General features: G+C 71.0%; 196 protein-coding genes, 4 tRNA genes and 8 pseudogenes (2 of these 208 running past the window's edge). 89 read left to right on the top strand and 119 right to left on the bottom strand.

The window, feature by feature from the left end:
- Nucleotides 1-619, bottom strand: the 5' end (the start) of a protein-coding gene (locus QFZ75_RS20525) for an FtsK/SpoIIIE domain-containing protein (RefSeq protein ID WP_307538950.1). Its footprint begins 722 nt before the window's first position; the window shows 619 of its 1,341 coding nt (coding positions 1-619); it begins with the start codon at nucleotides 617-619; its stop codon lies off the left edge, out of view.
- 2 nt (nucleotides 620-621) lie between these two features.
- Nucleotides 622-954 (bottom strand): hypothetical protein, encoded by a 333-nt coding sequence (locus tag QFZ75_RS20520; RefSeq protein ID WP_307538949.1) that lies wholly within the window; start codon nucleotides 952-954, stop codon nucleotides 622-624.
- A gap of 157 nt (nucleotides 955-1,111) precedes the next feature.
- On the opposite strand from QFZ75_RS20520, the gene QFZ75_RS20515 reads away from it, so the two are divergent.
- Together QFZ75_RS20515 and QFZ75_RS20510 are read left to right on the top strand one after the other, a co-directional pair.
- Entirely contained in the window at nucleotides 1,112-1,885 is a 774-nt protein-coding gene (locus QFZ75_RS20515) for a GntR family transcriptional regulator (protein ID WP_307538947.1), read from the top strand.
- Nucleotides 1,882-2,445: a GNAT family N-acetyltransferase gene (locus QFZ75_RS20510; RefSeq protein ID WP_307538945.1), complete on the top strand. Its 564-nt coding sequence runs from the start codon at nucleotides 1,882-1,884 to the stop codon at nucleotides 2,443-2,445. The genes QFZ75_RS20515 and QFZ75_RS20510 overlap by 4 nt, the downstream gene beginning before the upstream one ends.
- A 464-nt stretch (nucleotides 2,446-2,909) precedes the next feature.
- Here QFZ75_RS20510 and QFZ75_RS20505 read toward each other — a convergent pair whose 3' ends face one another.
- Nucleotides 2,910-3,566 carry a hypothetical protein gene (locus tag QFZ75_RS20505; protein WP_307538944.1) on the bottom strand — a complete coding sequence of 219 codons (657 nt, stop codon included), beginning with the start codon at nucleotides 3,564-3,566 and terminating at the stop codon, nucleotides 2,910-2,912.
- Between the two features lie 189 nt (nucleotides 3,567-3,755).
- On the opposite strand from QFZ75_RS20505, the gene QFZ75_RS20500 reads away from it, so the two are divergent.
- Complete coding sequence (locus QFZ75_RS20500) at nucleotides 3,756-4,649, top strand: YDG/SRA domain-containing protein (protein ID WP_307538942.1); 894 nt, start codon at nucleotides 3,756-3,758, stop codon at nucleotides 4,647-4,649.
- 83 nt (nucleotides 4,650-4,732) lie between these two features.
- Here the strand turns inward: QFZ75_RS20500 and QFZ75_RS20495 are convergent, their stop codons facing one another.
- A complete protein-coding gene (locus QFZ75_RS20495) occupies nucleotides 4,733-5,251 on the bottom strand; it encodes a phosphoribosyltransferase (protein WP_307538940.1) in 519 nt (172 codons plus the stop codon).
- 5 nt (nucleotides 5,252-5,256) lie between these two features.
- Nucleotides 5,257-5,832: a dCTP deaminase gene (gene dcd, locus QFZ75_RS20490; protein WP_307538938.1), complete on the bottom strand. Its 576-nt coding sequence runs from the start codon at nucleotides 5,830-5,832 to the stop codon at nucleotides 5,257-5,259.
- A 547-nt stretch (nucleotides 5,833-6,379) separates the two neighbouring features.
- Here dcd and QFZ75_RS20485 point away from each other — a divergent pair.
- Nucleotides 6,380-6,453 (top strand) — tRNA-Gly (locus tag QFZ75_RS20485).
- A gap of 273 nt (nucleotides 6,454-6,726) precedes the next feature.
- Here QFZ75_RS20485 and QFZ75_RS20480 read toward each other — a convergent pair.
- The 6 genes and pseudogenes from QFZ75_RS20480 to QFZ75_RS20455 form a co-directional block, all read right to left on the bottom strand.
- On the bottom strand, nucleotides 6,727-7,176 hold the full coding sequence (locus QFZ75_RS20480; RefSeq protein ID WP_307538936.1) for a hypothetical protein: 450 nt from the start codon (nucleotides 7,174-7,176) through the stop codon (nucleotides 6,727-6,729).
- 760 nt (nucleotides 7,177-7,936) lie between these two features.
- The gene (locus tag QFZ75_RS20475) at nucleotides 7,937-8,377 is read right to left on the bottom strand and encodes a DUF5615 family PIN-like protein (RefSeq protein ID WP_307538934.1); all 441 of its coding nucleotides are present in this window, start codon (nucleotides 8,375-8,377) and stop codon (nucleotides 7,937-7,939) included.
- A complete protein-coding gene (locus QFZ75_RS20470) occupies nucleotides 8,377-9,018 on the bottom strand; it encodes a DUF433 domain-containing protein (protein ID WP_307538932.1) in 642 nt (213 codons plus the stop codon). Before QFZ75_RS20470 ends, QFZ75_RS20475 begins: the two co-directional genes overlap by 1 nt.
- A gap of 289 nt (nucleotides 9,019-9,307) precedes the next feature.
- Nucleotides 9,308-10,425 (bottom strand): annotated as a pseudogene (locus QFZ75_RS20465) (tyrosine-type recombinase/integrase).
- Nucleotides 10,425-10,637 carry a helix-turn-helix domain-containing protein gene (locus QFZ75_RS20460; protein ID WP_307538930.1) on the bottom strand — a complete coding sequence of 71 codons (213 nt, stop codon included), beginning with the start codon at nucleotides 10,635-10,637 and terminating at the stop codon, nucleotides 10,425-10,427. Before QFZ75_RS20460 ends, QFZ75_RS20465 begins: the two are co-directional and overlap by 1 nt.
- A gap of 142 nt (nucleotides 10,638-10,779) precedes the next feature.
- Entirely contained in the window at nucleotides 10,780-11,037 is a 258-nt protein-coding gene (locus QFZ75_RS20455; RefSeq protein WP_307538929.1) for a helix-turn-helix domain-containing protein, read from the bottom strand.
- A 479-nt stretch (nucleotides 11,038-11,516) separates the two neighbouring features.
- On the opposite strand from QFZ75_RS20455, the pseudogene QFZ75_RS20450 reads away from it, so the two are divergent.
- The 3 genes and pseudogenes from QFZ75_RS20450 to QFZ75_RS20440 all read left to right on the top strand — a co-directional run bounded on the left by QFZ75_RS20450 (nucleotide 11,517) and on the right by QFZ75_RS20440 (nucleotide 14,585).
- Nucleotides 11,517-12,361, top strand: a pseudogene (locus tag QFZ75_RS20450) (helix-turn-helix domain-containing protein).
- Nucleotides 12,362-12,367: 6 nt separating this feature from the next.
- Nucleotides 12,368-13,058: pseudogene (locus QFZ75_RS20445) on the top strand (hypothetical protein).
- A 732-nt stretch (nucleotides 13,059-13,790) separates the two neighbouring features.
- Nucleotides 13,791-14,585 (top strand): IS5 family transposase, encoded by a 795-nt coding sequence (locus tag QFZ75_RS20440; protein ID WP_307544627.1) that lies wholly within the window; start codon nucleotides 13,791-13,793, stop codon nucleotides 14,583-14,585.
- Here QFZ75_RS20440 and QFZ75_RS20435 read toward each other — a convergent pair.
- Together QFZ75_RS20435 and QFZ75_RS20430 are read right to left on the bottom strand one after the other, a co-directional pair.
- The gene (locus QFZ75_RS20435) at nucleotides 14,533-15,084 is read right to left on the bottom strand and encodes a hypothetical protein (RefSeq protein WP_307538928.1); all 552 of its coding nucleotides are present in this window, start codon (nucleotides 15,082-15,084) and stop codon (nucleotides 14,533-14,535) included. The two genes, QFZ75_RS20440 and QFZ75_RS20435, sit on opposite strands and share 53 nt — an antisense overlap.
- A 66-nt stretch (nucleotides 15,085-15,150) precedes the next feature.
- Nucleotides 15,151-15,297 carry a hypothetical protein gene (locus tag QFZ75_RS20430; RefSeq protein WP_307538927.1) on the bottom strand — a complete coding sequence of 49 codons (147 nt, stop codon included), beginning with the start codon at nucleotides 15,295-15,297 and terminating at the stop codon, nucleotides 15,151-15,153.
- 304 nt (nucleotides 15,298-15,601) lie between these two features.
- Here QFZ75_RS20430 and QFZ75_RS41155 point away from each other — a divergent pair, with 304 nt between their 5' ends.
- The 3 genes from QFZ75_RS41155 (at nucleotide 15,602) to QFZ75_RS20420 (ending at nucleotide 24,230) form a co-directional block, all read left to right on the top strand.
- Nucleotides 15,602-16,036: a DUF6415 family natural product biosynthesis protein gene (locus QFZ75_RS41155; protein ID WP_373465907.1), complete on the top strand. Its 435-nt coding sequence runs from the start codon at nucleotides 15,602-15,604 to the stop codon at nucleotides 16,034-16,036.
- 851 nt (nucleotides 16,037-16,887) lie between these two features.
- Nucleotides 16,888-22,722, top strand: coding sequence for a hypothetical protein (locus tag QFZ75_RS20425; protein ID WP_307538925.1), 5,835 nt, complete (start codon nucleotides 16,888-16,890; stop codon nucleotides 22,720-22,722).
- A complete protein-coding gene (locus tag QFZ75_RS20420) occupies nucleotides 22,719-24,230 on the top strand; it encodes a hypothetical protein (protein ID WP_307538924.1) in 1,512 nt (503 codons plus the stop codon). The genes QFZ75_RS20425 and QFZ75_RS20420 overlap by 4 nt, the downstream gene beginning before the upstream one ends.
- A 484-nt stretch (nucleotides 24,231-24,714) precedes the next feature.
- Here QFZ75_RS20420 and QFZ75_RS20415 read toward each other — a convergent pair whose 3' ends face one another.
- The 4 genes and pseudogenes from QFZ75_RS20415 to QFZ75_RS20400 form a co-directional block, all read right to left on the bottom strand.
- Nucleotides 24,715-25,158 (bottom strand): PIN domain-containing protein, encoded by a 444-nt coding sequence (locus tag QFZ75_RS20415; protein ID WP_307538923.1) that lies wholly within the window; start codon nucleotides 25,156-25,158, stop codon nucleotides 24,715-24,717.
- Nucleotides 25,155-25,415, bottom strand: a complete 261-nt coding sequence (locus tag QFZ75_RS20410; protein ID WP_307544625.1) for a CopG family transcriptional regulator — start codon at nucleotides 25,413-25,415, stop codon at nucleotides 25,155-25,157. Before QFZ75_RS20410 ends, QFZ75_RS20415 begins: the two co-directional genes overlap by 4 nt.
- 549 nt (nucleotides 25,416-25,964) lie before the next feature.
- Nucleotides 25,965-26,625: pseudogene (locus QFZ75_RS20405) on the bottom strand (N-6 DNA methylase); the annotation flags it as partial.
- Between the two features lie 427 nt (nucleotides 26,626-27,052).
- Nucleotides 27,053-27,586 carry a hypothetical protein gene (locus QFZ75_RS20400; RefSeq protein WP_307538921.1) on the bottom strand — a complete coding sequence of 178 codons (534 nt, stop codon included), beginning with the start codon at nucleotides 27,584-27,586 and terminating at the stop codon, nucleotides 27,053-27,055.
- Nucleotides 27,587-28,134: 548 nt separating this feature from the next.
- On the opposite strand from QFZ75_RS20400, the gene QFZ75_RS20395 reads away from it, so the two are divergent.
- From QFZ75_RS20395 to QFZ75_RS20375, 5 genes are all read left to right on the top strand, one after another.
- Entirely contained in the window at nucleotides 28,135-28,659 is a 525-nt protein-coding gene (locus QFZ75_RS20395) for a toxin-antitoxin system HicB family antitoxin (RefSeq protein WP_307538919.1), read from the top strand.
- Between the two features lie 80 nt (nucleotides 28,660-28,739).
- Nucleotides 28,740-29,588, top strand: coding sequence for a DUF4097 family beta strand repeat-containing protein (locus tag QFZ75_RS20390; RefSeq protein ID WP_307538917.1), 849 nt, complete (start codon nucleotides 28,740-28,742; stop codon nucleotides 29,586-29,588).
- A 124-nt stretch (nucleotides 29,589-29,712) separates the two neighbouring features.
- The gene (locus tag QFZ75_RS20385) at nucleotides 29,713-30,714 is read left to right on the top strand and encodes an ATP-binding cassette domain-containing protein (protein WP_373465906.1); all 1,002 of its coding nucleotides are present in this window, start codon (nucleotides 29,713-29,715) and stop codon (nucleotides 30,712-30,714) included.
- The gene (locus QFZ75_RS20380; RefSeq protein ID WP_307538915.1) at nucleotides 30,711-31,529 is read left to right on the top strand and encodes an ABC transporter permease; all 819 of its coding nucleotides are present in this window, start codon (nucleotides 30,711-30,713) and stop codon (nucleotides 31,527-31,529) included. The genes QFZ75_RS20385 and QFZ75_RS20380 overlap by 4 nt, the downstream gene beginning before the upstream one ends.
- 247 nt (nucleotides 31,530-31,776) lie before the next feature.
- Complete coding sequence (locus tag QFZ75_RS20375) at nucleotides 31,777-31,899, top strand: hypothetical protein (protein WP_307538913.1); 123 nt, start codon at nucleotides 31,777-31,779, stop codon at nucleotides 31,897-31,899.
- Between the two features lie 285 nt (nucleotides 31,900-32,184).
- Here QFZ75_RS20375 and QFZ75_RS20370 read toward each other — a convergent pair whose 3' ends face one another.
- Complete coding sequence (locus QFZ75_RS20370) at nucleotides 32,185-33,078, bottom strand: helix-turn-helix domain-containing protein (RefSeq protein WP_307544620.1); 894 nt, start codon at nucleotides 33,076-33,078, stop codon at nucleotides 32,185-32,187.
- A gap of 178 nt (nucleotides 33,079-33,256) precedes the next feature.
- Here QFZ75_RS20370 and QFZ75_RS20365 point away from each other — a divergent pair, with 178 nt between their 5' ends.
- The 3 genes from QFZ75_RS20365 (at nucleotide 33,257) to QFZ75_RS20355 (ending at nucleotide 35,648) form a co-directional block, all read left to right on the top strand.
- Nucleotides 33,257-34,216 carry an NAD(P)-dependent alcohol dehydrogenase gene (locus QFZ75_RS20365; protein WP_307538912.1) on the top strand — a complete coding sequence of 320 codons (960 nt, stop codon included), beginning with the start codon at nucleotides 33,257-33,259 and terminating at the stop codon, nucleotides 34,214-34,216.
- Nucleotides 34,217-34,340: 124 nt separating this feature from the next.
- On the top strand, nucleotides 34,341-34,748 hold the full coding sequence (locus tag QFZ75_RS20360) for an NUDIX domain-containing protein (protein WP_307544618.1): 408 nt from the start codon (nucleotides 34,341-34,343) through the stop codon (nucleotides 34,746-34,748).
- Between the two features lie 192 nt (nucleotides 34,749-34,940).
- Nucleotides 34,941-35,648, top strand: coding sequence for a DUF4232 domain-containing protein (locus QFZ75_RS20355; RefSeq protein ID WP_307538911.1), 708 nt, complete (start codon nucleotides 34,941-34,943; stop codon nucleotides 35,646-35,648).
- Nucleotides 35,649-35,813: 165 nt separating this feature from the next.
- On the opposite strand, the gene QFZ75_RS20350 is transcribed toward QFZ75_RS20355, so the two are convergent.
- The 7 genes from QFZ75_RS20350 to QFZ75_RS20320 all read right to left on the bottom strand — a co-directional run bounded on the left by QFZ75_RS20350 (nucleotide 35,814) and on the right by QFZ75_RS20320 (nucleotide 43,087).
- Nucleotides 35,814-35,999: a hypothetical protein gene (locus QFZ75_RS20350; protein WP_307538909.1), complete on the bottom strand. Its 186-nt coding sequence runs from the start codon at nucleotides 35,997-35,999 to the stop codon at nucleotides 35,814-35,816.
- A 140-nt stretch (nucleotides 36,000-36,139) separates the two neighbouring features.
- Entirely contained in the window at nucleotides 36,140-37,201 is a 1,062-nt protein-coding gene (locus QFZ75_RS20345; RefSeq protein WP_307538907.1) for a glycosyltransferase family 2 protein, read from the bottom strand.
- Nucleotides 37,202-38,694: 1,493 nt separating this feature from the next.
- Nucleotides 38,695-39,078: a hypothetical protein gene (locus QFZ75_RS20340; protein WP_307538905.1), complete on the bottom strand. Its 384-nt coding sequence runs from the start codon at nucleotides 39,076-39,078 to the stop codon at nucleotides 38,695-38,697.
- 4 nt (nucleotides 39,079-39,082) lie between these two features.
- Nucleotides 39,083-39,421 (bottom strand): hypothetical protein, encoded by a 339-nt coding sequence (locus tag QFZ75_RS20335; RefSeq protein WP_307538903.1) that lies wholly within the window; start codon nucleotides 39,419-39,421, stop codon nucleotides 39,083-39,085.
- A gap of 234 nt (nucleotides 39,422-39,655) precedes the next feature.
- The gene (locus tag QFZ75_RS20330; RefSeq protein ID WP_307538901.1) at nucleotides 39,656-40,702 is read right to left on the bottom strand and encodes a TAXI family TRAP transporter solute-binding subunit; all 1,047 of its coding nucleotides are present in this window, start codon (nucleotides 40,700-40,702) and stop codon (nucleotides 39,656-39,658) included.
- A complete protein-coding gene (locus QFZ75_RS20325; RefSeq protein WP_307538899.1) occupies nucleotides 40,699-42,264 on the bottom strand; it encodes a HAMP domain-containing sensor histidine kinase in 1,566 nt (521 codons plus the stop codon). The genes QFZ75_RS20330 and QFZ75_RS20325 overlap by 4 nt, the downstream gene beginning before the upstream one ends.
- A gap of 133 nt (nucleotides 42,265-42,397) precedes the next feature.
- Nucleotides 42,398-43,087: a response regulator transcription factor gene (locus QFZ75_RS20320; protein ID WP_307538897.1), complete on the bottom strand. Its 690-nt coding sequence runs from the start codon at nucleotides 43,085-43,087 to the stop codon at nucleotides 42,398-42,400.
- A 212-nt stretch (nucleotides 43,088-43,299) separates the two neighbouring features.
- Between QFZ75_RS20320 and QFZ75_RS20315 the strand changes: the two genes are divergently transcribed.
- The 3 genes from QFZ75_RS20315 (at nucleotide 43,300) to QFZ75_RS20305 (ending at nucleotide 46,737) form a co-directional block, all read left to right on the top strand.
- Entirely contained in the window at nucleotides 43,300-44,325 is a 1,026-nt protein-coding gene (locus QFZ75_RS20315) for an amidohydrolase family protein (protein WP_307538895.1), read from the top strand.
- A gap of 8 nt (nucleotides 44,326-44,333) precedes the next feature.
- A complete protein-coding gene (locus tag QFZ75_RS20310; protein ID WP_307538893.1) occupies nucleotides 44,334-45,254 on the top strand; it encodes an amidohydrolase family protein in 921 nt (306 codons plus the stop codon).
- A gap of 124 nt (nucleotides 45,255-45,378) precedes the next feature.
- Nucleotides 45,379-46,737: an MFS transporter gene (locus QFZ75_RS20305; protein ID WP_307538891.1), complete on the top strand. Its 1,359-nt coding sequence runs from the start codon at nucleotides 45,379-45,381 to the stop codon at nucleotides 46,735-46,737.
- Between the two features lie 9 nt (nucleotides 46,738-46,746).
- On the opposite strand, the gene QFZ75_RS20300 is transcribed toward QFZ75_RS20305, so the two are convergent.
- Genes QFZ75_RS20300 through QFZ75_RS20290 form a run of 3 tightly spaced genes read right to left on the bottom strand, consistent with a single transcriptional unit; the run spans nucleotide 46,747 to nucleotide 50,272 of the window.
- Entirely contained in the window at nucleotides 46,747-47,106 is a 360-nt protein-coding gene (locus QFZ75_RS20300) for an SCO4225 family membrane protein (protein ID WP_307538889.1), read from the bottom strand.
- A gap of 59 nt (nucleotides 47,107-47,165) precedes the next feature.
- Nucleotides 47,166-47,849 (bottom strand): response regulator transcription factor, encoded by a 684-nt coding sequence (locus tag QFZ75_RS20295; protein WP_307538888.1) that lies wholly within the window; start codon nucleotides 47,847-47,849, stop codon nucleotides 47,166-47,168.
- Nucleotides 47,846-50,272 (bottom strand): histidine kinase, encoded by a 2,427-nt coding sequence (locus tag QFZ75_RS20290; RefSeq protein ID WP_307538887.1) that lies wholly within the window; start codon nucleotides 50,270-50,272, stop codon nucleotides 47,846-47,848. The genes QFZ75_RS20295 and QFZ75_RS20290 overlap by 4 nt, the downstream gene beginning before the upstream one ends.
- 324 nt (nucleotides 50,273-50,596) lie before the next feature.
- Between QFZ75_RS20290 and QFZ75_RS20285 the strand changes: the two genes are divergently transcribed.
- On the top strand, nucleotides 50,597-51,082 hold the full coding sequence (locus tag QFZ75_RS20285) for a DUF5707 domain-containing protein (RefSeq protein WP_307538886.1): 486 nt from the start codon (nucleotides 50,597-50,599) through the stop codon (nucleotides 51,080-51,082).
- Here QFZ75_RS20285 and QFZ75_RS20280 read toward each other — a convergent pair.
- Entirely contained in the window at nucleotides 51,072-52,421 is a 1,350-nt protein-coding gene (locus QFZ75_RS20280; protein ID WP_307538884.1) for a CdaR family transcriptional regulator, read from the bottom strand. The two genes, QFZ75_RS20285 and QFZ75_RS20280, sit on opposite strands and share 11 nt — an antisense overlap.
- 233 nt (nucleotides 52,422-52,654) lie before the next feature.
- On the opposite strand from QFZ75_RS20280, the gene QFZ75_RS20275 reads away from it, so the two are divergent.
- Nucleotides 52,655-53,533, top strand: coding sequence for a DUF4394 domain-containing protein (locus QFZ75_RS20275; RefSeq protein WP_307544616.1), 879 nt, complete (start codon nucleotides 52,655-52,657; stop codon nucleotides 53,531-53,533).
- 133 nt (nucleotides 53,534-53,666) lie between these two features.
- Here the strand turns inward: QFZ75_RS20275 and QFZ75_RS20270 are convergent, their stop codons facing one another.
- The 3 genes from QFZ75_RS20270 to QFZ75_RS20260 form a co-directional block, all read right to left on the bottom strand.
- A complete protein-coding gene (locus QFZ75_RS20270) occupies nucleotides 53,667-54,350 on the bottom strand; it encodes a response regulator transcription factor (RefSeq protein WP_307538883.1) in 684 nt (227 codons plus the stop codon).
- Nucleotides 54,347-55,819 carry a sensor histidine kinase gene (locus QFZ75_RS20265; RefSeq protein WP_307538882.1) on the bottom strand — a complete coding sequence of 491 codons (1,473 nt, stop codon included), beginning with the start codon at nucleotides 55,817-55,819 and terminating at the stop codon, nucleotides 54,347-54,349. Before QFZ75_RS20265 ends, QFZ75_RS20270 begins: the two co-directional genes overlap by 4 nt.
- A gap of 129 nt (nucleotides 55,820-55,948) precedes the next feature.
- The gene (locus QFZ75_RS20260) at nucleotides 55,949-58,195 is read right to left on the bottom strand and encodes an MMPL family transporter (RefSeq protein WP_307538880.1); all 2,247 of its coding nucleotides are present in this window, start codon (nucleotides 58,193-58,195) and stop codon (nucleotides 55,949-55,951) included.
- 359 nt (nucleotides 58,196-58,554) lie between these two features.
- On the opposite strand from QFZ75_RS20260, the gene QFZ75_RS20255 reads away from it, so the two are divergent.
- From QFZ75_RS20255 to QFZ75_RS20240, 4 genes are all read left to right on the top strand, one after another.
- Nucleotides 58,555-59,880, top strand: coding sequence for a lipase family protein (locus QFZ75_RS20255; protein ID WP_307538878.1), 1,326 nt, complete (start codon nucleotides 58,555-58,557; stop codon nucleotides 59,878-59,880).
- 325 nt (nucleotides 59,881-60,205) lie between these two features.
- Nucleotides 60,206-60,409 (top strand): cold-shock protein, encoded by a 204-nt coding sequence (locus tag QFZ75_RS20250; RefSeq protein WP_107017975.1) that lies wholly within the window; start codon nucleotides 60,206-60,208, stop codon nucleotides 60,407-60,409.
- Nucleotides 60,410-60,794: 385 nt separating this feature from the next.
- A complete protein-coding gene (locus tag QFZ75_RS20245) occupies nucleotides 60,795-62,303 on the top strand; it encodes a DEAD/DEAH box helicase (RefSeq protein ID WP_307538875.1) in 1,509 nt (502 codons plus the stop codon).
- An 80-nt stretch (nucleotides 62,304-62,383) separates the two neighbouring features.
- Complete coding sequence (locus tag QFZ75_RS20240; protein WP_307538874.1) at nucleotides 62,384-62,734, top strand: SCO5918 family protein; 351 nt, start codon at nucleotides 62,384-62,386, stop codon at nucleotides 62,732-62,734.
- A 98-nt stretch (nucleotides 62,735-62,832) separates the two neighbouring features.
- Here QFZ75_RS20240 and QFZ75_RS20235 read toward each other — a convergent pair whose 3' ends face one another.
- Nucleotides 62,833-63,234, bottom strand: coding sequence for a hypothetical protein (locus QFZ75_RS20235; RefSeq protein WP_307538872.1), 402 nt, complete (start codon nucleotides 63,232-63,234; stop codon nucleotides 62,833-62,835).
- Between the two features lie 472 nt (nucleotides 63,235-63,706).
- Between QFZ75_RS20235 and QFZ75_RS20230 the strand changes: the two genes are divergently transcribed.
- The 3 genes from QFZ75_RS20230 to QFZ75_RS20220 all read left to right on the top strand — a co-directional run bounded on the left by QFZ75_RS20230 (nucleotide 63,707) and on the right by QFZ75_RS20220 (nucleotide 65,799).
- Nucleotides 63,707-64,042, top strand: a complete 336-nt coding sequence (locus QFZ75_RS20230) for a MerR family transcriptional regulator (RefSeq protein ID WP_307538871.1) — start codon at nucleotides 63,707-63,709, stop codon at nucleotides 64,040-64,042.
- Between the two features lie 281 nt (nucleotides 64,043-64,323).
- Nucleotides 64,324-64,611 (top strand): hypothetical protein, encoded by a 288-nt coding sequence (locus QFZ75_RS20225; protein ID WP_307538869.1) that lies wholly within the window; start codon nucleotides 64,324-64,326, stop codon nucleotides 64,609-64,611.
- A 549-nt stretch (nucleotides 64,612-65,160) separates the two neighbouring features.
- On the top strand, nucleotides 65,161-65,799 hold the full coding sequence (locus QFZ75_RS20220; protein ID WP_307538867.1) for a GNAT family N-acetyltransferase: 639 nt from the start codon (nucleotides 65,161-65,163) through the stop codon (nucleotides 65,797-65,799).
- Between the two features lie 21 nt (nucleotides 65,800-65,820).
- Here QFZ75_RS20220 and QFZ75_RS20215 read toward each other — a convergent pair whose 3' ends face one another.
- A complete protein-coding gene (locus tag QFZ75_RS20215; RefSeq protein WP_307538866.1) occupies nucleotides 65,821-66,852 on the bottom strand; it encodes a hemolysin family protein in 1,032 nt (343 codons plus the stop codon).
- Nucleotides 66,849-68,198: a hemolysin family protein gene (locus QFZ75_RS20210; protein ID WP_307538865.1), complete on the bottom strand. Its 1,350-nt coding sequence runs from the start codon at nucleotides 68,196-68,198 to the stop codon at nucleotides 66,849-66,851. Before QFZ75_RS20210 ends, QFZ75_RS20215 begins: the two co-directional genes overlap by 4 nt.
- Before the next feature lie 216 nt (nucleotides 68,199-68,414).
- On the opposite strand from QFZ75_RS20210, the gene QFZ75_RS20205 reads away from it, so the two are divergent.
- Together QFZ75_RS20205 and QFZ75_RS20200 are read left to right on the top strand one after the other, a co-directional pair.
- Nucleotides 68,415-69,446 (top strand): sporulation protein, encoded by a 1,032-nt coding sequence (locus QFZ75_RS20205; protein ID WP_307538863.1) that lies wholly within the window; start codon nucleotides 68,415-68,417, stop codon nucleotides 69,444-69,446.
- 75 nt (nucleotides 69,447-69,521) lie between these two features.
- On the top strand, nucleotides 69,522-70,097 hold the full coding sequence (locus QFZ75_RS20200; protein WP_307538861.1) for a TerD family protein: 576 nt from the start codon (nucleotides 69,522-69,524) through the stop codon (nucleotides 70,095-70,097).
- 271 nt (nucleotides 70,098-70,368) lie between these two features.
- On the opposite strand, the gene QFZ75_RS20195 is transcribed toward QFZ75_RS20200, so the two are convergent.
- The 4 genes from QFZ75_RS20195 to QFZ75_RS20180 all read right to left on the bottom strand — a co-directional run bounded on the left by QFZ75_RS20195 (nucleotide 70,369) and on the right by QFZ75_RS20180 (nucleotide 74,371).
- Nucleotides 70,369-71,643 (bottom strand): cation:proton antiporter, encoded by a 1,275-nt coding sequence (locus QFZ75_RS20195; RefSeq protein ID WP_307538859.1) that lies wholly within the window; start codon nucleotides 71,641-71,643, stop codon nucleotides 70,369-70,371.
- A gap of 3 nt (nucleotides 71,644-71,646) precedes the next feature.
- On the bottom strand, nucleotides 71,647-72,132 hold the full coding sequence (locus tag QFZ75_RS20190) for a cation:proton antiporter regulatory subunit (protein ID WP_190037949.1): 486 nt from the start codon (nucleotides 72,130-72,132) through the stop codon (nucleotides 71,647-71,649).
- Nucleotides 72,133-72,293: 161 nt separating this feature from the next.
- Entirely contained in the window at nucleotides 72,294-73,730 is a 1,437-nt protein-coding gene (locus QFZ75_RS20185) for a flotillin family protein (RefSeq protein WP_307538857.1), read from the bottom strand.
- Between the two features lie 125 nt (nucleotides 73,731-73,855).
- Complete coding sequence (locus QFZ75_RS20180; RefSeq protein WP_307538855.1) at nucleotides 73,856-74,371, bottom strand: hypothetical protein; 516 nt, start codon at nucleotides 74,369-74,371, stop codon at nucleotides 73,856-73,858.
- 478 nt (nucleotides 74,372-74,849) lie between these two features.
- Between QFZ75_RS20180 and QFZ75_RS20175 the strand changes: the two genes are divergently transcribed.
- A complete protein-coding gene (locus QFZ75_RS20175; RefSeq protein WP_307538854.1) occupies nucleotides 74,850-75,902 on the top strand; it encodes a CdaR family transcriptional regulator in 1,053 nt (350 codons plus the stop codon).
- Nucleotides 75,903-75,913: 11 nt separating this feature from the next.
- Here the strand turns inward: QFZ75_RS20175 and QFZ75_RS20170 are convergent, their stop codons facing one another.
- The 3 genes from QFZ75_RS20170 to QFZ75_RS20160 all read right to left on the bottom strand — a co-directional run bounded on the left by QFZ75_RS20170 (nucleotide 75,914) and on the right by QFZ75_RS20160 (nucleotide 80,507).
- Nucleotides 75,914-77,398, bottom strand: a complete 1,485-nt coding sequence (locus tag QFZ75_RS20170; RefSeq protein WP_373465905.1) for a serine/threonine-protein kinase — start codon at nucleotides 77,396-77,398, stop codon at nucleotides 75,914-75,916.
- A gap of 251 nt (nucleotides 77,399-77,649) precedes the next feature.
- Nucleotides 77,650-78,630: an FkbM family methyltransferase gene (locus QFZ75_RS20165; protein WP_307538851.1), complete on the bottom strand. Its 981-nt coding sequence runs from the start codon at nucleotides 78,628-78,630 to the stop codon at nucleotides 77,650-77,652.
- Between the two features lie 53 nt (nucleotides 78,631-78,683).
- The gene (locus QFZ75_RS20160; protein ID WP_373465904.1) at nucleotides 78,684-80,507 is read right to left on the bottom strand and encodes a glycoside hydrolase family 15 protein; all 1,824 of its coding nucleotides are present in this window, start codon (nucleotides 80,505-80,507) and stop codon (nucleotides 78,684-78,686) included.
- Between the two features lie 152 nt (nucleotides 80,508-80,659).
- Here QFZ75_RS20160 and QFZ75_RS20155 point away from each other — a divergent pair, with 152 nt between their 5' ends.
- Together QFZ75_RS20155 and QFZ75_RS20150 are read left to right on the top strand one after the other, a co-directional pair.
- Entirely contained in the window at nucleotides 80,660-81,652 is a 993-nt protein-coding gene (locus QFZ75_RS20155; RefSeq protein WP_307538847.1) for a hypothetical protein, read from the top strand.
- An 82-nt stretch (nucleotides 81,653-81,734) separates the two neighbouring features.
- Complete coding sequence (locus QFZ75_RS20150; protein WP_307538845.1) at nucleotides 81,735-82,160, top strand: luciferase family protein; 426 nt, start codon at nucleotides 81,735-81,737, stop codon at nucleotides 82,158-82,160.
- A 45-nt stretch (nucleotides 82,161-82,205) separates the two neighbouring features.
- On the opposite strand, the gene QFZ75_RS20145 is transcribed toward QFZ75_RS20150, so the two are convergent.
- The gene (locus tag QFZ75_RS20145; protein WP_307538844.1) at nucleotides 82,206-83,189 is read right to left on the bottom strand and encodes a L,D-transpeptidase; all 984 of its coding nucleotides are present in this window, start codon (nucleotides 83,187-83,189) and stop codon (nucleotides 82,206-82,208) included.
- Nucleotides 83,179-83,688, bottom strand: a complete 510-nt coding sequence (locus tag QFZ75_RS20140; RefSeq protein WP_307538842.1) for a SigE family RNA polymerase sigma factor — start codon at nucleotides 83,686-83,688, stop codon at nucleotides 83,179-83,181. The genes QFZ75_RS20145 and QFZ75_RS20140 overlap by 11 nt, the downstream gene beginning before the upstream one ends.
- Nucleotides 83,689-83,855: 167 nt before the next feature.
- Between QFZ75_RS20140 and QFZ75_RS20135 the strand changes: the two genes are divergently transcribed.
- On the top strand, nucleotides 83,856-84,941 hold the full coding sequence (locus tag QFZ75_RS20135; RefSeq protein WP_307538841.1) for a sigma factor-like helix-turn-helix DNA-binding protein: 1,086 nt from the start codon (nucleotides 83,856-83,858) through the stop codon (nucleotides 84,939-84,941).
- Nucleotides 84,938-86,752, top strand: coding sequence for a transglycosylase domain-containing protein (locus QFZ75_RS20130; protein WP_307538839.1), 1,815 nt, complete (start codon nucleotides 84,938-84,940; stop codon nucleotides 86,750-86,752). The genes QFZ75_RS20135 and QFZ75_RS20130 overlap by 4 nt, the downstream gene beginning before the upstream one ends.
- Nucleotides 86,753-86,807: 55 nt before the next feature.
- Here the strand turns inward: QFZ75_RS20130 and QFZ75_RS20125 are convergent, their stop codons facing one another.
- The 3 genes from QFZ75_RS20125 to QFZ75_RS20115 all read right to left on the bottom strand — a co-directional run bounded on the left by QFZ75_RS20125 (nucleotide 86,808) and on the right by QFZ75_RS20115 (nucleotide 90,822).
- A complete protein-coding gene (locus tag QFZ75_RS20125; RefSeq protein ID WP_307544614.1) occupies nucleotides 86,808-88,874 on the bottom strand; it encodes a TerD family protein in 2,067 nt (688 codons plus the stop codon).
- Between the two features lie 167 nt (nucleotides 88,875-89,041).
- Complete coding sequence (locus tag QFZ75_RS20120; protein ID WP_307538837.1) at nucleotides 89,042-89,812, bottom strand: TIGR03943 family protein; 771 nt, start codon at nucleotides 89,810-89,812, stop codon at nucleotides 89,042-89,044.
- Nucleotides 89,809-90,822 (bottom strand): permease, encoded by a 1,014-nt coding sequence (locus tag QFZ75_RS20115; RefSeq protein WP_307538836.1) that lies wholly within the window; start codon nucleotides 90,820-90,822, stop codon nucleotides 89,809-89,811. The genes QFZ75_RS20120 and QFZ75_RS20115 overlap by 4 nt, the downstream gene beginning before the upstream one ends.
- Before the next feature lie 451 nt (nucleotides 90,823-91,273).
- On the opposite strand from QFZ75_RS20115, the gene QFZ75_RS20110 reads away from it, so the two are divergent.
- Nucleotides 91,274-92,617, top strand: coding sequence for a helix-turn-helix domain-containing protein (locus QFZ75_RS20110; RefSeq protein ID WP_307538834.1), 1,344 nt, complete (start codon nucleotides 91,274-91,276; stop codon nucleotides 92,615-92,617).
- 144 nt (nucleotides 92,618-92,761) lie between these two features.
- Here QFZ75_RS20110 and QFZ75_RS20105 read toward each other — a convergent pair whose 3' ends face one another.
- Together QFZ75_RS20105 and QFZ75_RS20100 are read right to left on the bottom strand one after the other, a co-directional pair.
- On the bottom strand, nucleotides 92,762-93,958 hold the full coding sequence (locus QFZ75_RS20105; protein WP_307538832.1) for a hypothetical protein: 1,197 nt from the start codon (nucleotides 93,956-93,958) through the stop codon (nucleotides 92,762-92,764).
- Nucleotides 93,959-93,992: 34 nt separating this feature from the next.
- On the bottom strand, nucleotides 93,993-95,282 hold the full coding sequence (locus tag QFZ75_RS20100) for a PP2C family protein-serine/threonine phosphatase (RefSeq protein ID WP_307538830.1): 1,290 nt from the start codon (nucleotides 95,280-95,282) through the stop codon (nucleotides 93,993-93,995).
- Nucleotides 95,283-95,817: 535 nt separating this feature from the next.
- On the opposite strand from QFZ75_RS20100, the gene QFZ75_RS20095 reads away from it, so the two are divergent.
- The 3 genes from QFZ75_RS20095 to QFZ75_RS20085 all read left to right on the top strand — a co-directional run bounded on the left by QFZ75_RS20095 (nucleotide 95,818) and on the right by QFZ75_RS20085 (nucleotide 98,748).
- Nucleotides 95,818-96,873, top strand: a complete 1,056-nt coding sequence (locus tag QFZ75_RS20095; protein WP_307538829.1) for an ATP-binding cassette domain-containing protein — start codon at nucleotides 95,818-95,820, stop codon at nucleotides 96,871-96,873.
- On the top strand, nucleotides 96,870-97,730 hold the full coding sequence (locus QFZ75_RS20090; RefSeq protein ID WP_307538827.1) for an ABC transporter permease: 861 nt from the start codon (nucleotides 96,870-96,872) through the stop codon (nucleotides 97,728-97,730). The genes QFZ75_RS20095 and QFZ75_RS20090 overlap by 4 nt, the downstream gene beginning before the upstream one ends.
- Before the next feature lie 133 nt (nucleotides 97,731-97,863).
- The gene (locus QFZ75_RS20085; protein ID WP_307538825.1) at nucleotides 97,864-98,748 is read left to right on the top strand and encodes a hypothetical protein; all 885 of its coding nucleotides are present in this window, start codon (nucleotides 97,864-97,866) and stop codon (nucleotides 98,746-98,748) included.
- Here QFZ75_RS20085 and QFZ75_RS20080 read toward each other — a convergent pair.
- Nucleotides 98,663-99,997: a PLP-dependent aminotransferase family protein gene (locus QFZ75_RS20080; protein WP_307538823.1), complete on the bottom strand. Its 1,335-nt coding sequence runs from the start codon at nucleotides 99,995-99,997 to the stop codon at nucleotides 98,663-98,665. The genes QFZ75_RS20085 and QFZ75_RS20080 overlap by 86 nt on opposite strands.
- Nucleotides 99,998-100,092: 95 nt before the next feature.
- On the opposite strand from QFZ75_RS20080, the gene QFZ75_RS20075 reads away from it, so the two are divergent.
- Both QFZ75_RS20075 and QFZ75_RS20070 read left to right on the top strand, forming a co-directional pair.
- Nucleotides 100,093-100,869 (top strand): alpha/beta fold hydrolase, encoded by a 777-nt coding sequence (locus tag QFZ75_RS20075; protein WP_307538821.1) that lies wholly within the window; start codon nucleotides 100,093-100,095, stop codon nucleotides 100,867-100,869.
- A 159-nt stretch (nucleotides 100,870-101,028) separates the two neighbouring features.
- Entirely contained in the window at nucleotides 101,029-102,066 is a 1,038-nt protein-coding gene (locus QFZ75_RS20070) for an endonuclease/exonuclease/phosphatase family protein (RefSeq protein WP_373465903.1), read from the top strand.
- A 146-nt stretch (nucleotides 102,067-102,212) separates the two neighbouring features.
- Here QFZ75_RS20070 and snpA read toward each other — a convergent pair whose 3' ends face one another.
- The gene (gene snpA, locus QFZ75_RS20065) at nucleotides 102,213-102,884 is read right to left on the bottom strand and encodes a snapalysin (RefSeq protein WP_307538819.1); all 672 of its coding nucleotides are present in this window, start codon (nucleotides 102,882-102,884) and stop codon (nucleotides 102,213-102,215) included.
- A gap of 208 nt (nucleotides 102,885-103,092) precedes the next feature.
- Between snpA and QFZ75_RS20060 the strand changes: the two genes are divergently transcribed.
- The gene (locus QFZ75_RS20060; protein ID WP_307538817.1) at nucleotides 103,093-104,016 is read left to right on the top strand and encodes a LysR family transcriptional regulator; all 924 of its coding nucleotides are present in this window, start codon (nucleotides 103,093-103,095) and stop codon (nucleotides 104,014-104,016) included.
- Nucleotides 104,017-104,088: 72 nt separating this feature from the next.
- Here the strand turns inward: QFZ75_RS20060 and QFZ75_RS20055 are convergent, their stop codons facing one another.
- A complete protein-coding gene (locus tag QFZ75_RS20055) occupies nucleotides 104,089-106,179 on the bottom strand; it encodes a PhoX family phosphatase (RefSeq protein WP_307538816.1) in 2,091 nt (696 codons plus the stop codon).
- A gap of 460 nt (nucleotides 106,180-106,639) precedes the next feature.
- On the opposite strand from QFZ75_RS20055, the gene QFZ75_RS20050 reads away from it, so the two are divergent.
- Nucleotides 106,640-108,169, top strand: a complete 1,530-nt coding sequence (locus tag QFZ75_RS20050; RefSeq protein ID WP_307538814.1) for a VWA domain-containing protein — start codon at nucleotides 106,640-106,642, stop codon at nucleotides 108,167-108,169.
- Nucleotides 108,170-108,333: 164 nt separating this feature from the next.
- Nucleotides 108,334-110,062, top strand: a pseudogene (gene metG / locus QFZ75_RS20045) (methionine--tRNA ligase).
- Between the two features lie 18 nt (nucleotides 110,063-110,080).
- Here metG and QFZ75_RS20040 read toward each other — a convergent pair.
- Nucleotides 110,081-110,746, bottom strand: coding sequence for a TetR/AcrR family transcriptional regulator (locus tag QFZ75_RS20040; RefSeq protein ID WP_307538812.1), 666 nt, complete (start codon nucleotides 110,744-110,746; stop codon nucleotides 110,081-110,083).
- A 109-nt stretch (nucleotides 110,747-110,855) separates the two neighbouring features.
- Here QFZ75_RS20040 and QFZ75_RS20035 point away from each other — a divergent pair, with 109 nt between their 5' ends.
- Complete coding sequence (locus tag QFZ75_RS20035) at nucleotides 110,856-111,803, top strand: SDR family NAD(P)-dependent oxidoreductase (RefSeq protein ID WP_307538810.1); 948 nt, start codon at nucleotides 110,856-110,858, stop codon at nucleotides 111,801-111,803.
- Nucleotides 111,804-111,821: 18 nt separating this feature from the next.
- Here the strand turns inward: QFZ75_RS20035 and QFZ75_RS20030 are convergent, their stop codons facing one another.
- Nucleotides 111,822-112,028, bottom strand: a complete 207-nt coding sequence (locus QFZ75_RS20030; protein ID WP_307538808.1) for a DUF397 domain-containing protein — start codon at nucleotides 112,026-112,028, stop codon at nucleotides 111,822-111,824.
- The gene (locus QFZ75_RS20025; RefSeq protein WP_307538806.1) at nucleotides 112,025-112,879 is read right to left on the bottom strand and encodes a helix-turn-helix transcriptional regulator; all 855 of its coding nucleotides are present in this window, start codon (nucleotides 112,877-112,879) and stop codon (nucleotides 112,025-112,027) included. Before QFZ75_RS20025 ends, QFZ75_RS20030 begins: the two co-directional genes overlap by 4 nt.
- 396 nt (nucleotides 112,880-113,275) lie before the next feature.
- Here QFZ75_RS20025 and QFZ75_RS20020 point away from each other — a divergent pair, with 396 nt between their 5' ends.
- Nucleotides 113,276-114,175 carry a helix-turn-helix domain-containing protein gene (locus tag QFZ75_RS20020; RefSeq protein WP_307538805.1) on the top strand — a complete coding sequence of 300 codons (900 nt, stop codon included), beginning with the start codon at nucleotides 113,276-113,278 and terminating at the stop codon, nucleotides 114,173-114,175.
- 14 nt (nucleotides 114,176-114,189) lie between these two features.
- Here QFZ75_RS20020 and QFZ75_RS20015 read toward each other — a convergent pair whose 3' ends face one another.
- On the bottom strand, nucleotides 114,190-115,236 hold the full coding sequence (locus tag QFZ75_RS20015) for an SDR family NAD(P)-dependent oxidoreductase (RefSeq protein ID WP_307538803.1): 1,047 nt from the start codon (nucleotides 115,234-115,236) through the stop codon (nucleotides 114,190-114,192).
- A 133-nt stretch (nucleotides 115,237-115,369) separates the two neighbouring features.
- Here QFZ75_RS20015 and QFZ75_RS20010 point away from each other — a divergent pair, with 133 nt between their 5' ends.
- The gene (locus tag QFZ75_RS20010; protein WP_307538801.1) at nucleotides 115,370-115,828 is read left to right on the top strand and encodes a MarR family winged helix-turn-helix transcriptional regulator; all 459 of its coding nucleotides are present in this window, start codon (nucleotides 115,370-115,372) and stop codon (nucleotides 115,826-115,828) included.
- Between the two features lie 87 nt (nucleotides 115,829-115,915).
- Nucleotides 115,916-116,392 (top strand): hypothetical protein, encoded by a 477-nt coding sequence (locus QFZ75_RS20005; protein ID WP_307538799.1) that lies wholly within the window; start codon nucleotides 115,916-115,918, stop codon nucleotides 116,390-116,392.
- Here the strand turns inward: QFZ75_RS20005 and QFZ75_RS20000 are convergent.
- A complete protein-coding gene (locus QFZ75_RS20000) occupies nucleotides 116,338-116,658 on the bottom strand; it encodes a hypothetical protein (protein ID WP_307538797.1) in 321 nt (106 codons plus the stop codon). The genes QFZ75_RS20005 and QFZ75_RS20000 overlap by 55 nt on opposite strands.
- 381 nt (nucleotides 116,659-117,039) lie before the next feature.
- Here QFZ75_RS20000 and QFZ75_RS19995 point away from each other — a divergent pair, with 381 nt between their 5' ends.
- Nucleotides 117,040-117,954 (top strand): hypothetical protein, encoded by a 915-nt coding sequence (locus QFZ75_RS19995; protein ID WP_307538796.1) that lies wholly within the window; start codon nucleotides 117,040-117,042, stop codon nucleotides 117,952-117,954.
- Between the two features lie 86 nt (nucleotides 117,955-118,040).
- The gene (locus tag QFZ75_RS19990; protein WP_307538794.1) at nucleotides 118,041-118,499 is read left to right on the top strand and encodes a hypothetical protein; all 459 of its coding nucleotides are present in this window, start codon (nucleotides 118,041-118,043) and stop codon (nucleotides 118,497-118,499) included.
- A gap of 398 nt (nucleotides 118,500-118,897) precedes the next feature.
- Here QFZ75_RS19990 and QFZ75_RS19985 read toward each other — a convergent pair whose 3' ends face one another.
- Nucleotides 118,898-119,785 (bottom strand): intradiol ring-cleavage dioxygenase, encoded by an 888-nt coding sequence (locus QFZ75_RS19985; protein WP_373465902.1) that lies wholly within the window; start codon nucleotides 119,783-119,785, stop codon nucleotides 118,898-118,900.
- A 194-nt stretch (nucleotides 119,786-119,979) separates the two neighbouring features.
- Nucleotides 119,980-121,749, bottom strand: a complete 1,770-nt coding sequence (gene aspS / locus QFZ75_RS19980) for an aspartate--tRNA ligase (RefSeq protein WP_307538790.1) — start codon at nucleotides 121,747-121,749, stop codon at nucleotides 119,980-119,982.
- Nucleotides 121,750-121,917: 168 nt separating this feature from the next.
- On the opposite strand from aspS, the gene QFZ75_RS19975 reads away from it, so the two are divergent.
- Complete coding sequence (locus tag QFZ75_RS19975) at nucleotides 121,918-124,176, top strand: SpoIIE family protein phosphatase (protein WP_307538788.1); 2,259 nt, start codon at nucleotides 121,918-121,920, stop codon at nucleotides 124,174-124,176.
- On the opposite strand, the pseudogene QFZ75_RS19970 reads toward QFZ75_RS19975, so the two are convergent.
- The 3 genes and pseudogenes from QFZ75_RS19970 to QFZ75_RS19960 form a co-directional block, all read right to left on the bottom strand.
- Nucleotides 124,083-125,183: pseudogene (locus QFZ75_RS19970) on the bottom strand (AI-2E family transporter); the annotation flags it as partial. The gene QFZ75_RS19975 and the pseudogene QFZ75_RS19970 overlap by 94 nt on opposite strands.
- A 203-nt stretch (nucleotides 125,184-125,386) precedes the next feature.
- Entirely contained in the window at nucleotides 125,387-126,358 is a 972-nt protein-coding gene (locus tag QFZ75_RS19965) for a pirin family protein (RefSeq protein WP_307538787.1), read from the bottom strand.
- Between the two features lie 304 nt (nucleotides 126,359-126,662).
- A complete protein-coding gene (locus tag QFZ75_RS19960) occupies nucleotides 126,663-127,151 on the bottom strand; it encodes an SseB family protein (protein WP_307538785.1) in 489 nt (162 codons plus the stop codon).
- Nucleotides 127,152-127,377: 226 nt separating this feature from the next.
- Between QFZ75_RS19960 and QFZ75_RS19955 the strand changes: the two genes are divergently transcribed.
- The 3 genes from QFZ75_RS19955 (at nucleotide 127,378) to QFZ75_RS19945 (ending at nucleotide 131,156) form a co-directional block, all read left to right on the top strand.
- Entirely contained in the window at nucleotides 127,378-129,204 is a 1,827-nt protein-coding gene (locus QFZ75_RS19955; protein WP_307538783.1) for an acyl-CoA dehydrogenase, read from the top strand.
- A gap of 245 nt (nucleotides 129,205-129,449) precedes the next feature.
- Nucleotides 129,450-130,748 (top strand): M18 family aminopeptidase, encoded by a 1,299-nt coding sequence (locus QFZ75_RS19950; RefSeq protein ID WP_307538781.1) that lies wholly within the window; start codon nucleotides 129,450-129,452, stop codon nucleotides 130,746-130,748.
- 156 nt (nucleotides 130,749-130,904) lie between these two features.
- On the top strand, nucleotides 130,905-131,156 hold the full coding sequence (locus QFZ75_RS19945) for a DUF6458 family protein (protein ID WP_307538779.1): 252 nt from the start codon (nucleotides 130,905-130,907) through the stop codon (nucleotides 131,154-131,156).
- Nucleotides 131,157-131,185: 29 nt separating this feature from the next.
- Here QFZ75_RS19945 and QFZ75_RS19940 read toward each other — a convergent pair whose 3' ends face one another.
- Nucleotides 131,186-131,626 (bottom strand): cupin domain-containing protein, encoded by a 441-nt coding sequence (locus QFZ75_RS19940; protein WP_307538778.1) that lies wholly within the window; start codon nucleotides 131,624-131,626, stop codon nucleotides 131,186-131,188.
- A 51-nt stretch (nucleotides 131,627-131,677) separates the two neighbouring features.
- Between QFZ75_RS19940 and QFZ75_RS19935 the strand changes: the two genes are divergently transcribed.
- Complete coding sequence (locus tag QFZ75_RS19935; RefSeq protein WP_307538776.1) at nucleotides 131,678-132,667, top strand: GlxA family transcriptional regulator; 990 nt, start codon at nucleotides 131,678-131,680, stop codon at nucleotides 132,665-132,667.
- The gene (locus QFZ75_RS19930) at nucleotides 132,664-133,158 is read left to right on the top strand and encodes an LURP-one-related/scramblase family protein (protein WP_307538774.1); all 495 of its coding nucleotides are present in this window, start codon (nucleotides 132,664-132,666) and stop codon (nucleotides 133,156-133,158) included. The genes QFZ75_RS19935 and QFZ75_RS19930 overlap by 4 nt, the downstream gene beginning before the upstream one ends.
- A 174-nt stretch (nucleotides 133,159-133,332) precedes the next feature.
- On the opposite strand, the gene QFZ75_RS19925 is transcribed toward QFZ75_RS19930, so the two are convergent.
- A complete protein-coding gene (locus tag QFZ75_RS19925) occupies nucleotides 133,333-134,151 on the bottom strand; it encodes a carbon-nitrogen family hydrolase (protein ID WP_307538772.1) in 819 nt (272 codons plus the stop codon).
- A 156-nt stretch (nucleotides 134,152-134,307) separates the two neighbouring features.
- On the opposite strand from QFZ75_RS19925, the gene QFZ75_RS19920 reads away from it, so the two are divergent.
- Entirely contained in the window at nucleotides 134,308-135,132 is an 825-nt protein-coding gene (locus QFZ75_RS19920; protein ID WP_307538770.1) for a maleylpyruvate isomerase family mycothiol-dependent enzyme, read from the top strand.
- Nucleotides 135,133-135,199: 67 nt separating this feature from the next.
- Here the strand turns inward: QFZ75_RS19920 and QFZ75_RS19915 are convergent, their stop codons facing one another.
- On the bottom strand, nucleotides 135,200-136,528 hold the full coding sequence (locus tag QFZ75_RS19915; protein WP_307538768.1) for a nitrate/nitrite transporter: 1,329 nt from the start codon (nucleotides 136,526-136,528) through the stop codon (nucleotides 135,200-135,202).
- The gene (locus tag QFZ75_RS19910; protein ID WP_373465901.1) at nucleotides 136,525-137,277 is read right to left on the bottom strand and encodes a GntR family transcriptional regulator; all 753 of its coding nucleotides are present in this window, start codon (nucleotides 137,275-137,277) and stop codon (nucleotides 136,525-136,527) included. Before QFZ75_RS19910 ends, QFZ75_RS19915 begins: the two co-directional genes overlap by 4 nt.
- A 203-nt stretch (nucleotides 137,278-137,480) precedes the next feature.
- Here QFZ75_RS19910 and QFZ75_RS19905 point away from each other — a divergent pair, with 203 nt between their 5' ends.
- On the top strand, nucleotides 137,481-138,377 hold the full coding sequence (locus tag QFZ75_RS19905) for a D-alanyl-D-alanine carboxypeptidase family protein (protein WP_307538764.1): 897 nt from the start codon (nucleotides 137,481-137,483) through the stop codon (nucleotides 138,375-138,377).
- Nucleotides 138,378-138,479: 102 nt separating this feature from the next.
- Here the strand turns inward: QFZ75_RS19905 and QFZ75_RS19900 are convergent, their stop codons facing one another.
- The 3 genes from QFZ75_RS19900 to pdhA (QFZ75_RS19890) are packed head-to-tail and all read right to left on the bottom strand — an operon-like array spanning nucleotide 138,480 to nucleotide 142,139.
- Nucleotides 138,480-139,982 carry a dihydrolipoamide acetyltransferase family protein gene (locus QFZ75_RS19900; RefSeq protein WP_307538762.1) on the bottom strand — a complete coding sequence of 501 codons (1,503 nt, stop codon included), beginning with the start codon at nucleotides 139,980-139,982 and terminating at the stop codon, nucleotides 138,480-138,482.
- Between the two features lie 10 nt (nucleotides 139,983-139,992).
- On the bottom strand, nucleotides 139,993-140,973 hold the full coding sequence (locus QFZ75_RS19895; RefSeq protein ID WP_307538760.1) for an alpha-ketoacid dehydrogenase subunit beta: 981 nt from the start codon (nucleotides 140,971-140,973) through the stop codon (nucleotides 139,993-139,995).
- On the bottom strand, nucleotides 140,970-142,139 hold the full coding sequence (gene pdhA / locus QFZ75_RS19890) for a pyruvate dehydrogenase (acetyl-transferring) E1 component subunit alpha (protein ID WP_307538758.1): 1,170 nt from the start codon (nucleotides 142,137-142,139) through the stop codon (nucleotides 140,970-140,972). The genes QFZ75_RS19895 and pdhA (QFZ75_RS19890) overlap by 4 nt, the downstream gene beginning before the upstream one ends.
- A gap of 407 nt (nucleotides 142,140-142,546) precedes the next feature.
- Here pdhA (QFZ75_RS19890) and QFZ75_RS19885 point away from each other — a divergent pair, with 407 nt between their 5' ends.
- Nucleotides 142,547-143,209 (top strand): response regulator transcription factor, encoded by a 663-nt coding sequence (locus QFZ75_RS19885; protein ID WP_307538756.1) that lies wholly within the window; start codon nucleotides 142,547-142,549, stop codon nucleotides 143,207-143,209.
- A gap of 116 nt (nucleotides 143,210-143,325) precedes the next feature.
- On the top strand, nucleotides 143,326-143,748 hold the full coding sequence (locus tag QFZ75_RS19880) for a pyridoxamine 5'-phosphate oxidase family protein (protein WP_307538755.1): 423 nt from the start codon (nucleotides 143,326-143,328) through the stop codon (nucleotides 143,746-143,748).
- A 42-nt stretch (nucleotides 143,749-143,790) separates the two neighbouring features.
- Here the strand turns inward: QFZ75_RS19880 and QFZ75_RS19875 are convergent, their stop codons facing one another.
- On the bottom strand, nucleotides 143,791-145,347 hold the full coding sequence (locus QFZ75_RS19875; RefSeq protein WP_307538753.1) for a protein kinase: 1,557 nt from the start codon (nucleotides 145,345-145,347) through the stop codon (nucleotides 143,791-143,793).
- A gap of 377 nt (nucleotides 145,348-145,724) precedes the next feature.
- Between QFZ75_RS19875 and QFZ75_RS19870 the strand changes: the two genes are divergently transcribed.
- Nucleotides 145,725-147,380: a protein kinase gene (locus QFZ75_RS19870; protein WP_307538751.1), complete on the top strand. Its 1,656-nt coding sequence runs from the start codon at nucleotides 145,725-145,727 to the stop codon at nucleotides 147,378-147,380.
- Nucleotides 147,381-147,573: 193 nt separating this feature from the next.
- Here the strand turns inward: QFZ75_RS19870 and QFZ75_RS19865 are convergent, their stop codons facing one another.
- Entirely contained in the window at nucleotides 147,574-148,119 is a 546-nt protein-coding gene (locus QFZ75_RS19865) for a bacterial proteasome activator family protein (protein WP_307538749.1), read from the bottom strand.
- Between the two features lie 210 nt (nucleotides 148,120-148,329).
- Here QFZ75_RS19865 and QFZ75_RS19860 point away from each other — a divergent pair, with 210 nt between their 5' ends.
- Entirely contained in the window at nucleotides 148,330-148,761 is a 432-nt protein-coding gene (locus QFZ75_RS19860; protein WP_307538747.1) for a hypothetical protein, read from the top strand.
- Nucleotides 148,762-149,001: 240 nt separating this feature from the next.
- Here QFZ75_RS19860 and QFZ75_RS19855 read toward each other — a convergent pair whose 3' ends face one another.
- From QFZ75_RS19855 to pdhA (QFZ75_RS19825), 7 genes and pseudogenes are all read right to left on the bottom strand, one after another.
- On the bottom strand, nucleotides 149,002-149,982 hold the full coding sequence (locus QFZ75_RS19855; RefSeq protein ID WP_307538746.1) for an NAD(P)H-quinone oxidoreductase: 981 nt from the start codon (nucleotides 149,980-149,982) through the stop codon (nucleotides 149,002-149,004).
- A 39-nt stretch (nucleotides 149,983-150,021) separates the two neighbouring features.
- Complete coding sequence (locus tag QFZ75_RS19850) at nucleotides 150,022-151,128, bottom strand: TrkA family potassium uptake protein (protein ID WP_307538744.1); 1,107 nt, start codon at nucleotides 151,126-151,128, stop codon at nucleotides 150,022-150,024.
- Nucleotides 151,116-152,483 carry a molybdopterin molybdotransferase MoeA gene (locus QFZ75_RS19845; protein WP_307538742.1) on the bottom strand — a complete coding sequence of 456 codons (1,368 nt, stop codon included), beginning with the start codon at nucleotides 152,481-152,483 and terminating at the stop codon, nucleotides 151,116-151,118. Before QFZ75_RS19845 ends, QFZ75_RS19850 begins: the two co-directional genes overlap by 13 nt.
- A pseudogene (locus tag QFZ75_RS19840) lies at nucleotides 152,480-153,341 on the bottom strand (NTP transferase domain-containing protein). The gene QFZ75_RS19845 and the pseudogene QFZ75_RS19840 overlap by 4 nt, the downstream one beginning before the upstream one ends.
- 234 nt (nucleotides 153,342-153,575) lie before the next feature.
- Nucleotides 153,576-155,111 carry a dihydrolipoamide acetyltransferase family protein gene (locus QFZ75_RS19835; RefSeq protein ID WP_307538740.1) on the bottom strand — a complete coding sequence of 512 codons (1,536 nt, stop codon included), beginning with the start codon at nucleotides 155,109-155,111 and terminating at the stop codon, nucleotides 153,576-153,578.
- On the bottom strand, nucleotides 155,108-156,115 hold the full coding sequence (locus QFZ75_RS19830; protein ID WP_307538738.1) for an alpha-ketoacid dehydrogenase subunit beta: 1,008 nt from the start codon (nucleotides 156,113-156,115) through the stop codon (nucleotides 155,108-155,110). Before QFZ75_RS19830 ends, QFZ75_RS19835 begins: the two co-directional genes overlap by 4 nt.
- Nucleotides 156,112-157,281 (bottom strand): pyruvate dehydrogenase (acetyl-transferring) E1 component subunit alpha, encoded by a 1,170-nt coding sequence (gene pdhA / locus QFZ75_RS19825; protein WP_307538736.1) that lies wholly within the window; start codon nucleotides 157,279-157,281, stop codon nucleotides 156,112-156,114. Before pdhA (QFZ75_RS19825) ends, QFZ75_RS19830 begins: the two co-directional genes overlap by 4 nt.
- Nucleotides 157,282-157,455: 174 nt before the next feature.
- Between pdhA (QFZ75_RS19825) and QFZ75_RS19820 the strand changes: the two genes are divergently transcribed.
- Complete coding sequence (locus QFZ75_RS19820; RefSeq protein ID WP_373465900.1) at nucleotides 157,456-157,956, top strand: Lrp/AsnC family transcriptional regulator; 501 nt, start codon at nucleotides 157,456-157,458, stop codon at nucleotides 157,954-157,956.
- A 51-nt stretch (nucleotides 157,957-158,007) separates the two neighbouring features.
- Here the strand turns inward: QFZ75_RS19820 and QFZ75_RS19815 are convergent, their stop codons facing one another.
- Both QFZ75_RS19815 and QFZ75_RS19810 read right to left on the bottom strand, forming a co-directional pair.
- A complete protein-coding gene (locus QFZ75_RS19815; protein ID WP_307538735.1) occupies nucleotides 158,008-158,598 on the bottom strand; it encodes a TetR/AcrR family transcriptional regulator in 591 nt (196 codons plus the stop codon).
- Nucleotides 158,595-160,111, bottom strand: a pseudogene (locus tag QFZ75_RS19810) (3-hydroxyacyl-CoA dehydrogenase). Before QFZ75_RS19810 ends, QFZ75_RS19815 begins: the two are co-directional and overlap by 4 nt.
- A 168-nt stretch (nucleotides 160,112-160,279) precedes the next feature.
- Here QFZ75_RS19810 and paaN point away from each other — a divergent pair.
- On the top strand, nucleotides 160,280-161,974 hold the full coding sequence (paaN, locus tag QFZ75_RS19805; protein WP_307538732.1) for a phenylacetic acid degradation protein PaaN: 1,695 nt from the start codon (nucleotides 160,280-160,282) through the stop codon (nucleotides 161,972-161,974).
- Between the two features lie 147 nt (nucleotides 161,975-162,121).
- Here paaN and QFZ75_RS19800 read toward each other — a convergent pair whose 3' ends face one another.
- The 3 genes from QFZ75_RS19800 to QFZ75_RS19790 are packed head-to-tail and all read right to left on the bottom strand — an operon-like array spanning nucleotide 162,122 to nucleotide 165,056.
- On the bottom strand, nucleotides 162,122-162,868 hold the full coding sequence (locus tag QFZ75_RS19800; RefSeq protein WP_307538731.1) for an RNA methyltransferase: 747 nt from the start codon (nucleotides 162,866-162,868) through the stop codon (nucleotides 162,122-162,124).
- Complete coding sequence (locus tag QFZ75_RS19795) at nucleotides 162,865-164,286, bottom strand: HTTM domain-containing protein (RefSeq protein ID WP_307538729.1); 1,422 nt, start codon at nucleotides 164,284-164,286, stop codon at nucleotides 162,865-162,867. The genes QFZ75_RS19800 and QFZ75_RS19795 overlap by 4 nt, the downstream gene beginning before the upstream one ends.
- Nucleotides 164,283-165,056 (bottom strand): DUF5819 family protein, encoded by a 774-nt coding sequence (locus QFZ75_RS19790; protein ID WP_307538727.1) that lies wholly within the window; start codon nucleotides 165,054-165,056, stop codon nucleotides 164,283-164,285. The genes QFZ75_RS19795 and QFZ75_RS19790 overlap by 4 nt, the downstream gene beginning before the upstream one ends.
- 348 nt (nucleotides 165,057-165,404) lie before the next feature.
- Here QFZ75_RS19790 and QFZ75_RS19785 point away from each other — a divergent pair, with 348 nt between their 5' ends.
- Nucleotides 165,405-166,541, top strand: a complete 1,137-nt coding sequence (locus tag QFZ75_RS19785; protein WP_307538726.1) for an acyl-CoA dehydrogenase family protein — start codon at nucleotides 165,405-165,407, stop codon at nucleotides 166,539-166,541.
- 20 nt (nucleotides 166,542-166,561) lie between these two features.
- Here the strand turns inward: QFZ75_RS19785 and QFZ75_RS19780 are convergent, their stop codons facing one another.
- The 4 genes from QFZ75_RS19780 to QFZ75_RS19765 form a co-directional block, all read right to left on the bottom strand.
- Nucleotides 166,562-166,891, bottom strand: coding sequence for a rhodanese-like domain-containing protein (locus QFZ75_RS19780; RefSeq protein WP_307544609.1), 330 nt, complete (start codon nucleotides 166,889-166,891; stop codon nucleotides 166,562-166,564).
- 91 nt (nucleotides 166,892-166,982) lie between these two features.
- Entirely contained in the window at nucleotides 166,983-168,080 is a 1,098-nt protein-coding gene (locus QFZ75_RS19775; protein WP_307538724.1) for a J domain-containing protein, read from the bottom strand.
- Nucleotides 168,081-168,246: 166 nt separating this feature from the next.
- On the bottom strand, nucleotides 168,247-169,629 hold the full coding sequence (locus QFZ75_RS19770) for a DUF2252 domain-containing protein (protein ID WP_307544607.1): 1,383 nt from the start codon (nucleotides 169,627-169,629) through the stop codon (nucleotides 168,247-168,249).
- Between the two features lie 284 nt (nucleotides 169,630-169,913).
- Nucleotides 169,914-170,285, bottom strand: coding sequence for a helix-turn-helix domain-containing protein (locus QFZ75_RS19765; protein ID WP_307538722.1), 372 nt, complete (start codon nucleotides 170,283-170,285; stop codon nucleotides 169,914-169,916).
- 113 nt (nucleotides 170,286-170,398) lie between these two features.
- On the opposite strand from QFZ75_RS19765, the gene QFZ75_RS19760 reads away from it, so the two are divergent.
- Nucleotides 170,399-171,058 carry an FMN-dependent NADH-azoreductase gene (locus QFZ75_RS19760; protein ID WP_307538720.1) on the top strand — a complete coding sequence of 220 codons (660 nt, stop codon included), beginning with the start codon at nucleotides 170,399-170,401 and terminating at the stop codon, nucleotides 171,056-171,058.
- A gap of 163 nt (nucleotides 171,059-171,221) precedes the next feature.
- Here QFZ75_RS19760 and QFZ75_RS19755 read toward each other — a convergent pair whose 3' ends face one another.
- The 4 genes from QFZ75_RS19755 to QFZ75_RS19740 form a co-directional block, all read right to left on the bottom strand.
- Nucleotides 171,222-171,575, bottom strand: a complete 354-nt coding sequence (locus tag QFZ75_RS19755; RefSeq protein ID WP_307538719.1) for a hypothetical protein — start codon at nucleotides 171,573-171,575, stop codon at nucleotides 171,222-171,224.
- Nucleotides 171,532-171,852, bottom strand: a complete 321-nt coding sequence (locus QFZ75_RS19750) for a hypothetical protein (RefSeq protein ID WP_307538717.1) — start codon at nucleotides 171,850-171,852, stop codon at nucleotides 171,532-171,534. The genes QFZ75_RS19755 and QFZ75_RS19750 overlap by 44 nt, the downstream gene beginning before the upstream one ends.
- A gap of 199 nt (nucleotides 171,853-172,051) precedes the next feature.
- Nucleotides 172,052-172,807, bottom strand: coding sequence for a polysaccharide deacetylase family protein (locus QFZ75_RS19745; RefSeq protein ID WP_307538715.1), 756 nt, complete (start codon nucleotides 172,805-172,807; stop codon nucleotides 172,052-172,054).
- Nucleotides 172,808-173,265: 458 nt separating this feature from the next.
- Nucleotides 173,266-173,352: transfer RNA gene (locus QFZ75_RS19740), tRNA-Leu, on the bottom strand.
- 513 nt (nucleotides 173,353-173,865) lie between these two features.
- On the opposite strand from QFZ75_RS19740, the gene QFZ75_RS19735 reads away from it, so the two are divergent.
- From QFZ75_RS19735 to pknB, 6 genes are all read left to right on the top strand, one after another.
- The gene (locus QFZ75_RS19735) at nucleotides 173,866-174,729 is read left to right on the top strand and encodes a DUF3662 and FHA domain-containing protein (RefSeq protein WP_307538713.1); all 864 of its coding nucleotides are present in this window, start codon (nucleotides 173,866-173,868) and stop codon (nucleotides 174,727-174,729) included.
- A gap of 10 nt (nucleotides 174,730-174,739) precedes the next feature.
- Nucleotides 174,740-175,261 carry an FHA domain-containing protein gene (locus QFZ75_RS19730; RefSeq protein ID WP_307538711.1) on the top strand — a complete coding sequence of 174 codons (522 nt, stop codon included), beginning with the start codon at nucleotides 174,740-174,742 and terminating at the stop codon, nucleotides 175,259-175,261.
- A gap of 128 nt (nucleotides 175,262-175,389) precedes the next feature.
- Nucleotides 175,390-176,928, top strand: coding sequence for a Stp1/IreP family PP2C-type Ser/Thr phosphatase (locus QFZ75_RS19725; RefSeq protein ID WP_307538709.1), 1,539 nt, complete (start codon nucleotides 175,390-175,392; stop codon nucleotides 176,926-176,928).
- 26 nt (nucleotides 176,929-176,954) lie between these two features.
- Nucleotides 176,955-178,391: an FtsW/RodA/SpoVE family cell cycle protein gene (locus QFZ75_RS19720; RefSeq protein ID WP_307538707.1), complete on the top strand. Its 1,437-nt coding sequence runs from the start codon at nucleotides 176,955-176,957 to the stop codon at nucleotides 178,389-178,391.
- Nucleotides 178,388-179,878, top strand: coding sequence for a penicillin-binding transpeptidase domain-containing protein (locus QFZ75_RS19715; protein WP_307538705.1), 1,491 nt, complete (start codon nucleotides 178,388-178,390; stop codon nucleotides 179,876-179,878). The genes QFZ75_RS19720 and QFZ75_RS19715 overlap by 4 nt, the downstream gene beginning before the upstream one ends.
- 169 nt (nucleotides 179,879-180,047) lie before the next feature.
- Nucleotides 180,048-182,048, top strand: a complete 2,001-nt coding sequence (gene pknB / locus QFZ75_RS19710; protein WP_307538702.1) for a Stk1 family PASTA domain-containing Ser/Thr kinase — start codon at nucleotides 180,048-180,050, stop codon at nucleotides 182,046-182,048.
- 184 nt (nucleotides 182,049-182,232) lie between these two features.
- Here the strand turns inward: pknB and QFZ75_RS19705 are convergent, their stop codons facing one another.
- From QFZ75_RS19705 to QFZ75_RS19680, 6 genes are all read right to left on the bottom strand, one after another.
- On the bottom strand, nucleotides 182,233-182,976 hold the full coding sequence (locus QFZ75_RS19705; protein ID WP_307538701.1) for a class E sortase: 744 nt from the start codon (nucleotides 182,974-182,976) through the stop codon (nucleotides 182,233-182,235).
- Nucleotides 182,977-183,033: 57 nt separating this feature from the next.
- On the bottom strand, nucleotides 183,034-184,113 hold the full coding sequence (locus QFZ75_RS19700) for a class E sortase (protein WP_307544605.1): 1,080 nt from the start codon (nucleotides 184,111-184,113) through the stop codon (nucleotides 183,034-183,036).
- 509 nt (nucleotides 184,114-184,622) lie between these two features.
- On the bottom strand, nucleotides 184,623-185,261 hold the full coding sequence (locus QFZ75_RS19695) for an aminodeoxychorismate/anthranilate synthase component II (protein WP_307538699.1): 639 nt from the start codon (nucleotides 185,259-185,261) through the stop codon (nucleotides 184,623-184,625).
- Nucleotides 185,258-185,455: a hypothetical protein gene (locus QFZ75_RS19690; protein WP_307538696.1), complete on the bottom strand. Its 198-nt coding sequence runs from the start codon at nucleotides 185,453-185,455 to the stop codon at nucleotides 185,258-185,260. The genes QFZ75_RS19695 and QFZ75_RS19690 overlap by 4 nt, the downstream gene beginning before the upstream one ends.
- Before the next feature lie 16 nt (nucleotides 185,456-185,471).
- A complete protein-coding gene (locus QFZ75_RS19685) occupies nucleotides 185,472-186,179 on the bottom strand; it encodes a class E sortase (RefSeq protein WP_307538695.1) in 708 nt (235 codons plus the stop codon).
- Between the two features lie 84 nt (nucleotides 186,180-186,263).
- Complete coding sequence (locus tag QFZ75_RS19680) at nucleotides 186,264-187,067, bottom strand: DUF881 domain-containing protein (RefSeq protein WP_307538693.1); 804 nt, start codon at nucleotides 187,065-187,067, stop codon at nucleotides 186,264-186,266.
- 140 nt (nucleotides 187,068-187,207) lie between these two features.
- On the opposite strand from QFZ75_RS19680, the gene crgA reads away from it, so the two are divergent.
- Nucleotides 187,208-187,462 carry a cell division protein CrgA gene (gene crgA, locus QFZ75_RS19675; protein ID WP_307538691.1) on the top strand — a complete coding sequence of 85 codons (255 nt, stop codon included), beginning with the start codon at nucleotides 187,208-187,210 and terminating at the stop codon, nucleotides 187,460-187,462.
- Nucleotides 187,463-187,886: 424 nt separating this feature from the next.
- On the opposite strand, the gene QFZ75_RS19670 is transcribed toward crgA, so the two are convergent.
- Nucleotides 187,887-188,789 carry a rhomboid family intramembrane serine protease gene (locus QFZ75_RS19670; protein ID WP_307538689.1) on the bottom strand — a complete coding sequence of 301 codons (903 nt, stop codon included), beginning with the start codon at nucleotides 188,787-188,789 and terminating at the stop codon, nucleotides 187,887-187,889.
- 180 nt (nucleotides 188,790-188,969) lie between these two features.
- On the bottom strand, nucleotides 188,970-189,494 hold the full coding sequence (locus QFZ75_RS19665; protein WP_307538688.1) for a peptidylprolyl isomerase: 525 nt from the start codon (nucleotides 189,492-189,494) through the stop codon (nucleotides 188,970-188,972).
- Between the two features lie 369 nt (nucleotides 189,495-189,863).
- Here QFZ75_RS19665 and QFZ75_RS19660 point away from each other — a divergent pair, with 369 nt between their 5' ends.
- Nucleotides 189,864-190,565, top strand: a complete 702-nt coding sequence (locus QFZ75_RS19660; RefSeq protein ID WP_307538686.1) for a DUF5324 family protein — start codon at nucleotides 189,864-189,866, stop codon at nucleotides 190,563-190,565.
- A 749-nt stretch (nucleotides 190,566-191,314) separates the two neighbouring features.
- Here the strand turns inward: QFZ75_RS19660 and QFZ75_RS19655 are convergent.
- Nucleotides 191,315-191,387 (bottom strand) — tRNA-Ala (locus QFZ75_RS19655).
- A 183-nt stretch (nucleotides 191,388-191,570) separates the two neighbouring features.
- Here QFZ75_RS19655 and QFZ75_RS19650 point away from each other — a divergent pair.
- Complete coding sequence (locus tag QFZ75_RS19650; RefSeq protein WP_307538685.1) at nucleotides 191,571-192,122, top strand: DNA-binding protein; 552 nt, start codon at nucleotides 191,571-191,573, stop codon at nucleotides 192,120-192,122.
- A gap of 136 nt (nucleotides 192,123-192,258) precedes the next feature.
- A complete protein-coding gene (locus QFZ75_RS19645; protein WP_307538683.1) occupies nucleotides 192,259-193,905 on the top strand; it encodes a serine/threonine-protein kinase in 1,647 nt (548 codons plus the stop codon).
- 42 nt (nucleotides 193,906-193,947) lie between these two features.
- Here the strand turns inward: QFZ75_RS19645 and QFZ75_RS19640 are convergent, their stop codons facing one another.
- Both QFZ75_RS19640 and QFZ75_RS19635 read right to left on the bottom strand, forming a co-directional pair.
- Nucleotides 193,948-195,378, bottom strand: coding sequence for a hypothetical protein (locus tag QFZ75_RS19640; protein ID WP_307538681.1), 1,431 nt, complete (start codon nucleotides 195,376-195,378; stop codon nucleotides 193,948-193,950).
- Nucleotides 195,379-195,617: 239 nt separating this feature from the next.
- Nucleotides 195,618-195,746: a DLW-39 family protein gene (locus QFZ75_RS19635; RefSeq protein WP_213089207.1), complete on the bottom strand. Its 129-nt coding sequence runs from the start codon at nucleotides 195,744-195,746 to the stop codon at nucleotides 195,618-195,620.
- 350 nt (nucleotides 195,747-196,096) lie between these two features.
- Here QFZ75_RS19635 and QFZ75_RS19630 point away from each other — a divergent pair, with 350 nt between their 5' ends.
- Nucleotides 196,097-196,807 carry a DUF6344 domain-containing protein gene (locus tag QFZ75_RS19630; RefSeq protein ID WP_307538679.1) on the top strand — a complete coding sequence of 237 codons (711 nt, stop codon included), beginning with the start codon at nucleotides 196,097-196,099 and terminating at the stop codon, nucleotides 196,805-196,807.
- A gap of 450 nt (nucleotides 196,808-197,257) precedes the next feature.
- Here the strand turns inward: QFZ75_RS19630 and QFZ75_RS19625 are convergent, their stop codons facing one another.
- The 10 genes from QFZ75_RS19625 to dnaA form a co-directional block, all read right to left on the bottom strand.
- Nucleotides 197,258-197,611 (bottom strand): VOC family protein, encoded by a 354-nt coding sequence (locus QFZ75_RS19625; RefSeq protein ID WP_307538677.1) that lies wholly within the window; start codon nucleotides 197,609-197,611, stop codon nucleotides 197,258-197,260.
- Nucleotides 197,612-197,696: 85 nt separating this feature from the next.
- Nucleotides 197,697-197,770: transfer RNA gene (locus QFZ75_RS19620), tRNA-Ile, on the bottom strand.
- A 221-nt stretch (nucleotides 197,771-197,991) separates the two neighbouring features.
- Nucleotides 197,992-198,744: a DUF3566 domain-containing protein gene (locus QFZ75_RS19615; protein ID WP_307538675.1), complete on the bottom strand. Its 753-nt coding sequence runs from the start codon at nucleotides 198,742-198,744 to the stop codon at nucleotides 197,992-197,994.
- A gap of 16 nt (nucleotides 198,745-198,760) precedes the next feature.
- A complete protein-coding gene (gene gyrA, locus QFZ75_RS19610) occupies nucleotides 198,761-201,376 on the bottom strand; it encodes a DNA gyrase subunit A (RefSeq protein WP_307538674.1) in 2,616 nt (871 codons plus the stop codon).
- A gap of 42 nt (nucleotides 201,377-201,418) precedes the next feature.
- Nucleotides 201,419-203,479 (bottom strand): DNA topoisomerase (ATP-hydrolyzing) subunit B, encoded by a 2,061-nt coding sequence (gene gyrB / locus QFZ75_RS19605; RefSeq protein WP_307538672.1) that lies wholly within the window; start codon nucleotides 203,477-203,479, stop codon nucleotides 201,419-201,421.
- Nucleotides 203,480-203,801: 322 nt separating this feature from the next.
- Nucleotides 203,802-204,335 (bottom strand): DUF721 domain-containing protein, encoded by a 534-nt coding sequence (locus QFZ75_RS19600; RefSeq protein WP_307538670.1) that lies wholly within the window; start codon nucleotides 204,333-204,335, stop codon nucleotides 203,802-203,804.
- Nucleotides 204,332-205,456, bottom strand: a complete 1,125-nt coding sequence (gene recF / locus QFZ75_RS19595; protein WP_307538668.1) for a DNA replication/repair protein RecF — start codon at nucleotides 205,454-205,456, stop codon at nucleotides 204,332-204,334. The genes QFZ75_RS19600 and recF overlap by 4 nt, the downstream gene beginning before the upstream one ends.
- Before the next feature lie 124 nt (nucleotides 205,457-205,580).
- Nucleotides 205,581-206,456, bottom strand: coding sequence for a phosphogluconate dehydrogenase (NAD(+)-dependent, decarboxylating) (gnd, locus tag QFZ75_RS19590; protein WP_307538666.1), 876 nt, complete (start codon nucleotides 206,454-206,456; stop codon nucleotides 205,581-205,583).
- 129 nt (nucleotides 206,457-206,585) lie between these two features.
- A complete protein-coding gene (gene dnaN / locus QFZ75_RS19585) occupies nucleotides 206,586-207,716 on the bottom strand; it encodes a DNA polymerase III subunit beta (RefSeq protein WP_307538664.1) in 1,131 nt (376 codons plus the stop codon).
- Nucleotides 207,717-208,706: 990 nt separating this feature from the next.
- The gene (gene dnaA / locus QFZ75_RS19580) at nucleotides 208,707-210,608 is read right to left on the bottom strand and encodes a chromosomal replication initiator protein DnaA (protein ID WP_307538662.1); all 1,902 of its coding nucleotides are present in this window, start codon (nucleotides 210,606-210,608) and stop codon (nucleotides 208,707-208,709) included.
- A 417-nt stretch (nucleotides 210,609-211,025) separates the two neighbouring features.
- On the opposite strand from dnaA, the gene rpmH reads away from it, so the two are divergent.
- From rpmH to QFZ75_RS19535, 9 genes are all read left to right on the top strand, one after another.
- Entirely contained in the window at nucleotides 211,026-211,163 is a 138-nt protein-coding gene (gene rpmH / locus QFZ75_RS19575) for a 50S ribosomal protein L34 (RefSeq protein WP_006381191.1), read from the top strand.
- A gap of 20 nt (nucleotides 211,164-211,183) precedes the next feature.
- Nucleotides 211,184-211,555, top strand: a complete 372-nt coding sequence (gene rnpA, locus QFZ75_RS19570) for a ribonuclease P protein component (protein ID WP_307538661.1) — start codon at nucleotides 211,184-211,186, stop codon at nucleotides 211,553-211,555.
- Nucleotides 211,552-211,917, top strand: a complete 366-nt coding sequence (gene yidD, locus QFZ75_RS19565) for a membrane protein insertion efficiency factor YidD (protein WP_307538659.1) — start codon at nucleotides 211,552-211,554, stop codon at nucleotides 211,915-211,917. Before rnpA ends, yidD begins: the two co-directional genes overlap by 4 nt.
- Before the next feature lie 3 nt (nucleotides 211,918-211,920).
- On the top strand, nucleotides 211,921-213,201 hold the full coding sequence (yidC, locus tag QFZ75_RS19560) for a membrane protein insertase YidC (RefSeq protein WP_307538657.1): 1,281 nt from the start codon (nucleotides 211,921-211,923) through the stop codon (nucleotides 213,199-213,201).
- A 15-nt stretch (nucleotides 213,202-213,216) separates the two neighbouring features.
- Complete coding sequence (locus QFZ75_RS19555) at nucleotides 213,217-213,729, top strand: R3H domain-containing nucleic acid-binding protein (RefSeq protein WP_307538655.1); 513 nt, start codon at nucleotides 213,217-213,219, stop codon at nucleotides 213,727-213,729.
- Between the two features lie 149 nt (nucleotides 213,730-213,878).
- The gene (gene rsmG, locus QFZ75_RS19550) at nucleotides 213,879-214,595 is read left to right on the top strand and encodes a 16S rRNA (guanine(527)-N(7))-methyltransferase RsmG (protein ID WP_307538653.1); all 717 of its coding nucleotides are present in this window, start codon (nucleotides 213,879-213,881) and stop codon (nucleotides 214,593-214,595) included.
- Nucleotides 214,596-214,984: 389 nt separating this feature from the next.
- Nucleotides 214,985-216,058 (top strand): ParA family protein, encoded by a 1,074-nt coding sequence (locus QFZ75_RS19545; protein WP_307544603.1) that lies wholly within the window; start codon nucleotides 214,985-214,987, stop codon nucleotides 216,056-216,058.
- A complete protein-coding gene (locus QFZ75_RS19540) occupies nucleotides 216,055-217,155 on the top strand; it encodes a ParB/RepB/Spo0J family partition protein (protein ID WP_307538651.1) in 1,101 nt (366 codons plus the stop codon). Before QFZ75_RS19545 ends, QFZ75_RS19540 begins: the two co-directional genes overlap by 4 nt.
- A 324-nt stretch (nucleotides 217,156-217,479) precedes the next feature.
- On the top strand, nucleotides 217,480-218,097 hold the full coding sequence (locus tag QFZ75_RS19535; protein ID WP_307538649.1) for a GNAT family N-acetyltransferase: 618 nt from the start codon (nucleotides 217,480-217,482) through the stop codon (nucleotides 218,095-218,097).
- 97 nt (nucleotides 218,098-218,194) lie between these two features.
- Here QFZ75_RS19535 and trxA read toward each other — a convergent pair whose 3' ends face one another.
- From trxA to QFZ75_RS19500, 7 genes are all read right to left on the bottom strand, one after another.
- The gene (gene trxA, locus QFZ75_RS19530; RefSeq protein WP_307538647.1) at nucleotides 218,195-218,527 is read right to left on the bottom strand and encodes a thioredoxin; all 333 of its coding nucleotides are present in this window, start codon (nucleotides 218,525-218,527) and stop codon (nucleotides 218,195-218,197) included.
- 44 nt (nucleotides 218,528-218,571) lie between these two features.
- Entirely contained in the window at nucleotides 218,572-219,540 is a 969-nt protein-coding gene (trxB, locus tag QFZ75_RS19525; RefSeq protein WP_307538645.1) for a thioredoxin-disulfide reductase, read from the bottom strand.
- Nucleotides 219,541-219,692: 152 nt separating this feature from the next.
- Nucleotides 219,693-220,622, bottom strand: coding sequence for an anti-sigma factor (locus tag QFZ75_RS19520; protein WP_307538643.1), 930 nt, complete (start codon nucleotides 220,620-220,622; stop codon nucleotides 219,693-219,695).
- Nucleotides 220,619-221,329, bottom strand: coding sequence for an RNA polymerase sigma factor SigM (gene sigM / locus QFZ75_RS19515; protein ID WP_307538641.1), 711 nt, complete (start codon nucleotides 221,327-221,329; stop codon nucleotides 220,619-220,621). Before sigM ends, QFZ75_RS19520 begins: the two co-directional genes overlap by 4 nt.
- A 26-nt stretch (nucleotides 221,330-221,355) precedes the next feature.
- Nucleotides 221,356-223,083, bottom strand: a complete 1,728-nt coding sequence (locus tag QFZ75_RS19510; protein WP_307538639.1) for a protein kinase family protein — start codon at nucleotides 223,081-223,083, stop codon at nucleotides 221,356-221,358.
- Between the two features lie 118 nt (nucleotides 223,084-223,201).
- Nucleotides 223,202-225,430: a murein biosynthesis integral membrane protein MurJ gene (gene murJ / locus QFZ75_RS19505; protein ID WP_307538638.1), complete on the bottom strand. Its 2,229-nt coding sequence runs from the start codon at nucleotides 225,428-225,430 to the stop codon at nucleotides 223,202-223,204.
- 46 nt (nucleotides 225,431-225,476) lie between these two features.
- The gene (locus QFZ75_RS19500; protein ID WP_307538636.1) at nucleotides 225,477-227,915 is read right to left on the bottom strand and encodes a DUF6049 family protein; all 2,439 of its coding nucleotides are present in this window, start codon (nucleotides 227,913-227,915) and stop codon (nucleotides 225,477-225,479) included.
- A gap of 235 nt (nucleotides 227,916-228,150) precedes the next feature.
- Between QFZ75_RS19500 and QFZ75_RS19495 the strand changes: the two genes are divergently transcribed.
- Nucleotides 228,151-228,450 carry the 5' end (the start) of a CCA tRNA nucleotidyltransferase gene (locus QFZ75_RS19495; RefSeq protein WP_307538634.1) on the top strand. It continues 1,167 nt past the right edge of the window, so 300 of the gene's 1,467 nt are visible here — the first part of the coding sequence; the start codon lies at nucleotides 228,151-228,153; its stop codon lies off the right edge, out of view.

Here is a 228,450-nt window from a genome sequence, read left to right as displayed (position 1 = left end):
GGAGCCTGGCCAGGCCCTTGACCAGGTTGCGCTGATACATCGACTTGCCCGAGGAGTTCGCCCCCAGGGTCAGCGCCATCGGAACCGTGCGGTAGTCCCGCTCGAACACCGAACCGTCCTCACGCACCGCCACCGGCACGACCATGTCCCGCGGGCGGGCCTTGCGCGGCAGACGGACCCGGCGCAGCACGTCATAGCCCGTCATGCGCAGCTCCACGTACCCGGGCTTGGTCTCCGCGACGGTCACCGACTGCACCCCGAAGGCGTGCCGCAGACGCTCCGAGGACGCGGCCACATCCGCAGGCTCCAGACCGGCCGGCAGCCGCAGCGAGATCCGCAGACCCGTCGAGGTACCCCACACCCGGCGCACCTTCGGCGGCAGGGGCCGCACCTCGCGGCGGGCCAGGTTGCGCGTCATGAACGCCCGGAACCCGGCCGGCTGCACCGTCAGCCCGCAGACCTCCATGGTCGAGCGGTAGGACCAGGTGAACCGGCCCCAGGTGACCGGCATCCCGACCAGCGACCAGTACACGCGCGGAGCGTGCACCTTCGCGTAGCCCAGACCGCCGGCACCGGCGGCGACGCCGCCCAGCTCGAACCAGGTCGCGATGTCGGCCATGATCAGGCACCCACCGGGGTGATCGCGACCGCGCGGAAGGAGATGCCGTGGCGCTTCTGGCCGTTGAACTCGTTCTCCCAGTCACGCGCCTTCAGGCCCACCACCCGCACGATCGAACCCGGCTGCAGACCCTCGGGGTAACCGGTCTCCGGCACGGTGACCTTGTAGAGGTTGCCCTCCCCCTCGTCCGAGATCACCAGGCCCACCGTGGACAGACCCGCACCGGAGTCCCGGTCCACGGCCCGCTCACCCGTGCGCTTGTCGACGAGCTTCGGTTCCGGGGCGGTCGCCACGATCACAACCGCGGACGAAAGGTCGATCTTGAAGGACGGCATGCTCACTCCAGGAGAGATCAACGTTAGGCCTCTTGGACCTCTTGCTCAACTTGTTGGTACAAGCTGACTCCTAGAGATTGACGCATGCACAGTGAGACGTCAAGCACTTCGGCGCTACATGTACCAACAAGTTGGCTTAGTGCGTCATGATGGAGTCATGAGTAGGCAGCCGAAGTACCAGCAGGTGGCCGACGCGCTGCGTCGTGAGATCGACAACGGCACGTACGCACCCGGGGCTCGACTGCCATCAGAAGCCGAGTTGGCCACCCGGTTCGAGGCTTCCCGGAATACCGTTCGTTCAGGGCTGGGCCTGTTGGTGAGCCAAGGGCTCGTCACGTCGAGCCAGGGACTGGGGTACGAAGTGCGGAAGCACGAGGTGTTCCAGTTGAACGCCTCTCGCTTCGAAAACCTGACCTTCCCCCAGAACGGCGACGCGTACTCAACCGACGTAACCAACGCCGGCCGCCGCCCTCACCAGACGTTTCGCGTAGAGGTCATGACGACTCCGGGCTACATCGCCGAGCGGCTGAAGGTCGAGACAGGTACTCGGTCAGTGCTTCGGTTCTGCCACCGCTTCGTAGACGACGTGCCGTGGTCAACTCAGGCGACGCATTACCCGGACTGGCTGGTCCAGGACGCGCCCAGGTTGACCGACCCTGGCGACATCGAAGAAGGCACCACTCGTTACCTGGCTGGCCTAGGCATCGAGCAGGTGGGATACGCAGACGAGATCTCCACTCGGATGCCCACTCCGGATGAGGAACGGCTCTTGGAGATCGGACGCGGTGTCCCCGTCCTGATTTGGACGCGTACCGGCTACACGAGCGAACACCCAGTGCGGTGCACGATCACAACCTTCCGTGGCGACCTGAACCGCATGAACTACGAGATTGGCGATCTGTCCGCCCTCGATCGGAACGAAGTCAAGTGAAGATCACCAGCGCCACACCCTCAGACCTTGACCAGTTGCTGAGCTTCCGGAAAGAAGCAGCAGCATGGATCAGCAGGCTCGGTAGCGACCAGTGGAGTCGCCCCTACCCCGCTGACCGTCTCTTGGCCACCATCGAGGCTGGGACCGTCTTCATGCTCAGACACGAGGGACGCACCGCAGGGACGATCACTTTGACCCCGGAGGCTGAGGAGGGATTGTGGTCTGCGGAGGAGCTTGCCGAGCCCTCTATGTTCGTCAACAAGTTGACGATCGCGCGCGACTACGCAGGCCAGAACCTTGGAGGCGTGCTTCTCGATTGGGCTGGTGATCGCGCGTACCGGGCGGGCGCGAAGTGGTTGCGACTCGACGCATGGACCAGCAATGAGCGGCTCCAGCGGTACTACCTGGAACAGGGCTTTGAACACGTGAGGACTGTCCTCGAAGGCGGCGCGGTCAACGGTGGTCCGCGTGTCTCAGGGTGGCTTGCCCAGCGTTCCGCGCGCCCAGCAAATCACGATCTTGCCGATGAGACACCAGCCCCCAAGCCGCTACACGCCTGAGCTGTTACAGATTTCTCTACCTCATCAAGCCCCGGCTGCGCTCCGCTCCGCCGGGCGCGCTTCCCGGCTCTGGCTGCGCCCGCGCTCCTGCCTTCGGCCCGCTCGGCGCTGCCGCCGCCGACGCGCGCCCACATGTGGATAGGGCCCGGTGGCCATAAGTCGATCACCGCATTGGGCGGCCCACGGTCAAGACGATGCCTCCGGCGGGGGATCGGCCGGCACCGGGATAGAGGGGGCGCCGTTCCCGACCGCGGGACCGTGGATGGCGTGCGTTGGGGTGCTTCCATCCCGTCCACCGTCGACCCAGGCAGAGCCGAGCAGACGCGGCCCCTGGCGTCCAGGTCGTTCGTACAGTGGCGCGCTCCACCTGGACGCCAGGAACCACGCCCGCTCCACGGTGTGTGGGTCGACGGCGGACGGGATGGAAGCTGGGGTCAGTGGTCGGCTTAGACCGGCGGGACGGGTCAGCTATCTGGGCGAAGCCTTCTGGAGAGTTGCTGAAGGGCAGCTTCAAGAGCCTGGTCGTCTTGCTCGTCTACCCATCGGACCACCCCAGTCGGTATGACCTCGCTGACTTCCCTGACTCTCCTAGAGATGTGCACAGGGAGTGCTCGGTTCGTCACGATGAGAAGCCCATCGATAGTGGGTCCTCCGAGACGTGTCCGACGGCTGTCCACGCGGTGCACGATGCGGCGGAGATCAGCACTGGGAAGGAGGGCGTCTCCACTTCCACCGAGAACTTCAACGCCGATGCGGTAAGCACCCATCGGAACAACAGCATCGACCCCTTGGTCAAAGGGTCCTTGGCTCACTTCCGTTGCCGGGTACAAGCGCTGTAGCCGGCGGACAACCTCAAATTCCAAAAGCTGGTTCGAAACCCTGGCTACCACCGGGTCCCGGCTAGCTCCGGGATCCAGCGTGCTCAACACCTGGAGGGCTTGCCTAGCCTCTTCCGGCGAGTCGTCCTGCATGTTCGCAACCACATCGCGACGTCTACGTGCCATGAACAACTCGTAGTCCTGATAGCGCGCCCGAGTCAGCGGTGACCCGTTGATGGCCATGAGTAGCAACACAACCCCGACGAGCAACAGAGCCACGGAGCCGGCCTGGTTGCTGGTCATGAAGACAGCGGCGACACCAGCGCCGGACAGCCCAAGCCCAAGCGCGGAGGCCGACAACCGTTCCCACCGAGATAGTGGTGCGGCATCAGGCTCAACCGCCCCGGAAGCATCTCCTATGTCGGACACCCCACGCATACTAGTAGGCCGAAGCAGGGACCGGCTGTCACTGGGACCTGCCAGGCTGCACTCATGATTGGTGAAATCCCGGGTGTCTCAGTAGGCCAGGTATACGCAAGCCGAGTCCTCGCCAGTGAAGCAGGTATCCATCGTCCGCGGATTGCAGGCATCTGCGGCACGAAGGCTACCGGCGCCGAGTCCATAGTGCTGTCAGGCGGATACAAGGACGATGAAGATCACGGTGATGTGATCATCTACACCGGGCACGGCGGGCAGGACGGAGCCGGCAACCAGATCAGCGATCAGTCCTTGGAGGATTCAGGCAATGCAGCGTTGGTGACCAGCCATCTCCAGGGACTCCCCGTACGCGTCATCCGCGGAAGCAAGAGCGAGTCGATCTACGCACCGCGGTCTGGATACCGTTACGACGGCCTGTACCGGGTCGCAAGCTACGGAAGCAAGCTGGGTATCGACGGGCATCTGATCTGGCAGTTCCGCATGGAAGCAGCTCTCGACACCCCTACGCCGCCCATCGCAGGTGAACAGCTCCCCGTCGATGCTCCGCAGAGCGGTTTGGAAGCCCCCGCCGGCAACGACGAACCTGAACGCGTCAGCTCCAACGTTCAGCGCATCGTCCGCAGCAGCAGGGTGAAGAACACAGTGAAACGCTGGCACGAAGATCAATGTCAGGTTTGCGGCATCGTCATCGACACACCCGGCGGCACGTATAGCGAGGGCGCCCACGTCCAGGCACTTGGGCGCCCCCACAACGGCCCCGACCGCACAGATAACGTCCTCTGCCTTTGCCCGAACTGTCACGTGAAGTTGGACAGTGGCGCCATCGTGATCGAGGACGATCTGACCGTCGTGGAAAACGGCACTCCCACTAGACGTCTGAGGACCCATCCTCGGCATGCTCTCAGCCTCGAATGCATCCGAAGCCACCGTGAGCGCTGGCGCCGTTAGGTGCGTTCCGGACCATCCGTGCGTGAGAGCGCTCGAGCACCATCGAGGGCTCTCACATTGGTGTGGACCAGAGAAGCCGCAGTTCAGAGCGCTTCTTTGTTCTCCTTGGGGGCCGTACCCGACTTATGTACTGGAGGCAAAACACTCCACGGAAAATTGATCCAGTCATCGGTGCGTTTCCACACGTACTCGCACTTCACCAGGGACTGGGGCTTCTCGTAGATGACCGCTGACCGGACCTCGGCGACGGCGTCGACGCAGAAGTCGTACACCAGTTTCAGCGTCTTGCCGGTGTCGGCCACGTCGTCCGTGATCAGCACCTTCTTGGCGGAGAAGTCGATGGCGTTGGGGACGGGCGCGAGCATGACCGGCATGTCGAGCGTGGTCCCGACGCCCGTGTAGAACTCCACGTTCACGAGGTGGATGTTCTTGCAGTCGAGGGCGTAGGCGAGCCCGCCGGCCACGAAGACGCCGCCGCGGGCGATGCTGAGCACGACGTCGGGCTCGTACCCGTCGTCGGCGATGGTCTGGGCGAGCTCGCGGACGGCGGTCCCGAACCCCTCGTAGCTGAGATTCTCGCGCAGATCGCTCACGTCACCCATGCCGCTCACACCTGGGTCCGGTGGAAGTTGAGGAAGGACCGGGAGGCGGTGGGCCCGCGCTGCCCCTGGTAGCGGGACCCGTACCGGTCGCTGCCGTACGGGAACTCCGACGACGAGCTGAGCTGGAACATGCACAGCTGCCCGATCTTCATCCCCGGCCAGAGCTTGATGGGGAGGGTCGCGAGGTTGGACAACTCCAGGGTTACGTGCCCGGAGAACCCGGGGTCGATGAACCCGGCGGTGGAGTGGGTGACGAGCCCGAGCCGCCCGAGCGAGCTCTTGCCCTCGAGCCGCGACGCGAGGTTGTCGGGCAGGCTGATCACCTCGTACGTACTGGCGAGGACGAACTCACCGGGGTGGAGGATGAACGGCTCGTCCCCCTCCGGCTCGACGAGCCGCGTGAGGTCGGCCTGCTCGACGGACGGGTCGATATGGGGGTAGCGGTGGTTCTCGAACACCCGGAAGTAGCGGTCGAGCCGCACGTCGACGCTCGACGGCTGCACCATGGATGGGTCGTAGGGATCGATCCGTACGCGCCCGGAGTCGATCTCGGCCCGGATGTCCTTGTCAGAGAGAAGCACGCCCCGAGGATACGGGCAGCCCGCGGGCCCACCACAATCCGCTCGTCGTGGCAGGCCCGCGGGCGTGAATCCGTCAGTGAATCCGTCGGCGAACCGGTCGGTCGTACCGCCGGTCAGCGCCTCTCGAGTTCGACCGGTACGACGCTGCGGAGCCGGGCGCACCGGGGGCAACGGATCAACCGGCCGGGGCCGAGCCGCTCGGCCTGCCGCATCGGAAGCGATGCGGTACTGAATACGTGCCCCTCGGCACAACGGACGACGGTGCTGCGTTCCATCAAGTCCCCAGAGTCCCTTCCCCAAGAGCCGCGTCTGACTGACGAGAGCGCCACATTACGGGATGAAAGGGACGGGCCTGAAGGCGGCACTCCGATCCCGCCGGCACCCTCTCCAGCGCCTCCACCGTACGCCCCAACTCCCGCGCACCGCAGTCGGGCCCCACCCCCTGGAACACCCGCCGCCACCCGGGCTCCAGCACCGGGGGCCTGGCATGAGGTATGGTGAATCCGCGTTTCCGACACCGGCCGAACACCCCGTTCCGGCGTCACGCGCGGGTGTAGTTTAGTGGTAGAACATCAGCTTCCCAAGCTGAGAGTGCGAGTTCGATTCTCGTCACCCGCTCCAGAATGTACCCCCAGGTCAGCGGCCTGGGGGTTGTTTGTTGTCTAGTCCAATTCGGGGGTGGCGTGCCCTCCGCGTGCCCTAAGTGCAGGTGGGACGCCCTATCCGCGGCCCTCGGGCGCCCTGGCGGGGATCACGGACGCCGGGCGTCTCGAATCTTGAGACGCATTTCATGTGACCTGCGCCACTACCGCCGGAGGCTCCTGCGAAGTCGCATACGCAAAGCTGAAGTTGAGTCACGGTCAACGCGGAAGCGCTGAGCCGAGCGGCTCCACGTCAGGCAGGGAACAGTTCGAGGACGCGGGTGACCCGACCCCAGCCAGCCACCAGCGTCGCGGCGAGAACCGCCGCCCCCAGGATCAGCCACGGACGCACGTCTTCTCCCACCCCCATCGACGGCAGAGCGCGCGCGGCGCCGACTGCGGCAGTCATGGCCGCGAGGATCGCCGTGGCGACGTGGGCCGACTCGCGCCAGGTGTTCCGTAGGCGCGACACGGGCCGGACATCTTGGAGCAGCTCGGCGGGCAAGAGCGCTGCCTGTCGGCCGTACAGATGGTTCTCGGCGATAACGAGCTGCAGTCGTGCCAACTCAGTCAGCGCGGGCTCCGGGTCGACGTCCACCTGATGCAGCGCCACACGCTGGGCTCCGGCGACCAACGCAGCATGCCGTTTGATCAGCCGGAGCCTGGAGGAGCGGCGCGGAACCGAGCCGGCGATGCTGTGCACTTTGAACAGGCGCTTCTCGACATACCGACAGCTCTGATCCAGCTGCCGCAGTGCCCTGGATCGACCCCGCCACGAGGCGCAGCGCGTACCTTAGCTCCGACCACGACCGCATCGATCACTCCCAGGACGAGGCGGTAGCGCGCGGTCGAGCTCCATCGCATGGCCCAGAACACGGGCCATAGGAACACGCCGGACATGATCGCGAGCATGACCGTCCAGTCAAGGAGACTCAAGGTTGGGGCGTTCCCCTTATCCGCCGTCCAGTGAAAATGCTCTATCGCCCGCGTACCCCAGGTCCAGCGCAGGTGTGAGACCCCAGCCTCGACCACTGCGAGCGATACCCGCCAACCTGCCCACGCGGCAATCCAGCCCCCGACGACCCCGAGCGCACAAGCCACCCAGTTCGGATGCCACGAACTGAGAACGCCGCGGACTCTTGCAGCCTCCTTCAACGGGACACCCAGCTTCTCCAGGGCCGCGTCCAACTCCCTCATACGTAGTCCTGCCCAGCCGCTCTGTTGGGCAGATCTCCTGAGCCAGAGACGGTGGCGAGCCCAGAGACGCATGGCCCAGCGCTGCAGACGTAAGTCGTACGACGCCACCCGAAATCCCCCCGCTTCAGCTGTGCCTCATGTGGTGAGGAGTCGCAATATGTATCATCTGATGCCGCCGCCGCAGAGCAAGCAACTTGCGCATTTGGGGAGTTGATGCGAGGTAGAACTTGCAGACAAGATCGTTCGAGCAGCGTCGCCGGACGTGACTATCGCGGCCAATAGCGAGGCGGTTCCTTGACAGGGGAAACCAGATCGAACCGCTGCTTGCTGCCGGGGTTCAGACCTTTGATGTGGACGAGCTGCTGGCCTTCCGCCGCGTCGAGTTCACGGATGATCAGAGGCATGGCGGCGATCACAGCACCCATGGCCAGCCCCAGGCCGGCCATGCCTTTGTGACCGTGACTGAACCGGATGTGGTGCATGCCGGATCTCTTGATGGCGGTCGTCTCTGACGGGTCTTCCAGCTGACGCCCGTCCTTGGTGAGGAAGGCTTCGAAGCCTCTCTTCGCGGCGTCGGGGAGGAGGGCAAGATCCTTCTTCCCCGCCCACTTGATCTCGCTAACGTGCTGCACCTCGTGCCCGGGGAGCAACCGTCTGAGCATCTCCAGCATCTGCACCGGGACGTTCTCGTCGATGAGGATTCGCATCAGGCAGCGCGCGGTCCCGGGCTGTAGCTGTCCACATACAGGGCGAAGGACACCGCGTCGCGGGCGGCCTCCGCTGTCACGCCAGGGTAGTAGTCGGCGATCTCCTCAGGTGGGATGCCGTCCTCCACCAGTTCCGCGACGGCATCGAACGGGACACGAGTGCCGGTGATGACCGGCTGCCCCCCCTGCGTCTCCGGATCCACGCTGACGTGTTGCTTCGGCCGCAGGAGGTGCGGAACCACGACGCCGGCGCGCGGCGCGAACTCCTGGAGGATGTCCTCCATCGTCGCGATGACTCGCTGCCCCGGGTGCTTCACGAGGTCTGTTGCGTGGTCGTCGTTGTTGTGGCCCACAAGGATGATGGAGGCGCCCTCAGCCACTAGGGAGTAGCTGGACAGGTGCTCGAACTCACCGAATCGCTTCAGTGTGGCCAGCGCCTTGCGGATCTTCTGCAGGGATACGTCTTGCCGAAGGATCGCGAACGCGCGTAGCGCCAGGACGTCCCGGAAGGAGTACAGAGCAGGCTTGGCCGCGAGCTCAGGACAGAGAATCGGACCGTTGCCTCGGTCCTGCCGCCATGAGCGCAGTTGCCCGGTGGTTGCCCCGGAGAGAGCCGCAGCCATACGAGTCGAGTACGCCATGGTCCACTCCCTCCAGTTCTCACGGGATCTTCTACCCCCAGCATCCCAGTTGTGCGCTTCAGGACGCTACAGGAAGTACGGAGAGACAGGACCAAAACGGCATAGGGCTGCTGCGACACTCCAATGATCATTAAGCCCACCAGCAGGCTTACAACGCAGTCCTGGGCCACGGCGCGAGACCAGGACAGGACGGTAGAGGCAAGTCTTGCTGCCTCCCGCGCAGGGAGGACCGACTGAAGAGCCGGTCCTCCATATGGGGGGCAGGAGAGGCTCATGCCTCGCGAACATCTCACTGTGCTCTTGGCGAGGCTTCGCGGAGCCGCGCGCGCACCTCGACGTCGAGCCCGTGCGCCAGCTTCTGCTGATGCTTCGCCGTCGAATGCTGGTAGATCGGCTGGGCCCGCTCCGAGGACTGCCCAGCGCGGACCATGAGGTCCTTGAGCTTGGCGCCGGTGTCGGCGGCCAGGGTGTTGCCGGTGTGCCGGAGGTCGTAGAAGCGGAAGTTCTCCGGCATGCCGACCTTGGTACGCGCCTTGCGCCACTTCCGGCCGAAGGTGGAGCGGCGGAACGGAGCACCCTTTTCACCGATGAAGAGCAGGCCGTCCACCTCCTTCTCGGCGAACCACTGCAGGTGCCGCCGCAGCTCCGGAAGCATGAAGTCGGGCAGGTACACGGTGCGCTTGCCCGCCCGGGTCTTGGGGTCGCCGGTGACACGCTTGCCATTGGTCAGCTCCGGCGACGCCTGCGTGACGCGCAGGGAGCACGCGGCGAGATCGACACTGCGTCGGCGCAGTTCGGCCAACTCCTCCGGGCGGAGGGAGGCGAAGGCTCCGAGCAGGACCATCAGGCGTCGGCGAGGTCGAAGACCTGCTCGATGGTGGCGGTGGGGCGTTCGTCGGCCTCCTCCTTGCCGGCGCCCTTGATGCGGCACGGGTTGCTGCGCAGGAGGTCGTCGTCGACCGCCGTCTGGAGGATGGCCTTCAGTAGGCGGTACGACTTGGCGACCGTGGTGGCGCCGGTCGCCTTCAGGCGCTCGGCACGCCATGTGCGGACGGAGGGCGGAGTGATCTCGTCCAGGTCCTTACCGCCGAAGGTCGGCAGAATGTGCAGGCGCAGCAGGCCGCCGTAGCGGTCGAGCGTGGTCGGGGCCAGGCCGCGCTCTTCCATCCAACGGAGTGCGTACTTCTCGACATTGACCGCACCGGCATCCGGGTCGCGCCAGTGCTCCCGCTCGATGTCGGCACGGATGAGGTTGAGCCAGTCCTGGGCGTCGGACCTGGTCTCGAACGTCTCCGGCGCGGTATGCCGCTGTCCGTCCGGGCCGAGATAGCGGGCCTGCCACCGGCCGGAGGCGAGCTTGCGCACCGTGCCGAACTCGCGCCGCCTCTGCGGCTTGCGTCCCCCCATCAGGCCGCCCTCCCGTAGCCGGTACGGACACGGCGGACCGGCTCGACGGTGCGCGCCTCGACGTACTCGGCAATCGCGCTCTCGGGGACGCGGACCGGACGGCCGAGCTTCACGTAGCGGATTCGGCGCTCGGCGATCAGGCGGCGGACGAAGCGCTCGCCCGTGCCGAGTATGTCGCCGGCCTCGGCCACGGTCAGGAGGCAGTCATCCATTCGCGATCACCTCCTGCGCGGTGCGGGCGGTGCGCTAGGAGGGGGAACAAGCATGGGGTATTGCGGGTCGGCGCAAGGGCGTTGGGTCCTTTACTCGGGGGTGGTTTGACGTGGCAGGCCGTTCGGCGGGCTTCGCCTGGGACTACGCGGCGCGGATCCCGTGGAGGAGGGCCAGGGGCGAGACCCGCAGGGCTTGGGCGAGGGCGCCGAGGTCGTCGATGTCGCAATGGCGTTGGGCGCGTTCGATGCGGGACAGCATCGTGTTGGTCATCGGACGGCCGAGGGCGGTGACGCGGGCGGCGAGCTCGCGCTGGGCGGGGCCGCGTTCGGTGCGGAGGATTTCGATGGTGCGGGAGGCCCGTATTCCGGCCGGTCCGATTTCCAGAGATCGTGCTGCCATGGCTCCATTTGTAGCTTCCAATCGCCGGTTTGGTTAACCGGCGATCGTCGGCTATGTTGCGCCCGGCGACCGGTCGGGGCTTACCTTTGGACTGGACTCTGAGTATCCGGTTGCCGGTGTCTTCGCCAGTCCAATGATGTGCTCTGACGTGGAGTGTTGTGTTGTAGCTTGCACTCTCATCGGGAGTCAACGAGTTCTCGATGTGATGCTTCTGGCTTCACCTGACGGCCCATTATTTCGGCAACGGCCGATTCGGGTTTATGGTTTTGGTGATGCCTTGCAGCACACGTTCGCCGTCAGCTGTCTGCTTTCCCGGCGGAATGCTGGACTTGTGCGACATGGATGTGGCTGTCTTGGCTATACGACGCCACCAGCCCTCCCCCGCACCTTCGGACCGGGGCTGAAAGCCGCTTCCTACCCGTGCACCGCCCAACAGGGTCGACCGCACCTCCCCGCCCCGATCTAGGAGCCGCCGCCCGATGAGCTACGACGCCCGCGAATGGGTGTGGGACCACAGCCGCAGCAAGGGCACCTCCCGCATGGTCCTCACTCTGATCGCCGACCGGTGCCGTGACCGGCACTGCGTCGCGTATGCGTCCGTGCCCACCCTCATGAAACGCGCCAACGCCTCCCGCACCGCCGTGCGCGAAGCTCTGGCGAAACTGATCGACAGCGGCGAGCTGGTGCAGCTCCCCGACCGCAAGGGGCCACGCGGAGAGACGTACTACCTGCTCCCGGACGCCGCCCGATTTCTCGCCGAACAGGTCAGGGAGGGAGACCGGAATCCGGCACCCCACGGGGGTCGGATTCCGACCCTCGGAGGTTCGGAATCCGACCCTGCCGAGCACGTCGAGGGGGGAGCGGAATCCGACCCCGGGGAACAGAATCCGACCCCCAGGGGGACGGATTCCGACCCGAGGGGGGCGCAGATTCCGACCCCCAGAACTGTAGAGAACCGAAGGTGAACGGTAAGAACAGCAGCAGCTCTGCCCCGCTCATCTCCGCCACCAAATGGCACATCGACGACGACGCCCGTGCCTGGCTACAGCACCACGGCCACCTCGACCGGCTCGGCGAGCACGCCCTGCACACTGCCGACGAGAAGTGGCGCACCTACCGAGCTCCATGGGCGCCCCGCACCGCCGCCGCATGGGCCACCGACTGGCGCGCGTGGATCGCCCGGGAACGCACCCCCACCCCTGGCCGCCCCAGCCTCTACGCCCTGCCCGGCGGCACCCCCATCGCAGCCACCGGCATGACGCGCTCCGAAGCGCACATGGCCGCACTGCTCGCCGCCGTCGACGAACCGACCGGAACGGAGTAACCGCATTTGGACCGACGCGAAGTCGCCGCTGTCCTCGCCTACATCGGCCGCCTCGCCCCCCGCACCGTCCGCACCGGTACGGGCGACGCACGTAACCAGATCGCCCAGTGGCAGGATCTGCTCGGCGACGTGCCCTTCGCCACCGGCCACGGCTGGGACGTCCGCGAGGCTATACGGTCGCACGTCCTCGGCTCGCCGTACCCGATCCTGCCCGTGGACGTCGCCCGCAGATGGCGAGCCCACCGACACGACCGCCTCGACCGGCACACCGACCCCACCCCGGCCGCCGACCCCGACGATCCGGCCGCCTGGCGTGCCGAGCTGCTCCGGTCCCGGAACGCGGTCGCCGCCAGCATGGCCGCCCCTGCGACACACCGCCAGATCACCAGCGGTAGCCGGCCTCGCGACGTCGAGGAGTGCCTGCGCGAGATCGAGTCGTGCATCCCTCCTGCCGTCCGCGCCGAGCTGGCCCGCTACCGGCCGACCCGCGCCGCGCGCGAGGCCACCGTCGCCGAGGGCGTCCCAGATGCGCTCAGTGTCCGTTGCGACTGGTGCCACTCACCCGTGGGCTCCCCCGTGCCGTCAACGCAGGGCGAGCCCATACGTAGCCGCCCGGGCCAATGCCGTACGAACGACTCCCCACCCCTCGCACGTCGACCTCGCCGCTGCCCGACGGAGCCGACACCGAGCTGCGTGACGCGGCCCTGCTTCGCTCCTCGCGGCAGCTGCCACGGCTACGACCGCCGGTCCCGAACCTGTCGTACACGGTCCCGACGAGCACTTCGGGGACCGCGCCCCGGGGGACCGTACCGATGATTTCCGGGACTGGTCCCCTCTGAAACAGCAGTTCAGACGGCTTTCGTGTCGGTCCCCAGAGCGTCCCCGGCAACGGGGACCGTCCCCGCAGCAGCCCCTTCGGTCCCCTCGGGGACCGGGACCGTGCAGTGGAAGGGGGACGGTCCCCGTGACGACGTGTCAGGGGGACCGTCCCCGATGAGCGTCGCGTCTCCGTCCCCGATGAGCGTCGCGTCTCCGTCCCCAAGCGTCTGGGCACCATGCACCGGTGCGGTTTGGGGACCAGCCTCCCTCGCTCTCCCGGCAACCACATCCCTGCTCTGACGGCTCCCACAGCCGTCGAGTTGCCCCGGCCACTGGTCTCAGAAGCCGTATCTCAACCGATCTTGGAACGTGTGGATCGAACAGAGGCCCTTGTCGGGTGATCTTCCGGCGATACGCGCATGAAGGCAGGGCCTCCTGGTAGCTCGGGGGTGCGACCCCGTTCCGAGCGTTCCTGGAGGCCCTGTTGTCGTTGTTGTACGCGCCCGAGTCCGTTGACTTCAACTCGTTCGCCGTGTCGTGCGACTGCCTCGCGCACGTGTACGGCAACGCGGCCGATCACCCGGATCGGGTGCGCCGGTATCCGTCGGACATGACGGACGCGGAGTGGGCGGCCATCCGGCCGTTGCTGCCGGTGCCGGCCTGGCTCCAGGGACGGGGCGGACAGCCCGAGGGCTACTGCCACCGGCAGCTGCTGGACGCGATCCGCTATCTGGTCGCGGGCGGGATCTCCTGGCGGGCGCTGCCCGCGGACTTCCCCGATTGGGGCCGGGTTTACGCCTTCTTCCGCCGCTGGCGCGAGCACGGGCTGATCACCGAGTTCCACGACCGGCTGCGCGGGAAGGTCCGTGAACGCGAGGGCCGCGAGACCGAGCCCACGGCCGGGATCATCGACGCGCAGTCGGTGCGGGCCGCCGCGACGGTGCCGGCCGCCTCCCGCGGCTACGACGGCGGGAAGAAAGTGGGCGGCCGCAAACGGCATATCGTGACCGACACCCTCGGCCTGCTCCTGGTCGTCGCGGTCACCGCCGCGAACATCGGCGACCGGGACGCCGCGGCCGGCCTGCTGGTCCGGCTGCGCCGTCTGCACCGCGACATCACCCTCGTCTGGGCCGACGGCGGCTACACCGGCCCCCTCGTCGGCTGGTGCCGGGACAAACTCGCCCTGACCCTGGAGATCGTCAAGCGCACCGACGACATGACCGGGTTCGTGGTACTGCCCAGGCGGTGGGTGGCAGAGCGCACGTTCGCGTGGCTGATGAACTCCCGCCGTCTGGCCCGGGACTACAAGACCCTGCCCGCCACCAGCGAGGCAATGATCCGGTGGTCGATGGTCACGCGGATGAGCCGGCGCCTGGCACAGCCACGAGCCGTGGACCGGCACTGAACGCCCCCGACGCCTCCAGGACAAGCCACCCGCGCTCCGCCAGGCGCCGGGCTTTCGACCGCACCCCCTCGATCTTCGCCGGCGTCGCATCAAGGCCCAGCTCCACCGCGATCTCCTTGGCCCGAAGCGGCCCCTGCCCCGTGGACCGCTGCTGTTCCAGGACGCCCAGAATCCGCTGATAGTCCGGCGCCAGAACCGTCACCGGCAGTCCTTCCCGCCAGGGCGGCACCGTCGAGCCGGGCACCGGCGCAAGCGACGGCGCCGCTTCCTCCTCCGCCTCGGTCCCGGTCACGGCAGTGGACTCGGCCGCAGCAACTGCCAGGGCCTCGATCAGTTCTTCCCGCGCGATCACCCGCCGGTCCAGCTCGACCTCCGCGGCCTCCAACGCCTCCACCAACCGCGCGACTTCCTCCCGCAAGCCCTCCACCCGCACCCGGGCAGCCGCCTCGCGCTCCTCCAGCATTCCCAGCACCGACGCCACCGCGCACCCCTCGACCATGAAGCGGACACAAGACGTCGCGATGGCTCCCGCAATCCGAGCAAAACCATGCCTGACCAGAAGGAATCAAGGCATCACGTTCGGTTGAGATACGGCTTCTGAGTTCAGACCTTTGATGTGGACGAGCTGCTGACCGTCCGCCGCATCAAGTTCACGGACGATCAAAAGCATGGCAGCGATCACAGCGCCCGTGGCCAGACCCAGGCTGGCCACGCCCTTGTGCCCGACCGACGCTTTCCCGGCGTCCGGACGGCGGGAAGAGGGCGTGACGGCGGCGTGGGAACGCCGCCATAGCGGCGGGGACCTCGAAGTCGATCGCCGGCCCCCTCTACTGGCGTCCGGATCGCCGACTTCGCGCAGAGGAGATAAACGTGCCCGCCCCCGTTCCAGATACCCACTGGCACCTCCGCACTCTGCCGGTGGAGCTGACGTCATGACGACCGCCGTCTTCCGCCCTAGTTGGTCCCATCCGGTGCGAGCGGCCGTGCCGCCCTTCACCTAGGTCGGTCTGAGACGAGTGCTGGAGAAGGTGCAGCGCTGGGCTCCGTACGTCGACGGCCTTCTGCTCGACGACGCGGCGGTCGTCCTGGACGATCACACGCCGGTCGAGGATGAGATCGACGAGCACGCCCAGCGGCTCCGTGGCCATCTGATGCGGCTCGTCCACCTGACCGTAGCCTCCAGGGCGGCGGAGCGGGACGAGCGCAAGCCAACCTCGTCGAACATGGGCGCGCTGTTAGGTCCGAGGAGGTGCCCGGCGACCACCGCCGGGCCGTCGGCCACATTCGGCGCATGGTGTAGACAACCGACGAACTTCTTAATCTCCTGGTGGCTGACTAGTGCCTCGCGGAGGCGCCGTGACCTTCCCACCCCTCCACCTCGCGTACAACCCGCGAGCTGCCGAACCAAGAGAAAAGCGCCTCGCCTAGTCCCGTACATCACCCGGAGGTAAGGGGAGGACGCGTCCCCACACAGCCTTATCATCACGCGGCACTCCTCCGGCCCGCGGCTGTACTACACGGACGCGGATCCCGGGACCGGAACCCGCGAGGCGTGCTCTGGGCCGGATGCGGGTGGAATCCCGTTAACGCCGGTGGCCGGACCACCGCTGAACCGCAGTGGAAGCTGATGCACCCACACCGGCAGATGGTGTGCATGCAGACACTCACCTGTCAGGTCTGCGCCCGTCCCACTCGCACACCGCTCGGCTTCATCTTCTTCGCCAGCCCACGGGACCACGAACCGGCTCAGGCGGGCGTCCTCACGAACCAGCCTCCCGTGTGCTGCAAGCACGCTCGCACCGCCGCGAGGCTCTGCCCACATCTGGAGGACGACCCGATGGTGTTCCTGACCAGAAGCGCGCCCTGTACGGCCGGGACCAGCGGGGAGTCGAGGTCATCGCACAGCCGGACGCACCGTTGCCATACGGCCAACCGAACATCGGAACGTTCCTCGCCTCGCAGCTGGTCCGCCGCTTCCAGTCTTTCAGTGGCGTCAGCCTCGACGAGCTACTCAAAGACCAAAGGACAGCAGCCGGTGAACGGGGCGGGTCCGAGGAGTGCCCCCGACTCCACCTCGGCCGGACTCGCCCCACCCCTTGCCAGACGACATGGAGGAACCGAGCATCGACTGATCGCGAGTGCATTCCTGGGGCATTACCTCGTCCCACGTCGCCCGGCGTGAGGGCCTAGGGCTCACAACGGCCACGAATGGAGGCCCAAATTCCGTTTTATTTCCCCTCTCACCTTCAATGATTCGCGCCTGCGGATTGGCTCAATCGTCATGCTCTGGCATCATTGCGTCATGGCAAGATCGGGTGGGGACCTGAAGGCGTGGCTGTGCGGTCTGGACGATATCGGGCTGCGTGAACTTCTCTATATTCCGGGGCCCTTGCCGTATTTGGCGAAAGTCCCCCTTCCCGGCAGGTCGGTTCGGTACGGTAAGCGTGAAATTCTGACCGTGCGCGCCTGGTTGGGCCGTGCCAAAGTGCGCGACGTCAAGGTTGTGGCAGAGGCCGCGGCGAAGTTCGCCGGCGATGTGCTGAACGCCCGCGAGGACCTGCCTGCAAAGGGCTTCGAGGGGGCGGACCTCAAGGGCTTCGAGGCGTTGCTCGCCGCACTTCCGCCGGTGCTGGCCACGTTGACGCTCCACGCGCTCGCTTCGGAGGCGGGAACTCCTGAGCAGGCGATAGTGGAGGAGCACTGGACGCGGTTCGCCGAAGCGGCAGCGAAATCGGTTGACAGTCATGATGCGCAGGCGGATCAAAACATGTCTCTGCGGGAGAAGAGCAACAGGGGAAAGTCTGTGACCGAAGTAGGCGGCGAAAACGGCGAGCGGGGCCAGGAGATGACGGCCCTTTCCGATCCAGTTACAGCGTCGGTTCTGGAGAAGACGCTGGGCAGGCTTCACCCGAAGGCGGAGGAGCTTACCGGCCTGTTGCGGTCCACTGCTGAGGACGTGTCCGACGGACGTACCGTTCCAGAATGCGTGCTGGCACGCGTGGCCGAATGGAACAACGAGCGAGCGACTGCCGCGCAAGCGGCGCAGAAAGTCGGCCGGGGATGGCCGGAGGACAGCGGATGGTCACAGCTTCAGGGGGTTGTCGACGATCTGCACGCCGAGGAGCAGAGGGCGGGTGAGCGGGCGAGCCGTAGCGCCACGCTGCAGGAACAGCGGAAGGGGCTGCTCGCGACCCTGCGGATGATCGAGCAGACCGGCGGAGGATCTCACGTGGACCCCATGCGGCAGGCGCTGCGGGCTCTAGACGAGCAGATTGCGGAGCTGGGAGGCGAGGCGGTCGAGACCGACCCGGAGGCCGGCGCAGACGCAGACGTGGTCCGGGTGCCGTCGCCCCGAGCGGGGGACGAAGCCGCAGGGCAGACGCCATCGCGCGGAGACGTGCAGCAGGACGATGGGAGGGAGGGAGCGGCCTTGGCGACCGGCCCTGGGCCGCTAGACCTGGCTGAGTCGCCCGAGCCGGCCACCCCGGCCACGGCGACCCCCGCTGCGGAACCGACTCTGGCGCCTGAGGACGCCCCGGAGGAGGCGTGCCCCCAGCCGGACAGCCCCGCAGCGGCGGAGCCGCCCTCCCGGCGGACGATGCCCGAGCCGCCGCCGGCCGACATCGAAAGAACCGGCGGGACCGCATCCGAAGTAGCCGCCACCGTGACGAACTCCCCTCATATGCCTGCCGACCCGGCACCGGAGCAGGCAGACGCGAAGAGACCCCTCGTTTGGCAGGGGAACCCGCTGTCCCTGGAGGGCCCTTCCGTCTCCCCGGTGGAGCGTCTGGTGCAGGCTGGCCGTTTCCAGGAGGCGTACTGGATGACCGCCGGCTCTAGCGAACCCTCCTACCGTGCCGACTGCCTCGCCTTCGTCGACGCCGCCTTCGCCACCGTCCTGCCGGAGGACGGCACCGCGGTGATCTCCCGCTTCGGCCCCGACCTGGAGCGCCTCCAGTGCGACCGCCCCGCACTGATGGTGGCCGCCGTCGCCTCCGTGCGGGCGGGACTCGTCGCAGGCCACCCGAACGACGTGCTGCTGCAGTGCGACCCGTGCGTCTCCCTCCACGGTCCCTGGCGCCGTCTGCTGGAGTGCGCGCTCGACATTCTGAAGCGCTTCCAGCCGCTGGATCCGGCGACCCTGCGGTTCTCTGTCGACACGAACCCCTCGCTTACTCGCACCGGAGTAGCCCAGGAGGCTGCCCGGCTCCGGGAGGAAGTGCCGAAGCTCCGGATCGGCTACGCGCGCGCCACCCAGGTGCAGAACCTGCTGATGCGCCATGACCAGCCGCTTGGCTTCGCCCTACGGGCGATCGAGAACTGGGCCTCCGGCGCCGTCGAGCGGTCCCTGCTGGACGACGCCTGGCGCGTGTTCAGCAAGCGTGACGCGGCGGAGCGGACAATCGAGGAAGCCGACGCGGCGATCCGCACCCCGAAGCAGGCCAAGGTACCGATTGAGGCGAAGGCCCGGCGCTCCCTGCTCAGCCGCATTGACCAGGTCGTCACCCTGCTGACCCGGGCACGCGCCCTGGCCGCGTCGGAGGTCGAAAAACGCAGCGATACGGTGACGGACCTGGGCCACGCCCTGGCACAGGTCAAGGAGGAGGAACCGCCCTCCGGCGTGGGAGGCGCGGCGTTGCTGCGCCTGCGGTGCTGGCTCGAGGGCCAGGACGCGCCGTCCGCCACCGGCCCCCGGAGAACCCTCCTCGAGGGCTCGGACGAGACGGAGGACGGAAAGGAGTCTGGTCCGGACGGGTACGGGCACGGGCCGGTACCCGCCTTCTCCCAGGCGTTGCGCCCCGCCGCCGAGGCGCTGCTCACCTCTCCCGACCTGCCGCGCACCCCCGAGGGAAAGCCGGATCCGGCCGCTCCCGGCTTCGTCGAGGCGATGGGCGCGTCGCTCGGTCCGGTGGACGTGCCGTCCGTACTCCTCGCCTACATCGAGCGCGGCGACTTGCACCTCGCGGACGCCTTGGTCGAGGCCCTCGGCCAAGGGCTCGTCCCCTCCGTCGGGACGGAGGGCGACATGCTGCCGGCCGACTGGCGGGCGCGGCGCGCCACGCAGTGGGCGCGCTGGTCGGCGATCCGAGCGGAGCGGCACCGTGTGGCGTCAGGGTTGCTCGCGGAGCTGCGCACCCAGCAGAACCTGGACGTACTCGCCGAACGCGACCTGGTGGGACGTCTGGAGCAGTTGGATCAGGCCGTCCCCGAGGGAGCCTTCCGCACCACGGTCAAGCGAATCCGCCGTCTGGAGGCCGAGCTCGAGGACCGGGTGCAGGCGCATGTACGCAGGCTGCGCGGCCAACTGGAGTCGATGAACCTATCCGAGAAGGACCGTGACCGTATCCACGGTCTGCTGGAGGCGGACGACACCGTCACCGCAGAGGAGTGTCTGGCGCTGCTACGCAAGGGCGACAGCCTGCCGGAATGGAGCGGCGAGGCGCCGGGAGAGGACCTGGAACGTTTCGTCGCCGGACTGGAGACCGTCACCCCCGTCAAGTCAGGTCAGCAGGGCATTTCGGCACGTCCGTGGGCGGATGCCTACGCGGACGGGGAACCGCTGACCGACACCGCGCTGGCCGGACTGGAATCCTGGGACGCACTCGGCAGGCCAACGACCCGCGGCGCGGAGTGGCAGAAGCACGTGCCGACCGTGCTGCGTCTGCTGGGGCTTGAGGGCCGCCCGCCCTCCCGCGACGACCAGCGCCAGGTGCGCGGCATCCTCCGGCTCAGCGCCAAGCTGCGCGCCGACGAGAGCGCGCCCGGCTATATCGCGGATCTCGGCTCCGCGGCCTCCACCTACACGGTCCTGGTGGTGACCGACGAACTGCGCGGCCGCAGCCCGCTGGAATTGCTCGACCGCAACGACACCGGCGCGTGCATCATCCTCTACCTCTACCCGCTGGGCATGACGGGCCGCCGCAAGCTGGTCATGCACGCCCGGACGTCGTCGCAGCAGGCTCTGGTCGTAGACCCGGCTGTCTTCGGCTGGGTCGTAGCCCGGTCACCGCGCTCCTTCCGCGCGCTGCAGCGGGTGACCCTGCCGTGGACAGGGTTCAAGCCGTACACGCCATTCGTGGCGGGTCTGGTACCGCCGGAGGTCTTCTACGGCCGGAGCGAGGAGATGGCCGAGGTCGTGAACCCGCTGGGCGCCCTTTTCCTGTACGGAGGTCGGCAGCTCGGAAAGTCGGCGCTGCTCCGCAAAGTCGAGGCGGACTATCCGTCGAGCCCGGAGCGCAAGGCCGTTTACCTGGACCTGAAGGCACGCGGGGTGGGGGAGGCCGAACCAGCCGAGAGGATCTGGCCGGTGCTCGCCGCAGAGCTGAAGCGGGTGGGCATCCTGGGGCCGAAGGTGTCCACCGCGATGCCGCCGGACCGGCTCGTGGAGCAAGTCCGCCGCTGGCTGGAGGAGAATCCGGACCGACGAGTGCTGGTGCTGGCGGACGAGGCGGACGCCTTCCTGACAGCCGACTCCAAGGCGGTGCGCGGTGCAGGCGGCGAAGGCACGTTCGCCAACGTGGCGCGGCTAAAGGGACTGATGGACAGCACCGACCGCCGTTTCAAAGTCATCTTCGCCGGTCTGCACCAGGTGCAGCGGTTCAGCAAGCTGTCGAACGTGCCACTAGCCCATGGCCGTGAACTGCTGATCGGCCCGCTCAAGCCAGCCGAGGCGCAGCGGTTGGTCGTCGGACCGATGGCGGCGTTCGGGTACCGGTTCGAGCGGGCGGAGCTGGTGTGGCGAGTGCTCGCCGCTACCAACTACCAGGCGTGCCTGGTCCAGATCTTCTGCGAACGGCTGGTCACCGCGCTGCGTGAGAAGCCGGTCGGCTCGGCGCAGTGGCCGATTACCGTCACCGAGGAGGACATCCGGGCTGTGACGCAGTCGGCGGAGGTGCACCGGTCCATCGCCGAGCGGATGAGGCTCACCATCAACTTGGAGGATCGCTACCGCGTGCTCGCCCTGGTGATCGCGCTGCGGAGCCAGGCCGACGGCTTTCAGCGGGGCTACGACGCCGACGAACTCCTGCACGCGGCGAAGGCGCACTGGGAGGACGGCTTCCGTAGTCTGACCGCCAACGACGTGAAGATCTACCTGGACGAGATGGTCGGCCTGGGATTGCTGGCCCAGCAGGTCGGCGACCACCGGCGGTACGCGGTGCGTAGCCCCAACGTGGTGCACATGCTAGGCACTCGGGAGGACCTGGAACTGGAACTGGAACAGACCAAGTTCAGCCTGCCCTACGACTACAACCCGCGGTTCTCGCGGCGCCTGGTCGGGCAGGACCGCGAGGGGGTGCACCGTTACAGTCCGCTAACCGAGCAGGAGTTGTTCCTCGCCACCAGCCCCGGACTCCGCCTGGTGTGCCTCACCAAGGCGCACGGGCCGAAGGTGGCCATGGACGCCGTCCGGTCCTACGCCGAGGCGCGCGAGCTCGCCGTCTACAACGCGGCGCCGGACACGCTCGTCGACGTCCTGACCAAGGCCACCCGAGACCGGCTGCCGGGCGTGGTCATCGCCGACCTCCGCTACCTGGGCATGGACAGTTTCACCGAGATCTTGGAACGTTTCTACCAGTACACGGCGGTCTCCCAGGAGAGCAAGAACCGTGCGGTGATCGCCCTGGTGGATCCGCGGGTGCGGTCGGTACTCGACGATGAGCGGGTCATGGAAGTGATACGGCCTGCGCGGTGGAGCGTGGACAGTCTTCGGGCATGGCCGGAGTGCCCGTTCGACACCCCGGACAAGAGGAGCCGCCTGGTAGACGCGACGGGTGGCTGGCCGCATCTGGTGGAGCGCACCGTCGATCTGGCGACCCGGGGCGGGGCGACCCTGGAGACGGCTCTAGAGACGAGCAAGGCCGTGTACGACCGGGAGGAGGCTGCACGCGGCCACCTGGAACGGGTCGAGCTCGACGTGCGGACCCTCGCCCTGCTGGGCACGTGGGTTCAGTACCTGGAGCCCGGTGACGCGTCTACCCATGTAGACATCGCCGCGGTTACCGGTCTCACCGTCGAGGAGACATCCGAGTTCATCCGCAGCCTGGAGGACCACGGCGTCCTGGACGACGTGGAGGAGGGTTACGCCCTCGACCTGGTCAGCTTCCGGGCGCTGCAGACGGTGGAGCGCCAGACGTGACGTACCCCACGGCCATCGGGATGACGGCGCTGCCCGGCGTCCGGCTCCGACTCGCCCGTCTGACGAACGACCTGGAACAAGGGCGCAGTTGCCTGCTTTTGCTACCCGCACGGTTGGTGAACGGCCCCGGGTCGCCGAGCGAGGACCTGCTGGATGAGGTGCTGCACGAGTTGGGCGACTACGTGCTACTCCCTCCGGCTGGGACCGGCGACGCGGCCCCGCTCACGGCCGATACCTGGCTTCCCTCACAGCGGGCGGCACCCGACACCGCCCGGTGGTCCGGCCTCGCCCCGGTCCTGGACTACGACGACGGACTCGGCGATCTGTTCGGATCCGCGCCGCCGACGGCGTCAGAACTGGGAGCGCCGCCCCTCCAGGGCGGGCCAGGGCGACAGGCCGGCGGCCCGTCCGAGGCGGAGGCTCTGGCCGGCCTTCTGGAGCGCCTTGCGAAGGAGGTGAACCTCCAGGGCGGCACGACGGACAGCAACGACGGGTCAGGGGGCGACGAGGAAGAGGGGGATGTGCTCACCCGCCTCGTCAGATGCCGGAATGGCGAGCCCGAGACCAGGCCAGTAGTGGTCCGGGGATGGCGCGAGTCCGCACCGTCCGCCACCGGCCATCTACTGCGCCGCATGGTGGCAGTGACGAAGGAGGCCGGTCTGCCGCCGGGCCGCGGTCCACGGGCCTTGGTGGTCGCCACGACTGACGACCTGCTGCCTGGCCTGCCCGACCAACTCGTGCGGGAGGACGTGGCGGTCCACTGGTGGTGGGGCGTCACCGGCCGCCTGGACACCGCCACGGTGGTCGCCCTCTCTCGCCCACCGCCCGACTCCTCCCTCGCCCGCAGGCAGCTCTACGAGGCCGTCACCCAAGCCACCATCACGGAGATCTGCGGACCCTTCCTCGACATCGCGTCGGCCTTGGCCGCGCGGTGGGCCGACGGCCGCCCAGAGACTCTGCCGAACGCCCTGCGCGAGGTGGTTGAGACTGAACTCGCTCCCGAATCGTTCCTCCTGTCCGACCAGCCCCTTGCCCGCAGCCCGGGCGCCCACCCCGACGAAACCCTGCTGCCCGCCTGGAACGCGGCTGCCGTGGAAAGCTGGGGCGGTCGGCTCCGCCGTCACCCGGCCCACTTCCTGAACAACGAGCGCGCCATGGCATCCCAGGTGTGGCTGGCCCAGAACCACGTGCTGCTCCCCCTGCTGGACGCCTCACGCGAGCGCTTCACGGATGTCGTCCGGGCCAACGCGCGCATCCCCCTGCAGCACCTCGCCGAGCAGTACGGGCCACGCCGTGACCTGGACGAGAGCGGCGTGCCGCCGAGCACCCTCATCGAGACCATGGAGGTGGGCGCCATGTGGGGAGCCTTCCGCGACGGCGCCTTTGCCCTGACCCAACGCGACCGCCGTCACCTCCGCATCATCCGGGATGCCCGCAACCGGCTCGCCCACCGAGAACTGTTGGACGGGGAGGAACTGCAGACGCTGATCAAAGAATTGTGCCGGTAGAAACGCTGGCCCCGACGCAGGATGGAGGATGCCCTTAACGTCGAGCCTTGAAAGCACAAGATGGTTCATGCGCAGCCGCAATCTGGCCCCGAAGGTCTGCCACCTGTCCCGGCTCGGGTCAGGCCCTTCCGGGCACCCACCCTCTTTCGGCAAGCCGCCCGAGCCTCGTGCCCTCCGCGTGCCCGTAAGGACGGAGAACTACGGACAACAGGGATGCAATCCGACCCGTGGGACCTCTCCAAGAACCTTATATACGCACTGGTCAGAGCCATGGAGCCCGCCCAAGCGCCGTAGCTTCCCAAGCTGAGAGTGCGAGTTCGATTCTCGTCACCCGCTCTTTTTGAAGCCCCAGGTCAGCAGCCTGGGGCTTGCTTATTGATGAGCCGTCGCTGCGTTTCGCGGGCCGTCCGCCATCGACGATTGGGCACGCGGAGAGCACGAGCCCCCTGCAGATGCGTGCGCCTGGCCACAGCTGGATCTCGCGTCAGAGCGGGAGGTCGTCGGGGAGGACGCGGAACGCCTTGTGGTGGCCCAACGGGCGTACGGCCCGGAAGTCCCGTCGGTCGAGGGTGAGGATCGCGTCGGTGTCGTAGTCGGCGGCGAGCGCCACGTTCACCGCGTCGGCGAGGTCCAGGTCGAGCGCGTCGTAGCGGACTCGGACGGACTGCGCGGTACCCAAGTGGTCTTCCGTGATCTCAGGCATGACGATCCGGCCCCGGCTCATCCAGCGCCGCAGGTCGTCGACCGCGCTGACGGCGGCCGCACGCCCCAACTCGCGCGTGGCCACGTGATCCAGTTCCGCCAGCAGCAGCGGTGACATGACCAGGAGTCCTGCCGTCATGATCGCCTCGTTCGCCGCTCCGTGCTCAGGGTGCGTCGCGTCGAGGGCGGCCAGGAGGCCGGACGTGTCCGCGATGACGACGATCACGCGGCGGTTCCGGAGTCCGTCTCACAGCGGACCGCGTCGGCGACCGCGTCACGGACCTCGCCCTTGGACAGCGTATGTCCCGGCCCCTCGAAGGTGCGTGAGAAAAGCGGCTCGTCCCAGACGCGGTTCGCCATCGCCGCGAGGTGGATCCCCTGGCGGATGATCTCGGCCTCGCTTATGCCGCGACGCTTGGCGGCCTTCTTGATGATCGCCAGGTCCTCGGGATCCGCGTAGACGTTCGTGCGCTTCATGGACATGTACCAAGGGTAGTCCATGTACTGGATTGATGTATTGCAGCAATGGACTACGGACCTCGATGGGACCGCGCCCCGCAGCAGGGTTTCCGCAGGACATGTCAGCTCGTCAGAGTTGACCGGCTGCAGACGGGACAAGCGCGCAGAGCCCCATCGGCGTGGCAAATGCAGTGCCGCCGTAAAGGACCGCCTCAGCAGACGCGCGGCGAGTGTGCTGTGGTGGCGGGTCGCGGCCGTCAGGCGTGTGCAGGACGGGCCAGCCATGATGTCGACCAGTTCTCCCAGCGGGACCCGACGCCAGTCATGAGGTGGCCCGTCGGACGAGAGCACGGTGGCCGATGGCAACGGGTCGTACGAGAGCGCATCGACCGCGCCGCCCATGGCTTCGGTCCGACGCCTCGCCGCGGAGAGCACCTGCTCCGTGGCTGCTGCCTCGGCAGCCGCATCGGCCGGTGACGCCGTGAACGCCGTGAACGCCGTGGACGTCCATCTGTCCACATGGTCGGAGGGGCTGGGCGAGTAACCGCCAGCCCGCACCGCCTCCAGCGGAGCAGCGACCGCAAGGTGGCCCGCGCTCTGCCGACCGAGACGAAATCCGGTCCCTCGTCGCCATGCCTGAACGGTTTTTGTGACGGCCTCGACGTGTTCGTCGGACAGGACCCGGGGTCCGCGGGCCGCCTTGTCGCCCAGGCCCCGGGCATCCACGAACAGGATCTCCTCGCACACCGCCGCGGAACGCCGCAAGAACCACAAGCAGACGAACACCTGAGCTCCGGAAAAGAGTTGGGGCGGCAACGCGACAATGCGTTCGACAGCACCGTCCTCCACCAGCCTGCTCCGGATCTCCCGCTCCCAGACGTCTGTGGAGGTGCCCCCGCCGACCGGCATCACCACACCTGCACGGCCCTCGTCCTTGAGTGACACCAGGACGTGGCGGATTGGTCAGGATCAGATCGGCCCGGTGGCCCTTCGGCCAGGCACCTTCGTTCCATGGGGCCGCGGTGCCGGCTTCCAGTTCGACCGGGATCCCGTGCGGTGCGAGGTTCATTCCGGCGAGCTGAAGCGTGCCGCGCTGCGGACTCTCACCACGCAGGGTCAGAGGCACAACGCCACCGAGGCGTTCAGCGGCTCCGTCAAGCATCTCGCCTGCGCGCGCATACGGGTCGTGGACGCATCGCGCCGAGTCCTCGTCCTCTATGGCGGCGTCCCGCATCAGCCGTGCCGCGGCACGTGGGGTGAAGAACTCTCCGCCGGGAAGCGCGGCCCGGGAGCCGGCCCGCGGCACCCGGATCCCGCCCCCGGCCGCGAGTGGTGGCGTTCCACCGGTTACGAGCCGAAGGGCGGCTGCTCCTCCGCCTGTGCCGTCTCTGAGGTCATGGCGCGCCCGTGCCGGCGCAAGCAGGGCGTCTCGGAACAGCTTGACGAAGCACTGCCGAGGAACGGGAACGCCTGGAAGACCTGGCTGGACTCCTGATCGATGTCGGCTTACCCCCAGTTGCCCCGTCCCGAGGTCCAAGCCCCGCGTGAGGCCCTTGTACGAGTCGTGGGGACATGCCGAGGCGGCCCGTTCGAGCCGTGCTGCATGTCCAGGAGCGACGAACCCGTAGCTCCTCGGGCGCTTCCCCACCCGCCGGGGCCGGTCAGGCGGCGTAGCAGAGCACCGCGGGATCGGCCGGGGCCGTAGCGCGGCGGGCCATGGTCGCGTGTACGGGACGGGCGGCGCGAAGGGTGGGAGCGGCCTGCGAACGGTTCCGTGCGAAGACGACGAGGCGCAGCACCGTGAACCGCGCGACCCCGGCGAGTGCGGAGGCGGACAGGTAGACGACCTGTTCGAGCACGGCACCGGGCGATGCCACCAGCTGCTGCAGGACCAGCATCGCCACACAGGTGACCGCGTACGCGATCGCTGCGGACCCGGCCGACTGCGCATGCTGGCGCCAGGTCGCGTGCTCGCCCCCGAAGGTGAACCGGGCGTGCAGCTCGGTGGCGAGGAGCGTGGAGACCACGGTGATCAGGGCGTTCGCCAGAACCCAGGGAGTCCAGGAAGCGAGGGCCGTCACGGCGAAGCTGGAGGTGAGCCCCACCCCACCGCCGAAGAGCACGAAGCGGGCGAAGGCGGTGAAGGCGGTGAAGGCGGCGGGCGCCACCTGCTCCTGGCTGTGTGCTGTCTCCACGATCCGACCCCTTCGGTGACCCACTCCGCGAAACGCGCGTTCCTCGGTCTGCAAGACCGTGGAGCGCGTTATTGGTGGTGCCACTATGGCACAACAGTGGCACCATCACGAGTCCAAAATGGCATCCCGACGTAGCCGGGGCCGCGCATGCGCAGGTCAGCGGTCCGATACGCCTTCAACAGGCCTCCAACGCGCCTTCACTGCACGTCGATAGCGGTAGATGCCACAGCAGGTGTCGGACCGACGACCAGCCGAAGGCCCGAGGTCATCCGCCTCGCGACCTGGGCTCGACTCGGTCATAGACCGAGAGGCCGGGACAAGCCGCCTCTCACGGCACCATCCGACGCCACACGGGACGTCGTTGACGCCGGGTGGCGCAACCCGTCGCCATTCCACACCCCTGAAGACGCGTGTGTACGCATGGCGCCACAATGGATCGGGGCTTCTCTTTCATGTTTCCGCAGCTCAGGGCACACCATCTCAAGCCCACCCCGCAAAAGCGCCCCCCAGGCTTGCAAGTGGCGCCACGATGGTGTCAATATGGCGTCATGGATCTCACCCCGTATGTCGACTCCCTCCGCCGCGAACTCGTCGTGGCCGCCGAAGCCGGTGGCGACGAAGCCCGCGAGCTGGCCGGAAGGCTCACCGCTCCCCTGGAGTCGGTGACCCGGCTGACCCTGCTCAACGTGCTCTCCGCCGCGATGGACGAGATCACCCGTGAGATCGCCCCCGGCTCGGTCGACGTACGGCTGCGTGGACTCGACCCCGACTTCGTGGTGACACTGCCGCCCGCCCACGGCGGCGCCCCCGCGGAGCCGGTCGCACCCGCCGAACCGTTCAGGGCCCCGGCCCCGGTCCCGGCCGACGGCGACGACGGGGGCACCGCCCGCGTCAACCTACGTCTGCCAGCCCACCTCAAGACTCGCGCCGAGGAGGCCGCGACCCACGAGGGCCTGTCGGTCAACGCGTGGCTGGTGCGCGCCGTGTCGGCAGCGGTCGACGGCGGCACCCGGCCGCGTACGCCGGAGAAGGCCCAGGCCGTCGGACAGAGCTTCACGGGCTGGGTGCGCTAGCCGCGCCCGCCGGCACCACTTCACCCACACCACGTCCCACCAGCGGGGACGGCCCAAGGACCCAAGAGGACGGGACAGCCATGCCTTCTTTCGACACCCCCGAAGCGATCTCGGTCACGGCGCGCGTGGAGGCCGGTTCCATCCGGTTCACCGCGGATGACCGCCTCGACACCGTCGTCGAGGTACGGCCCCGCGACCCGAAGAAGGACCTGGACGCACGGGCTGCCGAGCAGACCGAGGTCACGTACACGGGCGGCGTACTGACCGTCAGGACGCCCAAGGGCAGTCTGCTCGGGCTCGGTCGCACCGGCACCGTCGACGTGACGGTCGAATTGCCCGCGGACTCGCGCGTCGACATGACAGGTGCCTGGGCCCAGGTACTGGGTGAGGGCCGGCTGGGCGAGGTCCACGTGAGGACCTCGTCCGGCGACGTCCGCCTCGACACGACGGGTCCGCTCCAACTGACCGCGTCGCACGGCTCGATCGCCGTGGACCGCGTCGAGGGCCGGGCCGAGATCACCACCAGCTCGGGCAGTCTGCGCGTCGGCCTCCTCGGCGGCCCCGCCGTCCTGAAGAACTCGCACGGCACCACGACGGTCGACGCCGCGACCGGCGAGCTGCGGGTGAGCGGCGCCAACGGCGACATCGAGATCCGGCGGGCCGAGGACTCGGTCACCGCCACCACCGCCCACGGCACCCTGCGGGTGGGCGAAGTGGCCCGCGGCACCGTCCGGTTGGAGACCAACTACGGCGCCATCGACATCGGCGTCCGCGAGGGCACGGCCACCTGGCTCGACGTCAGCTCCGGCTTGGGCCAGGTGCGCAACACGCTCACCACCTCCGAGAGCCCGGAGCAGACCGAGGACACGGTCAAGGTCCACGCCCGTACCAAGTACGGCAACATCGACGTCCGCCGCGCCAGGGCCTGAGCACCACGTCGTCAGCCGCCCCCTTCCCCCTCATCACTCTCATCCCCCTCATCACTCTCATCACTCTCATCACTCTCATCACTCTCATCACTCTCATCACGTCAGCCTTCGATCGGAGGGCCCCATGCCTTCATCTGTCATGTCCACGTCCAGGCGGGACGACGGTCCGCAGGCGCCGGCCGCCGTCTCCGCCATCGGTCTGCGCAAGTCGTACGGCGACAAGACCGTTCTCGACGGCATCGATCTGCACATCCCCGCCGGGTCCGTGTTCGCGCTGCTCGGGCCCAACGGCGCCGGCAAGACCACCGCCGTGAAGATCCTCTCCACGCTCATCACCGCCGACGGCGGACAGGCCCAGGTCGCGGGCCACGACGTCGCCACGTCACCGGACGGCGTGCGCGCCGCGATCGGTGTCACCGGGCAGTTCTCCGCCGTCGACGGGCTGATCACCGGCGAGGAGAACATGCTCCTCATGGCGGACCTGCACCACCTGTCCAGGCGCGAGGGGCGACAGATCACCGCCGAACTACTGGAGCGCTTCGACCTCACCGAGGCCGCGAGGAAGCCCGCCTCCACCTACTCCGGCGGCATGAAGCGCCGCCTGGACATCGCCATGACGCTGGTCGGCGAGCCGCGGATCATCTTCCTCGACGAGCCGACCACCGGCCTCGACCCGCGCTCCCGCCACAACATGTGGCAGATCATCCGCGAACTCGTCACGGGCGGCGTCACCGTCCTCCTCACCACCCAGTACCTGGAGGAGGCCGACGAACTCGCCGACCGCATCGCCGTGCTGAACGACGGCAGGATCGCCGCCGAGGGCACCGCCGACGAGCTGAAGCGGCTGGTCCCCGGCGGGCATGTCCGGCTCCGCTTCACCGATCCGTCCGCGTACCGGAGAGCCACCTCCGCGCTGCGCGAGGCCACCCGGGACGACGAGGCGCTGGCGCTGCGGATCCCCGGCGACGGCAGCCAGCGCGAGCTGCGTTCCCTCCTCGGCCGGCTGGACTCCGCCGGTGCGGAGGCCGACGAGCTGACCGTGCACTCCCCCGACCTCGACGACGTGTTCTTCGCCCTGACCGGCGGCACCGACCGAACCGACAAGAAAGGTGAGGCTGTCCGATGAGCTCCCCCCTGGCTCCCGTCCGCCCGACCCGGATCTCGCTCGCCGTGCGGGACTCGAGCACGATGCTGCGCCGCAACCTGCTGCACGCGCGCCGCTACCCGTCCCTCACCCTGAACCTGCTGCTCACGCCGATCGTCCTGCTGCTGCTGTTCGTCTACGTCTTCGGCGACGTGATGAGCGCGGGCATCGGCGGTGGCGGCGCCGATCGCTCGGAGTACATCGCGTATCTCGTCCCGGGCATCCTGCTGATGACCATCGGCGGCACCCTGGTCGGCACCGCGGTGTCCGTTTCCATGGACATGACCGAGGGCATCACCGCCCGCTTCCGCACCATGGCGATCCACCGCGGCTCCGTGCTCATCGGGCACGTCATCGGCAGCGTGCTGCAGTCGGTCGTCAGCGTGGTTCTCGTCGGCGCCGTCGGTGTGGCCATCGGCTTCCGCTCCACGGACGCCACGGCTCTGGAGTGGATCGCGGCGTTCGGGCTGCTTGCGCTGTTCGCCCTGGCGTTCACCTGGATCGCGGTCGGGATGGGCATGATCAGCCCCAGCGCCGAGGCAGCCAGCAACAACGCGCTGCCGCTGGTCTTCCTGCCGCTCATCTCCAGCGCCTTCGTCCCGGTGGACGCGATGCCGGGCTGGTTCCGGCCGATCGCCGAGTACCAGCCGTTCACGCCCGCCATCGAGACCCTGCGCGGGCTGCTTCTCGGCACCGAGATCGGCAACAACTGGTGGATCACCATCGTCTGGTGCCTGGGCCTCGCGGGGCTCGGCTACCGCTGGTCGAAGGCGGTGTTCAACCGCGACCCGCGGTGACCGCGCGGACTGCCTCCGGCAGCTCGTCCCGCCCGCGGGCGGCGTACTCCGGCACCGCTCCGGAGTGCGCCGCCCGGTCGGCGTTCCGCATCAGCTCTTGCCACTCGCCAGTCCTACGCGATCGCCGTAGTGGAGCCGTAGTGGAGCCGTAGTGGATCAGGTCCGGTTCCGACTCCGGCGGTGGCGGGTGGCTCGCAGCCAGGGGAGGGCCTGATGCCGAAGAGACGAAGTACCCGCGTTGCGGGCCATGGCGATCTCCGCTCTGGCCGTTGCGGCCTTCGCCGCGGGAACCGTTCCGGGTGTCCTGAAGACACGGCAGAAGCTCAGCGCCCAAGGCCCCGAGAGCGCCCCTTCCGACATCAGCGCCTGACACCGGCAAGCCGGATCACCGGCCGGGCGGGGGCCTCTCCATGACCGATCACCGATCACCGATCCCTGACACCAGACGATCACATCACCGGCCGTGAGGCCCTGTGCGCCTTCCCGGAGGCTCTGGAAGCCTGGGTTCCATCCACGCCGGGCTGGTACGCCGACCACGGGCTGGTACGCCGACCACGGGCAGGCGCTGCCGGCCGAGGGCGACCGGACGTTCTTCGCCCGTGCTCCCAGCGCCGCACGGCACCATGAGTGACACGGGTGCAGGTCATCGCGTCTGTCATCCCCGTGCGGGGTGTTCGTTCCGGGCGCCCTGCAGGTCGGCGAGCCGTTGGAGGCGGTCGGCGTCGGGGCCGCCCTCGGCCGCGGTGCAGACCATGAGCGCGGGGCCCGGGTCGCCCGGTATCAGGTAGACGTCCCAGTCCAGGTTCAGTTCGCCGACCTCAGGGTGGTCGAGGCGCATCTGGCCGCGGGTCGGTTCCTCCACGTCGTGGAGGGCCCACAGCGCCGCGAACTCGTCGCTCCGGACCGCCAGTTCACCCACCAGCTCGACCGCGCGCGGATGGCCGGGATCAACGGCGACCTGTGTCCGCAGCATCCCGATCAGCTCGGCGACGGTGGCCGCCCGGTTCGGGCACGCCCGGTCGGCTTCGGGGCTCAGGAACAGTGCGAGCAGATTCCGCTCCCGCTGCGGCTGCCGGCTGAACTCCCCCAGCAGGGCGCCGCCGAGCGGGTTCCAGGCCAGCACGTCCAGGAAACGGCCGATGACCAGAGCGGGCGAGGTCATGTCGCGCAGCAGTCGCAGCGTGGTGTCCGGTACCTCCTCCGGCTCGTACGTACACGGCTCGTACGTACCCGCCGCGTACGTACGCGGCGGCCGGGACCGGGTGCGTGCGGCGGCGGCGAGGGCGTGCAGGTGCCGGGTCTCCCCGGCGGAGAAGCCGAGGGCGCGCGCGAGGGCGTCCAGGACCTGGTCGGAGGGCCGTACGTCGCGTCCCTGCTCCATGCGCTGGTAGTAGTCCGGGCTCACCCCGGCCAGCAGGGCCAGTTCCTCCCGCCGCAGCCCGGCGACGCGCCGCCGCGGGCCTGGCTCCAGGCCGACGTCCTGCGGTCGCAGCCGGGTCCGACGCGTGCGCAGGAAGTCGGCGAGCTCGCGTCGGGGACCGTCGCTCAGGACCTGCGGGACCTGCGGGGTGTGCGGGACGTGCGGGGCGTCGGTCACGGCGCCAGTATGCCGTGGGCGCGACTCGCCAGGGTGGGTCTGCCGGACCCAGGAAAAGGGGAACGCCCGTGATGCCGCGTGCGGGCTTCAGCATCGGACGCACCACATCCGGTCACGTGAGGACAGCGACATGAAGGCCGTTCAGATCATGGGTTTCGGTACGGCGGACGTACTGCGCGTCAACGACGTGGACCGTCCCTCTCCCGGCGCGGGGGAGGTGCTGGTGTCGGTCGAGGCGTCCAGCGTGAACGGACACGACGTGCTCGTCCGCACTGGCGGAGTGAAGATGGTGTCGGGACGCCGGTTCCCGATCGGCGCGGGCCTGGACTTCGCGGGCACCGTCGCCGCGACCGGCGCCGGTGTCCCGGGGTTCCGGGCCGGGGACCGGGTGTGGGGCATGGTGCATCCGCGGCAGCGGCACACCGTCGCCGGGGCGGCCGAGTACGTCGTGGTCCCCGCGGGCCGGATCGCGCACGCCCCGGCGGACCTCTCGTCGGTCGAGGCGGCCTCCTTGGTCGTCGCGGGTGCCACGGCGCTGATCGCGCTGCGCGACAGCGTGCACCTCGCGAGCGGCGAACGGGTCCTGGTCCGGGGCGCGGCCGGCGGTGTGGGCACGGCCGCCGTGCAACTGGCGCACGCGATGGGCGGCCGGGTGACCGCGCTGGCCCGCGACCGCCACGCCGGACTCCTCACCGACCTCGGCGCCGACGAGGTCCTGGACCACGGCTCCACCGCCCCGGAACAGATCGGGCCGTTCGATGTCGTCGTCGACGCCGTCGGTTCGCAACTGCCCCGCTACCGGAGCCGGTTGGCCAAGGGCGGCCGGATGGTCACCGTGGGACTGTCCCCGTCGGCCCTGGCCGCGATCGCCGCCTCCAGCGTGTACGGTTCCCGCCGCATCCGTACCTTCAGCGCCAACCCGCAGACTCCCCTGCTGTGCGATGTGGCCGACCTCGTCACCTCGGGTGCGCTGCGCCCGGTGATCGACAGCGTGTATCCGCTCGCGGACATCGCCGCGGCGCACGAGGCGTTCGAGCGCGGCGGTGTCGCGGGCAAGCACGTGGTGACGGTGCCGCGGGGCTCGGTCTGAGAGGACCCGGGCTGGGAGGGCCCGGCGGCGGGGCCCGGTACCGGAACACTCCACCGGCCTGGAACAGGTCCCCTCAGTCGTGGACGATGCTGACGCAGGCGATGCGCTCCGTTACGGTCCGGTCATGGTGGATGGCAGGGGTGTGCCGGAGAAGGTGGCGTGGGTCCTCGTCCGGGACGGCCTGGTGTTGGTGACGCGTAGTCACGGAAGGGATCGCTTCTACTTCCCGGGCGGTCATCGGGAGCCGGGCGAGTCCGACAGCGAGACCCTGGTGCGGGAGATCGACGAAGAACTGCGGGCGGCGATCGTCCCCGGTTCCATGGTGCACTTCGGCACTTTCGAGATCCACGCGGGCCACCCGGAGCACGGTCCCTTCCGAATGATCTGCTACACCGCCGATCACCGCGGCGGGCTGACTCCTTCGCGGGAGATCGCCGAGAAGGCCTGGTTCCGCTACGCCGATCGGAACCGGGTCTCGGCCGTCGACGGGATGGTCTTCGACGCGCTCCATGAGGCCGGGCGGCTTTCCTGAGCCCGTGCCCGGCTCCGAAGCCGGGCAGGGCCGGTGCGGCCGTTCGTGATCATGTCACCAGTCCGTGACGGCGTTGTCCTGGAACGGAGCCGTCGGGATCCTTTCGGGTCGCAGCCCCCTCATAGTGATCGAGCGAGCGCCGAGCGGGCGACTCCGCTACGGCCTCAACTACGTTTCACCAAAGGGGACTTCATGTTCGGCATCCGTCGCAGGGCCATCCTCGTCACCGCAGCTGTCGTGGGCGGCGCCCTGCTGATGAGCGCGTGCCAGGAGGCGGACGCGGACACGGACACCGGCGCCTCGGGGAGTTCCTCCGCGAGCCCGGCGGACGATGCCGCCACCCCGTCCGGCTCGTCGGCCGGGAGCGACCGGAAGGACAGCGAGAAGGGCAGTGCGAAGGGCAGTGCGAAGGGCAGTGCGAAGGAGGGCGGGAAGGGGAGCGAGCAGAGCGCGGACAAGGGCTCCGGCGCCGACACCGGCAACGGTGAGCGCGAGCAGGTCGGACAGGTCTGCGGCGCCAACGACATCTCGTGGAGCACCAAGTCCGAGACCCAGGCCGGTGGTTACATCCTGATCGTCGCGAAGGCCAAGTCGGGGATCACCTGCTACCTGCCCGCCGAGCTCCCGACCGTGGCGTTCGGATCCGACGGCACCGAGGCGGGGCCCGCGGAGCAGTCCGTCGGCGAGCAGATCAAGCTGAGCGGGAGCACCGTCGCGTACGCCGGGGTGAATCCGAAGACCACCAGCACGGACGGTGGCAAGGAGCTGGACAGCATCATCGTCGCCGTCGGCGACGAGGACCCCGACCCGGTCTCCCTGCCGGTCGGCACCATCACGGTCGACGACCCGATCGTCACCAACTGGCACACCTCCCCCACGGAGGCCGTTCCCTTCAGCTGAACGGATCCGCGGCTCGGGCCGTGCCCGATTCGTGCTGTCGGACCAGGTCCACCCGTGATGTTCGAGTGCGACCCGTCCGGTCGTGGCCGAGTCGGACACCGGACGTCCGGTGTCCTTGTGCGGCCCACGCGCCGGCTCACGGCCACGGGTCTCCTGGGCCGCGGCTCAGTGGCCGGCCGCGCTGGCATCACGACGCCGACGGCGAGCGGCCGCGGTGTAGGTCGCCAGCCCTCCCATCACCAGGGCCAGGCTGGCCGCGACGAGCAGGCCGGCGGTGGAGGACGTTCCGGTGGCCGCGAGGGAGGCCCCTCCGGTGACGAGACCGGTTCCGGTACCGCTGAGGTAGTTCACGATCGTGTTCCTTTCGGCGACCTGTCGGTCGCATCGGATCGGTTCGCATCGGTTCGCATCGGTTCGGTTCGGTTCGGTTCGGTTGTACGGCCGGGTTTCGTGGATCCGGGCACGAGAGGACGTGGCTGTGCCCGAACCGGTCACTGCCAGGCGGAGACGCGGGTGACGTACGACTTCAGGACCGAGGAGACGAACCAGTAGGCCCGCACGGTGGAGAAGACCAGTCCCGGCAGCATCAGTACGTCGACCAGGACGCCCTTCCAGCCGAGGTGGCGGGTGCGGAAGGCCGCGTACACGATCCAGAAGACGACCAGGCACAGCCAGACCGGGTCCAGGACGAAGCCCTTGTCGGCGATCACACCGGTCCAGGTGGCGAGCCAGCCCAGCGTGTAGAGGAAGCCGACGAAGCCGAGCACCATGCTGGTGATGGAGAACCAGGTGTACCTGGTCCAGCCGCGCCGCCGCAGGGTGTCGACCGTGCCACGCCCCCAGCGCTCGCGCTGGCCGATCAGCTCTCGCAGCGTGGGCATGAGATCGGTGTAGGCGATGCAGTGCTGGTTGGCCGTGACCTTCCAGCCCACCTCCTTCAGCGCGAGCGTCGTCTCGTAGTCCTCCACGAGGTTGGCGTGGTCCTCCCAGAACACCTCTCCGCGCCAGCGCAGGATGCTCAGCAAGGCCTCGGTGCGGTAGAAGGAGCCGGCTCCCGACATGCTGTGGATACCGAAGCGGTAGCGGCCACGGGCATAGCGCCCGTACTCCATGATCTGCATTCCCAGGAGGTAGCGCTGCCACAGGTTCTTCCACAGTCCGGTGCGGCCGAGGCAGGTGGCGCTGAGCCCGCCCAGCCGCCGGTCGGAAGCCATGACGTTGCGCGCCCGTTCCAGGAACCTCGGGTGCAGGCTGGTGTCCGCGTCCATGACCAGCAGGTATTTCGCGGTGGCCGCCAGCCCCCCGGATGCGCTGTGCAGCCAGTGGATGCCGTGGTTGAGAGCGCCGGCCTTTTTGTGCGGATTCTCCGGCAGGTTGAAGACGACCGTACGCGGCACTCCGGGCCGGTCGGCGAACCCACGAGCGAACTCCTCGGTGCGGTCGGAGGAGTTGTTGACCACGATGAGGATCAGGTCGGGTGGGGAGCTCTGCCCGGCAAGTGAGTCGAGCGCCGGCAGCACGCCGTCCTCTTCGTTCCGGGCGGGGAGGATCACGACGGTCTCCATCAGCGGAGCCGCGCCCTGGCTGACCAGACGACGCCGATGGGTGCCGTGCGCACGTCGGCCCCTCGTGTGGTGACCGGCGGCGTTCCCCCGGCGGCTTCGCTGACGATGTGCGGGGCCTGTCGGGCCCGTCTCCGCTGCGACCGGATGCCCGGCGGCAGGGGTCATGTAATCGGACATGCTGTTGTTGCCCCCCGGCGGTATGGCTGCCGCCTCTTTCGGCGGCCGTCGGGCCGCCTTCCTGCCTGATGACTGCCCCGCGCCGTTCCCCCCGGCTCGGACAGGTGTAGCCACCACTGCCAGGAGCGGGGGCGTGAGGGACCATTGTTGTGGCGTCGGTCACGCGCCCGGAAGAGTGACCGAGGGGCGCACAGGGGCCCATGGGGGAGTGTCACGACGGAAAAGGGCTCGGGTGGTGGGAATGCGGAGTGCGGTCCCTTCGCACGCCCTCTGTCAACGCCCGGCGCGGTTCGTCGCGCCGGGCGGTCCACCGGACCGTCGCCCGTCAGGTCGGCCGCGTCGGCCCGATGGGCGGGTCACCATCCGCCCCGTCGGGCCGACGCGCCCTGCTCCCATCCCCATCCCCATCACCGCCCCCGCCCCCGTCGCATCCGCGGCTTACGCCACCACCGCCACCGCCGTCCTGCCGCCATCCACGTCCACCCACCTCAAGGCCGCTCTCGACACCGGCATCGAGCACCTTCGCGCGACAGCCGTCGCAACGCCACGGAGATGACGGACACCGCAGACGCGGGCGCCGGTCCCGCCGGGGTCGTCGACGAGACCCGACACGGCACGGCCGTGACGCCCAGGACGGCGGGACGGCGGGACGGCGGGGGCGCGGGGGCGATCGCGAGGCCCGGAGTGCGGGATACGGGGTCCGGGTGCCCGGGATACGAAGTGCCGGATCCGGGGCCCGGAGCCCAAGGCCCGGTGCCCGGTGCCTGGAGCCCAGTGCCTGGAGCCCGAGGCCCGGAATCCGAAGCCCGAAGCCCGAAGCCCGGGGCCGGAGTCCGAGGCCGGAGCCCGGGGCCAGCGCCCGAGGCCGAGACCGGAGTCCGAGGCCCGAGGTCCGGAACCCGAAACCCGGAGCCCGGGGCCGGAGCCCGGGGCCGGAGTCCGAGGCCGGAGCCCGGGGCCGGAGCCCGGGGCCAGCGCCCGAGGCCGAGACCGGAGTCCGAGGCCCGAGGTCCGGAACCCGAAACCCGGAGCCTGGGGCCGGAGTCCGAGGCCGGGGCCCGAGACCCAAGGCCGGGGCCGGGGCCCGAGACCCAAGCCCAAGCCCGGGGCCGGGACCCGAGGCCCGAGGTCCGAGGTCCGGAACCCGAAACCCGGGGCCCGGGGCCGGAGTCCGAGGCCCGAGCCCGGAGCCCGGGGCCGGAGCCCGGAGCCCGGAGCCCAGGGCCGGAGCCCGAGGCCGGAGCCCGAGGCCGGAGGCCGGGGCCCGAGGCCGGGGCCGGGGCCCGGGGCCCAGGGCCCAGGGTTCAGTCGGTGCCGGTGTCGGCCCCGTGCAGCATCCGCGTCATCAGCAAAGCGCCGCCGACCGCCACTCCCGCCATCCCCACGGCTCCTCCCACGGCCAGGAAACCGCCGGTGGAGCGCCACGACAGCACCGACCACCGCGACTGCGCCGAGAACAGCGAGCCCGTACTCAGCCACGACCCGGTGGAGAGCAGCGAGAGGGAGGAACCTATCGAGCCCGCCGACAGGGCGCTGCCGATCGAGCCGATTGACAGGGCCGACCCGACGGAGCCCACCGACAGGACCGAACCCACCGAGCCGATCGACAGCACGGAGTCCTGCGACCACAACGACAGCACCGAACCGGAGGAGCCACGGCGGACCGACCGTACGGAAAGTTTCGTCATGGGGTCATCCTGCCCGCCGCCCCGCCGCCGGCCCAGCCGTCAGGCCGGCAGGAGTGTGCCGTCCATGGCGAGGACGGCCCGTTCCCGCGGAGTGGCCGTGGCGCACCACTGCGGGGACAGGGCCGCGTACGTGGTGGCGTCGTGCCGGCGGCCCTGGCTCGACGCCCGCGCGCAGCTCGGTCACCACGGCGGCCAGGTCCCGCGCGTCCGGCGGATCACCCGGCCGCAGGCAGCCCACCAGCTCCTCCAACCGGTCGTCGATGCGGTCGTGCACCTCGCGCACCTCGCCCGACTCCAGCAGCGCGGCGAAGGCCGCTTCCCCGCCGGTCTCCGTGCGCCGCACGAGGACGGGCCGGTACGCGTCCCGCCGCGGACGGAGCGGTTCGGGGAACGGTCGCGCAGGCCCCCCCCCGCCGGCAATCTCCGAATCCATCACGAGGCGGGAAGCCGGCAGCCGAACGATCCTGGAAAGCCCTTGTCATCCGGGGGGCGTGTACTCGAATTGATGCACGACTCCCGTGCCCCCCGATGCTCCTCCCGCGCGCCCCTTACGCGCCCCCGCTCCTCCCCCGCGGTTTCAGCCGTGCAGCGCCCGGTACGCCTCCGCCGCCCCCGGGTGCAGCGCGACACCGCCCGTGCCGATTAGGCTGCCGACATCGAGGAACTGTGCGCCGACCGCGTTGTCGGGTACGAGGGCGGTCGCGCGCCGGGCCAGCAGACGGGTCAGCGCCTCTGCGACGGCACGGGGCAGGTCGGGACGGCACACCAGCAGGTTGGACACGCCGATGGTGGCGACCCCGCCCGCCGACCGGTACGCGCCCTGCGGCAGCGACACCTCCTCCAGACCCGAACCGGCCAGTCCCTCGCCGCCACCGAGCCTCGGCAGCAGCCCGGCCAGCGGCAGGAACCGCAGCCCGGGGCTCTCGTCGAGCGCGGTCAGATCCGGCAGCGGTACGCCGCCCGCGACGATCAGCGCCTCCGCCGCACCCCTCCGCATCGCGTCGGCCGCGTCGGCCAGCGGGAGATGGAGCACGGGGACGTCGGTGCCGGGGGCGAGGCCCGCCGCGTGCAGGAGCCGCTCGCCCAGCACGGCCGCGCCCGAACCGGTCGCGCCGAGCGAGACGGTGTGCCCGGCAAGGTCGGACACCTCGCGCACGGGTGAGTCCGCGCGGACGACGAACTGCAGGTAGGTCTCGTACACCCGGCCGATCGCGCGCAGCGGCACCGGGCGCGGGAAGAGGTCGGTGCCCTGGGCGGCCAGCGCGGTGTCGGTGAGCACGAGGGCGAGGTCGGCGCGACGGTCACGGAGCAGTTCGATGTTGGTGAGGCTGCCCGCGGTGGTGCGGACGCGGCAGCGCAGCCGGGGGTACGCCGACTCGACCTCCGCGGTGAGGAGGCGGCCGAACGCCTCGTAGAAGGCGGTCGGCTCGCCGGTCGCGACGCGCAGCACACCGCTCGGTCCGGGCCGCTGCCGCGAGGCGTCGGCCGTGAGCGCACCGCCCAGGACGGCGGCGGCCGCGGTGCCGAGGGCGGCGTGGAGGAGGGTACGGCGGCCGACCGGCGGAAGACGCGAAGGCTGATGCGAGTGCGGGTTCGGGTTCGGGTTCGGGTTCGGATTCGTCATGGCGTGCCGCCGTACGCGCCCCGGGCGCCGGGGGGCCGCGGTCCGGGCCCCGGCCTCGGTTCCGGACCCGGGTCCGGCGCCGGACCCGGCTCCGCTCCGGGGATCACCGCCCGCACCCGCAGCCCTCTCGGTTCGGCCGGGGCCAGTTCCAGGTGGCCGCCGCGGCCCGCCAGGAGCTGTTCGGCGATGGCCAGGCCCAGGCCCGTACCCGCGGTGCCGTCGTGGCGTTGGCGGCCCGCGCGCCAGAACCTCGTCGTGGCCAGGGCCAGTTCCTCCGTGCCGAGGCCGGGGCCGTCGTCCGTCACCGTGAGAACCACGGAGCCGGACCCGGACCCGGAGCCCGAGCCCGACCCGGCGGCGGCGGCGCAGTGGAGGGAGATCGACGCGCCCTCACCCGCGTACTTGATGGCGTTGTCCAGGAGAATGTCCGTGACCTGGGCGAGTTCGCGCTCCGTGCAGGCGGCCAGGACAGGGACCGAGGGGGCGGCGGCCGGGGCGGCCCGGAGGGTCAGGCGGGATCCCGCGCGCTCGGCGACCGGTTCCCACAGGCGGTGCCGGTCCGCCGCCACCGCCGCCGCGTCGCAATGCACGCCCGAGCCGTCGGTCACCGTCAGCTCCCCTGCCCGGTGCTCCGCGGTGGCGAGGGCCAGCAGGTCGTCGAGCAGGGTCTCCAGGCGGTCCAGTTCGGTGGTGACCCCGTTGTACGTGCGCTCGCCGGACGGGACCAGATGCGTGTGCAGGGCGTCGACGCGCAGGCGGAGCGCCGCCATGGGGTTGCGCATCTGGTGGGACGTGTCGGCGACGAGCCTGCGCTGCTGCTCCAGGGCGGCCGTGACCGTACGCGCCATGCGGTTGAAGCCGATCGTCAGCTGACGCAGTTCGGGCGGGCCGCCCATGGGGGTCGCCCCGCTCGGACGAAGTGGGGAGCGGGGGAGGGTCTGCTCGGGCGGGAGCCCCGCGGCGAGCCGGCCGACGGCCCGGTCCAGCCGGCGCAGCGGGCTGACCACCCACCCCGTCGCGACCCGGGCGAGGACCGTGCACGCGACGGCGGCCAGCGCGGCGCCCGCGAGGACGGCGGCCCAGCGGCGGGTGATCTCCTCCGACGCGGTGCCCACCGAGGCCCGCAGCACCACGGCCCCGGAGACCCGGGTCCCGGTACCGGCGGGCTCGGCGAACATCCGGTACCCCCGTGACCAGGGTCGTAGCGCGCCCGAGGGGTGCGCGGTCTGGTTGCGCAGCGCCGCGTCGAGCAGCCGGGTCACGGCGGGGTCGACGGCCCGCATGCCGCCGGTCTGGACGACCGGGTTGCGGCGCGTGTCGGTGACGACCAGCGGTTCCCCGTACAGCTCGGTGTAGCGGCGTGCCTCGGCGGCGACGGCCGAGGTGTCGCCGGTCGCCGCGGCCTGGTCCATGAGGGACGCGAAGCGGTCGAGGTCGGCGCTGCGGGCGAGGACCAGCTGCTGGGTGCGGTCGGACGCGGTGAAGAGCAGCAGCGGCACGGCGAACGCGGCCACCGCGATCACGACGAACAGCAGCAGTGCGGCCTGGACCCTGGTGCGCACGCGTCGGCTCCTCCCGTCCCTGTCAGTCCCCCCTCGGCCCCTGTCAGTCCCTGTCGGTACTCAAGCGCACGCTTCAGTCCCTGTCGGTCCTCAAGCGCACGCTTCAGTCCCTGTCGGTCCTCAAGCGCACGCTTCAGTCCCCGTCGAGGTCGCCGAAGCGGTAGCCGAAGCCGCGGATCGTCGTCAGCAGGTCGGGGCGGCGCAGCTTGGCGCGCAGCTGGGTGAGGTGGACGTCCAGGGAGCGGGACACGGCGTGGTGGGCGTCGCCCCACACCTCGTCCAGGACCTGCTCGCGGCTGACCGCGGTGCCCGCCCGCCCCGCCAGCGCGGCGAGGACGTCGAACTCCTTCGTGGTCAGCTCGACCTCCGTCCCGGCGACCCGGACCCGGCGCGCGTCGAGTTCCACCTCGACGTCACCGGCGCGGACCGTCCGTGCGGCGGGAGCGCTCGTGGTGGCGTTGCGCCCGGCCGCGGTGTTGCGCCGCGTGACGGTGTCGATGCGGGCGAGCAGTTCGGCGAGTCGCACCGGCTTGACGAGGTAGTCGTCGGCGCCGAGCCGCAGCCCGCGCACCACCGAGCGCTCGTCGCCGCGCGCGGTCAGCACCAGCACCGGCAGGTCGCTCACCGCCCGCAGCGCGCGCAGCACCTCCAGGCCGTCGGTGTCGGGCAGGCCCAGGTCGAGAAGGAGCAGGTCGGAGCTGCGGTGGTAGGTGAGGACGTCCCTGCCGTACCGCACCCGCCGGGTGACATGGCCGTGGTCGTACAGGACCTCCACGAGCGCCGCCGCCACACCGTCGTCGTCCTCGGCCAGCAGTACCTGCACCCTGTCCACCTCCTTCGGCCGCTCCACGGCACTTCCGTTCGCCGCGGCCACTCCCCGTAGCCGCACAACCGAATGTAGACCACACCGGTCCCGCACCCGCCGCAGTGTTAAGGGGACGTTAGTTCTGTGTCCGGCCCCCTCGTCCGGCGGCGCGGGGCGGAGCGAGGCTGCACGGCACCCAGCAGCAGAGCAGCCCGTGGAGGACGCCGTAAATGATCATCGACTGTCACGGTCACTACACGACCGCCCCACCGGCCCTGGCGGCCTGGCGCGACCGGCAGGTCGCCTCCCTCGCCGACCCGTCGGCCGCCCCCTCCCGCGCCGGCCTGCGCATCGGCGACGACGAGCTGCGCGAGAGCGTCGAACCGAACCAGCTGCGGCTGATGGACGAGCGCGGCATCGACCTGACGGTCTTCTCGCCGCGCGCGTCGTTCATGGCCCACCACGTCGGGGACTTCGCGACCTCCGCCGCTTGGGCCGCGCTCTGCAACGAACTCTGCTTCCGGGTCGCCCGGCTGTACCCGGAGCGGTTCGTGCCGGCCGCGATGCTCCCGCAGTCGCCGGGCGTCGACCCCGCCACCTGCGTCCCCGAACTCACCCGCTGCGTGGAGGAGTACGGCGCCGTCGCGGTGAACCTGAACCCCGACCCCTCGGGCGGCCACTGGACCTCCCCGCCGCTCACCGACCGCTCCTGGTACCCGCTCTACGAGAAGATGGCGGAGTACGACATACCGGCGATGATCCACGTCAGTACGAGCGTCAACCCGGCCTTCCACACCACCGGCGCGCACTACCTCAACGCCGACACCACGGCCTTCATGCAGCTGGTCCAGGGCGACCTGTTCGCGGACTTCCCCACCCTGCGCTTCGTCATCCCGCACGGCGGCGGCGCCGTCCCCTACCACTGGGGCCGCTTCCGGGGCCTGGCGATGGCACTGGGCAAGCCGCCGCTCGAAGAACATGTCCTGGGCAACGTCTACTTCGACACCTGCGTCTACCACCAGCCCGGCTCGGACCTCCTGTACGACGTCGTCCCGGCCCGCAACCTCCTCTTCGCCTCGGAGATGATCGGCGCGGTCCGCGACGTCGACCCGTGCACCGGCCACCACTTCGACGACACCCGCCGGTACGCCGAGGCCGCCGGCCTGTCCGCGGACGACCTGGCGGCGGTCCAGGAGCACAACGCCCGCGCGGTGTACCCGCGCCTGGACGCCCTGCTCGAGCGACAGGGGCGGTGAGGCGGCCGATGACCTCCCTCTCCCCCAGGACGCCCGGCTGGCTGGACTGGTACGCGGATCCGTCCGCGCCCGCCTTCCGGCTGCCGCCCGGGACCGTTGACACGCACTGCCACGTCTTCGGTCCGCAGGCGGAGTTCCCCTTCGCGCCCGAGCGCAAGTACACGCCCTGCGACGGCGGCAAGGAGGACCTGTTCGCGCTCCGCGACCACCTGGGCGTCGCCCGCAACGTCATCGTGCAGGCCACCTGCCACGGCGCGGACAACAGCGCCATGGCCGACGCCGTCCGGTCGGCCGGCGGCCGGGCGCGCGGCATCGCGACCGTCCGTCCCGACATCGGCGGGAGCGAGCTGCTCGCACTCGACGCGGCGGGCGTGCGCGGGGTGCGCTTCAACTTCGTACGGCGGCTGGTGGACACCTCGCCCGCCGACGACCTGCGCACCATCGCCGAGAAGGTCGCCCCGCTGGGCTGGCACGTCGTCCTCTATTTCGAGAGCGCCGACCTGCCCGGACTGGAGGACTTCTTCGGATCGTTGCCGGTGCCGCTGGTGGTGGACCACATGGGACGGCCGGACGTGACGCAGCCGGTGGACGGCCCGCAGTTCACCCGGTTCCTGCGGTTCGTCGAGGCCCATGACGTGTGGGTGAAGGTGAGCTGCCCCGAGCGGCTCAGTGTGACGGGGCCCGCCGCCCTGGACGGCGAACGGCACGCCTACACGGACGTCGTCCCCTTCGGCCGCCGGGTCGTCGAGGAGTTCCCCGACCGGGTGCTGTGGGGCACCGACTGGCCGCACCCCAACCTCACCGATCACATGCCGGACGACGGCCTCCTCGTCGACCACATACCCCACGTGGCGGTCACCGACGAGCAGCGGCACAAGCTCCTCGTCGCCAACCCGATGCGCCTGTACTGGCCCGGCGAGGACTTCTGACGTCCCCGGCCCCGCCGGCTCCCCTGTTCGTACCGCTCCCCTGTTCGTACCGACTTCCTGTTCGTACCGCTCCTCCCTGTTCGTACCGACCCCCTGTTCGTACCGACTCCCCCAAGGGCCGCTCATGCACCAAGCCAACGCGCTGAACCGGCTGGACAGGCTCCCCGTCTCCCGGTTCCACAAGGTCACCCTGCTCGCCGTCGCCTTCGCGTACTTCTTCGAGTTCGCGGACATCAACAGCTTCGCCACCACCGCGCCGAAACTGATCAAGCTGTGGGGCCTGACCGTCGACCAGGTCGCCTACGTCACCTCGCTCTCCTTCGTCGGCATGTTCATCGGCGCGATCGTCGCCGGGTCCATCGCCGACCGGTGGGGCCGCAAACGGGCCCTGCTGTGGACGACGCTGTTCTTCGGCGTCTCCTCGTTCGCGGCCGTGTTCTCCTGGGACCTCGTGTCGCTCGGCGTGTTCCGCGTCCTGACCTCGGCCGGCCTGTCGGCGATGACCGTCGTGGGGGTCGTCTACGTCAACGAGATGTATCCGTCGGCGATCCGCGGCAAGTACCAGGCGTACGCCATCGCCATCGGTATCTGCGGCACGCCCGTCACCAATCTCGTCGCCAGCGTGGTCGTCCCGCTCAACGACTGGTCGTGGCGGCTGGTCTACCTGTGGGGGTCGCTGGGCATCCTGCTCGTCCTGTTCGCCCGCCACCTCAAGGAGTCGCCGCGCTGGCTGGAGAGCCGGGGCGAGCACGACGCGGCGGACGCCGTGCTGCGGGAGATCGAGGCGAGCGTCGCGGCGGAGAAGGGTCCCCTTCCCGAGCCCGTCCCCCCGGTCGCCGGGACACCCTCGGCGAAGGCGCCGCTGCGGCTGCTCCTGCGGAAGAAGTACCTGCTCCCGACCCTGCTGCTGTCCGTGCTGTGGATGACGCAGACCATCGGCTTCTTCGGCTACTCCAGCTGGGCGCCCACCCTGCTGGCGAAGGAGGGCTTCAGCGTCGAGAAGTCCGTCTTCTACGTGGCCCTCACCACCGTCGGAGCACCGCTCGGCTGCTATCTGGCGTCACTGGTCACCGACCGGTTCGAGCGCAAGTGGTGCCTGGTCGCCTTCGGTACGGTCATCGCGGTGTGCGGTCTGCTGTACGGGCTCACCTTCGACCCCGTGCTCATCATCGTGTTCGGCTTCCTGGTGAACCTCTTCGAGCGCGGCTACACGGCCCTCGCGTACGCCTACTCGCCCGAACTCTTCGACACGCGGAGCCGGTCGCTGGGCACGAGCGTGTCCTACGGGCTGGGTCGGCTGTCCAACGCCGCGGGGCCGCTGATCGTCGCGGCGCTCTACACCGGGCAGGGGTACCGGGCCGTCTTCTTCTTCATCGCCGGGACGTGGCTGGTGGGGGCGGTCGTCCTGGCGGTCTTCGGTGTGCGGACGCGGTCGGCGCGGCCGGCCGGTACGGAGCGGGAAAGGACCGGCGTCCCCGCCTGAGCCGCACGCTCAGGACACCGGGTCCGCGCCCCGGTCCCGGCCCCCGCGCAGTGCACGGGCGCACCAGCCGATGACCATGGCGTTGGCCAGTGCCCCGACGACGACGGAGCCCAGGAGCAGGCCGGCCCCTTCCGGCAGCAGCAGCAACGGCACGAGACAGGCCGGGGCGGTGGCGAACAGCGGTATGACGAGCGCCATGGACCCGTCCGAACCGTCGCCCGCGCTCGCCACCAGCGCCCATCCGAGCAGAGCGGCACAGCCCAGCAGGTAGACGCGGGCGAAGACGTCGGAGAGGGGGCGGGTCAGGAAGCGGATCGGGCGGCGCAGGGACATGCGGCCGAAGCGCCGGCCGAGGCTCTTGCCGGTCACGGGGCGGACTCCTTGGATGCGGGTCGGACGCGGGTCGGATGCGGGTCGGATGCAGGCCGTCAAAGGGTGGCGCCCGGTGGGTTCGGGCGGGCGAGGCCGAGGTCGTACGCCAGGATCGTCGCCTGTACGCGGTCGCGCAGGCCCAGTTTGCGCAGCAGCGCGTTGACGTGGGACTTGACGGTGCCGACGGTGATGCCGAGCTCGCCGGCGATCTCCGCGTTGCTGAGGCCGGACGCGACCAGGGCGAGGACGTTGCGCTGGCTGCCGGTCAGGCTGTCCAGCCCGCCCGGTCCGTCGGCGGCCCGCGTCCCGGCACCCGGCGCCGACGCGTAGTGGCCGATGAGCCGGCGGGTCGCGGACGGGGCGAGCACGCTCTCCCCGCCGGCCACCACCCGTATGCCCTGGAGGAGTTCGGCCACGTGCACGTCCTTGAGCAGGAAGCCGGAGGCGCCCGCCCGCAGCGCGTCGAAGACGTACGCGTCGAGGTCGAAGGTGGTCAGCACCAGGACCCGGGGCGCGTCCTCGCGGCCGGTGATGATCCGGGTCGCGGCGATTCCGTCCAGCACGGGCATCCGTACGTCCATGACGATCACGTCGGGGGCGAGTTCGGCGGCCAGGCGTACCGCGGCCGCTCCGTCGGCGGCCTCGCCGACGACCGTCATGTCCTCCTCGGCGTCGATCACGGCGGCGAACCCCGCCCGTACGATGCCCTGGTCGTCCACGACCAGCACCTTGAGGCTCATCGCTCCCTCTCCTCGTCGTCCTCCCGCGTCCGCGGTTCCGGGGCGAGCGGCAGCCGGAGGCCGACCGTGCCCGGCGGGCCGGTGTCCAGGGTGCCGCCGAGGGCGGCGGCCCGGGCCGCCAGCAGCTCCCGTACGGCGGGGCGGGCGGCGCGGGGCACCCCGGTGGCCGTCAGCGTCAACGTATCTCCGTCGGCGTCGAGTTCGAGCAGGGCGGGCTCGTCCCCGCCGGCCGCGAGGACCGTCTCGGCGGCGTGGTAGGCGGCCAGGTCCACGGCGGTGGGGAGCCGGCGCGGTACGCGGTCCGTCAGCCGTATCTCGACGTCGCGGCCGGCGGCCCGGGACTGGTGGGCCAGCAGGTCGAGGGCCTGGAGGGTGGGCTGCGGCCGCAGTTCGGGATCCGCCCCGCCGTCCCGGACCGTGTCGAGCAGGGCGCGCATCGCGGTGAGGGCCTCGCGGGCGCGCTCGGCGGTCACGTCGAGCCGGCCCGCCTGCGCCTGGGCGACCATGTCGGCGGTGCGCGCCAGCACGGTGGTCTCCAGCCCGGCGGCGATCCGGCGCCGTTCGGCCCAGGCGTCCCGGACCGCCTCCCCGGTCCAGGCGGCGAGGCGCTCGTCCCGCGCACCCCGGGCGGCCCGTTCCCGCCGCCCGCGCAGGCCACCGGCCCACCGGGCCGCGCCGGCCGCCGCGCACGCCCCGGCGGCCGAGCCCGCGACCACCGTCCAGACGGGAACCGGCGTACCCCGCTCCAGGACCGCTCCGGCAGCGGCCACGGCATGCACCGCCGCAGCGGTGACGGCGAGCCCTCGAAGCGCGTGAGGAACCGCGTCCGCGCTCCGGCCCGCACCCCCACCCGTCGTACCCCTGTCCGCGCCCGCCTCCACGCCCGCGCGGGCCGGGTCCGCCGGGTCCGCCGCCGCGCGGTACGCCTGCGCGGCGAGCGCCACGCACGTGGCGAGGAGGCTCAGCGCGGGCGGCAGGAGGACCGGGCCCGTGTAGTCGCCCGCGTCCATCGCCACCGGCCACAGCAGGGCCAGGCCGCACAGGGCGCCCTGTGCGGTGCGGGGCGCCCGCCGCAGCCACAGCAGCGCGACCACCTGGGCCGCGGCCAGCAGGGCGAACAGCATGCCCGCCGACACCCGCGCCCCGTCCGGCACGGTCTGCGACCGGACGACCAGCACCGGGAGCAGCGGCTGCAGGACGAGTCCGACGGCGGCCGTCACCTGTGCCACGCGGTAGCTCCGCGGCACGGCCCGTTCCGCCGGCGCCGCCGTCCGGCCGGGCAGGACCGCGCGCACCTCCCAGCCGCCCTCCGCGGTGGGCCCGCTGGTCAGCGTGCCGCCCGCCTCCCGGGCCCGGGACCGCAGGAAGCTCTGGCCGCGTCCCCCGCCGAGGCCCGCCCCGTGCGCCGTCGCACCGGACGGCGGCGCCGCGCTGGTGACCACGACCTCGGTGCGGGTGCCGCCGTACCGGCACAGCACGCTCGTGTGCGCGCCGGGCGCGTGCCGGGCCACGTTGGTCAGCGCCTCGCGCACGATGCCGTGGGCCGCGTCGGCGACGACGCCGTCCGGCAGCGCGTCGATCTCGCAGTCCACCGGCTGGTCGAGGCGGCGGAAGCCCTCGACCAGCTCCCGCAGCCGTTCCTCCGGCGGGGACAGTTCCTCCCGGGAGGGCGCAGGCGCCCGTACCGCGCCGAGCGCGCGGGTGACCTCGCGGCCGGTACCGACCGCGAACCGCAGTGCCTCCTCGGCCAGTTCCGGCCGGCGCTCACGCAACCCGAGGGCCGCGCCCGCCGTGACCACCACGGCCGTCAGATGGTGCGCGCTGACGTCGTGCAGCTCCCTCTCCATCCGCCGCCGTTCGGCCGCCGGCAGCCGGTGCCGCTCGGCCTCGGCCCGCTTCAGCAGGAGCTCGGCCGTCCGGTGGGCCCGGCGGGTGCGCCGGACGAGGAGGCCGGCGCCGCACGCGGTGGCGTACAGCAGGGCCGTCAGGACGAGGTCGAGTCCGTCGCGGTCGCTGAGCCCGTGCAGGCTGAGGTTCTGCAGGAGCTGCCAGGCGGCGAGTGCCGTGACGCACAGCACGGCGGTGAAGGTGTCCCGTTCGGCCGCCACGGTGAACAGCGCCAGTGCGACACCCGCGGTCCCCAGGACCGCCGTCGCCCCGGTGGGCAGCGGGCCGGCGCCCAGCGCGCAGGCGGCGGCGACCAGGACGAGGGCGGGGACCGGGCGCGTACGCCGCAGGGCGAGCGCGGCCGTCACCGGTCCGGCGACCAGGACCGCCACGAGCAGGGCGGACGCGCCGGGCGCGGACCCGCGCAGGAGCGCCGCCCCGGGCCACACCACGGCCTGGGCGCACAGCAGCAGGAGCGGGAGCAGCCGGTCGTCGGCGCGGCGTACGACGGACTTCACGGCGAGGGCAGATTTCATGACCCGGTAAGGCTATGGCCGCGGGCGGGCGGCCCGGATCCGACCGGAGGCGGACCGCCTCTACCTCTGGTTGCAGGCACCGCTCATCCGGCGGCGCGACGACCGCGCGACGCACCGGACCGTAATCTCGAACACATCGGGAGAACGACCGCGGCGAAAAGCGAACGAATCACACCGCGCTTTCCTGCTTTTCCACGCGGCACTCTCCGATTTCTTTCCGTTCCATTGCGCTCCATTGCGTTCCATCGCGCTCCATTCCGTTGCGTACCGCGGAATCGCGGATGCGGCCACGTATCCAATTTCAGAAAATCAGGGGGCCCACTCATGTCCAAGCGCATTCTCGTCTCGTCGCTCATCGGTGTCGCCGTCGTCGGCGCGGTCGCGGCCGGCGGGCTCGCCATGGCCTCCACCTCCTCCGGGACGGCCCTGGAGAACAGCTCGGCGCGTTACGTCGCTCCGGCCGGCGGCGGCGCGGGTTCGCTGACCTTCACCACGGAGGTGAGTGACGACTCGGGCGTCCGCGGGCTCAAGGTCATCGCGTGGCCCGCGAGTTCGGAGCTGGACCCGACCGAGGCGGAGCTGCGGTCCGTGGACGACGCGAAGTGCCGGAGCGTCTCGGACGGGACGTCCCGCTGCACGTACACGCTGAAGGTCACGAAGGCGGAGGAGGCCGAGCTGGACCGGGGCACCTGGCACATCTCGGCGCTGGCGACGGCCGAGGACGGCGACACGGCGTTCGTGCCCCGCGCCGCCTCCTTCGATGTCCCGGACGACATCACGGGCGACGTCATGGGCGACGTCACGGGCTGATCCGCCACGCCCCCGACAGGCTCCGCGTGACGACCGCGCCGAGGACGCGGACGCCGTGCGTCGAGCCCGGGTCGATGTCCGTGAGCTCGCGCACCCGGCGGAGCCGGTAGTCCAGGGTGCGCGGGTGGACGTTGAGGGCTTCCGCCGCGGGGCCGCGGTTCATGTCGTGGCGGTAGTACGCGTCCAGGGTGAGCAGCAGGTCCGGGCCCGGCCGCAGGCGCCGGGCCACCGTCTGGAGCCAGTCGTCGACGAACGGCACCTCCGCCACGGCGAGTTCGACGAAGACGTCCGCCATCGTGTGCGGCCGCAGTCGCGCGGTCGTCCGCCGCAGCGGGGCCGCCCTGCTGATCCGGCGGGCCCGGTCGAGGGCGCCGGCCAGCCCGGACCGGGGCGCGCCGGCGGTACCGACGGCGCAGAAACGGCCGAGGACCGGGGCGAAGTCCGTCACGAGCGCGTCGACGGCGGGCGGTCGCACGGCCTCCTCGCCTCCGCCTCCGACTCCGCCTCCTCCCTCGTCTCCGGCACCGGCACCGGCACCGGCACCGGCACCGGCGAGAACGGGGGCGGGGGCGTCCGTGCTCCCCGGCACCAGGGCGATGAGCTCACCGCCCCTGCCCTGACCCCTGCGTCCGATCCCCTCCCCGTCTCCGTCTCCGTCCCCTCCCGGGCTCCGGACCGACGGACTCCAGGTCACCGGCACCCGGCGGGCCTTCACCAGCTCCTCGATGCCGTTCTCCAAGGCACGGTCGTCGAGCGGGCAGTCGGGCACCCGGATCACCGTGACCGTGTAGTGCTCGGCGAGTTCCATGCCCGTGACGTGGGCGAGCTCCGCCGCCATGGGGTCCCCGGACAGCAGCGACCGGGCGAGCAGGCCGACCTGGGCGACGTACGGCAACCGGCGGCGCATCGCGGTCACGAAGCCCTGGCGGTAGGCGCCGATGCCGCGCTCGCCCTGCGGGGCGAACCAGCTCATGATCCGCATGAGTTCCTCGACGTCACCGCCGCGCTGGGCCTCGGTCGCCTCGTTGATCTCGCGCAGCATCAGCTCGGTGTGCACACGCAGGACGCGCTGCCGTGAGTCCAGCGACATGCCCGCGCCGGCCCGCGCCCCGCCCATCGACGCGATGTAGCCGAGGTCGCCGTCGGTCAGCCTGCCGTTCTCCGGGGCCAGTTCGACGGTCCGGCGCCTGAACCACACCGCGTACTCGATCGTCTCGGTCCTGGCCCGGGAGTTCGAGTCCAGTGATCCCAGTTCCGGGATCTCGCGCACGTACGTCTCGACCTCGCGGCGGGCGTTGGCCGACGCCTGCCGGGCCAGCTCGGCGAAGAGACTCCCCATAGCCATGAGCATGTCAGCACGGAGCGGGCGCCGACAGACGAAAACCGGTCGGCGATTGTCACCGCGGGTGAATCGGCCGCGGATATCCCGGGACGCATGTGTCACCGTGCGCAAAGTTCCTTGATCCGGGCGTACTTGTGAAGCGATCCGCTTGTGGGGCCGCAGGCGCCTGGGCTTAATGAGGAACAGGGAACGGCACTTTTCCGGCACGCGCGAACGGGAGGGAAATAATGATGAAAGCAGCATGGAGAAAGAGAATCGCGGTGGCGGTGGCGGTCGTGTCCGCGGCGACCGCGCTCACGGTGAGCGCGCCCGGCGCCAGCTCCGCCGCCCCCGCCGCCACCCCCGGCCTGCGGGCGTACGGCCTCGCCGGTGACGGCACCCTGATGTCCACGTTCCTGACGGACAACCCGAAGGTGCTCAACTGGGTGCTGGTGATCGACGGGCTCGCCGGCGACACCAAGCTGGTCGGCATCGACTTCCGGGTGCAGAACGGCCTGCTGTACGGCGTCGGCGACAAGGGCGGCATCTACACGATCAAGATGCCGCCGGCCACCACCGACACGGTGGTCGCCACCAAGGTCTCGCAGCTGCAGACCTCGCTGTACGGCACGGCCTTCGACATCGACTTCAACCCGGCCGCCGACCGGCTGCGGGTGATCAGCAACTACGGCCAGAACCTGCGGCACAACCTGAACGACCACACGACGGCCACGGACAGCGCGCTGAACATCCCGCCGGCCACCACGGCGGCCCAGGGCGTGACCGCGGCCGGCTACACGAACAACGACCTGGTCGGGTCCACCGCGACGACGCTGTTCGACATCGACACGTTCAACGACCAGGTCGTCATCCAGTCGCCGCCGAACGCGGGCAGCCTCGTCACGACCGGCCTCCTGGGCTTCGACGCCGGCTCGGACGCGGGCCTGGACATCTACAGCACCCTGTCGAACGGCAAGACGATCGCGAACGACGCCTTCGCCTCGCTCCTGCCGTACAACGCGACCCGGGCGTTCTTCTACAGCGTCAACGTCCTCACCGGCGAGCCGACGGCCGTCGGCCAGTTCCCCCTGAACGTCACGGACGTGGCCATCAGCCTCACCGGCACCTGATCCCACCGGGCCTGCCGGGATCCGGCGGAGCCCCACCGGAACCCACCGGAGCCCACCGGAGCCCACGGTCTCCCACCGACCCGCCGCGACCCGTACGTCCTGTACGTCCCGTACATCCCGGCCGCGGCGGGTCTCACGGTGCCGTCGGATCCGCCTGCACCAGGCCCGTCTGGTAGGCGATCACCACCAGTTGGGCCCTGTCCCTCGCGCCGAGTTTCGTCATGGCCCGGTGGATGTGGGTGCGTACCGTCAGGGGGCTGACCGTGAGGTCCTCGGCGATCTCGGTGTTGGACTTGCCCTCCGCCGCCAGTGACATGACCTCGCGTTCGCGCGTCGTGAGGTCGGACAGGCGTTCCGGAGGCGCGAGCCGGCCCCCCGGTGCCGGGGACGTCAGGAAGCGGGTGATCAGGGTGCGGGTGGCCCCCGGTGAGAGCAGGGCCTCGCCGGACGCCACGGTTCTCAGACCGGCCAGCAGGGTGTCGGCCGTGACGTCCTTGCCCAGGAAGCCGCTGGCACCCGCGCGCAGCGCCTGGGCGACGTAGTCCTCGGTCTCGAACGTGGTCAGGATGAGGACGCGGGTCGCGGCCAGGTCCGGGTCCGCGCAGATGGCCGACGTGGCGGCCAGACCGTCCGTGCCCGGCATGCGGATGTCCATGAGGACGATGTCGGGGTGGTGGGCGCGGGCCAGGTCCACCGCCTCCGCGCCGTCGGAGGCTTCCCCGACCACGGTCATGTCCTCACAGGAGTCGATCAGAATCCGGAAAGTGGCCCGCAACAGGGCCTGGTCGTCGGCGAGCAGCACCCTGACGACGCTCATGTCTTGTCTCCTTCGGACTTGGCCGCCTTGAGTGCCCTGAAGGCCCGGAAGGCTTCTTGGGGGTCGCAGATCCCTGCCGCGGGGCTGCCCGGGTCGGCCGCCTCCGCCTCCGCCTGCGCGTGCGCCGGCCCCGGTGCCGCGTGCGGTCCCGGGGATTCCGCCGGCTCTGCCTGCTCCGCCCGCCCGGGCCCCTCCGGCCCGGTCTCCTCCGTCACCGACGGCTGCAGCGGCAGCGCCGTGGTGACCTGGAAGCCGCCCTCCGGGCGGGGACCGGCGGAGAGTTCACCGCCGATCGACTGGGCCCGCTCGCGCATGCCCATGACGCCGAAGCCCCGGCTCTGCCCCGGCTCAGCGGCTGCCGGGGCCGCCGAAGCGGGCGGGGCCGCCGGGGCCCGGCGGACCGGCACGGCCGCCGGACCGTCGTTGGTGACCGTGATCAGCAGACGCGAGGCCACGTACGCGAGCCGCACGTGCGCCGTCTCCGCCGCGGCGTGCTTGGTCACGTTCGTCAGCGCCTCCTGCACGATCCGGAACGCCGTCAGGTCCACCCCGGGTGACAGCGGCTGCGGCTCGCCCTCCGTGGCCACCGTGACCGTGACCCCGGCCGACGCGCACGCCGCCACCAGGCCGGGCAGTCCGTCGAGGCCGGGCGACGGCTCCAGCGACGGGGCGGCCGGGTCGTCGCTGCGCCGCAGCAGCCCCAGCGTCGCCTTCAGCTCGCGCAGCGCGGAGGACGTGGTCCCGGTCAGGTCGGTGAGGATCCTCCGCGACTGCTCCGGATCGCTGACCGCGAGGTGGGCCGCGGTGCCGGCCTGCGCGTTGGCCAGGGCCAGATGGTGGGCGACGACGTCGTGCAGCTCGCGGGCGATCCGCATGCGCTCCTCGGTGACGCGCAGCCGCGCCTCCTCCTCCCGGGTGCGCTCGGCGTGCTCGGCACGGGCCTGCACGGCCTTCAGATAGGCGCGCCGCAGCCGCGTCATGTTGCCCGCGGCGATCGGCAGCAGCAGCCAGAAGAAGGGCCCGACCGTCCTGAGCACGATCGAGTGCCCGTCCGACGAGTCGGACAGCACCGAGCCGGCCGTCACCACCGCCATGACGGTGATGCCGTGGAGGCGGGTGGTCCTCTCGTCGCTGAGGACGGCCAGCCAGTACAGCGCCGCCATGACCGGAGCCAGCAGCAGGGGCGTGACCAGGTATCCCAGGTTGATCGCGATCACCGTGCAGACCGTGGTCACGGCGACGGTGGTGCGCGGGTACCCGCGGTACTTCAGCAGGGCCAGGCAGGACACCCCCATGAGGATGGTCCCGGCGCTGTCGTGGTCCGGCGGGTCGGTGCCGGGCAGGGTGAGCGAGCTGCCGAGGGTCGCGGAGCCCATCAGCACCGCGGCCAGGGCCACGTCGATGACGCGCGGGTGGCGGTCCGCGTACCGCTCCAGGCGGTCCGTGTAGCGCTCCAGGCTGCTGGACATCGGGTTCTCCGGTGGGTGGACTGCATCCGTCGGGGACATCGTGGACGCTTCCGGGTGCGAACGGCCGACGGGGCCGCCCGTGTCGCTCGTCACGGGCGGCCCCGTCCCGGGGGGGGGAGGGTGGTCGTCTCAGGTGCGCGCCGGTTCCAGGTCGGCCTCGTCGGAGGGGGCCCGGTCCGTCCCGGGGCGGCGGCTGAGCGCCTCGCCCTCCACGTCGACGCGGGGCAGCAGCCGGTCCAGCCAGCCCGGCAGCCACCAGGCCCGGTGGCCGAGCAGCGCGAGGACGGCGGGCACGATCGCCATGCGGACGACGAAGGCGTCGAAGAGGACGGCGGTGGCCAGTCCGAACCCGATCATCTTGATCATGGGCTCACTCTCACCGATGAACCCGGCGAAGACCGCGATCATGATCAGCGCGGCGGCCACCACGACCCGGGCACTGTGCCGGAACCCGCTGGTCACCGCCTGTTCGGGCGTCTCGCCGTGGACGTACGCCTCGCGCATCCGGGAGACCAGGAAGACCTCGTAGTCCATGGCCAGACCGAAGACGATGCCCACCAGGAAGATCGGCATCAGGCTCATGATCGGCCCGGTCTGCTCCACGCCCATGATGCCCGCGCCGTGGCCCTGCTGGAAGACCAGGACGACCACGCCGAGGGACGCCAGGACGGACAGCAGGAAGCCGAGAGCCGCCTTCAGCGGGACGAGCAGGGACCGGAAGATCACCATGAGGAGGATGATCGCCAGACCGACGACCACGACCAGGTAGGGGACCAGGGCCGACTGGACCTTCTGGGCGATGTCGATGTTCATCGCGGTGGTGCCGGTGACCTCGAAGGTCGCCCCGGTCCCCGACTCGATCCCGGGCCGCTCGTCGCGGATGGTCTGTACGAGGTCCTTGGTCTTCTGGTCGGTCGGCGCGGTGGAGGGCACGACGGAGAAGACCGCCGTGTCGCCGGCCTCGTTGAAGCGCGCCGGGGAGACGGACACGACACCGTCCGTGCCGCCGATCTTCCCGGAGATGGTCTCCACGGCGCCCTTGGCGTCGGAGTCGCCCTTGGCGTCCACGACGAAGGTCAGCGGGCCGTTGAAACCGGGGCCGAAGCCCTCGGCGAGCGCGTCGTAGGCGCGGCGCTCGGTGGTCGCGGTCGACTTCGCCTCGTCGCCGGGCATGCCCAGCTGCAGGTCGGCCACCGGCACGGCGAGCACGCCGAGGCCCACCACACCGAGCAGCAGGACGGGCACGGGGCGGCGCAGGACGAACCGCGCCCAGCGCGTGCCCCCGTTGTCCTTGGTGTTCTCTGTGTTCTCTGTGTTCTGGGTGTTCTGGGTGTTCTGGGCGACCCGGCCGCTCCTGCGGGCCCGCCGGGTGAGCACGGCGTTCGGCCAGAAGCCGAGGAGCGCGGGGACGAACGTCAGCGCGATCAGCACACCGACGACGACCGCGCCGGCCGCGGCCAGACCCATCTTGGTGAGCATCGGGATGCCGACCACCGCGAGTCCGGCGAGGGCGATGACGACGGTGAGCCCCGCGAAGACGACGGCGGAACCGGCGGTGCCGACGGCCAGCCCGGTGGCCTCCTCGGGCGTACGGCCCTTGGCGCGCTCCTCGCGGTAGCGGGAGACCACGAACAGGGCGTAGTCGATGCCGACCGCGAGGCCGAGCATCATCGCGAGGGTGCCGGTCGTGGCGGACAGGCCGAAGGTGCTGGCCAGGGTCAGGATCGTGGCCATGCTGATGCCGACGCCGATGACGGCGGTCAGCAGCGGCAGCCCGGCCGCGGCGAGGGAACCGAAGGTGACCAGCAGGACGACCGCGGCGATCGCGACGCCTATCAGCTCGGCCGCGCCGCCCGGCCCGCCGGTGTCCTCCATGGCGGTGCCGCCGGCCTCCACGGTCAGCCCGGAGTCCCGGGCCCCGACGAGGGCCTCCTCCAGGTGGGACCTGCTCGCGTCGGTCAGGTCCTGGGGCTCGACCTTGTAGGTGACGGTCGCGTACGCCGTCGTGCCGTCCTTGCTGACGGCCCGCGTCTCGAAGGGGTCGGCGGCGCTCGCGACCTGGGTGCCGTCGCCCAGTTCGGTGACGGCCTTCTCGACGGCCCGCTTGTTCCCGGCGGCGGTGACCTTCCTGCCGTCCGGTGCGACGAAGACGACCCGGGCGGTCGCGCCGTCGGCCGACGCCCCGGGGAAGCGCTGCTCCATCAGGTCGAACGCCTTCTGGGACTCGATGCCCGGCATGGCGAACCCCTCGTCCGCGGCAGCCGGGGCCTTCATCGCGCCCAGGCCGACCGCGGCCAGGACGGCCGCCCACACCAGGGCGACGTACCAGCGACGCCGGAAGGCCAGACGGCCCAGTCGATAAAGGAAAGTAGCCACGGCAGAAGGTCTCCTGATCTGGTGCCGAATGTCCTCCAAGGCTGTCCGGTGCAGACCCGTCCTGTCGTCGTGCGGCTGCCGACACATTTCGCTACTCGGTACGCAGTAGAGACGGGCCACCGGGTCCCTCTGCGGTACGAGAGGGCGTACCGCCGTGTCAGCCCCTGGTCTGGTCCACGTCGGCCCCCGCCAAGTTACCGAACCGTAACCTCCCTACTGCTACCACGAGTAACTTACTCGTAGGTAAGTTCCAGGCGAACCACTTCACAGCGGCACGGCCAGACCCGTGGGACGCGTCTGCGACTCCGCGCCGCCGCTCTCGTGCACCTCTCTGCCGGCCGCTCCACAGGAGGTTCGCCATGCCCGCACGCCACAGACTGCTCGCCGCGGCGGTCACCGCCGTCGCCTGCCTCACCGCCCAGGCACTCACGGCCACCGCCGCCACGGCGGCGGACGAGGTCGTGTCCCGGGGCGTCACCATCCCCGCGTTCTACAACCCGCCGACCGCCCTGCCCGCCGCGAACGGCACGCTCGTCCGCAGCGAGCCGCTCCCCCTGGCCCTCAGCCTGCCCAGCCTGCACGGGCCGCTGCCGGGCACCGCGACCAGGCTGATGTACAAGTCCACCGACTCGAACGGGAAACCGGTCGCCGTCACCGGGGCGTACATCGAACCGGCGGCCCGCTGGAAGGGCGGCGGACCGCGCCCCCTGGTCGCGGTGGCGCCCGGCACCCTGGGCCAGGGCGACCAGTGCGCCGCGTCCATGGGCCTGGAACACCCCCTGACCCTCAACGGCGAGACGGTGTCCGTCGGTTACGAGGACCTGGCGATCTACCGGCTCCTCGCCAAGGGCACCGCCGTGGTCGTCACCGACTACGCGGGCCTCGGCGCGACCGACCGGCTGCACACCTACGTCGACCGGGTCGACGAGGCGCACGCGGTCCTGGACGCCGTGCGCGCGGCCCGTTCGGTCACCGGCGGCTCGGTCACCACCGCCTCCCCGGTCGGGCTGTACGGCTACAGCCAGGGCGGCGGGGCGACGGCCGCGGCCGCCGAACTGCAGTCCTCGTACGCCCCCGACGTCACCCTCGCCGGCACCTACGCGGGCGCGCCGCCCGCCGACCTGGCCGCCGTCACCAAGGCCATCGACGGCAGCGAACTGGCCGGTGCGTTGGGCTGGTCGCTCAACGGGTTCCTCCAGTCCGACCCCGAGCTGAGGCCCATCGCCGAGGCACACCTGAACGCCGCCGGGAAGGCGGCCCTCGCCGACCTGTCCACCATGTGCGTCGGCGACGGCCTGCTCGGCTACGGCTACACCAAGAGCACCCGGTGGACGACCGACGGCAGCACCCTCGGCGACATCATCGCCGCCTCGCCCGAACTGAAGAGGTTCCTGGACGGGCAGCGCATCGGCAGGCTCAAGCCGTCCGGGCCCGTCCGGCTGGCGACGGGCACCAGCGACAACCTCGTCCCGCACGGTCAGGCCCGCACCCTCGCCGTCGACTGGTGCGGCAAGGGCGCCGACGTCACCTACAAGCCCGTGGTCCTGCCGAACGTCGGCAGCGCCCTGCTGAATCACTTCGCCCCGCTGCTGGCGGACCAGGGCGACGCGGTCGACTGGCTGGTGGACCGCCTCTCCGGCCGGTCCACCACGTCCAACTGCTGGAGCATGCCGATCCAGCCCTGACACCGGGCGGACCCGGGACACCCAGAAACCATGCGCCCCGGGTCCGCCAATATCTGTGCCAACAAAGTAAGAATTGGCTGCGAAGCGCGATGAATATTACTTACCCGACCGGCCGTGTGATTTAGCAGACCCTGCAAAGACCTGCCCACCGTGCTAGTGTCGATCTCAGTTGCAGTTGTGGTTCCCGAAAATCTTGCAGGTGTCCCCACCAGTTCATTCGGGTGGGGATCCTTTATGGCTCCGGTTATTTCCGGCGGGGTGATCATCACGGCGACACGGAGTACACGCAGTGTGCACTCCGAGCACCGCCCCGAAGGAGAAAAAAATGGCTTCCGGTACCGTGAAGTGGTTCAACGCAGAAAAGGGCTTCGGCTTCATCGAGCAGGACGGCGGCGGCGCCGACGTCTTCGCCCACTACTCGAACATCGCCGCCCAGGGCTTCCGCGAGCTGAACGAGGGCCAGAAGGTCACGTTCGACATCGCGCAGGGTCAGAAGGGCCCGACGGCCGAGAACATCGTTCCCGCCTGATCGTCGGCACGCACTTCGCAGCTGGGGCCCGCACCTTGGGGTGCGGGCCCCAGCTCGCTGCTTTCCGGGGTTCCGCGACCCGCACTCCGCCAGGTCGCACGTCGTCACCCGCGCACCGCCGCCCGCACCACGGGGTTCTCCGTCGAGCTCCGGATGAAAATCCTCCGGACCCGGCTCGCACACGGAAGAACGACCGGCCCCCGGGCCGGCCCCGTCCAGGGAACAGTGCACCGCGCCGGGTGGACCGCCCCGCGAACATTCTCCGCCGATTTCGATTCCCCAACCGATTCGGCTCCTCTTTTCTTCGGCTCGTTCTTGCAATTCTCTGCGCTGCTCGTTCTTCGCGGGAATTCCTTGATACGCGCCATGTCAAGGAAGGTTCCACGTGAACCGCACGCGCACGAATGACCGCTACTCCCGCACCCGCACCTCGAGTCCGGGTCCCGCGAAGAGCGGTTTCCGCTCCGGCGCCCCCCGCCGCAGCGAAGGCTACGGACGCCGGCCGAGCGGCCCCCAGGGCGAGTTCGCCCTGCCGAAGTCGGTCACCCCGGCGCTGGCCGCCGTCGAGGCGTTCTCCGACCTCGACATGCCGGAGCAGCTGCTCGCCGCCCTCGTCCACGAGGGCATGGTCGTCCCGTTCCCGATCCAGGGCGCGACCCTGCCGAACTCGCTCGCGGGCCGCGACGTGCTCGGCCGCGGCCGCACCGGCTCGGGCAAGACCCTCGCCTTCGGCCTCGCGCTCCTCGCCCGTACGGCGGGACTGCGCGCCGAGCCGAGGCAGCCGCTCGCCCTGGTCCTCGTCCCCACCCGCGAGCTGGCCCAGCAGGTCACCGACGCGCTCACCCCGTACGCCCGCTCCCTGCAGCTGCGGCTGACCACGGTCGTCGGCGGTATGTCGATCGGCCGCCAGGCCGGCGCGCTGCGGGCCGGCGCCGAGGTGGTCGTCGCGACCCCCGGCCGCCTCAAGGACCTCATCGACCGTGGCGACTGCCGCCTGGACCAGGTGTCCATCACGGTTCTCGACGAGGCCGACCAGATGACCGACATGGGCTTCATGCCCCAGGTCACCGAGCTGCTCGACCAGGTGCGCCCCGGCGGCCAGCGGATGCTGTTCTCGGCCACACTGGACCGCAACGTCGACCTCCTGGTCCGCCGCTACCTGACCGACCCCGTGGTCCACTCCGTCGACCCGTCCGCGGGCGCCGTGACCACCATGGAGCACCACGTCCTGCACGTGCACGGCGCGGACAAGCAGCGGGCGACCACCGAGATCGCGGCCCGCGACGGCCGGGTCATCATGTTCCTGGACACCAAGCACGCGGTGGACCGGCTCACCGAGCACCTGCTGAACAGCGGTGTCCGGGCGGCGGCCCTGCACGGCGGCAAGTCCCAGCCGCAGCGCACGCGGACGCTGTCCCGCTTCAAGTCCGGACACGTGACGGTGCTGGTGGCGACGAACGTCGCGGCGCGCGGGATCCACGTCGACAACCTCGACCTCGTCGTGAACGTCGACCCGCCCACCGACCACAAGGACTACCTGCACCGCGGCGGCCGCACGGCCCGCGCGGGCGAGTCCGGCAGCGTCGTCACGCTGGTCCTGCCCAACCAGCGCCGGGAGATGAGCCGGCTGATGGTCGCCGCGGGCATCAACCCGCAGACCACGCAAGTGCGTTCGGGCGAGGCCGAGCTGGGCCGCATCACCGGCGCGCAGGCCCCCTCGGGCGTCCCGGTCACCATCACCGCGCCCGCCTCGGAGCGCCCCCGGCGCAGCGCGTCCTCGTCGTCCCCCTCCGCGTCCCGCGGCCGCCGCGGCCGTGGCGGCCGGAGCCGGTCCGTCGGCGACACCGCACGCCGCTCGGCGCCGCGCTCTTCCGCCGTCGACGCGGCAGCGTAGTCCCCACGCCTTCGGTAGCCTGGGTCCCCCCGGTCGGCCCGGCCCTCCTTCTCCCCACTCCTCTGTGACTGTGAGGCATCATGCGCTGTGTCATCGCCCGGTTCCCGTTCGACCTCACCAAGGGCGGGGTGCTGGACTCGATGAAGGGCATCAAGCCCGAGGCCATCACGGGTGAGTCCGTGGTCATCGGCCGCCGCCAGTACCCCGTCAAGCAGGTGGGCGAGGTCATCACCCGGCAGGACCGCCGCGACTTCACCGGCGGCGAGGTCACCCGGGCCATGGCCCGGCTCGGCTTCACCTGCCGCAGCGCCGAGGAGCCCGCGCCCGCCCCGCGTGCCCTCAGCCCGCTGGAGAACGCCTCGGCGATGCTCGGCGACTCCCAGCCGGCGATGCTGGGCGACTCCCAGCCGCCGGCGGTCGTCGCCGGCTGACCCGCCGGACAGCGGCTGTACGGGTCACCGGTACAGCGACGAGGGAGGGCCCTGCCGACACATGTCGGCAGGGCCCTCCCTCGTCTGTCCGTCGGTGGTCAGTGGTCGGAGTAGCTGAAGTCGCCCATGGTCCAGGCGCTGACGTCCTCGATCGCGACGCGGTACATCCCGCCGGTCTCGGGGATCCCGACATTGCCCTGCAGGATGCGGGCGAGATGGAAGTGCAGGTGCGTGGGCGCCTCGTCGCGGCCCTCGCGGTGTTCATGGTCCTCGCGGTGTTCACGGTCCTTGCTCCGGCCGGCGAGGAAGATACCGGCGAACGGGCCGAGGTGCTCCGAGTCCTTCAGCACCTCCGAGACCCGCCCCCGCCACACGTCCTCGGGAGCCAGTCGGCCGGTGATGACGGCACCACCGGTAACCACGGTCAGCGACATCCGGTTGCTCTGCCCGGATTCCACCAGGGCAGCGATGCCGACGAGCAGTTCGTCAGGGTTCGACATGAGAGCCGATTCTATCCAGTGGGCCCCGCACTTACCCCCCGCGGGGACGACGGCAGGATAACTGGAACCCGTGCCAACCAAAATCTACCTTTGCCAGAGTAGACATTGGCCGGGACTGTGGCTAAGGTTTCTCTCGTAGACAAGGTCGAGCAGGGCCCGGCAGACACGAACTGGCGGGCGGAGTACCCGTACGTGCAAGTGAAGTTCGCAGGTCGTGACAGGAAGGACGGAGCAGACGCCATCAGGATCGCCCGGCCGAGAGGATTCGGACCGGGTACCGCAAGACCCCGGATTGGAAGGTGGTCCCCGGTCACGCATCCGCGATCCCCGTACTCCAGGCCCTCTCCCGGGCCGGACTGCGGAAACAGAAGGTCGGCGCGACAGTAGCGCCGGCAGATGGTGTTCAATTTCCTTCGGGGCCCTGGTGCCGTACGGCGCCAGGGCCCCCAGACGCGTTGCAGAACGAGGTGACATGACAGAAGACAGTCCGCTGGGCGATCGACTGGACGACGACGACTATCCCGCGTACACGATGGGACGGGCCGCCGAGATGCTCGGCACCACTCCCGGTTTCCTCCGGGCCATCGGCGAGGCGCGGCTCATCACTCCGCTGCGCTCCGAGGGCGGACACCGGCGTTACTCCCGCTACCAGCTGCGGATCGCGGCCCGCGCGCGTGAGCTGGTGGACCGGGGGACCCCGGTCGACGCGGCCTGCCGCATCGTGATCCTCGAGGACCAGCTCGAAGAAGCACAGCGGATCAACGACGAGTACCGGCGGGCGGCGGGCGCCGGGAAGCGGGGGGACTGACCGGCGTCCCGAAGGAGCCGTCGCCCTGTGACGGGTTCCGCGCAGGAGCGTCACACAGACTGCACACAGTCCCGGGAAGGCCTCGTCACAGCCCCGGTCGCCGTCATCCGTGACACCGTCCGGCCCCGGGTCACCATGACCGCCGGGAGCGCCGCCACGGGCACAGACCTGGATCCGGACCTGAGTACGGACCTGGCCACGGGTCCGGACCCGTACGACGGCTTCGCAGGTGCGCAGGCCGTACCGCAGGGGCGGGCCGCGCGGCGCCGTCAGCTCGCCCGGTGGAGGAAGAACCAGCGCGGGCCGTGGTCGCGACCGCCGTCGCGCTCGTCGGGGGCGGCCTGACGTGCACCGCGCCGGACCGGTACCCGGGCGACCGTGCGGAGGCGGCCTCGGCGCCGGAGGTCGCGGGCTCCGCCGGGGAAGGGGCGTCGCGGGACACCCGGCCGCCGTCGGCGCGGCCGGACGCCCGGCGCCCCGCGGCCGACGCCGTCACACGGTCCCCCGCGGACCCGGGCACCGGTGCCCCCTCGTCGCAGCTCCGCCTGCTCGTGGTGTGCGTCGGCTGACGCCCGCCGCCGGGAACACCCGTGCGGGGCGTCCAGGTGTGTGCGGGCCGCCGCCGGTGTCGTGCTCACCGGCGGCGACCGCACTGCCCTCCGCGTCGCCCCCCGACGACGGTTCAGGGCCGGAGATCCCTCGTCGGATCGCGGCGGCACGCGGGAGTGCACCGCCGGCGGATCCGCAAGGGACTTGTGGTCAGGGGCCCGTGCGCGAGGGGGCGAGAGGTTGTTCCCTCGGTGGTGGCGATCGCATCGTCCTGGCGCCCGGGATCAGGGGGATGATGCACCCGGGGGCCGGGGGCGCGAGGGAAGCCGCGGACACGGCTTCGACACAGTTCACCGTTCACGGTTCAGAACTCGCGGGCTCTGGGCGAGTCCTGTTTGTCATTCTGTCCAGAGAGTAGGCGAGACCGGCGGTCGTGCCCACCCCCCGGGGTGGTCCGCCGCGTATGACGGCCCGTCGACAGGACGCCGAGGCACCGTTTACCCCGGCGGCTCCGGCTGTGATGATGCCGAGTCCGGGGATATCCGTCCCGCGGCCGGGGGGAGGCCCGTATGGCAGAGGTGTACTTGCGCAGACTGTCCCGGTGGCAGGCCGAGCAACAGCGGAACGCCGTCGCGGACGTGTACGTCGGCGCGTACCGGGGTGCGGGTGAGGGCGCGGCGGGGGCCGTACCCCCCGACCGGCAGGGCTTCCTGCACCGGCTGGAGCAGCATGTGCAGCACACCGGCTTCGACATGGTGGTCGCCGACGCGGCCGAGCCGGTCGGCTGCGCGTACGGGTTCCGGGCGCCGTCCGACGCAGAGGGCCGGCCGGACTTCCGGGGGGCGTTGCCGGCCGACGTCGAGGAGCACACCGCCTCGGGCCGTACGTTCCTGCTCGCCGAGCTGATGGTGCTGCCGGGCCACCGCCGCCGCCGCATCGCGACACGCCTGGTCGAACGGCTGCTGGTCCGGCTGGAGACCGAGCTGGTCATGGCGACGACGAACGGCGTGCCGACGGACGGCGCGGCTGCGGAGACCTTCCGTGCCTGGGGATGGACGAGGTACGGCATCCCCGCCACCGAGCCCTGCCCCGGGTCCGGCGCCGGTTCCGGTTCCGGGCCCGGGCCCGGGCCCGGTGCCGGTCCTGGACCCGGTGCCGGCCCGGACGCGGCGTCCCGCGCGGTGTGGGTCCGCCGACCGCTGCGGTGACCGGCCCGGGACCGGCGCCGGTCAGACCCCCGCCGGGGCCGGACCGACCAGTTCCGACAGGACGTCCTCCATCGTGACGAAGCCGAGGACCTTGCCCGCCTCTCCGGTGACCGCCGCGAGGTGGCTGCCCGTGGCCCGCAGGGCGGTGAGCGTGTCGTCGAGCGGGGTGTCGATGCGGACACGGGTCACCGGATGCAGCGCGCTCCGCGGGAACGGGCGGTCGCGGTCGGCGACCCCGAGGGTGTCCTTGATGTGGAGGTAGCCGAGCAGCGTGCCGTCCCCGCCGGTCACGGGGAACCGGGAGAAGCCGGCCTCGGCGGCGGCCCGCTCCAGCCGCGCCGGCGTCACGGTGGCGTCGACGGTACGCATCCGCTGGGCCGGCACGAGGATCTCGCCGACCGGGCGGGTGCCCAGCTCCAGTGCGTCCCGCAGCCGTTCGCCGTCGGCGGCGGTGAGGAGACCGGCCTCACTGGAGTCGACGACCATCCGGGCGAGCTGGTCGTCGGTGAAGGCCGACTCCACTTCGTCCCTGGCCTCGACGCGCAGCAGCTTCAGCAGGGCGTTGGCGAAGGCGTTGATGCCGAAGATCACCGGCTTCAGCGCCCGGGTGAGGGCCACCAGCGCCGGGCCCAGCAGCAGCGCGGCCGGCACCGGCGCGGCGAGGGCCAGGTTCTTGGGGACCATCTCGCCGATCAGCATGTGCAGGTACGTGGCCACGGTGAGGGCGATCACGAAGGCGATCGGGTGCACCAGGCCGTGCGGGACGTGGGCCGCCTCGAAGGCGGGTTCCAGCAGGTGCGCGATGGCCGGTTCGGCGACCGCGCCCAGCACCAGCGACGAGACGGTGATGCCCAGCTGGGCGGTCGCCATCATCGCCGAGATGTGCCGCAGACCCCACAGGGTCATCCGGGCCCGCTTGTTGCCCTCCTGCGCCAGCGGCTCGATCTGGCTGCGGCGTACGGAGATCAGGGCGAACTCCGCCCCGACGAAGAACGCGTTGGTCAGCAGCGTCAGGGCGCCGATGGCCAGCTGGACGGTGGTGGACGTGCTCATCGGGACTCCCGCGCGCTCTGGCCGACGGGCTGTTCCGCCCGCTCGCCGGCCGGTTCGGTGATGCGGACGCGGTCGGCCCGGTGGTGCTCCACGTCCAGGACGTCCAGCCGCCAGCCGTCCAGGTCGAGGACATCGCCCTCGACCGGGATCCGCGCCAGCCGCGTGGCCACCAGACCGGCGACCGTCTCGTACGGACCCTCCGGCGCCCGCAGCCCGATGCCGGCCAGCTCGTCCAGCCGGACACCGCCGTCCGCCTCCCACACCGCGCGGCCGTCCGGCGCGGCGGGGGCGGGCAGCAGGTCGGACACCTCGACGGGATCGTGCTCGTCGCGGACCTCGCCGACGACCTCCTCCACGATGTCCTCCACCGTGGCCACCCCGGCCGTGCCGCCGTACTCGTCGATGACGACGGCCATCGTGCGGGCCGTGCGCATGCGTTCGAGGAGCAGGTCGGCGGGCAGGCTGTCCGGCACCAGCAGCGGGGCCGTGGCCAGCTCGGTGACGGGGGTCACGGCCCGTTCGCCGGGCTCCAGGGCGAGGACGTCACGGATGTGGACCGTGCCGACGACCTCGTCCAGGGTGTCGCGGTAGACGGGGAAGCGGGACAGGCCGGTCGCGTACGTGAGGTTGGCGGCGTCGGTGGCCATGGCGTGGGCCTCCAGGGCCCGCACGTCGACGCGGGGCGTCATCACGTTCTGCGCGGTCAGCTCGCCCAGATGCAGGGTGCGCACGAACAGCTCGGCGGAGTCCCGTTCCAGCGCGCCCTGCTCGGCCGAGTGCTGGGCCAGCGCGACGAGCTCCTCGGGGCCGCGCGCCGAGGCCAGTTCCTCCGCGGGCTCCAGGCCGAAGCGGCGGACGAACCGGTTCGCGGTGTTGTTGAGGTGCCGGATGAACGGGCCGAACGCCGCCGTGAAGACGCGCTGCGGTCCCGCCACCACCTTGGCGACGGCCAGCGGGCGCGAGATCGCCCAGTTCTTCGGCACCAGCTCGCCCACCACCATCAGCACGACGGTGGAGACCACGACCCCCAGGAGGGTGGCCGCCGACGAGGCCGCGCCGCCCAGGCCGACCGCCTTCAGCGGTCCTTCCAGCAGCACGGCCAGCGACGGCTCGGCCAGCATGCCGATCACCAGGGAGGTGACGGTGATGCCGAGCTGGGCGCCGGACAGCTGGAACGTCAGCTTGCGAACCGCTTTCAGCGCCCCGTCCGCGCCCCGCTCACCCGCCTCGGCCGCCCGCTCCAGATCACCCCGCTCGACCGTGGTCAGCGAGAACTCGGCCGCCACGAACAGCGCGCAGGCGAGGGTGAGGGACAGGGCGAGCAGAAGCAGCAGGACCTCGGTCACCGTGCCACCCCCGCTCCCGTACGCATGCGTTCCGGGCCGGGCGTGGCACGGCTGATACTGGGAGGTTCACCCATGGTGGAACCGTCGCTCCTCGGTTGTTGTCACACGTCGTCGTTCGAACACCCACCAGTGTAAAGGAATAGCAAAGTAGGGAGCCCCTTACCCTTCTACAGGTACGTAGAGCGCGACCCCGCACACGAAGGAGTGGACCCCTCGATGGAGTTCGAACGGCTGCCCGGATCGCTCGGTGTGGGTGGTCCCACGGTGGACACCGTCCTGGGCCCGGGGCCCGTCCTGCCGGGCGGCACGCTGTCGGGCGAGGTCCGGCTGGCGGGCGGCGACGCGGACGTCGACATCGAGCGGATCGCACTGGAACTCGTCGCGCGGGTCGGGCCCGGGGCCGGGGCCGGGGCCGGGGAGACAAACGGGGCCGGGGAGGGTGGGCGCCCGGTCGTCTTCGAGCGGTTCACCGTCTGTGGCGGGTTCCGCCTCGGCGCGGGTGCGGAGCGGACCGTTCCGTTCGATGTCGCACTCCCGTGGGAGACACCGGTCACCGAGGTGTACGGGCGGGAGGTGGGCATCACCCTCGGGCTGCGTACGGAGCTGTCGGCGGCGGGCGCGCGGGACGACGAGGACGATCCGGACGGAGGCGGCCCGGACGGGGGCGGCCCGGACGGAGGCGGCCTGGACCGGTTGGTCGTGACGCCGCGGCCCGCGCAGGAGGCGATCCTGGAGGCCTTCGGGCAGCTCGGCTTCGGCTTCCGGTCCGCCGGCCTGGAACCGGGCCGGATCGGCGGCACCGGGCAGCAACTCCCCTTCCGCCAGGAGCTGGAGCTCACCCCCTCGGCCGAGTACGCCCACGCGGTGCGCGAGATCGAGCTGACCTTCCTCGCCGCCCCCGCCGCCATGGAGGTGGTCCTGGAGGCGGACAAGCGCGGCGGCCGCCTCTCCGCGGGCGACGACACGCTCATCCGGTTCACCGTCCCCCACTCCCACGGGCCGGCCGCGCACCACGACTGGAACACCGTGGTCGACGGGTGGGTCCGGGAGCTGGTCGAGCACCGGGAGTCGTACGGGCCCGACGCCGCGTACGGGCACGACCGGTCGGCGCCCGGCATCGGCACGACGGTCGCCCTCGGCACGGCGGGACTCGCCGTGGGCCTCGCGGGCGGGCTGGTGGCCGCCGAGGCCGCCGACGGGGCGGGCGGGGAAGGCCGGGAGGGCCGGGAGGGCGAGAACGCGGGCTGAAGGTCGCCTTCCTTATTTTCTACAGTGCTGTAGATTTTTTTCACGACGTACGTCCGCACCAACAAGGAGATCAGCGTGGGAGTTTCCCTGTCCAAAGGCGGCAATGTCTCGCTCAGCAAGGAGGTGCCGGGCCTGACCGCCGTGCTGGTCGGCCTCGGCTGGGACGTGCGGACGACGACGGGCACCGACTACGACCTCGACGCCTCCGCGCTGCTCGTCGACGCCTCCGGCAAGGTGCTGTCCGACCAGCACTTCGTCTTCTACAACAACCTCAAGAGCCCGGACGGTTCGGTCGAGCACACCGGTGACAACCTCACCGGTGAGGGCGAGGGCGACGACGAGTCGGTCAAGGTCGACCTCGCCGCCGTGCCCGCCGAGGTCGCGAAGATCGTCTTCCCGGTCTCCATCCACGACGCCGAGAGCCGTGGGCAGAGCTTCGGGCAGGTGCGGGGGGCCTTCATACGGGTCGTCAACCAGGCCGGCGGCGCCGAGATCGCCCGCTACGACCTGTCCGAGGACGCGGCCACCGAGACGGCGATGGTCTTCGGCGAGCTGTACCGGCACGGCGCCGAGTGGAAGTTCCGGGCCGTGGGGCAGGGGTATGCGTCCGGTCTGGCGGGCATCGCGTCCGACTTCGGCGTCGGCGTCTGACAGCCGTTCCCGGAAGACGGGAACCGTCTCCCACCGGGCCGGGGGCCTGACCCCTACGGGGATCCGGGTGCGGCCCGGTGGGGGCTGAGCGCGCAGTTCCCCGCGCCCCTGAAAAGCGGGGCTCCGCCCCAGCTTTTCCCCCCGCCCGCCCGCACCCGACGTCCCACAGCACCCCCATCCCACCCAGGGGCGCGGGGAACTGCGCGGGCCACCCCGACCGGGCCGCACCCGGTACGCCACCGCGCCCCCTCCCCCTCCCCGGTACCCCGCGTTACTTCTCCGCGGGGGTGTCCGGAGTGGGGACCAGGTCGCGGCTCAGCTCTCCTCCCGCCTCGCCCTCACCCTCGCCCTCGCCCTCCGCCTCGCCCTCCGCAGGAGCGACCGCCGTGGACCCCCGGGTCAGAAGCATCGCCACCGGCTCCGCGTACCGCGCGGTGAGCGGGCCCACGATCACCAGGATCAGCACGTACGCCGTGGCCAGCGGCCCGAGCCGCGGCTCGATGCCGGACGTGACGGCCAGCCCGGCGATCACGATGGAGAACTCGCCGCGGGCCACCAGCGTGCCCCCGGCCCGCCACCGCCCCTTCACCGAGATCCCCGCCCGCTTGGCGGCCCAGTAACCGGTCGCGATCTTCGTGCCGGTGGTCACGACCGCCAGGGCCAGCGCCGGCAGCAGGACGGGCGGGATGCTCGCCGGGTCCGTGTGCAGCCCGAAGAAGACGAAGAACACCGCGGCGAACAGGTCCCGCAGCGGTGAGAGCAGACCGTGCGCACCCTCGGCCACCTCCCCCGACAGCGCGATGCCGACGAGGAACGCGCCCACGGCCGCCGACACCTGCAGCTGCTGCGCCACACCGGCGACCAGCAGGGTCAGCCCCAGCACCACCAGCAGCAGCTTCTCGGGGTCGTCGCTGGAGACGAACCGGGAGATGTGCCGGCCGTAGCGCACCGCGACGACGAGCACGAGCCCGGCGACACCGAGCGCGATGGCGAGCGTCAGACTGCCCGCCGCGATCCCGGCACCGGCCAGCAGGGCCGTGATGATCGGCAGGTAGACCGCCATGGAGAGGTCCTCCAGGACCAGGATGCTCAGGATCACCGGGGTCTCACGGTTGCCGAGCCGGCCCAGGTCGCCGAGGACCTTGGCGATGACACCGGAGGAGGAGATCCAGGTGACTCCGGCGAGGACGACGGCCGCCACCGGGCCCCAGCCCAGCAGCAGCGCCATCGCCGCGCCGGGCAGGGCGTTCAGGGCGGCGTCCACCAGACCCGCCGGGTACTGCGTCTTGAGGTTGGAGACCAGGTCGGTCGCCGTGTACTCCAGGCCGAGCATGAGCAGCAGCAGGATGACGCCGATCTCGGCGCCGATCGCGACGAACTCCTCACTGGTGCCCAGCGGCAGCAGCCCGCCCTCGCCGAACGCCAGCCCGGCCAGCAGGTAGAGCGGTATCGGGGAGAACTGGAAGCGTCCGGCGAACCGGCCGAGCAGTCCGAGACCGAGGATGATGGCGCCGAACTCGATCAGGAAGACCGCGGATGAGTGCACGTGTCACTCCCTTCCGAGTATGGTCGCGGCCGACTCCACGCCCTCACGGGTGCCGATCACGATCAGGGTGTCCCCGCCCGCCAGCCGGAAGTCCGGCGTCGGCGAGGGGATGGCCTCGGCCCGGCGCAGTACGGCGACGATCGACACACCGGTCTCGGTCCGCATGCGGGTGTCACCCAGCAGCCGTCCGTTCCAGTGCGAGACCGACGACAGCTCGATCCGCTCGGCGACCAGTCCCAGCTCGGTCGTGGAGAGCAGGCTGGGGCTGTGGTGGTCGGGGAGCAGCGCGTCGATCAGCGCGGCGGACTCTCCCGCGGAGAGCCGCACGGAGAGGGCGCAGGCGTCGGGGTCGTCCTTGCGGTACGCGCTCAGCGTGCGGCCGCCGTCCCGGTGCGCGACCACCGAGATGCGGCGTTGCTCGCGGGTCGTCAGGTCGTACCGCACCCCTATTCCCGGCAACGGCGTACTGCTGAGGCGTGGAGTGCCCATGACTGGTCCCTTGTCCGATGTCGATCTGCGTATCGCATTCACCCTACGGCGGGCCGGGAGGACGGACTCGTCCGCGACCGGGCGGGAGCGCAGCCCCGCCTTCGGGGGTGCGGGGAACTGCGCGATCAGCCCCCTCGGGCCTGCGGAAGACGTCCGTCCCGTCAGTCGGTGACTTCGACCTTGCCGTCGGCGGGCGGGGCCGCCGGGGTCTGGGCCGGCGCCGGCGCCTGCGTCGGCGCCGTGATCCTGCGGAGCAGTTCCGGCAGGTCGACCCCCGTCGTGGAGCCGAGCAGCTCCATCCCCTGCGCGACGTTGTCCGCGACGGTGCGGGACAACTGGCCGGCCCCGTCCGTCGAGATCACCGTCATCTTGTCGATCGCGCTGAGCGGCTCGGACGCCTTGGCGACGACCTGCGGCAGCACCTCGACCAGCATCTGCAGCACCGCCGCGTCGCCGTACCGCGCGAACGCGTCGGCCTTCAGCCGCATCGCCTCGGCCTCGGCGGCGCCCTTCGCCCCGATCGCGGCGGCCTCCGCCTCGCCCTCGATGCGTACGGCGTCGGCGAGCGCGGCGCGGTGCGCCTTCTCGCCCTCACCGGTCAGCCGGGACCGCTGCGCGTCCGCCTCGGCCTGCTTGACCAGGGCGACCCGGCGGGCCTCCGCCTCCTGCTCGGCCTGGTAGCGGGCGGCGTCGGCGGGCTTGCGGACCTTGGTGTCCAGCTCGCGGTCGGTCAGCGCGGCCTGCCGCTGGGCGACCTTCTCCTGCTCGGCGAGGACCTCCTGGCTGCGCGCCGCCTGGGCGAGCGGGCCGGCCGCCGCGGCCCGGGCCGCGGCCTCGTCCGTCTCGGCCTTGATCTCGGCGGTCTTGAGCGCGAACGTCCGCTGGGCGATCGCGATCTCCTCCTCGGCCTTCAGCCGGGCCTGCTCGGCGGCGCGCCGGGCCACCGCCTCCGCGATGTCGGCCTCCTGCTTGGCGCGGGCGGCCTCGGGGCGGCCGAGGTCCTCCAGGTACGAGCCCTCGGTGGTGATGTCCTGGATCTGGAAGGCGTCGAGCACCAGGCCCTGCCCGGACAGGCTCGCCTCGGCCTCCTCCGCGACCTGCCCGGCGAACGCGGCACGGTCCCGGATGATGTCCTCCACCGACATCCGGCCCACGATGGAGCGCAGCGCGCCGGAGAGCACTTCCTGGGTGAAGCCGACGATGCCGTTCTGCTGCATCAGGAAGCGCTGGGCGGCGGCGCGGATGGAGTCCTCGGTGCCGCCGACCTTGACGATGGCGACACCTTCGAGGTTCGCCTTGACGCCGCGCAGGGTGACCGCGCCGCGCACCGAGATCGGGATGTGCCGGCTGGACAGGTCGAGGGTGAACTTCTGCTGGACGAACGGCACGACGAAGACACCGCCGCCGACCACGACCTTCTGGCCGCTGTTGTCGGTGACCACCCGGCCGGTGTCCGGGTCGGTGGACTTCTTGCCGCGCCGCCCGGTGACGATGAAGGCCTGGCTGGGCCCGGCCACCTTGTAGCGCGTGACGACGACGAGTGCGAGCAGGACGAGGAGTACGACGACTCCCACGACCGCTGTGAGAACTGGACCCATGACGGATTCCCCCCTGCCGCCCCCAAGGCGGCGGATCGGTGCGTATGTCGGATTGATCCGGCTGCCGGATTGATTCGGTGGCCCGATTGATTCGGTGGCCGGACTACTTCGGTGGCCGGACTGCTTCAGCTCCGGGCCGGGCGGACCGCCACCGACGTCGGTGACAAGGACTCCTCGACCCAGATCTCCGCGCCCCGGGGCACGGCTTCGGTGCTCTTCGCCGCGAGTTTCAGCGGCTGGCCCGCGAGGCGCACCAGCACCTCGCCGTAGCCGTCGGCCGGGATCGCGGTGACCACGGAGCCCGGGCTGCCCACCAGGTCCGTGCCGCGCGGCACGGCGGCGGGGTCGTCGCGCATCAGGGCCCGGCTCAGCCGCCAGGTCAGCCAGCCCGCGCCGGCTCCGGCGCCGGCGCCCACCGCGGTGGCGGGTCCGGCCCCCAGGCCGGTCGTGCCGAGCACGAGCGCCCCGCCGAACCCGAGCATGGACACGAAGCCCGCGACGACCGGCAGCGAGAGCAGTCCGTCGAAGAGCCCGTCGAGGAGGCCCGCCCCGCCGAACAGCCCTTCCAGGACGCCGTCGAAGACCAGCGTCAGGAGCAGCAGCACGATCCCCGCGATGCCGAGACCCAGAAACAGAGTCATCCGGTCCGCCTCCCCGTCCGTGCCGTCACCTCGCCGGAGCCGCATCATGTCAGGTTCATGGACATGTCCTCATTGCCGTGATCCGGCAGTCTTTACGCTCTCTTGATGCCGTGTCGGCACATGGGCCGGAGCGCGTCGTGGATGCCCGGGCGCCGTCCGGCATCGAGAACGCATGAACACTGCCCGGTTCCGGCAGTGCGGCGTGCCGTCCGCGCGCGCCATGATGGCCGGGCAGAAACGGGGGAGCCACGGGGGAGCGACAGGGGCCCCGGTACCGGACACCGTCATCGGACGGCCGGGACCGGGATCCCGCCCCGCCGCCTCCGGGAACCGCCCCCGTGCCGAGGAGCACCCGACGTCCGCCACGCATCTGCCGTACTCCGGCAGCGAGCCCCGTCCCAGCCGTGCCGTCCTTCTCCCGTATGCGCTAGAAAGACGGGGACGGCTCATCGCGGAACCGGCGGCACCAGGGGGACACATGGCGGGGCGGGACATACCCGAGGAGTACCTGGACGGGTACGGGCGCATCCTCGCGGACGCCTCCGCGACCGGCCGCCGACTGACCCGCGACGAGCTCGAGTCCCGGCGGGTGCTGGGCGAACGGGCCGCCGAGGCGGGGTTCGGACTGCGCGCCCTGGTCGGCGCGCACCTCGCCGCCGCCCGCGTGCACTGGCCCGCCGCGGGCGGGATGAGCACCCTCGCCGCCGTCGAGCAGGCCGTCGACGCGTTCGCCGAGGGTTACGAGCGGGCGCAGCTCCTGGCCGTACGGCAGGAGGAGGCCGCGCGCCGGGAGTTCATCGACGACCTGCTGCACGGCCGCAGCGACCTCGGTCTGCTGGCCGAGCGCGCCGAGCGGTTCGGGCTGCGCCTCTCGCACGCGCACGCCGTCGCCGTCGCGCGCGGCAGGACGGGCTACGACGAGGGGGACGCCGTGCCCCGCGAGGTGGAACGCGCGCTGATCGCCAGGTTCGGCGACCGCAGCATCCTGGTGACCACCAAGGACGGGCGCCTGGTGTGCATCGCCCCCGGCGACCAGGACGACGTGCTCTCCTTCTTCGCCAAGCAGGCGTACGCGGCCACCGACGGCGGACAGGTCGCCATCGGACGCTCCCGGCCGGGGCCCGGCGGGGTCGTCCAGTCGTACGAGGAGGCGCTGAACGCCCTCGACCTGGCGCAGCGCATGGAGTTCGACACCCCCGTGCTGCGCTCGGCCGACCTGCTCGTCTACCCCGTGCTCACGCGGGACCGGCAGGCCATGGCCGACCTGGTGGTCAGCGCGCTCGGGCCGCTGCGCGCGGCCCGGGGCGGTGCCGAACCGCTGCTCGACACCCTCACCGCGTACTTCGACTCGGGCTGTGTCGCCGCGGAGGCCGCCCGGCGCCTGTCGCTGAGCGTCCGCGCGCTCACGTACCGGCTGGCACGCATCCACAAGCTGACCGGCGCGAATCCGGCGGACCCGGTCCACCGGTACACGCTGCAGACCGCGGTCATCGGGGCGCGGCTGCTGGACTGGCCGGAGAAGGACCTCTGAGGGAGCCGCCCTCAGTCCTCCGCGTCCCCTTCGTCGTCGCCGCTCCCGTCGTCGCCGGCGTTCTCGTCCGGCCCGCCCCTGCCGTCCTTGTCCTTCCCGGCCTCGTCCCCGCCCTCGGCGGGGTCCGGGGCCGTGACCGGCGGCTCCTGGGAGGCGGAGGGGGAGGCGGTGGGCGCCGTACCGGCGTCGGGCACGGTCCCGTCCTGGCCCGGGTCCTGGCCCGGGTCCTGGTTCTGGTTCTGGTTCTGGTCCTGGTCCGCGGTTCCGGCCACCGGACGGCCGGTGGCTCCGCCGCCCGACGCTCCGCCGGAGGATCCCGCGGCCGGGCCGGCGGAGGAGGACGCGTCCGGCGCCCCCTTCTCCGTGGCGGTGTCGTCCGGCGAGAACATCGACATGCCCGCGATCACGGCCAGTACGAAGAGCACCGCGCCGGCGAGGACGCCGAACACCCGGGGCCGGCGGCGGACCGCGGTCCCGACACCGCCACGCCCGCCACCGGCGGCGGGCCGTGCGCGGCGCGAAGGGGCCGAGTGCGAGGAGGTCTCGGAGCGGGCGGCGCGGGCGGCCGCCCGGCCGCCGGTCTGCGGCAGCCGGTACGTCGTCGGGGCCCCGCCGTCGGCGGTCCCGGGCTGCCCGGGCCGCGGCGGCGCGGCGGCGTACGACACCTGGGTACGCGGCTGCCGCGTGGCCACCGGCAGCGGTTCGGCCCGCCCCTGCCAGGCTCCCCCGGCGAACCAGTCTGCGACCTCGTGGGCCGTGGGCCGGTCCTCGGGCTGCTTGGCGAGCAGGCCGAGGAGGTAGTTCTCGAAGGCGGGCGGCACGTGCACACCGTGCTCGCGCGGCGGCACCGGCGCCATGTCGATGTGCTGGTGCAGGGTGATGGTCGCGCTCTCGCCCTGGAACGGCGGTCTGCCGGTGAGGAGTTGGTAGAGCACGCAGCCCAGCGAGTACACGTCCGAGGAGGCCGACGCCGGCCGGCCCAGGGCGCGTTCGGGGGCGAGGTAGAGGCTGGTTCCGACGATCTGGCCGGCCGTGGTGAGCGCGGACGCCGGGTCGTCGACGAAACGGGCGATGCCGAAGTCACCGATCTTGACGGTGCCCTGGGTGTCGACCATGAGGTTGCCGGGCTTGATGTCCCGGTGCACGATCCCCTCGCGGTGGGCGGCGGCGAGACCGGCGGCGGCCTGCGCGGCGATGGTGGCCACCCGCTCCGCGCCGAGCGTGCCGGACGCGGTCAGCTCCTGCGCGAGGCTCTGGCCCTCGACGAGCTCCATGACCAGGTAGAAGCGGTCGTCCCAGGCGCCGAAGTCGAAGACGGCGACGACGTACGGGTGACTGAGCCTGGCCGCCGTCTGCGCCTCCAGCCGGAACCGCGCGGCGGCCGCGCTGTCCGCGTCGTCCCCCAGCAGCAGCTTGACGGCCACGGCCCGGCCGAGCACCTCGTCGGTGGCCTGCCACACCTCGCCCATCCCGCCCCGGCCGATGGACGTCTGCAACCGATACCGCTCCGCGACGAGCACCAGGGAATCATCCTCAACACAGCAGAAGGCCAACACGACTACTGCGAACGGCACTTCAGCGGTGCGGAAGCGCGCGGACGGGTGACTCGCAGTGCCCCCAGCCTACCGATCCCGCGACCCCCCGAACGCCCTGCGGGCCCCGGGGAGGTCCGGCCGCGGGTCCGGTGGGGGTCGGCCGTGCGGTTCTCCGCGCCCCTGAAAAAGCAGGGGCGCGGAGAACCGCGCGATCAGTGGGGCCCCGTCCGCACCATCACGCAGTCGAACTCCACGACCCGGCCGGTCGCGGGGTCCCGGGTGACGGGGTACATCCCGGTGACCCCGAAGCCCGCCGCCTCGTACGCGGCCACGGCCTCCCCCATCGCCGGACTCCCCTCGTACAGCTGGAGGGCGGCGACCTCGGACTGCATCCCCACGAACTCCGGGATCCGCTCGCCCGCCCCCGCGAACACCTCCATGTCGAAGCCCTGCGTGTCCATCTTCAGATACGGCCGCGGGTCCTCGATCCCCTCCAGCGCCTTCTGCATCACGTCGTCGAGCCGCCGGATCTCGATCTCCTCGGTACGCCCCTTGGCGAACCGCCGGTACCGCTCCTTGCCGTACTCGCTGGGCGGCAGCAGCGAGTTCATGGACTTCCAGTCCACGTGGATCGACCGGACGGCCTCCTCACGCCCGAGCGCGAAGTTGTACACGTGCCAGTCGGGATCGCCCGCAGCGGACTTCCGCAGCTTCGCGAACGTGTCGGAGACCGGCTCGAACGACACGATGCGCCCGGTGTACCCGAACCGCCGCAGCCCCTTCCCGTACTGTCCGGTGTTGGCCCCGACGTCGAACACGCAGTTCACGCGGTTCAGTTCCAGCAGGGCCGCCACATGCTGGGCGCACAGGTAGTGGGAGGCGGCGAGCTGGAACTCCCGCTCCCCGTCCGCCGGTACCGTCCCGTCGAGGAGCAGCCGCGCCCCGGCGCCGCCGAGGGGGACGCTCGTCACGCTCCGCCCCGTGGAGCCGCGGGCCACCACCCAGGTGTCCGCGCCGGCGTCCGTGACCGTGTACCGCTCCTTGCCGCGGGCGACCAGATCGGCCCCGCGTCCCACGGGGACGACGGTCCGTTCGCCCCGCCGGAACACCAGAGCCGTACCGGGACCGAGGTCGACCACCCGCACGCCTATGCGCGGGAGGATGCCGAGCAGTCTTCTGTAAAGGGTCTGCATCGGGTCAGCCTCGCAGAAGTCACCCGGGATGCACCGCCGCTTCACCGAACGGATCACGGAACGGTTCCGCGTGCCGGACCGGTCGCGTGGCCGTCGAGCCCGTAGGCCGCCCGCACGAGCGGGACATGCGTGAACGCCTGCGGGAAGTTGCCCAGTTGGCGCCGGGCGAGGGGGTCGTACTCCTCGGCCAGCAGTCCGACGTCGTTGCGCAGGAGCAGCAGCCGTTCGAACAGGCTCCGGGCCTCGTCCTCGCGGCCGGTCAGCCGCAGGGCGTCCGCGAGCCAGAAGGAGCAGGCCAGGAAGGCGCCCTCGCCGCCGGTCAGCCCGTCGGGGCCGACGGCTCCACCCCCCGCGGCGCGGCCCGTCGAGTAGCGGCGGACGAGGCCGTCACCGTCCGCCAGCTCGCGCTCGACGGCGGCGACCGTGCCGACGATCCGCGGGTCGTCCGGCGGCAGGAAGCCGGTGCGCGGGATGAGCAGCAGCGCGGCGTCCAGGGCGCGCGAGCCGTAGGACTGCGTGAACGTGGAGCGCGCCGGGTCGAAGCCGCGCTCGCAGACCTCCCGGTGGATACGGTCCCGGACGCCGCGCCAGTGCGCGACGGGCCCGGGGCGCCCGTGCTCCTCGGCCAGCCGGACCGCGCGGTCGAAGGCGACCCAGCACATGACCTTGGAGTGGACGTGGTGGCGGGGTTCGCCGCGCGTCTCCCACAGCCCCTGGTCGGGGCGGGACCACACCTTCTCCAGATGGTCGAGCACGGCCCGCTGGAGCGCGACGAGATGCCGCTGGGGACGCAGTCCCGCGCCCAGCGCCAGGGACAGGGTGTCCATCAACTCGCCCGGTACGTCGAGCTGTTGCTGCAGCGCCGCGCCGTTGCCGATGCGTACCGGACGCGACCCCTCGTACCCGGGCAGCCAGTCGGCCGTCCACTCGGTGAGCCGGCGCTCGCCGCCGATGCCGTACATGATCTGGATGTCCTGCGGGCGGCCGGCCACCGCCCGTTCCAGCCAGCCGCGCCAGGCGTCCGCCTCGGCGGTGAAGCCGCTGCGCAGCAGTGCCTCCAGGGTCATGCCGGCGTCCCGCAGCCAGCAGTAGCGGTAGTCCCAGTTGCGTACTCCGCCGGGCTGTTCGGGCAGCGAGGTGGTGGGCGCGGCGACGATGCCGCCGGTCGGCTCGTAGGTGAGGGCCTTGAGGGTGATGAGGGACCGTACGACCGCGTCACGGTAGGTGCCGTCGTACGAGAAGGGCTCCAGCCAGCGGCTCCAGTACTCCTCCGTGCGGCGCAGCGCCTCGAAGGGGTCCACCGGGCCGGGCGCGGGCAGGTGGGAGGGCCCCCAGGTGAGGACGGAGGGGATGCGCTCGCCCGCGGTGACGGTGAAGTCGGCGGTGTGGGCCCGCCCGTGCGCGGCCAGCGGGACCGGGGTGGACAGCCGCACCGACTCGGGGCCGGCGACCCCCGTGAGCTGCCCGTGCTCGCGGTGCATCCAGGGCACCACGCTCCCGTACCCGAAGCGCAGCCGCAGGTCCATGCGCAGGCCGACCGTGCCGGCCACGCCCTCGACGACGCGTACGACACAGGGGGCGCCGTCGCGGCGCGGCATGAAGTCGACGACGGTGGCCCGGCCGGTGTCCGTCTCCCACTCGGTCTCCAGGACGAGGGAGTCCCCGCGGTAGCGGCGCCGGGAGGTCAGGCCGCCGTCGTACGCGGCCACCGGGGCGATCCGCCAGCGGCCGTTGTCCTCGTCGCCCAGCAGCGCGGCGAAGCAGGCGGGGGAGTCGAAGCGGGGCAGGCACAGCCAGTCGAGGCTGCCGTCGCGGCCGATCAGGGCGGCGGTCAGCAGGTCTCCGACGAGGGCGTAGTCCTCGATCCTTCCCGGCACGGTCCCAGTCTGGCCTCGGCGGCGGACGCGGGCATCCCGGACCCGCCGCTCCCTCCCCGGCTCACCCGGTCGGCCCGGTGCGCTGGTGGGGGGCGGCGCGCGGTGGTGCCGTGAGAGGTGGTCCCTGTCGCAGGCAGCCGTAGGAGGCATCCGTGCTGAACCGTCCGCCCCGCCGTGCCCGGCGTACCGCCGCTGTCCTCGTCCCGGTCCTGGCGGTGGCCGCGCTGCTCAGCACGGCCGGGTGCTCGGACGGCCGGGGCGGCGCCGCGGACGACACGGCGGGCTCCGCCTCCCCCGTGGCCGCGCGGGCCGCGTCGCCCTCCCCCTCGGTGACCGTCGCGCCCACGCTCACCGAGGCGCAGGCGAAGTCGGCGCTGGTCACCCCCGCCGACCTGGGCGACGGCTGGACCCGCACCGAGGGCGCGGCGACCTGGCGGGACGCCCTCCTCAAGGGCAAGGCGGACGTCCCCGACTGCCAGCGGCTGCTCGACGGCCTGTACGCGGAGGACCTGCTGGGCGAGCCCGCCGGGGCCCGCGCGGTGACGGGCCTCGACGACGCCGAGGACCAGGCGCAGGTGCGCTACCAGATCGGGGCGTACGACCGGGCGGCGCTGGACGCCTCGCTGGCCTGGCTGAGGACGGTGCCGGACACCTGCGGGCAGTTCACGGCCACGGACGTCCGGGGCGGGCGGTTCACGGTGCAGGCCGCCGCCGCGCCGCTGCCCGGCCTGGGCGAGGCGCGCGAGGGCCTGCGGGTGACCGTGAGCGGTGACGGCGGCGGTCTGCCCGCCGTCCTCACCCTGGACTTCGCCGCCGTACGGGTCGGCGACAGCGCGCTCTCCCTCACCAACGGCGGCCTCGACGAGATCGACGCCGACGACACCCGGGAGGCCGCGGAGGCGGGCACGCGGCGGTTGCGGGACGTCCTCGCCGGCCGGACGCCGGCGGCACGGCCCTCGGAGGCGGCCGGGACCGCCGAGTCCCCGGCGCCTTCCGGAGCGTCCGAGGCCGACGGGAGTGACGGGACCGACGGGAGTGACGAGGCTTCCGACGAGCTGGCCCCGCAGGACGAACAGGAGGCAGGGGCGGGGACAGAAACGGAGACGGAGACGGACACGGAGACGGGAACGGGGACCGACTGGTGATCGGGTAACTGCTCGTGTCGCGGGCGTAGTCGAAGGTTGCTGGGGGTGGTCCTCCAGGTGAAGCGTGCGCGAGGATGAGGTCATGACCGCGGCTCATCGCGCCATGGCTCTCCTGGAGACCTGGCCGAACCTGGTAAGTGGCCCGCCCCGGTGCGGTACCGGGCTCGCATTCGCCTCGGCGGGACACGAGATCGCCCACTTCCACTCCGACGACTCCGTCGACCTCTGCCTGACCCCCACGGCGGTCGAACGACTGCTCCCCCAACTGCTGCACGCCAGTGCCATCAGGGTGCGCCCGGGCGCCTCCTGGATCACCGTCCTCCTCGACTGCGACGCCGACGTCCAGCTCCTGCTGGGTCTGGTGAGCGTCGCGCTGAAGGAACAGGGCGCGGTCCCGCACCGCCGGCCCACGCCGCCCTGCGACTGGGAACGTCCGCCTGCGGTCCCCGGGCCCCGTCCGGGCGCGGCCCGCCGCGTGGTGGACCGGCTCATGCCGCACGCCCACTGAACCGGCCCCGCGGTGGTCCCCGGACCTCACCCCGGACTCCGGGGACTACCGCGACGGCACCGGACCCTCGTCCGCGCCCACGCCGCCGTCCGCGCCGGTGTCGGCACCCACGCCGTTGCCCGGGGCCGCCGTCGGCTCCGGCGGTGACACCTCCGCCGCGTCCTCCGGCGGTGCCGCCCCCGGTGTCGCTTCCTCCGTGCCGGTGTCCGTCGTGCCGGTGTCCGTGGCCGAGCGCGTGGCCGAGCGTGTCGGGACCGGCTGCTCCGGGGCCGGCCCCACCACCTCCACCACCGATCCCGGGTCGAGCACCCCGTACAGCCACATCGCGTCCGCGGTCCGCATCCCGATGGCGCCGCCGGTGCTGTCGTAGCTGCCGGGCGCCTTCTCGTCCCAGCCGAGGGCGAGAAGGTAGTTCGTACGGTCGTCGGGGCCGCGCAGCCGCACCACCCAGGCCGACTTGACCTCGTACTGGTCCCAGCCCGCCACGGTGCCGGGCACCATGGCCACCTTGTACTTGGCGGTGACCGTCATCAGCCCCGTCGGCGTCGGAGACTTGTCCACCCCGGCGGAGACGGGCAGGGTGCGCCCCCCGGCGGTCAGTTCCCGCCGGGCGAGGTCCACCGTGGCGGCGACGGTGACCGGTGAGGGCACGGCGGTGGCCGGCGACGGGGTCCGCACGCCGTGACCGGCCGCGGGCGGCGCCGTGCGGGTGTCCTCACCGCCGGTCAGCACCACGGCCAGGACCAGGGCGAGCGCCCCGAGGCCGGCGGTTCCCGCGGTGGCCAGGGCGGCACCGCGGCGCCGCCGGCGGCGTACCGCGCGACGGCGGATCTCGGCCCCCGGGACGGCGGCCGGAGCCTCGTGGTCCTGCGCCAGCCCGCGCAGCGCGATGGCCAGTTCCGAGCCAACGGAATCGGCGCCGCGCACGTCGTCCCCGGGCCGGTTCCCGTACCCGCTCTCGTACCCGCTCTCGCTCCGGTCCTCGCGCCGGTCCTCGGGCCGGCGGCCGGGTGCGGGCTCATCGGACACGGTCGTCCTCCCTCTCACCCAGTTCGTCGGCCTCGCCGAGCCGCCGTGCCAGTGCCGCCCTGCCACGGGACAGCCGGGCCTTGACCGTCCCCACGGGCGCACCGGTTTCGGAGGCTACCTGTTCGACACTCAAGTCGCACAGATGGTGCAGAACGACAGCCATGCGCTGTGCCTCGGGCAGCTCCCGCAACGCCGCCACGAGGACGGCCCGCTCCGGTCCCGGCCCCGGTGTGTGCTCCGGCGACGGATTGCGGCGCACCAGTTCCAGCCAGCGCCGGGCCCGCCGCCAGCGGCTCACCGCGAGCCGCATCGCGACCGTACGGATCCAGGCCTCGGGTGCCCCGTCGGCGAGGAACTCCCGCCGCCGGTCCCAGGCCCGGACGAACGCCTCCTGGACGACGTCCTGCGCCTCGCCGTGGTCACCGGTGAAGGCGTAGAGCTGCCCGGTCAGCCGGGGGAACGCGGCCGCGTAGAACCCGTCGAACTCGTCCTCCGTCATATCCCCCGCCACACCCCCTGCCGCTGTTCTCGGAAGTCCCGTGCAACCCGGCCGCCTCTGTCGTGCGTACAGGTCCCGTACGTCACACAGGTCGCGTACATCGAAGCACAAGCACCACGCAGGACTGAGCCGGAGGGAGTGGCGCGCATCGTCGCGCTCGACTGACCATGGACGACGACTTCACCGCCCGTGCCGAGGCGTACTGGCCCCGGCTCACGCGTACGGCCCTGCTGCTCACGGGGAACACCGCCGACGCGGACAGACGCGCGAGAACGGCGCTGGCGGAGGTGTACGCCCGGCGCCGGATACCGGGCGACGACGCGGAGTTCTACGTCCGGCGGGCGCTGGTACGGGACTTCCTGCGGCGCCGGCCCCGGCCGCTCGTCCGCTCCGCGCGCGTCCTCGGGGCCCAGGCCACGCCCGCACCGCCGCCGTACGCCCCCGATCCGCTCGACCCGCTCACCGAGGTGCTGGCCGCGCTCCCGCCCCGGCGGCGGGCGGTGGCCGTGCTGCAGCACTGGGACGGGCTGGGCCACCGTGAGGTGGCCGCGCTGCTCGGCTCCTCGCCGGGCGCGGTCAAAGCGCTCCGGCGCCGGGCCGGGAAGGCGCTGCGCGCCCATCCCGCGTACCGCGAGGGCCCGTACGCGGGGAGTCCGGCCCTGCCCGGGCCCGTCCCCCGGCGCGCCGTCGAGGAGGCCGGCCGCACGCGCCGCAGGCAGCGGCGCCGGACCACGGCGGTGCTCACGTCGGCGGGGGCCCTGCTCCTGGTGCCGCTGGTCATGGGAGCCGTCCGCGGCACGGACTCCGGGGGCGGCGGCGAGCGGATATCGGTGCAGGACACGGCGGTCCGGGTCGTCACGCCGGGCGAGCGCGTCACCGCCATGCCCGGTGTGGAGCTGTGGCTGACCAAGGACGGCACGCACTGGTCGGCGCCGGGGCAGCCGAACCTGTTCCACCGCCTGGACGAGGACGGTGGTTCCGGGCTGACCGTCCGGGCGGAGACCGCGTCCGGCGGGCGGCTCCTCCTCTCCGGGGTCCACCGGGGCACCCGCGAGGTGTCGCGCGTCGAACTGCGCACCTCCGAAGGGACGTTCACCGCGCGCGTCCTCACCCTGGCGGGCTCCCCCGGCTGGTCGGCCTGGTACGCGGACACCCGGTTCCCCGACGACGGCGGGAAGTTGCCGAACGACGTCGACGTGAAGGCGTACGACTCCGCGGGCAAGCTCGTCGCACGGACGGACACCCCCTCATGAGCGGCCGCCACGGTGACCGCGGCGGCGCCGGCGGGGGGAATGCCCCCGGCGGCGCCCGCGACCGGCTCCGTGCCGTCGGCGGGCGTCTGCGCCGCGTCCGGCTCCGTCTGCGCCGCACCAGGGGCCGCCGGCTCCGCCGTGTCCTGGCCGCCCTGCTGGCGCTGTTCGTCTCCGCGTGCGCCGCGCTGGTCGTCGCGTACCGGATGACGCCCATTCCCGAGCCGCACCCCGAGACCGTCAGCCAGAGCACGGTCTTCGTGGACTCCGAGGGCGAGTACCTGGGCCGGCGCGGGCCGGTCGACCGCCAGGACATCCCGCTGCGGCAGGTCCCCCGGCACGTCCAGGACGCCGTGATCGCGGCGGAGAACCGCTCCTTCCGTACGGATTCGGGGGTCGCCCCCTCCGCGATCCTGCGGGCCGCGCTCGCCGCCGTGACGGGCGGCGACCGCCAGGGCGGCTCCACCATCACCCAGCAGTACGTGAAGAACGCCCTGCTCACCCCCGAGCAGTCCCTGCAGCGCAAGGCGCACGAGGCGCTGATCGCCGTGAAGCTGGACCGTACCCGGTCCAAGGACGACATCCTGGAGGGCTACCTCAACACCGTGTACTTCGGCCGCGGCGCCGCCGGCATCGAGTCCGCCGCCCGGAACTACTTCGGCGTCGGTGCCGGGGACCTGACGGTCTCCCAGGGCGCGGCCCTCGCGGGGATCCTCAATCTGCCCTCGTACTACGAACGGGCGGGCGCGGACGCGAAGGTGACGGGGACGCTGCGGCGGCGCTGGGCGTGGGTCCTCGACGCGATGGCGGACTCGGGCGCGATCAGTGCCGGCGAGCGGTCGGCCGCCCGCTTCCCGGCCTTCCGCTTCTACCCGCCGGGCAGCACGGACGGGCGGCGCCAGTACCTGATCGACGCGGCGTCCGCCGAGGCCGCCGACCGGCTCGGCATCACCCAGGACCAGCTGGCGCGCGGCGGCTACACGGTGCACACCACCTTCGACCTCGCCCTCCAGGACGAGACGGCGGAGCTGGTGCGCGAGCGGACGGCCACGGCCGCGGACGGCGAGGGCGGCGGCAGCGGCGGCAAGGGCGCGCGGCTGCACACGGCCGTCGTGGCGACCGTTCCCGGCGACGGCGCGGTCCGGGTGCTGTACGGCGGGGCGGACTACGCGCACCAGCCGTTCAACGACGCCGTCGACGGGGCGGTCGAGGCGGGCACCGTCCTGGAACCGTTCGCCAGGACCCTGCGGTCCGGCGGCCCGCTGGCCGGGCTCGCCAAGGAGACGGCTCCGACGCCCCTGCGGCTGAACTCGGCGTACGCCACCGTGGCCGCCGGCGGCACCTACGCGACCCCGTACACCGTCGCGAAGATCACCGAGGCGGGCCGTACGGTGCGCACCACACGGCCGGAGAGGCGTACGGCGATGCACGAGAAGGAAGCGGCGTTCGCCGCCGGCCTGATGAGCGGGCCGTACGCCACGGACCCCCTCTTCGCGCAGGCCAAGGCGCGGCCCCCGACACGGACCGCCGTGCCGGAGCCGGTGCCCGCCCTGCCGGCCGGCCACTCGGCGGGCGCGGGCAGCGGCCCGGGCACACGGACGGTCTGGGAGAGCGTGTACTCACCGGAACTGGCCGTCACCCTGGCCCTGTTCGCCGAACGCGACGGAAAGCCCGTCCGGGTCACGGGCCTCACCGGCACACAGGAGCCCGGCACGTACGCCGCCCAGCAACTGAACGAGGTATGGCAACTCGCCGGCTCCCCCGGAGGCACCCTCCCGCCCCCACCGAAACCGACGACCGCACCACGTCCGTGACGCGAGGGCCGGGGGACGGCGTGACCGTCCCCCGGGCCGGACGCACGACCCGGGCTCAACGACGCGTTGAGGCCGGGCGCCGTTCCAGGTGTGTGACCACGTGGTCGTGGAAACGGTCCACGGCCTCGTCGACGCTGCGGATGAAACCGGATTCGGCGGCGCCGCGCGTGCTGCCCATGTTCCGGAAGAGGGACAGCCGGAAGCCCGCGATCTCGGCAGCGTTCTTGGGAAGGAGGTCACCGGGTTCCGGACGCAGTCGCTCCAGCGTCCCGCGCGGCCCGCCGGCCTGACCCGACAGCAGTGTCTCGACATGCAGGTCGGCAGGGGCCTCGGTGAGCTGACGGACGAGCCGCTTGGCCCAGGTCAGCGGATAGCCCTGTTCCGGGACGGCGATCTCGATGGACGTACGGAGTCTGCCGGTCCGCAGGTCCGCGCAGAGCGCGAGGATGCCCGGGGTGCCCTCGATACGCAGCTCGGAATCCAGTCTGCCCGCCAGACAGAGCTGGTCGGCGAGGTCCGCTCGGCGGGCGCGGGGATCCGTACCGCGCTTCGTCCGCTGCACGGGCAGCACCTTCTGCCCGAGTTCTCCGCCCAGGCGCAGGCACACCTGCCGGACGAGGCGTTCCCAGTTCTCGACGACCTCCACCGCCCGCCGATCGCCCTGGCAGAGGGTCTCGTCGTCGATGCCGTTGCGCACGGGCACCCAGGCCGGTCCCATGTTCTGGAATCCGTGGCATCCGGAGTTGTCGTGCTGAAGGTAGTGCAGGAGTTCCTGGAGCAGCCAGGCGTGTGCCGCGTTGCCGACGCCCTCGTGGCGGATCAGCATCTGGGCCTGGTGGGTGACCTCGGCCCACGACAGGTGCCGCAGCGCCACCTTGTGCTTGCGCCGGCCGTCCGTCTTGACGTCGACGAGCGGGCTGCCGTCCAGTTCCACGTCGTTGGACAGGGTGATGACGGCCTCGTAGCCCCGGCGGGCGGCGATGTCGGCGTACGCCTGCACCTGGTCCGGCTTGAGGGAGTTGCCGTTGGTCTTGGTCTCGACCAGTGCGGTCCAGAGCTTGCCCGCCCGCTCCACGCGGATCACACCGTCCGGCCGGCGCGGGGAGTCGCCGTTCGGCAGCGAGACCTCCGTGAAGGTCTCCATGCGTCCGGCGGGCGCCCCGAACTCCGCGGTGAGCCGCCGGCCGAATTCCGGCACCTGCGCCATCACGGACAGCAGTACGGATGTCGCGCGGGTCTCCCTGTCGCGGTCACTCTTCAGGGCGGAGACCGGGAAGAGCCGGGCGGACCGCCAGGAGTCGTTCTCCGCGAGCGACTTCTTGGCGACCTTGGGCAGCGTGACCTTCTTCTTGGCCGTACGGGGCCGGGGTGCCGGTACCGGTACGGGCGGCGGCACCGAAACCGGCACCGGTACGGCCTCGGCCGTACCGTCCACCGCCGGCTCCGCCGCCGCCTGCTCGGGCACGACGACGAGCGCCGGAACCGCTCCCGCGTCGGCAGCGGGCTCCGCCTCCACGGCAACGGCCTCGGTCGGTACCTCCACCCCGGCCCGCTGCGCCGCCTCGGCCTCTTCCGCCTCTTCCGCGTCGTCGTCGACATCGACGCCGAAGTCCTGGGCCAGACCCGCGAGCCCGGACTCGTACCCCTGCCCGATGGCACGGAACTTCCAGTCGCCCGCGCGCCGGTAGAGCTCGCCGAAGAGGAGTGCGCCGACCGCCCCGGCGTCCTCGATGGAGAACCGCAGCAGCCCTTCGCCTGAGCCGTCGGCCAGTGTCACCCGGACGTCGTCCAGGTCCCCGAACCCTGCTCCGTCGTAACGGCTCGCCGCCACGACGATCTGCTCGACGTCCGCCGGGATCGCGGTCAGGTCGAAGGTGATGCGGTCCTCGTTGCCGTCCGCCGTGGGCGCCTTGCCCAGCAGCTGCACGCAACCGTCGGCCGCCACCGGGTTGTTGTAGAAGTAGAAGTCCGTGTCACTGCGGACCTTGCCGTCCGACGTCAGCAGCAGGACGGACACGTCCGCGTCGCCCTCGCCCGTCGGGCTGCTCCAGCCCAGGCTCACCATGACGGAGCCCACGTCCTCGCTCAATGCCGTCAGTTCGACATTGGCGCCCTTGACCATCTCGTGCACGAGGCCCCCCAGATGCACCGCCGCTCTGGATCACCCGGCGGCTTCTTCGTCGCGATGTGTGACGCGTCCCTCACCCTGCGCGTCAGGAGGGAACTGTAACGCCGGAATCGCGGGTATCGGCCCCGGTTGAACTACTTTTCCAAGTGCCGTCGCCGACGTCACCGCTTCTCGTACGGGTTCGAAGGTGTCGTCGTCGTCTTCACCGATGTCGCGTCCAGGACCGGGCGGGCCTCGTCCGTGCCCGGTGTGCCCGTGGGGTGCCAGGTGCCGGTGACCGTGACCCAGGTGTCGGCGGGCGGGGCCTCCTCGTCGCGGATCCCGACCTTCAGGGCCTGGGCGTCGGCGGCGCAGCAGGTGACGAGGAGCCGGGCCACCGACCAGGTGCCGTCGTCGTCGCGGGTGACGAAGCCCGTCAGGCGGACCGTGCGGCCCGCCAGCGACGCGCCCGTGTCCCACTCCGCCCGGGAGGCGAACGCGCCGAGGGTCAGGTCGACGGGGTCCCCGGCCGGGAGCGCCGGGAAGGTGCCGGCGCCCTGCGCGGCGACCCTCGCCTCCTCGCGTTCCGCGCTGTACGAGCCGAGGGCGGGCGGCGGGAAGAGGAGGAGGGCGAGGGTGGGAGCGGTGAGCAGCCAGGCGACGCGGGGGGTTCGGGCGTGGTCGTGGTCGTGGGGGTTGTCACGGAGCGGGGTCTTCTTCGTGTCGGCGTTCGGGGCGGCGTTCGTGGCGTCCTCGGCGTGGGGGCGGGTCAGCAGGTCCAGGAGGCCCAGGGCGATCAGTGCCGTGCCGGAGGCGATGAGGTACGGGCGCAGGCCCTCCTTCACGTACCGCAGGTACAGCTCGCCGAAGAGGGAGATCCTGAGCAGCGCCGCCCCGCACAGGAGCAGCAGCACGCTCTGCGGGCGCGGGCGCGGGCGCGGACGGGGGCTCACAGCAGCCACCCGCCCACCAGCACGCTGCTCAGCACGGCCACCACCCAGGTCACGGACGAGAACCGCACCGCGAACGCCCGCCCGAAGGTGCCCGCCTGCAGGGCGACGAGCTTCAGGTCGACCATGGGGCCGACGACCATGAAGGCCAGTCGCGCCGTCGGCGAGAACCCGGTCAGCGAGGCCGCCACGAAGGCGTCCGCCTCGGAGCACACGCACAGCACCACCGCGAGGACCGCGAGCAGCGGCACCGACAGCCACGGCGAACCGGTGAACACGCCGAGCAGGGACCGCGGCACCAGGATGTTGAACGTCGCCGCGGCCGCCGCCCCCAGCACCAGGAAGCCCCCGGCGTGCAGGAAGTCGTGCCGCAGCCCGTCCCGGAAGCCCCGCCACCCGCCCGCGGCGGTCGCCGGGCCGGTCCCGCGCCGTACGGACGGCAGCCACTCCTCCTTGCCGAAGCGCACCCACAGCCAGCCCATCACCACGGCGGTGGCGAGCGAGGCGACGAGCCGGGCGCCGACCATGGCCGGCTCCCCCGGGAAGGCGAGGGAGGTGGCGACGAGGACGACCGGGTTGACGGCGGGCGCGGACAGCAGGAAGGCGAGCGCGGCGGCCGGCGCGACCCCGCGCCGCATCAGGCTGTCCGCCACGGGCACGGATGCGCACTCGCACCCCGGCAGTACGGCCCCGGCCGCCCCGGCGACGGGTACGGCGAGCACCGGGTTCCCCGGCAGTACGCGTCTGAGGACCCGCTCGGGAACGAAGGCCCCGATCGCCGCCGACACGACCGTGCCCAGCAGCAGGAAGGGGATGCCCTGTACGGCGACGGCCGTGAACACCGTCCACCAGGCGGCCGTGGCCGGAGTGGCGAGATCGAGCGCGACCGTCGGCCCGAGGACGGACCCCACGGTGACGACGGTGAGCAGCGCCGTCCCGCCGACCACCGCGTACACCAGCGCACGGGCGGCCACCCGCACCCCGTCGCCCACACTCCGCCGTAGATTCTCCATACGGCGGAGCACGCTAACGGCCGTCCCTGTGCACACCCCGGGCAGGAGTTGAGAAACCACTTTCAACCCGGCGGGGCAGCGCCCCGGGGGGGGGAAGCCCTCGGGGACCCTCAGGGGGAGCCGGTGCCTACCGGGGCACCGCGTTCGCCGCACTCACCAGCGCGGCGAAGGCAAGCACGGCAGCGCTCAGCGCCGCGATGAAACGAGCCGGGAGGTAACGCGCGGCAATGCGTCGGAACACGGCGACAACCTCGCATCGTCAACGTAGGCCAGCGTATTAAACGTGCTTCATCGTGCGCTTAATGCGCCGCTTAACCTAGAGCGTGTCCGCCCCCACGGCAAGGGCCGCATTGAGCCGATCGGCGCCCCCGCGGCAAGAGTTAACTGTCCCGTTGCAAGCGGAAGTTGGATAGCGGACAGGTGTAAGTCGGCTTACTGGCATGCTTACGCCATGGCCGAGCGCGACGACCCGGGAATCATCGGGCGCAGAGTGCAGCTGCTGCGTACGGAACGCGGGCTGACACAGAAACAACTGGCGGAACCCGCCTACACCCCCGCGTACGTCTCCACGCTGGAGGCAGGACGCGTACGGCCCTCCGAGGAGGCGCTGCGGCACATCGCCGAGCGGCTCGGGGTCGCGTACGAGGAACTGGCGACCGGGCGGCCCGCCCACCTCGCCACCGGTCTGCGGCTCAGGCTCACCGATGCCCGGCGCACGCTGGCGACCGGCGAGGCGGAGGTCGCCGCCGAGCAGTACACCGCCCTGCTCGCGGAGGCCGAGGCCCACGGCCTCGACGCCGAGTGCGCGGCCGCGCTGCTCGGCCTCGGCGAGTGCGCCCTGGACACCGGGGACCTGGCGACGGCACGGCAGCGCTTCGAGGAGTCGGAGAAGCGGCTCGCGGACGAACCCCTGCCCGTGCGCGTGCCGGCCCTGCGCGGCCGGGCCGTCTCGCACTACCTCGCGGGCGAACTCCGCTACGCCTGCTACCTGCTGGAATCCGCCATCGACGAACTGAACAAGGGCGGGCTGCACGACCCCGACGCCCTGCTGCTGCTCTACGCGGCGGTGATCGCGCCCTACATGGACATGGGTGCGCACGCGCGCGCCGCGCAGGCCGCGGAGTTCGCGCTGGCGCTGGCCCCGCAGGTCGGCGATCCCGCGCTGCTGGCGCGTATGCACCGGTCCGTCGCCCGCACGATGATCGCCGAGGGGCGGATGGCCGAGGCCGACGCGTCCCTGGGCAAGGCGGCCGAGCTGTACCGCCAGCTCCAGATCCGTACCGAGCTGGCCAACTGCCACTGGATGCGCGGATACCTGTCCGTGCAGAACGGCGACCTGGAGCGCGCCGAGAGCGAGTTGCGCGAGGCGCTGTCCATGCACACCGCCCAGCGCGCCACGCTCTACACCAGCCAGGTCGCGGTGGAGCTGGCGGACGTGCTGCACCGGCGCGGCAAGTCGGACGAGGCGGCGGCGCTGCTGCACGGCGTGCTGGGCGACCTGAGTTCGGAGCGCGGGGCCGTCCACTCGGCGGGCGCGCACCGGCTGCTCGGCATCATCGCGGAGGACGGCCGGGACACCGAGACGGCCGAGGAACACTACGTCCGCGCGCTCAGCCTGCTCGAACGGGCCGGCGCGGCGGGCGACCTGGCCGACCTGTGCCGGCTGCTCGGTGACCTGCTGCGGCGTACGGGCCGGATCGACGCGGCCCTGGACGCGTACCGGACGGGACTCGGGCACCGCACCGCCCCCGGCACGACCACCCTGGGCCCGGCCCCGGCCCACCCGCCTCTGTAACCGGCACCCCCGGGCGCGGAGGGCGGGTACGGGGCGGGCGCGGTCCCGGACCGCGGGTTCCGGTGGTCTCAGGTCCAGGTCTCAGGTCCAGGTCTCAGGTCTAGGTCCCAGGTCCAGGTCTCAGGTCTAGGTCTGTGTCTAGGTCTAGGTCTGTGTCTGGAGGCGGCTGAGATTGCGCTGGATGTCGTCCAGCGCGCCCTGCCGCCGTCCCGGCACGCGCCCGCGCAGGACGGCCAGTGCCGGTCCGAGCTCACGCACGCGCGCCGGGTCGCCGATCCGGCCCCACTGGTGGTGCGCCCGGTCGACGGCCGCCTCGACACCGGCCGCGGCCGGGGACTGCCCCGCGGCCAGCCGGGCGTCGGCCACCGCCAGCCAGATCCGGCAGCTGAGCTCGGCGTCGCCGGCGAACATGGCCAGGTCCGCCCGTACCTCCATCCAGTGCACGACCTCGTCGGCCCCGGGCCCGTACGTCCGCAGCGCGGTCCGCTCCCACCACTCGGCCAGGGCGGCCGCCTCGGCGTGCCGGCCGCCCTGGACGGCGGCGGTGATCTCGGCATGCGGGTCGGCGGGAGCGGGTTCGGGGGCGGGAGCAGGTGGCGCGGCCGGCGGGAGCGGAGGCGGAACCACGGAAACAGGAACGGGAACGGGAACAGGAACGGAGACGGGGGCGGGGGCGGAGGTTGGAGCCGCTCCCGGATGTCTGGGCTCGAACGCCAGCACGAGGTCGCGGCCGCCGGAGTCCGGGTCCTCGCCGTGCGACCGGGTCAGGGCCTGCTGGTGGAGGCGGGCCAGCGGCGGGCGGTGGCCGCTGCGCAGGATCGTGGCCAGGGACTTCATGTACGTGGGCACCGCCACCGAGCGGCGCGGCGGAGGCGGGGCCAGCCGGCCGTACAGCGCGACGCCCGGCCCCACGGTGAGGGGCTGGGCGCCCAGGTGCAGCCAGGTCTCCGCATCGGTGTGCAGGTCGACGAGCAGGGCCGTGCTGCCCGGGGTGCGCAGCCGCAGTTCCTCGCGGATCCAGTGCCACGGGAAGCCGGTGTAGCGGACGGTCGCGGGGGTCGTACGGGCCAGCGCGAGGTGCGGAAGCCGCTGGCGGCGGTCGAGTTGGAGCTGCCCGGCGAGGAAGACCGTGAGCGGGCCGGGGGCCGTCGCGGCGGCGCGCAGCCGGGTCAGGACCGCCTGCGGCTGCAGCGGGTCGGCGAGTTCGACCACGTTCGCGGTGTCGGTGCCCGAGAGCACGGAGGGGGCCACCGCGGCGAGGACGGGGAGTACGGACGCGGCGTCCACGAGGCAGCCCTTGCCCGTCGGCGACGCTGCGATCAGCAAGACGGTTCCGGGCATCCCCGTAGTCTCCTCCCCTTCGATCACCACGGCGTCACGGTAACCGGTGCGGGTGCGCAGTGGATCCGTGCGGGGGCGGTACGGGAGGAGAGGTGCCGTTTCGCGCCTGCCCGGCCCGCCCGTCCTGCCCGGCCTGTCGCGTCTGCCCCGACTGCCTCGCCTGCCTCGCCTGCCTCGCCTGGCGTACGGCGAAGATCGTCGTGTCGTCCACCAGGTGTCCGGCGCTGTGGCGGAGGGTGCCTTCGCGGACCAGTTCGACGAGGGTGCGGGGGCGGGCGGCGGCGGGGTCGGTGGAGACGGCCAGGGCGACGCGGGCGTGCAGGGGGAAGAAGGTGCCGTCGGCGTCGCGGGCCTCGGTCACGCCGTCCGTGACGAGGAGCAGGGTCTCGCCGGGGGCGAAGGGCACCCGGCGGACCGGCGGGAGGGCCGCCTCCGGTCCGGTCAGCCCGGCCAGGCCGAGCGGCAGGCCGTCGCCGGGCGGCAGGAGGCGCACGCCGCCCTGTCCGGCGACGAGCGGAGGCTCGTGCCCGAAGTTGACGACCTCGATGTGCCCGGCCGGGGCGCCGGGCGGCGGGAACGCGACGAGGACCGCGGTCGCGAAGCGTTCCACGCCGCGCTCCGGCGCGCCGCCGAGGTCCGTCACGTACCGGCGGTGGCGCCCCATCCGCACCTCCAGCCGTTCGGCGACGACGGCCAGGGACGCCTCGTGGTACGCCGACTCCCGGAACGTGCCGAGCAGGGCGGCGGCCGCGTCGACCGCGGGAAGGCCCTTGCCCTGGACGTCCCCGAGGAGGACGCGGGTGCCGTGGGGGCCCGGCTGGATGTCGTAGAAGTCGCCGCCGACGCGGGCCTCGCTGTCGGCGGCGAGGTAGACGGCCGCGTGTTCCAGGCCCGCCCAGGGAGTGGGCATCGGGCGCAGGACGGTACGGCGGGTCGTGTCGGCGACGTCGCGCATGTGCAGCATCCGCCGCTCCTCGCGGACCCGCACCGCGCAGGCCGTGGTCGCGAGTGCCCCGCCCACGGCGACGAGGATGAAGTCGGGGAGGCCGGTCTGGTCCTGGTGCGGCCAGGCGGTGTCGACCTCGATGTAGGTGACGACGGCGAGGACGCCGAGGGCGGCGGTGCCCTTGACTCCGCAGATGGCCGCGGCGATGCCGGGCACCAGGACGATCCAGGAGATGATCCTGAACTCGCCCGAGGTGTTGCTGTCGATCACGGCGATCGCGATGAGCAGGAGCAGCGGGGGTGCCCAGGCGATGCTGCGTCCGCGGATGCGGAGCAGTTGCTGTCGCTGGGCAGGCGTTCGCCGGTCCGCACCGCTCATCCGCCCAGCGAACCATGCGATCCGGCGGCCCGCACCCGCACGAAACGGGGCTGCGCCCCGGCCCGGTGGCTGGGTGCGGGTGCGTCGTGGCTGAGCGCGCAGTTCCCCGCGCCCCTCAAAAGCGGGGCTACGCCCCGGCTTTTGCGTCCAGGGGCACGGGAAACAACGCGCTCACCCCCCACCGACCCACACCCAAAGAACCGGCCGGGACACAACCCCGCCCTTCAGGGGCGCGGGGAACTGCGCGAACAACCCCCACCGACCCACACCCAAAGAACCGACCCAGGACACAACCCCACCCCCCAGGGGCGCGGGGAACTGCGCGAACGGCCCCCACCGGCCCGCACCCAAAGAACCAGCCGGGACCCAACCCCGCCCCTCAGGGGCGCGGGGAACTGCGCGAACAGCCCCCACCGGGCCGCACCCGGCGAGCGGGCCGGGACCCGCCCGCCCCGCCCCACCGATGAGTTTCCGCACCCCCGGGGGTCTGCATCCCGGAACAAGTCCTCAGAGCTACGCGGATGGGCGGACCGACATGACGAGCAGCAACCGCACCGACCACCGGGCCGGGCCGGCCATCGAGACCGCGGGCCTGGTGAAGACCTTCGGCGACACCCGCGCGGTCGACGGAGTGGACCTGCGCATCGAGGCGGGCACGGTCTACGGCCTGCTCGGCCCGAACGGCGCCGGCAAGACCACGACCGTACGCATGCTGGCGACCCTGCTGCGCCCCGACGGCGGCGAGGCCCACGTCTTCGGCCACGACGTCGTGCGCGAGGCGGACGCGGTACGCGCCAGGGTGAGCCTCACCGGCCAGTACGCCTCGGTGGACGAGGACCTGACCGGCACCGAGAACCTCGTGCTGCTGGCCCGCCTGACCGGCCACGCCAAGAAGGCCTCGTCCGGCCGCGCGGCCCAGCTCCTGGACGCCTTCGGCCTGTCGGAGGCGGCCGGCCGCCAGGTGAAGAACTACTCCGGCGGCATGCGGCGCCGTATCGACATCGCCGCGTCCATCCTCAACACCCCGGACCTGCTGTTCCTGGACGAGCCGACGACGGGCCTCGACCCGCGCAGCCGCAACCAGGTCTGGGAGATCGTGCGGGCGGTCGTCGCCCAGGGCACGACGGTCCTGCTGACGACCCAGTACCTGGACGAGGCCGACCAACTGGCGTCCCGGATCGCCGTCATCGACCAGGGCAGGGTCATCGCCGAGGGCACCAAGGGCGAGCTGAAGGCGTCGGTAGGCGCCGGCGCCGTGCACGTACGGCTGCGGGACGCGGACCGGCGCCCGGACGCCGAGCGGCTGCTCCGGCAGACCCTCGGCGCGGACGTCCAGCTGGAACCGGACCCGGTGGCCCTGACGGCCCGCGTCGGCAACGGCCCGGCGGACGGAAGCGGCCCGGCGGACGGGAGCGGCGGCGCCGAGAAGGCGTCCCGCGCCCTCGCGGAACTCGCCCGCGCGGGCATCGTCGTCGACAACTTCTCCCTGGGCCAGCCCAGCCTGGACGAGGTGTTCCTGGCCCTCACCGGAAAACCCGACCACCCGCGGCCCGCAGCCCGCACCCGGCACGAGAAAGAGGCCACGGCATGAGCACCACAACCCGGTCCACCGGCACCACGGATTCCGCGGACCTCGCGCCGGTCCGCGCCGACAGCCTCGCCGCTCTCCTGGTCTCCGGCGAGCGCCCCCCGCGCCCGAACGCCCTGCGGACGTCCCTCACCTTCGGCTGGCGGGCGGTCCTGAAGATCAAGCACGTACCGGAGCAGCTCTTCGACGTCACGGCGTTCCCGGTCATGCTGGTGCTGATGTACACGTACCTGTTCGGGGGCGCGCTCGCCGGTTCCCCGCGGGAGTACATCCAGTACCTGCTGCCCGGCATCCTCGTGATGTCGGTCGTCATGATCACGATGTACACGGGCGTCTCGGTCAACGTCGACATCGCGAAGGGCGTCTTCGACCGCTTCCGCTCGCTGCCCGTCTGGCGCCCGTCGACGCTGGTCGGCTACCTGCTCGGGGACGCCCTGCGCTACACGATCGCGTCGGTCGTGATGCTGACGGTCGGGCTGATCATGGGCTTCCGCCCGGACGGCGGCGTCCGGGGAGTGGTCGCGGGCGTCCTGCTGCTGATCGTGTTCTCGTTCGCCTTCTCCTGGGTGTGGACGATGTTCGGCCTGCTGCTGCGTACGGAGAAGTCGGTCATGGGCGTGAGCATGATGATCCTGTTCCCGCTGACCTTCCTCAGCGACATCTTCGTCCGCCCCGAGACGATGCCGGGCTGGCTCCAGGCGTTCGTCAACAACAACCCGGTCACCCACCTCGCCTCGGCGGTCCGCGGCCTGATGGACGGCTCCTGGCCGGCCGCCGGGATCGCCTGGTCGCTGGGCTGGGCCGCGGCGCTGGTCCTGGTCTTCGGCCCGGTCACGATGAGGCTCTACAACCGCAGATGACCGGCTCCTCCGCACCGCTTCGAGCCGTCGGAGGCCCCCCGGGGTCCCCCGGAAGAACGCAATCCGCGTCCGGATGCAGCACCCCGGCCGTGCCCCGATGGCGGCGGGCGCGGCCGGGGCCGTTCCTTGAGGGGTGCGCAAAGTCCTCTCGGCGCTGCTGATCGTGCTCGCCTGCCTCCTCGTGCCGCCGGCCGGTCTGTCGGCGTGGGCGAAGTACGAGATCGGCGACACCGGGCGGTACGTCGAGGCGATGGCGCCGCTGGCCGCCGGACCCGATGTGCGGGGCGCCGTCGCGGACACGGTCACCGACGGGATCATGAGCGAGGTCGAGGTGGGACCGCTGGAGGGGGAGGTCCGCGCGTACGTCCACCGGGCGGTGCGGTCCTTCACCGGTACGGAGGCCTTCCGCGCGGCCTGGAACGCCGCGAACCGCGCCGCGCACGACGCCGTCCTGCGGGCCCTGCGCAGCGACCGCGGGGGCGCCGTCACGCTCGACCTGGCCCCGGTCACCGCCCGGTTGAAGACACGGCTGGCCGACGACCGCGTGCCGATGGCGGACCGCATCCCCGTCGAGCACACCGAGGTCACGGTCCTGCGCGCCCAGGAGCTGGGCTCCGTGCGAAAGGGGTTCCACGTGCTGGAGATCGCGGGCTTCTGGTGTCCCCTGGCGGCGGTCGCCCTGGCCGTCGGCGGCATCCTCCTCGCCGTACGCCGCCGCCGTGCCGTCACCGCCACGGCCCTCGGGACGGCCCTGGGCGCCGCCCTGCTGGCCCTGGCCACGGCCGCGGCCCGCGTCCTGACGCTCGAAGGGCTGCCCGGGCACGTCTCCCGCGCGGCGGCGGGCGCGGTCTACGACGCGCTCACCGAGACCCTGCGCACGGCCACCTGGTCCATCCTGGCCCTCGGCCTCACGGTGGCCCTCGCGACCTGGCTCACGGACCGCCGCGCGCGACGTCGCGCAGGGTCCGCAGCGCCCGTCCCAGCACCGGCAGCGGAACCGACGCGAGCCCGAGCCTGACGGCGTCCGGCGCGCCCCGCGGCCCCACGGCGAAGGCGGCCCCGGGGGTGACGGCGATGCCGCGCGCGGCGGCGGCCGCCGTAAAGGTGTCGGCGCGCCAGGGCGCGGGCAGCTCCCACCAGGCGTAGTACGCGTTCGGGTCGGCCCGTACCGTGAATCCGTCGAGCAGTTCCGCGACCACGCGCTGCCGCCGGGAGGCGTCCGCCCGTTTCTGTCCGACGAGCCGCTCGACGGTCCCGTTGCGGATCCACCGCGTGCCCGCCTCCAGCGCGAACCGCCCGGCCGTCCACCCGCCCGACCGCAGCGCCCCGGCCACCGCCTCCACCCGGTCCCCGGGCACGACGAGGAAGCCGACGGTCAGTCCGGGCGCGACCCGCTTCGACAGCCCGTCCACGACATGGACGCGTTCGGGCGCGTACGCGGCGAACGGCACGCCCCCCTCGTGCAGGAAGGACCAGATGCGGTCCTCCACCACGGGCAGGTCCATGTCCCGCACCACGGCGGCCAGTTCCCGCTTGCGGGCGTCACCGGTCGTCACCCCGGTGGGGTTGTGCAGCGTCGGCTGGACGTACAGCGCGGACAGCGGCGCGGCGCGGTGGGCGGCGGCGACGGCGTCGGGCCGCAGCCCCCGCCCGTCCGTCGCGAGCGGGACGAGGGTGCAGCCGATCCGCGCCGCGATCTCCTTGACCAGCGGATACGTCAGTTCCTCCACGCCGACCCGCCCGCCGGGCCGTACCAGCGAGGCGAGGGCGCCCGCGATGGCCTGCCGGGCGTTCCCCGCGAAGAGGAGCTGCCCGGGGTCCGGCCGCCAGCCGGTCGCGGCCAGCAGCCCCGCGACGGCCTCGCGCGCGGCGGCGGTGCCGGTGGCCGGGACGGTGCGGGTGGCCCCGGCCAGCACGTCGGGCCGCAGCAGGGGCGCGAGCCCGCCCGCCAGCAGCTCCGACTGCCCTTCCACGGACGGGTAGTTGAGCTCCAGGTCGACGGTCATCCCGGGGTCGTGGCCGTGCACGGCCTCGGCGAGGGACCGGCCCGACGGTGCCGGGGCGGCCCGCACGTAGGTGCCGCGCCCGACCTCGCCCACGACGAGTCCGCGCCGCACCAGTTCGCCGTACACCCGCCCGGCCGTGGACCCCGCGATATGCCGCCGCCGGGCGAACACCCGTTGCGGGGGCAGCCGTTCGCCGGCCTTCAGCCGTCCCGAGTAGATCTCCTCGGCCAGCAGGTCGGCGATACGCCGGTAGTCCTTCACGGCCGCTCCTTCCTCGATCGCGCGCAGTCCCCGGATTGCACCGAGGGCAAAGATCCTATTGCACCGAGAAGTCGCCGGGCCCTAGGGTCCGTCCCATGGCTCCCTTCCTCGCATACGAGGACGAAGGACCGCATGCCGCCACGGCGTTGCCCCTTGTCCTGATCCACGGCCACCCCTTCGACCGCACGATGTGGGCACCCCAGGTGGCGGCCTTCTCGCCGGAGCGCCGGGTGATCGTTCCGGATCTGCGCGGCTACGGCGCCTCGCCGGTGGTCCCCGGGATCACCCCGCTCTCCGTCTTCGCGCAGGACGTGGCGGACCTCCTCGACGACCTCCGGGTACCCGCATTCGTCCTCGGCGGACTGTCGATGGGCGGCCAGATCGCCATGGAGTTCCTCCGCCTGTTCCCCGGGCGCGTACGGGGGCTGCTCCTGGCGGACACCTTCCCGGCGGCGGAGACGCCGGAGGGGAGGAGGTCCCGGGCAGCGACGGCCGACCGGCTGCTGCGCGAGGGGATGGCCGGGTACGCGGACGAGGTGCTGTACGACATGGTCGCGCCGTACGCCCGGCCGGAGGTGGCGGCGCACGTCCACCGCATGATGACGGGCACGCCGGCCGAGGGGGCCGCGGCGGCCCTGCGGGGCAGGGCCGAGCGGCCCGACTACCGGGACCTGCTGACCCGGGTCCGCGTTCCCGCGCTGGTGGTGGTGGGCGAGGACGACACGTTCACGCCGGTGGCAGACGCGGAGGCGATGCACGCGGCCCTCCCGGACTCGGTCCTGCGCGTCGTACCGGGCGCGGCCCACCTGCCGAACCTGGAACGGCCCGAGGAGTTCGACGAGGCCCTGGCCGGACTGCTGGCCCGTATGTGAGCCGCGCTCCTGAAAAGCGCCCTTCGGGGGCGCGGGGAACTGCGCGACAAGCCCCCGCCGGCCCGCAGCCGACGGCCCCGCCGCGCAACCCCGCACACACGCTCTCCGTCTCTGAGAGAGGATCCCTGCAAAGGGTCGGGGCCGGAGGGACAGGAAAACGTGGGCGTACGCGGTGCGACGGCTGGAACGGGCGAGCGAGCCGCAGGCTACGACGCCCCGGCGGACCGCCGCGCCCGCACGGCGGCGGGCACCTGGTTCGCCGCCCTGCTGCTCCTCACCGTGAGCACCGTCCTCGGCTGCCGCATCGCCGACACCGACGCCGTCACCCCCGTACCCCAGCTGCTCGCGTTCCTGCCCTGGCTCCTCGCCCCCACCGGCCTCGCCCTCGTGTTCGCGGTCCTGTCCCGCTGGCGCTTCGGACTCATCTGGGGCGTGGCCGCGCTCGGGGTGACCGCCTGGTACATGGAGCCGTACGGGAAGACGATGGAACCCGGGGGCCTGCCGGTCGCCGAGGTCCGCGTCCTCACCTCGAACGTCGAGTTCGGTGCGGCGACGGACGGCCTGATCGGGGCGGTCACGAAGCAGCGCCCCGACTTCGTCTTCGTCCAGGAGTGCGACCAGAGCTGCGGGAAGCGGCTGGAGCAGGCCCTCGGCGAGCGGTCGAAGAACGAGAAGGTCGTCTACCCCTACCGGCAGGCCGTCGAAGGCACCGGCTCCGAAGGTTCCGTCATCCTCAGCCGGCATCCCCTCCAGGCCGCGAAGGGCATCCCCGCCACCATGGGCATGCCCGGCGCCGTCGCCGACGTGAACGGCTACGGGATACGCCTCCAGCTGGCCCACCCCATGCCGCCGCTGCCGTCCGGCCTGGGCACCTGGCGCAAGGAGCTGTCCGCCCTGCGCGACTACGCCGCCGCGAACGTCGACCGCCCCACCCTCGTCGCCGGCGACTTCAACGCCACCCAGGACCACGCGGCCTTCCGCCGCATCCTGGACACCGGCTTCATGGACGGCGCCCGGCTCACCGGCGACACCCGTACGCCGACCTGGCCCGCCCTGACGGCGCCGGCCCTCGGCGCCCAGATCGACCACGTGCTCGTCTCCCGCGGCTTCACCGCGCACCGGACCCGGTTCCTGGAGCTCGGCGACACCGACCACCGGGCGCTCGTCGTGGACCTGACTCTCAACAAGAGCCGGTGAGGAACGACCGGTGAGGACGTGCTCGGCACGCAGGACGGCGTGGGCCGCACCCTCTGTGCAGGAGGGACGGCCCACGCCGGTGGGGGGTGGGTGGTACACCCGTGGGGGACCTGGCGGTCCTGGTCGGCCTTGCGGTCCCGAGGGGCCTAGCGGTCCTGGTTGACCTTCGCCAGCGCCTTCGCGAGCCCGTTGGCCCACAGCTGGTTCACCCGCGACCGCTCGGCGCTGTTGGGGTTCGCGTTCGTGCAGGACGTGCCCGGTCCGCCGCCGGACATCAGCTCGCTGCACGGACCGGTGTAGTGGTCGGGCAGGCCGAGCACGTGCCCGGTCTCGTGGGCGGTCACCCGCGTGGAGTTGTACTGCTGGTTCTGCCGGTAGTCGAGGAAGATGTAGCCGCGCCCGTGCCCGTCCGTGGAGGCGTACGAACCGCGCGAGTCGTTGCCCTCGCGGTACGTGAAGTTCGCGCCGCTGCTGCCGGCCTGCAGTCTGACGTTGGTGACGGAGCTGTTCCAGATCTGCGTGCTGCGGGCTATCTGGGAGGCGAAGGTCGGCGCGGCCGAGGCGTTGTAGACGACGGTGACGGCGGCGGCGGACCGCGGGTTCGCGGCACGCTGCTCGGCCACGGACTTCAGCACGGCGTCGAAGAAGGCCTGGTTGGCCTTCGCCTCTTCGCCGGAACCGTTGTAGTCCGTGTAGCCCGCGGAGGCGGCGGCCACCGGTTCGGGCGCCGGGGCCGCGGCGGCCGGGACCGTACCGAGCGCGGCGGCGGTGAGACCGAGACCGACCGCGGCGGAGAGCAGGGGTGTGGAAAGGCGCATCGAGGACTCCTCGGAGTGGGGGTGAAGTCGTCCTCGGTGAGTTTCGGCGCCTGTGAGGCCGCTGTGATGATGCCAAGTGGCGATAGGACGCGGTTATCCGCACGATATCGGCCCGAGGTCCGCCCGGCAGCGATCGTCCAAGTCGCCTGTTTTGAGTGGGGTTTGTGCATCTGGTGAAAGCTGTACTTCCGCCTTAGGCTCCGACGCCATGGACCTCGAGGTGAGGCACCTCCGTGCACTGTGCGCCATAGCCGACACCGGCAGCCTGCACCGGGCCGCCCGGCAGCTCGGCGTGTCCCAGCCCTCGTTGAGCACCCAGCTCAAGCGGATCGAGCAGGAGCTCGGCGGTCCCCTGTTCCTGCGCGAACGTACCGGCTGCCGGCCGACCCCGCTCGGCCTGGTCCTCCTCGGCCGCGCCCGCCCGCTGGTGGCCGAAATGCAGGCGCTGGTCGCGGAGGCGCGGGCCGCCGCGACGGACGCCGACGGGCCCCAGCTCCGTATCGGCTCCACCGCCAGCCGTGCCCTCGCGGGCTGGCTGCGGCGGCTGCGCACCCGGCAGCGCGAGCCGGTCCTGCAGATGGACGTCTCCGCCAACGCGCTGCTGCGCATGCTCGCCGGCGGTCGGCTCGACGTGGCCTTCGTGCATGAGGTGGAGGGCAGTCCGCTGCGGGTGCCGGACGGGCTCGTGCTGCGCGTCCTGGTCGAACGCGAACCGCAGTTCGTCTCCCTGCCGGCCGACCACCCCGCCGCCGCGTACCCCGAGGTGCGCCTCTCCGACCTGGCCGGGGACCGGTGGATGATCGACCCGACCGTCGACGGCGAGTGGGACGCCGTGCACCGCATGCTGCGGGCGGCGGGGCTGCGGCCGCGGGTGCTGCACGGGGACTACCACACGGCCGCCTCGCTGGTCGCGACCGGCGAGGTCGTCACGGTCTGCCAGCCGACGTGCCAGGTGCGGCCGGAGATGGCCGTGCGACGGATCCAGGGGGATCCCCTGGGGGTCCGGCTGTACCTCGCGGCGCGTACGGAGGGGGAGTTGGACCTTGTCTTCCCCGAGCTGTGGGAGGCGTACGCGGAGGTGGCGCGGGAGGCGCCCGGGTACTGGGAGTGGCTTGATCTGGTGGGGGTGTAGGGACGGGCGGACGGGTGGTCATGTCGCGGGGGCGCCCCTGTCACAGGGGCGCCCCCGGTCATGCGTGGCGCGTCAGACGCCGATGTCCTCGCCGTCCTTGCGCCAGACCGCCACCACCGCCGGGCGGACGATCCTGCCCGGTCCGTCGGGCCAGACGCTCGCCGGGTTCTCGACGGTCGCGCCGGTGATCTCGCCCGGGTGCTGCACCGCCACCAGGACGCGGCGGTCCTGGACGAGCGGGCCGCAGGTCTCGGCGCCCTTGGGCACGGTCAGGAACTGCTTCAGCTCACCGCGCCGGTCGCCCTTCGTCGCCACGCCGAACAGGCCGTCGTGCGAGCCGAGCTGGGCGCCGTCGGTGGAGATCCACAGGTTGCCGTGCGGGTCGAAGGCCACGTTGTCCGGGCAGGAGATCTGGCTGACCTTGTCCTTCGGGTAGCCCGCGAAGTACGTCGCCGGGTCCTTCGGGTCGCCCGCGACGAGGAACAGCGACCAGGCGAAGCCGGTGGCGTCGGCGCGGTTGCGGCGCTCGGTCAGCTCCAGGACGTGCCCGTGCTTGTTGGCGTTGCGCGGGTTGGCCTCGTCCGGCTTGGCGTTGGAGCCGACACCGCGGTTGGTGTTGTTCGTCAGGGCGACGTACACCTTGCCGGTGTGCGGGGAGGGCTGGATGTCCTCCGGCCGGTCCATCTTCGTGGCGCCCACCTTGTCACCGGCGAGGCGCGTGAAGACGTACACCTCCTCGGCGGTCATGCTGGGGACGTGCGAGACGGCGCCCTTCGCGGTGGCGGTGGCCAGCGGGATCCACGTACCGCTGCCGTCGAACTCACCGTCGGCCGGGAGCTTGCCGGTGCCGTCGATCTCGATCGCCGGGGAGTCGCCGGTGAGCCTGGCGACGTACAGCGTGCCCTCGTCGAGCAGGGTCAGGTTGTGCTCGCGGGCGGCGCGGCTGCTGCCGTGGCGCATCCGCTTGCTGCCGACGAACTTGTACATGTAGTCGAAGCGCTCGTCGTCACCGGTGTAGGCGACCGGACGGCCGTCGTCCGTGAGGCGGATCGTCGCGCCCTCGTGCTTGAACCGGCCCAGCGCGGTGCGCTTGCGGGGCGTCGAGGTCGGGTCGTACGGGTCCAGCTCGACGATGTAGCCGAAGCGGTGCACCTCGTTCGGCTCCTGGGCGACGTCGAAGCGCTTGTCGAACCGCTCCCACTTGCGCTCGGTGGCCCCGGTGCCGATGCCGTAGCGCGCGTCCGTCGTGCGGCTCGCGTTCGCGAAGTACTGGTTGAAGTTCTCCTCGCCGTGCAGCGTCGTGCCCCAGGGGGTCTGGCCGCCGGCGCAGTTGTTGAGCGTGCCGAGGACCTTCCTGCCGGTCGGGTCGGCGGAGGTCTTCAGGAGGTCCGAGCCGGCCGCGGGACCGGTCACCCGGAACTCGGTGGTCGCGGTCACACGCCGGTTGAGGTGGTGGCGGGGCACGGCGGTGAGCCTGCCGGTCCTGCGCTCCTCCTCGACCACGACGACGCCCAGACCGTGCGCGGCCCAGGCGATCTCGGCCTGCTCACGGGTCGGGTTCGCGGGGTCGTAGCCCTTGAACATCAGGACCTCGTCCGTGTACTCGTGGTTCGCCACGAGCAGCTGGCGGCCGCGCTCGCCCGGCAGCGGGAGCAGGGCGAGGAAGTCGCAGTTGTAGCCGAACTGGCCCGCCTGGGCCTTCGCGGTCTGCTGGTCCGGGTCGAAGGCCGGGGCGCCGCGCAGGATGGGCTCGCCCCAGCGGATGACCACGTTCTGGCCGTAGCCGTCGGGGACGGTCACGGCGTCGGTGGTGTTCGGCGCGACGGGTGTGAAGCGCAGGCCGCGGGCGGCCTTGTCCTTCGAGCCGTGCGAGCCGTGTCCGAAGGTGGCCGCCGCGCCCTCGGCGGACCGGGCGGCGGCGGGCGCCGCGCCGGCGCCGAGCAGCGCGCCGCCGGCCGCCGTGGTCACGGTCACCGCGGCGGCGGCACGCATCATGGAACGCCGGCCGATCGCCCCCGCGATGACGTCGCCGACGTATTCGTTGGCGCTGGTGTTGGGCGCCGGGTGGAAGCAGGCATCACCACAGCGGTACCGACAGGTCATCTCGGAACGACCGCCCGGGTGTGAGCCGGCCGAGCCGATCAGAGGCAGCAGGTTGCGCACGTTCCCTCCCCTATGTCTGTGTTCTGGCGTGACGCTAGGGGCACGCGCGTGCGAGGGCGCAGCCAAGGGGTGAACAGGCGGTGAACCCCCGCGGTCCGCGGGGGTGCCGGGGCAAAGGGAAGGCAAGGCGTGCCTAAGTTGACAGGCATAATCGACCCTGCTCAAGATCCCCGAATCCTGCGGCTAACCTTACGTGTCCGTCCTGGCCAGGGATTGACGGAACCAACTCATGCGAAGGGTTGCGCACATGGGCATTCTCACCCGCCTGCGGAATGCGTTCGGAAAGTCACGCAAGGAAGACGCTGCCGCTGCGGACCCTTCCACGTCCGCCGCCGAGACGACCGAGCCGACCGTGCCGGCCGCCCGGCAGGAGACGGCTCCCGAGCCCACGCCTGCGGCAGCCGAGCCCGAGGCTTCTGTCCCCGCACCGGCCACGGAGCCCGACACGGGGTCCGCGGCCGTGGCCGAGCCCGAGTCCGGCTCCGGCTCCGGCTCCGGCTCCGGCTCCGAGCGCAAGGCCGAGCCGAAGGCGTCCGTGGTGGACGACCTGGTGTCGGCCGCGTTCGACAACGTGACGGTGCCGAAGCAGGCGACGGCACCTGCGGCACCGGCCGACCAGAAGGAGCAGACGAAGCCCACCACCGAGCCCGAGCCGGCGGCGGAGCCGGAAGCCGAGCCCGCCGCGAAGGCGAAGGCCGAGCCCGAGGCGGAGGCCGCCATCGAGGCCGAGCCCGCCGCGAAGGCCGAGGCCGAGCCCGCGAAGACCGAGCCCGTCGTCGAGACCGAGCCCGCCGCGAAGGCCGAGGCAAAGGCCGAGCCCGAGGCGGAGGCCGTCGCGGTCGCCGACCCCGAGCCCGAGCCCGTAGCCGCCGAAGCGGTCCCGGAGCCGAAGCCCGGACCCGCCGCCGAGGTCGGGACCGAGCCGGCGCCGGAGCCGGTGGTGGCCGACGCCACGCCCGTGGTGGTCGAAACCGAGCCCGAGCTGGTCATCCAGCTCGTCCCGGAGCCCGAGACCACGCCGGAACCCGAGCCCGCCGTAGCCTCCGAGGCAGCGGCCGAGGCCGCCGCCGAGAAGGCCTCCGCCGCGGAGGCCGAAGTCGAGGCCGCCGTCGCCGAGGTCACCCCGGAGCCCGCGCCGGCCGCCGCGGAGACGGACGAACCGTCGACAGCCGCCGACGCCGATGCCGACACCGACGAGGCCGCCCGGAAGCCCTCCGAGGCCAAGACCGAGACCGCCGTCGAACCGGAACCCGCACCCGAGGCGGAGAAGGAGACGGAGGCGGACCCCGGCACGGTCGCCGCCACCGAGGACTCCGACTCCACCGGAGCCTCCACGTCCCCCGCGGACGTCGAGTCCCGCGCCCCCGGTCTCCTCTCCGCCTACAAGGCCGCCGCCACCGCCCTGGAGAACCAGGGCCTCACCGGCACCCGCGCCAAGGTCTACCTGGTGCTCGACCGCTCCGCGTCGATGCGCCCGTACTACAAGGACGGCTCCGCGCAGGCGCTCGGCGAGCAGACCCTCGCCCTCGCGGCCCACCTGGCGCCGGAGGCGAACGTCCAGGTCGTCTTCTTCTCCACCGAGCTGGACGGCACCGGCGAACTCACCCTCACCGGGCACGAGAACAAGATCGACGAACTCCACGCGGGCCTCGGCCGCATGGGCCGTACGAGCTATCACGCGGCCGTGGAGGAAGTGATCGCCCTCCACGAGAAGTCGGGCAGGCCCGCGGAGCCCGGCCTCGTCGTCTTCCAGACGGACGGCGCCCCCGACGCCAAGACCCCGGCCACCCAGGCCCTGACGGCGGCGGCGAAGAGCCACCCCGGTCTCTTCTTCTCCTTCGTCGCGTTCGGCGAGCAGGACAACAAGGCCTTCGACTACCTGCGCAAGCTGAAGTCGGACAACACGGCGTTCTTCCTCGCGGGCCCGACGCCCCGCGAGCTCACGGACGCGGAGATCTACGAGGGCGTACTGGCGAACTGGCGTCCGTAGGCCGCCGCCGGACCCCGCCCGGGCCGCCCCCTCCCCACCTTGTAAAAGGGGGAGCGGGCGGCCCACCCATGTCGGCTACGATTCCAAGGTTCGTAAGACGGTCGGAGGTCGAGGCGTCACCCGACCCGCCGTCACCCCACGCAGCGACTCGGGAGCAGCCCGCAATGGCTCGACACCTCATCACCAGCGCCCTTCCGTACATCAACGGGATCAAGCACCTGGGCAACATGGTGGGGTCCATGCTCCCGGCGGACGTGTACGCCAGGTACCTCCGCCAGCGCGGCCACGACGTCCTGTACATCTGCGCGACGGACGAGCACGGCACCCCGGCCGAACTGGCGGCGAAGGAGCAGGGCCTGCCGGTCGCCGAGTTCTGCGCCGGTGCCCATGACGCGCAGAAGGCGATCTACGACGGCTTCCAGCTGGCCTTCGACCACTTCGGCCGCAGCTCCTCCCCGCAGAACGCGGAGCTGACGCAGCACTTCGCGCGCCGCGCTGAACGAGAACGGCTTCATCGAGGAGCGGGCGATCCGGCAGGTGTACTCGCCGGCCGACGGCCGCTTCCTGCCCGACCGTTACGTCGAGGGCACGTGCCCGCACTGCGGTTACGACAAGGCGCGCGGTGACCAGTGCGAGAACTGCACGCGCGTCCTGGACCCGACCGACCTGATCGACCCGCGCTCGGCGATCTCGGGTTCGACGGACCTCGAAGTGCGCGAGACGACACACCTCTTCCTCCTCCAGTCGAAGCTGCAGGGCGAGGTGGAGGCGTGGATCGACGAGGTCGCGGACGAGTGGCCGCAGCTCGCGTCCTCCATCGCCCGCAAGTGGCTGACCGAGGGCCTGCACGACCGCGCGATCACCCGTGACCTGGACTGGGGCGTGCCGGTCCCGGCCGACACGTGGCCGGCGCTGGCCGCCGAGGGCAAGGTCTTCTACGTCTGGTTCGACGCGCCGATCGAGTACATCGGGTCGACGAAGGAGTGGGCGGACGCGGCCCCGCAGGAGAACCGCGACTGGAAGTCGTGGTGGTACGAGCCGGCGGGCGCCTCCGACGTGCGCTACACCGAGTTCATGGCGAAGGACAACGTCCCCTTCCACAGCGTGATGTTCCCCGCGACGGAGATGGGCGTACGGGAGCCGTGGAAGAAGGTCGACCAGCTCAAGGCCTTCAACTGGCTGACGTACTACGGCGGTAAGTTCTCGACGTCGCAGAAGCGCGGGGTCTTCACCGACCAGGCGCTCGACATCCTGCCCGCGGACTACTGGCGCTACTTCCTCATCGCCAACGCCCCCGAGTCGGACGACTCGTCGTTCACGTGGGAGCACTTCACGGCGACGGTGAACAAGGACCTGGCGGACACGCTCGGCAACTTCGTGAACCGCGTCCTGTCCTTCTCGAAGAAGCGCTTCGGCGAGGAGGTCCCGGCGGGCGCGGAGGCGGGCGCGCCGGAGGCGAAGCTCGGCGAGGAGATCGCATCACTTCTCGCCGACTACGAGACCCAGATGGAAGCACTCCAGTTCCGCAAGGCGGCGGCCGCCCTGCGCGCGCTGTGGTCGGCGGGCAACTCCTACCTGGAGGAGAAGGCCCCCTGGCTGGAGATCAAGACGAACCCGGAGGGCGCGGCCCTCACGCTCCGCACGGCGATGAACCTGATCCACCTGTACGCGGTGGTCTCGGAGCCCTTCATCCCGGCCTCGTCCGCCGCCATGCGCGCGGCCTTCGCCCTCCCGGACGACTCGGCGACCTGGGTGACCCGGGAGGAGGCCAGGTCCCTGGACTCCCTCCCCGCGGGCACCCCCTTCACGGTCCCCCCGGTCCTCTTCGCCAAGATCACGGACGAGGACCTGGAAACGTACAAGGAGCGCTTCGGCGGCGCGCCGGAGCAGTGATTCAGTACGAGCGCGACATCAGCTGCGGGGGAGTACGCCCAGGAGCGTCGCGGTCAGGGCCAGCTTCAGGGAGCCGTCCAGCTCCAGGTGGAAGCGGGCCAGGTCGGGTTCGGCCTGGTACGCCGCCTGGAGACTGGGGGGAGGAGTGCCGTACGCCGACAGGGCACCGGCCATGACCATGGTCTGCAGACTGAACAGTGTCGCGTTCTCGCCCAGCTCCGGCAGGTACTTCCGGAGCTGGGCGGTCATGGTTGCCAGGCGCTCCAGGGAGGCGCGCTTGTAGCGTGCCACGACCTCGACGGAGACGTTGCGCTCCAGGACGCTGCCCTGTGCGCCGAAGAGGTCGCACAGCACCACCCGGCCGGCGAGTGAGCGGCTGAGGATCTCGGCCACCGCTTCCGCCCGCTCGGTCATGGGGGCGTCCTCGTCGGCGCCGGCGGCCAGTTCCCCTGCCAGTTCCGTCAGCCATTCCCGCAGGAACCGGTCCAGCAGTTCCAGCAGCACCGCCTCGCGGGATTCGAAGTAGCGCAGCACGTTCGGTTTCGCCAGGCCCACCCGGCGGCTGAGCTCGCTCAGGGTGACCGCGGCCACCGGCATCTCGTCGAGCATCGCCGACGCCGTGTCGAGGATCGCCCGTCGGCGGATCTCCCGCTGCTCCTCGGTCCGCGCCCGCTGGAAAGTCACGATTACCAGCCTAACTTAAGTACCGGCGGTACGTTGACAACGTACCGGAAGTACTTTAGCGTCGTCGGCACAAGATACCTCCGGTACGTTACCTGGCTGGGAGCCCGACATGAGTGAAAAATGGACGACCTCGAACATTCCGGACCAGCATGGGCGGGTGGCCGTGGTGACCGGGGCCAACACCGGACTGGGGTACGAGACCGCCAAGGCACTCGCCGGGCACGGGGCGTCCGTGGTGCTCGCCGTACGCGACGTCCGGAAGGGCGAGCAGGCCGCGGCCCGCATGACCGGGGACGTGAGCGTGCAGGCGCTGGACCTGACCTCGCTCGACTCCGTCCAGGCCGCCGCGGCGGCGCTGCGGTCCCGGTTCGACCGGATCGACCTGCTGATCAACAACGCCGGCGTGATGTACACCCCGAAGCGGACCACCCGGGACGGCTTCGAGCTGCAGTTCGGCACCAACCACCTCGGCCACTTCGCGCTCACCGGACTGCTGCTGGACCTGATGCTGCCGGTGCCCGGCTCACGCGTGGTGACGGTCAGCAGCACCGGCCACCGCATCCGGGCCGCGATCCACTTCGACGACCTGCACGGGGAGCGGTCGTACAGCCGGGTCGCCGCCTACGGCCAGTCCAAGCTGGCCAACCTGATGTTCACCTACGAGCTGCAGCGCCGGCTCGCCGCGCACGGCACCACCGCCGCGCTGGCCGCGCACCCCGGTCTGTCCGGCACCGAGCTCGCCCGCAACACCCCCGCGGCCCTGCGGCTCCCGCTCACCTGGCTCGCGCCGCTGATCACCCAGACCCCGGCGATGGGCGCGCTGCCGACCCTGCGCGCGGCCACCGACCCCGCCGCGCTCGGCGGCCAGTACTACGGCCCCGGCGGACGCCGCGAGGTCATGGGCCACCCCCGGCTGGTCACCTCCAGCCCGCAGTCGTACGAGGCAGCCGTCCAGCAGCGGCTGTGGGCCGTCTCCGAAGACCTCACCGGGGTGAGGTTCCCCGTCGTCCGGTCCGGGCAGAACCCGATTCCCTCCGGACCGGCCGCCGCGATGTAGTGCGCGCCCGGTCGGAGGTCAGCTCCCCGAGGCGTACGCCACGAAGTCCGCCCACGCTCCCTGCGCGAGCGCGAGGCGAGGGCCTCCTATGTTCTTGGAGTCGCGGACGTGCACCATGCCGGGAACGGTGGCGATCTCGATGCAGTCGTTGCCGTCACCACTGCTGCTGTAGCTGCTCTTGAACCAGACCAGTGCGGTGTCCCGGGTGGTGGAGGTGCGGATCATGATTCTCCAAGCGTCTGCTCGATGAAGGCCCGCGACTCTCGGACGTTGAGGGCCTGGGCCCGGATCATGCCATAGCGCAATTCAAGGATTCTGAGCTGCTTCGGATCAGACACAGGGCGCCCGCTGAACGCCCCGTCGGAGCGCCCCACCGCAGTGCCGTCCGGGAATTTCAGTACCTCGATCAGCCCGCCCGTGCCGAAGTGTTCTTCACAGTCGGTCGGCATCACTTGGATCGACACGTTGCGCAACTGCCCCAGCGCCAGAAGGCGTTCGAGCTGCTGACGCCACACCATTCTGCCTCCGACCGGACGGCGGAGCGTCACCTCCTCCTGCACGAAACTGAGAGTCGGCGCAGGTGATCGCTCGAAGATCGAACGCCGGGCCATCCGCGCGGCCACCATCCGCTCCGTCTCCTCGTCCGAGTAGCCGGGAAGCCACACGTCGAAAAGCGCCCGCATGTGCTCCTCGGTCTGCAACAGACCATGGATGTTGTGGTTGCTGTACAGCCCCACCTCAACCGCCTGCGCCTCGGACTTCGCCAGTTCCCGAACCCTCTTCGGATACCGGACCTTCGCCACGTCCTCCTTCATCGCCGAGAGCAGCCCGCCCGCCCCCAGCACCTCGTCCGCCCTGTCCAGATACTCGCCCCGAGGGATCCGCTTGCCGCCCTCGATCTTGTAGACGAGGTCCTCCCCGTATCCCACCGCCGTCCCGAAGTCGGCGGCCCGCATCCCCACCGCCTCCCGCCGCAGCTTCAGCTGCCGCCCCACGGTCGCGACGACCGCCACACCCCAGTCGTCGTCCGGGTCGACCTCCCAGCCCGGTTCCTCCGCCTCGCCGTCGACCGGCATACCGCACCCCTCCGTCGTACCGCTGTGCCGCAACGCCCGTGACGAACTCCGGACGGTCACCCTGCGCAACGGCTTCGTCACTTCCCACGGTAAGCATGCACGGCCACGGTGCCCGGCCGAACCCGGTTCGCGACCGGAGCACAGCAACGTGTGTTCCGGTGCCCCTGGCGCTCTTCCCGAAGAACCACGCGAGGGAAAGGAACCCCACCAAGCCCCACCCCTCCCGCCCACGGCGGGCGCTCACTCGCGCGAGTGAACATCACCAACTCGGCTGGCCATGGGACGGGTTGCCTGCTCTACGCTCAGCGCGACACAACAGCAGACATGCGACGGCCCCCGCCGGGACTGGCATCCCAGTGCGAGGGCCTGACCACCGAGGAAGAAGAAGGCTTCCCGATGGATACGCAGAACCCTAGCGTGCACCCGCACGCCCGGACCCGTCCCACGGGCAAAAACCACCCGCCCCGGAGCGCCCGCGCGAACACGCACCCGAGCGGCATCACCCATGAGGTCTTCCGCCACACCAGCCGCTTCACCGTGGTCGGCAACCACCTCGCCCAGCACCCGGAGCTGTCCGGGCTGGCCATCGGGCTCGGCGTCCACATCCAGTCGCTCCCCACCGGCGCCCGCGTCGACATCAAGACCCTCGCCGCCCGCTTCCCCGAAGGCCCGACCCGTATCGCCGCCGCCCTGCGCGAACTGGAGGCCCACGGCTATCTGCGCCGCATCCGCGAACGCACCGAGAGCGGCCGGATCGTCACTCGCACGGTCTCCTGCAACCAGCCGGGCCGGCACAGGGACCACGGGGACCGGCCCGACGAACCCGGGCCCGCGGCCCGGCGGACCGCCGAGCCGCAGAAGAAGCCCGCACGCCGCGCCCTCCCGGCCGTTCCGAAACCGGCGTACATCTCCCCGGCCCTCCTGCGGACGGCCACCGACGTCCTGGCGGAGCTCCGCCGTGAGGACCCCCGCCTCCTCCTCTCCGCCACCGACGCCGAACACCTCGCCCCCGGCGTCGTCGCCTGGCTGGAGCGCGACCTCACCCCCAGCGCCGTACGCCACGCCCTGACCGGCGACCTGCCGGCCGAGCCCCTGCACCGCCCGGCCGCCCTCCTGGCCCACCGCCTCACGGCACAGCTCCCACCGCCCCCGCCGTACCGCGCCCCGGAACCGGCCCCGTCCGTCAGACACCCGCTCCGCAACTGCGACACCTGCGACCGCGCCTTCCGCAGCCCCGAACCCGGCCTGTGCCGCGACTGCCGCGAGCCCGGGCCACCCGGTGTCCCGCCCGTCTGACGGGGCACTGCGGACTACAGGACCGGTTCGAACAGGGTCGGCGGCATGGGGGGCGTGGCGAGGAGGGCGGCGATCCTCGGAATCTGGTCCGCCACGCTCGCGCTGTGCTCCGTGAACGCCTCGATCGAGGCGAACCTCTGGATGACCAGCAGCGGTCCGTCGCCACCGCCGTGCGGTCGGTGCACCGAGTAGTGCAGGCACCCCGGTTCGGCGCGGATCTGCGGAGCGAGTTCGGCCAGCACCTCCAGGAGGTCCTCACGCCGTCCGTTCCCGGGCTCCATCGTGGAAGCGGCGACGACCTCGCCGGTCCTGGCCGGCCGGTCGCCCTGGAGCACCGCCAGCGCCTCGTCCGCCTCGGCCCGACTGCGCAGCCGGATCTCCAGGCCGTCCACCGCCGCCGAGGCCGAGGCCGCGACGGCGACCGCACCGACCTGCTCGGCACTGACCCAGTCCGGATCGCCGGAGTCGGCCAGGCGGGTCCTGACCGGCCCGAGGACCAGGGCGAAGACCCGCTGCCGTCCTGCCACCTCGGCCTCGACCACCTGCCGCATCATCAGCAGGGCGGCCTGCTCCATGCTGACCAGGCCGCTGCCGGGAACCGGCGTGAACGCGGAAGCCCCGACGATCAACGTGTAGGCGCCGCGGGCGTCCAGCCGGGGCAGGAAGGCCCGCAGGACGGCCACGTGCGCGGCCGCGAGCCCGACGAAGGCGTTCTGCCAGTCACTCTCGTCGATCTCCCAGAGCCGCTTGCCGGCCCACCACCCGCCGATCGGGGCCACCACGTCGTCGACACCACCGAGCCTGCGCTCCATCTCCTCGGCGAGCTGCTCGGCGCCGGCGAACGTCGTGTAGTCGTGAACCACCAGGTGCAGATGGTCGGTCGCCGCGTCACCGAGCACGCGCCGGAACTCCTCCGCCCGCTCCTGGGTGCGGGTCGGGACGACGACGTCCGCACCGGCGGCGAGGTAGCTGCGGACGACACCCTCTCCCACGGCTCCCGTGCCGCCCGGAACGACCACCCTGCGACCGGACAAATCGGGAAGTGCATTGCTGTTGTGCATGAGACGACTCCTCGGGAGCGGGGCGGTCGACCGGCGGTCCTCCACTGACCCCACTCACATGTTGGCCAGGCCAACGTTGGTTGGCCCAACATAACAGGTGCGTGTTGGGGTGGCCAACGGTTAGGGTGGGGACATGGCGGACATGGATCACGCGCTGCAACCCCCGGCCCGACTGCGTGAGCTCGCCAGCTGGCAGGCGGGCAAGGTGTCGACGCTCGGCGCCCGGCTGACCGCGCAACGCATGCCGCTGAGTGCCCGCGCCGATTTCGCCGTCCTGGCGGCGCTGGAGGAGTACGGGTCGCTCAGCCAGGCCGGGATCGGCCGCCGCCTCGGCCTCGACCGCAACGACGTCAGCGGCATCCTCAACCGCCTGGAAGACTGCCGCCGGGTCGACCGGCAGGCCGACCCCGCCAACCGGCGCCGCAACGTCGTCACCCTCACCGCCGCCGGAAGGCAGTACCTCGAGGAACTCCAGCAGCACGCCGACGTCGTCCAGGCCGAACTGCTCGCCGGCCTCGACGCCGCGGAACGACGACAGCTTCACTCCCTGCTCGCCAAGCTGCTCGACAGCCACACGCCGCAACCGGCTTGAGGTGACGTCGACGCGTGCGGCGCGGGCCGCACCCCGTTACGGGACCCCGCTCCTGGCATGAGCACGATTCATCCGTATGGTTTCGTCATGGCAGTCCCCCAGGTCATCCCGATCGCGTACGAGCCGCGCCACCGCACCGATGCCATAGGGCACTACGCGGAGGGGCAGTTCCTGGGGTCGGTCTCCTACGCCTTCCCCGAGGACTACCGCCCCGACGACGGCTGGGAAGAGCACAAACGCCTCTTCACCGTGCTCCACACCTTCGACACCGAGGGGCGTCACCGCGACTCGGAGATCTGGTGCGCCGGCACCTGGGCCGAGCAGCAACGCGCCCCGCACGGGCCGCAGTCCGTCCTCTCCCAGGCCCAGGCCCATCTCGCGAAGCTGCTCCGCAGCCTTCCGCGGCGCCGCTACGCGGACATCGCGGTCCGGCCCTTCCGGCTGACCCGCGACGGCGCGCTGTTCGGTCTGCTCACAGGTGAGGACGAGGGAGAGGCGTGGGCCGAGCTCTATCCGGACCGCCTGGGCTTCGGCCCGCCCTGGGACGGCTCGTACGACACCTGAGCCCGTCCTCCGGCAGCACCGGCCGAGCCGGGGCCGAGGGCCGCGCGGGCCGCGCGGACATGGCGCAGGCCCGCTACGGCGGTCCGGCTGACCTGCGCGTACCGGGCGGGGGTGCAGGCGGCGGCCAGTTCGGCCCCGGCCGTACGCAGACACGCGGCCGCGTCCGTCAAGGAGTGCTCCGCGTTCCGGTCGGCGCTCTTGCGGAGGCGACGAGCGACTACCGCCCCGGCGATCAGCGGCAGTGCGAGCAGCACGGTGCATGCCATGGTCTCCTCCGGTGATCTCGCGAGATCCCTGTGAGTGCCTGTCTCTGATCCCGGACCAGGTGTCAGCGCCGGCCGGTACGGCCGGTGATGCCCTCCCCGCAGCCGGCGGCTCACCTCCGTCAGCACCCTGGAAGTTTGCAGGTTCCGCCCGCTTCTACCGCGTGTGAGGATCACTCTCGCCCCGCCTCAAGGGCACACAACCCCCGCACCTACACCCTCACCACCGGCGGCATCGACCGCATCAGGATCACCCAGCGCTATCACCACTCGACCGGCGATCTGAGCTGCGGAAACCCAACGGACCACCCCGAACCGTGAAGCGCAACCGACGGGGCGACACCGCACCCACCACACTTCGCACCGAGCCCAGGGAGTCGCCCGATGCCACGCCGGACCTTGCTCCTCCTGACCGCCACGGTCCTGGCGGCGACCCTCACAGGGTGCGCGGACGGTACGTCGTCCGCGCCGGACGCCGCCCCGGGCGCCGGTACCGGCCGGCACGTCTCGGACGACCAGGAGCAGACCCTGCACCTCGCCGAGCAGCTCCTGCTCAAGGAGTGCATGGAGAAGCGCGGATACGAGTACTGGGTCGAGGAGCGGCAGGCGCCCGACGGGGCGAGCCGGTTCCCGTACGTCGTCGACGACCCGGCCTGGGCCGCCCGGCACGGATACGGCACCGACCTCTACCGCGAACAGCAGCAGAAGGCCTCACGCGACCCCAACCAGCGGTACTTCCGGTCCACGCCCGCCGACCGCGCACCGGCTCTGCTGAGCGCGGTCAACGGACCGCAGGCGGAAGGACTTTCCGTCCGCCTGCCGAACGGCATCCAGGTCACCCACAGCGACCGGGGCTGCGTCGCGGAGGCGCAGCGGACGCTGTACAAGGACCTGCCGGCCTGGTTCCGGGCCACCCGCATCACCACCAGTCTCGGCGGCATGCGCGTCGCCATGGTGCTCAGCGACAAGCGCTACCTGGCGGCCGTCAAGCCGTGGGCGCACTGCATGAAGGCGAAGGGCTACGCGTATCCGAGCCCCGCCGAGGCCCGCGCGGCGGCCACCCGGCCCGACAAGGTGTGGCTGCACGCCAAGGAGGTGCGGCTGGCATCGGCCGAGGCGGCCTGCGCAGGGTCCGGGTCCACCTCCGGGTCCGGTGACCTGTCGACCGTTGCGAAGTCCCTCGACGCCGAGTACCGGGCCGAGTTGCGGCGCCGCCACCCCGGGCCGACGGCCGATCTCGAACGCCTCAAGCGCGAGGCGCTGCCGCGTGCCCGGGCGATCGTCGCGCGCGGCGACTGACACCGCGCGCTCCCCACGGACCACCACGGCGCCGACCGTGGTCGCACCACCCCGCCACGTCACTCATCACGAACGAAGGAACACCCATGTCGATCAAGCGTGTCCTCACCCTCGCCGCCTCGGCCGCGGCCGTCGCCGTCCTCGTCTCCCCGGTCACCGGCGCCAGCGCCGCGGAGTCCGGCTCGCAGGACACCAGGTCGGCCCGGCTGGCGTCCTCCGACGGCTACCTCCACGTCTACACCCAGCCGTACGGCAGCGGCACCGAGTGCAAGTGGGAGGGCAACTCCAACAACTGGGGCGCCTGCCGCAACCTGACCTCCGACATCTGGAACAACGCCTACCTGGGCGGCAACGACGCCGTCGATCTGTACACGGCCCCCGACGCGGGCGGCGCGCACGCCTGCATCGACGCGGGCGACCGCTGGATCGACACCACCACCAACCAGTACCACTTCACCTACGGCGCCGGCCTGGAGGGTTTCGGGCAGAGCATCAACAACAACATCTCCTCGCACCGCTGGGTCAACTACTGCAGCCAGCACTGACCGGTCGTGGACGTCACGCCGGGCGGGAACCTTTCCCTCGGGACGCCGTGAAAGCCCGCGAAGGAGACTTCCTCGACGACCACCGGGCGCACAGACGGTCGGTGCGGTACGCCGACACGATGACCCGCCGTGGTCGGGGTCGGGGAGCTCCGGCGGGAAGTGCCGCTCCAGGATCTCCGCCCACCGGTGCAGGACGACGAATCCGTTCGTGCCGGCCTGCGCCTGGACCGGTTCGGCCAACGCGTCGACGAACGGCTGCGCGGCCGTGACCGGCGGCATCGCGAGCGGCGAACGGCGAGCGGCGAACAGCGCACCGTGGACCGTGGACCGTGGACCGCGAACGGGCCCGGAACCGTCGTGGTTCCGGGCCCGTTCGCGGCCGTTGCCGGACCGTCGGCTCAGAGGTCGGTGCCCTCGTGCGTCGCGTCCGGGTCCACGCCCATCGTGAGCGTGCCGAGGACGCCCCTCTCGATGGCGGTCTTCTTGTAGGTGAGCTTCAGGAGACCGCCCGCCGTGCCCGACTGGTCGTAGATCGTGTCCTCGGTCAGCGTCGTGCGCTCGGTCGTCGACGTGGAGTACGGCTCGACCTGCGCCGAGGCGAGCACCGACTCCTCGTCGAAGAAGAACTGGCCGGTGTGGCAGGTGGTGCCGCCCTCGTAGCCGGCGTCCGTCCAGGCGCCGCCGACGTGCACCTTGGTGTGGATGTGGACGCACCGGCCCCGGTACCAGCCCGGGAAGACCGTCCGGAAGGTGACGAAGCCCCGCTTGTCCGTCCGCCACGTGCCACGCAGGTAGCGCTCGTCGTCGGTGGGCTCCTGGTGGCCCCCTCCGCCGCCGGGCGGGGGTCCGGTCGGCGTGCCCGTCGGTACGTCGGTGGGCGTCCCGGTGGGTGGCGGCGTACCACCACCGCCGCCTCCGCCCCCGCCTCCGCCGGAGGAGTCCTCGTAACCGGAGTAGAGGCCCAGCGCGTCGCAGTGCCAGATGTCCACGGCGGCGTTCCTGACCGGCTCGCAGGTGTCGTTGTCGATCACCTTGAGGCGGAGGGTCAGCGGGATGCCCTCCCTGTCCTCGGTGATGTCCCTCCGCAGCTTGTCCGCGTCGATGTAGTACGGACCCTCGGTGGTCTCCGAGGTGAGCCGGTAGCAGGTCTCCGCGGAGGTGGCGGAGGTGGCTGAGGTGGCGGAGGAAGTCTGTTGAGCGGCGTTCGCGGTCGCGGCGATCGTGCCGCCCACTCCCACCGCGGCCACCGCCGCACCACCCGCCACGACGACCTTACGACGCGTCATGTTTCGCTTGTCTTGCGGCTCTTGGGCCGCCTGGTCTCTCGTCATGGGCGAGGAAACTAGGCACGAAGGCTGTCAACAGCATGGGTGCGGACTGTGGATCGCGGTATGCGCGGGCAACTTGGCGTGAAACGACCGTGGGGCGGTGCCACCCTGTCGAGGGTGGCACCGCCCCACGGCGACGTCCGGCGCGGGCGCTACTTCGCCGGGTTCACCGGCTTGCGCACCGAGAGGTGCAGCTCACGCAGCCGCGTCTCGTCCAGCTCCGTCGGCGCGCCCATCATCAGGTCCTGCGCGTTGCCGTTCAGCGGGAACGCGATGGTCTCCCGGATGTTCGGCTCGTCGGCCAGGAGCATGACGATGCGGTCGACGCCGGGGGCGATGCCGCCGTGCGGCGGGGCGCCGAAGCGGAACGCGCGCAGCATGCCCGCGAACTGCTCCTCGACGGTCTCCCGGTCGTAGCCCGCGATCTCGAAGGCCTTCAGCATGATCTCCGGCTCGTGGTTCCGGATGGCACCGGAGGACAGCTCGACGCCGTTGCAGACGATGTCGTACTGCCAGCCCAGGATGTCCAGCGGGTCCTGGGTCTCCAGGGCCTCAAGGCCGCCCTGCGGCATCGAGAACGGGTTGTGCGAGAAGTCGATCTTGCCCGTCTCCTCGTCCTTCTCGTACATCGGGAAGTCGACGATCCAGCAGAAGCGGAAGACGCCTTCCTCGAAGTGCCCGGCGCGCTTGGCGGTCTCGACGCGCACCGCGCCCATGATCTTGGAGACCTCGTCGAACTCGCCCGCGCCGAAGAACACCGCGTGGCCGGCCGCCAGCGACAGGCGCTTCGTCAGCTCGGCGACGTTGTCCTCGGTGAGGAACTTGGCGATCGGGCCGGTCAGCGAGCCGTCCTCGGCCACCCGCACCCAGGCGAGGCCCTTCGCGCCCTGCGAGACCGCGTAGTCACCGAGCTGGTCGAAGAACTTCCGGGACTGCGCGGCCACGTCCGGCACCGGCAGCGCCCGTACGTGCTTGCCCGCGAAGGCCTTGAACTCGGAGCCCTCGAAGACGTCGGTGATGTCGACGAGCTCCAGCTGGGCCCGCAGGTCCGGCTTGTCGGAGCCGTACTTGAGCATCGACTCGCGGAACGGGATCCGCGGGAACGGCGAGGTGACGTGCCGGCCGTTGCCGAACTCCTCGAACAGCTCGGTCATGAGCTTCTCGATCGGCTGGAAGATGTCCTCCTGCTCGACGAAGGACATCTCCACGTCGAGCTGGTAGAACTCGCCCGGCGAGCGGTCGGCGCGCGCGTCCTCGTCACGGAAGCACGGCGCGATCTGGAAGTACCGGTCGAAACCCGAGATCATCAGCAGCTGCTTGAACTGCTGCGGGGCCTGCGGCAGGGCGTAGAAACGGCCCGGGTTCAGCCGGGACGGCACCACGAAGTCGCGCGCACCCTCGGGGGAGGTGGCGCTGAGGATCGGGGTCGCCATCTCGTTGAAGCCCAGCGTCGTCATCTTGTGACGGATGGCGGAGATGACCGACGTGCGCAGCAGGATGTTGCGGTGCATGCGCTCGCGGCGCAGGTCCAGGAAGCGGTACTCCAGGCGCCGCTCCTCGTTCACACCGTCCTCGGTGTTGATCGTGAAGGGCAGCGGGGCGGCGGCGCCGAGCAGCTCGACCTCGCTCACCTCGACCTCGACCTCGCCGGTCGGCAGCTCCGGGTTCACGTTCTCCGTGCCACGCGAGACGACCTTGCCGTCGACCCGGACCGTGGACTCCTTGGAGACCTTGTCGAGGGCCTCGTACGCGGGGGTACCGGGGCGGGCGACGAGCTGCGTGATGCCGTAGTGGTCGCGCAGATCGATGAAGAGGATGCCGCCCAGGTCTCGGCGATTGTGCAGCCAGCCGCTCAGCCGGACGTCGCTGCCGACGTCAGAGGCGCGGAGCTCGCCGCAGGTGTGGGACCTGTACCGATGCATCGTCGTTCATCCAGTCTTCGCGGTCGGGGACATGTTTCACGTGAAACACCTGCAAGAGTACCGGCCACCCCATGATCGCCGTCCGCAATAGCCGGGGCCGGACGATCGCCCACCCCGCCCCACCTGCCTCGGTGGCACCCTTCGTTCACCTGTTCATACAGTGGGTCAATGCGCACAGGTGATCCCCTTCCCTCTGTGGGGGACGTCCTCACCACCCTCGCCACCGGCCTGTGGAGGTGGGACGACGGTGCCGGGAAGGTCACTTTCGACGCCGAGGCCTCCCGGCTCCTCGGCCTGCCCGCGGAGCCGACCGTGCTCACGGAGGCGGGGGTGCGGGCCCGTTTCCATCCCGTCGACTGGAACGAGGTCAACGGGGTCGTCCAGCTCGCCGCCGCCGAGGACACGCTCGCCGAGCTGCGGCTGCGCGTCATGGACGACCGGGGCCGCGTGATCCGTATCGTACGCAGCCGTTCCAAGCCGTCGTTCGACCCGGACACCAGGTCGTACCAGCTGATCGGCACCCTCCAGGAGGTCACCGAGCCGTCGCCGGGCGCCGCCGCGCGGACACCCGTCACGGGCGACTGGCGCCGCTCGCGCGAGGCGTTCCTGCTGGACGCGGGACGGGCGCTGGCCGAGGCACGGTCCACGGCGGAGGTGCTGCGGGTCGCGGCCGGCCTGTCGATGCCCGGGTTCTCGCCGGACGGGCTCGCGGTGTTCGGCGCGGAGGCCGACCGGCTGACCGTCATCGGTCACCACGGGCAGCAGCCGGGGGACGAGGATCCGTTCTCCCAGATGCCGCTGGACACGGACTACCCGGCCGCGGAGGTCGTCCGCACCGGCCGGGCCGTCTACCTCTCCTCCCCGGACGACTACCGCAGCCGGTTTCCGGCCGCCTGGCCGCTCGCCCAGGGCTTCGGCCGCCGGTCCTGGGCGTTCCTGCCGCTCACGGTGGCGGGGCGCACGATGGGCGCGTGGATGGCGGCCTTCACGTACCCGGTCACCTTCACGCCCGACGAACGGTCCGTGCTGACGACGGTGGCTCGGATGCTGGCGCAGGCCCTCTCGCGCGCCGGGGTCACCGAGTCCGAGCGCGAGCTCACGGACGGCCTGCAGCGCTCGATGCTGCCGACGCTGGGACCGAAGATCCCCGGGATGAGCGTCGCGGCCCGGTACGTGCCCACGGGCGGCGGGCTCCAGGTGGGCGGCGACTGGTACGACATGATCCCGCTGCCCGGCGGTACCGCGCGGACGAGCCGTGGCGGCCGCTTCGCGCTGGTCATCGGCGACGTCCAGGGCCACGACGTACGCGCCGCGGGACTGATGGGACAGCTCCGGATCGCGCTGCGGGCGTATGCCTCGGAGGGGCACCGCCCGGACGCGGTGCTCTCGCGCGCCTCACGCTTCCTGTACGGGATCACCTCCGACGAGGAGATCGCGGACCTGCGCTTCGCGACCTGTCTGTACGTCGAGGTGGACCCGGAGAGCGGCGTACTGGAGATAGCCCGGGCCGGGCACCCGGACCCGGCGATCCGCATGGCGGACGGGACCGTGCTGAACCGGCCCACGGCGGGCGGGCTGCCGCTGGGCATCGACCCGGACGCCGACTATCCGACGACGCGGCTCGTGCTGGAAGCCGGCGAGACGATGCTGATGTGCACGGACGGACTGATCGAGACCGGCGGGCACGACCTGGACACCGGCTGGATCAGGATCCGCAAGATCCTGGAGAGCCACGACGGCGACATGGAGGCGCTCGCCGACGCGCTGGTGCAGGCCGTGCACGGCCCCTCCTCGCACCACACGACCGGGCCGCTGGCGGACCGCCGTGAGGACGACATAGCGGTACTGCTGCTGTGCCGGGCGGGGGAGGGAGGCTGCGACCCCGACGCCTCGACCACCGAGCGGCCGGCCGTACGGCGCACCGTGCTGACCGTCGCGCAGGCCGAACCGCACAAGGTCGCGCTGGCCCGGCAGCAACTGCGGGAGTTCCTGCACGACTGGACCTGCGCCGACCAGGTCGACTCGGCGGTCCTGCTGCTCTCCGAGATGGTGACGAACGTGCTCGTCCACACGGACGGGGACGCGCTGCTGGCCGCCGAGATGACGGGCGCGGCGCGCGCCCGCCGGATACGGATCCAGGTGGCGGACGGCAGCGACGACCTGCCCCACAGGCGGCACCCCGGCGAACTGGCCTCCTCCGGGCGGGGCCTGGTCCTCACCGAGCTGCTCGCCGACGCCTGGGGGGTCGACCCCCGGGGCGAGGGCAAGAGCATCTGGTTCGAGCTCTACGAGAAGGGGTCCGAGCCCGACGGGGAGGAAGGGCCCGACGGGGAGGAAGAGGCGGACGGGGAGGAAGAGGCCGGACCGGCCGGGGGCGCCTCCGTCCCTCCGCCCGTCTGGGATCCTCCGCCCGCCTCGGACGCGTAACGCCCCCGCAGTTCCGCGATCACGCCGAACGCCGCCGCCGTCAGGGGCACCGCCAGCAGCATGCCGAGGATGCCCGCGACCGAGGCGCCGGCGGTGATGGCCAGCATGACGACGGCCGGATGCATCTGGACGGTCCGGCTCTGGATCACCGGCTGCAGCACATGCCCCTCGAGGACCTGTACGGCCAGGACGACCCCCAGCGCCCACAGGGCGATCACGAACCCCCGGTCGGCGAGCGCCACCAGGACCGCCACCGCGCCGGAGAGGAAGGCGCCGAGGTAGGGGATGTACGCGCCGACGAACACCAGCGCGCCGAGTCCCAGCGCTCCGGGCACCCCCAGCACGAACAGCCCCACGGTGATGCAGGTGGCGTCGATGAGCGCGATCAGCGTCGTCCCGCGCATGAATCCCTCGACGGCCTCGTACGCCCGTCGCGCCATCGCCTCGACCGTGTCGCCCGACCGCCGGGGCACCAGCGAACGCAGGGTCCCGACGGCCCGGTGCGAGTCGCGCAGGAAGAAGAAGACGAGCAGCAGCGCGAGGACGGCCATGGCGACGAGCTCGCCCACGACGCTGATCCCGCTGATCACCCCGGACGCCGCCGTCCCGCCGAACTTGCCCATCAGCTCCTTGGCGTGGGAGGTGAGGTCGTCGAGGGAGGTGCCGGACGTCCCGAAGTGGTCGGACAGCCACCGGGCCGACTCCTTGAGGGAGGCGGCGATCTCGTCGCCGGTGTCGATCAGCGCGGCGACGACGATGTACGCGGCCCCGCCGACGACGGCGACCACCGCGGCGCAGGTCACGCCCGCCGCGACGGACCGGTTGACCTTCGCCTTCACCAGCCGCCGGTACAGCGGTCCGAGCAGGGCCGTGCCGAGGAGCGCGAGCAGCACGGGCACCACGGCGGTCCTGAGCTCCTCGCACAGCCGTACCCCGACCAGTACGACACCGGTGACCAGCAGCACGACGAGGCACCAGGCGCCCACGCGGCGCACGGGTTCGGGCAGGAGCGGGCCGGATCCGGGAGGGCTCCCGGCGGACCCGGCGGGCTCGGCGGGCTCGGCGGGAGGGGGCTGCACGTTCTCACCCGATCACGCGCCGGGCGGGACGGCACTCCCGGAAGACCGAACGGAGGCCGGAACGCACGGGGCCGGAACGGGGCGGGCCCCCGTCCGGTTCGGACGGGGGCCCACCTGGTGAGCGACGGGGCCTAGAGCCCGCCCTCCGACATGCCGTGCACGGCCGGGACCGTACCGAGGCGCCCCTTCTGGAAGTCCTCGAAGGCCTGCTGCAGCTCGTCGCGGGTGTTCATCACGAACGGGCCGTAGTGCGCCATCGGCTCACGGATCGGCTGTCCGCCCAGGATGACGACCTCGAGGTCCGGGGTGTTCGCGTCCTGCTTCTCGTCCGCGCGGACGGTCAGCGAGGAGCCCGCGCCGAAGACGGTCGTCTGGCCGGTGTGGACCGGACGGCGCTCCGCGCCGACCGAGCCCTTGCCCGCCATCACGTACGCGAGGGCGTTGAAGTCCTCGCGCCACGGGAGCGTGAGCTCGGCGCCGGGCGCCACGGTCGCGTGGACCATGGTGATCGGCGTGTGCGTGATGCCGGGGCCCTCGTGACCGTCCAGCTCGCCGGCGATGACCCGCAGGAGCGCGCCGCCGTCGGGGGTGGAGAGCAGCTGGACCGAACCGCCGCGGATGTCCTGGTAGCGCGGGGCCATCATCTTGTCCTTGGCCGGCAGGTTCACCCACAGCTGGAGCCCGTGGAAGAGACCGCCCGACATGACGAGCGACTCCGGCGGGGCCTCGATGTGCAGCAGGCCCGAGCCCGCCGTCATCCACTGGGTGTCGCCGTTGGTGATGGTGCCGCCGCCGCCGTTGGAGTCCTTGTGGTCGAAGACGCCGTCGATGATGTAGGTCACGGTCTCGAAGCCGCGGTGCGGGTGCCAGGGGGTGCCCTTGGGCTCGCCCGGCGCGTACTCCACCTCACCCATCTGGTCCATCATGATGAACGGGTCGAGGTGGCGGTAGTTGATCCCGGCGAAGGCGCGGCGGACCGGGAAGCCCTCGCCCTCGAAGCCGCTCGGCGCGGTGGTCACCGTGAGCACGGGGCGGGCCACGGACTCGGCCGACGCCGCCACACGGGGCAGGCTCAGCGGGTTCTCGACGGTCACTGCAGGCATGTCGGTACCTCCTTGTGCTTCGAGTTTAGTTGAATGTAGAACTTTCTGCCACCCGGAACACGGAACGCCCGGAGGGAATTCCCTCCGGGCGTCATGGGTGGGGGCGGGGCGGGGTTGTCGTGCGGCTGCGGCCTGGTCATGGCCCGTCGCGCAGTGCCCCGCGCCCCTCGGGCGCGGGCACGTGGCGTGGGGCGGTCTTTCGGGGGCGCGGGAAACTGCGCGACCGGCCCCCGCCGGCCCGCGGCGCACCACGCACCCGGGCCGCCCGGGCCGCCCCGCTCGGGGGGACCCGTCGGGACGGACCTCAGCCGTACATGCGGCGCATCGCGAAGTCCACCATCTGCTCGACCGCCTTCGCGTCGAAGACGATGCGGTGCTCACCCTCCATGTCGAGGACGAAGCCGTAACCGGTGGGCAGCAGGTCGATCACCTCGGCCCCGGTGATCACGAAGTACTTGGACTCCTTGCCGGCGTACCGGCGCAGCTCCTTGAGCGAGGTGAACATCGGGATCACGGGCTGCTGGGTGTTGTGCAGCGCCAGGAACCCCGGGTTGTCGCCGCGCGGGCAGTAGACCTTGGACGTGGCGAAGACCTGCTGGAAGTCCTCGGGGGTCAGCGACCCCGTGGTGAACGCGCGCACCGCGTCCGCGAGCGACGGCGGCGACGGCTCGGGGTAGAGCGGCGCCTGCTGCCCGTACCCGCCGACCCCGCCGGGCATCTGCTGCTGCGGCGGTGGCTGGGGCTGCGCGTACTGCTGCTGCCCCGGTCCCACGTTCTGGTCGTAGCCGTACATGCGGCAAGACTACCGAGGGCACGGGGGCCCAGGGCCGTCCATGCCCGTTTTCCTCGAACAGGTGGCGGACCCGTCGTCTCGCGCCCGAAGGTGGAGCCTGCTCACACTTGGGCAAACAGGGGTTGCTTCTTATTACCGACGGGTAGCATCATCGTAGCTACTAGTTGGTACATAAACCAGGTACGAGGAACCACCACCTCCCCGATCCCTTAACGGAGCCGTCGCCATGGGGCACTACAAGTCGAATCTCCGCGACATCGAGTTCAACCTCTTCGAGGTGCTCGGGCGCGACAAGCTGTACGGCACCGGCCCGTTCGCGGAGATGGACACCGAGACCGCCAGGAGCATCCTCGAAGAGCTGACCCGCCTCTCGGAGAACGAGCTGGCGGAGTCCTTCGCGGAGGCCGACCGCACCCCCCCGGTCTTCGACCCGGAGACGAACACCGCGCCCGTGCCGGCGTCCTTCAAGAAGTCCTACCAGGCCTTCATGGACTCCGAGTACTGGCGGCTGGGCCTGCCCGAGGAGATCGGCGGCACCACCGCGCCCCGCTCCCTGATCTGGGCGTACGCGGAGCTGGTGCTCGGCGCGAACCCGGCGGTCTGGATGTACTCCTCGGGCCCCGCGTTCGCGGGCATCCTCTTCGACGAGGGCAACGAGGTCCAGAAGCACATCGCGAAGATCGCCGTCGACCGGCAGTGGGGCTCCACCATGGTGCTCACCGAGCCGGACGCCGGCTCGGACGTCGGCGCCGGCCGCACCAAGGCGGTCCAGCAGGAGGACGGCTCCTGGCACATCGAGGGCGTGAAGCGGTTCATCACGTCCGGTGAGCACGACATGTCGGAGAACATCCTCCACTACGTGCTCGCCCGCCCCGAGGGCGCAGGACCCGGCACCAAGGGCCTGTCCCTCTTCCTCGTCCCGAAGTTCGAGTTCGACTTCGAGACCGGCGAGCTGGGCGAGCGCAACGGCGTGTACGCCACGAACGTCGAGCACAAGATGGGCATCAAGGCGTCCAACACCTGCGAGATGACGTTCGGCGACCGCCACCCCGCCAGGGGCTGGCTCATCGGCGACAAGCACGACGGCATCCGCCAGATGTTCCGCATCATCGAGTTCGCCCGCATGATGGTCGGCACGAAGGCGATCTCCACGCTCTCGACGGGCTACCTGAACGCGCTGGAGTACGCCAAGGAGCGCGTCCAGGGCCCCGACCTCGCGCAGTTCATGGACAAGACCGCGCCCAAGGTCACCATCACGCACCACCCGGACGTACGCCGCTCGCTGATGACGCAGAAGGCGTACGCGGAGGGCATGCGCGCGCTGGTGCTGCACACCGCCGCGATCCAGGACGAGATCCAGGTCAAGGAGGCCGAGGGCGCGGACGCCTCCGCCCTGGAGGCCATGAACGACCTGCTCCTGCCGATCGTGAAGGGCTACGGCTCCGAGAAGGGCTACGAGCAGCTCGCCCAGTCGCTGCAGACGTACGGCGGCTCCGGGTTCCTCCAGGAGTACCCGGTCGAGCAGTACATCCGGGACGCGAAGATCGACACCCTGTACGAGGGCACGACCGCGATCCAGGGCCAGGACTTCTTCTTCCGGAAGATCGTCCGCAACCAGGGCGCGGCGCTGAACTCGCTCGCCGAGGACATCAAGAAGTTCCTGGCGCTCGGCACGGGCGGCGAGGAGCTGTCCGGCGCCCGTGACCACCTCGCCAAGGCGGCCGTCGAGCTGGAGGCCATCGTCGGCCTGATGCTCACCGACCTCGCGGCGACCGAGCAGGACGTGAAGAACATCTACAAGGTCGGGCTGAACACCACCCGCCTGCTGATGGCCTCCGGTGACGTCGTCGTCGGCTACCTGCTCCTGAAGGGCGCGGCCGTGGCCGCCGAGAAACTGGAGACGGCGTCCGCCAAGGACAGGGCCTTCTACACCGGCAAGATCGCGGCGGCCCGGTTCTTCGCCGCCAACGTCCTGCCGGGCGTCACCGGCGCCCGCAAGCTCGCCGAGTCCGTGGAGCTGGACCTGATGGAGCTGGACGAAGCGGCGTTCTGACCGGATGCCCACCCTCCGGGGGTCCCGGACAGGCTGAAGAAGAAAGGCGGGGCGCAGCCCCCGCCCTTCCTCAGGGGCGCGGGGAACCGCGCGACCGGCCACGCGCGACCCGCACCCGGGAACGCGGGCCCGCCGGGCAGGGCCGCATCCCCGCCCCTCCCCGGCGGAGCCGTCTGTACAGACCCCTCACCAGGGCCCGTTCCCATCCCCGGGAGCGGGCCCTCGTACGTCGTTAAGGTGAACCCATGCGCACACCCCCACGCTTCGACCGCGGCCACACCGACGACCTCATGTCCTTCCTGGCGGCGAGTCCGTCCCCGTACCACGCGGTGGCGAACGCCGCCGAGCGGCTGGAGAAGGCCGGTTTCCGCCAGGTCGCGGAGACCGACGCATGGGACGGGACCACCGGCGGGAAGTACGTGCTGCGCGGCGGCGCGATCGTGGCCTGGTACGTGCCGGAGGGCACCGAACCGCACACCGCCTTCCGCATCGTCGGGGCGCACACCGACTCCCCCAACCTGCGGGTGAAGCCGCGCCCCGACAGCGGCGGCCACGGCTTCAGACAGGTCGCCGTCGAGATCTACGGCGGCCCGCTGCTCAACTCCTGGCTGGACCGGGACCTGGGCCTGGCCGGCCGGCTGTCGCTGCGGGACGGCTCGACGCGGCTCGTGAACATCGACCGCGCGCTGCTGCGGGTGCCGCAGCTCGCCATCCACCTGGACCGCTCCGTCACCGCCGAGGGCCTCAAGCTCGACAAGCAGCGGCACCTGCAGCCCGTCTGGGGCCTGGGCGACGACGTGCGCGACGGCGATCTGATCCGCTTCGTCGAGCAGGAGGCCGGCATCGCCGAGGGCGAGACCACCGGCTGGGACCTGATGGTCCACCCCATCGAACCGCCCTCCTACCTGGGCCGCGACAAGGACCTGGTCGCGGGCCCGCGGATGGACAACCTGCTGTCCGTGCACGCCGGTACGGCGGCCCTGGCCGCCGTGGCGACCGCCGAGGAACCCCTGCCGTACATCCCGGTCCTCGCGGCGTTCGACCACGAGGAGAACGGTTCGCAGTCCGACACGGGGGCGGACGGCCCGCTGCTCGGCAGCGTGCTGGAACGTTCGGTCTATGCCCGCGGAGGGTCGTTCGAGGACCGGGCGCGCGCTTTCGCCGGCACGGTCTGCCTCTCCTCGGACACCGGTCACGCCGTGCACCCCAACTACGCGGAGCGGCACGACCCGACGCACCACCCGCGCGCCGGCCAGGGCCCGATCCTGAAGGTCAACGTCAACAACCGCTACGCCACCGACGGTTCGGGCCGCGCGGTCTTCGCCGCGGCCTGCGAGAAGGCCGGCGTGCCCTTCCAGACGTTCGTCTCCAACAACTCCATGCCGTGCGGCACCACCATCGGGCCCATCACCGCGGCCCGCCACGGCATCAGGACGGTCGACATCGGCGTGGCCATCCTGTCGATGCACAGCGTCCGCGAACTGTGCGGCGCGGACGACCCGTTCCTCCTGGCGAACTCTCTGGTGGCGTTCCTGGAGGGCTAGTTGGCCCGGCGTCCTCCTGATCCACCGTCCGCCCCGGTAGGGCGCGGACGGATCCGCCGCTGCATGGAGGACCGGGTTCCGGGTACTCGTGACGCACCCGGGGGCATACGGTCCCCGGGCCCGGCACGACACCGTGCGCAACAGGAGGCGACACCCATGGGTCTGGGCGGGTGCATCATTCTGATCGCCGTAGGGGCGATCCTCACGTTCGCGACCGACTGGGACATGCAGGGGGTCAACCTCGACCTGGTCGGCGTCATCTTCATGGTCGTCGGACTGATCGGCGTGGCGACGTTCAGCAGCATCGCCAGGCGGCGCAGGGTCGTGGTGCCGCAGCAGAGCACGCAGGTGGTCGACGACACGCGGCACCCCAACTCCACCGGTTACAACGACGGCTACGGCGCCTGACGGGCACACGTACCGGGGACCGCCGGCCGTCAGGTGAGCGGGTGCCCCGTGGTGACGTCCACGTGGTCCGGAACCTCTTCGTGCCGGTCGCCGACGGACAGCGTCCCGGTGGGTTCGAAGACCAGGATCGCCGCGCCCGACGGGGCGGACGGCCTGTGCTCGACACCGCGCGGCACCGTGAAGAGCGACCCCCGGGCGAGTGTGACCGTGCGCTCACCGGCCGGCTCGCGCAGGGCGATGAGCAGCTCGCCCTCCACGACCAGGAAGAACTCGTCGGTGTGGTCATGGGTGTGCCAGACGTGCTCACCTCGCACCTTGGCGAGCCGGACGTCGTAGTCGTTGACGGACGCGACGATACGAGGACTCCACAGCTCGGTGAAGGAGTCGAGGGCGTCGGCGAGGACGACGGGCCGGTCGGCGGCCGGTCGGTCTGCGGTGGGCCGGTCTGCGGTGGGCCTTTGCTTGGTCATGGACTCATCGTGGGGCGTGACGGACGCGTGGACGAGTGCTAGAAATCGCACATGCCGCACGGATCCTCGCACCGCGTCGCCGTCGTCGTCGACGAGGGCACCAACCCCTTCGAAGTCGGCGTCGCGACCGAGCTGTTCGGACTGCCCCGCCCCGAACTCGGCCTCCCGGCGCCGCTGTACGAACTGACGCTGTGCACACCCGCCCCCGAGATCCGGATGAACCACGGCTTCTTCACGCTGAGCGGGGTGCCCGGCCTCGACGCGGCGGACGGGGCGGACACGCTCGTCGTGCCCGGCCGCCCCGACAACGTCGTGCCGCGCGGCGAGGCCGTGCTCGACGTGATCCGACGCACCCACGCGCGGGGCGCCCGCGTGGTGAGCCTGTGCACCGGCAGCTTCGCGCTCGCCGAGGCCGGGATCCTGGACGGCCGCCGGGCCACCACGCACTGGCGCTGGGCCGGCCTCTTCCGGGAGCTCCATCCGAAGGTCCTCCTGGAGCCGGACGTCCTCTTCGTCGACGAGGGTGACGTGCTGACCGCGGCCGGCAGCGCGGCCGCGCTCGATCTCGGCCTGCACATCGTGCGGCGCGACCACGGCGCCGAGATCGCGAACGCCGTGTCCCGGCGGCTCGTCTTCGCCGCCCACCGTGACGGTGGGCAGCGGCAGTTCGTCGAACGGCCCGTGCCCGACGTACCCGACGAGTCGCTGGCACCGCTGCTCGCCTGGGCCGCGGAGCGGATCGGCGACCCCCTGACGGTCGCCGACCTGGCGACCCGCGCGGCGGTCAGCCCGGCCACGCTGCACCGCCGCTTCCGCGCCCAGCTCGGTACCACCCCGCTGGCCTGGCTGACCGGCGAACGGGTGGCGCTGGCCTGCCGGCTCATCGAGCGCGGCGAGGAACGCCTGGACGTCGTGGCCCGGCACAGCGGCCTCGGCACCGCCGCCAACCTGCGGACACGGCTGCGGCGCGAGACCGGACTCAGCCCGTCGGCCTATCGGCGGCGTTTCGGGCCTGTCGCCGGGGAAGCACCAAAGGTATGAAATTCCTCGTACGCGACCGGATCCTGGGTATCGGTGACGACTACTGGATCGAGGACGAGCAGGGCCGCAAGGCCTTCCTCGTCGACGGCAAGGCGATGCGGCTGCGGGACACCTTCGAGCTGAAGGATCCGCAGGGGCGGGTGCTGATCGACATCCACAAGAAGATGCTCGCGCTGCGGGACACGATGGCCGTCGAGCGGGACGGCGAGCCGCTGGCGACCATCCGCAGGAAGCGGCTGTCGCTGCTGCGCAACCACTACCGCGTCGCGCTCGCCGACGGCACCGAGCTGGATGTCAGCGGCAAGATCCTCGACCGGGAGTTCGTCGTCGAGTACGACGGGCAGATGCTGGCCCACATCTCGCGCCGCTGGCTGCGGGTGAGGGAGACGTACGGCGTCGAGATCGTACGGGAGGACGCGGACCCGGCACTGCTGATCGCGGTGGCGGTGTGCGTCATCCACCTGGCGGAGAAGGAGAGGGAGTCCGACTGAGGGATCCCCGCCCCCGGCCGGGCCGAGAGATTCGCGGCTCGGCCGCGACATCCTCGGCCCGGCCGGCGCTTGAGGACCGGGGGTCCGGGGGCAGCGCCCCCGCGCAGTGACGGGAAGGACAGGGGCGGCAGGGGCGGAGGCGGAGGCGGGGGCGGGGCGAAAACCGGAGGCAGGTCACCCGCGCGGCGCCGCAACCCCCATCAGCCGGTCCTTCAGCGCCGGGAACTGCTCCCGCGTGACCCCCACCTTCGCGGGATCGAACTCCACGGTGAGGACCTCCTCACCGTCCCCCGCCTCGGCGAGGACCTCCCCCCACGGATCCACCACGACGGAGTGCCCCGCCTGCGGCACCCCCGCATGCTCCCCGCCCGTCCCGCAGGCCAGCACGAACGCCTGATCCTCGACGGCCCGGGCCCGGGCGAGCAGCGTCCAGTGCGACCGCCGCCGCGCGGGCCAGCCCGCCGGGACGACGAACGTCTGCGCCCCCGCGTCGACGAGTCCGCGGAAGAGCTCGGGGAAGCGGAGGTCGTAACAGGTGGCCAGCCCGAGCGTGGTCCCGGGCAGGGCCACGGTCACCAGCTCGGACCCGGCCCCCATCAGCACGGCCTCACCCTTGTCGAACCCGAACCGGTGGATCTTCCGGTACGAGGCGACGAGTTCACCGGAGGGGGAGAAGACGAGGGAGGTGTTGTAGAGCGCCCCCGCATCGCCGCCGGCGCCGTCGCCGGAGGCAGCCCGTTCGGGGATCGAACCGGCGTGCAGCCACACGCCCGCATCGCTCGCCGCCTTGGCCATCGCCTCGTACGTGGGCCCTTCGAGCGGCTCGGCCTCGGCGCCGAACGACTCGTAGGCGAAGGCACCGGTGGTCCACAGCTCGGGCAGGATCACCAGGTCGGACCCGCTCTGCCGGCTCACCAGCGAGGCGACGCGCCGCCTGCGGGAGTCGACCGGTTCGGCGTCGTCCACGGCGATCTGGAGGAGAGAGGCGCGCACACTACCACCGTCCTGGCATTCGAGCCTTTGATACGGGCCTACGATCGTCACACGAAAGCACTGCCGGGGTGCCTCACAGCAGCGTAACTTAGCGTCCCAAGACACCCGCTCCCTGTGCACTGCCCGCGCCCGAATCGCCCGAGGGGTCCCGTTTCCGTGAGTCTGCATCCGAGCCTTCAGTCCTACGCCGACGCCTGGACCCATTCTATCGACGCGATATCCGAACTGGTGTCGCCGCTGGTGGAGGGGGAATGGAACCGGCGGACTCCATGCCCGGGCTGGTCGGTGCGCGACCTCGTCTCCCATGTGATCGGCCTCGACTGCGAGGCGCTGGGCGACCCCCGGCCGATCCACACGCTCCCCCGCGACCTGTACCACGTGACGAACGAGCACCAGCGGTACATGGAGATGCAGGTCGACGTCCGCCGCCACCACACCGCTCCGGAGATGACCTCCGAGCTGGAGTACACGGTCATCCGCCGCAACCGCCAGCTGCGCAACGAGTCGCGGCAGCCCGGCACGCTGGTGCGCGGCCCGCTCGGCACCGAGGTCACCCTCGAGGAGTCCATGCGCAACCGGGCGTTCGACCTCTGGGTGCACGAACAGGACCTGCGCACCACCCTGGGCCGGCCGGGCAACCTCGACTCCCCGGGTGCGTACATCACCCGTGACGTGCTGCTCAGCAGGCTCCCCAAGGTCGTCGCCAAGGACGCGGGCGCGCCGGCCAACTCGGCGGTCGTCTTCGACGTGCACGGACCGGTCGAGTTCCTGCGCACGGTCCGCGTCGACGCCGACGGTGTCGGTTCGATAGACGGTGCCCCGTCCCTCGGCCCGGCCGCCACGCTCGCCCTCGACTGGGAGACCTACTTCCGCCTGGCCTGCGGCCGGGTGACCCCGGAGGCGGTCTCGGACCGCCTGAAGACGGAGGGCGATCCGGAACTGACAGCGGCGATCTTGAGGAACTTCACGGTGACGCCGTAGTTTCCGGCCTCAGCCCGTCCGGTGTCCGGGGCGGCGGGGGCGGACCCGCCCCCGTGCCCCCACCCGCCTACGCGGGCACATGCACCGTCTCCACCCGGCTCGCGACCAACCGCTCCCGCTCCCGCCGGGCCGCCTGCTTGCGCAGCCGCAGGATCTGGCTCAGTCCGAGGGCCTGCAGGACGAACACCGCCGAGAAGGCGACCGTGTAGCTCCCCCCGGTGGCGTCCAGCAGCACCCCCACCGCGAACAGTGTCGTCATGGACGCGACGAACCCGCCCATGTTGGTGATGCCGGAGGCGGTCCCCTGCCGCTCGGGCGGATTGGCGGGCCGTGCGAAGTCGAACCCGATCATCGACGCGGGTCCGCACGCCCCGAGGACCGCGCACAGCACCACCAGCAGCCACATCGGCGCGTGCTCGGCGGGGTACGCGAGCGTGGCGGCCCACACGACGGCCGTCGACAGGACCGTGCCGAGCGCCAGCGGCAGCCGCGCCGCGTGGTGCCGGGCGACGATCTGCCCGTACACCAGGCCGACGAGCATGTTGGAGAGCACGACGAGCGTGAGGAGTTCGCCGGCCGTCGCCCGGGACAGGCCCTGGGCCTCGACGAGGAACGGCAGTCCCCACAGCAGCAGGAACACCATCGCCGGGAACTGGGTCGTGAAGTGCACCCACAGTCCGAGCCGGGTCCCGGGCTCCCGCCAGGACGCCGCGATCTGGCGGCGCACGTACGCGGCTCCCCGGTGCGGGAAGGGCTCCGGCTCGTGCCCCTCGGGGTGGTCCTTGAGGAACACCAGCATCAGGACGAGGACGACGACACCGGCGACCGAACTCCCCGCGAACGCCGCCGTCCAGCCGACGCCGTGCAGCAGCCGGGCTATGACGAGCGTCGAGACGAGGTTGCCCGCCATGCCCACCAGGCCCGCGAGCTGCGCGACCATCGGTCCGCGCCGGGCCGGGAACCAGCGCGAGCCCAGACGCAGCACGCTGATGAACGTCATCGCGTCACCGCACCCGAGCAGCGCCCGCGAGGCCAGCGCCGTCCCGTAGGTCGGCGAGAACGCGAAGCCCAGCTGTCCGATCGTGAACAGGACGACGCCGAGGGTCAGCACCTTCTTGGTGCCCAGCCGGTCGACCATCAGGCCGACGGGTATCTGCATGCCCGCGTAGACGAGGAGCTGGAGGATCGAGAAGGTCGACAGCGCGGAGGCGTTGACGTGGAAGCGGTCGGCGGCGTCGAGTCCCGCCACCCCCAGCGACGTACGGAAGATGACCGCGACGAAGTAGACGGAGACCCCGACGGACCAGACCGTGACGGCTCTGCGGCCGCCGGGCGGATCGCCGGGCAGGGTGGGCGAGGACGACGAGGACGCCGAGGACGCCGAGGACGAGCTCATCGGACGTCCCCCCGCGCCAGGTTGGAGAACCAGCTGACATGGCGGTGCACCAGGGCGACCGCGGCCTCGGCGTCACCGGAGCGCAGCGCGTCGAGGATCTCCTGGTGCTCGGAGAGCGTCTTGGTGATGCGGTCGGGGTGGGCGTGCATCACGGCGACGCCCATCCTCAGCTGCCGGTCGCGCAGCTGGTCGTAGAGACGGGAGAGGATCTCGTTGCCCCCGCTGCGCACGATCTCGGCGTGGAAGCAGCGGTCGGTGACGGCGGCTCCGGCGAGGTCCCCGGCGGCGGCCTGCTCCTGCTGCCGGGCCAGGAGTTCGGTGAGGCGGTCGATCAGCGCGGGCGGAGCCGGCACCGCCTTGCGGATGGCGTGCGCCTCGACGAGCTGCCGGGTCTCCACCACGTCCGCGATCTCCTGCGCGGAGACGGGCAGCACCAGGGCGCCCTTCTTCGGGTAGAGCCGGATCAGCCCTTCGACCTCCAGCTTCAGCAGCGCCTCGCGCACCGGGGTCCGGGAGACGCCGACGGCCTCCGCCAACTCGCCCTCCGTGAGCAGCGTCCCGCCCTCGTACCGGCGCTCCAGCACGGCCCGCTTGATGTGCGCGTACACACGCTCGGCGGCGGGCGGCTGCTTCGCGGTCCGCCGGTCCGTCTGCTGATCGGTCTGCCGGCCGACCTGTTGACCGGCCTGACGGCCGGACGCGGGCGCGGGTGCGGGTGCGGGTGCGGCGGGGGACGGGGCTGAAGGCATGCGCACAGCATAGATACAACATGTACGCATGATCAGGGGCGGTCCAGGATATGGACGAGGTAAAAAGATCCACCCCGCCTCGTCTCACATACATCCTTCTGTGCTACCTACGAGTCTCAAGGGAAGGCGCCACTTTGAAGTGGCCGTCCTCCTGGGGCATTTGGCACTCTCTCGGTGCTTTCAACGTAATCGGGGTATTCGACTTGAAAACGGCCATCAAGGGTCTACGGGTTCGCAGAGCTGCCGCAGTGGTCTTCACCACCGGAGCCGTGCTCGCCTCCGGAGCTCTCAGCACGGCACCCGCACAGGCCCTCACGGTTCCCACGATCGCCGCCAAGGGCGGCTTCGTGATGAACAACGGCACGGGCACATCGCTCTACACCAAGGCCGCGGACACGCGCCGCTCCACCGGGTCCACGACGAAGATCATGACCGCGAAGGTCGTGCTGTCGCAGCCCAACCTGAACCTGGACACCAAGGTCACCATCCAGAAGGCGTACAGCGACTACATCGTCGCCAACAACGCCTCGTCGGCCCGCCTGATCGTCGGCGACAAGGTCACCGTCCGCCAGCTCCTGTACGGCCTGATGCTGCCGTCCGGCTGCGACGCCGCGTACGCGCTCGCCGACAAGTTCGGTGCCGGTTCGACGCGGGCCGCCCGCGTGAAGTCGTTCATCGGCAAGATGAACAAGCAGGCCAGGGACCTCGGCCTGACGAACACGAAGTTCGACTCGTTCGACGGCATCGGCAACGGCTCGAACTACTCCACGCCGCGCGATCTGACGAAGATCGCCAGCAGCGCGATGAAGAGCGCCAACTTCCGTGCGATCGTGAAGAAGAAGTCGTACACGGCGAAGACCGTGACGAAGACCGGCGGCACCCGCACGATGGCGGCGTGGACCAACACCAACGGTCTGCTCAGCAGCTACAGCGGCTCGATCGGCGTCAAGACCGGCTCCGGCCCGGAGGCCAAGTACTGCCTGGTCTTCGCCGCCACCCGCAACGGGAAGACGGTCATCGGGACCGTGCTCGCCTCGACGTCCATCACGGCGCGCGAGTCGGACGCGAAGAAGATCATGAACTACGGCTTCGCCCGGTAGCGGAGCGGAGAAACACCGCGCCGTTCTCCGCGCCCCTGACAAGGGGCGCGGAGAACGGCGCGGTCTTTTGCCCTCGGGGGCGCGGGGCCAGCCGCCGGACCGCTACCCCCAGGTGATCAACCGCTTGGGCTGTTCGAGAACCGCCGCCACGTCCGCCAGCACCTTGGAGCCCAGCTCCCCGTCCACCAGCCGGTGGTCGAAGGACAGCGCGAGCGTCGTCACCTGACGGGGCCTGACCTTCCCCTTGTGCACCCACGGCTGCGGCTTGATGGACCCGACGGCGAGGATCGCGGACTCGCCCGGGTTGAGGATCGGCGTACCGGTGTCGATGCCGAACACCCCGACGTTGGTGATGGTCACCGTCCCGCCCTGCATGGCCGCCGGCGAGGTGCGACCCTCGCGGGCGGTCCCCACCAGCTCCCCCAGCGCCTCGGCGAGCTGCGGCAGCGTCTTGGCGTGGGCGTCCTTGATGTTCGGGACGATCAGACCGCGGGGCGTGGCGGCCGCGATGCCCAGGTTCACGTAGTGCTTCCGCACGATCTCCTGGTTGGCCTCGTCCCACGAGGCGTTGATGTCCGGGTTGCGCCTGATGGCGACCAGCAGGGCCTTGGAGATCAGCAGCAGCGGGTTCACCCGCAGCCCCTGCAGGTCCTTGTCCTGCTTGAGCTCCTCGACCAGCTTCATCGTGCGCGTCACGTCGACCGTGACGAACTCGGTGACGTGCGGCGCCGTGAACGCCGAGCCGACCATCGCGGCCGCCGTCGCCTTGCGGACCCCCTTGACCGGCACCCGGGTCTCCCGCGCTCCCTCGTACGGGACGGGCGGGGCCGCGGCGGGGGTACGCACCGGGGCCGGCGTCGCCGGAGCCGGGGGCGCCGCGGCGGCCACGGGCTCCGCCACGGGGGCCGGGGCCACCGCCGCGTGCACGTCCTCGCGGGTGATGATCCCGTCCGGGCCGGAGGGGACGACCGCGGCCAGGTCGACCCCGAGGTCCTTGGCCAGCTTGCGCACCGGAGGCTTGGCCAGCGGACGGGTCGCGGGGGCCGCGGGAGCCGCGGGAGCCGCGTGTCCGTTCAGCTCGCGCTGCACCGGCTCGGCCGCCTCCGGCTGCCGGACCGGAACCCCCCTGCGGGGGCGTCGCTTCGTGGAGGCCACCGAGACCCCGTACCCGACGAGGACCGGCTTGCGGGCCTCCGCCTCGGGCTCCTCGGCAGCGGTAGTGGCAGCGGCATCGGCGGTGTCGGCCGATCCGGCGGCAGGAACCGTGGACTGCGCCACGGACTGCGCCGGGGAAGCCGCCGCCGCGGGCGCCTCGGCGGGCGCGGCCGGAGCGGCTCCGCCGCCCACGTCCACCGAGATGATCACCTGGCCGACGTCCACCGTCGTCCCCTCGGGGAAGCACAGCTCGTGCACCACCCCGTCGTAGGGGATCGGCAGCTCGACGGCGGCCTTGGCGGTCTCGACCTCGCACACCACCTGCCCGTCGGTGACCGTGTCACCGGGCCGGACGTACCACTTGAGGATCTCCGCCTCGGTCAGCCCCTCGCCCACGTCGGGCATCTTGAACTCGCGCAGCCCCGCGGCCGTCTCCGTCATCGTCGTCACGACCCTCTCCTCAGTACGCAAGCGAGCGGTCGACGGCGTCGAGCACCCGGTCCAGGCCCGGCAGGTACTCGTCCTCCAGGCGGGCCGGCGGATACGGGGCGTGGTAGCCGCCGACCCGCAGCACCGGCGCCTCCAGGTGGTAGAAGCACCGCTCGGTGATCCGGGCCGCGATCTCCGCGCCCGTCCCCAGGAACACCGGCGCCTCGTGCACCACGACCAGGCGGCGGGTCCTCTCGACCGAGGCCTGGATCGAGTCGAAGTCGATCGGGGACATCGACCGCAGGTCCAGCACCTCGAGGGACTTGCCCTCCTCCTGCGCGGCCGCCGCGGCCTCCTGGCAGACCTTCACCATCGGCCCGTACGCGGCCAGCGTCAGATCGGCGCCCTCGCGGACCACGCGCGCCTTGTGCAGCGGCCCGGGGATCGCCTCGCGGTTCACCTCGGACTTGTCCCAGTAGCGGCGCTTCGGCTCGAAGAAGATCACCGGGTCGTCGCTGTGGATGGCCTGCTGCATCATCCAGTAGGCGTCGCCCGCGTTCGACGGGGAGACCACCTTCAGGCCCGCCACGTGCGCGAAGAGCGCCTCGGGGGACTCGGAGTGGTGCTCGACCGCGCCGATGCCGCCGCCGTACGGGATGCGGATGACCACGGGGAGCTTGATCTTGCCGAGCGCCCGCGCGTGCATCTTCGCGAGCTGCGTGACGATCTGGTCGTACGCCGGGAAGACGAAGCCGTCGAACTGGATCTCCACGACCGGGCGGTAGCCGCGCAGCGCAAGACCGATCGCCGTGCCGACGATGCCCGACTCGGCGAGCGGGGTGTCGATGACCCGCTCCTCGCCGAAGTCCTTCTGGAGGCCGTCCGTCACCCGGAACACACCGCCGAGCTTGCCGACGTCCTCGCCCATGATCAGGACCTTGGGGTCCGAGTCGAGGGCCGTGCGCAGCGATTCGTTGATCGCCTTGGCCAGCGCCATCTTTTCCACTGTCATCGCTTGCCCTCCCCTTCATCGGCGAACGACGCCTGGTAGGCCGCGAACTGGGCCCGCTCCTCGTCGACGAGCGCGTGCCCGTCCGCGTACACGTTCTCGAAGATGGCGAAACGGTCCGGGTCCGGCATGGCGCGGACCACTTCGCGCACTCGCCTGCCCAACGCCTCGCTCTCGGTCTCGAGTTCCGCGAAGAATCCCTCGTCCGCGTGGTGTGCGGCCTCCAGGTACGCGCGCAGGCGCAGGATCGGGTCCTTCGCCTCCCACGCCTCGCGCTCCTCGTCGGCCCGGTACTTGGTCGGGTCGTCGGAGGTGGTGTGGGCGCCCATGCGGTACGTGAACGCCTCGACGAGGGTCGGCCCCTCGCCCCGGCGGGCCCGCTCCAGCGCCCACTTCGTGACGGCGAGGCAGGCGAGGACGTCGTTGCCGTCGACGCGGACGCCCGGGAAGCCGTACCCCTGCGCGCGCTGGTAGAGCGGCACGCGGGTCTGGCGCTCGGTGGGCTCGGAGATGGCCCACTGGTTGTTCTGGCAGAAGAACACGACGGGCGCGTTGTAGACCGCGGAGAAGGTGAACGATTCAGCGACGTCGCCCTGGCTGGAGGCGCCGTCCCCGAAGTACGCGATCACGGCCGAGTCGGCGCCGTCCTTGGCGACGCCCATGGCGTAGCCGGTGGCGTGCAGCGTCTGCGAGCCGATGACGATCGTGTACAGGTGGAAGTTGTTGGTGTTCGGGTCCCAGCCGCCGTTGTTCACGCCGCGGAACATGCCGAGCAGGTTGGCCGGGTCGACCCCGCGGCACCAGGCGACGCCGTGCTCACGGTAGGTCGGGAAGACGTAGTCGTCCTCGCGGGTGGCGCGGCCCGAGCCGATCTGGGCGGCCTCCTGGCCGAGCAGCGAGGCCCACAGGCCCAGCTCGCCCTGGCGCTGCAGGGCGGTGGCCTCGGCGTCGAAGCGCCGGGTGAGCACCATGTCGCGGTACAGCCCGCGGAGCTCTTCGGGGGTGATGTCGGCTACGTACGCGTCGTATTCGCCATTCTTGACGCGCTTCCCCTCGGGGGTCAGCAGCTGTACGAGGTCCGGCTGGGCGCCCGGCGGCTTCTTCGCAGCGGTGCGCTTGGTACCGGCGCTGCGTCGCGGCTTGCGCGCGGCAGTGCTCTCCACGGTCACGTGTGCTCCTCCGTCGGTCCGGCCCCCGGGATTGCCGGGAACTGGGGTCCCCCCAGCCCTTCGAGAGCCGGGGGAGCGGCTCGCCTGTTCTCCGTACCCGTGCACGGGGTGGGTGCCCTCGGCCGGGAACAGGCGTGACAGGTGCCCCGGCGAGCGCCCTGCAACAAGCACGTTACCCAGTGGTTCACATTTCTGTGAAACCCCTTCTGACCTGCATTTTTTATCGGATTTCCAAGTACTTTCACTTGGACTTCCCACTACTTCGCGGGAATCGCGAGCAGTCGCTGGTCACAGCACTGGTCACAGCCTGACAGGGGGCCGGAACACCGGCACGTTATCCCGGTCACCCCGGGGACGGGAAGGGTTCGACTGGCGCAACCGGAAAGATCGTGTGTGAGACTGGCTCCGTGCGTGAAGAGGGAAAAATCACGGTATTTCTCCTCGACGACCACGAAGTGGTCCGCCGGGGGGTCCATGAGCTGCTCTCCATGGAGGACGGCATCGAAGTGGTCGGCGAGGCCGGTACGGCGGCCGACGCGCTGGCGCGCATTCCGGCCACGCGCCCCGACGTGGCCGTGCTGGACGTCCGGCTGCCGGACGGCAGCGGGGTCGAGGTCTGCCGCGAGATCCGCTCCGCGGACGAGTCGATCAAGTGCCTCATGCTGACGTCCTACGCCGACGACGAGGCCCTCTTCGACGCGATCATGGCGGGCGCCTCGGGCTACGCGCTCAAGGCGATCCGCGGTGACGAACTGCTCTCGGCGATCCGTGACGTGGCGGCCGGCCGGTCCCTGCTCGACCCGGAGGCCACCGCCCGCGTCCTGGAGCGGCTGCGCGACGGCGGCAGCCCCAAGGGCGACGCGCGGCTCGCCGGGCTCACCGACCAGGAGCGCAGAATCCTGGACCTGATCGGCGAGGGGCTCACCAACCGCGTGATCGGCGAGCGGCTCCACCTCGCGGAGAAGACGATCAAGAACTACGTCTCCAGCCTGCTGGCCAAGCTCGGCATGGAGCGGCGCGCGCAGGCGGCCGCCTACGTGGCCCGGATGCAGGCGGGCAGAGAGCGGTGAGCCGGGGCCGGCCGGGGCAGCCGGGCCGGCCGGCCGGGAAAGGGGACCTACGACCCGTCCCACGGGGGCCCGGCGCCCCTTTTCCCGCCCGCTCGGGATGCCGCAGATTGGAAGGCATGCCGACCGACCCCCACATCGCCGCCGGCCTGCTCGGCCGCGTCGCCCACGGCCGGGTGGCGGCCAGCGTGCGCGCCCTGCCCTTCCTGGCGCCGGCCCGCCACATCGTCGCGGACGGCCGCGTCCTGCTGCGGATGCACGGAGGCCACGGCCATCACCTGGTGTGCGCGGGCAGCGTCGTGGCGTACGGCGCGGACAACATGAGCTGTGCCCCGGCGGGCGCGGAGCGGTGGTCGGTGCAGGTCGTCGGCGTGTGCGAGCGCGTCGAGCCGACCGCCGACCAGCTCGCGCGCTTCGGCCCCGGCCCGCTGCGCGTGGACGGCGGGCCGTTCGAACCCGTCTACCTGGGGATCACACCCCGTCTGACCACCGTGCAGTCCATGGGCATCACCACGGAGCACCCGGCCGAGCCCATCAGGTGACGACGGCCGGGCACATCGGGTGACGACGCCGGTGCGGACGGGTCAGTTCCCCTCGGCTCCGCCGTCGGGCTCCCCGTTCGCGCCACCGTCGTCGCCGGCCGGAGGTGTCGGAGTGGGCTCCTCCTCCGTGGGCGTCGGCTCCTCCTCCGTCTCCGTCGGCGTGGGCTGCTTGGTGGTGGCCTCGTCCGAGGGCTTCTCCTGCGTGGGCGTGGGCGAGTAGGTCGGCGACGGCTGGTACGACGGCGTGTAGTCCGAGTTGCCGCCCGTACTCGTGTCCTCGTCCGTCTCCTCGTCCGTCGGCTCGTCCGACGCTTCCTTGCTCGGAGTGTTCTTCTTCTCGGTCTCCGAGGCGGTCGGCGACGTCTTCGTGCCGGGCCCGCCGCCGTCGCCCCCGCCGCCGTTGAGCGCCAGTGCCACGCCCGCCGCGATCGCGATCACCGCGAGGACCGCGAGGATCCACAGCTTGCCGCGGCCGCTGCCGTGGTTGCCGTGGCCCTCGAAGCCGCCGTCGTCGCCGCCGCCCGGGGGCAGCAGCGGTGACGGGATCTGGGTGGTGCCCATGTCGCCGGGGTGCGGCAGCCCGGCCGCGCCGGCGAGACCCGCCGCCGGGGTGCTCATGCCCTCGTGCACGGTGACCGGGCCGGTGTTCCAGGTACCGGTGTGGCCGCCCTGGTCGTACAGCATCTGCAGCGCGTACTGGACGAGGCCGCGCATCTCCTCGGCGGTCTGGAACCGGTCGTCCGGCTCCTTCGCGAGCGAGCGCATGACCAGGCCGTCGAGTTCCGGCGGCACCCCGTCCGAGACCTCGGACGGGGGCACCGGGATGTCCTGCACGTGCTGGTAGACCACCGACAGCGGGGTCTCACCGGTGAACGGCGGCCGCAGCGCGAGAAGTTCGTAGAGCAGACAGCCCGTCGCGTACAGGTCGCTGCGGTGGTCGACCGCCTTGCCGAGCGCCTGCTCCGGCGAGAGGTACTGGGGTGTGCCCATGACCATGCCGGTCTGCGTCATCGTCGACTGGGCGCCGTGCAGGGCGCGCGCGATGCCGAAGTCCATCACCTTCACCGCGCCGGTGTCGGTGATGATCACGTTCGCGGGCTTGATGTCCCTGTGAACGATGCCGTGCTGGTGTGAATAAGCCAGCGCCTCCAGCACCCCGGAGACGATGATGAGCGCCTGCTCGGGCCCGGGGGCATCGGCGTTGAGGAGGAGGTCGCGGATCGTGTGGCCCTCGACGAGCTCCATCACGATGTACGGGACGACCTGGTGCGGGAGCACGTCCTCGCCCGAGTCGTAGACCGCCACGACCGCGTGGTGGTTGAGGCCGGCGACCGACTGGGCCTCGCGCGTGAAACGGGCCTTCGAGACGGGGTCCTCGGCCAGGTCGCCGCGGAGCAGTTTGACCGCGACGGTCCGCCCTAGGCGGACGTCCTCGGCGGCGAACACCTCGGCCATACCGCCCCGGCCGAGTCTGTGGGTCAGCCGGTACCGACCGTCCCCGACGAGCCCGCCGTTACCCCACAACTCCGGCGCATCTGACATACCGCCGCCAGTCGCCTCGGGGTCGGACGGGCCCTGAGCGCGCTGCTGCTGTGCCATCGGTCCTCGCCGTCGTTTCTGTCCGCACCGGTCGACGTAGTACGCGCGGTGGTTGTTACGGTCTCCGTCGGGCCACGCTACAGCCTCCGCGCGAGGCGTCGGTCCGGGATGGACCCGGTCGCCGGACCCGTGGACCGGCCACGGGTGTACATACGGGTGCACATACGGGTGCGCGCCCTGTGTACCGGCGGTGGGGCACCTGTAACGCTTCCGCGACTGTTCCTTCGCGTACGGTCACGGAACGGGCACCGAGCTTGACGTGTCGGTGCCCTCGGGCAGACTTGGCCGGTAATGACCACAGGGAACACCGGCCGCGGGAGCCACACCGGCAGTTTTCGCCCGCGTGACGGAGCACGGCCGATGGGGGACGCGGAAAGATGAGCCAGGACGGCGTACATGGCCGGTACGTGGGACACTCGGTCGCCGGCGGGCGCTACCAGCTGCGTGACCTGCTCGGCGAAGGCGGCATGGCCTCGGTGCATCTCGCCTACGACTCGGTGCTCGACCGGCAGGTCGCGATCAAGACACTGCACACCGACCTCGGCCGTGAGCAGGCCTTCCGCGAGCGCTTCCGCCGCGAGGCCCAGTCGGTGGCCAAGCTCACGCACACCAACATCGTCTCGGTCTTCGACACCGGCGAGGACGACCTCGACGGGGTGACCACCCCGTACATCGTCATGGAGTACGTCGAGGGGCGTCCGCTCGGCTCGGTCCTCGACCAGGACATCGCGCAGCAGGGCGCCATGCCCGCCGACAAGGCCCTCAAGATCACCGCGGACGTGCTGGCCGCGCTGGAGATCAGCCACGAGATGGGCCTGGTCCACCGCGACATCAAGCCGGGCAACGTCATGATGACGAAGCGCGGCGTGGTCAAGGTGATGGACTTCGGCATCGCCCGCGCCATGCAGTCCGGTGTGACCTCGATGACCCAGACCGGCATGGTCGTCGGCACCCCGCAGTACCTCTCCCCCGAGCAGGCCCTGGGCCGCGGCGTCGACGCCCGCTCCGACCTGTACTCCGTCGGCATCATGCTGTTCCAGCTGGTGACCGGGCGCCTGCCGTTCGAGGCGGACTCGCCGCTGGCCATCGCGTACGCGCACGTCCAGGAGACGCCCGTCGCGGCCTCCTCGGTCAACCGCTCGCTGCCGCCCGCGGTGGACGCGCTGATCGCCCGCGCGCTGAAGAAGAACCCGAACGAACGCTTCGTGAGCGCCGAGTCGATGCGCGACGAGTGCCTGCGCGTGGCCCGGTCCATCCAGCCCGCGCCGCCGAGCATCGTGCCCGGCGTGCAGACGTCGAGCGGAGCCGGGGTGGCCTCCGCGGTGTTCCCGCCGGTCGACCAGTCGGCGCAGGCACCCCAAGGCAACGTGCAGACGCCGTACCAGCCCGGTGCCTACGGCCCGCCGACGCCGGCGGCGGGGCACACACCCGCCCCCTCGTACGGCTACCCGCAGCAGGGCGGCTACCCGACACCGGCCCAGTCCTCCGCGTACGCCCCGCAGCAGGGCCTGCCGACCCCGCCGCCGTACACGATGTCCCCGCACTCCGCGTCCGGCTCCGGCGGTGGCCGCAAGAGCGGCATGCCGGTGGTCGTGGGCTCGATCGTCGTCGCGCTCGTCGCGGTCGGCGGGCTGATCGCCGCGCTGACCATGGGCGGCGGGGACGACGACAAGAAGAAGGAGGACGTCGCGAACAGCGCCCGCGCGTCAGCCTCCGAGGAGGTGTCCGGGGCCGGGTCCGGCCACAAGGGTCCCGACACGACGAAGAAGATCGACAAGACCGCGTGCACGGAGCCCGACGAGTCGTACAACGACGAGGAGAAGATCCGGGTCCCGGAGTTCAAGTTCAAGAACATCGACTCCGTGAAGGCGTGCTTCCAGGCGGCGGGCTGGCAGTACGAGTCCAAGACCGTGGACGAGAACGCCTACGGCGAGGGCACGGTCATGAGCCAGATCCCCGAATCGGGCTCGGACGTCGACCCCAAGAGCATGCCCAAGATCCAGCTCTACGTGTCGACGGGCGACCCCGCCTGATCACGCGGCGCGCCGTACGCCGGCCGCGCAGGCCGACCGGACGCCGACCGGATGCTGTCCGGACGCCGGCCGGACGTGTCGAAGGGGCCCGGCATCCCTGCCGGGCCCCTCTCGTCCGCTGACTGTCTGGAGTCGTTCGTGTCACCGCGTCGTCCGCGACCCGGTGATCCCCGGGTCGCGGACCGCAGGTGTCCTACAGGTACGGACCGCCCGTGCGGCCGCCGGCGGCCCGCGGATCCACCTCTTCGTCCTCGCCGCCGACGCCCGGGGGCAGCGCCCGGCGCATCTGCTCCAGCTGCGCCCTGGCCGCCATCTGCTGGGCGAACAGGGTGGTCTGGATGCCGTGGAAGAGGCCCTCCAGCCAGCCGACCAGCTGCGCCTGCGCGATCCGCAGTTCGGCGTCGGAGGGGATGCCGTCGTCCGTGAACGGCAGGGAGAGCCGCTCCAGTTCCTCGACGAGGTTGGGAGCGAGCCCGTCCTCCAGCTCCTTCACCGAGCTGGCGTGAATCTCCTTGAGCCGTACCCGGCTCGCCTCGTCCAAGGGTGCCGCACGCACCTCCTCGAGCAGCTGCTTGATCATGCTCCCGATCCGCATGACCTTGGCGGGCTGTTCCACCATCTCCGTCACCGGGACCTCTCGGGAGTCCTCGTCTCCACCGCCACCGAGAGCCATCCCGTCCTGGCCCACGACCAGGATCTGGGGATTCTCCGGCGACCTCTCGTTCCTCGGCATCTCCATGCCGCCATTCTCTCGCACTCGTCCACGTCACCGGCGTGGTGCCCCCTCCGGAACGTGATCCACCCTGTACGAACCGGCGCCCCGCGTCAGGCGGGCCGCGCTCCAGGAGTGCCGGCAGACCATGGCGTATCGACATGGCCGGTCTGTACCCCGTGCATCCGTCCGCGGACCGGGATGCCGGTGCGGGCCCCCCGTGTGAGGCTGAGGCCGTTGATCTTGGATCCTCCGTACCGGGAGGGGGTCACCGACGTGACTCCGTGGTTCCGCGCCCTTCGCCCGACCGGCCTGCTGCTGCTCCTGCTGACCAGCCCCTCGTACACGCCGCAGGCCGCCGCGTACGAGCCGGTGCCGGCCGAGTCGCGGGCCGGCAGCGTGGCGGGAGAGGGCCGCGAGCGCCCGGGCCGGGAGGCGCGCCCGACGGACGCGGAGAGCGCGTCGGCTCACCCGGACGGCTCAGAGAGCCCGGACCAGCGGGAGCCGGCGGCCCCACCGAAAGCCTCCCGCCCCCCGTCCACACCCCCTGGCCACCCCGCACGCGCCTCGGAACCGGTCCTGAGGGTGCTCCCCCTGGGCAGCGGCCTGGTCCTGATCGGCCTGGGCCTGGCCCTGACCTTCCTGGCCCTGAAAACACGCAAACCCTGAAACCCGCGCCCCTTGGGGGGCGCGGGGAACGGCGCAGTCTTTCGCCCCTCAGGGGCGCGGGAAACGGCGCAGTCCTCCGTCTCCCAGGGGCGCGGGGAACGGCGCGACCTTTCGCCCTTCAGGGGCGCGGGGAACGGCGCAGTCTTTTAGGGGCGCGGGGAACTGCGCGACCAGCCCCCACCGACCCCGCACCCGAATTCAGAACCCGACCCCACCCCACCCCGAACCAGAACCGCCAGCTCAGGGCAGCGTAAGCAGCACCTTCCCGATATGCCCACTCTCCTCCAGCACCCGATGCGCGGCAGCGGCATCACTCATCGGCACCTCCTGGTCGACGATCGGCCGCACCCGCCCCCCGGCGACCAACGGCCACACATGCTCCCGTACGGCCGCCACGATCGCCGCCTTCTCCCCGGCCGGCCGGGCCCGCAGCGAGGTCGCCGTGACAGCGCCCCGCTTGCCCAGCAGCGCCCCGATGTTCAGCTCGCCCTTGGCCCCGCCCTGCATCCCGATGATCGCGAGGCGCCCGTTGACGGCGAGGGCCTGGACGTTGCGGTCGAGATACTTCGCCCCCATGTTGTCGAGGATGACGTCGGCACCCGCCCCGTCCGTGGCGGCCCTGACCTCCTCGACGAAGTCCTGCTCGCGGTAGTTGATGAGCACGTCCGCGCCGAGCTCCCCGCAGAAGTCCAGCTTCGCCTTGCTGCCGGCGGTGACGGCGACCCTCGCGCCGACGGCCTTCGCCAGCTGGATCGCCATGGTGCCGATCCCGCTCGAACCGCCGTGCACCAGCAGCGTCTCGCCCGGACGCAGGTGGGCGATCATGAAGACGTTGGACCAGACCGTGCAGGTCACCTCGGGCAGCGCGGCGGCCTTGTCGAGGTCGACGCCCTGCGGCACGGGCAGCAGCTGCCCGGCCGGGACGGCCACCTTCTCGGCGTACCCGCCGCCCGCGAGCAGCGCGCACACCTCGTCCCCGACGTTCCACCCCGAGGTGCCGGGCCCGAGCGCGGCGATCCGTCCGGAGCATTCGAGCCCCGGATAGGGCGACGCGCCGGGCGGTGGGTCGTAGAAGCCCTGCCGCTGCAGCAGATCGGCACGGTTGACCGCGCCGGCCACCACCTCGACCAGCACTTCGCCCTCGCCGGGCACGGGGTCGGGGACCTCGTCCCACACCAGCGCCTCGGGCCCACCAGGTTCAGGAATCGTGATCGCTCGCATGCGGGCGAGGCTACTCCCGACAGTCCGTCATGGGGGGATTCAGTCCTGTGGCAGCGGTTTCATGTCCGGCGTGACCTGGGTGTGCGGGCTGACCCGCACGATGGTGATCAGACGGTCCGTCAACTGCACCTTGCCGATCGCCGGATCGTCGTAGCCGAGCACCCGGTGTCCTCGTACGACGCTCACCACCAGGTCCTCGATCTCACGGACACCCTTGCCGACCTCGGCCTTTATGACGGGCCGTTCGACCATGTCGAGTCCGCTGCCCTGCTGGATGAGGTCCTCCATGACCATGCCCGCGCTGGGGCTGAGCACGGAGAGCCCGAGGAGCCGGCCGGCCGCGCTCGCGCTGGTGATGACGGCGTCGGCGCCGGACTGCTTCAGCAGCGGCGCGTTCTCCTCCTCGCGCACGGCGGCCACGATCTTCGCCTTGCGGTTGAGCTGCCGGGCGGTCAGCGTGACGAGCACGGCGGTGTCGTCGCGCTGGGTGGCGATGATGATCTGCCGGGCCCGCTGCACCTCGGCCCGCAGCAGTACGTCGCTGCGCGTCGCGTCACCGATCACGCCCGCGTACCCGTCGGCCGTCGCCGCATCGATCACCTTGGAGCTGGGATCGACGACCACGACCTGCTCCTTCTTCAGCCCCGTGGCGCACACGGTCTGGATCGCCGAGCGGCCCTTCGTGCCGAACCCGATGACAACGGTGTGCTCCCTCAAAGCGGTCCTCCAGCGGTTCAGTCGCCACTCCTCCCGGGTGCGTTCGGTGAGGACCTCGAGAGTGGTGCCGACCAGGATGATCAGGAACAGCACGCGCAGCGGCGTGATCAAGAAGATGTTGGTGAAGCGGGCGCCGTCGCTGACCGGCGTGATGTCGCCGTACCCGGTGGTGGAGAGCGTGACGGTCGCGTAGTAGAAGGCGTCGAGCAGGTCGACCGGACCGTCCGAGTTGTCGGTGTAGCCGTCCCGGTCGAAATAGACGATGAAGGCCGTACCGACCAGCACCAGCAGCGCCATGACGACTCGTTTGGCGACCTGGCGCAGCGGGCGTTCCACCCGTTGGCGGGGCAGCGCCACCCGATGGGTGATCAGGCGTTCGTCCGCCTGCCGGGCGATCGCGTCGTGGCCCGGAAGTTTCACGTGAAACACACCTCGATCCCGGCCATGGCCCAGGGCAGGTCGAGGATCTCCAGTTCCTGACCCGGCCGCGCGCCGCCCGGCGGGACGACGGCGAGCGCGTCGGCCACGGCGATGCTGCGCAGCATGGCCGGTCCGTTGTAGTGCAGCGGCGCCGCGCGGTCCCCGCGCAGGACGACCGGGATGAGCCGGGTGTCGTACGGGTGACCGTGCACGGTGTCCTGGAGGGGCAGCGTGTACGGCTCCGGCGCCGTGCGGCCCGAGAGGGTGCGCAGCAGCGGTTCGGCGAGCGTGAGCAGCCCGGAGACCGCGGCGAGCGGATTGCCCGGCAGCCCGACGAGGTGCTGGTCCTCCTTGAGGCGCGCCAGGAGCATCGGGTGGCCCGGGCGTACCTGGACGCCGTCCACCAGCAGCTCGGCGCCGCTGCGGCGCAGGATGGGGTGGACGTGGTCGACGGGTCCCGCGGCGGTGCCCCCGGTCGTGACGACGAGGTCGGCGTCGGAGTTCCTGAGGGCCCTGCGCAGGGCCTGCGCGTCGTCGCCGAGCCTGCGCACCGCGACGACCTCCGCGCCGAGCGCGCGCAGCCAGGGCGGCAGCATCGGGCCGAGCGCGTCCCGGATGAGCCCGTCGTGGGGCAGTCCCCCGGTCAGCAGTTCGTCGCCGAGGACGAGGATCTCCGCGCGTGGCCGGGGGAGGGCGGAGACGGTGTCGTACCCGGCGGCGGCGGCGAGCCCGAGCACGGCCGGGGTGACCAGCGTGCCGGACGGCAGCAGTGGTTCGCCGGAGCGGCACTCCTGGCCGCGGGGGCGGATGTCCTGCCCGTGCACGACGTCGCGGATCGCGTGCAGCCGGCCGTTGTCGTCGCCGTGGCCGTGCTCGCTGCGGAGCACGGCGGAGGTGTCCTGCGGGATCCGCGCGCCGGTGGCGATCGGGACCGCCTCGCCGTCGGTGAGCGGCGCCGGGGCGCCGTGCCCCGCGAGGACGCCCCCGGCCCGCACGTCCCACGGGCCGGGGCCCGCGACCGCCCAGCCGTCCATCGCGGACGTGTCGAAGGACGGCAGGTCGGTGAGAGCGGCCAGCGGAGCGGCCAGGACGAGCCCCAGGGCGGCGTCCAGGGGGACGGAGACGGGGGCGCCCGGCCGGCGGGGCGCCCGTCCCGCGACGGCGCGGGCCCGCTGCCAGGGCATGGCGGTGCGGTGCTCGCCGGTGTCCTTCCGTCCGTCGCCCTGCGGGGCCGGGGCGGGGACGGAAGAGGAGGCTCCGGTGGTTCCGGAGTCGTCGGGCACCTCGGCACCGCCTTCCTTGACCAGGGCGAGGGCTTCCTCGACGTCGAAGTCGACCTCCTCGTAGCGCCCCGAGGCGGTCATCCGGCATCCGGACGGGCGTCACCGGCGGGGCGGGCACCGCCGGTGTCCGGTCCTGCCTCCTCGGCCCAGCGCAGCGCCAGGGCAGTCGCCTTGCGGGCGGCTTCCGCGACCGCTTCGGGGCCGCCCCCGGCCCGGCCGGCCGCGTACCCGACGAGGAACGTCGTCAGCGGCGCCGCCGGGGCGGGCGACGCCGTGGGCGGCGTCACGGGCGAGGTCGAGCAGGACGCCGGTGTCGACGTCCAGGTCGAGGCCCAGTTCGTCCTTGACTGCGGTGATCCATTCATCCAACACGTGCCCATGCTCCCTGATACGTGCCCGGGCGGCGGCGATGTCGTCCCAGGTGTCGCAGTCGAAGGACGCGACGGGGTCGGTGATACGGGTCAGTTCGAGCGCGCCGGTGAGCCGTCGCAGCGGCAGTCCGGTCAGTTCGCCCCGCTCGGCGCGCAGGGCCGTCAGTTCGCGCAGCAGCGCCGGCCTGCGGTACGCGGCCACGAGGGGCTGGTCGCGGCCGTCCGGGTCGGTGAGCAGCACGCCCTCCGCGCACCCCTCCTGAAGGGCGGTCAGCAGTCTGCGTACCGTGCCCTCGTCCAGGAACGGCAGATCGGCGGAGAGCACCACGACGTACTCGGCCCCGGTGTGCCGCAGACCGGCGTCCAGCGCGGCGAGCGGGCCGCCGCCGGGAGGGTCCTCGCGCGCCCATCGCACGGGGCGCGCGGTGGGCCGGGGCTCCGCGACGACCACGGTGGTGGCCGCGCCGGAGCAGGCGGCCAGGACGCGGTCGAGCAGTGCGCGGCCCCCTACGCGGACCCCCGGTTTGTCCGCGCCGCCGAGGCGGCGGGCGGCGCCCCCGGCGAGCACGACGGCGTCATGGCCGTCCCCGCCGGGTGCGCCGGAGGAACCGGATGCGTCGGAGGAACCGGATGCGTCGGAGGAACCGGGTGCGCCCGGGGGACCGGACGCCTCGGGGGATCCGGGTGCGCGGGGTGGCTCGAACGCGGTCACCCCCCGAGTATGAGTGCCCGATGGATCATTTCCACCCCCGTGCACAGCATGTGGACGGGGGTGGGGACGGGCCCCTGCGGGCCGGGGAGGTCACAAGGTCCGCAGCAGCACCGCCGGTTGTTCCACGCAGTCCGCCACGTGGCGCAGGAAACCGCCCGCCGTCCCGCCGTCGCACACCCGGTGGTCGAAGGTGAGCGAGAGCTGGACGACCTGCCGCACCGCCAACTCGCCCTCGTGCACCCAGGGCTTGGGGACGATGCGGCCGACGCCGAGCATGGCCGCCTCGGGGTGGTTGATGATCGGCGTGGAGCCGTCCACGCCGAACACCCCGTAGTTGTTCAGGGTGAAGGTCCCGCCGGTGAGGTCGGCCGGTGTGAGCGACCCGGTCCGGGCGGCCTCGGTGAGCCGGGCGAACTCCGCGCTCAGCGACTCCGTGTTCCGCGCGTGGGCGCCCTTCACCACCGGTACGACGAGTCCGCGTTCGGTCTGCGCGGCGAATCCGAGGTGCACCTCGTCGAGCCGTACGACCTCGCGGGCGTCCGTGTCGACCGTCGAGTTCAGCTCGGGGAACCGGGCCAGCGCGGCGGTGCAGACACGGGCGAGGAGCGCGAGGAGGGAGATCTTCGGTCCGCCGGCCTCGTTCATCCTCGTGCGCGCCCGCATCAGTTCCGTCGCGTCGGCGTCCACCCAGCAGGTCGCGTCGGGGATCTCTCGCCGGCTCCGGGAGAGCTTGTCGGCGACGGCGCCGCGGACGCCCTTGAGGGGGACGCGGGTGCCGGTCGCGCGCGCGGGTGCCGCGGTGGCCGGTGCGGACGTGGGCGCGGGACTGCGCGTCGGCCGCGCGACGGCCGGGGCGGCGGACGCGCCGGCCTGCAGGGCGTGCTCCACGTCCGCGCGCGTGATCAGGCCGTCGGGTCCCGAACCGGCCAGCTCCCGCAGGTCCAGCCCGTTCTCCCGGGCCAGCCGGCGCACGAGCGGGGAGATCACCGGTACGGGACCGTCGGTCCGGTCGCCGGTCCCGGGAGCGGCCGGGTCCGCGAGCGGCCGCTCCTGCCGTACGGGACGCGCAGCGGCGGTGGCGGGACCCGGGAGCGCCGCCGTGACGGCCCGGTCCGTGCCGGTGGCGGGACCCGGTGGCCGGTGGCCCGGTGTGGCAGCGGGCGCGGGCGGCCGTACCCTGCGGCGGCGTGCCGCGGGCGCCTGGGTGCCGTAGCCCACCAGCACGTTCCCCGACCCCTCGTCCTCGTCCAGGGGGGCCCGCGCTCCGGAGACCCGGCCGCCGGACGCCGTGGCACCGGGGGCCGGGACGGAAGAGGCCGGGGCGGAGGAGGCCTGCGCGTCGGATGCCTGCGCGTCGGATGCCGGTGCCCCCACCGCGACCGTCAGCAGCGGGGAGCCCACGGGCAGTTCGGTGCCCTCGTCCCCGTAGCGGGCGGTGACCACGCCGCCGTACGGGCAGGGCACCTCGACCATCGCCTTGGCCGTCTCGACCTCGACGACGGGCTGGTCGACGGCGACGACGTCACCGACCTCGACGAGCCAGCGGACGATCTCCGCCTCGGTGAGGCCCTCGCCGAGGTCGGGCAGCCTGAATTCACGGCTGAACATGTCGGAGGCACGGGTCATCGGCTTTCCGCCTCCCACTGCAGCCGGGCCACCGCGTCCAGGATCCGGTCGACGCCGGGCAGGTGGTGCCGCTCCAGCATGGGCGGCGGATACGGGATGTCGAACCCGGCGACGCGCAGCACCGGCGCCTCCAGGTGGTGGAAGCACCGCTCGGTGACACGCGCGGCGATCTCCCCGCCGGGCCCGCCGAAACCGCCCGACTCGTGCACCACGACCGCCCGGCCGGTGCGCCGCACGGACGCGGCGACCGTCTCGTCGTCGAACGGCACCAGGGAGCGCAGGTCGACGACCTCCAGGTCCCAGCCCTCGGCCCGGGCCGCCTCCGCGGCCTCCAGGCAGACGGGCACGGACGGCCCGTACGTGACGAGCGTGGCGCTGCGGCCCGTACGGCGGACCACCGCGCGGCCGATCGGCTCCACGGCCTGCGGTTCCTCGGGGTTCCAGGTGTCCTTCGACCAGTACAGGCGCTTGGGCTCCAGGAAGACGACCGGGTCGTCGGAGGCGATGGCCGCGCGCAGCAGTCCGTACGCGTCGGAAACCGTCGCCGGGGTGACGACGTGCAGCCCCGGGGTCGCCATGTAGTACGCCTCGGAGGAGTCGCTGTGGTGCTCGACGCCGCCGATCCCGCCGCCGTAGGGCACGCGCACGGTGAGGGGCAGCGGCATCGCCCCGCGCGTGCGGTTGCGCATCTTCGCCACGTGCGAGATCAGCTGCTCGAAGGCGGGGTACGCGAAGGCGTCGAACTGCATCTCCACGACCGGCCTGAGCCCGTACATGGCCATGCCGACCGCCGTGCCGAGGATGCCCGCCTCGGCCAGCGGGGTGTCCGTGACCCGGTCCTCGCCGAACTCCTTCGCGAGCCCGTCGGTGACCCGGAAGACGCCGCCGAGGGTGCCCACGTCCTCGCCCATGACGTGGACGGCCGGGTCGTCGGCCATCGCGTCCCGCAGGGCGCGTCCGAGGGCCTGGGCCATGGTGGCCGGCTTCACCGCGACGGTGGTCATCGCGCGCTTCCTTCCCGGTCGTACGTGTCGTCGTCCTCGTGCCGGTCCGCCTCGGCGGCCAGCTCGGCCCGCAGCAGGGCCTCCTGCTCCAGGAGCTGCGTGGTCGGCCGGGCGTAGACGTGCGCGAACAGGTCCGCGGGGTCGAGCACCGGGTCCTGGTTCATGCGCTCGCGCAGGTCCGCGGCCATCGCCTCGGCGTCCTCGCGCACGGCCCGTATGCCGTCCTCGTCGAGCAGTCCGCGCCCGGTGAGCTCCCGCTCCAGGAGGGCGACCGGGTCGTGCGCCCGCCAGACCTCGACCTCGGCGCCGTCGCGGTAGCGCTTGTCGTCGTCGGCGTTCGTATGGGCCTCCATGCGGTACGTCACCGCCTCCACGAGCGTCGGGCCGCCGCCCGCGCGCGCGTGGGCGATCGCCTCGCCCAGGACCTCGTGCACGGCGGCGGCGTCGTTCCCGTCGACCAGCCGGCCCGGCATCCCGTACCCGACGGCCTTGTGGGCCAGGGAGGGGGCGGCGGTCTGCTTGACGAGCGGCACGGAGATCGCGAAGCCGTTGTTCTGGACCAGGAAGACCACCGGGGCCCGCCAGACGGCGGCGAAGTTCAGTGCCTCGTGGAAGTCGCCCTCGCTGGTGCCGCCGTCGCCGACGAGCGCGAGCGCGACCACGTCGTCGCCCTTGAGGCGGGCGGCGTGCGCGAGGCCCACGGCGTGCGGGAGCTGAGTCGCGAGTGGCGTGCTCAGGGGGGCGACGCGGTGTTCGCGCGGGTCGTAGCCGGTGTGCCAGTCGCCGCGCAGGAGGGTCAGCGCCTGGACGGGGTCCAGGCCCCGGGCGACGGCCGCGAGGGTGTCCCGGTAGCTCGGGAAGAGCCAGTCGCGCTCCTCCAGGGCGAGCGCGGCGGCGACCTCGCAGGCCTCCTGGCCGGTGGAGGAGGGGTAGACGGCGAGGCGGCCCTGCTTGGTGAGGGCGGTCGCCTGCGTGTTGTAGCGGCGGCCGCGCACCAGTTCCGCGTAGAGCCGGCGCAGCAGGTCCGGATCGACCCGTTCGGCCGCCCTGGTGCCGAGAACGCGGTGGGGCAGCGCGTCGGGCAGCAGCGGCGCGGGGTCGGTGCGGGGCTGCCAGGCCGGCGGCGGGGTCGGCCGGTGTGCGCCTCGCTGCTCCATGACCGTCATGTCGGCACCTCCTCGTGGGAGTCGCTTCGGGAGGCCGCCGTGAGTGACGCGCCTCACCTACCGATTGTTCGGTCGTCGGCACATTTTGGCTACAGGCACCTCCAGGCTGTGGACAAACGGTTCTGCACAGCCTGAGATGGATGCAGTACGTCCATGGCAGGGAGGCGGGGGGACATGGCACCTGAACAAATGGCCGAGGGGCCCGACCCCGGCCCGTCCGTGCCGCCGCCGCGCCCGCTCGACTCCATCGACCAGGACATTCTGCGGATGCTCCAGGCGGACGGCCGCGCCTCGATACGCTCCGTCGCCGAGCGCGTCCACGTGTCCCGGGCCAACGCCTACGCGCGCATCAACCGCCTCGTCGAGGACGGCGTGATCCGCGGCTTCGGGGCCCGCGTCGACCACGAGCGCGCCGGGCACGGCACCTCGGCGTACATCACCCTCAAGATCGTGCAGAACACCTGGCGCACGGTGCGCGAGCAGCTCAGGGCGCTCCCCGGGGCCTCGCACATCGCGCTGGTGGGCGGCGACTTCGACGTGCTGCTCCTGGTGCACTCGCCGGACAACAGGGCCCTGCGCGAGCTGGTGCTGACCCGGCTCCAGGCCATCCCCGAGGTGCTCAGCACCCGCACGCTGCTGGTGTTCGAGGAGGAGGACCTGGAGCCGCAGGCGTGAACGCCGCCCCCGGCGGAAGCCGACGGGCCGCCCCGCGCCCGGGCGGCGCGCTCAGCCCTGGCGCCGCAGTCCCCCGAAGACCATCAGCACCACCGCGTCGGCGACCTCGCGCTCGGCCATGCCGCGCCCGTCGGGGCGGTACCACTCGACGATCGAGTTGATCATCCCGAAGACCAGCCGGGTCGCCAGGCGGACCTCCAGGTCGGCGCGTACGTCGCCGTCGGCCGCCGCCGCCTTCAGGAGCGCGGCCACCTCGTGGTCGAACTCCCGGCGCCGGTCCAGGGCCCAGCGCTCGGTGCCGGTGTTGCCGCGCACGCGCAGCAGCAGCGTCACATAGGGCAGTTCGGCGGTGAGGACCTCCACCATGCGCCGGGTGACGTACTCCAGGCGCTCCACGGCACGCCCCTCGCGCGCGTGCTCCTCGTCGAGGATCCCGAAGAGGCCGTCGAGCGCCCGGCTGACGGCCCGGCGCAGCAGCTCCTCCTTGCCGGTGACGTGGTGGTAGATCGACGACTTGGAGATGCCGGCCGCCTTGGAGAGGTGCTCCATGGAGGTGCCGTCGTAACCGCGCTCGTTGAAGACCCGTACGGCCACGGACAGCAGCGTCTGCGGTGTGTAGGTGTCGCGCCTGGCGGTGGTCACGGGGTGCCCTCACGCTTCTCGGAGGCGTACGCGTGGCGGTAGAGCGCCAGGGACGGGGCGTAGCGGCCCGAGGGGTCCCGCAGGTGCAGGTCGTCCAGGACGTCGTAGGCCCAGCTCCTGCCGAGCCTGCGACTCCACTCGAAGGGGCCGAGCGGGTAGTTGACACCCTGGCGCATCGCCGTGTCGATGTCCTCCTCGGTGGCCACGCCCTTGGCGACGGCGTCGTGCGCGAGGTCGATGATGCGGGCCACCGTGCGGGCGACGATCAGACCGGGCACGTCCCCGATGACGCTGACGTCCTTGCCGAGCGCCTGGAAGAGGCCGGTGGCCTCGGCGAGGGTCTGCGTCTGGGTGTCCTGCGAGTGGGACAGGGCGATCCGGGTCGCCCCGCGGTAGTCGTACGCCAGGTCGAAGTAGACGACGTCGCGGAACTCGACGGCGGTCTGCCCGTCCGCGAGGGCCAGCTGGCCGCCGCTCGGCAGCACCAGGCGCGTGCCGTGGTCCTCCTCGTCCTCGCGGACCTGGATACCCGCCTCGCGGATCAGCGCGAGCAGTTCGGCGGCGCGGGGCCCAGGTCGCCCTCGGCGACGACGTAGGCGGGTGGCTGGACCTTCTCGGCGGTGTGCGGCTCGGGCCGCTCGCCGTCGGCCCCGTGGTCGTACCAGCCGTGCCCGGTCTTGCGGCCGAGCCGGCCCGACTCGACGAGCCGGCGCTGGGCCAGTGAGGGCGTGAACCGCACGTCCTGGAAGAAGGCCTCCCACACCGAGCGCGTGACGGACTCGTTGACGTCCTGGCCGATCAGGTCGGTCAGTTCGAAGGCGCCCATCCGGAAGCCGCCCGACTCGCGCAGGACCGCGTCGACGGTCGCGGGGTCGGCGGCCTGCGCCTCGTAGACCGCGAAGGCCTCGGCGTAGAAGGGCCGCGCGATGCGGTTGACGATGAAGCCCGGGGTGTCGGCGCAGGCGACCGGCGTCTTCCCCCAGGCGCGGGCCAGCCCGTACGCGCGCGTGGCCGACGTGACGTCGGTCGCGAACCCGGAGACGACCTCCACCAGGGGCAGCAGCGGCGCGGGGTTGAAGAAGTGCAGCCCGACGAAGCGGCCGGGGTTGCGCAGGGCGCCGCCGATCGCGGTCACCGACAGGGAGGAGGTGTTGGTGGCGAGCAGGCAGTCGTCCCCGACGACGTCCTCCAGCTCGCGCAACAGCTTTTGTTTGACGTCCAGCCGCTCCAGGACGGCTTCGAGGACGAGCCCTGAGTCGGCGAGTTCGGCGAGGCTCTCGGCGGGGTGCAGCCGGGCCCGCGCGGCGTCGCGCTCGGCGCCGGTCAGCCGGTCCTTCTCGACGAGCCGGTCGAGACGGGCGCCGATCGCTTCGGCCGCCGCCCGGGCACGGCCGGGTGCGGTGTCGTACAGCCGCACGGGGTGGCCCGCGACGAGTGCGACCTGGGCGATGCCCTGGCCCATGGTGCCGGTGCCGACGACGGCCACCGGGCCGGCGAGGTCGAGTGCTGTCATGCTCGCGATCCTCCCGCACGGGGTTTTCCACAGGTTCGGCGGACCCCCTTGTCCCGACCGATCGTTCGGTTACTCTAACCCTGTCCGGCTGTTTCTGCCCAGGTCATGAGCTGGACCGCCAGGTCCTGAGCTCGACGAAGAGTTCATGAAACGAGGAGATGGTTCCGCATGGCCGCCGCCGCACTGACCACGCACGAGCTCATCGCCCAGCACCGGCCGACCCTCGACCAGGCGCTGGAAGCGATGCGTACGCGCGCGTACTGGTCGCCGCACCCCGAGCACCCCAAGGCGTACGGGGAGAACGGCAGCCTGGGCGCGGCCGAGGGCAGGGCCGCCTTCGACGCCCTGCTGGGCGGCCGGCTCGACCTGGACCAGCCCGGCACCGACGACTGGGTGGGCGGCGAGGTCTCGCCGTACGGGATCGAGCTGGGCGTCACGTACCCGCACGCGGACGTCGACGCGCTGCTGCCCGCCATGCGGCGGGGACAGCGCGCGTGGCGCGACGCGGGCGCGGAGGCGCGCGCGGTGGTGTGCCTGGAGATCCTCAAGCGGATCAGCGACCGCACGCACGAGTTCGCGCACGCGGTCATGCACACCAGCGGCCAGGCCTTCATGATGGCGTTCCAGGCGGGCGGCCCGCACGCCCAGGACCGCGGCCTGGAGGCGGTGGCGTACGCGTACGCGGAGCAGGTCCGCACCCCCGACACGGCGGAGTGGACCAAGCCCCAGGGCAAGCGCGACCCGCTCGCGCTGACCAAGCGGTTCACCCCGGTGCCGCGCGGTGTCGCGCTGCTGATCGGCTGCAACACCTTCCCCACGTGGAACGGCTATCCGGGCCTGTTCGCCTCGCTGGCCACGGGCAACGCGGTGCTGGTGAAGCCCCACCCGCGCGCGGTGCTGCCGCTCGCGCTCACCGTCCAGGTCGCCCGCGAGGTGCTCGCCGAGGCGGGCTTCGACCCGAACCTGGTGGCGCTGGCCGCGGAGCGCCCCGGCGAGGGCATCGCCAAGACCCTGGCCACCCGGCCCGAGATCCGGATCATCGACTACACCGGCTCGACGGAGTTCGGCGACTGGCTGGAGGCCAACGCCCGCCAGGCGCAGGTCTACACGGAGAAGGCCGGCGTCAACACGGTGATCGTGGAGTCGACGGACGACTACAAGGGGATGCTGTCCAACCTCGCCTTCTCCCTGTCGCTCTACAGCGGCCAGATGTGCACCACCCCGCAGAACCTCCTGATCCCGCGCGCCGGCATCCGTACGGAGGAGGGCCCCAGGTCGTACGACGAGGTGGTCGCCGACCTCGCCCGGGCGGTCGACGGGCTCCTCGGGGACGACGCCCGGGCGAACGGCCTGCTGGGCGCGATCGTGAACCCGGACGTGAAGGCCAGGATCGAGGCCGCCGCCGGGCTGGGCGAAGCGGCCCTCGCCTCGCGGGAGATCGTGAACCCGGAGTTCCCGGACGCGGTGGTCCGCACCCCGGTGATCGTGAAGCTCGACGGCGGCAAGCCGGACGACCAGGCCGCCTACATGAGCGAGTGCTTCGGTCCGGTCTCGTTCGCCGTCGCGGTCGACTCGGCCGCCGACGCGGTGGAGCTGCTGCGGCGGACCGTCCGTGAGAAGGGCGCGATGACCGTCGGCGCGTACACGACCTCGGAGGACGTCGAGGACGCCGTCCGCGAGGCCTGCCTGGACGAGGCGGCCCAGCTCTCCCTGAACCTGACGGGCGGGGTGTACGTCAACCAGACGGCCGCCTTCTCCGACTTCCACGGCTCGGGCGGCAACCCGGCGGCCAACGCGGCCCTGTGCGACGGAGCATTCGTGTCCAACCGCTTCCGGGTGGTGGAGATCCGCAGCGAGGCCTGAGCCCGGCCCCTGAGGGGCCCCGTCAAGGGCCCCTCAGGGGCGCCTCAGGCGCCCCTGAGGGGCGCGGGGAACTGCGCGAACCAGCCCCACGGCCCCGCACCCGACCACGCACCCCACTCCACCCTGCCGCTCCGCCGCTCCGCAGTCCTACGCCGCACTCCAGTGGAACAGCGCCATCGCCACACTGGTGGCCAGGTTGTAGCTGGACACCTGCGCCCGCATGGGCAGGGAGACCAGGTGGTCGCTGCGCCCCCGCAGGGCGGCCGACAACCCACTGCGCTCCGAGCCGAAGGCGAGAACCGCGTCGTCCGGGAGCTTCAGCCCCCGGATGTCCTCCCCCTCCGGGTCGAGCGCGAACACCGGCCCGGCGGGCAGCTCGTCCACGGCCAGCCGCTCCACGGCGGTGGCGAAGTGCAGCCCCGCCCCGCCCCGCACGACCGTGGGGTGCCACGGATCGAGCGGACCGGTGGTGACGACCCCGGTCGCCCCGAAACCGGCCGCGAGCCGGATCACCGCCCCGGCGTTCCCGAGGTTGCGCGGCTGGTCGAGGACGACCACGGGCGCGGTACGGGGCGTGCGGGCGAGCGCCCGCAGGTTGGCCTCACGCACGGGCCGCACCGCGAGCGCGGCCACCGCGGTCGGATGCGGACGCGGCACGAGCGCCCGGTACGCGGACTCCGGGACCTCCGCCAGCAGGGCGTCCAGCGTGTCCCGTACGTCCGGGGCGAGTTCGTCGGCGAGGGCGAGCGCGGCCGCCCGGTCGGTGGTGACCGCCACCCGCACCTCGGCCCCGAAACGCACCGCGTGCTTGAGGGCATGGAAGCCGTCGAGCAGCACGGCGGTGTCGGCGAGCCGGTGCCAGGTGCTCACGGGCTCGGGGTCACGGGACGTCATGGCGCGAAGCCTACGTGCGGCTGCTCCACCGTCTCCGCCGCCTTCGGCGTCTCCGCGGGGCGCGGGGCCTCCTCGCGCGGCCCCGGGAGCGTACGCCCCAGGCGCGTACGCGCGACGCGGGACGACAGGCGTCCGCGCGCGCGTGCCAGGCGTCCGCGCGCGCGGGCCGTCCGTCCGCCGAGGCGGCGCAGGAAGGACGTCGGCAGGAAGACCGCGTCGGCGGCGATCATCGCCAGCGAGAAGAACGGCAGGCCCAGCACGAGGGCGATCACGGCGTGCTCGGTCATCATGCCCGCCAGCAGCACGTTCTTGACCCGCCGGTTGAACAGCGTGAACGGGAAGGCGACCTGCGCGATCACCGTCCCGTACGTCACCAGCATGACCAGGACGCCGCTCGCGGACAGGAGGTCGGACAGGACGGGCCAGGGGGAGAAGTAGTCGAGGTGCAGCGGGTAGTACACGGCCGTGCCGTCCTGCCAGCGCGAGCCCTGGACCTTGTACCAGCCGGCGGTCGCGTAGATCAGGCACGCCTCCGCCATGATGACGAAGAGGGCCGCGTTGTGGAGGAGGTTGGCGACGACGTCGAGGAAGATCCGCGGCTGGACGCTCCGGGTGTACCGGCCGGCCAGCCACCACAGGCCCTGGACCACCCACAGCCCCCACAGGACGGTCCGCCAGCCGCCCGCGAACCCGCCGTCGATCTTCCCCGCGAGCGTGACCGCCGCCAGGGCCGACCCGAGCACGGCCCACAGCACGACACCGGTCCGGTCCGTACCGGTACGGTCTGCACCGGTCCGGTCCGTAGGGACCTGGTCAGCATGAGCCCGGTCCGCACGCGCGCGTGCCCGCCGCGCGTCCAGCGACCACACCTGGCCGCAGCGCGTGAGGACGAGGTAGATCGACATCAGGTGGATGACGTTGTCGCCGCCGTCCCCCATGAAGATGCTGCGGTTCTGCAGGGAGAGCACGCCGAGCAGGAAGAGCACGGACATGGTGCGGGTGCGCCAGCCGAGCAGGAACAGGACGCCGGAGAGCACGGCGAACGCGTAGACGGTCTCGAACCAGACCTGGCTGTCGGCCCACATCAGGACCGTGAAGGCGTGGTTGCTCGCGGTGAGCTGCTGCGCGAGGTCCCAGCTCCAGGGTCCGTCGGGCCCGTACATCTCCTGGCGGTGCGGGAACTCCCGGAGCAGGAAGAGCAGCCAGGTCCCGGCGAACCCGATGCGGATCACCGCGCTCTGGTACGGGCCCAGCGCCTGGCCGGTGAGCCGGGCGACGACGCGCGCCGGCCGCCCGGGACCGCTTACGCGGTGCGGGCCGGGAGCGCCCACCGGACCGCCGCCACCGCCGCCACCGCCATCACCGCTGACGTTGCCGGCCCTGCTGACGTTGCCGGCCCTGCTGTCGTGGTCGTTCATCGGGCACTCGCCGCCGTCTCCGTACCGTTCACGGGCCGTGTTCCGGCCGCCCGGTCGTTCTCCGCCACCTGCCACCAGGGCAGCTGCCGCAGGACCGGCTTGTCGGACACCTGCTCCTCGCTCCACTGCGGCGGCGGCACGTTGGTCGTACGGGAGCGGACCTGGACCTGCTGGACGACGGCGTCCGGGCCGCCCGCCCCCGCCCGGTCCAGTCGCAGGACCACGATCCGGCGCAGATAGCGCTCGGAGAGGTCGCCGCGCAGACCGTTCGGGCGGTTCGCGCCGTCGTGCGTGGCGACGAAGAAGTCCCAGGCCCTGCGCAGTTCGTTCTGCTGGGTGTGGCTGGGCAGCGGGTTACCGTCGATGGCCCGGCCGTCCGCCGCGGAGAGGTCGTACCAGCGGGTCGTCCTGACGGCACCGTCCGTCGCCTTCACCTCGGCACGGACCTGGACCGCGATGTTCTGCTGCAGGGGATTGGGCGCGAAGAGCTTCCAGTTCTGCTCGAACTCCGGGTAGACCCACTCGTCGATCGCCCGCCCGTGCTGCTTGGTGACCGTGTTCGACGGAGCGACGTGCAGGAAGACCATGCCCAGGTGCACGCAGGCGACCACCGCGACGAGCGCGAGCGCCAGCGCGGCGGCGATCTGGAAGGGAAGCGACAGGGCGGCGAGGCCGGCGGGAGGAAGGGCGGCCGTGGAGTGCGGCGGGGCGGCGGCATCGGGCGCACCCGGCACGGGCCGGGCGTCCGGACCCTCGTCGTACGCGTCCATTGCGCCCCGTCTCCCCATGCCTGCGTATCTGTGTGTCCGTGTGTCTGTGTGTCTGTGTGTCTGTGTGTCTGTGTGTCTGTGTGTCTGTGCGTCCGGTGCGTGCCGGATGTCCGCGGCTGTCGCCGCCCGTCCCGCGACGGCCGCACCGGAACGGTACTCAGACTCACCGGCCCGGCACAGTCCCAGGGGGCGCAGCGGTCACGAGGACATCCACAGCGGTGGACACCTTACGACCCCGCGCCCCACCGTCCGCGGACGGTGCCCGGCCCCGCACCGTTCCCTTCTTCTAGAACCTGTTCTATCTTGACGCTCCGCCGGACCGGACGGATCAGCCGGGAGGACAGAACCATGGACTTCAGCTTCAGCGAAGAACAGCGGGCGGCCGTGGAAGCGGCGAAGGCGGTCTTCGCGGGGGTCGCCCCGGACTCCGTGCCGAGTCCCGCGCTGACCAAGGGCGCCGTCGCGGACGACTTCGACCGCGTCCTGTGGGCACGGCTCGCCGACGCCGACCTGCTGGGCCTGCTGTTCGACGCGCGCCACGGCGGCTCCGGCCTGGACGCCGTCGCCCTGTGCCTGGTCCTGCGGGAGTCGGCGAAGGTACTCGCCCGGGTGCCCCTGCTGGAGAGCACGGCGGCCGCCGTCGCCGTACAGGCCCACGGCAGCGGGGAGGTGCGGACCGAGCTGCTCGAACGGGCCGGCCGGGGCGAGCTGGTGCTGACCGTCGCCGCGCACGGGCGCACCGGCCACGACGGCGCCGAACTCGCCGTGACCGCGGGCCAGGAGGGCGACGCGTGGGTGCTGGACGGACTGCAGACGGCCGTGCCCTGGGCGCGGAACGCCGACTTCGTCCTCGTACCCGCGCTGAGCGCCGGCTCGGGCCGCGCCGTGCTCGCCCTCGTCCCCCGCGGCCACCCGGGCACGCGCATCGCCGGGCAGGTCTCGACGACGGGCGAGCCGCTCGGCGAACTCCACCTGGAATCCGCACGGATCCCCGCCCGGTACGTCCTGGACGCCGACGGTGCCTGGGAGGAGCTGCGCAACCTGCTGACCACCGGGACCTGCGCACTGGCGCTCGGTCTGGGCGAGGCCGTGCTCGGCATGACCAGCGAATACACCGGCAAGCGGGAGCAGTTCGGCTTCCCCGTCGCCACGTTCCAGGCCGTCGCCGTGCAGGCCGCAGACCGCTACATCGACCTGCGGGCGATGGAGGCGACCCTCTGGCAGGCCGCGTGGCGGATCAGCACGGGGGCGGGCGGGGCGCTGCCCGCGTCCGGTGACGTGGCCGTCGCCAAGATCTGGGCCTCCGAGGGCGTACGCCGGGTCGTGCAGACCGCCCAGCACCTGCACGGCGGCTTCGGCGCGGACACGGACTACTCGCTGCACCGGTACCACGCCTGGGCCAAGCACCTGGAGCTCGCGCTCGGCCCGGCGGCGGCACACGAGGAGTACCTGGGCGACCTGCTGGCGGCACACCCCCTGGGATGACGGGTCCGCTACAGCTACAGCTACAGCACGAAGCCCGGTTTGCCCTCCGTGTTCACCACGGGGCGGCCCCCGGCCGCCCAGTCCTGCATGCCGCCCGCGACGTTCACCGCGTCGACGCCCTGCTGGTTCAGGTACATCGCGACCTGCGCCGACCGGCCGCCGGAGCGGCAGATCACGTGGACCCGGCCGTCCTGCGGCGCCGCCTCGGTGAACTCGCCGTACCGGGCCACGAATTCACTGATGGGGATGTGCAGTGCCCCTTCGGCGTGACCCGCCTGCCACTCGTCGTCCTCCCGGACGTCCAGCAGGAAATCTCCGTCCGCGAGATCCCCGACCTCGACCGTGGGCACGCCAGCTCCGAAACTCATGGCCCCGACGCTACCCGACCGACGCCTCACACATGCCGGCCGGCCGGAGCGGGAGGCAGGGACCGAAGACTCCTCAGGCCTCGCTGCCGAGCAGTCCCGCCAGCTCCGCCTCGCGCTCGCTCACCTGCGCCAGCAGCTGCTCGGCGACCTCCTCCAGCAGCTTGTCGGGGTCGTCCGGCGCGATCTTGAGCATCCCGCCGATCGCGCTCTCCTCCAGTTCGCGGGCCACGAGCGCCAGCAGCTCCTTGCGCTGGGCGAGCCACTCGAGACGCGCGTACAGCTCCTCGCTGCGGCTCGGCCGCCACTCCTCGGACACCGGACCGGCGGCCCACTCCCCGGACAGCTCCCGGAGCAGTGCCACGTCCCCGCGGGCGTAGGCGGCGTTGACGCGGGCGATGAACTCGTCGCGCCGCGCACGCTCCGTGTCGTCCTGCGCCAGGTCGGGGTGCGCCTTGCGGACGAGCTCCCGGTAGAGCTTGCGGGCCTCGTCGCTGGGCCGCACCCGCTCCGGCGGACGCACCGGCTGCTCGGTCAGCATGGCCGAGGCCTCCGGGGACAGCCCGTCCGAGTCCAGCCAGTTGTGGAACAGCTCCTCTATGCCCGGCATCGGCATGACCCTGGCCCGGGCCTCCTGCGCCTTGCGCACGTCCTCCGGGTCACCGGTGCTCGCGGCCCGCGCCTCGGCGATCTGCGCATCCAGCTCGTCGAGCCGCGAGTACATCGGCCCGAGCCGCTGGTGGTGCAGCCGGGAGAAGTTCTCCACCTCGATCCGGAACGTCTCCACCGCGATCTCGAACTCGATCAGCGCCTGCTCGGCCGCCCGCACGGCCCGCTCCAGCCGCGCCTCGGGCCGCTCGCCCCCCTCGTCACCGGATTCGGCAGCGGGTCCGGCGGCGGGTCCGGCGGCGGATTCGGCAGCGGGTTCGGCGGCGGATTCGGCAGCGGGTTCGGCGTCACTCCCGTCCGCCGCAGCCGTCGCACCCTCCGCGCCCGCCGCGTCACCACTTGGTCCGGCACCGTCCTCGACGACCGGATCGGCGGCCGGCCCGCTCGACGGCCCGTCGGTCGGCTCGGCGGCACGCGAGTCGTCACCGAACCGCTCCGCGGAGGACTCGGACGGGGGCTCGGACTGCGGCTCGGACGGGGGCTGCTCAGCTTCCGGGGTCGTCACCCGCCCAGCCTAGGCCACGGCTACGGCCGCCACCCGAACCCGCCCGGAACAACGGCCCGCACACCGGGCTCGGCCGCCCCGCCGGGTGCCCGCCCGGCCGGCCGGACCGGTCTCAGACCAGCCGGACCGGCCGGGCCAGCCAGACTGGTCAGCCCGGCTGGCCCGGTCAGACCCCCAGCTCGCCGGCGATCCGTCCCGAGCGCACCGCCGTCACCAGGTCCGCGTGGTCGGCCTCGGTACGGTCCGCGTACGCCACCGCGAACGTGCCTATCGCCTCGTCCAGCTCATCGTTCTTGCCGCAGTACCCCGCGAGCAGCCGGGGGTCGGCGCTGTGGGCGTGCGCCCGTGCCAGCAGCGCCCCCGTCATGCGGGCGTAGTCGTCCATCTGGTCCGCGGCCAGCGCCGCGGGATCCACGCTGCCCTTGCGGTTGCGGAACTGGCGCACCTGGAAGGGCCGGCCCTCGACCGTGGTCCAGCCGAGCAGGTTGTCGCTGACGACCTGCATGCGCTTCTGGCCGAGGACGACCCGGCGGCCCTCGTGCCCGACCTCCGGCACCGGGAAACCGGCCGCCTCCAGATACGGCACCAGGACGGACGCGCGAGCCTCCTTCACCTGGAGGACGAGCGGTTCCTCGCGGTGGTCCAGCAGCAGCACCACGTACGAGCGCGTGCCCACGCTGCCGGTGCCGACCACACGGAAGGCGACGTCGTGCACCGCGTACCGGGCGAGGAGCGGGAGGCGGTCCGCGGAGAGCGTGCCCAGGTACTCCTCCAGCGCCAGCGCGACCGCGGTCGCCTCGCCGTCCGGGACGCGGCGCAGCACGGGCGGGGCGTCGACGAAGTGGCGTCCGCCGCCCTCGACGCTCTGTGTCGACTTCGCCGCGAATCGCCCGCTGGTGTTGGCCCGCGCCTTCTCCGAGACCCGCTCCAGCGTGCCGAGCAGGTCACGGGCGTCGGCGTGCGAGACCAGCTCCTCGTCCGCGATGGCGTTCCACGCGTCCAGCGCCGACAGCTTGGCGAGCAGCCGCATCGTGCGCCGGTAGGAACCGGCCGTGAACCGGGCGGCCTCCAGGCAGGTGTCCTCGTCGGCTCCCGCCTCGCGGGCGGCCAGCACCAGCGAGGTCGCCAGGCGCTTGAGGTCCCACTCCCACGGTCCGTGCACCGTCTCGTCGAAGTCGTTCAGGTCGATGACGAGGCCGCCGCGCGCGTCCCCGTACAGGCCGAAGTTGCCCGCGTGCGCGTCGCCGCAGATCTGGGCGCCGATGCCCGTCACGGGCGTACGCGCCAGGTCGTGCGCCATGAGGCCGGCCGAGCCGCGCAGGAAGGCGAACGGGGTGGCCGCCATCCTGCCGACCCGTATGGGGGTCAGCTCGGGGATGCGGCCGAGACCGGACTTCTCGACGGCCGTCACCGCGTCCGGGCGGTCGCCGTCCGGGTCGAGCGACGCGTGCGCGCTGCGCGGAACGCGTTCCCGCAGCGCCTTGCCCTCCTTCTTCGGCGAGCCCTCCGCCGGCCGGCCCGCGAACCCGCGCACCGCCGGGATCCTCATCGCCTCGGCCACCGCACCACCGGTACCACTCACCCCGAACCGCCTCCCCCGCACACGAACACCGTCACGCACGAACATCAATGCGTGACGACCGTACCCCCGGCCGCCGATCCGCGTGCGCCCCTGTGGACAACTCCCCGGTTGTGGAAACCCACAGCTCAGTCCGGGCGGACGCCCCCGGCACAGCCCCCGGTCCACCGCCGCTACCCCCGGTCCACCGCCGCTACCCCCGGGCCACCGCCGCTGCCCCCGGGCCCTCGCCGCTGCCCCCGGGCCCTCGACCGCTACTTCCGGAACCGCTCCGGGCAACGGCCTTCCTCCGTCAGGTACTTCTCCGCCCACGCGCCCAGTTCGGTGAGCGCGGGCTCCAGCGCGGAGCCGGCCTCCGTGAGGCGGTAGGAGACGCGCAGCGGCGGGCCCTCGTCGACCTCGCGCACCACCACTCCGACGCCCGCCAGTTCGGTCAGCCGGTCGGAGAGCATGCGCTCGCTGATGCCGGGGATGGCCCGGCGCAGGTCGGCGAAGTGCACGGGGGCGGGCAGGAGCACCGCCACGATCGGGCCCGTCCAGCGTTTACCGAGCACCTGGAAGACGCGGGTGATGCCGTCGTCGACCCGTCGGCACGACGCAGCGTCGTGGTTTTCCTGCAGCGCCATGCCCTCAGAGTACTGTCTTCCCGACTTGGGGATGAAAAAAAGTAAGCTCCTGTGTTATTGATAGTGACGTACTAAAGCGAAGCCCTTTTCGAGCACACTCATCCGGAGATCCCATGGCCACCCTGTTGCACATCGACTCGTCCGTCCTCCCCGGTTCCGCCTCGGCGTCCCGCGCCGTCACGGACGCCTTCCGCAAGGCCTGGGAGGAGGAGCACCCGGAGGGCACGGTGGTCTACCGCGACCTCTACGCGAACCCGGTCCCGCACATCTCGGCCGACGGTCACACCGCCGCCTTCACCGACCCCTCGGAGCACACCCCGGAGCAGGCCGCGGCCTTCGCCCGGCGCCTGGAGTTCATCGAGGAGCTGGAGGGGGCGGACGCCGTGCTGATCGGCGCGCCCATGTACAACTTCTCGATCCCCTCGACCCTCAAGGCGTGGCTGGACAACGTGATCGTCGTCGGCCGCACGGCCGGTGAGACCCCGACCGCCAAGGGCACCCCGGTCACCATCGTGGCCAGCCGCGGCGGCGCCTACGGGCCGGGCACGCCCCGTGAGGGCTACGAGTACGTGCGGAACTACCTGGAGGCCGTCCTCAAGGACATGCTCGGCCTGGACGTCGAGTTCATCGTCCCGGAGCTCACGATGGCCTCGCAGGTCCCGGCGATGGCGGAGCTGGTCCCGCTCGCCGAGGCGTCCCGCGCCAAGGCCCTGGAGGACGCGGCCGCCAAGGGCCGGACCCTCGCGGAGCAGTTCACGTCGAAGGCCGCCTGACACAGGCCACCACGGCCCCGCGCCCCGGCCGGCCACCACGGCCGGGGCACCTGTCCCGCCCCCGGCCCACCACCTCGGCCGGACCCACCGGCCCACCACCTCGCCCCACCGGCGCGCCCCACCGCGCCCCGTCCCGCGCCTCGGAGCGCGGCAGAAGCGCCCCTCACGCCCCCGCGAGCCTGTTGATCTCCGCGGTCCCCAGCACCCGCTCCCCGGGCCCGCCACGGGCCACCGCGACCATCGCCAGGCCGGCCTGTTCCGTCGTGGTGAGCGACCGGGGCGCCGGCTTCCGCAGGACCGGCAGCAGGCGGCCGGTCACCGCGTGGACCACACGGTACGACCGCGTCCTGGACCTGATCCCGTGCAGCGGCCGGACGAGCCCCGGCCGGAACAGGTACGCGTCCACGCCCTCCAGTGCCGGCAGCGCGTTCCCCGTCTCCCCCTTGACCCGCGCCCACATCACCCGCCCGCCATCACCCGCCCGCGCGCGGTGCTGATCGGTCCCCTGCCCGGACACGTAACAGACAGAAGGTCGGTCCCGGACTCGCGGCGGCCAGGGAGCGCGCGACCGCGAGCGTGGGGCCGTACGTCACCTCGCGGTACGCGGTCTCCTTCATGCCCGCCGACGGGACGCCGGGGCAGAAGAAGCAGGCGTCGTACCCGGAGAACTCGCCCTCGAGCCCGCCGAGGTCCGTGAGGTCGGCGCGCAGGACCTCGCGCGGTTTCGGGTGCGTGACCCCCACCGGCGTACGGCCGACGACGAGCACGCCCCGACCGCCGCGTCCCGCAGGCACTCGCGCAGGACTCCGCGCCCGGCCACCCCGGTCACCCCGGCCACCCCGGTCACCCCGGCCACCCCGGCCACCCCGGCCACCCCGGTCACCCCGGTCACCCCGAAGAGGATCACCTTCACAGAGCCACTCCCGCCATGCGGTCCGGACCGGCATCCGGCGCCGTCCGGCCGTGAGATACCTCACGGCCGGACCAGGCGGATCAGCGCACCGGGAAGCCGAAGCTGTAGCCCTGCTCCTCGAGCTGGGGGAGGAGCCGGCGCAGGGCCTCGACGGTCTGGGTGCGGTCGCCGCCCGCGTCGTGGAAGAGGAGCGTCGGCCCGTTGGGCAGTTCCCGCTCGACGGTGGCGACGATGGTGTCCGCGCTCGGCCCCTCGAAGTCCTTGGTGTCCACGTTCCAGCCCAGCGGGCGCATGCCGCGGGAGGCGGCCAGTTTGCGGCTGTAGGGGGTGAACGCGCCGCCGGGAGCCCGGTAGTACATCGGCCGTACGCCCCCGGAGGCCTCGGTGATCATGCGTTCGGCCTTGAGTATCTGCTGCGACTGGTACTCCTGGGACTTCTTGTCCATGGAGGTGTCGTGCGACACCGAGTGGTCGCACAGCCGGTGCCCGGCCGCGACCACCTTCTTCACCAGGTCCGGGTGGGCCTGCGCCTGCGTTCCCACCATGCAGAACGTGGCCTTCACCCCGTGTTCCCGCAGCACGTCGAGCATCTGCGGGGTGTAGACGGGGTCGGGGCCGTCGTCGATGGTGATGTTGAGGCCGCGGGCCCCCTTGTCCGAGGAGTGCGCGATGGTCACCGCGACCGGCTTGACCGACGCGGTCACCTTCGGTGACGGTTCGCTCACGGTACCGGCCTGCGCGGTCCACATGGAGGCGCCGGCGGCGAGCACCGCCACTCCGAGCGCCGCCCCGATCGCCTTGCCGTACCAGCCCTGCCCGTTGCCGTGCCGTGCCATGTCCGCCCCCGTTTTCACGCAGTTCCTCACCCGCTCGATCCCAGAGAACCATCTGGCGGAACGAGGTGGTCCCCCTGGGACGCGTCCGTTACCGATCAAGGACAATAGCGGTGGAATTCGCGGACAACTCGCCGCGCGCGGAGGGCGGTTGGTCCGGATCAGACAAGGTCCGGCGCAGTCTGGCGCCGCCCGGAAGCGGTGATCCACGGCGCGGAGACAGGGCCTTAACAGTGAGATAGCTCACCGCCGGGACCCTGTCGTGTCACCGCCCGGAGCGTCACCAGGTCGAGCCGTCACCAGGTCGCACCGCTGCCGGTTCGCACCTCTGCCGACTCCGACCGTCATCGGTTCGGACCGAGATGCGGGTGGACATCCGGGGGACATGCAGGTGGACATACGAGAAGCGGGCCCCGCCAGGACTTTCGTCTCCGGCGAAGACCCGCTTCATCGGTTCTTCATGGTGCGCGAGGGGGGAGTTGAACCCCCACGCCCTTTCGGGCACTGGAACCTGAATCCAGCGCGTCTGCCTATTCCGCCACCCGCGCATTGGGTGTGTCTTCCGTGTCCCACCTGGTGGGTGAGCGCCTTCCGACATGCAGAAGATTAGCACGGTGGCCGGGGTGGATTCACATCCGTTTCCGGGGGCCGGCGGGAGGGCCGCGGCCGGGCCACCGGCCCCCGCGGCGCCCCGCCGCCACCGGCGGGGCCGACTCCCGTGACGCCCCCGGCCTCACCGTTCCCGGCTGTTCCCGCCTTTCCCCGTACCGAGCCGAACCGGTTCACGTATCAACCTCGTACCGGTCCGGGCCATCTCCCCACGAGGGGGCCTGGGTCCACTGCCGGGTGCGGGACACTGTGGTGGGGCCGCCTCTACGATCCTCCCCATACGGAGTGCGCCGGGGGCGTTCGAAGAGGGACTTCGGCGGGAACTCCGGGAGGGGACTTCAGTGCGCGTCGACATCTGTCGACCGGGCCGACAGGGGGAACCAGCCGATTTCCCGGCGCGTGGATACGATCAGTGAGCAGTACCAGGGCAACGACGAAGGAGGAGGTGCCCCATGGGAGTCCTGAAGAAGTTCGAGCAACGTCTCGAAGGTCTGGTCAACGGCACCTTCGCCAAGGTGTTCAAGTCAGAGGTCCAGCCCGTGGAGATCGCGGGAGCACTCCAGCGCGAGTGCGACAACAACGCCACCATCTGGAACCGCGACCGGACCGTCGTCCCCAACGACTTCATCGTGGAGCTGAGCACGCCGGACTTCGAGCGGCTCAGCCCCTACTCGGGCCAGCTCGGCGACGAGCTGGCCGGCATGGTGCGCGACTACGCCAAGCAGCAGCGCTACACCTTTATGGGCACCATCAAGGTCCACCTGGAGAAGGCGGACGACCTCGACACCGGCCTGTACCGGGTGCGCAGTCGCACGCTCGCCTCCTCCGCGAACCAGCAGGCCGCCAACCAGCAGGCCGTCACCTCCGAGCGCGCCCCCGCGGGCCCGCCCCCGGCGGCCGCCCGCGGCCAGGCCGGCGGCTACGGCTACCCGCCCGCGGCCGCTCCCCCCATGCCTGCCGCACCGCCGCCCGGCGGGCGTCCGGGCGCCGCACCAGCGGGCCAGCGGCCCGCCGCGGCCCCGCAGCCGGGCGGACGCACACGGCACTGGATCGAAGTCAACGGCACCCGCCATCAGATCTCCCGCCCGACGCTCGTGCTGGGCCGCAGCACCGAAGCCGACGTGCGGATCGACGACCCCGGCGTCTCACGCCGGCACTGCGAGATCCGGACCGGAACGCCCTCTACGATCCAGGATCTCGGGTCCACCAACGGCATCGTGGTGGACGGACAGCACACCACCCGCGCTACGCTCCGCGACGGCTCGCGGATCGTCGTGGGCAGCACCACCATCATTTACCGGCAAGCCGAAGGGTGAAGCGGGGGCAATGTCAGAGCTGACCCTCACGGTCATGCGGCTGGGTTTCCTGGCCGTACTGTGGCTGTTCGTGATCGTGGCCGTGCAGGTCATCCGCAGCGACCTGTTCGGAACGCGTGTCACACAGCGCGGGTCGCGACGGGAAGCCCAGCGGCCGCAGCAGGCCGCGCGCCAGACCGCGCCACCACCGCAGCGCCAGCAGGCGGCGGCCGGTGGCGGCAGCCGCCAGCGCCGCGGCGCTCCCACCAAACTGGTCGTCTCCGAGGGCATCCTCACGGGCACGACCGTTGCCCTCCAGGGGCAGACCATCACGCTGGGGCGCGCACACGACAGCACCATCGTGCTGGACGACGACTACGCATCCAGCAGACATGCCAGGATCTACCCGGACCGGGACGGCCAGTGGATCGTCGAGGATCTCGGGTCCACCAACGGCACCTATCTCGACCGGACCCGACTGACGACTCCCACGCCGGTTCCGCTGGGCTCGCCGATCCGCATCGGCAAGACCGTCATCGAGCTGCGGAAGTAGTGCTACGTCATGAATGAGCGCGAGCGGAGCGAGCGAGCAGCGGCGGTCCCCACGGCGGATCCCGGCGCGCTCCCGACCGGAGGGTGGGCACCGTGCGGATGTACCCGGAGCCGACGGGCGAGGTGCGCATGAGTCTGTCACTGCGCTTCGCCGCCGGATCGCACAAGGGCATGATCCGAGAGGGCAACGAGGACTCCGGTTACGCCGGACCACGGCTGCTCGCGATCGCCGACGGGATGGGCGGCCAGGCCGCCGGTGAGGTCGCCTCGTCCGAGGTGATCTCCACCATCGTGGCGCTCGACGACGACGTGCCCGGCTCCGACATCCTCACCTCCCTCGGCACGGCCGTGCAGCGCGCCAACGACCAGCTCAGGATGATGGTCGAGGAGGACCCCCAGCTCGAGGGCATGGGGACCACCCTCACCGCCCTCCTGTGGACGGGCCAGCGGCTCGGCCTCGTGCACGTCGGCGACTCGCGCGCCTACCTGCTGCGCGACGGCGTGCTCACCCAGATCACCCAGGACCACACGTGGGTGCAGCGCCTCGTCGACGAGGGCCGCATCACGGAGGAAGAGGCCACCACCCACCCGCAGAGGTCCCTCCTCATGCGCGCGCTGGGCAGCGGCGACCACGTCGAGCCCGACCTCTCCATCCGTGAGGTGCGGGCCGGCGACCGGTACCTGATCTGCTCCGACGGGCTCTCCGGGGTCGTCTCCCACCAGACGATGGAAGACACCCTCGCCAGCTACCAGGGCCCCCAGGAGACCGTGCAGCAGCTGATCGAGCTGGCGCTGCGCGGCGGCGGTCCCGACAACATCACCGTCATCGTGGCCGACGTCCTCGACATCGACGGCGGCGACACCCTCGCCGGCCAGCTCTCCGACGTACCCGTCGTCGTGGGCGCGGTCGCCGAGAACCAGCTCCAGTCGCAGGACGACGGCGCCATGCAGACGCCCGCCGGCCGTGCCTCCGGCCTCGGCCGCCAGGTGCCCGGACAGGGCGGCGGCGAGTTCGGCCCGCCCGGCAGCGGCGACACCACCGGGTACGTACCCACCGACGGGTTCGCCGGCTACTCCGACGAGGACTTCGTCAAGCCGCGCTCCGGGCGGAAGTGGCTGAAGAGATCCTTCTACATCGTGCTCGCGCTCGGCGTCATCGGCGGCGGGCTGTACGGCGGCTACCGCTGGACGCAGACGCAGTACTACGTGGGCGCCAACGACGAGCACGTCGCGCTGTACCGCGGCATCAGCCAGGACCTCGCCTGGGTCTCGCTCTCGAAGGTGGAGAAGGACTACCCGAAGATCGAACTCAAGTACCTGCCGCCGTACCAGCAGAAGCAGATCGAGGCGACGATCACCGAGGGCGGTCTGAAGGACGCCCGGTCGAAGATCGACGAGCTCGAGACGCAGGCGTCCGCGTGCAAGAAGGACGCCGACCGCCGCAAGGCCGAGAGCGAGCAGAACGCGAAGACCGGCGAGGGCGAGGCCGGCGGGGTCACGGGAACCACACGGACCTCCGTCGCGTCCAAGGCCACACCGACGCCGACGGCGCCCCCGTCCGGTCCGTCGCCCGACCCGTCCAAGTCCACGACCGCACCCACGCCCACACCCGGCCCCAGCCTCTCCGACGAAGAGCAGAAGCTGGTCTCGCTGTGCGGTAAGCAGTAAGCAGCCGTGAGGGGCCCTTTCACACGATGAGCAGCACTTCCAACACGCCGACGCACCACACGTCCACGATCGGCTCGATCGGCACACCGAGCCGGCGCAACACCGAGCTCGCGCTGCTCGTGTTCGCCGTGGTCATCCCGGTGTTCGCCTACGCCAACGTCGGGCTGGCGATCAATGACTCGGTGCCGCCCGGCCTGCTGAGCTACGGGCTCGGGCTCGGCCTGCTGGCCGGCGTCGGCCACATCGTCGTACGGAAGTTCGCACCGTACGCGGACCCGCTGATGCTGCCGCTGGCGACGCTGCTCAACGGCATCGGGCTCGTCGTCATCTGGCGCCTGGACCAGTCCAAGCGGCTGCAGGCGAGCAGCACGTTCGTCGAGGCGGCCCCCCGCCAGCTGCTGTACTCCGCGCTGGGCGTCGCCCTCTTCGTGGCCGTCCTGGTCTTCCTCAAGGACCACCGCGTCCTGCAGCGCTACACCTACATCTCCATGGTCGGCGCGCTGATCCTGCTGCTCCTGCCCCTGGTCCCGGGCCTCGGCCTGAACGTCTTCGGCGCCAGGATCTGGATCTCGATCGCCGGCTTCACCATCCAGCCCGGAGAGTTCGCGAAGATCGTCCTCGCGATCTTCTTCGCCGGCTACCTGATGGTGAAGCGCGACGCGCTGGCCCTCGCAAGCCGCCGCTTCATGGGCATCTACCTGCCGCGCGGACGCGACCTGGGCCCGATCATCGTCGTCTGGATCATCTCCATCCTGATCCTGGTCTTCGAGACCGACCTCGGTACCTCGCTCCTCTTCTTCGGCATGTTCGTGATCATGCTGTACGTCGCCACCGAGCGGACCAGCTGGATCGTCTTCGGCATGCTGATGTCCGCGGCCGGCGCCGTCGGCGTGGCCTCCTTCGAGTCGCACGTCCAGCAGCGCGTCCAGGCCTGGCTCGACCCGATGCGCGAGTACGAGCTGAGCCAGCAGGGCGTCTTCGGCCACACCGAGCAGTCCATGCAGGCCCTGTGGGCCTTCGGCTCCGGCGGCACCCTCGGCACCGGGCTCGGCCAGGGCAACTCCGACCTCATCGGCTTCGCCGCCAACTCCGACTTCATCCTCGCCACCTTCGGCGAGGAGCTGGGCCTGGCGGGCGTGATGGCGATCCTGCTGATGTACGGCCTGATCGTGGAGCGCGGCGTGCGCACCGCCCTCGCCGCCCGCGACCCCTTCGGCAAGCTGCTCGCCATCGGCCTGTCCGGCGCCTTCGCCCTCCAGGTCTTCGTGGTCGCCGGCGGCGTCATGGGCCTGATCCCGCTGACCGGTATGACGATGCCGTTCCTGGCGTACGGAGGCTCCTCCGTCATCGCCAACTGGGCGCTCATCGGCATCCTGATCCGGATCAGCGACACCGCCCGCCGGCCCGCGCCGGCCCCCGCACCCAACCCCGACGCCGAGATGACCCAGGTGGTCCGACCGTGAACAAGCCCCTGCGCCGGATCGCGATCTTCTGCGGACTCCTCGTCCTCGCCCTCCTCATCCGCGACAACTGGATCCAGTACGTCCAGGCGGACGCGCTGAAGGACGACACGAAGAACCGCCGCGTCGCCATCGCGCGCTACGCCACCCCGCGCGGCGACATCATCGTCGACGGCAACCCGATCACCGGGTCCACCAAGACGAACGGCGGCGACTTCAACGACTTCGCCTACAAGCGCACCTACAAGGACGGCGCGATGTGGGCCCCCGTCACGGGCTACGCCTCGCAGGCCTTCGGTGCCACGCAGTTGGAGAGCATCGAGGACGGCATCCTCACCGGCAACGACGACCGGCTGTTCTTCCGCCGCACCCTCGACATGATCACCGGCAAGAAGCAGGAGGGCGGCAATGTCGTCACCACGCTCAACGCCGCCGCGCAGAAGGCCGCGTACAACGGCCTGCTGAGGCAGGGCAAGGGCGCCGTCGCCGCGATCGACCCGGAGACCGGCGCGATCCTGGCGCTGGCCTCCACCCCCTCGTACGACCCGTCGAAGTTCGCCGGCAACTCCACCAAGGTCGACGGCAAGGCCTGGAACAAGCTCCAGAAGAAGAACAACCCCGACGACCCGATGCAGAACCGGGCGCTGCGCGAGATCTACCCGCCCGGGTCGACCTTCAAGGTGGTCACGGCCGCGGCGGCGCTGGAGCACGGCATCGTCGACAGCGCCGACGAGAAAACCGACTCGCCACTGCCGTACACCCTGCCGGACACCACCACCGAGCTGAAGAACGAGGGGAACATCCCCTGCAAGAACGCGACGCTGCGCGAGGCGCTGCGCGTCTCCTGCAACACCGTCTTCGGCAAGCTGGGCGTCGACGTCGGCAAGGAGGACATGCTGGAGACGGCCAAGAAGTTCGGCTTCAACGAGGAGCAGTTCGTGCCGGTCCGCTCCAGCGCCTCCGTCTTCCCCGAGAAGATGGACCGGCCGCAGACCGCGCTCAGCTCCATCGGCCAGTTCGAGACCGCGACGACCCCGCTGCAGATGGCCATGGTGGCCTCGGCCGTCGCCAACGACGGCACGCTCATGAAGCCGTACATGGTCGACAAGCTCCAGGCGCCGGGCCTCGACGTCATCGAGCAGACCGACCCCGAGAAGATGAGCGAGCCGCTCTCCGAGAAGAACGCCCAGATCCTCCAGTCGATGATGGAGACGGTCGTCAAGGAAGGCACCGGCACCAAGGGCGACATCAACGAGGGCGGCGTCACCGTCGGCGGCAAGACCGGTACCGCGCAGCGCGGTGTCGAGAACAGCGAGAACCCGTACGCGTGGTTCATCTCGTACGCGAAACTCGACGACGGCAGCTCTCCGGTCGCCGTCGCCGTGGTGGTCGAGGACGAGAGCGCCAACCGTGACGACATCTCCGGCGGTGGTCTCGCCGCTCCGATCGCGAGGGACGTGATGAAGGCAGTCGTCGACAGCAAGAAGTGACCCCGCTCACGTCCCCCTCGCATCGGTGCACGTTGCGATACCGGTCTCGTATCGGGTGACGGTTGTGGCCGGGTCAGTCAAGGCGGTCCGGGTACGGTATGCCCGGACAGCACACCGCCGGACCACATGTGGTGTGGTCAGGACCGTCGGAAAAGGCTGGTAGGTAGCTATGGAAGAGCCGCGTCGCCTCGGCGGCCGGTACGAGCTGGGCCATGTGCTCGGCCGTGGTGGCATGGCGGAGGTACACCTCGCCCATGACACCCGGCTCGGCCGCACCGTGGCGGTGAAGACGCTGCGGGCGGACCTCGCACGCGACCCGTCGTTCCAGGCCCGCTTCCGCCGGGAGGCCCAGTCGGCCGCCTCGCTCAACCATCCCGCGATCGTCGCCGTGTACGACACCGGCGAGGACTACATCGAGGGCATCTCCATCCCGTACATCGTGATGGAGTACGTCGACGGGTCCACGCTGCGCGAGCTGCTGCACTCCGGGCGCAAGCTGCTGCCCGAGCGCACCCTGGAGATGACCATCGGCATCCTCCAGGCGCTCGAGTACTCGCACCGCGCCGGCATCGTCCACCGCGACATCAAGCCGGCGAACGTCATGCTGACGCGCAACGGCCAGGTCAAGGTCATGGACTTCGGCATCGCCCGTGCGATGGGCGACTCCGGCATGACGATGACGCAGACCGCGGCGGTCATAGGGACGGCGCAGTACCTCTCCCCCGAGCAGGCGAAGGGCGAGCCGGTCGACGCCCGTTCCGACCTGTACTCGGCGGGCTGCCTGCTGTACGAACTCCTCACCGTGCGACCGCCGTTCATCGGGGACTCCCCGGTCGCGGTCGCGTACCAGCACGTACGCGAGGAACCGCAGCCGCCGAGCGTCTTCGACCCCGAGATCACGCCCGAGATGGACGCCATCGTCCTGAAGGCGCTCACCAAGGACCCGGACTACCGCTACCAGTCCGCCGACGAGATGCGCCTCGACATCGAGGCCTGTCTCGACGGCCAGCCCGTCGCGGCGACGGCGGCCATGGGCTCGGTCGGCTACGGCGGTTACCCGGACGACCAGCCGACGACGGCCATGCGCTCCTCGGACGGCCAGCACACCACGATGCTGCCGCCCACCAACCCGGACGACGGCGGCTTCGGCTACGACGACCGGGCGGGCCGGCGGCGTCAGCAGAAGAAGAACAACACCTCGACGATCCTCCTCGCCGTGGCCGGTGTGCTCGTGCTGGTCGGCGCGGTCCTCATCGGCATGTGGGTCTTCAGCGGGAACGGCGACGCCGGGGACGATCCGTTCCCCACGCCCAACTTCGTGAACCAGACCGTGGCCGACGCCAAACAGCTGGCGGCCAACCGCGAGCTCGAACTCACGATCAACGAGAAGCCGTGCGAGGACACCCCCAAGGGCAGTGTCTGCGACCAGAGTCCGGCCGCGAAGACCGAGGTCAAGAAGGGCGACACGATCACCCTGACGGTGTCGACGGGGGCGCCGAAGGTGGCGGTTCCGAACGTCATCGACGACTCGGTCGAAGCCGCCACCAAGAAACTTGAGGGCGACAAGTACGGGTTCGACGTCAAGACGGAGAGCAAGGAGTCCAGCGAGGACCCCGGCACCGTCCTGGACCAGGACCCGTCCTCGGGCGAGGAGGTGGAGAAGGGTTCCACGATCACCCTCACCGTCGCCAAGGAGAAGAAGCAGTCCACCGTGCCGGACGTCGGCGGTCAGAGCTGTGACCAGGCGAAGGCCCGGATGGAGCAGAACGACCTCACCGGCAACTGCACCGAGGTGGAGACCGACGACGACAACCTGGTCGGCAAGGTCATCGCGACCTCGCCGCAGGCGGGCTCGCCGGTGGATCCCGGTTCCACGGTGACCATCCAGATCGGCAAGGCGAAGAAGGAGGAGGAACCGCAGAAGTTCGCCATGCCGAAGGTCACCCAGATGACCCTCGCCCAGGCCAAGCAGGTGCTCTCGCAGAACCAGCTCCAGGTCGGCAACATCAACGGATCGCAGGACGACAACTCCCTCGTCCTGGCCAGCGACCCGGGTGAGGGCAACGAGGTGAAGCCCGGCGACAAGGTCAACCTCGTCACGGTCGGCGCACAGAACGACAACGGCGGCAACGGCAACGGCGGCGGCTTCCTGGGCGGCTCCTCGGGCTGACGCCCGGCCGGTCCCACCGGACCACGACACGACGAAGCCCCGGCACCCTCGCAGGAGGGCACCGGGGCTTCGTCGTGTCCGACCGCGTCTTCATGTGTCCCTGTCCGCCCGCCGCACCTCGCGTGCTGCCCGGCACACGAGCCTCAGGAACGCCGCCGTACGTCCTTCGGGGGACCCGGTCGCATCAGCGCAGCTCCGCCGGGGGCGTCCGCTCGTCGTCCACCTTCTCCACCCGGTCCAGCTCGCCCCAGACCACGTACCGGTAGCGGGACGTGTAGACCGGCGTGCAGGTCGTCAGCGTGATGTAGCGGCCCGCCTTCCGCCTGCCCGACTCCTCGGGGACGGGCGCGAGCGCCTTGATGTTGTACTTCGACGTCTCGGGGAGCGTCGCGTAGACCTTGTAGACGTACCACTCGTCCTTGGTCTCGAAGACGATCGCGTCGCCCTTTTCGATCTTGTCGATGTTGTGGAACTTCGCCCCGTGGCCGTCGCGGTGGGCGGCCAGCGAGAAGTTGCCCTTCTTGTCCTGCGGGAGGGCGGACTTGACGGGGTTCGTGTAGTAACCGGCGATGCCGTCGTTGAGCAGCTTCGTGGCGGTGCCCTTCTTGACCAGCACCTCGCCGTTCCCCATCGCCGGGACGTGCAGGAAGCCGATGCCGTCCTTGGTGTCCAGCCCGACCGGACCGCGGCCCTCGGCCCAGTGGTCGCGCACCTTGTCGCCCTGTTTGTCGGCCTCGCGGTCCGCCACCACGTTCGTCCACCACAGCGAGTAGACGACGAACAGGCCGAGGACCAGACCCGCGGTGATGAGGAGTTCGCCCAGGACGCTGACGGCCGTCGCGAACCCGCCGCCGCCGCCGCGCCGCCGCGGCGGGGGCGCGGATGCCGGCGCGTCCGTGTGCTCTTCGTGGTCGGTCGTCGCTGCCACTGCGTTTTCCCCGTCTGGTGTCTCGGAAAGCTGTTCAAGATCCTGCCGCACGCACGCTCAGCCGACGAGTGCTTCCGGTTTGCCCTGGTCGCGCGGCCGCTCCTCGACCATCGTGCCCCAGACGATCATCCGGTACTTACTGGTGAACTCCGGGGTGCACGTGGTGAGCGTGATGTAGCGGCCCGCCTTCCTGAAGGTCGACCCCTTGGGGATCTCGTCCAGGACGGCCGTGTTGCTCGGCGACGTCACCGGCAGGATCGAGGACATCTTGTAGACGAAGTACTTGTCCTGCGTCTCGACGACGATCGGGTCGCCCGGCTCGAGGCGGTTGATGTACCGGAACGGTTCCCCGTGCGTGTTGCGGTGGCCCGCGAGCCCGAAGTTGCCCTTCTTGGCGTCCGGCATCGCGGTCTTCACGCCCTCCTCGGCGTAGTGGCCGACCATGCCGCGGTCCAGCACCCGCTTCTTGTCGATGCCCTCGGCTATCGGCACCACCACGTCGAGCTTGGGGATGTGCAGGAGGGCGAAGCCCTGGCCGGGCTCGAACGTCCCCGGCTTCCCCTTGCCGCTCGCCCAGTCGTCCTGCAGGCTGCTCGCCTCGCTGTCGGCCTGCGCGTGGGCGCGGATGTTCGTCCAGTACAGCTGGTAGGTCACGAACAGCAGCATCAGCACACCGGTCGTGATGAAGACCTCACCGATCACCCGGCTGGCCATCACGGCCGCCCCGGGCTTGCGCGCCTTGGCCGCACGCCTGGCCGCCGCGCGCGAGACGGGCGCGTCGGCCGTGTCGGCCGCCGCATGTGCACCGTGCGCCTCGTGCGCCTCGCCGGCGTCGGTCCCGCCGTGCCTTCCATGGCGCCTGGAGGCCTTGCGCCGGGCCGCACGGCCGCCGGAGGCACCGGGAGCGCCGGGAGCCGCTGCGGAGCCCGCAGAAGGCGCTGAGGGCGCCGAGGACGCCGCCGGACCGGTCGCGGACCCGATGTCGGCAACACGCAGCGCGACCGTCTCCTCGGAGGACGGAGGCGCGACGGACGCGGCGGGTGCCCCGGCGGACGCGTGGGCCGTCTCGTACGGGTACGCCGCCTGCGGTTGCCCGTACGACCGCGGGGACCCGGTGTACGCGGACTGCGGGTCCACGGCGGCGGGCCCCGCCTGGCCCCGGCCGTAGGACTGCTGGGCCCGGACCTGCTGCGGCCCGGACTGCGGCCGCGCGTAGGACTGCTGGGGCTGCGGTGCCCCGTACGGCGGCTGCGGCGCGGAGTGGCCGTGCGCGGGCTCCGCGGGCGCACGGCCGCCCGGCTCCGCGTACGCCGACGCGTTCTGCCCGACGCTCCAGTCCGGGTCGTACGTCTGCGCCGCCGTCTGCGCCGCGTACGTCTGGGCCGCGTACGGCTGCGGGTCGTACCACCCCTGCTCGGACGCCACCGGCTGCCGCCGGCCCGGCAGGGGGTCGCTGAGCGGGTCGGCCAGCCCGTCCACGGCGGCCTGCATCGCGCCGCCCGCCCGGCCGTCGGCCACCGGCCCCGGAGCCGCCTCGAAGGGCGCCGCGCCCCCGTAGGCGCCCGGCACCTCGAACGCCGCAGCGCCCCCGTACCCGGCGTCCTCGCCGTACGGGGCGGCACTGTCGCGCTCGGGGCGCAGGGCGGTCACGCCGTGACCCTGCCCACCACCGGGGCGAGCCCCACCGACCTGGTCACGGCGCCCTGGTCACCGCACTCGGTCAGCCAGTTGGCCAGCATGTGGTGACCGTGCTCGGTCAGTACCGACTCGGGGTGGAACTGCACTCCCTCGACCGGCAGTTCACGATGGCGCAGACCCATGATGATCCCGTCGTGGGTACGGGCCGTGACCTCGAGATCGGCCGGCACGGTCGTCGGCTCGGCGGCCAGCGAGTGGTAGCGGGTGGCGGTGAACGGGGACGGCAGCCCGGCGAACACGCCCCCACCCACGTGCTCGACGAGCGAGGTCTTTCCGTGCAGCAGCTCGGGCGCGCGGTCCACCACGCCGCCGTACGCCACCTGGATCGACTGCATTCCGAGGCAGACCCCGAAGACGGGGACCCCGGTCGCGGCGCAGTGCCGCACCATCTCGACGCAGACCCCCGCCTGCTCGGGGGTACCGGGGCCGGGCGACAGCAGCACGCCGTCGAACCCGTCCTGCGCGTGCGCCATCGCCACCTCGTCGTTGCGCAGCACCTCGCACTCGGCGCCGAGCTGGTAGAGGTACTGGACCAGGTTGAAGACGAAGCTGTCGTAGTTGTCGACGACGAGAATGCGCGCGGTCACTGGTTGTCCACCGTCACATCGTTGAAGGGGAGCAGCGGTTCGGCCCACGGGAAGACGTACTGGAAGAGCACGTAGACCACCGCGAGGGCCAGCACGATCGAGAGCAGCGCCTTGATCCACGTGTTCCCCGGCAGATGCCGCCAGATAAAGCCGTACATGCCGTCCCTTCCGTCGCACCACGGCACCAGACTCACGCCGTACCCACCCAGACTAACGGCGTAGAGCCGCCGGTTTCCCAGCCTCCACGGGCTGGGTTCCGTCAAGATGTGCCCAGACGATCAGCCGGTGACTGTGGCCCCATTCGGGGTCACAGGTGGTCAGCGTCAGATAACGGCCCTCTCGCGTGTACCCGGACTTCTCCGGTACGGGGTCGACGACCGCGGTGTCACCCGGCAGCGTCCGGTACGGCCCGGCGTCGACGCGGTACGTGAACCAGGACGTGCCGTCGGTCAGCACCACCGCGTCCCCCCGGCGCAACCTGGGGAAGTCCTTGAACGGGTCCCCGTAGGTCCGGCGGTGTCCGGCGACGGCGAAGTTCCCCCGCTCACCGAGCCGCGCGGTGCTCGCGTAGTGGCCCAGGCCCTTCTTCAGGGTCTTCGTCCTCGTACCCTCGAGCACGGGCTTGTGCCAGGTGGAACCGAGCCGGGGGACGTACATCACGGCGAAGGGCCTGCCGTCCCTGTAGGCGGCGGTTTTCCGGGGAGCCGCCCCCTGGCTCCGCGCGGGTCCCGGCTCGCCGGGACCGGCGGTCACGGAGCCCTTCGCCCACTGCTCCTCCAGCTGCGCGATCTGGTCGTCCATCGCGGTGTCGGCCTTCACGCCCGTCCAGAACAGCACGTACACGACGAAGAGCACGATCACGGTGCCGACCGTGACGCACAGCTCGCTGAACGTCCTGACGACCACCCGTACCGACACGACGTCCCCCCGCGGCAGCTGTTCCCCTGCTCCACAGCCTTCTACCCCGACGGCGGCCGCGCCACGGGCTTGCCGATGGTTCCGCTACGGTTCCACGGGCTCGGCATGGTGGAGGTCCACCGTGCCCGAGTAGCCGGGCAGCGTCGTCCTCCCGTTCTCCTCGACCTTCCAGCCGAGCCCGTAGACGTTGACGTACACCATGTAGTTCTGGATGGCGGGGGACTCCGTGAGGGCCTTCTCCAGCTTTTCCGGGTCCCCGACCGCCTGGATCCTGTACGGGGGCGAGTAGACGCGGCCCTGGAGGATCAGGGTGTTGCCGACGCAGCGGACGGCGCTGGTGGAGATCAGCCGCTGGTCCATGACCTTGATCCCCTCGGCTCCGCCCTGCCACAGGGCGTTGACCACGGCCTGCAGGTCCTGCTGGTGGATGACCAGGTAGTCGGGCTGCGGCTCGGGGTAGCCGGGGAGCTTGGCCGTCGCGTTCGGCGGGGCGTCGTCGAGGGTGACGGTCAGAGCCTCGCCCTTGAGCTTCTGCGTGCCCGCGTTCTTCTCCAGGGCGGCGAGTTCGGCCGCCTCGGTCGCGGTGCTGCCGTTGTCCCGCTCGGCGAGGGTCTCCACGTCGTCGCGCAGCGATCCGTTGCTCTCGTCGAGCTGCCCGTTCTTGTGGCTGCGCTCCTGGATGAGGTCGGAGAGCTTCAGCAGCGAGGCGTCCGTACGGATGTTGGTGCCCTTGGCCGTGTCGAAGCTGGTGAAGAAGATCAGTCCGGCCAGCGCGAAAACGGCCACGGTCAGCAGCCGCACCGGCCGGAAACGCCCGTTGCGGCCGGGACCGGAACCCTGCCGGGGGGAATCGGAACCCGGCTGGGGAGAGTCGGCAGAATTGCTCAACGTACCCTTATCTCCTTCGGCGCCGCGGAAGCACTACGCTAACGGACGCCCGGGGGAGCCGTAGGAGTCCCCTTGTACGCTGCCCGGAGCAGCCCCCGTTCCCTGCGCGGCCACGCAGCGCATCGACAGGAGAGACCCTCGTGCCGAAGTCACGTATCCGCAAGAAGGCCGACTACACGCCGCCCCCGGCGAAGCAGGCGACCAACATCAATCTGAACAGCCGTGCCTGGGTCGCCCCGGTCATGCTGGCCCTGTTCCTCATCGGCCTGGCCTGGATCGTGGTGTTCTACGTGACGGACGGTTCCCTGCCGATCGACTCGCTGGGCAACTGGAACATCGTGGTCGGCTTCGGTTTCATCGCGGCGGGCTTCGGCGTCTCCACACAGTGGAAGTAACGCCCGCTCGGCAGGTCGAGGGCTCGTACGGATCTCGTACGGGCCCTTTTCCGCAAGCCCTGGCCCAAGCCGTCCCCTGAGTTATCCACAGAGATTTCCACACTGGGGAAAAGTTCACACGATCTGTGGATAACCCGCTTGGGTTGACGCTGTGTTGACGCCGGTACGACTGACCTACCGGGATCCGGAAGCTTGTTCGCCCCCCGTCCCGCCTGGGGAAACCCAGATCAGAGGCGAGGGGCACACGTGTTCCCCAACAGCATGCACAAGATCCGCCACGGTCTGTGGACAACGTGGATGTCCGAGGACTTCGAGCGCCGCCCCGACCGCGCTTTCGCGGCCTGTGTCCTCCTCAGCCTGTGGAGAGCCTGTGGAGACGTTCCGGGCTTCCCCACGTCTGTGGAGAGGGCCCGGCGCGCGCGGCTCAGGTGAGCTGACCCGTCCTGACGAGTGTCATGACCACCACCGCGAGCAGCACCAGCGCACACGCGCCGTACTGGATCAGCGCCCGTCGCTCCCGGGGCGCGTGGACCATCGCGTACCCGACGAGGACACCGCCGACGAGCCCGCCGATGTGGGCCTGCCAGGCGATGTTGCTCCACCCGAAGGTGAGGATCAGGTTGATCACCAGCAGGGCGATGACCGGGCGCATGTCGTAGTTGAGCCGGCGCATCAGGACGGCGGTCGCGCCGAAGAGGCCGAAGATCGCACCGGAGGCACCGAGCGAGGGCTGGTTCGGCGCGGCCAGCAGATACGTGAGCGCGCTGCCCGCGAGACCGGAGACCATGTACAGGGCGAGATAGCGGGCGCGGCCGAGCGCCGCCTCCAGCGGGCCGCCGATCCACCACAGGCTGACCATGTTGAAGAGGATGTGGAAGTAGCTGTGGCTGTCGTGCAGGAACATCGCCGTGACCAGCCGGTACCACTGGCCCTCGGCGACTCCCTGGAGACCTTCGAGGCCCGGCAGGGGCGCCTGGCCGATCAGGAAGAAGTTGTTTGTGAAGCGGTCGCCCGCGCGCAGCTGGACCAGGAAGAGGGCGATGTTGAGCCCGACGAGGATCTTGGTGAAGAGGCGGGGGTCCGCGGCGATCGTGCCGCCCGCGATGGTGCGGGGCTGTGCGGCGCCGGCCGCGTGGCCCGTGCCGGAACCGTCCCGGACACACTCGGGGCACTGGAAGCCGACCGAGGCGCTGATCATGCACTCCGGACAGATGGGCCGCTCGCACCGGACGCAGCGGATGCCGGTCTCCCGGTCCGGGTGCCGGTAGCAGGTGGGCAGACTCGGGGCATCCTGCGGTCCCTGCGGGCTGCCTGGCGCCTGATCCATCGGGTCCCCTCATCCTTCCGTGCACACGGGGTACGCAACGCACCGCCCCGCTCATCCCTACGGACGGGCGGGGCGTTTGGTTCCCTCCGGGAGCCTCCGGCGCAGGGCCGGAGGAGGCTCACCGACGGGTCTTGATCCTCAGCGGGGCCCTACGGGCCCCCCAGCAGATCCCCACGGTCCTCAGCGGGTCTCCACGACGACCGACTCGATGACGACGTCCTTGACGGGGCGGTCGGTGCGCGGGTTGGTCTGCACCGTCGCGATGCCGTCCACGATCTTCTGGCCGGCCCCGGTGACCTCGCCGAAGATGGTGTGCTTGCGGGTCAGCCACGCCGTCGGGGAGACGGTGATGAAGAACTGGGAGCCGTTGGTGCCCGGGCCGGCGTTCGCCATGGCCAGCAGGTACGGCTTGTCGAAGGCCAGGTCCGGGTGGAACTCGTCCTCGAACTCGTAGCCGGGGCCGCCGGTGCCGTTGCCCAGCGGGTCGCCGCCCTGGATCATGAAGCCGCTGATCACCCGGTGGAAGACCGTGCCGTCGTAGAGCCTGTCCTTGGACTTGGCACCCGTGGCCGGGTTGGTCCACTCACGCTCGCCCGTGGCGAGTTCGACGAAGTTGCGGACCGTTTTGGGCGCGTGGTTCGGCAGGAGCCGCACTTCGATGTCGCCGTGATTGGTCTTCAGGGTGGCGTAGAGCTGCTCGGCCACGATCTGCCTTCCGTTGTCCTCTGTGACTCCCCGATCCTCGCACGTACCGCGCCGCCGATCCTCCGTCACCGCCGTACGACCGCTTCCGCCCCTCCTGCTCCGATTGCTTCATCCGCTTCGGTTGCTCGGCACCAAACAGGCGCGCGGTCCCGGGATCCGTGGCATTGTCGTCGCAAGCTCCTGTTGCACCGTATTGATCGGTTATTGCACCAAGTACTCCCGGAGTCACCATTCATGACCCGGATGCCCGCCCTCGCATGCCCAGAAGCGCTCCGGCAGGCATGATCCGGATAAGGATGGAAAGGCGAACTGTGACTTTCCGGGGGACGGCCCCAATCCCCCATGTACGCCACCGAGGAGGAGGATCCCGTGACCCGCAAGGACAGCGTGCGCGCGGCGGCCGAGTCGGCGAAGGACAGCGTGCGGCACGCCGCGGAAGTGGTGGCGCCCTACGCCGACACGACAAAGGACCGAGCCACCCACTACGCGCACGAAGCGCGTGTGAAGCTCGCGCCCAAGGTGTCGTCCGCCGCTGAACAGGCACGCACCCAGTACGACGCACATCTCGCACCACGCATCGGGCAGGCACTCACCCATGTGCCGCCGAAGGTCGACCAGACCGCGCACGAAGCCGCGGTCCGTACGCGCAAGGCCGCCCGGCAGGCCGCGGAGTACTCCCGTCCGAAGATCGAGCAGGCCCGGGCGGCGGCCGGACCCGCTCGCGCGGAGGCGGCCTCCCGCAGTGCGGCGGCCCTGGCGGCCCTGCGCGGTCAGGTCTCGGCCAAGGAGATCGAGAAGCTGGTCCGCAAGCACGAGCGGCGGGCCAGGGCCGGCCGCCTCACCAAGCGACTGGCCGTTCTGGGCATCCTGGCCGGTGGCGCCTTCGCCGCCTGGAAGTGGTGGGACAAGCAGGCCAACCCCGACTGGCTGGTCGAACCGCCCGCCGCCACGGAGGTGCCGGAGACCAGCCGTCTGGCCGCGGTCGACGGCAGCGGCCAGGAGGACCTCGACCCCGAGGTCCAGGCCAAGCAGGCCGAGACGGAAGCGGCGAACCAGCAGGAACGCGGCTGACCGGACCGGCACGCCGGGCACACCTCGTGCGCCCGGCGCGGACACCGGATCTGTCGAACAACTGTGGGGCAGGAGGCCGGACGCCTCCTGCCCCACAGTTGTGCCCACGGTCATGTTTCACGTGAAACAGAGGACGCCGCAGTGCAACCGGCCCTTGTACAGGCAGCCGTGAGAGCGCTCTCTTCACGCCTCCACTCACGATGACGTTTGCAACCGACCGCCTGTGCAACGTTCATCCCGGTCTGATTAACGGAGCGCAATACTCTGATTACGTATGTCCGTTCACGGCAGCTCACGCAAGCCTTCACGACTCCTGCATGCCACCGTCACGTCACCTCGATCAGCCACCCGGCGGCCACCCGCCCCGGGCACGGGCACCCCTTTGCGCAAACAATCGCAAAGATCGCAACGAAAACCCTGTGACGCACTTCACCGCACACGCGCCCCAAGACCCCTCCGCGCCCCAGAAAGGTGTAGGGCGAAGGTTGACGAAGCCACGTCATGTGACAGCGGACGGTCAAGTGCCGGTTCCGCCGCACCCGTTGAAACAGGACCGCCCCGGGCAGGGACGGCTGTGAAAAAACTTGAGATCAAAATTTCACGGGCGCCGCGTCCGGCATCACGTGTCCGAGGGCCAGAGCTCCCGCGACCGGAGCCCATACGGACCGGCCGTCGGCCCGCCCTCGGCTTCTCCGCACACAAAAACCCCCTTTGACCTGCGTAAAGCCGGTCAAAGGGGGTTCTTTCCGTGGAGCCTAGGGGAGTCGAACCCCTGACATCTGCCATGCAAAGACAGCGCTCTACCAACTGAGCTAAGGCCCCGAAAGGGAGGGCATACGCCAGAAGATCGCCCTCTGGACCGCCACCGCAGACCAGAGTACCGGGTCACCCCCCGTATCCCGCAAAAGGATTGGGGGTCCCCGCACACGACCACTCTCCGTAAGATGCACGACGTGGTTCGCTAGAGCGAACCGCGGTACTTGGGGAAGCGATGGGGAGACGCGCATGGACGCCGCACAGCAAGAAGCAACCGCGAGAGCCCGGGAGCTGCAGCGGAACTGGTACGGGGAGCCGCTGGGGGCGCTCTTCCGCAGGCTCATAGACGACCTGGGTCTCAACCAGGCCCGTCTGGCGGGGGTGCTGGGGCTGTCGGCGCCCATGCTGTCGCAGCTGATGAGCGGCCAGCGCGCCAAGATCGGCAATCCCGCGGTGGTCCAGCGCGTACAGCTGCTGCAGGATCTGGCCGGTCAGGCCGCGGACGGCAGTGTGAGCGCCGCCGAGGCCACCGAACGCATGGACGAGATCAAGAAGTCGCAAGGGGGCTCGGTGCTCAGCAACACCACGCAGTCGACCACCACTTCGGGCGGGGCGCCCACGGTGAAGCGCGTGGTGCGTGAGATCCAGTCACTGCTGCGCTCGGTGTCCGCGGCGGGGGACATCATCGAGGCGGCGGACACCCTCGCCCCGACCCACCCGGAACTGGCAGAGTTCCTCCGGGTGTACGGAGCCGGGCGCACCTCCGACGCGGTCGCCCACTACCAGTCCCACCAGAACTGAGCACGCCGCCCGGCAGCCGAACGCCGGTCCGTCGCAGGCCTCCTGGGGCTTGTGGGCGGCCGGAGACCAGGCAGCCGGGCACCTCCTCGCAGGAGGATGCCGTACCGACCGCCGGAGGGGGGAGCGACGTACGACCATGGGTGAGGTCTTCGCCGGCCGGTACGAACTGGTCGACCCGATCGGGCGCGGGGGAGTCGGTGCGGTCTGGCGCGCCTGGGACCACCGGCGGCGCCGGTACGTGGCCGCCAAGGTGCTCCAGCAGAGCGACGCCCACTCGCTGCTGCGGTTCGTGCGCGAGCAGGCGGTGCGGATCGACCACCCCCATGTGCTCGCTCCCGCCAGCTGGGCCGCCGACGACGACAAGGTCCTGTTCACCATGGACCTCGTCGGTGGGGGCTCGCTGGTCCACCTGATCGGGGACTACGGCCCCCTGCCACCGTCCTTCGTCTGCACCCTGCTCGACCAGTTGCTGGCGGGCCTCGCCGCGGTGCACGCGGAGGGGATCGTGCACCGTGACATCAAACCCGCCAACATCCTGCTGGAGGCGACCGGCACGGGGCGCCCCCGGCTGCGGCTCTCCGACTTCGGCATCTCGATGCGTCTCGGCGAGCCACGGCTCACGGAGACCAACTACGTGGTGGGTACGCCCGGTTATTTCGCGCCGGAGCAGATGCTCGGCGCCGACCCGGACTTCCCCGCCGACCTCTTCGCCGTGGGCCTGGTGGCGCTCTACCTCCTGGAGGGCGCCAGACCCGACGCCAAGGCGCTGATCGAGCACTTCGCCGCCCATGGCACCCCGAGCGCCCCCAAGGGGATTCCCGAGCCCCTCTGGCAGGTCGTGGCCTCTCTGCTCGAACCTGATCCGCAGGCTCGCTTCCGCACCGCCACAGGGGCACGCAAGGCGCTCGTCGCGGCCCGGGAACTCCTCCCCGATCCCGGTCCCGACGACGAGCTGATCGAGATCTTCGACCAACTGGGCCCGCTTCCGGCGGGGTTCGGCCCCGCGGGCCCTCACGCGCCCGCGCCGACTCCCGGCCGGACCGACGAGCCGGGGCGGGGACACAGCCAGGAGCGGGGCCACGGACAGGAGCGGGGACAGGAACAAGGGCACGAAACTGTGCCCCGTCGCCCGGTCCCGGGAGCCTCCCCGCAGGCAGGCGCGGTCTTCCAAGACCAAGGCCAAGGCCCGGGCCCGGGCCCGGATGCAGACTCGGACTCGGACTCGGATCCGAACCCGGCCGCGGAGGCTGTGACAGGCGCCGCTCGACCGGCGGCACCGGCCGGCGGCCCCGTCTCCCGGCGTCCCCCCAAGGCGTCGGGCACGGGATCGGACACAGGGTCGGACACGGGCAGCTTCCACCTGCCGCCCCCGCTCCGGACCCCCGCTCCCCCCGCCCCACGCGAACTCCCCCGCTCCTCCCACGCCCCGGCGCTCCCGCACGAACCCACGCACGTGCCCTCGCCCCAGACCCCGTACCCACCGGTCCCGTACCCGCCGGCCTCGGCGCCTCCGCTCCAGACTCAGCAACCCCAAGAGCCCTATCAGCCCCAAGAGCTCCAAGAACCTCAAGAGCTCCAAGAGCTCCGACGACATGACGTGGCCTCCACCGCCTCGTACACCGCTCGGAACATCCAGGATCCGCCTCAGCCCCAGCCGGTCGCGCGGCACCGTGGCAGGCGGGCGCGGCGGCGGCCCGGGCCGCCCATGGCGGTGACGGTCCCGGTGCTCCTGCTCGCGCTGGTCTGCTTCGCGGTCGGTTTCTGGGCACTCACCCAGGTCTGAAAGGGACCGCAAAAGCTGCCCCGTCGGCCCGGAACAGCCGGACTACCGGGCCCGCGACCGCCCGTACGTCCGTACCACCGTGCCGTTCGCGACGGGCGGGCCGCTCCCGGCCGCCTCCGCCGCCGCCCGCCGCCGTGCGACGACCGTCCACACCGCGAGCCCCAGGACGAGGACGCACCCCGCGCCGATCCCGCCCGCGGCCACCGCCTTCATCGTGGTGTTCCCGCCCGCGCCACCGTCCCCGCCGGCCGCCGCGCTGCCGTTCGAGGCGACGGCCCGGTCCCCCGCGGTCACCTCGAACACGTCGCGCGGCGCGGGGGCGCCGCCGTACACCGGGGCCTTCCCGGCCGTGCCCCGCACTCCCACGCGCAGTGTCAGGTCGAACGGCCCGTCGCCGAACTCGTCGGCCATACCCGCCTTGAGGTGCACGGCGAGGTAGTACCAGCCGGCGAACCGCATACCGCCGACCTGGTCGTCGACGGAGTACCGGTTCTCGTACGTGACCGGAGGCAGCGGTTCCAGGGCGGCCGGCCGGCGCGCGCCGCCGTACCCGGTGTCGGCGTCGTCCACCAGCGCACGCGCGGGGTTGTAGAGCGACATGACGAGGGCGTTCCCGAGGAAACCGGCAGCGTCCGCCGGACCCGGTTCGGCGGACGCGTCGAGCTGCTGGCCCCAGTCGACGGGGACACGGTAGAAGAGTGTCTGCCCGGCCCGGATCCCGTCCGCCCAGACGCCCTGCTCCAGCGAGCGCGCCGTGCTGAACCCCGTTCCGCCCGTACGGGTCCGGACCGGGCCGTCGACTGCTTCCGGGGAGGCGGAGTCCCACACCTCCGGGGCCGCCGTCGGAGCGGCGCCCTTCACGGCGGGCTCCGAGACGTACTGCAGCTCCAGCTCCCAGTCGTCCGGTGAGGACTCGTCCCCGCTCGTACGTTCGACGAGCACCGCATACGTACCGGCGCCCTTGCAGGTGTACGTACCGGGGCCGGCGCGGCGCGAGGCCCAGGCGGTGAGCGGGCGCGGGCTCTCGGTGGGTCCGAAGCGTGCGGCGCCGGCGTCCCCGGAGAAGCACTTGTGGCCGTCCGGGTCCAGCAGGGAGACCTTGATGCCGTCCGAGTACATGACCTTCGTACCGGGCTTCGGAACAGCCGTGGCCGACACGTACGCGCTGGACGTCCCGTCGAGTCGCAGCCCGTAGTAGACCTTGCCGTCGTCGCGGACGGCGCTTCGATAGGTCGTGCCCGCCGTCAGCCGTACGGCGTCAAAAGCGCGCGGCGCGCCCTCGATCCGCTCGGCGCCGTCGGCGAAGCGATACGGAGGGAAGGCGTCGGCCGCCGTCCCCTGCCTCGCCACCGCCCCTTGTCCTGCTGTCCCCTGCCCCGCGACGGCCTGCCCCGCCGTCGCCGCGACCGAGAGCAGCGCCGCCGCCCCTGCCAGGGCCGTACGGCCGCGCCACCGCTCCGTACGCCGCCCCATCGCGCGCCCCTTCGCCGTCACCCCGGACCGTCACCCGTCGGCCTCGCGCGGGCCGGCGCCGCCGCTGCGGCTTCAGATGTCGCTGCCGCTGTCACTGCCACTGCCGCGACACGGCTCCGGACGCCCGCGGAGTCCGCGGAGCCCCGACCATCCTGCCCTCCGGACCGCCGCGCCACCCCCGCAACACAAAACCCCGGCCGCAGGGCGGCCGGGGTCTGTACTGAGACTGTCGTCGACACTCACGAACCCGTGGGTACGGAGTCGGTCGCCTCCGTCCACAGATCCTGCTCGGCGCGATCCGCCTGGATCTGGCGGTACACGAGGAGCCCGCCGATGGCGGCCAGTGCGACCACAAGAAGCTTCTTCACCGCGCGACCTCGTCTTTCATTGGCGTAGGGGACTTCTGGCGCCCGACTATACACACCGGCCGATATCGATCGGTGACCTGCGTCGGGACCCCAACTGGCAGCGGCGAAGCCGCAGTAGGACCGGATCCCCGCCGCTCTCCCCCTCTCCGATCGGAGGGTGATCGCATCTTCACCGAGGGGTACTTCGCCCGGTTTTCTTCTGCCTCGCCGGCCATGTCGTGAGCGTTGCGCCCATCCGAGTGGTGTTCATCAGAAGAACGCCGCGCCACGGTCGTAGGTCCGTCACCTCGCAGCCGACATACACATCATGAGGAAAGTACGCAAATCCACCCAGCCGAAAGAGAGGGACCATGACCCGCAACCCGGTCAGGAACCTGTGGGCCGCGTTCGTCAGCGCCTTCCTCACGCTGTGCACGTCGCTCGGACTGATCACGACGACCGCCGTCGCCACCGCTGTCGCCGCCGTACCCGAGGCTCCGGCAGCCCGCAACCTCAACACTCCGCAGAACACGACGGCGCAGGAGGAGCCCATCCGGGTCCGGGCCCGGGCGGACTCGCTGCCACCAACGATGAAGCAGCGCATCCACGCCGAGGCGCACGGCTCCTCACCGTCCTGCCGGCACCGGCAGAGGACAGACACCGTGGCCCCGGACACCGCAGCCCCACAGGACACCACGGCCTCTCAGCACAGTGCCCCGGCTCCTGGAGCCGTCCGCACCACGACGGACATCATGGCGGACACCACGGCGAAAACCGCGGTGGACACCGCAACGGCAGCGGCCGTCCACGGCGGCGGCATGACCCCGGTCGCGCCCGCCGCGGAACCCGGCGGCGAACTCCCGGCCCGTACACCGGCCGCCACGTGCTCGCCCGCCCTGCCTGCCGCTGACGCCACACCGGTCACGGCCGTCACTCCTGCCAGGGCGGACGCACCCGCCGCCCTCCTGCTTCCCTCGCAGTCCTCGGCCCCGGCCCCGGCCCAGCCGCCGGCACCGGCCTCCGCGTCGGTCTCCGACCCGGCTCGGGTCCTGGCCGGTGCCGGCACCGCGGCCCGGGGATGACCTCGCACGGTGGCCGGTTCACCCAGCGACTCGACGAGCGACCAGCAGAAGCAGAAGCAGAAGCAGAAGAAACGAGGGCCGGACGCGGTCGGCGCACCGAGGTCGACCGCAAGGATCGCCCCGCCCTCACGGAGCACTCCACCGGGATGGCGCGAAAGGCAGGTCGGACGGTGCGACTGAGCTGGAGCACCGCTTCGGCGTTCTCGACCGGAGCGCGTTGCCTCGATTCAGACACCTGCCGGTAGAAACTGACCAACTCGGCCTCGCGCTCATCCTTGCCCCGCCCCGCCCAGCCCGCCCCGGCCCCGATACCGGCCGTCCGACGGAGGCGAAGAACTCCCGTGGCGTGGCCCTCACCACCGAATTCCGGCTCACACGCGCCGGGCACATGGCTCGACTAAAAACTCCTGTTCACGATGAAGATTGCGTACAACGCCCTCTCACGGCCCCTCACTGACGCCGTTGACCAAGGACACAGAACTCGTTGTCCTCCGGGTCCGCCATGACGACCCACGACTGGTCGCCCTGGCCGATGTCGACACGCTTCGCGCCGTGCGCCTCGAGGCGGGCCACCTCGGCGGCCTGGTCGTCGGGCCTGAAGTCGAGGTGCAGCCGGCTCTTGGCCTTCTTGTTCTCGTCGACCCGCACGAAATCCAGTCCCGGCAGGCGGTCCGGCGCGGGCCGGATCTCGAACTCGTCGTCGGAGGAGTGGACCACGACCCAGCCGAGGGCTTCGGCCCACCACTGCCCCAGGGCCGCCGGATCCACCGCGTGCACGATTACCTGTTCCCATTCCAAGGTCATCCGCAGAGCCTAGGCCCCTGGACGCCACGAAGGCCATGCATGCCGAAGACCCCCAGTCATGATCGACCGGGGGTCTTCGTCCGTGTGGGGCTAACAGGATTTGAACCTGTGGCCTCATCCTTATCAGGGATGCGCTCTAACCAACTGAGCTATAGCCCCGCCGCGCTCTGCGGTGTATGTCCCGCGCGCTGACCTCTGAAGATTAGCGCACGACGGGGTCAGTCCCAAAATCGGTATCCGCGCCCCGCCCCGGCCTGCCCGGACGACGCGGGAACACGCTCCCCGACAGCGTGCGAGCGCACCCCGGACCGGGATGCGCTCGCACGGTGAAGCAGTCATGAGCGGTCGTGAGCAGCCGCCGTGAACGGCCGTGACAACGTTTACTCGTCCTCGGCGAGCGTGAGCTCGACACCGCCCACGAAGCCCGCGGAGAGGTTGTAGATGAACGCTCCCAGGGTGGCGAGCGCGGTCGCGAGGACGACGTCGATGACGGCGATGACCGACGTGAAGATGAGCACGCGCGGCAGCGACAGGAACGACTGCAGGTCGAAACCGTTCGACTCGTTCGAGCCGGTCGCCTCGGAGATCGTGCCGCCCACGGTGGAGAACACGCCCATGGCGTCCATGACCATCCACAGCACCGCGGCCGCGACGATCGTGCAGATGCCGAGCGCGATGGAGAGCAGGAAGCTGACCTTCATCACCGACCAGGGGTCGACCTTGGCCACCCGCAGCCGTGCCTTGCGCGTACGGGGCACGGTGCGCGCCCCGGTGCGCGGCCTGCGGACCGTGGCGCCGGCGGCGGGCGCCGTGTGCGCCGGGTACGCCTGCGGCGGGTGGTACGGCTGCCCGGCCTGCTGCGGCTGCCGCTCACCCGGCAGGGGCGAGCCCGGAGCCTGCGGCGCGGCGGCACCCGAAGGCACCGCCGCGCCCGAAGATGCCGTCGGGCCCGGAGGCACCTTCGAGCCTGGGGCCGCACCGGCCGCGTACTGCGGCGTCTGTGGGCCTCGGGTGTCCGTCACAGTTCCCCCCTGGGATCCATGAGAATCATGGGAGTCGGTCGCCTCCGTGGCGGAGCCACGGCCGCCGTCCGTTCCCGTATCGGTCGAACCGGCGCCCGTGGCTCCGCTCACGATGACTCACTCCTCGTTACTCGTCCGAGGACTGCTCGTCCTCGTCCGTGCCGGCCGTGCCGGCGACCGTCTCGATCTCGTCCGGGTCGTCGATCAGCCCGTCGACTTCCTCGGCCTCGCGACCGGCCTCGGCGTTGCGTGCGATACCGACGACGGCATCGCGCTTGCCCAGGTTGATCAGTTGGACGCCCATGGTGTCACGGCCCGTCTCCCTGACCTCGTTGACTCGCGTGCGAATCACGCCGCCGGACAGTGTGATGGCGAGGATCTCGTCCGTCTCCTCGACCACCAGCGCGCCGACGAGCGAGCCACGGTCCTCGACGATCTTGGCAGCCTTGATACCCAGACCGCCGCGACCCTGGACGCGGTACTCGTCGACGGCGGTCCGCTTCGCGTACCCACCGTCTGTGGCAGTGAACACGAACGTACCGGGTCGGACAACATTCATCGAGAGGAGCTGGTCCCCCTCGCGGAAGCTCATCCCCTTGACGCCCGAGGTGGCACGGCCCATGGGACGCAGCGCGTCGTCCGTTGCGGTGAACCTGATCGATTGGGCCTTCTTGCTGATCAGAAGCAGATCGTCCTCTGCCGAAACCAGCTCGGCCCCGATCAGTTCGTCATCGGAACCGTCCTCCGTCTCACGGAGATTGATCGCGATGACGCCGCCCGAACGCGGTGAATCGTAATCCTTCAGCGGCGTCTTCTTGACCAGACCGCCCTTGGTGGCGAGCACCAGGTAGGGCACCGCCTCGTAGTCGCGGATCGCGAGGATCTCGGCGATCGCCTCGTCCGGCTGGAAGGCCAGCAGGTTCGCGACGTGCTGGCCGCGCGCGTCGCGCCCGGCGTCGGGCAGCTCGTACGCCTTCGCGCGGTAGACCCGGCCCTTGTTCGTGAAGAACAGCAGCCAGTGGTGCGTCGTCGACACGAAGAAGTGGTCGACGATGTCGTCTTCCTTGAGCTTCGTCCCGCGTACGCCCTTGCCGCCGCGCTTCTGGGAGCGGTAGTCCTCGGCCTTGGTGCGCTTGATGTAGCCACCGCGCGTGATGGTGACGACGATGTCCTCCTCGGCGATCAGGTCCTCCATGGACATGTCGCCGTCGAAGGGCACCAGCTTGGAGCGCCGGTCGTCGCCGAACTTCTCGACGATCGCGGCCAGTTCCTCGCTGATGATGGTGCGCTGGCGCTCCGGCGAGGCCAGGATCGCGTTGTACTCGCGGATCTTCGCCTGCAGCTCGTCGTGCTCGGCGACGATCTTCTGGCGCTCCAGGGCGGCCAGCCGGCGCAGCTGCATCTCCAGGATGGCGTTGGCCTGGATCTCGTCGATCTCCAGGAGGCCCATGAGGCCCCCACGGGCGATCTCGACGGTGTCGCTGCGCCGGATCAGCGCGATGACCTCGTCGATGGCGTCCAGGGCCTTCAGGAGGCCGCGCAGGATGTGCGCCCGCTCCTCGGCCTTGCGCAGCCGGAACTTCGTACGCCGGACGATGACCTCGACCTGGTGCGTCACCCAGTGGCGGATGAACGCGTCGAGCGACAGGGTGCGCGGCACGCCGTCCACCAGCGCCAGCATGTTGGCGCCGAAGTTCGTCTGCAGGTCGGTGTGCTTGTACAGGTTGTTCAGGACGACCTTGGCGACCGCGTCCCGCTTCAGGACGATGACCAGGCGCTGGCCCGTACGCGACGAGGTCTCGTCCCGTACGTCCGCGATGCCGCCGATCTTGCCGTCCTTCACCAGGTCGGCGATCTTCTGGGCCAGGTTGTCGGGGTTGACCTGGTAGGGAAGCTCGGTGACCACCAGGCACTGGCGGTTCTGGATCTCCTCGACCTCGACGACCGCGCGCATCGTGATGGAGCCACGGCCCGTGCGGTACGCCTCCTCGATGCCCTTGCGGCCCACCACCAGGGCGCCGCTCGGGAAGTCGGGGCCCTTGATGCGCTCGATCAGCGCGTCCAGGAGGTCCTCGTGCGAGGCCTCGGGGTTCTCCAGGTACCACTGGGCGCCGGCCGCGACCTCGCGCAGGTTGTGCGGCGGGATGTTGGTGGCCATGCCGACCGCGATGCCCGCCGAACCGTTGATCAGCAGGTTCGGGAAGCGGGCCGGGAGGACGGTCGGCTCCTGGGAGCGGCCGTCGTAGTTGTCCGTGAAGTCGACGGTGTCCTCGTCGATGTCACGGACCATCTCCATGGACAGCGGCATCAGCTTGCACTCGGTGTACCGCATGGCGGCGGCCGGGTCGTTGCCCGGGGAACCGAAGTTGCCGTTCGAGTCCACCAGCGGCATCCGCATCGACCACGGCTGCGCGAGGCGGACCAGCGCGTCGTAGATCGAGGAGTCGCCGTGCGGGTGGTAGTTGCCCATGACGTCGCCGACGACGCGGGCGCACTTGTAGAAGCCCTTCTCGGGCCGGTAGCCGCCGTCGTACATGGCGTACAGCACGCGGCGGTGGACCGGCTTGAGACCGTCCCGCACGTCGGGCAGCGCGCGCGACACGATGACGGACATCGCGTAGTCGAGGTACGAGCGCTGCATCTCGGTCTCGAGCCCGACGGGCTCGACACGCTGGGAGAGCGCGCTGTCCTCCGGGGAAGTGATCGGGGTGATCGAGGTGATCGGAGTGTTCTCGTCGGTCATTGCTGGTGCAGATCCTTTCTGACGCGGTCAGCTGAGACCGACTCAGATGTCGAGGAAGCGGACGTCCTTGGCGTTGCGCTGGATGAACGCGCGGCGCGCCTCGACGTCCTCGCCCATCAGGACGGAGAAGAGGTCGTCGGCCTGGGCGGCGTCGTCGAGCGTGACCTGGCCGAGGACGCGGTGCTCCTGGTCCATGGTCGTGATGCGCAGCTCCTCGGCGTTCATCTCACCGAGACCCTTGAAGCGCTGGATCGAGTCCTCCCTGACGCGCTTGCCCGCCTGCCGGCCGAGCTCGATCAGGGCGTCGCGCTCACGGTCCGAGTACGCGTACTCGAAGTCGTCGCGGCCCCACTTGATCTTGTAGAGCGGCGGACGGGACAGGAACACGTGCCCGGCCTCGACCAGCGGCCGCATGAAGCGGAACAGGAAGGTCAGCAGCAGCGTGTTGATGTGCTGGCCGTCGACGTCGGCGTCCGCCATCAGGATGATCTTGTGATAGCGCAGCTTCGCGATGTCGAAGTCCTCGTGGACCCCGGTGCCGAAGGCCGAGATCAGCGCCTGGATCTCCTGGTTCTGCAGGATCTTGTCGATCCGCGCCTTCTCGACGTTGAGGATCTTGCCCCGGATCGGGAGGATCGCCTGGTACTGCGGGTTGCGGCCGGACTTGGCCGAACCGCCGGCGGAGTCGCCCTCGACGATGAAGATCTCGCACTTGGTGGGGTCGTTCGACTGGCAGTCGGAGAGCTTGCCCGGCAGCGACGCCGTCTCCAGGAGGCCCTTGCGGCGGGTGAGGTCGCGGGCCTTGCGGGCCGCCACGCGCGCGGTGGCCGCCTGGATCGACTTGCGGATGATGTCCGCGGCCTCGTTCGGGTTGCGGTCCAGCCAGTCGCTGATGTGCTCGTGGACGACCTTCTGGACGAACGTCTTCGCCTCGGTGTTGCCCAGCTTGGTCTTCGTCTGCCCCTCGAACTGGGGCTCGCCGAGCTTGATCGAGATGATCGCCGTCAGACCCTCGCGGATGTCGTCGCCCGTGAGGTTGTCGTCCTTCTCGCGCAGCAGCTTCTTGTCGCGCGCGTACCGGTTGATGAGACCGGTGAGCGCCGCACGGAAGCCCTCCTCGTGCGTACCGCCCTCATGGGTGTGGATGGTGTTGGCGAAGGAGTACACACCCTCGCTGTAGCCGCCGTTCCACTGCATCGCGACCTCGAGGGAGAGCATGCGCTCCTTGTCCTCGGCCTCGATGTCGATCACCGTGGGGTGGACGACCTCGCCCTTGCGGGAGTTGAGGTACGTCACGAAGTCGACGATGCCGCCCTCGTAGTGGTACGTGACGGTCTTGACCTCCACCGGCTCGTCCGCGCCGGCCTCGTCGGCGCCCACCGTGGCCTTCGCCGAGTCGCGCTCATCAGTGAGTTTGATCGTCAAACCCTTGTTGAGGAACGCCATCTCCTGGAAGCGCCGCGAAAGCGTCTCGAAGGAGTAGTCCGTGGTCTCGAAGATGTCGCCGTCGGCCCAGAACGTGACCGACGTGCCGGTCTCCTGCGTGGCCTCGTGCTGGGCCAGCGGGGCCGTCGGCGCGCCCAGCTTGTAGTCCTGCGTCCAGCGGTGTCCGTCGGTCCTGATCTCGACGGCCACCTTGGTGGACAGCGCGTTCACGACGGAGACACCCACGCCGTGCAGACCGCCGGAGACCGCGTAGCCGCCGCCGCCGAACTTGCCGCCCGCGTGCAGCACGGTCAGCACGACCTCCACGGCGGGCTTGCCCTCGGAGGCGACGATGCCCACCGGGATGCCACGGCCGTTGTCGACGACGCGGACGCCGCCGTCGGGGAGGATCGTCACGTCGATCGTGTCCGCGTGCCCGGCCAGCGCCTCGTCGACGGAGTTGTCGACCACTTCGTACACGAGGTGGTGCAGTCCGCGCTCACCGGTCGAGCCGATGTACATGCCGGGTCGCTTGCGGACCGCGTCCAGACCCTCGAGGACGGTGATGGCGCTGGCGTCGTACGAGGCTGTGACCTCGCCGTTCGAGGTGTGACCCTCGATCCTCGCGCCCGCGTCGGTGGACGGGGTGTTCTCGTTGGGGTTGCCGGAATCGGCCACGAAGCGCCCTTTCTGGCACAGCACAAGCCAAGCTCCAGGGGCCCTCTGGGGAGGGTGTCCGGAGCGGCTGCGGCGTGTTACGTCGGTGAGCCTTTGTCAGCGTTGCTCGGTGTGTCCCACAAGTGGGGCGGGATTAGCTTCCAGTCTACCGGTAGCGCCGACAGTGATGGGGGTTTGCCGGTACCTGAGTCCGCATGTGCCGCCCTGAACCGGTCTCCACCGACTCCCCATATGTGGACCCGGGCTCAAAGAGGCGCAGAGCGGCACTCAGCGCTTCGGGGTGTCAACCCCCCGCTACGGAGGGCATACCGTCCGGTCTGGCTCACCCGTAGGTGTCGCCGGGACCCGTGCTGCCGGGGGCGCGCAGGGGGCCGTAGCGGTGGGCGGGACCACCGGGACCCAGCACCTTGATCAGCCGCACCGACCCGTGCCCGAGGTCCTGGTTCAGCCGTGCGACCAGCTGGGGGGCGAGCAGCCGCAGGTTGGTGGCCCAGGCCGTCGAGTCGCACCGCACGACCAGTACCCGCTCGTCCTCGTCGTACTTCTCCGGTACGCAGTGCTTCGCCAGGTCCTCCCCGACGATCTGCGGCCAGCGGCCCATGACCCCGCCGACGGCCGCCGGGGTCTCCCAGCCGCGCTCGGTGATGAGCCGGTTGATGGCGGACCCGAGCGCCAGGGGGTCGCGCCCGTCGGCATGTGCGCCGGAGCGCAGTCCGCCGCGGCGCACCTGCTTCTTCTCCCGCGCCGCGTCCCCCCGCGCGCGCGCCTGTTCCTTCGCCGCCCGCAGCGCCACGCGCGCGAGGTCGACCCCGGACGGCTCGGCGGGTTTCTTCGGCTCGGGTGTGTTCTCGCTCATACCCGCTCCACCGCGCCCTCGGACACGGCGTAGCGCGTCCCTGTCAGCACGCCCGGCACGTCGTCGTCGACCGCGGCCGTCACCAGCACCTGCTCGCCGGGCGCGACCAGCTCCGCGAGCCGTTCGCGGCGGCGGGTGTCCAGCTCGGCGAACACGTCGTCGAGGACCAGCACCGGCTCGTTGCCCTCGGCCCGCAGCAGGTCGTACGAGGCCAGGCGCAGCGCCAGCGCGTACGACCAGGACTCGCCGTGCGACGCGTACCCCTTCGCGGGCAGCTGGCCGAGTCTGAGCAGGAGCTCGTCCCGGTGGGGGCCCACCAGCGTGACGCCCCGCTCGATCTCCTGCTTGCGGGCCTCCGCCAGGGCCGCCATGAGCTGCTCGTACAGCTCCTCGCGCGCGTGGCCGGTGATCTCGGGGGAGGAGGGCCGGTAGTCCAGCGCCACCGGGCCGCCACCGGGCGCCAGCTGCTCGTACGCCTTGTCGGCCAGCGGCTGGATCGAGGCGATGAGGTCGATGCGCTGGGCCAGCAGTTCGGCGCCGACACGCGCGAGGTGCTGGTCCCACACGTCGAGGGTGGACAGGTCCGTCGTGCGGCCGCCGTGGCGGCGGGCGAGCGCGGCCGACTTCAGGAGCGTGTTGCGCTGTCTCAGGACCCGGTCGTAGTCCGAGCGCACGCCCGCCATGCGCGGGGAGCGCGCGGTGATCAGCTCGTCGAGGAAGCGCCGGCGCTCGCCGGGGTCGCCCTTGACCAGCGCCAGGTCCTCGGGCGCGAACAGCACGGTCCGTACGATGCCCAGGACGTCACGTGGTCTGACCTGCGAGGATCTGTTGATGCGGGCGCGGTTCGCCTTGCCGGGGTTCAGTTCGAGCTCCACGAGCTGCTGCCGCTCGCCCTGCCGGACATTGGCGCGGATGATCGCCCGTTCCGCGCCCATCCGTACGAGGGGCGCGTCGGAGGAGACCCGGTGGCTGCCCAGGCTGGCGAGATAGCCGACCGCCTCGACGAGGTTGGTCTTGCCCTGCCCGTTGGGCCCCACGAACGCGGTGACGCCCCGGTCGAGCGGGACCTCGACCCGGGCGTAGGAGCGGAAGTCGGCCAGCGACAGATGCGTGACGTGCATGGTCGTTCGCCGACCTCCCCCAGGGCTGTGGATCCACGGGACCGACCTGTGGACCGCGTCTTCTCCCGGAACGCTTCGGGAAGCGTTCCGGGACCTTACGGATTGCTGCCGAACTGCTGCCGGGCTACTTCTTCTCGACGGCGTGGCCGCCGAACTGGTTGCGCAGTGCCGCGATCATCTTCATCTGCGGCGAGTCGTCCTGCCGGGACGCGAAGCGGGCGAACAGTGACGCGGTGATCGCGGGCAGCGGCACGGCGTTGTCGATGGCCGCCTCCACGGTCCAGCGGCCCTCACCGGAGTCCTGCGCGAAGCCGCGCAGCCGCTCCAGGTGCTCGTCCTCGTCCAGTGCGTTGACCGCCAGGTCCAGCAGCCAGGACCGGATGACCGTGCCCTCCTGCCAGGAGCGGAAGACCTCGCGCACGTCCGTGACGGAGTCGACCGCCTGGAGGAGCTCCCAGCCCTCGGCGTAGGCCTGCATCATCGCGTACTCGATGCCGTTGTGGACCATCTTGGAGAAGTGCCCGGCGCCGACCTTGCCCGCGTGGACGAACCCGGCGTCGCCCTCCGGCTTGAGGGCGTCGAAGACCGGCTGGACCTTCGCGATGTGCCCGGCGTCGCCGCCGACCATCAGCGCGTAGCCGTTCTGCAGGCCCCACACACCCCCTGAGACGCCCGCGTCGACGAAGCCGATGCCCTTGGCCTTCAGCTCCCCGGCGTGCTTCTCGTCGTCCGTCCAGCGGGAGTTCCCGCCGTCCACGACCACGTCACCGGGCTCGAGGAGCTCACCGAGCTCGTCGATGGTGGACTGGGTCGCGGCGCCGGCCGGGACCATCACCCACACCACCCGCGGACCCTTGAGCCCGTCCACAAGCTCCTTGAGACTGTGGACATCGGCGAGATCCGCGTTGCGGTCGTATCCGATGACGGTGTGGCCTGCGCGGCGGATGCGCTCGCGCATGTTGCCGCCCATCTTGCCGAGACCGACGAGACCGAGCTCCATCAGGTTGTTCCTTCACTAGCGATGTGGCAGGAGGGCACTTCCGTGCCTGCGCCCGAGCCTAAACCCGGACTCTCCTGCACACCTGTGGGCATAGCCGCTCAGGCGTACGCCCTCACCTGCGGCTCTTCGTCAGCCGCTGAGCCGCACCGGCATGATCAGGTACTTGTAGGCCTCGTCCGCCTCGGCGTCCAGGGCGGGCCTGCCGCTGAGGAGCGCCGGCTTGGTGGACGTCGTGAAGGAAAGCTGCGCGACCGGGGAGTCGATGGCGCTCAGCCCGTCGAGCAGGAACGTCGGGTTGAAGGCGATCGAGACGTCGTCGCCCTCCAGCTGGGCGTCGACCCTTTCCACAGCCTGTGCGTCGTCGCTGGAACCGGCCTCCAGGATCAGCACGCCCTGCTCGAAGCTCAGCCGCACCGGGGTGTTCCGCTCGGCGACCAGGGCCACACGCTTGACGGCCTCCACGAAGGGGGCGGTCTCGATGACGGCGATCGAGTTGAACTCCGTCGGGAACAGCGAGCGGTACTTCGGGAGGTCGCCCTCCAGCAGCCGCGTGGTCGTGCGCCGGCCCGCTCCCTCGAAGCCGATCAGGCCCTCTCCCGCACCGGAGCCGGACAGCGCCAGGATCACGCTGTCACCGCTCGTGAGCGCCTTGGCGGTGTCCAGGAGCGTCTTGGCGGGCACCAGGGCGACCGCGGACGCCTCGGGGTCCTCCGGCTTCCACAGGAACTCGCGGACCGCGAAGCGGTAGCGGTCGGTGGACGCCAGCGTGACCGTGTCGCCCTCGATCTCGATGCGTACACCGGTGAGGACGGGCAGCGTGTCGTCGCGGCCCGCGGCGATGGCCACCTGGGCCGCGGCGGACGCGAAGACCTCACCGGGGACGGTGCCGGTCGCGGACGGCATCTGCGGCAGCGCCGGGTACTCCTCCACAGGCAGGGTGTGGAGGGTGAAGCGGGAGGATCCGCAGACCACGGTCGCCCGTACACCGTCTGTGGAAATCTCCACCGGCCGGTTGGGGAGGGCGCGGCAGATGTCGGCGAGCAGGCGGCCGGAGACGAGCACCGTGCCCTCCTCGTCGATCTCGGCGTCCACGGAGACGCGCGCCGACACCTCGTAGTCGAAGCTGGAGAGGCTCAGTGCCCCCTCCTCGGCCTTCAGAAGGAGGCCGGCGAGCACAGGCGCCGGTGGACGGGCCGGGAGGCTGCGTGCCGCCCAGGCCACTGCCTCCGCGAGTACGTCGCGTTCCACCCGGATCTTCACCGTTGCCGCCTCCGTCTGTTGCCGGCGCTCTCGCCCTGCTCGGTCTTCGTGGTCTGAACTCGGTGTCGCTCAGCCCAAGGACGGGCCGGACGCCGGGGACCAGTCTGACGCACCGCACTGACAGTCGGTGCCCCTCGGGGTCAAGTCGTTCCGAGCGGCGGTCGGGGCGCCGAGCGTGAGTTGTGCACAGCCCCGTCTTCGAAACGATTGCCCAGCTCTCTCTAGTTGTTAGTAGTAGTAGGGCCTGTGGATACCGTGGATAACCCCGTATGCACAGGTCAGGAGCGGTTTTTTGTCCACCGGTCCTGTGGGCGGAGGCGGTGGATAACCGGCCTCTTCTGTGGACGGCGAAAAGTTCTGCACACTCGGTGCACAGGCAGGGGGTAGTTCTCCCCAGATCCGTCCCCAGCTTTACCCGCGTTCCCCACAGGCCAACCCGGCACCTTCGTGTGACGCCTTTCACTCGGGACGGTGAGAACGCGCGTCACGTTGCCGAACAGTGGACAGCGATGTGGAGAAGCTGACGATCACTGGGGACAACCGCCTCTAGCCTGTGGGTCGCCGGTGGACAACTTCCTGCACAGCCTGGGGGTCATTTCTTTGTCCACAGCCTGTGGAGAACTTTTGTCCACGTATCCACAGGCTGCTGAGCTGGGCCTATGCGCTTTCGGCAGGGCACCCTGTGGATACAGTCTGGACAACTTCCCAGTCCCCAGGGTGTGGACGCGAGAAAGTCCCCGAATCTGTGGAGGAAGGCCGTAACCCCGGCACGTAATCGAACAGCCGGTGGCTGTCGGGTAACGGCGGATCGGCTCCGGACACGCTCCAGCAGGGTTCGGAGGGGGTCCGGAAGGGTTCGGCAGGGCCCAGCAGGAGTCCCGGAACGCTCCGGGAGGGCTCCGGGAGGGCCCTCGAAGGGCCGGAAAACGGCGGAGGCGCCCTCGGGAGCAAGTTCCCGAGGGCGCCTCCGGCGACGTACCGCCGCGTGTGTCAGCCGTTCTTGATGCGGTTCGTGAGCTCGGTGACCTGGTTGTAGATCGAGCGGCGCTCGGCCATCAGCGCGCGGATCTTGCGGTCGGCGTGCATGACGGTCGTGTGGTCGCGGCCGCCGAACTGCGCGCCGATCTTCGGCAGGGAGAGGTCCGTGAGCTCGCGGCAGAGGTACATCGCGATCTGGCGGGCCGTCACCAGGACCCGGCTGCGCGAGGAGCCGCACAGGTCGTCCACCGTCAGCCCGAAGTAGTCGGCCGTCGCCGCCATGATGGCCGGCGCGGTGATCTCCGGGGACGAGTCCTCGCCGCCCGGGATCAGGTCCTTGAGGACGATCTCCGTCAGACCGAGGTCCACCGGTTGCCGGTTGAGCGACGCGAACGCCGTCACCCGGATCAGCGCGCCCTCCAGCTCGCGGATGTTGCGCGAGATGCGGGACGCGATGAACTCCAGCACCTCCGGCGGGGCGTTGAGCTGCTCCTGCACCGCCTTCTTGCGGAGGATCGCGATCCGGGTCTCCAGCTCGGGCGGCTGGACGTCCGTGGTCAGACCCCACTCGAACCGGTTGCGCAGCCGGTCCTCCAGCGTGACCAGCTGCCTGGGCGGCCGGTCGGAGGAGAGCACGATCTGCTTGTTCGCGTTGTGGAGCGTGTTGAAGGTGTGGAAGAACTCCTCCTGCGTCGACTCCTTGTCCGCCAGGAACTGGATGTCGTCGACGAGCAGGATGTCCATCTCGCGGTACCGCTTGCGGAAGCTGTCGCCCTTGCCGTCGCGGATGGAGTTGATGAACTCGTTGGTGAACTCCTCGGAGCTCACGTACCGCACCCGGGTGCCCGGGTAGAGGCTGCGCGCGTAGTGCCCGATGGCGTGCAGCAGGTGCGTCTTGCCGAGACCGGACTCCCCGTAGATGAAGAGGGGGTTGTACGCCTTGGCGGGCGCCTCGGCGACGGCGACCGCGGCCGCGTGCGCGAACCGGTTCGAGGCACCGATGACGAAGGTGTCGAAGAGGTACTTCGGATTCAGGCGTGCGGTGGGCTCGCCGGGACCGGTCGCGGGCGCCGGCTGCGCGGCCAGCGGGCCGGGGGCGCCGCTGGACACGGGCATCGACGATCCGACGGGACCGCCGCGGTGGACATGGCCCATGGCGGACGGCGACGGCGGCTCGGACCGCTCACGCCGGTCCTGGCGCTGGTCGTAGTCCGGACGCTGCTGGTCGTAGTCGGGCCGCTGCTGCTCGTAGTCCGGGCGCTGCTCGTACGGCGAGCGGCCCGGCTGCTGCCGGTAGTCCCGCGGCGGGGAGGCGTAGGGGTCGCGCTCCGGGAAGCCGAGCCGCTGCTGCTGCCACCCGTAGTCGTCCTGCGCGGGCCGCGGCCAGGCGCCGGGATCGGGGCGCTGGTAGTCGGGGTACGCGGGACGGGCCGTCGGGAGCTGGTCCTCGCGGGAGGGCTGCTGCTGGTCCTGGCGGCCCTGGGAATGGTCACCCATGCGGTCGTCCATACGGTCGTCCGCGCGGTGGCGGCCGTACCCCCGGTAGCCGTCGCGGCCCTGCGAGGACGGGTGCTCGGGCTCCTCGTAACGGGGCTGGGACTGCTGGACGGGCGGCGCAGGCGGCGCGGGGGACTCCCCCATGGAGTCGTCCACGGTGATCGCGATACGGATCGGACGGCCGCACTCCCGGCTCAGCGTGTCGCTGACGACCGGCGCCAGGCGTCCCTCCAGGACGCCCTTGGCGAACTCGTTCGGGACGGCCAGCAGCGCGGTGTCCGCCACGAGCGCCAGCGGCTGGCAGCGCTTGATCCAGTGCTCGTCCTTCGTCTCGACACCCTGTCCGCGGTCCTCGCCGAGAAGTTGTTCCAATACACGTGGCCACACCGCGGCAAGATCGGCAGGTACGTCAGCCACAGGGCACGCTCTCTCACGTGTCCCACGAATGTGTGATTCCTGGGACGGATCGGGTTGGAACTCGGTGGGCGGGGTGGAAGAAGCAGCTGGAGCGGCCGGAACGAAGGAGATGGAGCGGTGAGAAGGGAACGAACCGGAGTCCGGCCACGGTAGTCAGGGCGACCCATGCGGTTCAAGTTGTTGTCCCCAGCCTGTGGACAGTGTCTCTCCGGTAACGCTGGTTTGACCGGATGGCGGAGCCGCGCGTACCGTAACCAGGTCGAGTTGTCGATGGCTGCTGCCGCCTGCCTCCGATGGGCACAGATCGCGAACAGTGATCGGGAAGCGGTGCACTCGGGCGTAAGCGAGCTACTCGTGGGCGCACGGTGACAGCCAAGACGGCACCCCGCAACTACCGAATCTTTCTGGAGCCCCCGAGTGAGCAAGCGCACCTTCCAGCCGAACAACCGTCGTCGCGCCAAGACCCACGGCTTCCGCCTGCGGATGCGTACCCGTGCCGGCCGCGCGATTCTCGCGAACCGTCGTGGCAAGGGTCGCGCCAGCCTGTCCGCCTGATCACTTAAACAGGTCATGACGTGCTGCCTACCGAGCATCGGCTGAGGCGGCGCGAGGACTTCGCGACCGCGGTACGCCGAGGACGCCGGGCCGGACGCCCGCTTCTTGTCGTCCACCTACGTAGCGGTGCAACGGACCCGCACGCGCCTGGGGAGAGCGCTCCCCCGACGCGTGCGGGTTTCGTTGTCAGCAAAGCCGTGGGCGGAGCCGTTGTCCGCAACAAGGTGAAGCGCCGGCTTCGCCATCTGATGCGTGAGCGAGTGGCGCTGCTGAGCCCCGGTAGCCTGGTAGTAGTACGAGCGCTGCCCGGTGCGGGTGACGCCGACCATGCCCAGCTGGCCCGAGACCTGGACGCCGCCCTGGAGCGGCTACTGGGAGGGGGCGCGCGATGAAGTACCCGCTGCTGGCTCTCATCAAGCTGTACCAGTGGACCATCAGCCCGTTGCTCGGGCCGGTGTGCAAGTACTACCCGTCGTGCTCCCGCTACGGGTACCAGGCCATCGACCGGCACGGTGCGATCAAGGGAACGGCACTCACCGCCTGGCGCATCCTGCGGTGCAATCCGTGGTCGCTCGGCGGCGTGGACCATGTCCCGCCGCGCAAGCGCCCGCGGTGGCACGAGATGCTGCGCAACACCTGGCGCGCACGCAAGGGCGGGAACTCCGCCGCCGAACCGGCCACCGAGGGGCACGGTATGTCCAACCATCCCTCGAGCCCGGCCGCCGAGACCCCGTCCCATGCTCAAGGAGCCTGATTAGTGGACACGATTGCCGGCATTTTCAGCTTCATCACGACACCCGTTTCCTGGGTCATCGTCCAGTTCCACTCGGTGTACGGCGCCATCTTCGGCCCCGACACGGGCTGGGCCTGGGGCTTGTCCATCGTGTCCCTGGTGATCCTGATCCGTATCTGCCTGATCCCGCTCTTCGTGAAGCAGATCAAGGCCACCCGGGCGATGCAGACGCTGCAGCCCGAGATGAAGAAGATCCAGGAGCGCTACAAGAACGACAAGCAGCGTCAGTCCGAAGAGATGATGAAGCTGTACAAGGAGACGGGCACCAACCCGCTCTCCTCGTGCCTTCCCATCCTGGCGCAGTCCCCGTTCTTCTTCGCCCTCTACCACGTGCTCAACGGCATCGCGTCTAACGACACCATCGGCGTGATCAACGACCGGCTGCTGGAGAGCGCGCAGAAGGCGCACATCTTCGGGGCCCCGCTGGCCGCCAAGTTCACGGACGGCAGCTCCAAGGTCGAGGCACTGGGCTCCACGATCACCGATGTGCGCATCGTCACGGCGATCATGATCGTCCTGATGTCGTTCTCGCAGTTCTACACGCAGCGCCAGCTGATGACGAAGAACGTCGACACGACGGTGAAGACGCCGTTCATGCAGCAGCAGAAGATGCTGATGTACGTCTTCCCGGTCATGTTCGCCGTCTTCGGCATCAACTTCCCCGTCGGTGTCCTCGTGTACTGGCTGACCACCAACGTGTGGACCATGGGCCAGCAGATGTACGTCATCCGCAACAACCCGACTCCGGGTTCCAAGGCTCAGGCCGCCTACCTGGACCGCCTGCACAAGCGCGTCACGGAGCACGGCAAGACGCGCGGCCGCGGGGAGAAGGCCATCGTCAAGGCCATCGTCGCCAAGGGCCGCGACCGCAACGACTTCGAGCGCAAGTTCATCAACGGCCTCACCAAGGCGGGCCTGGCGGCACAGGCCGACGGCAACGTGGTGAAGAGCGAGGCCTCGACCCTGGTCGAGACCGAGGACGGCACCCCGGCGACCGCTGCTCCCAAGCGGCAGCAGCCCAAGCGGCAGAGCAAGTCCCAGCGGCAGTCGGGCCCGGTCCAGGGCGCCAAGGCGGCGGGTGAGGCCGAGCCCAAGACCTCCCTCACCAAGTCCGACGAACCGCAGGACGCCAAGCCCGGCCCCAAGCCGGCGGGCGGCAAACCCGCGTCCGGTGGCACTCGCAGCAAGGCCCAGTCCGGACAGCGCAAGGGCCCGCAGCGGCCCAAGTCCCCGTCCAAGAAGTAAGAAGGAGTCCATCCCGTGACGGAAGGCACCACCTCCGCTGCCCCTGAGGGTGGCGACACCCTGACCCGCCTGGAGCAGGAGGGCGAGATCGCGGCCGACTACCTCGAGGGTCTGCTGGACATCGCCGACCTCGACGGCGACATCGACATGGATGTCGAGGCCGATCGCGCGGCTGTCTCGATCATCAGTGATTCCCACAGCCGCGACCTGCAGAAGCTGGTCGGCCGCGACGGCGAGGTGCTGGAGGCACTCCAGGAACTCACCCGCCTGGCCGTGCACCGGGAGACCGGGGACCGCAGCCGGCTGATGCTGGACATCGCGGGCTACCGTGCCAAGAAGCGTGAGGAGCTCTCGGAGCTGGGCGCGAAGGCGGCGGCCGAGGTGAGGAGCTCCGGCGAGCCGGTGAAGATGGACCCGATGACCCCCTTCGAGCGCAAGGTGGTGCACGACGCCATCAAGGCCGCCGGCCTGCGCAGTGAGTCCGAGGGCGAGGAGCCACAGCGCTTCGTCGTCGTGCTCCCCGCCTGATCAAGCACGTCGTACCCCCGGCCCCGTCTGTGTCCGCAGGCGGGGCCTCATTTTGTCAGCCTGATAGTTCTCGATGGTTCCTGCTAGTTCCTGCTAGTTCCTGTAGTCAGCGCGTAGTGCGCTCAAGCGGTACGGAAGGACGGTTCCCCGTGACGGAGGCAGCGGAGCTCCCCCCTGCGCCCGAGCAGGCTCGGGCGGTATTCGGTGATCGCTTCGCGGACGCGGTTCGTTATGCGGAGTTGCTGGCCGACGCGGGAGTTCAGCGTGGTCTGATCGGTCCCCGTGAAGTACCCCGTCTGTGGGAACGGCACCTGCTGAACTGTGCCGTCCTCTCGGAAGTGGTCCCCGACAACGTGACGGTGTGCGACGTCGGGTCCGGTGCCGGGCTGCCCGGCATCCCGCTGGCCCTCGTGCGGCCGGACCTCAAGATCACACTGCTTGAGCCGCTGCTGCGGCGCACGAACTTCCTGACCGAGGTCGTCGAACTGCTCGGGCTCGACCACGTCACCGTCGTCCGCGGACGGGCCGAGGAGGTCCTCGGCACGCTGCCACCGGTCCACGTCGTGACGGCCCGGGCCGTGGCTCCCCTCGACCGCCTCGCGGCGTGGGGCGTTCCGCTGCTGCGTCCGTACGGTGAGATGCTCCTCCTCAAGGGCGACACGGCGGAGGAAGAGGTCAAGAGCGCGGGGGCCGCCCTGAGCAAGCTCGGAGCCGTGAACACCTCTGTGCTGCGCGCCGGCGAAGGCGTCGTGGAGCCGCTTGCCACCGTGGTGCGTGTAGAGGTCGGGGAGAGCCCCGGCGGTGTGCGCTTCGCTGCCAAACGGGCGAAGGCGGCCCGGACGGGCAGGGTGAGGAAGCGCCGCTGACGGACCGGACGAGGAGACATCGCTCACGACCGGTCGGAGAGTCGTGGACTGATCCGTTCTGACGACGAGACGTACTCCACACAAGCTGCCAAGGCTGTGCGGGCCGGAGTGTCGCACGATGACGGTGCCGCCCGCTGTGCATCGTGTTTCACGTGAAACGTCGCTCTCTGCTGCACGGCATCCTCGGTCGCGGCCGCACTGCGGCCGAACTCCGCGACCATAATCCCCAGGGGTCCCAGGGGTCCCAGGGGCCTCTGGGACCCCTGGGATCCTTCGGGAAAAGACCCTCTCCTTACGCTGCTGCGTCACCCGGAGAGGGCACGGAGTTGTCCACAGAGGTGGATTTCTCCACAGAAGCACGGGCCTCGCTGGTTCCCCACCCCGATGGCATGGGAGGCTCTGTTCATTGCGAGCCTGAAGTCGAGGAGAGTGAATCCTTGCGGTCCGACGCCAACATCGCGGGACCGATGACCGATCCGGTCCCCGGTCCCCGAACCGAGTCGATGGGGGACGATGTTTCACGTGAAACACCGCCCCCGATGGACGACACTCCCATCGGTCGTGCTGCCCAACTTGCTGTGGAAGCTCTAGGACGAGCCGGTGAAAGCCTGCCACGGCCGGAGCAGACCCGCGTCATGGTGGTCGCCAACCAGAAGGGCGGGGTCGGTAAGACCACGACCACGGTCAACCTTGCCGCCTCGCTCGCCCTGCACGGCAGCCGTGTCCTGGTGGTGGACCTGGACCCCCAGGGCAACGCCTCCACTGCGCTGGGCATCGACCATCACGCCGAGGTCCCATCGATCTACGACGTGCTGATCGACAGCAGGCCGCTCTCCGAGGTCGTTCAGCCGGTCTCCGATGTGGAGGGTCTCTTCTGCGCGCCTGCCACGATCGATCTCGCCGGCGCGGAGATCGAGCTGGTGTCCCTGGTGGCACGTGAGAGTCGCCTGGAGCGGGCGATCAAGGCGTACGAGCAGCCGCTGGACTACATCCTCATCGACTGTCCGCCCTCCTTGGGTCTGCTGACGGTCAACGCGCTCGTCGCGGGCGCCGAGGTCCTCATTCCGATCCAGTGCGAGTACTACGCGCTGGAAGGCCTGGGCCAGCTGCTGCGTAACGTCGACCTTGTACGGGGTCACCTCAATCCCGACCTGCACGTGTCCACGATCCTGCTCACCATGTACGACGGCAGGACCCGCCTCGCCTCACAGGTTGCCGACGAGGTGCGGACCCACTTCGGCGAAGAGGTACTGCGGACGAGCATCCCGCGCTCGGTCCGTATCTCCGAAGCCCCCAGTTACGGGCAGACGGTGTTGACCTACGACCCCGGGTCGAGCGGCGCCCTCTCCTATCTTGAGGCGGCGCGCGAGATCGCACTGCGCGGAGCCGGTGTGGCCTACGACACGCAGCATGCCCACATGGGCGCACACAACGAACAGAGCATGGTGGAGGGGATCCAGTGAGTGAGCGACGGAGGGGGTTGGGTCGCGGTCTCGGCGCACTGATTCCTGCGGCCCCGACAGGGGAGAAGGTCATCCCGCCGGCGATGGGCGGACCGTCCTCGTCGCCGGGCGCCGTACCGGTCCTTACCGCGGAGCGCGGGGTGGCAGCGGCCAAGGTGGCCGCACTGGCGTCCCAGGTTTCACGTGAAACAGAGGAGCCGTCGGAGAGCGTGTTCGGCGAGGCTCCGGCGGCACCCGTGGGCGCATACTTCGCCGAGCTGCCCCTCGACTCCATCACCCCGAACCCGCGTCAGCCCCGTGAGGTGTTCGACGACGACGCTCTCGCGGAACTCGTCACCTCCATCAAGGAGGTCGGGCTTCTCCAGCCGGTCGTCGTACGGCAGGCGGGCCCGACACGCTACGAGCTCATCATGGGCGAGCGGCGCTGGAGGGCTTGCCGGGAGGCAGGGCTGGAAGCCATCCCCGCCATCGTGCGGGCCACGGACGACGAGAAGCTCCTCCTGGACGCCCTTCTGGAGAACCTGCACAGGGCTCAGCTGAACCCGCTGGAGGAGGCTGCCGCCTACGACCAGCTGCTCCAGGACTTCAACTGCACGCACGACCAGCTGGCGGACCGGATCGGTCGGTCGCGTCCGCAGGTCTCCAACACCCTGCGCCTGCTGAAGCTCTCGCCGTCGGTTCAGCGCCGGGTCGCCGCCGGAGTTCTCTCCGCCGGCCATGCGCGAGCTCTGCTCTCCGTCGCGGACTCGGAGGAGCAGGACCGTCTGGCCCATCGGATCGTTGCTGAGGGACTCTCGGTGCGGGCCGTGGAGGAGATCGTCACGCTCATGGGTTCGCGGCCGCAGTCGACTCCGCGGGCCAAGGGGCCGCGCGCCGGCTCCCGGCTCTCCCCGGCACTGAACGAGCTTGCGACCCGTCTCTCGGATCGCTTCGAGACGCGCGTGAAGGTCGACCTCGGTCAGAAGAAGGGCAAGATCACCGTCGAGTTCGCCTCGGTGGAGGATCTCGAGCGGATCCTCGGCTCGCTCGCCCCGGGCGAGGGGCCGGTGCTGCAGAGCAGCCTCCTGGACGACGACTCCGAGGAGACGGAGTCCTGAATCCAGCGGGCCGGACGTTCTTGACCGGCTGTCCAGAAGAGCGGGCTGTGTCCGGTGTGTACCGGAACACGGCCCGCTCTTTGCTTTTTGGCGGTATCGATGGAATCGCTTCATCGATACGATGCGATCGGGTAAGGCGCATTCACCTGGCAGCACCTTCTGTGGGGAGGCGAAGGCCATGCGGACGGTGAGCCGTACCGGACTGGTGAGCGCAGGTCTGGGTATCGGAGCGGTCGGCGGGTTCGTCGGCAGCCTGCTCAGGGAACGGAGCGCTCTGACAGCCGCCCGCGACGCCGCGGGCGAGGAAAGCGAGGAACTGCCTTCATGGGGCGCCGGCTCGTACCGCTCACGCTGGACAACCTTCAGGACCTTCCCGAACGCTGTCGCGCGTGCGTCTTCTGGGAGTTGGACCCAGTCAGCGGCCAGGCCGCGGTAAAGGCGGGCACCCCGGATCTGGAGAAGGAGGCGTGGATCTCCGCCGTCCTGCTGGAGTGGGGATCATGCGGTCGGGTGGTCTATGTCGACGACGTACCGGTGGGCTTCGTGCTTTACGCACCGCCCGACTACGTGCCGCGCTCGACGGCGTTCCCCACGAGCCCGGTCTCGCCCGACGCCATTCAACTGATGACGGCGTTCATCCTGCCGGACTACCAAGGGCAGGGACTCGGACGTGTGATGGTCCAGACGGTCGCCAAGGATCTGCTGCGGCGGGGCTTCAAAGCCATCGAGGCCTTCGGTGACGCCCGGTGGAAGGAGCCGGCCTGCGTCCTGCCCGCCGACCATCTGCTGGCCGTGGGCTTCAAGACGGTACGGCCGCATCCGGCGTACCCGCGGATGCGGCTGGAGCTACGCACGACGCTCTCCTGGAAGGAAGACGTGGAGCTGGCGCTCGACCGGTTGCTGGGGGCTGTACAGAAGGAACCAGCGCTGCGTCCGTTGTAGCCACCGCGGCCGCACAAGCGGATGGGCCAACCCGTTCGGGTTGGCCCATCCGTGTTTCACGTGAAACATCGTCGCCTGTAGGCGGCGACGTACCGCACTACTCGGCGATGAAGTCCTCGAGGTCCCGCACGATCGCGGCCTTCGGCTTGGCACCCACGATGGTCTTGGCGACCTCGCCACCCTGGTAGACGTTCAGGGTCGGGATGGACATGACGCCGTACTTGGCGGCCGTACCCGGGTTCTCGTCGATGTTGAGCTTGACGATCTCGATCTTGTCGCCGTATTCGGCGGCGATGGCTTCGAGGGACGGCGCGATCTGGCGGCACGGGCCGCACCAGGCGGCCCAGAAGTCCACCAGTACGGGCTTGTCGCTCTTGAGGACATCCTCTTCGAAAGAGGCGTCAGTCACGTGCTTCAGGGTGCCGGCCACGGCGGGCTCTCCTTAACTGGTTGGTGCAGTGAGGCGGATGAAGGTCAGACAGCGGTCTTCTCGGGCTCCGCCGCTTCACCGTCCGCGAGAGCGGCGAGGAAGCGCTCGGCGTCGAGAGCAGCGGAGCAGCCGGTACCGGCCGCAGTGATCGCCTGGCGGTAGGTGTGGTCGACGACGTCGCCTGCGCCGAAGACACCCGTCAGGTTCGTCCGGGTCGAGGGCGCCTCGACCTCGAGGTAGCCCTCCTCGTCCAGGTTCAGCTGACCCTTGAAGAGTTCCGTACGCGGGTCGTGACCGATCGCGATGAACAGGCCGGTGACGGGCAGCTCGGACGTCTCGCCGGTCTTGAGGTTGCGCAGCGTCAGGCCGGCCAGCTTTTGGTCGCCCTGGATCTCGGCGACCTCGCTGTCCCAGACGAACTTGATCTTCGGGTCGGCGAAGGCGCGCTCCTGCATCGCCTTGGAGGCCCGGAGCGTGTCGCGCCGGTGGACGATGGTCACGGACTTGGCGAACCGGGAGAGGAAGGTGGCCTCCTCCATGGCGGTGTCGCCGCCGCCGATCACGGCGATGTCCTGGTCCTTGAAGAAGAAGCCGTCACAGGTCGCGCACCAGGAGACGCCGCGTCCGGAGAGGACGTCCTCCTTGGGCAGCCCCAGCTTGCGGTGCTGTGAGCCGGTGGTGACGATGACGGCCTTCGCACGGTGCACGGTGCCCGCGGTGTCCGTGACGGTCTTGATCTCCCCGCTGAGGTCGACAGAGACGATGTCGTCCGGGATCAGCTCCGCACCGAAGCGTTCGGCCTGGGCGCGCATGTTGTCCATGAGCTCGGGGCCCATGATGCCGTCCTGGAAGCCGGGGAAGTTCTCCACCTCGGTCGTGTTCATGAGGGCACCACCCGCGGTGACGGCGCCCTCGAACACCAGCGGCTTAAGCGACGCGCGCGCGGTGTAGAGCGCCGCCGTGTAGCCGGCGGGCCCGGAGCCGATGATGATCACGTTACGGACGTCGGTCACGGCTTGATTCCTCGTCTCTGGGGACTGCTACGTACGACCGGGGGAGTCTTTTCTGAACTCTCACCCCACCCAACGGATCCTAAGGGGCGCGCATTCCCACTGTGTCCGGGCACACGAAGACGAGTCGCCCCACCGCGGCGCGGCCGAGGCGCTCAGTTCAGCGGGTAGGAGTGCTCCAGCAGAACCTTGCCCGCGGTGATCGACGAGTTCTCCACACAGGCGGAGTCGACGACGTATGCCGTGACTCGTGTCGTGTCGGTGGCGGCGGGAAGAACCACGAGGTAGGCGTCCGTGCCCTTGTAGGAGCCTTCCTTGGACGCGAGCGGTTCGGCGTCGCGGCCGATCCCCTGCTTGATACAGATGGGCACGGAGTTCGTGGGCAGGTTGAGAACGCTCGGGCTCTCACCGGACTCGGTGCCGTTGGGCTGTGCGCTCCGGGGTCCGCGTTGTTCCTTCGTCGCCGCCTTGGCGAGAAGGTCCTCGACCTGACTGTCCAGCTTCCTGCCGGCGAAGGTCTCCGCGGAGTCGGTCGGCTTCGGGGACGCCGACGCGGAATCGTTGTCCGAGCCGTCGCTCCCCAACGAGTGGATGAGCAGGCCGCCGAGCCCCAGTGCGGCGGCCGTGAACATGGCGCCCAGGACAACGGTCCTGCGGCGCCCACGACGCGGGCGATGTGTGCGGCCGGGACCGGTGGTACCGCGGGAATGCCCTGCGGGGCGGTCCGTCGTGAGCGATGTTTCACGTGAAACATGTCCGCTGTCCTCGGCGCCCCCGTACGAGGGGTCGGCGGAGAAGAGGCTGCCCGCACCTGCGGTGGCGGGCGCCGTAGCGCTGAGCAGTGCTTCGGCGGCGAGAGCGGCGTCGATGCGCCCCGCGACGTCGGCGGGCATACGGAGCGGGCCCGGCAGCGTACCGAGCAGGCCCCGGATCTCTTCCAGCGAGTCGTACACGTCGGCGCAGAGCGGGCAGTCGTCCAGGTGCTGTCGCACATCCGCCGAGCGGGACGGGGAGAGCAGACCTTCGGTGAGGTCGGAGATCTCCGTGACGTCCGGGTGCCCGGCCATGTCCGTCGTGGATGTCACGCTCGCCCACCTCCGCCCTTCACAGCAGCTGAATCGCTCGGTCCGTCATGTGGTCCCGCTGCGGGTGGGACGGATGCCCCCGGCGTACGGTTCCTTCCCTCGCCCGACTTCTTGCCCGCTCTGTCGCTCCCGCTGTCCGGGCGCAGGTGTTTGAGCAGGGGGAGGAGTCTGGCTCTGCCGCGGGCACAACGGCTCTTGACCGTGCCGGTCGGCACATCGAGCAGACTGGCGGCCTCGGCGACGGGGTAGCCCTGCATGTCCACCAGGACGAGCGCGGCCCGCTGGTCGACCGGCAGGGTGCCCAGAGCCGTCAGCAGCTCACGGTGCAGGTCGTTGCGCTCGGCCGGGGCGGAGGCGGACTCGTGCGGTTCGAGGAGCTGATCCAGACGCTCCGCGTCGTCCACGGGAGAGGTCTTCCTGGAGGCGGCCTTGCGGGCACGGTCCAGGCAGGCGTTCACCGTGATCCGGTGCAGCCAGGTCGTGACGGCCGACTGGCCGCGGAAGGTGTGGGCGGCCCGGTAGGCGGAGACGAGAGCGTCCTGGACGGCGTCAGCGGCCTCCTCGCGGTCGCCCAGTGTCCGCAGGGCCACCGCCCAGAGCCGGTCACGGTGACGACGTACGAGTTCACCGAAGGCGTCGGGATCGCCCTCGACGTGCCGGGAGAGGAGGTCCTGGTCGCTCACTTCGCTGTAGGCGCCGTCCGCCATCGAACCCCCTCCCCCTCGCTGACCGCTCAGCCGGTGAACTTCACGTCGGTGATCGCCTGCTTGTAGCCGGCGCTGCTGAACTGATCGCCGGGCGCGCTCGGCACCTCGGTGATCCAGACCAGAACGTAGCGGGTCTTCACCGCCTTCTTGGCGGAGATGCTCAGGTCCTTGCCGCTGGTCCTGCCGGACGCGATCTTCGTCATGGAACCGAGAGGCGTGGACGACGACAGCGAGTCCGTCGCGTACAGCGTGGCCGTCGTGCGGTCGCCCGCGTAGTACAGCCCTATCGAAGCCTCCGACACATCCTGCTCGGAGCCGAGGTCGTAGACGATTCCGACGCCCTGCTTGAAGGGCGCCAGCGTGGGACCGCCCTTGTAGGAATACGTCCTCCAGTAGGTGGAGCTGTCCTTGTCGTACGTCAGCCCCGCGTCGCCCGCGTGCTGGGGCTTGCCGTCCGGGTAGTACTCCGCGGCGTCCTTGATCACGATCGGCTTGGCCGGCTTCGCCTCGACGCCGTTCTTGTCGTTCCCGTCGGTCGTCTTGGTGTTGCCCGTCTCGTCGGACTTCCCGTGATCCATGAGGGCGTCCGCCAGCTGCCAGCTGCCGAGGCCCAGGGCGGCGATCAGAAGCGCGGACACCGTCCATTTGAGCGCCTTGCCGGTACGGGTCTGCAGCGGGGGCAGCGGCGCCGGCATCGCCTGGGTGGCACCGGGGTGAGGCGCGGGACGACCGTAGTTGCCCTGCTGGTACGTCGTGCGCTGGTACTCCGGCGGGGCCGTGAAGGCGGGCTCCGGCGGCCGGATGCGGGGCATCTCCCCGACCGCCTTCACCAGCTCCTCCGGTGTGGTGCACGGAGGTTCCTGGCGGGACGCCGTCGCGCCGTCGTTGACGAGCGCGCGCATCGCGAGTTCGGACAGGCCGCGGTGCACTCCTGCCCGCACCTGGTCGGGCGCGATGAGACCGACGCCCTTGGGCAGCCCGGAGAGTCCGTACGCGTCGTCCTCGTACGGCCAGCGCTGGGTGAGCGCGGCGTACAGCAGCGCGCCGATCGCCTCCGTGTCGGTGCGCTGGGGGGTGTCCGAAGTGATGCCGCGCAGCGCGGCGTTCACGGCGAGGCCCCGGATGCGCCACTGTCCGGACGAGGTGCGCAGCACGGCGCCCGGGGTCAGCTTGAGATGGGCCAGCCCCTCACGGTGCGCGGCGGCCATCGCCTGGGAGACCTGACTGACCATCTGGTAGGCCTCGTGCACCTCCAGCGGACCGGCGGCCAGAAGCGTCGTCAGCTCCGTGGCGTCCGGCAGCCATTCGTGCACGACATAGACGAGGTCGTTCTCCTCGACCGCGTCCAGGACCTGCACGAAACGGGGGTCGCCCAGCAGCGCCGACGAACGGGCCGCCGCCAGGACGGAGCGCGCTCGTGGATGGTCGGCGGGCAGCAGGTGCACACCGACCGCACGGCGGAGTTTCTCGTCCACCGCACGCCAGCTGCTGAAACCGTCCAGACGGGTGACACACTCCTCCAGGCGGTAGCGCCTGGCGAGTTTGTGCCCACTGTGCAATTCGGGCGGGGGCGTTCTGCCGGAGCTCTCGTTCCCCCCGCTCCTCCCCTGTGCCTCTTCGCTCTGCGAGCTGTCCGTGTCCCGCTCCCGGTTTAGGGCCACCCCGTCGGCCGTGGACTGGTCCGCCTTCGCGGTCAGCGGCTCATCGCCGCTGCTGTCCGCCACGTCGACGGCAGCCGTGCTCCGTTCCGCCACCGTCGCTCCTGCCTCCCCATTCGTTGCAAGCTGTCCGACGCCAAAGCCAATTGTGCCCACAGTCCGTCCCTCTGCACGACACGCGGTCGCGGACGATGGTTGTGCGCCTACCCCGCTCTCAGCGCCCAAGGCGCCCGCGGACCATGCCCACCATTGCGTTCAGTTCCTCGATGCGCATCCGTCGTGCCGCGACGAAGAAGACTCCGATCAGTGCGGCACCACCGCCGACCAGGGAGGCGAGCGAGCCGCCGACGCCCTGTCCCAGCGTCTTGCCGATCCAGTAGCAGACGGCGCCGCTGAGCAGCGCCGCCGGTACCGCCGCGATCGCGAGCCGCGCGTACGTGCGCAGGACGCGGCCGCCGTCCAGGTCGCCGTCCAGCCGCTTGCTGAGCCGCCGCCAGGCGACCCCGACACCGGTCGCGTAGGCGAGACCGTACGACGCGGCCATGCCTGCCACCGCCCAGCGAGGGGGCAGCAGGAGGAAGCAGAGTGCGGAGGCGCCGGCGTTGACGGCGGCCACGATGACCGTGTTGTAGAAGGGCGTGCGGGTGTCCTCGTACGCGTAGAAGGCTCGCAGCACGACGTACTGAACGGAATACGGGATCAGGCCGAGGCCGAACGCCATCAGCATGTAGCCCATGTTCGTCGCCTCACTGGTCCCGGAGGCACCGAACATCAGCGTGCACATCGGGACGCCGAGGGCGACGAAGCCGAAGGAGATCGGCACGATCGCCACGGCCGTGGTGCGCAGTCCCTGGGAGATGTCGTCGCGGACGGCCCCGCTGTCGCCCTCGTGGGCGGAGCGTGCGAGCCGCGGCAGCAGGGCGGCCATCAGCGAGACCGTGATGATGGCCTGCGGAAGGCCCCAGATGAGCTGGGCGTTGGCGTAGGCGGCGAAGCCGGTGCCGTCGGCCGGGGAGGCGTCACCGGCCGCGGTGGACAACTGGGTCACCACGATCGCGCCGGCCTGGTTGGCGAGGACGAAGAGCACGGTCCACTTGGCGAGCATCGCCGCCTTGCCGAGCCCGTGCCCCTTCCAGTCGAAGCGCAGCCGCAGCCGGAAACCGGTCTCACGCAGGTACGGGATCATCGCGAGGGCCTGGACGACGAGGCCGAGCAGGACGCCGATGCCGAGCAGCCGCTCGCCCTCCGGCGGGATGGTCGAGGCCTCCATGCCGGAGCTGCTCGCGGTGCCGTACACCCAGATGAACAGGCCGAGCGTCACGATGATGACGACGTTGTTGAGGACCGGGGTCCACATCATCGCGCCGAACTTCCCGCGCGCGTTGAGGATCTGGCCCATCACCACGTGGATGCCCATGAAGAAGATCGTGGGCAGGAAGTAGCGGGCGAAGGTGACGGCGACGTCATTGGCTGCTTCGTTGCCCGCGACCCGCGTCGACAACGCTTGGACCAGGAGCGGCGCCGCGAGCACCGCGAGCGCGGTGAGCAGGCCGAGCACCACGACGACGAGGGTCAACAGCCGGTTGGCGTACGCCTCACCGCCGTCTTCGTCGTCCTTCATGGCCCGCACGAGCTGCGGGACGAAGACGGAGTTGAGACCGCCGCCGACGGTCAGGATGTAGATCATCGTCGGCAGCTGGTACGCGACCTGGAAGGTGTCGCCGAGGAGGCCGACGCCCAGGGCCGCGACGATCAGCGCGGAGCGGACGAAACCGGTGAGGCGGGAGACCATGGTCCCGGCCGCCATCACCGCGCTCGACTTCAGCAGACCCGACGCACGGCCCCCGGACTTCTTCGCTGGGGCGGCGGCGGGCGCGGCCGGAGGAGGAGGCGGAGCCGCGGCGGCGGGGGCCCGTTCCGCCGTGGGGGCGGGCGCGCCGGGTGGACCCGCGGCGGCGGCGTGGGCACCGCCCTGCTGCTGGTCCCGGAAGAGGTGGGCGAACGCGTCCGGCTCGTGACGTTCCTCACCCGCCTGGGTCACCAGGTCGTCCACGCCCACGAACTGCGTCGTGCGGGGATCGTCCCCGTACGGCAGGTACTGGGTGGGGCCCTCCGGCTCGGGCGCCGGGGTCTGCGCCCACACGCGCGGGTCGGGGGCGTACGGGGACTGGGGCGGCTGGGCGTAGAGCGGCGGCTGCGGCTGGTAGGTGCCGGGCGGCGGCGGAGGGTGCGCGGCACGGTCGTAGAGGGCCTCGGTGACGGGGTCCTGGGCGGACAGGTCCTGAGCCTGGTAGGGATCCTGGGCGTAGGCGTCCTGGAAGTACACCTCGGCCGCGTGCTGCGGAGGCACCTCGCCGGGATCCGGCGGACCCTGCGGCGGGCCGTCGGGGTGGCCGGAGCCCCCCGCGCCCTGACCGCGGTCACCGTCGTACGGCGCGTTCATGGTTACCCCACCTCATCGTCCCCGGGCCCACCGGCCACGACATCGCTCAACGGTCCACTCTCTCACCAGTGCCGGACGGGTCGGTGATTTCCGGTGCGGTGTCCGGTGAGTCACTCGCGTGCTCCGGGACGTGTGCCTCCGGCCCGGAGGCGGACGCTGCCACGCGACCGCTCTCCGTGTCGTCACCGCTCTCCGCGGCGGCGGCGTTCTCCGCGCTGTCACCGTTCTCCGCTCCGGCGGCGATCTCCGCCTCGCCGCCGTCCGCGGGGGTGTTCTCCGCTCCCTGCGCGGCCTGGCGGGCGGCCTCCCGCTTGCGCTGCGTGTACATCCGGAAGCCGGCGAGGACGAGCAGCAGGACACCACCGGCGATGACCAGCATCACCGTGGGCGTGATCTCGGTGACCTTCACATCGAAGGTGACCGCGGTTCCGTACGCGCGGCCGTCCTGCGTGTACAGCTGGGCGACCACCGCCGCCCGGCCGTTGGCGTGGGCGTTGGTGGTGAACTTCACCGACTGGCTGTGCCCGCCCGAGACCGTGACCCGCTGCTCCTCGAAGACACCGTCACCGATGCTGAGGCGGCTCGGCTGCTCGGAGGTCAGACGCAGCACCAGGTGATCGACGCCCTGGACGAGGTTGTTCTGCACGGTGATCGGGATCGTGGCGCTGCGTCCCGAGAGCTTCGCCTCGGACTTGTCGATCAGTGCGACGCTCTCGGTGAGTCCGACGAGGTACCGCTCCACGCCGGTGCGGTACGCCGACGCCTCGGCGGCCCGGCCGCGCCACGAGGTGGACATCGACCGGTCCATGGCCCGTCCGAAGGGCGTGACCACCCGGGACTTGTCCGAGAGGATCACCTGGAAGCTGTCGAGTTCCTTCTGCGTGCGCTGGATCTGCTCGAACGCTCCCCGCGGCAGCTCCTGCTTGCGCAGCGAGGAGGGGTACGAGGACGCGGAGGGGACCCGGGTGGTGGCGCCCGCGTCCGGCTTGGCCCTGGTGGCCGCGGACAGCTCGGCCGACTGTGACCAGTTCCCGTCCTGGAGCGCCGTGAGTGCCGCGGCCATCGTCTGGGCCTGGCCGGCGCTCGGCATGCGCTGCGGGGCGATCACGATGCTGCGCTGCCTGTCCGGGGCCTGGTGGTTGAGCATCAGGCTCTGGGCGAGGAACCGCTGCACGGCGAGCGTGGAGTTGTCGGCCACGGTCATGTCGCCCTGGAACGCCGTCGACAGCCGGGCGTCCGCGACCACCGCGGTGGTGCCGCCGCCGATCGGCCGGGCGGCGGAGGGCGTGTAGGGGAGGGCGCCGGTCTCCCGCAGGCTGTCGCTACGGGTGAGCACCGTGTCGGCACCCGCCGAGGTCGCGACCTTGACGATCGACGGGTCGATCGCGCCGTTCACGGGCCAGGCGTAGTCCGTGTCGGGGGTCACGTGGAGGATCGACTCCACGGTCGTCGCGGCCACGGTGGTGGCGTCCTTGAGGTGGCTGAGTGAGCCGGTCACGGCCGTGCCGCTGTGGGCGAGCGACGCAAGGTCCGGGTCGGCGAAGGGGAGGGCGACGACCTCCTCACCCTCGACGGCCGCTTCCAGTTCGCTGAGCCACTTGTTGGCCACCGCCTGGTGCGTGCCGGCCGTGGTGGTCCTGCTGGAGCCGTTCACCTGAACCCGGTAGCTGCGGGTCATCGCGTCGACGGAGGCCAGCAGGTCCGGGTCGACGACCCAGGTGATGTCGAGGTCCTTGCCGAGGCTGAGAAGCCGCTCCAGGCGGCCGCCGGGGGAGAGCTCCGCGGCCAGGGCGTCGTCGTCCGCGAAGATGGGGGTCTGCTGTTCGTTCGACCCCGTCTCGGCCGTCATGTGGGAGGCCGAGATCAGCGGCCAGAGGTACGTCGTCCTGCTCTTCGTGCCGGCTGCCTCCGGCTGCCACGGCAGGAAGGTCCGCTCGATACCGAGGATCTGCTCGTACGGGGCGGCGCTGGTCCGGCCGGTGAGCGTGACACCGAGCTGGTAGACGCCGTCGGAGCCGAGATCCAGCTTGTCGACGGGCACGGAGATGCTGAAGGACTGCGAGATGCCCGGCGCCAGCTTCGCGAATTCCGCCACGTACTTGCCGCCGACCTCGGTGCCCGCGTAAGGGTTGCTCTTCGCGGCGTCGTCGATCGCCGAGCGGCCCTCCAGCGTCGGACCCACCCGCAGGCCGACGTGCGCGGCGGTGACCGCCTGCTTGCCCTTGTTGACGATCCGGCCCGTGACGGTGAGCGTGTCGCCGTCGGAGGGAACGCTCGGACTGAGCGAGTTCAGGGAGACACCGACCGTGCGGGAGCCGGTGGCCTCGGCGGCGGCCTTCGGCTCGGAGGCATACGAGGGCATGGATGTGGGCAGCTGGAGAATGCCGGCCAGCAGAGGCGCCCCGGCGAGCAGTGCTCCCGTGCGCCGCAGCCACCGGCGGGCAGGTGAGGGACTGGTCCCCTGGAAGTCTGCCGCCTCGGCCACGCGCTCGCCCGTCCCTCGTCGTCGTCAGTGGTCGTCGGATGGTGCGTCCACGCATGGTAACGATGCGCGCGGAGGGTAAGTGCCGCGGTCCGCTCCACAAGATCGGGAGAAGAGACCGCGCTGTCCCCCTATGGGAGCGTATCTGTGGCCGTGTCCACGCCCGGAGCCGGCGGGACGCCTATGCACGTTTAATGAAGGCGCCTGCGGGCGTCGGGGCCACGTACCCTTTTCTGTTGTGTCGAACGCCAACGAAGACAGTCCCAGTGCCCTGAACCAGGTGCAGAGCCGCGCGGTGAGCGAGCTGCTACGGGTGTCCCCCGTCGCCGACGAACTCGCGCTCCGTTTTCAGGAGGCCGGGTTCTCCCTCGCCCTCGTCGGCGGCTCGGTCCGGGACGCCCTCCTCGGCCGGCTCGGCAACGACCTGGACTTCACGACCGACGCCCGCCCCGACGACGTAGTGAAGATCATGCGGCCCTGGGCGGATGCCCTGTGGGAGGTCGGGATCGCCTTCGGCACGGTGGGCGCGCAGAAGGAC

The organism is Streptomyces sp. V3I8 (assembly GCF_030817535.1).
Lineage (GTDB): Bacteria > Actinomycetota > Actinomycetes > Streptomycetales > Streptomycetaceae > Streptomyces.
The sequence above is the reverse complement of the archived record's forward strand: the minus strand, read 5'-3'. Positions and strand labels throughout refer to the sequence as shown.

Bases quoted from the DNA above. Each gene is read 5' to 3' on its own strand.
- QFZ75_RS20520 (WP_307538949.1), bottom strand. From the start codon at position 954: ATGCCGTCCTTCAAGATCGACCTTTCGTCCGCGGTTGTGATCGTGGCG.
- QFZ75_RS20515 (WP_307538947.1), top strand. From the start codon at position 1,112: ATGAGTAGGCAGCCGAAGTACCAGCAGGTGGCCGACGCGCTGCGTCGT.
- QFZ75_RS20505 (WP_307538944.1), bottom strand. From the start codon at position 3,566: ATGACCAGCAACCAGGCCGGCTCCGTGGCTCTGTTGCTCGTCGGGGTT.
- QFZ75_RS20500 (WP_307538942.1), top strand. From the start codon at position 3,756: ATGATTGGTGAAATCCCGGGTGTCTCAGTAGGCCAGGTATACGCAAGC.
- QFZ75_RS20495 (WP_307538940.1), bottom strand. From the start codon at position 5,251: ATGGGTGACGTGAGCGATCTGCGCGAGAATCTCAGCTACGAGGGGTTC.
- QFZ75_RS20475 (WP_307538934.1), bottom strand. From the start codon at position 8,377: ATGCGAATCCTCATCGACGAGAACGTCCCGGTGCAGATGCTGGAGATG.
- QFZ75_RS20470 (WP_307538932.1), bottom strand. From the start codon at position 9,018: ATGGCGTACTCGACTCGTATGGCTGCGGCTCTCTCCGGGGCAACCACC.
- QFZ75_RS20460 (WP_307538930.1), bottom strand. From the start codon at position 10,637: ATGGATGACTGCCTCCTGACCGTGGCCGAGGCCGGCGACATACTCGGC.
- QFZ75_RS20455 (WP_307538929.1), bottom strand. From the start codon at position 11,037: ATGGCAGCACGATCTCTGGAAATCGGACCGGCCGGAATACGGGCCTCC.
- QFZ75_RS20440 (WP_307544627.1), top strand. From the start codon at position 13,791: ATGACGGACGCGGAGTGGGCGGCCATCCGGCCGTTGCTGCCGGTGCCG.
- QFZ75_RS20435 (WP_307538928.1), bottom strand. From the start codon at position 15,084: ATGGTCGAGGGGTGCGCGGTGGCGTCGGTGCTGGGAATGCTGGAGGAG.
- QFZ75_RS20425 (WP_307538925.1), top strand. From the start codon at position 16,888: ATGGCAAGATCGGGTGGGGACCTGAAGGCGTGGCTGTGCGGTCTGGAC.
- QFZ75_RS20410 (WP_307544625.1), bottom strand. From the start codon at position 25,415: ATGTCCATGAAGCGCACGAACGTCTACGCGGATCCCGAGGACCTGGCG.
- QFZ75_RS20395 (WP_307538919.1), top strand. From the start codon at position 28,135: ATGGATCTCACCCCGTATGTCGACTCCCTCCGCCGCGAACTCGTCGTG.
- QFZ75_RS20390 (WP_307538917.1), top strand. From the start codon at position 28,740: ATGCCTTCTTTCGACACCCCCGAAGCGATCTCGGTCACGGCGCGCGTG.
- QFZ75_RS20385 (WP_373465906.1), top strand. From the start codon at position 29,713: ATGCCTTCATCTGTCATGTCCACGTCCAGGCGGGACGACGGTCCGCAG.
- QFZ75_RS20380 (WP_307538915.1), top strand. From the start codon at position 30,711: ATGAGCTCCCCCCTGGCTCCCGTCCGCCCGACCCGGATCTCGCTCGCC.
- QFZ75_RS20375 (WP_307538913.1), top strand. From the start codon at position 31,777: ATGGCGATCTCCGCTCTGGCCGTTGCGGCCTTCGCCGCGGGAACCGTT.
- QFZ75_RS20365 (WP_307538912.1), top strand. From the start codon at position 33,257: ATGAAGGCCGTTCAGATCATGGGTTTCGGTACGGCGGACGTACTGCGC.
- QFZ75_RS20360 (WP_307544618.1), top strand. From the start codon at position 34,341: ATGGTGGATGGCAGGGGTGTGCCGGAGAAGGTGGCGTGGGTCCTCGTC.
- QFZ75_RS20355 (WP_307538911.1), top strand. From the start codon at position 34,941: ATGTTCGGCATCCGTCGCAGGGCCATCCTCGTCACCGCAGCTGTCGTG.
- QFZ75_RS20340 (WP_307538905.1), bottom strand. From the start codon at position 39,078: ATGACGAAACTTTCCGTACGGTCGGTCCGCCGTGGCTCCTCCGGTTCG.
- QFZ75_RS20330 (WP_307538901.1), bottom strand. From the start codon at position 40,702: ATGACGAATCCGAACCCGAACCCGAACCCGAACCCGCACTCGCATCAG.
- QFZ75_RS20315 (WP_307538895.1), top strand. From the start codon at position 43,300: ATGATCATCGACTGTCACGGTCACTACACGACCGCCCCACCGGCCCTG.
- QFZ75_RS20310 (WP_307538893.1), top strand. From the start codon at position 44,334: ATGACCTCCCTCTCCCCCAGGACGCCCGGCTGGCTGGACTGGTACGCG.
- QFZ75_RS20305 (WP_307538891.1), top strand. From the start codon at position 45,379: ATGCACCAAGCCAACGCGCTGAACCGGCTGGACAGGCTCCCCGTCTCC.
- QFZ75_RS20295 (WP_307538888.1), bottom strand. From the start codon at position 47,849: ATGAGCCTCAAGGTGCTGGTCGTGGACGACCAGGGCATCGTACGGGCG.
- QFZ75_RS20290 (WP_307538887.1), bottom strand. From the start codon at position 50,272: ATGAAATCTGCCCTCGCCGTGAAGTCCGTCGTACGCCGCGCCGACGAC.
- QFZ75_RS20285 (WP_307538886.1), top strand. From the start codon at position 50,597: ATGTCCAAGCGCATTCTCGTCTCGTCGCTCATCGGTGTCGCCGTCGTC.
- QFZ75_RS20280 (WP_307538884.1), bottom strand. From the start codon at position 52,421: ATGGGGAGTCTCTTCGCCGAGCTGGCCCGGCAGGCGTCGGCCAACGCC.
- QFZ75_RS20275 (WP_307544616.1), top strand. From the start codon at position 52,655: ATGAAAGCAGCATGGAGAAAGAGAATCGCGGTGGCGGTGGCGGTCGTG.
- QFZ75_RS20270 (WP_307538883.1), bottom strand. From the start codon at position 54,350: ATGAGCGTCGTCAGGGTGCTGCTCGCCGACGACCAGGCCCTGTTGCGG.
- QFZ75_RS20265 (WP_307538882.1), bottom strand. From the start codon at position 55,819: ATGTCCAGCAGCCTGGAGCGCTACACGGACCGCCTGGAGCGGTACGCG.
- QFZ75_RS20255 (WP_307538878.1), top strand. From the start codon at position 58,555: ATGCCCGCACGCCACAGACTGCTCGCCGCGGCGGTCACCGCCGTCGCC.
- QFZ75_RS20250 (WP_107017975.1), top strand. From the start codon at position 60,206: ATGGCTTCCGGTACCGTGAAGTGGTTCAACGCAGAAAAGGGCTTCGGC.
- QFZ75_RS20240 (WP_307538874.1), top strand. From the start codon at position 62,384: ATGCGCTGTGTCATCGCCCGGTTCCCGTTCGACCTCACCAAGGGCGGG.
- QFZ75_RS20235 (WP_307538872.1), bottom strand. From the start codon at position 63,234: ATGTCGAACCCTGACGAACTGCTCGTCGGCATCGCTGCCCTGGTGGAA.
- QFZ75_RS20230 (WP_307538871.1), top strand. From the start codon at position 63,707: ATGACAGAAGACAGTCCGCTGGGCGATCGACTGGACGACGACGACTAT.
- QFZ75_RS20220 (WP_307538867.1), top strand. From the start codon at position 65,161: ATGGCAGAGGTGTACTTGCGCAGACTGTCCCGGTGGCAGGCCGAGCAA.
- QFZ75_RS20215 (WP_307538866.1), bottom strand. From the start codon at position 66,852: ATGAGCACGTCCACCACCGTCCAGCTGGCCATCGGCGCCCTGACGCTG.
- QFZ75_RS20205 (WP_307538863.1), top strand. From the start codon at position 68,415: ATGGAGTTCGAACGGCTGCCCGGATCGCTCGGTGTGGGTGGTCCCACG.
- QFZ75_RS20190 (WP_190037949.1), bottom strand. From the start codon at position 72,132: ATGGGCACTCCACGCCTCAGCAGTACGCCGTTGCCGGGAATAGGGGTG.
- QFZ75_RS20185 (WP_307538857.1), bottom strand. From the start codon at position 73,730: ATGGGTCCAGTTCTCACAGCGGTCGTGGGAGTCGTCGTACTCCTCGTC.
- QFZ75_RS20180 (WP_307538855.1), bottom strand. From the start codon at position 74,371: ATGACTCTGTTTCTGGGTCTCGGCATCGCGGGGATCGTGCTGCTGCTC.
- QFZ75_RS20175 (WP_307538854.1), top strand. From the start codon at position 74,850: ATGGCGGGGCGGGACATACCCGAGGAGTACCTGGACGGGTACGGGCGC.
- QFZ75_RS20165 (WP_307538851.1), bottom strand. From the start codon at position 78,630: ATGCAGACCCTTTACAGAAGACTGCTCGGCATCCTCCCGCGCATAGGC.
- QFZ75_RS20150 (WP_307538845.1), top strand. From the start codon at position 81,735: ATGACCGCGGCTCATCGCGCCATGGCTCTCCTGGAGACCTGGCCGAAC.
- QFZ75_RS20140 (WP_307538842.1), bottom strand. From the start codon at position 83,688: ATGACGGAGGACGAGTTCGACGGGTTCTACGCGGCCGCGTTCCCCCGG.
- QFZ75_RS20135 (WP_307538841.1), top strand. From the start codon at position 83,856: ATGGACGACGACTTCACCGCCCGTGCCGAGGCGTACTGGCCCCGGCTC.
- QFZ75_RS20130 (WP_307538839.1), top strand. From the start codon at position 84,938: ATGAGCGGCCGCCACGGTGACCGCGGCGGCGCCGGCGGGGGGAATGCC.
- QFZ75_RS20125 (WP_307544614.1), bottom strand. From the start codon at position 88,874: ATGGTCAAGGGCGCCAATGTCGAACTGACGGCATTGAGCGAGGACGTG.
- QFZ75_RS20115 (WP_307538836.1), bottom strand. From the start codon at position 90,822: ATGGAGAATCTACGGCGGAGTGTGGGCGACGGGGTGCGGGTGGCCGCC.
- QFZ75_RS20110 (WP_307538834.1), top strand. From the start codon at position 91,274: ATGGCCGAGCGCGACGACCCGGGAATCATCGGGCGCAGAGTGCAGCTG.
- QFZ75_RS20105 (WP_307538832.1), bottom strand. From the start codon at position 93,958: ATGCCCGGAACCGTCTTGCTGATCGCAGCGTCGCCGACGGGCAAGGGC.
- QFZ75_RS20100 (WP_307538830.1), bottom strand. From the start codon at position 95,282: ATGAGCGGTGCGGACCGGCGAACGCCTGCCCAGCGACAGCAACTGCTC.
- QFZ75_RS20095 (WP_307538829.1), top strand. From the start codon at position 95,818: ATGACGAGCAGCAACCGCACCGACCACCGGGCCGGGCCGGCCATCGAG.
- QFZ75_RS20090 (WP_307538827.1), top strand. From the start codon at position 96,870: ATGAGCACCACAACCCGGTCCACCGGCACCACGGATTCCGCGGACCTC.
- QFZ75_RS20075 (WP_307538821.1), top strand. From the start codon at position 100,093: ATGGCTCCCTTCCTCGCATACGAGGACGAAGGACCGCATGCCGCCACG.
- snpA (WP_307538819.1), bottom strand. From the start codon at position 102,884: ATGCGCCTTTCCACACCCCTGCTCTCCGCCGCGGTCGGTCTCGGTCTC.
- QFZ75_RS20060 (WP_307538817.1), top strand. From the start codon at position 103,093: ATGGACCTCGAGGTGAGGCACCTCCGTGCACTGTGCGCCATAGCCGAC.
- QFZ75_RS20035 (WP_307538810.1), top strand. From the start codon at position 110,856: ATGAGTGAAAAATGGACGACCTCGAACATTCCGGACCAGCATGGGCGG.
- QFZ75_RS20030 (WP_307538808.1), bottom strand. From the start codon at position 112,028: ATGATCCGCACCTCCACCACCCGGGACACCGCACTGGTCTGGTTCAAG.
- QFZ75_RS20025 (WP_307538806.1), bottom strand. From the start codon at position 112,879: ATGCCGGTCGACGGCGAGGCGGAGGAACCGGGCTGGGAGGTCGACCCG.
- QFZ75_RS20020 (WP_307538805.1), top strand. From the start codon at position 113,276: ATGGATACGCAGAACCCTAGCGTGCACCCGCACGCCCGGACCCGTCCC.
- QFZ75_RS20015 (WP_307538803.1), bottom strand. From the start codon at position 115,236: ATGCACAACAGCAATGCACTTCCCGATTTGTCCGGTCGCAGGGTGGTC.
- QFZ75_RS20010 (WP_307538801.1), top strand. From the start codon at position 115,370: ATGGCGGACATGGATCACGCGCTGCAACCCCCGGCCCGACTGCGTGAG.
- QFZ75_RS20005 (WP_307538799.1), top strand. From the start codon at position 115,916: ATGGCAGTCCCCCAGGTCATCCCGATCGCGTACGAGCCGCGCCACCGC.
- QFZ75_RS20000 (WP_307538797.1), bottom strand. From the start codon at position 116,658: ATGGCATGCACCGTGCTGCTCGCACTGCCGCTGATCGCCGGGGCGGTA.
- QFZ75_RS19995 (WP_307538796.1), top strand. From the start codon at position 117,040: ATGCCACGCCGGACCTTGCTCCTCCTGACCGCCACGGTCCTGGCGGCG.
- QFZ75_RS19990 (WP_307538794.1), top strand. From the start codon at position 118,041: ATGTCGATCAAGCGTGTCCTCACCCTCGCCGCCTCGGCCGCGGCCGTC.
- QFZ75_RS19985 (WP_373465902.1), bottom strand. From the start codon at position 119,785: ATGACGCGTCGTAAGGTCGTCGTGGCGGGTGGTGCGGCGGTGGCCGCG.
- aspS (WP_307538790.1), bottom strand. From the start codon at position 121,749: ATGCATCGGTACAGGTCCCACACCTGCGGCGAGCTCCGCGCCTCTGAC.
- QFZ75_RS19975 (WP_307538788.1), top strand. From the start codon at position 121,918: ATGCGCACAGGTGATCCCCTTCCCTCTGTGGGGGACGTCCTCACCACC.
- QFZ75_RS19965 (WP_307538787.1), bottom strand. From the start codon at position 126,358: ATGCCTGCAGTGACCGTCGAGAACCCGCTGAGCCTGCCCCGTGTGGCG.
- QFZ75_RS19960 (WP_307538785.1), bottom strand. From the start codon at position 127,151: ATGTACGGCTACGACCAGAACGTGGGACCGGGGCAGCAGCAGTACGCG.
- QFZ75_RS19955 (WP_307538783.1), top strand. From the start codon at position 127,378: ATGGGGCACTACAAGTCGAATCTCCGCGACATCGAGTTCAACCTCTTC.
- QFZ75_RS19950 (WP_307538781.1), top strand. From the start codon at position 129,450: ATGCGCACACCCCCACGCTTCGACCGCGGCCACACCGACGACCTCATG.
- QFZ75_RS19945 (WP_307538779.1), top strand. From the start codon at position 130,905: ATGGGTCTGGGCGGGTGCATCATTCTGATCGCCGTAGGGGCGATCCTC.
- QFZ75_RS19940 (WP_307538778.1), bottom strand. From the start codon at position 131,626: ATGACCAAGCAAAGGCCCACCGCAGACCGGCCCACCGCAGACCGACCG.
- QFZ75_RS19935 (WP_307538776.1), top strand. From the start codon at position 131,678: ATGCCGCACGGATCCTCGCACCGCGTCGCCGTCGTCGTCGACGAGGGC.
- QFZ75_RS19930 (WP_307538774.1), top strand. From the start codon at position 132,664: ATGAAATTCCTCGTACGCGACCGGATCCTGGGTATCGGTGACGACTAC.
- QFZ75_RS19915 (WP_307538768.1), bottom strand. From the start codon at position 136,528: ATGAGCTCGTCCTCGGCGTCCTCGGCGTCCTCGTCGTCCTCGCCCACC.
- QFZ75_RS19910 (WP_373465901.1), bottom strand. From the start codon at position 137,277: ATGCCTTCAGCCCCGTCCCCCGCCGCACCCGCACCCGCACCCGCGCCC.
- QFZ75_RS19895 (WP_307538760.1), bottom strand. From the start codon at position 140,973: ATGACAGTGGAAAAGATGGCGCTGGCCAAGGCGATCAACGAATCGCTG.
- QFZ75_RS19880 (WP_307538755.1), top strand. From the start codon at position 143,326: ATGCCGACCGACCCCCACATCGCCGCCGGCCTGCTCGGCCGCGTCGCC.
- QFZ75_RS19875 (WP_307538753.1), bottom strand. From the start codon at position 145,347: ATGGCACAGCAGCAGCGCGCTCAGGGCCCGTCCGACCCCGAGGCGACT.
- QFZ75_RS19870 (WP_307538751.1), top strand. From the start codon at position 145,725: ATGAGCCAGGACGGCGTACATGGCCGGTACGTGGGACACTCGGTCGCC.
- QFZ75_RS19865 (WP_307538749.1), bottom strand. From the start codon at position 148,119: ATGGAGATGCCGAGGAACGAGAGGTCGCCGGAGAATCCCCAGATCCTG.
- QFZ75_RS19855 (WP_307538746.1), bottom strand. From the start codon at position 149,982: ATGCGAGCGATCACGATTCCTGAACCTGGTGGGCCCGAGGCGCTGGTG.
- QFZ75_RS19845 (WP_307538742.1), bottom strand. From the start codon at position 152,483: ATGACCGCCTCGGGGCGCTACGAGGAGGTCGACTTCGACGTCGAGGAA.
- QFZ75_RS19835 (WP_307538740.1), bottom strand. From the start codon at position 155,111: ATGACCCGTGCCTCCGACATGTTCAGCCGTGAATTCAGGCTGCCCGAC.
- QFZ75_RS19830 (WP_307538738.1), bottom strand. From the start codon at position 156,115: ATGACCACCGTCGCGGTGAAGCCGGCCACCATGGCCCAGGCCCTCGGA.
- pdhA (WP_307538736.1), bottom strand. From the start codon at position 157,281: ATGACGGTCATGGAGCAGCGAGGCGCACACCGGCCGACCCCGCCGCCG.
- QFZ75_RS19820 (WP_373465900.1), top strand. From the start codon at position 157,456: ATGGCACCTGAACAAATGGCCGAGGGGCCCGACCCCGGCCCGTCCGTG.
- paaN (WP_307538732.1), top strand. From the start codon at position 160,280: ATGGCCGCCGCCGCACTGACCACGCACGAGCTCATCGCCCAGCACCGG.
- QFZ75_RS19800 (WP_307538731.1), bottom strand. From the start codon at position 162,868: ATGACGTCCCGTGACCCCGAGCCCGTGAGCACCTGGCACCGGCTCGCC.
- QFZ75_RS19795 (WP_307538729.1), bottom strand. From the start codon at position 164,286: ATGAACGACCACGACAGCAGGGCCGGCAACGTCAGCAGGGCCGGCAAC.
- QFZ75_RS19790 (WP_307538727.1), bottom strand. From the start codon at position 165,056: ATGGACGCGTACGACGAGGGTCCGGACGCCCGGCCCGTGCCGGGTGCG.
- QFZ75_RS19785 (WP_307538726.1), top strand. From the start codon at position 165,405: ATGGACTTCAGCTTCAGCGAAGAACAGCGGGCGGCCGTGGAAGCGGCG.
- QFZ75_RS19770 (WP_307544607.1), bottom strand. From the start codon at position 169,629: ATGAGGATCCCGGCGGTGCGCGGGTTCGCGGGCCGGCCGGCGGAGGGC.
- QFZ75_RS19765 (WP_307538722.1), bottom strand. From the start codon at position 170,285: ATGGCGCTGCAGGAAAACCACGACGCTGCGTCGTGCCGACGGGTCGAC.
- QFZ75_RS19760 (WP_307538720.1), top strand. From the start codon at position 170,399: ATGGCCACCCTGTTGCACATCGACTCGTCCGTCCTCCCCGGTTCCGCC.
- QFZ75_RS19745 (WP_307538715.1), bottom strand. From the start codon at position 172,807: ATGGCACGGCACGGCAACGGGCAGGGCTGGTACGGCAAGGCGATCGGG.
- QFZ75_RS19735 (WP_307538713.1), top strand. From the start codon at position 173,866: ATGGGAGTCCTGAAGAAGTTCGAGCAACGTCTCGAAGGTCTGGTCAAC.
- QFZ75_RS19730 (WP_307538711.1), top strand. From the start codon at position 174,740: ATGTCAGAGCTGACCCTCACGGTCATGCGGCTGGGTTTCCTGGCCGTA.
- QFZ75_RS19725 (WP_307538709.1), top strand. From the start codon at position 175,390: ATGAGTCTGTCACTGCGCTTCGCCGCCGGATCGCACAAGGGCATGATC.
- QFZ75_RS19720 (WP_307538707.1), top strand. From the start codon at position 176,955: ATGAGCAGCACTTCCAACACGCCGACGCACCACACGTCCACGATCGGC.
- pknB (WP_307538702.1), top strand. From the start codon at position 180,048: ATGGAAGAGCCGCGTCGCCTCGGCGGCCGGTACGAGCTGGGCCATGTG.
- QFZ75_RS19670 (WP_307538689.1), bottom strand. From the start codon at position 188,789: ATGGATCAGGCGCCAGGCAGCCCGCAGGGACCGCAGGATGCCCCGAGT.
- QFZ75_RS19650 (WP_307538685.1), top strand. From the start codon at position 191,571: ATGGACGCCGCACAGCAAGAAGCAACCGCGAGAGCCCGGGAGCTGCAG.
- QFZ75_RS19645 (WP_307538683.1), top strand. From the start codon at position 192,259: ATGGGTGAGGTCTTCGCCGGCCGGTACGAACTGGTCGACCCGATCGGG.
- QFZ75_RS19640 (WP_307538681.1), bottom strand. From the start codon at position 195,378: ATGGGGCGGCGTACGGAGCGGTGGCGCGGCCGTACGGCCCTGGCAGGG.
- QFZ75_RS19630 (WP_307538679.1), top strand. From the start codon at position 196,097: ATGACCCGCAACCCGGTCAGGAACCTGTGGGCCGCGTTCGTCAGCGCC.
- QFZ75_RS19625 (WP_307538677.1), bottom strand. From the start codon at position 197,611: ATGACCTTGGAATGGGAACAGGTAATCGTGCACGCGGTGGATCCGGCG.
- gyrA (WP_307538674.1), bottom strand. From the start codon at position 201,376: ATGACCGACGAGAACACTCCGATCACCTCGATCACCCCGATCACTTCC.
- QFZ75_RS19600 (WP_307538670.1), bottom strand. From the start codon at position 204,335: ATGAGCGAGAACACACCCGAGCCGAAGAAACCCGCCGAGCCGTCCGGG.
- recF (WP_307538668.1), bottom strand. From the start codon at position 205,456: ATGCACGTCACGCATCTGTCGCTGGCCGACTTCCGCTCCTACGCCCGG.
- gnd (WP_307538666.1), bottom strand. From the start codon at position 206,456: ATGGAGCTCGGTCTCGTCGGTCTCGGCAAGATGGGCGGCAACATGCGC.
- yidD (WP_307538659.1), top strand. From the start codon at position 211,552: ATGAAGTACCCGCTGCTGGCTCTCATCAAGCTGTACCAGTGGACCATC.
- QFZ75_RS19545 (WP_307544603.1), top strand. From the start codon at position 214,985: ATGGGAGGCTCTGTTCATTGCGAGCCTGAAGTCGAGGAGAGTGAATCC.
- QFZ75_RS19535 (WP_307538649.1), top strand. From the start codon at position 217,480: ATGGGGCGCCGGCTCGTACCGCTCACGCTGGACAACCTTCAGGACCTT.
- sigM (WP_307538641.1), bottom strand. From the start codon at position 221,329: ATGGCGGACGGCGCCTACAGCGAAGTGAGCGACCAGGACCTCCTCTCC.
- murJ (WP_307538638.1), bottom strand. From the start codon at position 225,430: ATGAACGCGCCGTACGACGGTGACCGCGGTCAGGGCGCGGGGGGCTCC.